Source organism: Sulfitobacter sp. CW3 (genome assembly GCF_019392245.1).
Lineage (GTDB): Bacteria > Pseudomonadota > Alphaproteobacteria > Rhodobacterales > Rhodobacteraceae > Sulfitobacter.
In genome coordinates, this window is sequence record NZ_JAHXRL010000002.1 from 1 (window position 1) to 230,686 (window position 230,686).

The window sequence follows — 230,686 nt, forward strand, 5'->3', positions numbered from 1 at the left end:
AAGCGCACGCGCACTTAACGGTTCTTTAAGCCATGCGTAAAACCCACTGAAATGCACCGTCAGTACCCGGCACATCGTCCGCACCGAAAACTCCTCGCGGTGAGCCTCCCCTCTCGTGCATGTAAACATACACTGCCGGGCAATGAATAAACGCATACCTCACTGAGACTCGCGCGCGAAGTATGCGGTCGCCTTTTTTAGAATGGTACGTTCCTCAGTCACCCGCGCCAGTTCCCGCTTCAAACGTCTGATCTCAGCAGCTTGATCGGCAAACTCAGATCTGACACGTGGCGACTTCGAAAACTGAGCCTTCCACGTGTACAACGACTTAGTGCTGATCCCAAGTCGCTCGGCCACTTCGCTGACCGCATATCCACGCTCAACAACTTGCGCCACGGCGTCCTGCTTAAACTCATCCGTAAACCGAATTCTCTTGTTCATATCCGTCTCTCCTTGGTTCCAAAATTACCAAGCAAAGCGTCTACAAATCTAGGGGAACCTCAAACAGCAGAAAATGAACAAAGCAGGCGTCTAGGAAATTAGGGGCACCTCAAAGAGAATACGAGGGGCGCTCAGCGAAAATGCCGAATTGCCATTCCTCAGTGAAAATTTAGAACAACTTATTTAAAACAATTACTTACAATGCATTTTGAAAGGCGGAGGAGCGTGGCGTAAGCCGTCTCTTATCCCCGCCTGACACCCTTAGCTGTCCGGGAAGGCGGGGTTATCAGTCCAACATGGGACAACGAACTCTTCCTGATCACAGTTTCGCTTATAACAATTGCTCAGAAGCCAGGATTTGGCTTCGATGCCTGAACAGTTTGCAATCTTACCAGCGGAATATCCGAGCGATAAAAACCCCGCCACAAGTGCCGAGGCCGCAGACGTTCCGCCAAACATGCTGAAGTAGGACCCATATTCCCGCATGTGTCCGTCGACCGAAGGGAGGGTAAACGGGCCACCGGAATAACCTGCTGGGCCGGGTACATCTGTGCTGATTACATCAAAGCTCGAATACTTGTGGTTTGAATTTTTGGTGGGCACCCCGACAGGATTATAGTGGGCGCTCTGATTATTGAGCCGCACTTCGGCGGCATCAAACGCTTCGGCATCATTGCTCGGGGCCATTACGGTTATATTTCGGCTGCTTGAATAACTGCTTCGATACCCTTTGGCGTTTACCGCACCGACAGAGATAATGCCGTTGTGGTCAGACGCGAGGTTGGCGGGATAAATTGCGTTATCTTCATTGGCATTTCCTGCAGCACAGACAACCGGGCGGGCCTGAGATACATTCTCAATGAGTTGAGCCAGCTCGCCCCAAACGTCGGTCTGCTTTTGGTTTGGTGCAATCTGACACACTAAATCCAACAGGTTTTGATCAGCAACTTTGAAATCTGCCAGTTCAGGAACCATCCGGTATGGATCAGCGATATTACGCGGCAAAAGTACCACGTCTGCGCAGATGAGCTCTGCGTACAAAAATGCAAGGATCAAGGCTTCGGGTTCGGGGTCAAAATTAGTTGAGATTTGAACAATCTCGCACATCGGATCAACACCGGAATATGGCAATGCTAGGTCCTGAATGCCGCCACTAGGCAGAAGTTGTGTCGTCATGCAGGGCCGCGCGCCAACCAAGCCGGCAACGTTGGTTCCGTGGCTGGAAAAAATCGGGGAGGTACAAGGCTGAACCCCTTTTGAATGCGCCTCAGAACCCTGCGACAGCCTATCTATCAGTTCGGCGAGCAAATTAACCGTGTGCGGCAATCCATCTGCGATATTTGTGTTCCAGTTCAAGGGGAGGCTGCCAATTGTCGACTGGCCTTCGGGAAGAAGGGGAAAAGACCCTAACCGCGAAGAAAAGAAATCCAAGGACAATTCCTTGTTTATTACGGCCTGTAAGTTCGGGTGCTTTGCCGCAACGGATGTATCTATGATCGCAACGCGCGTCGGCTTATCTTTGTGCTCAACACGCCAGTTGACGGGTGCATGATGCGCGTCGAGGACGCCCAAAGTTTGAAGATGCCAAAGCGCGTTATACTGCGGATAAATTTCACGACCGGTCTCCACGCTGTCTTGTATAATCATCAAATCCACTCCGCTTGGGCTGCGCTCATTTGTGTCTCGCAGATTTTTTCAAGAACCGGAGCGAGCATACGGGCTAACTGGTATCCGGCGTTGGTGTCGGAGGCATAATGAAGCCCTGCCCATTCGCGGTTTTCAGCAATCCGGCGCGCACTCACGAAAAGCTCGGAACTTGCAGGATGCTCTGGAAGGAGCCGCGAGAACATGAACGCGATCGAAAACGACTGAAACGAGTGATTGGACGGGTATGATTGATGCGGTGGATTGGGGAGAAGCGGGCGTAATCGCGGCTCCACCTGACTTGGCCGCAGGACATTGTAGCGGTCTTTGTAGCGCAGCCCAATTTCATCTGTCAGCGCGAGGATCAGGTAAAACAACGTCTCGGTTGCCTCAAATCCGCCAATGTCTTCTATGCCAAGCGGGCGCAGATACCCCGAAAGCTCTATCGTCGCTTCTTGCATGATTTCGTTTTCGCGGTGCGCGTCGTTTGGCATGCGTCGCAATGCCTGCTTCACAAGGAGTTCAACCGCTTCGCTGCGCAATTGCTCTGTGCTGGGCGGCAATGGGATGGGCAGGTCGTTCCACTCGTCTAACAAGGCGTAGAGTTTTTCGCGCTCTTTCCAGGGCTCCTGCATGCCAGAGCCTGCAACCATATCCAGCGCCCCGTTGCGGTTTCGATTGCGATTCCTGTTACGATTGCGATTGCGATTGCGGTTACGATTTCGGTTCCGATTGCGGTTTCTGTTTAGTGCAAGCAAAGACAGCGAACCACCGGCAGCCGCAGCAACGTCCGGATTGTCTACCGGCTGTCCCGAATTTTCGTTAAGCTGTAATCCGGTGTTTGTGACGGTAAATCGATTTTGCGCAAGAATGTCGTGGATATCCACAGGTTCCTCCTATCCGGTGAAGCGTTTAATGGCTTCGATCAAATTTGTTTCTTTGTCGGCTTGTGAAATTCTGAAGCGTGCCTTTTGCACTTCGGTGTCTGAAAAATTCGGGTCTCGGACCAGTAGGTCTTGATAGACGATTGCCGCTTCCTCATCGCGCCCCGTCTGCGCCAGATTGACCAATAGATAACGCATCGCAGCGGTGAATTTCGGCTGTTTGCTCAGCGCATTTCGACTGGCTTGGATCGCTTTTTGGTGCTTGCCTAACATAGTGGAGGTCATCGCCAGCGTTGTCTCATAGCTGTAGCCGATAGGGCTGTAGCTACCGAGATACACAGCGCGTTCTGCCGCTTTTTGCGCGGTTTCATAATCGCCTGCATAGAGCCTGTTTAAAGCGTAATGGTCCCAAACGAACGCCTGGTTCTGATTGAGACGTAGCGCACGTTCCAGCAAGTCTCGTGCCAGAACATGGTCGTGGAAAACATAGCCCACTACATGCCCCAAGCACGCCAGAGACACTGCATTGAAGGGGTTATCAATCAGCGCGCCGCGTACGAGCTTGTCTGTCTCTGCAAAAACGTCATTGTCTAGCGCGCCTAGATTTTCTCCAACCTTAAAGCTGGCGGCGTAGGTGCGCAGAGCGCCGAAAAGGGCCTCACTTTGTCCAACGGATCCGCGCGACAAAAGATGTTCGGCGTTCTGCAAAGCCTTTGGATCGAGCCGGAACATCATATTCAAGGCGGTGTAGCCGACAATCGGCGGTTCGCCCCCCGGCGGAGTGTCGTTGGCCGATTTGCGTTCGATGTTGCGCGACACACGGTCCGCGTTTTGAGTAACAAATCCGGAAAGAACGTAATTGCCCCAGTCCAGCGCCTCCTCCACAGATGTCTGGATTGACTGGCTCCACTCAAGCGACATGTTCGCGGCAGTATAAAGAAAGAATGTGAGGGTTAGGGACTGGCGGATCTGAAGTGTACGAACGCGGATAAAATAGTCCGTATTGCTCGCGCCGATCAGACCCTCCGACGGTCCCGCCGCGTCGCGCAGGTCGTAGACATCAACCAGATGCAGTTCGCGCAGGTTTTTTATAATTCCTTCAAGCAGATGATCAGCGATATGAGACGTGCTTTCGTCACAGCCCTGCTGGATATTTGGTAGTACGCCAAACGAGATGCGCGCCTCTGGCAACGGCAGGGCCGCGGGTTTCTGATGCCCCCCTGCCCCGGTGGGTTTGACCACAGCAGGTGCCTTTTGGGCACGGTCAAACAAATCACCAGAAATATTACGCCAGTTTTGACGCTCTAGCTGTAGCCAGTCTTCAAACTCTTCGTCCTGAATATCCATCCCTTCGAGCAGATCAGACTCTGGGGAAAGCGAGAGTTTCATGAGTTCGGACGAATCCTCTATAACCGCATGATAGTCAATCCAAAGGGCCTCGCGCTTGAGCTTGATGGAATGGCGGTCCACCTCGAGAATGGCATCGAAATTCGGACCAAGATCGCGGCGCTGTTCAAAGATAATTTGACGCAGGCTGATTGCTGATTTGCGCTCGCAGCTTTCGCTCCACAGTTTGTCGCGCAGCCAGACGCGTGTGCGCTGACCGCGCGGTGCAAGAGCAAGAAGCGCAAGAAGTGCGCAGGCTTTTTTACTGCGGGGTGTGAAAGACGTACCTGCGGCATCGGTCAGCTCGAGCGGTCCAATGAGAAACAGTTTGGCACGAATTTGATTCTGTTCAGCCATACATGAAGCATGCACAGTATCAGGTGCATTTGGAAGAAAATTGGGAATATGGGCTGCACCTCGCGCCGTGTGCCCACTCTTATTGCCACGCGTTAACCGCGGCTGTGAGACAGGTGCACTGTCGATAGAAAAGTTATGTTCATCAAAGGTTTTAAGTTTCAAAATTTATGTTCCAATTTCGCTCCAAATGCACGAATCACTCTGCCTTACCTAGCGTTAGTAATACGTTAGGAAATTTGTGCTGCGCGAAGCGGGATGCCGATGACTGCCCTCCCCAAACGGGCCGGAAGAACGTGAATGTGACGCAAGGTCAATCATTTAACGATTTTTGCGGGATCGGACTGTGTCCACGACTGACGGATCGATAACGTCAAGTCCTTCAGGTTGTTTTCAATTAAAGGAGTACAGCCTCATGAAAATTGTAATTGTTTCGAGAAACACTTTTTTTCAACACGCATTAGCGTCCATGTTAGCCGCAGACGACATCGATATAGCACTGCAGGTTGATGACCTGACCGTCTTTGCAAAAGGAAACCGCGCATTTCCGTCGGACGTGGATGTGCTGATCGTCGAGGATGCAGCGCCTTGCTCACAGCGGCCTTTTGCGAATCTGTCAGCTTTGCATCGCCGACGCCCACTTTTGAAATCATTGTTGGTTGTCCCGAAATTCGACGCCGCTTTTCTCTTAAAGCTTTTCGAAGCAGGCTGTGCGGGTTGTTTGTCGTCAAACGTTCCACCTGCTGCAATCCCGCAGTATCTAAGGCTTGCTGCATCCGGCCAGCGCATTTTGCCTGACGGAGCGGCAGATCTGCTCAAGCAGTTGATCCAAGAAGTCACACCACCCGCCGATGCCACTGCTTTGATGTCCAAGCTGACAAATCGGGAAGGGCGCGTCCTGAGCCAGCTTTTGCGCGGTGCCCCCAACAAAATCATCGCGTCTTGTTTGCAAGTGCCGGTGACAACGGTGAAAGGCGACGTGAAGTCAATCATGCGCAAAACCGGCGCGGCGAACCGGACTGCGCTGGTTGTCTCTGTCATGAGGAAAGGGTTTGGGGGGATGGACCAACCTGCGCCACAATACGCATAAAACAGACGCCGGACGGAAAGGTCCGGCGTCTATGGGCTTTTAAGCGCTTGCGTTGATCTTTTTTGCCGCCTCAAGTGCTCGTTGGATCAAACGTGCGACGGTGTCGAGTGCCGCATCGTCATCACCCGCAACGGGCGGGTCTTCAGGCGCATTCTGGGGGACCAGAACGGGCATTCCCCGACCTTGCAACTCAGCCGATAATCCCAGCGGCTGGCAAGCATCCAACACCCGTGAGAACAGAGCATCAGAACGCGATTGATTACGGGCCATGCCCTGAATATCCTCGCTCTGCGCCAGCAGAACGGCAGCTACTCCCGCAACATGAGGTGCCGCCATTGAAGTCCCGTCATTACTGCCGAACCCATTGCCGGGAACAGTTGAGACTATGGCAACACCTGGCGCGCAAACATCGATCTGCGGTCCACGGCAAGTAAATTTGGCTGCAAAGAATTCACCATCCTGACTGACATGCTCTGTCACGTGGCGGGTGTGAAAGCTGTCATTCGGGAAGGTCCCGAATTTGCCGAAGGCTGCTACCGCCATCACTTCAGGATAAGCTGCGGGAAACATGACGTCCCCCCCGCTGTTGCCAGCCGCCGCGATCAACAAAATACCTGCGGCTCGTGCGGCTTGCATCCGCTGTTGCAAAAGGTCGCTTTTGTTGGCACCGCCGAGCGACATGTTGACAACGTCAACTTTCAATTCAATAGCGGCATCAATGGCCGCGATGAGTTTAGAGATGCTGGCCCCGGGAAAGATCCGCAAAGGAAAAATATCTACGCGGTCCGCAACTCCGCGCATTCCAATCGCATTGTTCAGAGCGCCGATTGTGCCCGCAACATGGGTGCCATGCCCGCTATCATCGGTTTTCCAGTCTTCTTCGGGGTCACCACCTTCTGCAAAACCGCGACCGCCAGCAGCAGACACGTCGGGATGGCCATCTGCAAATCCGCTGTCAATGACAGCAACGCGAATGCGCGCGCCATCTGGCATCGTGACATTGCCAACAGTCTGGTTGCCCCACAAATCAGCTTGCGGTGCACCCGTGCTGGCAGGCAACGCCGTCACGCGCACAACGTTGTCTCGGGTCGCAAAAACAGGGGATTGGATCAGCCGGCTCCAATAGCCGCTGGAGGGTTTGAGGCGCAGTTCGGTCAAACTATCGAGGGTCTCGCCGAACAACTTAAGCGTTACTTTCCCTTGCGTGTTTGTCCGTTGACGATCAGACCAAAGTTCGCCCGACAAATCGACCTGAACACCCTGAACAGGTGCATCATTTTCATCGAGCACTTTGAGTGTGACTTTCAATTCATCGTTTTGTGTCGACAACGTCGGAGACTGGCTCATCTCGAACAGGTCTGCCGCGTTGAACATCTGGAGGGGAAAATCCTTTTCGATGACCAATGCGTCGCCGTATTGGTCTTTCAGTTCTTTCACGTGATCATCTGTTAGCTCGGCGCTTAAAGAATGCACTTTTCCCGTGTCCGGATCGCTCAATGCTGTAAAGGCGAGCGGTGCTACAGCCTCGTCTGCGTTGTCTTCGCCTGCCTGCATGGCAGAAAAAGCCTCTTGTTTCGCTTTCAACTGACCGAACACTTCCTCAAGGTCGACCTCATCAACATTCGCGCCTGTGATCGCAGGTTTTCCGATGATGTATTTGGCCGTCTTCCTTTTGTCGGTTGCGGATGTGACTTCATGCATGATCGTTTCCTTTCAATTGCAGGGCTTGGTTCACCTGAGCCAGCTCAACCGCGATCTTTTCAAGACGCTCCGCTAGATCTCGGACATGCAAACGCAGATCGTCTGGGGCGGTATTCGAGGGCCGTGTGAGCGCAGAAACTGTTTCGAAACTCGCCTCAAGCTGAGAGATCAAGGTATCGATCGTAACGTCATCGGCCAGCGGATCATTTATGCTGCCCTCGGTGTCGCCAAATTCGGCATAAAAATCCTCAATTTCTTCGAGGTCGCTTCGTGTCAAAGTACGGGTCATGGCTGTATCCTAAATTTGGGGTGCGCGGACCCTTGGGGAGGTCAAGGCCCCGCGCACAACAGGCATTACTTCTTGGTGCACGCGCGGATGCACTTATATGCATCGTATGCGGCGCGAATGGCCGATCCGTATTTCTTGGCCTTAAAGTAACGCACGGCGATCAGCACTTTGGGCAAGCACTTTTTACATTTGCTGTAACGCTTCACCAAACGTACAATGGTCGCAATCAGCTTCTTGGCTTTGTTGCGCAGGAACTTACCCACGAATTGCGCATCATAGTCGTTGTCGGTCATTTCACCGATCGACATGCTATCAAAGTCCATCGCCCCAATGCCCGCGGCATCAAGCTCGGCATCAAGCTCGGCAAAAGCCTCGCCTACTTCACTGTCCATTTCTTCAAGGCCAAATTCGCTAAACTCGGCATCCATTGCGGCGAATTCGGCTTCCATTTCCTGTAGCTCGGCTGCAGTATAATCAGACATTCTCAATTCCTTTATCATGTAAAAATTTGCACCAATCAGTTGGTGAAACTGTTTTGGAACAAACAAAGGAGGAAGGGCGGTCTCTTTGGAGAAAATGTCGTCTCTTTTGAGTTAGCTTATTTTCCGAAAAGGAGACAGATAATGAAGATAAGCCGGTTCAGCGTGATTTTTGTGCGATGAGAATGCGGAACAATTCCAGATGAGAAAGGGAGGTCACTCGGTAATCTCTCGATAGTTCACACTCATAATCTCTATAAGAAATTGAAATAAATTAATATTTTGGCTTCACTAGTCTTCGGCAAAACACCAGCTAGTTTTATCACGTTTTTGACCGTGCAGCAGCAAAGCCGGGATTCATGCTCACGACGGAATGAGCTAGACTGAGATCTTTCCTGCCATTTGCCACGCCAGAAACAGAACTTCGTGTTTAAGGTCTGCTTTTCCTTTTGCTGAAACATGAGTTTGCTCCTGCAGCAAAGGTATCCTTCCCGCCCTTCGTGAAGGCTGCCGATTACGGCCCAGTCCGGACATTAGTGATGCCTTTAAGCTCTGCGACGCAGCGACCCGAAAGAAGTCATTTGGAAGCAATGTGGCATTCTTATAGGCTAAACGGCAGCAGTGCGTAGAAAGACGCACTTTGAAACATCGGGATTGCGGGGTATTTTTTTGAGGCTGCAACAGCGCATACAAGACCGCCGACGAGAGTCTGGATAATGCTTACAGCGTGACATGTGGCTCGCCGGCTGAGATTGTTTTGGGGGTGGCCAGATGAACCTAGGTCTAATCGTTTAGCAAGTGATCCCGGGTTGAAGTTGATACGATAAACGAAACTCTGCATCCTATCTGCACAATTCCATGCCATATCATATGATATGAAACAAATCCGTAAGTCGCTGTTTGCTAAAATTTTCACTGCTATTGCAGCAACTGCTGTCCTAGTCGTCATCGTGATGGCGCTGACGGTCGCTGTCTGGATGCGGGACGGTTTCGCCAGCTATCTGCTCAAGGGGGAGTTGGCACGATTTGATGAACTTGCGGAAGGGCTGGCTGACGCGCATCAAAGTGGTTGGCCCGAACTTGCGAATGACCCACAGCAATGGGCCGATTTCATCCGCGCGCATGTTCCGCCGCCTGGCTTTGAGATGGGCCGCCCTCCCGCGCCGCCCCTTGGGGCCGCACGTGGACCGAGGCCCAATCACCCGCCGCCATTTGGCGCGGGCGGTGGTAAATTGATGCTGGAAGAGCGGCTTGTGTTGCTGGACGCTGGTGGCATGCCCATTGTAGGACACATTGATGGTCCGGCGCTGTTTGAACGCCGCCCCGTCTGTGTGCACAATGATTGCAGTGGGCCAGGCATTCTGGGGTATATTGGGATGAACGCTTCGGTCCAGCAAGAGAACGAAACCGATGCGTTCTTCCTGCGCGGCCAGTATGTTTCTCTTGCCCTGTCCGGTCTGATTGCAATCGCTCTGTCCGCTGTTGCCGCCTACATTATCGCACGCCAGTTACTGGGGCCTATCAAGCGGTTGGAAGCCGGTGCTAAAACCATGGCATCGGGGAATTATGCCGCAAGGATCAGGCAAGATCGCACCGATGAGTTGGGGCAACTGATTGGCCACTACAACACCTTGGCCGCAACGCTGGAACAGACGGCCAAGACCGAGCGTGAGTGGATTTCAAACACCAGTCATGAATTGCAGACCCCCCTCGCAGTACTGCGCGCGCAGATCGAAGCGCTTCAGGATGGAATACGCCAACCTGATGAAAAAACACTGACTGAAATGCATGGCGCGCTTATGCGGCTGTCGCGCTTGGTGCAGGATATAAAGACCCTGTCTTATGCACGTGAGGCAGAACTGACGACGCACCTTGCGCAGGAAAACCTATCGCAAATTGCGGAGGAAGCCGCCGAGACGGCACGGCCGAAGTTGTCCTCAAAAAGGATTGAGTTGGAACTCAATCTGCCATCAGAGATCTTGGTGTTTTGTGAGCGAGGGCAGATACGTCAGGTCATCGACAACCTGCTTGAGAACGCGAGCCGATACACCGATGGGCCCGGTCAGGTGCGCATGAGCTTGCACGACGATGGGAACGATGTGCTTCTCACGGTGGATGACACGCCGCCTGCCGCACCTGCGAGCGATGTGCAAAGATTGTTCGATCGCTTTTATCGCGTGGAAGGTTCGCGATCCCGCGCATATGGAGGGTCTGGATTGGGCCTTTCGGTCTGCAAGGCCATCATTGAGGCCCATGGCGGCACGATTTCCGCAGGCCAATCTGATATGGGTGGACTTCAAATCACCATACGCCTGCCAAAGGGGGCTGGATGACTACGCCGAGCATACTGATTGTTGAGGATGAAATCGCGCTTGCCGAAGTGGTGCGGGATTATCTGTTTGCAGAAGGCATGTCTGTCGAGATGCTTGGTGAAGGCGTGGGCGCATTGGAGATGGCCCATACGGGAAACTACGACTTGATCATCCTTGACCTGATGTTGCCTGGTGTAGATGGCCTGACGATCTGCCGCGAATTGCGTAAAACCTCCGATGTGCCGATCATCATAACAACCGCAAAAGTAGAAGAGATCGACCGCCTGCTGGGACTTGAACTGGGGGCCGACGACTACATGTGCAAACCCTATTCACCACGTGAACTTGTGGCGCGGGCCAGGGCGGTTTTAAGACGACGGCCGGCTGGTGGAAACTTAGAGAAGACCACCGCGAATGCGCGCCTTTTTATTGACGTGGACAAGTGGCAGGCGACACTGGACGGCACCCAACTGGATCTGACGCGGCGCGAATTTGCGTTGCTGCAATCCCTTGCTGCGCGTCCGGGGCGCGTCTTTTCACGTGACCAACTGCTTTCGCTGGCCTTTCCGGACGACACAGAGGTTTTTGATCGCACAGTCGATAGCCACATTCGCAACATGCGTCGCAAAATTGCTCTGGTCAGCACATGGGATCCGATCCGCTCGGTCTATGGTGTGGGTTATGCCTACGATGGATAGGCTTTGACGCACCTGCGCTGAAAATGGGACAGCAGTAGTTTTTTCGCCCTCTGCATTTTCACTGCATAATTGCTGCAAACTCACTCCTCAAAGAACGCGCAAAACAAACCTGTCAGAGGCGAATCAACGCCCAACAGGAGATCAGAATGTTAGACAAAAAAATCAAAGCGATCCGCGCAAAGTCCACAACAAACCGTCAGATCCCGATTTATAGATCGACTGTTCGACGCACCGAGGGACAGAAGTTTTTTCAAATATCGCTCATCCTCTCCGTCTTGGTTGTCGGCGCTCTCACGATTTCCTCGGTCCGCGCCGAAAGTGTCGCTGCAACGGATCAGGGGATCACGATTGCGCAGGCAGCGCCTTCGGGCCAAGGCAAGCGCCCACCGCGCGAAGCCCTTGAGGCTTGTGCGAACGTAGCACCGCAGTCAGCGTGTGCGTTCCCCGGTCGCGATGGCGAAACGGTTCAGGGCAAATGCATGTCCCCCGAGGCCAATGTCGCTTTGGCATGTGTTCCCGGAAATCCGCCCAAAAAGGGCTGATCTGGGTCTTTGACCAAACGCGTTGAAAATACCTCAAAAGGAAAGCGCATGGGATCTCTCATAAAGCTGCCCGTATTTCTGCTTGCCTCCGGCCATCTCTCTTTTTGATGGCCGGAAAGGTATTCGGCCCTCTGCCTTAAGCGCGACGCCGTTATCAGCCCAAGCACATGCTCTGTCTACTCATTCAGTCGAGGCCGCGCATAGTCCCGGCGCGGTTGCCGATTTTAAACTTACCCCCCAACAGGATAGATCCAATGAAACGCAAAATACTCTTCTGGCCAATCATGCTGGTGATCGGTGCTTTCGTCCTGGTCAAAATTGCTGTGGTCCATCCCGACATCGAAGAATTCTCCGACACGGCCTTTGCCGAGCAACCCGTAACAGTTGATTGCACATTGGAAGACGGCACAGCATCGAGCTGCTACAAAATCCCGGTCAACTACCTGCCGGAGGGCTTGGAGATCGGGCCATTTTGCCCTGAGAGCCTGAATGATGCAGGGCGCATCTGGGAATGGACCGGAGAGAACGCCAAGCTCTACCGTGTCGATGGTGCGTTTCTCAGGATGCTTGATGATCTGGGTTACCGCTTCTTTGATGACGACGGGAAAGTTCATATTGTTGATGCCGCGACAGAGCAACCGAAGGTCGACCATGCCTGCATCAACGTCTCGCGTGATGAAAACGTCGAGATCACCATGTTGCTGCCCGTCAGGCCGGTGTTAGCGGCCAGCCCGACCCGGTTGGGCACTGTGTCAAAGGTGGGTGTGGCGCTTGACGGTGTCCCGATCTTTTCCGACGCGCCCAGTGTCCAGCAGACCAGACATATGCCAGCGCTTGATACTTGCGGCGGCCATATCGACCCCGGTGGCTGGTATCACTGGCATGCCACATCGACAGACATCGAGACCGTATTTGAAAAAGAAGGCGTTGTGGCGGATTGCGCATTGGAACAAAACAGTTCGGCCCAGTTCGGCTATGCTTTCGACGGGTTTGCGATGATTGGCAGCCTTGAGGCGGACGGCACAGCTGTGACCGGCCTGGATGCGTGCAACGGTCATATCGGGGCAAGACCTACGGGCGAGGCCTATCATTATCATGCAACCGATGGCTTTCCGAACCTTCCCGCTTGTCTGGTTGGTGTGCAGGCTATGGATAACTTCTCAACCACAGCAACTGCTGGCGTTGGCGCGACACGGAACGGTGCCGGTGAACGCAATGAACCACCACGGCCAAGCGGCGGCGCGGCGGGGCAACTGCCACCCGATTTCGATGAAGCGGCACAAGTGCTTGGTGTGACACCGGATGCACTGATGCAAGCCCTGGGCGATCCACAAGCGGGCCCGCCAGATATGGCGGTTGCAGCAGAAAAGCTGGGGCTCACCGAAGACAATTTGCGTGCTGCCCTTCCGCCAGCGCCGAACCGCTGAAAACAGCATAAGAACGTGCCGGGCAAAGCTGTTTGCGCGGACCTTCCACAGGACATTGAAATGACTCGAATTTATCCGGCCAGCGGGAACATGAGGCGGCGCGCAGTTTTGGTGGGCCTCGGGGCGATCGGTCTTTCGGCTTGCACCAGCCGCGTTCATGCACCGGCTTTGCCGCCCATCGAGGCGGGGGATGACCCGCTGTCGGAGTTTCGGCTGTTTGCCGATGATGGACCAGACATGTGGAGGAAACATTTGCATTCACCGCAAACGTCACCGTCATCGATCGGCCCCAATATTCTGGCGCTTTCTGGCGGTGGCGAGGACGGCGCATTTGGCGCAGGGGCGCTTGTCGGGTGGTCGCAGCGCGGCGACCGGCCCGAGTTTGACATGGTCACCGGCATCTCTACTGGTGCCCTGATGGCACCGTTTGCCTTTATGGGACAGGAGTATGACGAGGCACTGACCCGCGTTTTCACTCAAAGCGATGCGAGCGACATTATGCGACTGCGGCCCTTTCAGGCGGTCGTCAGCGACGCCCTTTATGACACGGCACCCCTTGCGGCAATGATTGCCGAAAATACACCGCCCAGCTTCCTTCGGGCTGTCGCCGCGCGGCATGCGACAGGAAACAGCCTTCTTGTCGTGACCTCGGAGCTGGACAGCGCACGGGCCTCGGTCTGGAATATGGGGGCCATCGCGCAGGCGGGGCACTACGATCTGTTCCGCAGTATCATGCGTGCTTCTGCTGCGTTGCCGGGGCTCTTTCCGCCCGTAAGCCTGAGGTATGTTTTTGATGGCAAAAGCTATACGGAAACCCATATCGATGGCGGCGTTCATATGCAGTTTCTGGCAGTCCCGAACTTTGCTTTCACGACCCCTGATCAGAAGCTGGAGGGCGGGCACATTTATGTATTGATCAACAACACGCTCCGTCCTGCGCCTGCATCGGTATCGCGGTCAGCGCTCGGTATTTCGCAACAGGCGCTTACGACAACGGGGCGGGCAAGTGCGCTGCTGCAGGTGAACGCCACGCAATTCTTCGCACGAGCACAAGGGCTGGAGTTTTCGGTGGCGTCAATCAGTCCAACGTCAGGCATCATCTATGACCCCTCGGACCGGTTTTCGTCAACTTACATGAACGCGCTCTATCAGCACGGGTTCAGCCGTGCGCAGAGCCAGACACTTTGGTCGAACGGTTAGGGTAGTACGGGCAGACCTGTTACGAGGCCGTCAGATATAAGCGATTGTAATCAGATACGTATCCCCTGAGTCTGTCGGCTTACAATGGCAAGTTGGGGCTGATGCTGCATTCCCCCAATTGCTCATATGCCACCCTCGCGGTGACGCTTTGCGCACACTGCTCGGGCGTTTGTTGCTCAAGCTTATCTGCGAGCATTCATAAAAACTTTATCTACCATAGCTCCGGCCTATTTGCGCGGAAACGAAGAACAGTATCTCATTCCGGAAACAATACCGCCAACAGGAGAATAAATAATGAAACACCAACGAAGCCTAATCAAAGGGGGCCTATTGGCCGCTTGCCTTGCAACACTTTCGCCTGCCATGGCACTGGCTGCAGACGTAACAGTCCGCCTTGGCCACGTGCTGCCCGAAAGCCATAGCTGGCATCAGGCGGCCACCGGCTTTGCGGAAGAAGTCACCGCGCGCACCGATGGTCGCGTATCGGTCGAAGTCTTTGCTTCCGGCCAATTGGGAAGCGAGAAAGAAGTAATCGAGGGTCTCCAGTTTGGGTCCGTCCAGGCTGGGTTGATCGGTTCAGGTTCCTTTCAGGCGGTTGAGCCTCGCATGGGGATCATCGAAATGCCCTATGCATGGGGTGCTCGGGATCAGGCGTTCGCAGCCCTTGACGGTGATCTTGGCGCAGCCCTTGAGGGAATGCTGGATGCCAAGGGTATCAAGGTTCTCGGTTGGTGGGAAAACGGGTTTCGCAACATAACCAACAATGTACGCCCGATTGAAAAGCCCGCTGATCTGGCCGGTCTCAAGATCCGCGTCACACCGGACAAAGTGCGTTTGGCCACATTCGAATTGTTGGGTGCACAGCCAGCACCTTTGTCGTTCGGCGAGCTGTATTCAGCGCTACAGCAGGGCGTTTTCGATGCACAGGAAAACCCACTGGCGATCATCTATTCATCGTCATTCTTTGAGGTGCAAAAATACGTCTCGTTGACCGAGCACATCTGGGGTGCCGCGACGCTGACCATGTCCAAATCCGTCTGGGACAAGATTTCAGCGGAAGATCAGGTCATCGTCAGCGAAGCGGCAACAACATGGGGCACAAAACAACGCGAAATGGTCGCGGCGGCCAATGCCGAACTGGTAGCCAAGCTTGAAGAGAAGGGCATGCAGTTCAATAACGTGGACAAGGCGGCCTTTATCGAAGCGGTCGCGCCGATCTGGGAAAGCCAGAAAGACGTATACGGCGAAGACCTGCTGGCCATTCTGAATACTTACAGAAAATGACCACGTTGCGTCCAGAAATAACAGAAGTTGCATCGGTGGATCCGGTGCAGCTTTACGATTTCAGCCAGAAAGTGCTGTTTTCCCCAGCGGCCCGCGGCGAGGGCTTTATCAAGCTGACTGTCACCACTGGTAAGAAAGGCGCAAAATCAACCGCGCATTGCCACCCCCGCGACGAAGTTACTCTCACGCTCAAAGGTGAAGCAATTCTGCGTGCAGGCGGCGAAGAATACCGGATGACCGAAGGCACGGCGGTGCGCTTGCCGCCCGGTTTGGATCACACGGTCGAAGTGATCTCTGACGAATGGGTCGTTGTCGCCGCCTATTGCGATGAATGCATGCTGTGTCGCGGCCCAGAAGGGTTTTTGAAACCATGAGCATATCTGTCAAGTCGCTTGAAGCGGCCAATTATATTGACCGCGCGGCCCGTTGGATCGGCGCGGTACTTGTTGCACTGTTTGCGGTGATGGTCGTTTACGTTGTGGTCTCGCGGTATCTGTTTTCATCAACGCCACGTTGGGCCGAAGAGCTGCCGCGCCTGCTGCTGGTCTGGCTAACATTTGTCGGCGCGATATCAGGCTTTGTGCGCGGCAGTCATTTCCGCGCCGGACTTTTGGATTTGATTTCACTATCAACCGGTTTGCGCAGGCTCTTTGCTGTTTTGGCCGGCCTCGCCACAGCAACGTTTCTTGGGGTGTTTTTATACACCGGCGCGCGATTGGTTGAGATCACTTGGTCTCATACCACCACGGCGCTGTCGTTACCTGTCGGGCTTTTCTATCTGGCATTGCCGGTCAGCTGCGGGTTTGCGCTGCTCGGACTTATCCTAAAGGCGGGCCGGTCATGAGTATTGCGCTTGGGTTGTTGTTGGTCGTTTTTGTTATTCTGGTCCTGATTGACGCGCCTATTGCCGTGTCGCTTGGGCTGTCGTCGATGTTCTACCTGCTGATTGCAGATACCGCCCCGATGATCGTGGTTGCGCAACGCGCCGTAGCCGGGATCAACAGTTTCACTTTGCTGGCCATACCGCTGTTTCTGCTGGCGGGCCTTTTGATGGTCCACGGTGGGCTCGCGCCACGTATCATCGCCTTATGTGCGGCCTTGATCGGGCGGCGTACTGGCGGCCTTGCAATGGTGATGATCATCGCCTGCATGCTTTTTGGGTCTCTTTCGGGTTCGGGGGTTGCGGATGTGGTCGCCATCGGGACGATGATGTTGCCCGCGATGCGCGAACAAGGCTATGCGCCGGGCTTCAGCGCTTCTGCCCTTGGGTGCGCTGGATCGCTTGGAACGGTAATCCCGCCTTCGATCGTGCTGATCGTCTATGGAACTGCCACAAATAGTTCTATCGGGCAGCTTTTCGTTGCTGCGATTGTCCCCGGTGTATTATTGGGCCTCGGTCTTTTGATCGTCGCTTGGTGGATTTCTCGCAAGAATGGATGGCAGGGCGGCGAACCGTTTTCTTGGGGCGAACTCGGTCGCGCGGCCAAGGGTTCAGTCCTTGCGATGCTGGCACCTTTGATCATCGTTGGCGGCATCCGGTTGGGCGTGTTCACCCCGACCGAAGCTGCAGGTATCGGCGTAGCATATGCCCTGTTCATCGGCATTTTCGTCTACCGCGCCCTTAGCCTATCGCTTTTGATGCGGTTGCTGCGCGAAACTACCGAAATGACGGGGGTCATTCTGCTGGTCATCGCGTCGGCTTCGGTCTTTGGCTGGATCTTGGCCGCAGAACAGGTGCCGCAGATGGCCGTGGCAGGCATCACCGAGACCACGCAAAGCGCGACAGTCGCCTTGCTGATGATGATGCTGGTCCTGCTTATTCTCGGCACATTTATGGAATCCATCGCGATCATCCTGATCCTTGCACCGGTGTTCCTGCCGATCCTGCAACACTATGGCATCGATCCAGTCTATTTCGGCATCCTTCTGACGATCAATCTGGCGATCGGTGCAAACACACCGCCGCTTGGTATCGATCTGATGGCGGCCTGTCGGGTCGGACAAATACCTCTCAGTGCCGCGTTCCAGTACCTGCTGCCGTTCCTTGGTGTGATGGTGGGTGTGCTGCTTTTGCTGGTGCTGTTCCCCGCTTTGATTACCGAACTTCCTGGGGTCCTTTTCTGACCCGTTTTCCAAGACAGAAAGACGCAAAAAATGCCGATGACACTTGACGCCCGTGTTGACCTTGACCGCTTTTGGTCAACGATTGAAGCCTCTGCCGCGGTCGGAAAAGGCCGCCCCGGTGGCCTTTCGCGCCTGACGCTGGGTGATGATGATCGCAAGATGCGTGACCTGTTTCGCGAGTGGTGCGTAGAGGCGGGGCTGACCATCGAAGTAGATGCGGCGGGCAACATATTTGGGCGTCGTGCCGGTACAGACAACAGCTTGCCACCGATTTTGATCGGTAGCCACTTGGACACCCAGATCAATGGTGGGCGCTTTGACGGGATTGCGGGTGTTTTGGCTGGACTGGAAGTTGTCCGGTGCCTGAACGACTTGGGCCACACCACTAGACGCCCTATCGTGGTTGTTGATTGGACCAACGAAGAAGGCGCGCGGTTCTCGCCGCCCATGGTGGCATCTGGCTGTTTTGTCGGCAAGTACGACATCGACTGGGTGCATGACCTGATCAGCGACGATGGCGCGCGCTTTGGGGACGAGCTTGATCGGATTGGCTACAAGGGGGACCGTCCTTGCAAGGCCGGAGAAATCGACGCGTATTTCGAACTGCATATTGAACAAGGTCCAATTCTTGATGCCGAAAACCGTGAGGTCGGGATCGTCACTGGTGGGTATCCTGTGCGCGGGATGCGTGCGTCGTTTAAAGGACAGACAGCACACACCGGCCCGACGCCGATGGACCTGCGGCGCAATGCGCTGGCGGCAGGCGCGCGCTGGTTAACGGCTGTAGACGATATCGGTTGGGATTTTGCCGTGCATGACGGCAAGGCGACAGCGGCGCGTCTGACCGCTTGGCCGAACAAGCCGGGAATTCTGTCAGACACTGCCGAAGCTGTCTGCGATGTGCGCCATCCTGATCCCATCACGACCCGTGCAATGACCGAAAAAATGCGTCGGGCGCTGTTCGAATCCGCTGCGCGTTGCGGCTGCGAGGCCGTCATTGAAGATGAATGGGAATGGGGCGGCGATATCTTTGACCACGAGCTGATCGACGGCTTGCGCGCGCAGGCAGTGCGCATGGACTTTAACTGGCGCGATATTCAGAGCCAGGCAGGACATGACGCGTATTTTCTCGCCACGCACTGCCCGACGGCGATGATTTTTACGCCCTGCAAGGACGGCATTACGCATAACAACCACGAAAGCTGCGAGCCCGCTGATTTCGTCGCCGGACTGAACATTTTGCTACATGCAGTCGTGGCACGGGCAGACAGATGAGCACCCTGATAACACATGAAGCCCTAGAGCAGTCGCTGGACTGGTCCGGGCTGATTGGCCGACTGCGGGAATGGTACCGCGAGAATGCAGTCGAAGCACCTGCGCGACAGGTGCTGACCATCCGGCAACCTGACGGCAGCGAAGGATCGCTGCTGATCATGCCGGCTTGGGTTCCTGGAGAGAGTATCGGGGTGAAGGTCGTGACTTTCTTTCCGGAAAACGCATCAAAAGGGTTGGCCACGATCAATGCGGGCTATCTGTTGTTCGACGGCAAAACCGGCGAGATGCAGGCGGCGTTGGATGGTGACACGCTGACAGCGCGCCGTACAGCCGCTGCCTCTGCTCTTGCGGCGGATTATCTGGCGCGCAAGGATGCCACACGGTTGTTGATTGTCGGCACAGGTCAACTGGCTGTTCCGGTAGCAGCGGCCCAGTGTGCGATGCGGCCATATTCCCGTGTCTCCATTTGGGGACGCGACCCAAGCAAGGCGGCGGCGGTTGCGCACGAGCTTTGCGAATTGGGCATCGCAGCTGCAGCGGTCGATGATCTTAAAGCGGCTTGCGGTGCGGCAGATGTGATTAGCACCGTGACCGCCTCAACCCGTCCTGTTGTACATGGGGATTGGCTTAGGCCCGGTACCCATCTGGATCTGATCGGCGCGTTCAAAGGCGACATGCGCGAAAGCGATGATCGGGCAATTCTACAGGCGCAAGTGTTTGTAGACCGTCGCGACGGTGCCACCATGGCGGGCGATTTGGCGATACCTCTGGCGGCGGGTCTGATCGACCCGAGCCATATTCTGGGTGATCTTTCCGAGCTAAGTCAGGGGCAGCATGTGGGGCGGCAAGACGATGCCGCATTTACCGTATTCAAATCCGCGGGCATGGCGCTACAGGATTTGGCGTCAGCCACGCTGGCACACGGTCAGGTCATGTTGGGATAAAGCGCAATCAATTCTTGCGCCATTAGCACGAACTTCTGCTCTGACTCGGTCAACTTGTCTAACGGGGCATGTACCAGATACACATCTGCGCCAATCGGTTCGTCCGTTATTTTAAGCGGCCATAGGGTACCATCGCGAATGTCGCTGGTGACCGACATAAGAGGCAGAATGCCTATACCCAACCCCGCGACAATCATCCTGCGCACTTCCTCAAGGTTCGTGCTTAGACCATTGATCCGGTTCCCAAGGCGCGTGCCTTCACGCAGCACCGACATTGGTTCAAGCCCCATCCCTTCCGTAGCGCAGGCGAACGAAATGAAAGGTTCACGCTGCAGGTCTCGGACGCTCACGGCTTCCATCCCAAACAGCGGATGTTCTGCGCCGCAGAACACGCGAAACTCTTCGCGAAACAGACGTATCGAGCTTAAATTGACAATCGGTCTGGACAACAGGCAGAACCCAAGGCCAAGACGACCCTGTTGAATGTTACGCACGATGGTTTGGCTGTTCTGAATCTCGCTCTGGAACATCACAGAAGGATGCCGCTGGTGATACAGGCGCAGTAATTCGTCCAGCATCGGCGACACAAGATTGCTTACGATTTGATACCTGACTTGGCCGCGCTCCTCTTCGGTAGCACCTTGCACCAAGATCGATATGCGTTCCGCGCTATGAAAAATCTCGCGGCATTCCTGAAAGATTTTGTCACCGCGCATGGTTAATTCAAAGTGGCGGCTGTCGCGAAACACCAATTGGCAGTCAAGTTGGGCTTCGAGCTTCTGCAGGGCATTGCTGACCGAAGGCTGGCTAAGGCCCAACCGCTTGGCTGCTTTAGTGATGCTTTGTTCCTTAGCGATCATATAAAACATCCGGAGCAGGTTCCAGTTTAGCCCCGATGGTAGGTTGGCATCCATGTTTACTTTCCAGTGAGTCTGCGGCGCGGGCCAATGATATCACTCACTGACGAAAACAACTCATAGCATAAAGCTATTTCTGCCATTCCCGTCAGCTATTCACATGGTCTGTGCTGAATCGCATCAATTTAGTACGGTTGCTGAAGTTTTTAACAGGAAAGAGAAACCAATGAGCATTACCCGATTACATCCCGGCCCGCGCATGAGCCAAGCCGTGATCCACAACAATACCGTGTATTTGGCAGGCCAAGTCGGTACAGCCGGTGCCGACATCGATACTCAGACACAGGACTGTCTCGATGCAATTGACGCCTTGCTGGCCGAGGTTGGCAGTGACAAATCCAAAATGCTGCAGGTGATTATCTGGTTGTCCGATATGTCGGACTTTGCCGCGATGAATGCGGTCTACGACGCGTGGGTCGATCCTGCCAACTTGGCCGTGCGTGCCTGCGGAGAGGCCAAATTGGCGACACCTGAGTATCGTGTCGAATTCATCGTTACGGCGGCGATCTAAGACTCTGATCAGGGCTATATGTGTCATAGCCCTGATCTATTTGACCAAAGATGGATTACGCGGTCTGGTTTCAATAACCGCAAGAAAACCGAGAACGCACATGAACTCCCATCTCGATCTGTCTGATATTGAAACCGCTACGCTTGGGCATTTTCTGAGCGACGGGTTCATGGCCCCTTCGATCCAAGCCCTGATACCTGAAACACGAGTGTTCGGACCGGCGTTGACGGTACGTATGCCCGGCGATGACGGCGCGGCCTTGGTTGATGCGCTGTCTATTGCGCAGCCCGGACAGATAATTGTCGTGGATCGCTGCGGAGATTTTCGCCACGCTTGCTGGGGTGCCGTAACCACCTGCGCCGCCAAAGCGCGCGGCATTGCCGGAGTGGTGATCGACGGCTTTATCACCGACCGCTCGGCCATCATTGATGAAGCTTTTCCCGTCTGGTGTCGTGGCCATTCTCCGATCACGACCAAACCCAGAGGGATTGGTGGGGACGTGAATGTTGCGATCAATTGCGGCGGTGTTGCGGTACGGCCCGGAGACATGGTGCTCGCTGACGAAAGTGGTGTTGTCGTTATGGATCCCGGACAGGCCGAAACGTTCTGTCGGCGCGCGCGCCTCATGCAACATCAGGAAATAGATATTCTCGACCGGCTGCGCGCCGGAGAGACACTAGCCCAGATAACCAGAGGCGAAAAATCGTCCGCATAACGCCGGAAAACCGGCCGTGAAAATACTATCGCTCCCAACCAACAGAGGATCACATGACATACTTTCAATCTAAAGGAATTCTGACAGGGCTCGCGGCGCTTGCTGCCTGTACTGTTCTTTCGACCGGCACACCGGTCCTGGCTGACAAGGCAAGCAACACCCTTAACGTCGCCTTCGCAGCCGAGCCGGAACCCCTGGATACCTACAAGATCGCGGGCCGCGAGGGGCTTATACTTGCGCGTCACATTTACGACGGGCTTTTATACAAGAACCTCGACACTGGCGAAATCGTACCTGCGCTTGCAGAAAGCTGGGAATTCACCGGTCCGCTAACGATGGATTTTTCGCTGCGCAAAGGTGTCAAGTTCCACGACGGATCGGATTTTTCGGCCGATGACGTCGTTGAGACCCTAAACACTGTCATCGCTGCCGAATATGGCACCCGCTATTCGATCTCGGTTGACTGGATCGACAGCGTCGAAAAGCTGGACGATTACAAAGTTCGTATCAACATGTCCAAGCCATTTGCTGGTGCGGTCGAAATGCTGGCAGATGCTTTGCCGATGTATCCACATGCGTTTTTTGCGCAGAACGGATCAGCGGGTATGGCCGCAACCCCCATCGGCACCGGGCCGTACAAGCTGGTGTCGCAGGAGCCCGGCATTCGTTACGAACTGGAACGGTTCGAAGACCACTACGCCGGTAGCCCGAAAAGCGGGGCGGCGATCGGCAAGATCGTGGTCCGCACCATGCCAGAAATGAACACACAATTCGCCGAACTGATGTCTGGCGATCTGGACTGGATTTGGCGCATTGCCCCCGATCAGGCAGCGCGTCTTGAAAGCCGCGTTCAGATCATCAGCGCTCCGATTATGCGCATCGGATATGTCGGTTTTGCCCCCGAAGCGATCGAGGGCAACAGCCCAATCGCAGACAAGCGTGTACGCCAAGCCTTGATCCACGCCACCAACCGCGAGGCCGTCGTCAATGCTTTTGCGGGCGGCGCTTCAAAAGTTCTAAACACGCCTTGTAACCCGGCACAGTTTGGCTGCGAGCAGGATGTGACGACCTATGAGTATGACCCGGAAAAAGCCCGCGCATTGCTGGCCGAAGCGGGCTATGCGGATGGGTTCGAGCTTGAAATGGTCTTTGCCGCTATGCCCCGCCCGACAGCCGAAGCTATCGCCGCCGATCTGGCCAAAGTCGGCGTGACGCTTGTTCTGAACGAACAACAGTATGCGGCGGGCATTGGTAAATGGCGCGCCAAAGAACTGCCAGCGTTCTTCTCGAACTGGGGCAGCTACGGGATCGGCGATGCCGTCTTTATTCTGTCAAACTTCTTTGGCGGCGGTGCCGACGATCTGGTTCAGGACAAGGAAGTGGCGGGTTGGTTGACTGTGGCCGACACTGCGGCCGACCGTGACGTGCGTGCCGAGAATTACAGCCTCGCCGTCAAGAAGATCGCTGACGAAGCCTATTGGATGCCGATGTACAATTTCAACGTCAACTATGGCCTGTCCAATGATCTGAACTTTACTCCGCACCCCGACGAATTTGCCCGTTGGTGGATGGCCAGCTGGAAATAGGTCACCCTCAAAAGGCAATGGTCCGGGCGGCTTTCTCCCCGTCGTCCGGACCTTCATACGGGAAAACAACATGGTTTCATTCATTTTAAGACGGCTGTTCGTCGCCTTTTGCGTCTGCGTAACCGTATCGGCGATCAGTTTCGCCCTGATGTTTCTGTCTGGCGATCCGGCAATCGCGATTGCTGGTGCGGGTGGTCGGGCACAAGATGCCGAAGCTATTCGTATCGCCTACGGCTTTGATCGCCCGCTCTTGATCCAGTATCTCGATTGGGTCGGCAACGCCCTGACGGGTGACTTTGGCCAAAGCATTTATTTCAATATTCCGGTCACCGAGATTATCGGGAACCGTTTCGGCGTGACTTTAAAGCTCGGTGTGATGTCCTTTTTGCTGGCCCTTGTGGTTGCAGTTCCACTCGGGGTGGCGGCGGCACTGCGTCCCAATGGTTGGATCGACCGTGCAGCACTTGTTCTGGCCGTGACCGGCCAAGCCATCCCAAGCTTTTGGCTTGGCCTCATGGCGATCGTAGTGTTTGGGGTCTGGTACGGCTGGGTGCCTATTTCCGGCGCGGAGACATGGCAGGGTTACATCCTACCGGTGATCGTGCTGAGCTATTATGCGATGCCCGCAATGATGCGGATCACCCGGTCGGGGATGATCGACGTTTTGGCAACCGACTACATTCGCGCGGCACGGGCAAAAGGATTGCCAATGACGACGGTTATCTATCGCCATGCATTGCGCAATGCCGTTCTGCCATTGGTATCGCTGGCCGCTGTGCAACTGGGTTTGCTTCTGTCCGGCTCTATCGTGATCGAAAGCGTCTTTGCGCTGAACGGACTGGGGCGGCTGGCTTGGGAATCTTTGCTGCGCAGCGACCTGCCGGTGGTTCAGGCGATCATTCTGATCCTTTCGTTGCTCTATGTCGCACTGACAACCTGCGCCGATATCCTGAACGCTATTCTTGATCCCCGTCTCAGAGGAGCTGCATAGAATGTCCGACATTTCCGCTGAAACCCGGCCCGCTACGGTGTGGCAAAAATCTTTACGCAACTCCGGTGTTATGATCGGTGGATCGATCCTGCTGCTGATCGTGCTGGTTGCAGTATTCGCCCCGCTGCTTGCGCCGCACGATCCCGTTGCACAGGACCTGACTCGGCGCTTGCTGCCACCGTTCTGGCACGACCGGTCTGTGCCCGAGCACCTGCTGGGCACGGATCACTTGGGTCGAGACTACCTCTCACGTATGATCTACGGCGCGCGGATTTCTCTTGGCGTTGGTTTGGGTGTTACGCTGGTCTCTGGCGTGATCGGCGTGACGTTGGGCCTGCTTGCTGGCTATTTTGGCGGCTGGGTCGATATGGTGATCAGCTTTGCTATTACCACGCGGCTCTCGCTGCCGATTGTTCTGGTCGCCTTGGCAGCGGTGGCCCTTGGGGGGGCGTCGCTGACCACACTGATCACCGTTTTGGGGTTGCTACTGTGGGACAGGTTCGCTGTCGTCGCGCGGGCTGCGACGCAAAGCCTTCGACATCAAGAGTTCATTCATGGGCTGCGGGCCATTGGCGCAAGCCGCGCCCGGATTCTGTTCCTTGAGATATTGCCGAACATGCAAAGCATGATCCTTGTCGTGGTGACACTCGAGGTCGCGAACGTCATCTTGCTCGAGGCCGCGCTTTCCTTCCTTGGTCTTGGCGTGCGACCGCCCACTCCGTCGTGGGGGCTGATGATCTCCGAAGGCCGGGACAACATCCTGTTCGATCCGTGGTTGATCGCTTTGCCGGGGTCGGCGCTCTGCCTGCTGGTATTGGCCGTCAACCTGTTCGGAGACGGCATGCGCGACATTACGGGGCCTGCAAGAAGATGACTGAATTACTTTTGGATATCAAAAACCTGTCGGTCTCACTGCCGACCGATAGGGGGCTGTTGAACGCTGTGCGCGGAGTCGATCTGGAGATCGCACGCGGACATACGCTTTGTCTGGTTGGCGAATCTGGCTGCGGCAAGTCGCTGACGGCAATGGCGCTAATGGGCCTGCTGCCGCGCTATGCATCGGTGACATGCGATCGCTTCGACATGGCTGGTCAGGATCTGACCCACAACCCGCAATCTAAACTCTCGCAATTGCGCGGACGTGACGTTGCCATGATCTTTCAGGACCCCACAAGCTCGCTCAACCCGACGCTGACCATCGGGCGACAGTTGACCGAAGGCGTGATGCGCTCAGAGAGGCTCGACCGTTCGGCGGCAGACGCACGGGCTATTGAAATGCTGGACCGTGTCGGGATATCCAATCCTGCTGCTCGACTGACCCAATACCCGCACGCATTCTCGGGTGGCCAACGCCAGCGCATTATGATCGCGTCTGCGCTGATGGGCCGCCCGCGTCTGCTGATCGCGGATGAACCAACCACGGCTTTGGATGTGACCATTCAGGCTCAAATCCTGCGCTTGCTGGGCGAATTGCAATCGGATCTGGGGCTGTCAATGCTTTTGATTACGCATGACCTTGGCGTCGTTGCCGCAATCGCGACCGATGTTGCTGTGATGTACGCAGGGCGCATCGCGGAATTGGCCCCTGCCAACGAGCTGTTTCGTGCACCGTTGCACCCCTATACTCAAGGTCTGCTGCGTGCGATCCCCGTGCCGGGCGTGACAAAACGCGGTAGCCAATTGCCGGCAATCCCGGGGCGGGTTCCGGGTCTCATCGGTACGATGCACGGCTGCGCGTTCCGCGATAGGTGCGAACTGGCGAGTGAGGAATGTGCCAGTAGCCCCGTCCCACGCTACGCACATGGATCAGACGGGTTTGTCGAGTGCTTTATGGCAGCCCCAGGCGAGGCGTTACAATGATCCATCCTATGATCCAAATGACCGACATCCGTAAAACCTTCCGCCTGCGCCGTGGGTTACTTGGCCAGACCGAGGAACTGCTGGCGGTAAACAACCTTTCGCTTGAGGTTGCCAAGGGGGAAACACTCGGGCTCGTCGGCGAATCCGGCTGCGGCAAAAGCACGGCTGTCAGTATCATGTTGGGATTGGCACAGCCCGATTCCGGCGAAATCCTGATCTCTGGTCAGCCAATAGGTGCGATGCCGGTCGCCGAGCGTGTGCGCGTTATCCAGCCGGTGTTTCAGAACCCGAATGCCTCGCTTAATCCGGTTAAGCGTATTCGGACTCTCATCGCGCAACCCTTGCGACTGCATGGCGGCACCGGAGAAAAAACAGAAGTCGCCCGGATGATGGATATTGTGGGCCTTCCGTCCCGTCTGGCCGATGCCTATCCGGGTGAATTGTCTGGTGGGCAACGCCAGCGCGTCGCTATCGCGCGTGCCCTGATCCTGAAACCGAGCGTGCTGATATGCGACGAGCCCACCTCTGCCTTGGACGTGTCCGTGCAGGCCCAAATTATCAATCTGCTGCTGAGCCTTAAGGCCGAGCTTGATTTAACCATGATCTTTGTCAGTCATGATCTCGCGGTAGTGGAGCATTTGGCCGACCGGGTTGCAGTCATGTATCTTGGCGAAAAGGTAGAAGAGGCACGGACCGAGGTATTATTCGAGGCTGCTCAACACCCTTATACGCGTGCACTCTTGGCGGCGACCTTGGCTCCGAAACCCGGCTTGGGATTGCCCGACCTAAAGCTTGGCGCGACGGCGGCTGACCCATTCGCACCCCGGACTGGATGCCTATTCGCCCCACGCTGCCCTGATGTATTGGACAGTTGCCGGACGCGGCTCCAGGTTCTGCGCGAAATCAACGAAAGCTTGGTGCGTTGCGAACGGGCGGGCCTGAAAGTTGATTTGAACAGCTGACGGATTTGTCTGGCGCGGTTGCCTTGGTGCGAACCGCAGAGACCGGAAAATCCCGCTTTGCATGTCGACAATTGGCACGTGGAGCCCGACAGCTGGAACATGGCGAATTTCTTCCCATACGACAAATGATGCTCAGGCAGCACCACAGGCTATCAGATCGCATCCTGTGCAGCTGGGCCGTCCACGATCATTACAGGGTTACCGCGTGAGCACCGTTCTACCCGGCTATCGATGCCGTAAAGGCGACGGATCAGGGCAGGGGTCAACACGTCGAGGGTCGGGCCGCAGGCAAGGGTGCGCCCTTCCGCCAGTGCTATGGTCGTAGAGCAGCAACGCATTACCTGATTCAAGTCGTGCATCGCCAAAATCAACACCGCTTGGGTTTCCTCGGCATACAGGCGCAGTGACTCTAACACTTCGTACTGGCGGTTGAGGTCAAGCGCAGAGGTTGGCTCGTCCATGAGAACAACTTTGGGCTGGCTGACGAGCGTTTGCGCGATTGATACCGCCTGTCGCTGCCCACCGGAAAGTTCGGACAGTTGTTGATCGACCAGATGCGTGATGTTGAAGCGGCGCACGGTCTCGTCAACGGCGCGCAGTTCCTCAGCACACAGACGCCAGCCGCCGCTACCTTGCTTCAGCGATAATATGATCGATTCATAGACCGTTAGCGCGGCGGTCATGCCGGTGTCTTGGGGCATATAACGCAGGTCATGGTCATGGGCCCCTTCTAACCGGACGTCACCGGCACCACGTAGATGCCCGGCGATGCGACGAAATAGGGTTGATTTTCCGGCCGCATTGGCCCCTACCAATGCAGTCAACACACCACCTTGCAAACTGGCCGAGGCATCAGACAGGATTTGGTGCCGACCATAACGCGCGCCAACCTTGTCCAGCGTCAAACTTACCATGATTTGCGGCCCTTGGTCAGAATCAGTGCTGCAAAGAACGGCACCCCTACAAGGGCGGTGATGATACCAATAGGAAGCACGGCCCCCGGCAGGATCGCCTTGGATAAAACTGACGTGGCCGAAAGGATCACTGCGCCCGACAGCATCGAACCGGGCAGGAAAAACCGTTGGTCTTCGCCCAACAGCAGGCGCGCCACATGGGGTCCGACGATGCCGATGAAACCGATCGTGCCGACGAAACTTATGGGCACCGCGGCCAGCACCGAGACCAGCACCAGTGCCTCGAGGCGCAACCGTTTCACGGGCACCCCCATGGCCGAGGCCCGAACCTCGCCCAGCCGGATCGCAGTCAACGCCCAAGCACGGCGGGCGAATAGCGGCGTGCAGATCGCGAGAATAATCGCGGTCACCGCGACCTTCCCCCAAGTGGCCTTGGACAGACTTCCCATGGTCCAGAAAACCACCGCAGAAAGCGCTTGTTCGGATGCGAAATATTGAAGCAATGCCAGAGCTGCATTAAACGAGAACACCAACGCGATGCCCAGTAACACGATCGTTTCTACAGTCACGCCTCTGAGTGTCGACAGGCCAAAAATCAAAAGAGAAGCCGCCATTGCCATGGCAAAAGCGTTGATTGGAACCATTAACGAAATAGCGCCGGGAAACAATGAAACGCCCAGTACCATCGCCAACGCCGCCCCGAAGCTTGCAGCCGCCGAAAGACCCAAGGTAAACGGGCTGGCCAGCGGGTTTGCCAAAATGGTCTGCATCTGCGCGCCGGCCAGCGACAAGCTTGCCCCGACTGTCACAGCGAGCAACGCCATCGGCATTCGAATATCCCAGACGACGACGCGTATCTGCAAATCGGCGGCCCCCGGCGCAAAAAGCGTTTTCAGAACGTCCAATAAGGCATAGCGCGCAGGACCTAGTGAAACGTCCACCGCCACCGACAACACCAGTGCTATGGTTAGACCTGCAAGGATCGCGATGCGGCGGGCCACCAGCCCGCGGTAACTTTGTACGCTCGCGGATTCGGATGTATGTAATTCGGCGGTTGTCATGGTGTCCCCAATGGCATTTGGCGGCCCGTTAAGGGCCGCCATGTTTAGATGCAAACAGACTTAGTTGCCCGCTGTGTCGCCCAGAGTGGTCCAATAACCCGGGCTGTAATCCACCGGCAAAAACCGGGTATGCAGCTCTTTCAGCGTTGCTTCGGGGTTAAGATCGGGAAAAAGCTCAGGGTGAAGCCATGTTGCCAGCCGTTGGACGGCGATAAAGCTGTAGGGCGAGTTATAAAACTGGTGCCAAATGCCGTGGACCTGCCCGCTATTAACTGCTTTCACGCCTGTATAAGCAGGCCGTTCCATCAGAGCTGCGAGTTTGCGGTTTGCTTCGGCCATGTCCGAGCCCGGCCCCATGCCAATCCATGCGCCGCCGGGTACATAAGCGTCCCAATTGCCACCCGTGACGACAATCTGATCGGGGTCCGAGGCGATGACTTGTTCGGCGTTCACCGTGCCAAAGGTGCCGGGAATAAACTCTGACCCCATGTTGGTGCCCCCTGCCAGTTCCACGAACCGGCCAAAGTTGCCGTCACCAAAGGACATGCAGCAATCTTCGGAATAGCCGCCGGCGCGCTCGACAAAGACCAGCGGGCGCTGCAGATCCTGCTGCGCTGCGATCACATCAGTGACGCGGGCCATCTGTTCTTCGTAAAAGGTCTGGAATTCCGCGGCTTTGTCTTCTTCGCCAAAGAGTTGCCCGACGATATTCATAGACTGCGTGGTGTGCTCGAACGGCTTTTCACGAAAGTCTACGTAAACGATAGGGATGCCGACCTTGGCCAACTTAGCCTCGTAACCTGCCTCGTCTGTCGCGGCCTTGGATTCAAGGTTCATGATCAGCACGTCGGGATTCAACGCCACCGCTTGTTCGATGTCAAACGACCCGTCTTTGAACCCGCCAAAGGTCGGGATGTCCTTCAATTGCGGGAATTTCTCGGCGTAGATGTCATAGCTTTCCGGTGAGGCCTGGCGGAAATCGTCGCGCCAACCCACGACGCGGTCGAATGGGTTTTCACTGTCCAATACTGCAGTAAAGAACACCTGCCGACCCTCGCCCAGGATCACGCGTTCGACCGGTGCGTCGACCGTAACTTCGCGACCGGCGATGTCGGTTAGGGTGATGGGATCGGCTTGCACAAGGCTGGCTGCGAAAAGACTCAGCGCAGTGGCACCGAGAAGTGGACGAAGGGTCATGTAAAGCTCCTGAAGAATGATCTCTCCAGACCGCCTAGTATTCCATACTGTTTCAGTCAATTAAAAAGTTGACACTTTTAATCAACTAAATAAAACGACGATAACACTATCGGAGTAACATCATGACGCCAACTAACCGAGACCTGCGCGACGATATCCGCGACTATTGGTCGGACCGCGCGGCCACTTTTGACGATGATCCTGGCCACCGCATAGATGACGGTACCGAAATGGCCGAGTGGGAGGTTCTGTTTCGGCGTCATCTTAGCGATGGAGACGGGCGCGCACTTCTCGATCTTGCGTCAGGCACGGGAGAAATCGCGCGTTTGTGTCAGCGGTTGGGCTTTGTTGTTACGGGTCTTGATTGGGCGGAACCGATGCTGGAACGTGCGCGGGGAAAACTTCCGGACGTGATCTTTCTGCAGGCCGACGCAGAGCGCACGACGCTGCCCTCGGACAGCATGGACGTGATCGTCACGCGCCATCTAGTCTGGACATTGGTGGACCCTGCGGCCGCCTTTGCCGAATGGTTTCGTGTGCTCAAGCCAGGAGGGAAATTGTTGATTGTGGATGGCGATTTTGTATCCCGCAGCCTGCTGGGCAGGATATTTCAGTGGATTATGCCAGATGGATCGCACAGCGCAATGTCCGCGGCCAATGCTGCCCGTCACAAGGATATCCTTGCCAAGGTACATTTCAGTGCTGGGGCACGCGCGGATCAAGTGGCTGCATTGTTACGTTCCACCGGATACGACGAGATTGTTATCGACACACGGCTCGCACCAATTCACCGCGCGCAAGCCACACAGCTTGATTGGCGAAAATCACTTCTGCGTCGCTCCGAACATCGCTACGCAATCAGCGCGTCCAAACCCTAGATACCCGCGTAGGAAGTCACTTATAACGCGCTGCGCATGGTCTCCGCGAACTGTCGGTTCACGAAACGCACGACGAAGTTTTACAACTTAGCGGTCAGCAGATATTTCTGCGTTGGCCTGGGACAGTTCGGTAGCCATGTCATGGGTCTGTTGATTAGTCAGGTTTCGATTGGATGTTTGAGGAAAATTTCTCGACGGGTACGCTAGGTTGTCTTGGAGATAGCGACACGCCCCTAAAAACACCGATCTTGGCGTCGCTTGAATTGGCATGTGGATGACACCTGCGTCAGTGACGGCGGGACGTGGTGGTAACCGATGCGTATTGCACTCTGCTGTTTGACGTCAGCGCTTATGTGTCCAAATAGCGTTATTTGCTAAGAGAGTGTTCTTGGCTCATCATGAAGCAAATGACGGCTTCCCGCCCTTCACTGCGCCGTTCAAGGACATCACCCCGCGTTGGAAGCACAATGCGGGGTAAACAGCACAACTGTTCAAGTGGGTATTGTCTGCTGCGCGCGCAAGCAACAATGTCAGCAAGTCACGGATCCCCAGCTACTTTATTTCTCGAGCTGTCCAAGGGGCTATCCTATCAGCGGATTTTTGAAAATAGCTCCGCATCAGCTTGGCCCCCCCAAAAAAAAGCCACCTCACGCCCCAATGAGACCCGACGCTTAGTTCAGCACGAGCGAGCCAGCCATACAAACCCGTGGGACAACAATTCGAAATCTCCCAATAAAATATGATCAAATTTAGTGCCCCACTTTTTCACAAATCGTTGTTTTTCCTAGATGTATGCAATCCGCCCCTGGGCACCACTTTTACAGATCAGATACAATACTATGCCGGTTTTGCGCCTACCGAAGTACGGTCGGTTTCATCCTAGCGACCCTTTGCTAGCAAATCACCCACAAGATGGTTCGAGCGCCCATTTAGCTTAAGTGATTTTCCAACGCGGCACGCATGCTTTTAGCCTTGAAGAGCTGACTTCAAGGTTCCCATTTATTTCTTCCGCTCATGCCGGACGCTCGCAGGCGACCACCCAGTTACCGCTCTCTTGAGACCTAAGATGATTGGCCTGCCACATGCATTACGGCGGCCTGCGTGTGATCGCCGCTAATGTCCAGCTTTGGCCCCATGGGTAGCGCGTTGAGCCCGAGGCGGTTCATCCAACGCTGGAAAACAGCTGGCACGATGCCGATCACATGGGTTGCGCCCTGCTCAGTGGCGGCACGCGCCATTGCCTTGATCAGTTTGGTTTGAATAAACAGGCGGCGCTCGGCGGGTTCGTCTTTGGTCAGGAAAAGCCGTGTTGCCTCCCAGACATGGGGCATCACCGGTGCGCGCTCATAAAGCACGTGCTCGGGGATATTAGGCAGCAACCCAAGCTGCGCATCCCGAAGCATATATGAATAGCATCCACAGCGCGCTGTCGTCGGCAAAAGCCGGACACCCGCCAATACGCGCCCGTATTCGTGGATCACGACCGAACGGCTTTGCGGTGTGTCGTACTGATCGAACTCCATCCCGTCGGTTTGGGGAAGATCCCAAGATTTCTGATCAATGAATACCGCTTTGCGCGCCCGAAGGTTATCCGCGTAAAGCTGCCCATAGTGGTGCTGGTTATTGGCAGATACAACGGTTTCTTCAATTCTGGTTACCATCGACGGAAGCGGAGGATCCACCTTATGTGCGGTCGATTTGCGGCTGGAAGAAACCTTGATCTTTACCGATTCAGCCTCACCAATCGCCTTTACCTTATGAAACCCCATATTTTACTACCTAACGCCTTGGTTACGAGACCGAAAAAAGTTAATAAATGGTATACAGCCATGTTTCTGCCATATTCGCAACAAAATTTCCACCCAAAGTAGTATGGTCGCATGTTTTTTTTAGTAGATGCCCTCCAGGGCTGACGGGACGCTCAAGTATGGTAGACTCTAAAGACCTTATATCCTTGCCAGGCATAAATGTGGCCGAACACCGCTCCGTTTTGAAACGGTTGCGTGACTATGCAATTGTTGGACAAAAACTGTTCTGGCAAAGAGCCATCATTTACCTGTCAGCACTGGGTCTTGCGGGCTTTTACTATGACCCGAAGGTGGCGCTATTTTTCCTTATAGCGATTGGTATTTGCGAGACATATGACACCCTTTTAATGCGCCACGTTCTAGCGACCAGCGCGTCAAAGACGATGAAGCCGCGGAGGACGTTTTACCACATCTACTTCGGGACGATTCTGAGCGCGGTAACCATCTCGTTGTTTTGCGTCTCGATCGCCATTCAGCAGGGCACCGACAGCGGGCACTTCCTGCCTTTGTTTTTGCTTGTTTCGGCCTCAATTTTTGCGACGATGAACAACCACCAGTTTATTCCTGTCCTCGCTTCGCGGCTCGCCATTTATGTGGCTGCAATTCTGTATATTGCCATTCGCGACGTGTGGATCGTCAGGCCACCGCTCAAGTCCGAGATTTGGCTCAATCTCTTTACGGTATTGTTTGTATTGGGCTTTGTTCTTGAACTCGCGCGCACCTTTATCTTGGGCTACACGGTTCTGCTCAAAAGCCGCCTCGCCCTTCAGATCGAACACAAGAACGCGCTGGCCGCAAGCGAGGCGAAAACACGCTTCCTCGCCACGGTCAGCCATGAACTGCGCACGCCTTTGACGTCGATCAAGGGGGCGCTTGATCTTATTGATGTGGGCTCTGCCGGGGAAGTTCCCGCCAAGATGTCCCGCCTGCTGGGCATTGCCCGTAGCAACAGCAGCCGCCTGATCGACCTCGTCGGTGATCTGCTTTTGTTGCAATCCTCGGATGCAGGCAAGTTTACGCTAAACTTGGAAATGGTTGATATGGGCAGCCTCGTGACCGCGAACATCCATAACTTTCAACCCTATGCCAAAACACTGAACGTCGAGGTCGACGTTGATATTCCGCAGGAAAAACATTTTGTTCTGGGAGACAAAAAGCGTTTAGGTCAGGTGGTTACGAACCTGCTTTCCAACGCAGCCAAGTTTTCGGAGACGGGTGGCATTGTACATGTGTCTCTGGCCAGCGAAGGTGAAAACCTTGTCTTGTCGGTGTCAGATAATGGCATCGGGATCCCCGAAGGCAGTGAGACACAGATCTTTGAAGAATTCGGTCAGATTGATTCAAGTGACCAGCGCAAATTCCAAGGGACAGGTCTGGGGCTGTCGATCTCAAAGCGTATCGTTGAGGGCCATGGCGGCACCATCGAATACGATAGCGAACTGGGTATGGGAACGACGTTCAAAGTGACGTTGAAATCTGCGGGCTAAGATAACGGGGCCCTGCCCCCAACCCACAGTTTGATAGGCCGGTGAAATTGCCCCTACCTTCACAGGCAAAGGCCTAGGCGCATGGTGAAGGTCGGGTTCGGTGCTACCGCAGGGTGGTCCGTTGTCCGGGTCAGCTGGGGTCATCCATCAATCGGAGAAGCTCGACCACTTCGACCCGTAATGCACCATCATCAAGGGTTGGGTCGCCCGCGGATTGGAGTATCAACCGCTCCGTCCGCGACGCCTGCCGGCCCAGCTCTTTAAAGCCAAGGGTCGCGGCCGATCCCGACACCTTATGTGCGATCCAGGATATGTCCTGGATCACGCGATCATCTGCACCCTCGGCCATCAGGGCGGAATAGGCGTCATTCAGCGACTGCTTGCGCACCGATAATTCGGATAAAAACTTTACCCGCACCTTTTCCATGCCAGCAAGAAAATCACCATTCATTGGGTACCTACCCTTTTTACTAGTGCCCCGGCTTAACAGGCGGCTGAATCTCGATCAGCGCATCCGCCGGCGAAAGGGTCTTTTGCTCTGCCTGTCCTACCGCCTCGAGCAGGGCGTTGACCGAACTGCGCGAAGACCGCCAATCCAACTGGATCGGATCGCTAACCGCGAGATGGACCATCATCGGGCGACCGTTAGAATAGTACAGATCCATCTCTCGCAGCTTGTCGCTCACTGCGGTTTCGAATTCGCTGGCATCAAACTGACGCCCGGCGTCACTGATCCCCGCGAAATCGCCGCCCCCGATATGTGCCAGGAAAAACCGGTGTGGTTTCAAACATTCCGACAATGCCTCTGCGACATCGGTGATGGCGGAATGGAACTCGTAACTGCTTAGCCCTTGGAACAGGTGCTTTGAATCTTTGATCGCGACGCCAAAGGCGCAATTGCCGAACAACGACAATCGCGACAGTTGCAGCAAATAGTTTTCGAGCGAAAGATAGTCGATGACACCGTCAATATTCTCGATATGCAGACGCTCGCTTGTGTCTGCCGGGGCAAGCGCCACATCGGCACCACCCGCGTGGGCCCCTTTGGCTTTCTTCCGCTCGGCCACCAGTTCGGAAACCAGCTGCAATCGTGCGTGCATCTCGCCGACATCAATTGGCTTGTTCACATAATCAGTGGCACCGGCGGCAAACGCGTTGTCGACATACACACGTTCGGCCATTGACGTGACCATCAGTATTGGTGTTCTTGCGTATTCAGCCATTTTCCGGATGTGCGTGACCAAGGTGATGCCCGTCATACCCGGCATCTCAATATCCAGCAGGAAACACTCGAAAGGATCTTTTGCTGCCTGCAAAATATTCAGGGCTTCTTTCCCTGACGCCGCGAAGGTGACATCCGTAAATCCGATGATCTTTAAAATCTCGGCTAAAAGTCCGCGGATGACTTCATCGTCGTCAACAGCAAGTATTTTCATTTCACATCCTTCAACATGACGCCGTCCAAGGGCGGCGTCTTGCACGATCTATAGCACGTTTCGAACTATAGGTGGAATGCGGCAGAAATATTGCGTGTGCGGCAAACTGCCGCCCAAGTTATTGTTTTTTTTCGTTTTAGATGATTGCGCTGATCTGCGGCACCGTTTTTGGGCGTGGTGCCGTGTCCGCACCAATGAAATGCCAGCCTTTGCAAATACCCGATTTAGCGCGGACCTTATCCGACATCGTCGCTCCGGATTTGCGTTCTTCGCCAAGCATTCTGGTCGCACTCTCGCAGCTTACTGAAAGCTTCCGGCCGGCAAAATATACGCTGGAATCGCAAACGGCGCCTAAACTAGACGCCGTTTACATGGTTAGTACGATGGCTTGGTTAATTAGAAGGCCATCTTGATCCCGATATGCACGCCTTGGCTGTCATAGTCTTTACCAAAGCTACCACGATAACCGGCTTGAAGGACAACCTGATTGGAGGATGTTGACGACAACACGCTGTCAAATCCGAACGCCACATCGATCAGGTCTTCGTCAAGTCCGGCCACGGTAGAGGCGGCACCGGGCAAACCTACAAAGCCGCTTTGTACGACAAGATCGTCACCGGAAGCCTTTGTATATTTGACGCTGCCGACCACACGGTTTTCATTCCCGCCGCTGTGGAACGCATACTCTCCGCGAACACCGATCGATGCTAGGAAAGTGTCTGACGAAAGCCCGCCCACGGTCCGGTTCCAGATGCCTGCACCAGTCTCGGTAAAGCCATCGACGGAGCTGTCATAGTATTCGAGCGATGCAGTAGGACCAAACTTAAATGCTCCTCTGTCTTTCATGTAATCGACTTTCACTGCCGCAAAGACCTGCGAGCCATCTGCAGCACCGGTCGCCGTCTGACCCATTACATATCGGGAGGAGTCATACGACAGGTCCTGATAGCCGATCAACGCTTGCACCAATCCACCTTGGCCGAAACGGGTCCGTGAGAACGCTGTCAGGGTGTAACCATCTGCGTCAACATCGCCCAAACCGTTATCCGCACTTGCAGAACCGTTGATGTAACCCAGTGCCAGACCCATCGAGGAGTTGGAGCCATCGATAAGCTTTTCGACGCCGACTGTGAAGGATGTGATGTCAACATCGTAGCCCAAAGACGTGCTTGTCGCATCGAAGTTTGAACTCGACCCGCCGATCGATGCAAGGCCGTACATTCCATCGGTCATGGACCAAATGTTGCCCGTGCCTCTGGTCGAAACGGCTGCTGGACCATCCGTACTTACCGCCAATGGCGCAAAGCTCGTGACTGCAGAAACCTGGCCACGTGCAGCTTCGGATGCCACGCTTGAAAATGCTGCTGCATAACCAAAGCCCGTGCTGTCCAATGCCAGTGATCTATCAGCCGCATCCAATGCAAGTATCTCAGCGATCGCTGTTTGATAGGCTGCTGCATTGCCCACGTCCAAGTATGGTACGTTTGCCGCTGCATCAAGATAGCCTGCTGTGCTGAACTGGTAGTCTGTTGTCGCACTGGTCACGATAGGCGCAAATTGCGGCACCATCCGAAGTATCATCTCGCCACCGTCAATGGTGCCGATTGTGGTCGTGTAGTTGAGGTTCGCATTGCGCAAATCCTCGATCGGATCGATGGCGAACAAGCCGTTTGCGGTTGCAGCCGCAACAATGTCAGCAGGAAGAAGGCCGCCTTCGACGTAATTAAGATCAGCCACCTCGACGCCCAAAGTCGTCGCCAGTTCCTGAAGACGCGCAGCAATATTGGCCGCTGTGTCCAAGGTACCGTAAGTCCAGCCACCGTCAGCAATATTGTTCCATGCGACAAGCGCGCTTTCGTCATCCGGATCGGTGTTATCGTCCCAGAACAAACCGTCCGGCACCATGGAGTCATCAAGGAAATAGCTGCCGAAGTTTTCGACATATGCCGTGTTCGTTAGCTCTCCGAATGCCAGCACATCGGTTGAAGATGTAAGCGCCAAACGCGCTTTCTCATCAGAGAAAAAGCCGATCTCGCCCTCGTTACCGCCTTCGCCGAACAGGCCATCAGGCAAGCCCGAGCCAAGACCGATAGCCGTGGCATTGAGGTTGAACAAAGCAGCATTTGCTGGGGTCAGCGCGCCCATTGAGTTCCCGTCGGCATCCAGCAATTGAAGCTCAAAGCCGGTCAGGCGGGCACCGGTGAAGTTGGAAACCTTACCAAAAGTAAAGTAATCAACCGAAGGCGTTGCGGGGCTTGCGGTCGTGCGCAGCCGAATATCGAACGGGTTGCGACCAGTCAACCAAGCCTTGATCCGTTTGCCAGATCCAGATGCTGAATCGCAATAGATGTCGGGGTTGCTTGCCATCAAGCAGTTTGGAACGTCGCCGCGAGAGCTTAGCGTCGAAAAATCAGTGATAATGTTTTCGAATGGATCGACATAAGTTGCGCTGTCACCTGAGCCAACTCTCGTGGATGTAAAAGTTACCGCCTTAAGGCCGGGTTCCAATACACCTTCATCTGGGTCGGCAAACAGCGAGCCGTCCCCTGAAATCGAAATCAAAGGATCGCTGTCCAGTGTATCCGCCCAAGCGGCGCTACAGGACGCCGCAATAATCGCCAACGGGGTGACTGTCCCCATCATATATTTACGCATATTCAATTTAGCATCCCTCCAACTAGTGCCAAAAATTCAGACATTATCACCCTCAGGAAAAAGCATGAAAATGAATATCTGAATATAATATAGCCAGTTCCGGTCATCTGAACATTGATTTAAATCAAGGCCACAATGTGTGTGTACTTCCGGCCACAACGCCTGCGTGATTTTTGCACCAAAGTCACAGGACCCGCATCTATCACAGCACCAACTTCTGAGTTCAGAAATGTGACGTGAAGGTCCAAGGCGAGCGGCTGATCAGAGCCTCGATTGACCGGAGCCCTGCAACGCCGAGAATTTATGCCATCACGCGAAATCTGAAAACATTAAACAATCTTAAGGGTTTGGTGCGGCGTTTAGAACAGCGCCAGTCGTGATGGTTAGAACACCTGCCAAAAACGAGGGTTTGTTGAACGCTCCTGAATGGCGACCGTTTCAGGTGCCACTTCAGTTCACACAGCGACAAAGTACGATCAATTTAGAGCGTTTGATTGGAATAAGAGATTTTACCTCTACATGCGCCCTTTGGGAGGTTTCGGGACGCGTGCCCCTTCAGATTCGGGCTGTAATGTGCAGTTGGCGGGCAAATGCGCAACACATCACGGGGATGCTGCTGCGTTAGCTTCAGACGATTCTGCGGCGGTCTGATCCCGCTTCAACTCGGGGTTTCTGGGCTGCGCTATGTGGCGTTCGTATGTGGCACCCCCCCTCGTCTACTCCCATCTTGTGACGGAAAATCGATGTGCACGTGGTTGCCGTCTGTAGATATGTACGGACTCTCGGGACACTTCCTGTAAATTGCCCAATTTGGGGTGGAGGAAGTTTTCATGACAAACGAAGAACGAGACCTCCAACGTAAACTGAGAGTGCTTCAACATGCCGAGAAGATCGTCAATGCCCGCAAAGCATGTCGGTATTTCGGGATTGGGAGATCCAGCTTTTATAGATGGCGGGATGCGTATCAAAAGCATGGCGAAGCTGGTCTGAAGAATGCCAAATCTATTCCAAAGAACCCGGCCAATCAAACGCCGCCAGAGATTGTCGAAAAGGTCCTGTATCTGCGCCGCAAATATCACCTGGGACAGAGTCGAACCCTGGGCATCCTGCTTCAAGGGCCAAAAACAAGAAAATCGGGCGTTTCCGCCCGATAGACTTCTTATGCTTGCAAAATGGCTATTCTAACCCGGCCGGTGGCCATTAATTGGTGGTCAGAATAAGAATAACTTCTGTAGCCCTACAATACTATCCGCATTTACTATGGCCGCAGCTACCGCAGGTCATGCAGCCTTCGACCATCCGTAAATCATACTGTCCACAGCTGCTGCATGCTTTGCCACGAGGCGGGGTTAAGCCGACAACTTGGGCGCTTGGGTCAGATTTCAGCCCCTGCCCCTCGCCTGCGATAAACCCGGTGGCGATCAGGTGTTGTTCGATCACCCCACCAATCGCGGCCAGCATTGACGGGATGTATTTGCCCCCCATCCAAGCGCCGCCGCGCGGGTCGAACACCGCCTTCAGCTCTTCAACAACAAAGGATACATCCCCACCCCGCCGGAACACAGCCGAGATCATGCGCGTCAAGGCGACGGTCCAGGCGAAATGCTCCATGTTTTTGGAGTTTATAAAGACCTCAAACGGACGACGATGGCCCCCGATGACAACATCATTGACCGTGATGTAAAGCGCGTGCTCGCTATCTGGCCATTTGATTTTGTAAGTCGCGCCTTCCAGCTCTTCGGGGCGGTCCAGCGGTTCGGACATGTAGACAACCTCGCCGCCGTTCTGGGGCGTCGCTTGCGCAGCGGTTTCGCCAGGGGCGCTGTCGGTTTCCTCAGAGACGGATAGAACCGACCCGGTCACATCATTGGGGCGGTAGGTCGTGCAGCCTTTGCACCCTTGATCCCACGCCGCCATGTATACGTCTTTGAACGCGTCAAAGCTGATGTCTTCGGGGCAGTTGATTGTCTTGGAAATGCTACTGTCGACCCATTTTTGTGCCGCTGCCTGCATTTTGACATGGTCCAACGGCGCAAGCGTCTGCGCATTCACAAAGTAATCGGGCAGTTCAGTATCGCCCTTCAAATCACGCCACATCTGAACGGCGTAATCGACAACTTCTTCTTCGGTACGGCTGCCGTCTTTTTGCAGCACCTTGCGGGTGTAGGCATAGGCAAACACAGGCTCGATCCCGGAACTGACATTGCCCGCGTACAGGCTGATCGTACCCGTTGGCGCGATCGAGGTCAGCAATGCGTTGCGAATGCCGTTTTCCTTGATGGCACCGCGCACGTCCTCATCCATCTGCTGCATGGTTCCCGATGCCAAATAGGCATCCGCGTCAAACAATGGAAACGCACCCTTTTCCTTGGCCAAATCGACCGACGCCAGATAGGCGGCGCGCGCAATCACCTTCAACCATGCTTCGGTCTGGGCTGCGGCCTCGTCCGAGCCATAGCGCAATCCGACCATCAACAACGCATCTGCCAGCCCGGTGACACCCAGCCCGATGCGCCGCTTGGCTTTGGCCTCGGCCTCTTGGGCGTCCAGCGGAAATTTCGACACGTCCACAACGTTGTCCATCATGCGCACAGCCGTCGCGACCAGCTTGTCCAATGCGTCAACGTCCAGATGGGCCGCGTCATTAAACGGGTCAGCAACCATGCGTGCCATGTTGATCGACCCCAGCAAACAGGCCCCGTAAGGCGGCAATGGCTGTTCGCCACAGGGGTTGGTCGCAGCGATGGTTTCACAATAGCTCAGGTTGTTGGCGCTGTTGATCCGGTCAATGAAAATCACACCGGGTTCCGCGAATTCATAGGTGGCCTTCATGATCCGGTTCCACAGATCACGCGCCTGCACGGTCCGGTAGACCTTGCCATCGAACACCAAGTCCCACGGCTTATCCGCCTTGACCGCATCCATGAAAGGGTCTGTGATCAGAACCGACATGTTGAACATGCGCAACCGCGCAGGGTCCGACTTGGCCGCGATAAATTTCTCAACATCGGGGTGATCGCACCGCATCGTTGCCATCATCGCACCACGGCGCGATCCGGCAGACATGATCGTGCGGCACATCGCATCCCACACATCCATAAAGGACAACGGCCCAGAAGCATCAGCCGACACGCCCAGCACATCTGCCCCCGCAGGACGGATGGTCGAGAAATCATACCCGATCCCACCACCCTGCTGCATGGTGAGCGCCGCCTCTTTCAGCATGTCAAAGATACCGGCCATGCTGTCAGGCACGGTGCCCATGACAAAACAGTTAAACAGCGTCACACGCCGTGCGGTACCTGCCCCAGCGGTGATGCGCCCCGCAGGCAGGAATTTGAAATCCTCCAAGGCCTCAAAAAACGTATCTTCCCAAACATCCGGCTGTTTTTCGACCTGTGCCAAATCACGTGCTATCCGCCGCCAGGTGTCTTCGACAGTCACGTCTTTTGGCGTGCCATCGGCGTCTTTGAACCTGTATTTCATATCCCAAATTTGTTCGGCGATAGGGGTGGCGAATCGTGACATACTCGGTTCCTTGGAGTTTTTCGGGATGGATTTAACCTTACCTCAAATCGCCGCAAAAGCACAACAGCTTGAAGGTCATGACAGACAAGCTACATTATATACGCAAGGCGGAGAGATTCTTTGAATAAGTACGTAAACATCTTAAAATTGTCGGTAGGTACTGAAAATACCGACGATCTAGCCGCTTGGCAAAAAACTAAGCGCGCTCAAGCGGCTGACGGCCTACCCCGCCACGTCACCCGCATGTGGCCCAAACGCGAAGCAGAATTGACCAATGGCGGTTCTGTTTTCTGGGTCATCAAAGGCGTTATTCAATGCCGACAAAAAATCATACGACTGGATGAATATATCGGGCAAGACGGTATTCGCCGGTGCGCAATCACGATGGACCCAACGCTTGTCCGCGTCCAAAGCGCCTTAAAACGCCCGTTCCAAGGCTGGCGCTACCTCAGCCCCGAAGACGCGCCCGCTGATCTACCAACAGGCCGCGAGGAAGAAGAGCCACTTCCCACCGAGTTGAACCGCGCCTTGGCCGAGATCGGCGTGCTCTAAACCTCAAACGAACCATATGCGGCGAGGTTAGGATTTGAGTTTATTTTGCAAAATGAAAACAGCAGCAGGTTCGTATTTCATTTTGCCCCCAAACTCCCGCCGGAGGCAAAATAAATAATGTAATCGCGCGTCAGCGCGGCCTTTGGACTAAGCAAGCTTTTTCAGTAATGCCGCAAGGGTCCGGCGTTCATCATCATCCATATCTGCCGTGCGGCTGCGCCAAAGCGTCGCTTGCGATTTCAGGATCAGACCGTCCGACAGAATTTTCAGATGGTTCGCCCGCAAGGTTTCCCCGCTTGATGTGATGTCGGCGATCGCTTCTGCGGTTTCGTTTTTCACGGTGCCTTCCGTCGCACCCTGACTATCAACCAGCGCATAATCCGCTACCCCTGCACCACGCAGGAACTCGCGCACAAGTCGGTGGTATTTGGTTGCAATCCGCAGGCGGAACCCGTGTTGCGCGCGAAACGCTGCGGCTGCCGCATCGAGATCATCCAACGTATCCACATCGCGCCATGCAGCAGGCACAGCGACAATCAAATCGGCGTGTCCAAAGGCAAGTTCCTCAACCGGAGCCACCAATTGATCCCACAGCGCCAGCTTTTCCTCGATCAAATCAGTCCCGGTGACGCCAAGATGTATGCGTCCTGCGGCCAGCTCGCGCGGGATTTCCCCGGCCGACAACAGCATAAGCGACACACCGTCGATGCCGCCAACCGCTGCTGCATATTCGCGATCCGATCCCGTACGCTGCAAGGTGATGCCCCGCGCAGCGAACCATTCGAATGTTTTCTCCATCAACCGGCCTTTGGAGGGCACACCAAGTTTGATCGTCATTGCGCGGCCTCCAGTTCCAGCATCAGGCCCGGGCGCATCACCCCACCGACAGCAGGGATTTCATCCCCCTGCCCCAGCCGTTTTGTCAGCGCATCATAGCGGCCACCGCTGGCGATGGCAGGCCAATCAGGCCGTGTTTCCACGCGGAAACCAAAAACAAACCCGTCATAATATTCCATCGACGCGCGCCCATAGCTTGCCTCGAACGCCAGTTGATCGGTATCGATACCGCGGGCGGCCAACGCATCTGCGCGCGCGGCGGCCAAATCCACGGCATCACCAATCGCGGGCAAATCAACCGCTATGTCATGCAAACGGCTCAGCGCGTTGGGCATCACTTCACGCACATCTAACAGCGCTGCAATCAGTGCGACTTGCTCTGCCGACAGGGCAGGTGCCTGGGCATCTTCGCGCAGCGCATCAATCCGTGCCTCGATCTCTTGAGGGCTGCGCAAACCAATCATCGGGGCGTCGTTTTGTACCGCCCCGGCCAGCAACGCAGCCCGAGTGGCCGGCACCGGCGTACTGCCTGCGAACCGTTCCAGCAAGCTGCGGAACCGTCTGGGTCGCCAGATGTGTCGCATCAACGCGGCCTTGCGGCGCTCCGTTGTGTCCAACCCTTTGACCGCCGCCATCAATATACCGATGTCGCCTGTGACGGGTTTCACCGGCAGGCCGTTCAGCGCTTCGGATATCCGTGCAAACACTTCGGCATCGGCTGCCGCCGGATCGGCCCGATCAAACACTTCGTAGCCGACTTGGATAAATTCATTGGCCCGTTCGGGATCATGTTCCTGCCGCCGGAAAACTTCGCCAGCATAGGTATAGCGCGCCGGGTCTGCCCCATGCGTCATATGCATCTGGACAACGGGCACCGTATAATCAGGCCGCAGCATCTGTTCGCCACGCAGTGCGTCCGATGTCACATAGGCCCGCGCCCGGATGTCTTCACCGTACAAATCCAGCAAAGTTTCAGCAGGTTGCAAGATCGGCGGTTCCACGACGATTGCCCCCTGCGCCTCGAACATGGCGCGCAACTGTGCCGCCTTGGCAAGCGTCTCTGAACGGGTTGGCATTAGCGGTCCAGCTCCAGTATTTCACGCACCTTTGCGACCAGATCGGCGCGCGGCACTTCATATTGGCTCGGCCGGTCTTTCCATTCCTCAAGCGTCGCGTTTTCAGCGATTTTGGCACCAAGGATCAGATCCTTGATCTGGATCATCCCGCTGTCGAACTCGTCACCGCCAGCAATAACCGCCACAGGGCTGCCCCGACGATCTGCATATTTCAGCTGGTTGCCAAAGTTCTTGGGGTTGCCCAGATACACCTCGGCGCGGATACCCGCCTGACGCAGTTCGGCCACCATCGCCTGATAGTCCGCCATGCGCGCCTTATCCATTACGGTGACGACAACGGGCCCAACGGTGTCACTGGTCAACCGCCCCTTTGCATGCAGCGCCGCCAGCAGGCGGTCCACGCCAATCGATACGCCGGTCGCAGGCACTTCTTGGCCGGTAAAGCGTTTGACCAGATCGTCATAGCGCCCGCCCCCCGCAACAGAGCCAAAGTTCCGCACGCGGCCTTTGTCGTCTTTAATTTCAAACGTCAGCTCGGCTTCGAACACAGGGCCGGTGTAATAGCCAAGACCGCGCACCACGGATGGGTCAATCTCGACCCGGTCGGGGCCATAGCCACCCGCCGCCATCAGATCAGCAATGGTCTCCAGCTCTTCGACACCTTGCAGGCCAACGGCTGATCCCTCAACCAGATCACGCAGCCGCGCCACGGTTTCCGCACCAGTGTCACGCTTCGCTTGCATAAAGCCCATGACCACGTCGGCCTGAGTGTCCGTCAGACCAGCACCGTCAGTAAAATCACCACTATCGTCTTTGCGCCCCGAGCCGAGCAATGCGCGCACGCCGTCCAGCCCCAGCCGGTCGAGCTTGTCGATCGCGCGCAAAACGATCCCACGCTCGGATGCAAACTTGTCGGGGTCTGACGGATCAAGCACGCCTGCCACTTCCATCACGCCATTCAACACCTTGCGGTTATTCACACGCACGATGTAATCGCCCCGCTCGATCCCGACTTCCTCAAGGCAGTCAGCCAACATCGCACAAATCTCGGCATCTGCCGCCACCGAAGGCGCGCCAACCGTATCCGCATCACATTGATAAAACTGACGAAACCGCCCCGGTCCGGGCTTTTCGTTGCGCCACACCGGGCCCATCGCATAGCGACGATAGGGTGTCGGCAAATCATTGCGGTGCTGCGCATAGACCCGCGCAAGCGGCGCAGTCAGATCATAGCGCAACGCCAACCAGTCGCCGGGCTTGTCCGCATCCGCATCTTCCTGCCACGCAAAAACACCCTCATTGGGGCGGTCCACATCGGGCAAAAACTTGCCCAAGGCCTCAACCGTCTCGACGCCTGAACTCTCCAGCGCGTCAAACCCGTAGCGATGATAAACCCCGGCAATCTTGCGCAGCATCTCGGCGCGCTGCGTTACTTCGGCACCGAAATAGTCGCGAAAGCCTTTTGGCGTTTCTGCCTTGGGGCGGGGGGTCTTCTTTGGCTTGGCCATGGGATCACATCCTGCGGGCTGAACTTTGCGCTTCGCATCTACCCCACCCCCCCGACAAGAGCAAGCAAACCACGCGCCTTTCGCCTTTCCGCACCCGGTCCTTCTCTGGCTTGAAAATATCCTCGGGGGTCAGGGGGCAGACAGCCCCCTGCCGGTTGCCAAGGGTGTCGCCCTCGCCTATCTGCGGATCACACGCATAGTAAGGATCAGAACATGGACAAGCTTGAAGAACAAATGGCTCATCTTATCCGCAGCGTCGATGATCTGTCAGATGTCGTCGCCCGCCAAGAAACCGAAATCGCAACGCTCACCCGCCGCGTCCACATGTTGATGCAGCGCGAAGGCGAACGCGAAGCAGCTGGCAACGAAGGTGTCGTGATCGGAAACGAGCGCCCGCCGCATTACTAATGGCACCGGAGTAATGTCGCCGGCAATCCGCTTGCTAGATTTCCTCGACTTCCAAGACACCGCTGAGCGACCGGATCGCGCCTTTGATCTTGGGCGTGACCGGATATTCCGCGCATAGGTCCACTTCGACTTCTCCCGGCAGCGTCGGATCCATCAGGCAAAGCTGGATCGGCCCTTTTCCTGCGGATTTCGCAGCCGTTCGCGCACCGGCCAATACCTCGGCGACAGCTTGAATGGCGACAGCCTCGTCCACAAAAATCCGCAAGCCCATGTTGCCTGCATCCGCCACGACCGAGTCGATCGGCGCAACTGACCTGCCGAGCAATTTCAACTGGTCACTTTCCATGGTCGCCTCGACCATCACCACAACCTTTGATCCGGTCTCAAGGTGATCACGCGCCAGTTCCAGCGTATCCGAGAACAGCGTGACCTCATAGGCACCAGTCGGGTCAGACAACTGCGCAAAGGCAAAGCGGTTGCCACGGGCGGATTTGCGTTCTTGCCGCCCTGCGACAATCCCGGCCAGCCGTGCGTTCATCGCACCTTTGACAGACACCTTTTCAGTCAGTTCATCCAAGGTCAGGAACGGTACACCGCCGCCCGCCGATTTGCGTTTCAACGGCCCCATGTAATCGTCCAGCGGGTGACCGGACAGATAGAAACCGACGGCCTTGAATTCTTCGGTCAGGCGTTCCGCGGCTTCCCAGTCATCGCAGGGCAGAATGCGTGGCTCGGGCAGGTCATCGCCCGCCTCGCCAAACAGCGATACCTGATTGCTGGCCTTTTGTTCGTGGATCGCGGCGGAGTAGTTTACCAACCCGTCCAGCGCATTCCAGACCCGGCGGCGGTTGTTGTCCAGCTGGTCAAACGCGCCCGAGCGCGCCAGCATTTCCAACGGCCGCTTGCCCACACGCTTCAGATCAACGCGGCGTGCCAAATCAAACAATGTTGCAAAAGGTTTGTCGATACCTTCGACCTTGCGGCCTTCGGTGATCAGTTTCATGGCCTCGACGCCCACGTTTTTCAACGCACCAAGCGCATAGACCAATGCACCGTCGACCACCTTGAACGTCGCATCAGAGCGGTTCACGCAAGGCGGCACCCACGGCAGTTCCAGCCGTTTGCGGACTTCCTCGAAATACACCGCCAGCTTGTCGGTCAGGTGGATATCGCAGTTCATCACACCGGCCATAAATTCAACCGGATGGTTCGCCTTTAGCCACGCCGTTTGATAGCTGACCACGGCATAGGCCGCCGCGTGGGATTTGTTGAAACCGTAGTTGGCGAATTTTTCCAAAAGGTCGAAAACTTCCGACGCTTTTTTCTTGTCCACGCCATTGGCCATCGCACCCTTTTCGAACTTGGGGCGTTCCTTGGCCATTTCTTCGGCGATCTTTTTACCCATCGCACGGCGCAACAGGTCAGCACCACCAAGGCTATAGCCCGCCATGACCTGCGCGATCTGCATAACCTGTTCTTGGTAAACAATAATACCTTGGGTTTCTTCCAAGATATGGTCAATCGACGGATGCACGGATTCGCGTTCTTTGAGGCCGTTTTTCACCTCGCAATAGGTCGGGATGTTTTCCATCGGGCCGGGGCGGTACAACGCCACAAGGGCCACAATGTCCTCAATACAGGTCGGTTTCATCCGCTTGAGGGCATCCATCATGCCGCTGGATTCCACCTGGAACACAGCAACCGTCTTGGCGCTGGCGTATAATTTATACGATGCTTCATCATCCAGCGGGACGGTAGCAATATCGTCGATCAACCCTTCTGGCGGTTCAAACAGTTCGGTCCCGTCAGCCGCAATATGCAGATGGCGACCCGATGCCTTGATCTGGTCCACGGCGTTCTGGATGACGGTCAGGGTTTTCAGACCCAAAAAGTCGAACTTGACCAGACCGGCCTGTTCCACCCATTTCATGTTGAACTGCGTCGCGGGCATATCCGACCGCGGATCCTGATAAAGCGGTACCAGCGCGTCCAGCGGCCTGTCGCCAATCACAACACCCGCCGCGTGGGTTGATGCGTTGCGCAACAGCCCCTCGACCTGCTGACCATAATCCAGCAACCGCGCTACGACCTCTTCGTTGCGGGCTTCTTCGCGCAGGCGCGGCTCGTCGGCCAATGCTTTTTCGATGCTGACGGGTTTCACGCCCTCAACGGGGATCATCTTGGAAAGACGGTCCACCTGACCATAGGGCATCTGCAAAACGCGCCCGATGTCACGCACCGCCGCCTTGGACAGCAGCGCACCAAAGGTGATGATCTGCCCCACCTTGTCGCGCCCGTATTTGCGCTGCACATATTGGATCACCTCTTCGCGGCGATCCATGCAAAAGTCGATGTCAAAGTCGGGCATCGACACACGTTCAGGGTTCAGGAACCGCTCAAACAGCAGTTGATAGCGCAGCGGGTCAAGGTCGGTGATCGTCAGCGCATAGGCCACCAGTGACCCCGCACCAGACCCACGCCCCGGCCCGACCGGAATATTCTGATCCTTGGCCCATTTGATAAAATCCGCAACGATCAGAAAATAGCCGGGGAAACCCATGCCCTCAATAATGCCCAGCTCGAAATCCAGCCGTTTTTCATATTCCTCAACGCTGGTCGCATGGGGAATAACCTTAAGCCGGTCCTTCAGGCCTTCGTGTGCCTGACGCTTCAGCTCTTCAATCTCGTTATCGGCAAATTTCGGCAGGATCGGATCACGGCGGTAGGCCATAAAGGCGCAGCGCTTGGCGATCTCGACGGTGTTCTCAATCGCCTCTGGCAGATCGGCAAACAGCGTCACCATCTCCGATTGCGACTTGAAATAATGCTGTGCGGTCAGGCGGCGGCGGTCCTGTTGCTGATCGACATAGGCCCCGTCGGCAATACAAATCAGCGCATCATGCGCCTCGTACATCGTTGTTTTCGGAAAATAAACGTCATTGGTGGCCACCAAGGGGATGCCCATCGCATAGGCCATCTCGACAAAGCCGCGTTCGGTCAGCCGCTCGGCCTCGGGCTGGCCGTTCTCGTCCGGATGGCGTTGCAACTCGACGTATAATCTATCACCGAAAGCCCCGTGCAAGCGTTTCATCAACGTCTCAGCCGCAGGCCGCTGCCCGGTTTGCAACAACTGCCCCACAGGGCCGCCCGCGCCCCCGGTCAGACAGATGATCCCGGCGCTATATTGCTCCAGCTCGTCTAACGTCACCTCGGGCAACGCGCCGCCCTTGTCGATATACAGACAAGAGTTCAGCTTCATCAGATTTTCATAGCCGACCTCTGACTGCGCCAGCAGCACAACAGGGGCGGGTTCGCGGGGCTTTTCCCCCGGCTGCGCAGTCACATAAGCCAGATCGACCTGACACCCGATGATAGGCTGGATACCCGCGCCTGACATGGCGACCGAAAATTCCAGCGCCGCAAACATGTTGTTGGTGTCGGTCAACGCCATCGCAGGCATGTCCGCCGATTTACACAGATCAGGCAGCTTTTTCAGCCGCAACGCGCCTTCCAGCAACGAATATTCCGAATGGGTGCGCAGGTGAATGAATCGGGGTGTGTTTGCCATCCTCCAAGCTTAAGCGACCAAACCCCAAGCCGCCATACCCGCTGTCACGTCACGCCCATAATTTCGGCGTGACCCGATCAAAACCGGCCCGAAACCCGAAAACCCTTGCCAATACCCTACCCCAGCGCATAGCTTCGATCAGCATTTGCCCGCGCCGCGTTCTACGTCGCATCGAACCCCGCGCATCACTTGGGCTCCGGTACCGCGGCGGAACAAACCTATGGACATCACTTTTCTCCTCAACGGAGAAGTCGTGTCGCTGACCGGCATATCTCCGACGACAACCCTGCTTGACTGGCTGCGCGAAACCAAACACCTGACCGGCACCAAAGAAGGCTGCAACGAGGGCGATTGCGGTGCCTGCAGCGTGATGATCAGCGATCAATCTGGCCACCGCGCCCTGAACGGCTGCATCCTGTTCCTGCCCCAAATCAACGGGAAATCCGTCACAACCGTCGAAGGCCTCAGCGCGCCCGACGGCACATTGCACCCTGTGCAACAAACGATGATCGACCACCACGGCAGCCAATGCGGCTTTTGCACGCCCGGCTTTGCCGTGACGATGGCCACCGCCCACCTGAACGGTGCCACGGACCACGACACGCAACTGGCCGGAAATCTGTGCCGCTGCACCGGCTACGCCCCGATCGTCCGCGCTGCACAAGCCGCCGAAAACCAGCCCGTCCCTCAGCACCTCAAGACCCTTCAACTTCCAAATGGACAAAAATCCTCGGGGGGTCCGGCGCAGCCGGATGGGGGCAGACAGCCCCCTCAACATATCCAGCCCACCACCACCGATGAACTGGCCCACTGGTACGCCGCCAACCCCGATGCGACGCTGATCGCAGGAGCCACAGATGTCGGCCTTTGGGTCACCAAACAGTTCCGCGATCTGGGCGCATCGGCTTTTCTGAACCAGCTCACCGATCTGCGTGGCATCACCGACGCAGGCGATCACTGGCACATTGGCGCGATGACCACGATCACAGAACTGGAATCCCACTTCGCGCCCCACCATCCCAGCCTTGCCACAATGCTGCGTCGTTACGGTTCCACCCAGGTGCGCAATGCCGCCACCATCGGCGGCAATATCGCGAACGGCTCCCCCATCGGGGACGGGTCGCCCGCGCTGATCGCAATGGCGGCCACACTACATCTGCGCCACGGCGACAGCCGCCGCAGCCTCCCGCTCGAAGACTTCTTTATCACCTACGGCAAACAAGACCGCGCGCCCGGCGAATTTGTCGAGGCGATCACGATCCCCAAGCAACCCGACACGCTGCGTTGCTACAAACTCAGCAAACGTTTTGACCAAGACATTTCGGCCGTGTGTGGCTGCATCAATCTAACCCGCGAGCGCGACACCATCACCGATGCACGTATTGCGTTTGGCGGTATGGCAGGCACCCCGAAACGGGCGGCCCAGACCGAAGCGGCACTCACAAACCAAGCCTTTACCCAAGCAACTTTCCGAACAGCTATGCAGAACATCGCAGAAGATTTCCAGCCGCTGTCAGACATGCGCGCCTCTGCCAGCTATCGCTTACAAACCGCCCAAAACATGCTGCTGCGGTATTTCTTCGAAGCTCAGGGCGTCGACACTGACGTGCAGGCGGTGTCCGCATGAGCGTCGCCAACCCCCTGCCCCACGATGCCGCGAAACTCCATGTGACGGGTGCTGCCCGCTATGTGGATGATATCCCAACCCCCGCAAACGCGCTCCATATCGCTTTTGGCCTTAGTAAACCGGCCGCGGGCCGTTTGATTTCGATGGATTTAAGCGCCGTGCGCGCCGCGCCGGGCGTGGTTGCGGTGTATACTGCGGATGATTTGGCCTTTGCCAATGATGTGTCCCCGTCGAACCATGATGAACCTTTGCTGGCAACGGATGCTGTGCATTACGCGGGTCAGCCATTGTTCATGGTGGTTGCCACCAGCCATCTGGCCGCCCGTCATGCGGCGCAGCTTGGGCAAATCGACATCGACCGAACCGATCCCATTTTGACCATCGAACAGGCCCTCGCCGCCAATAGCCGCTTCGAGGACGGCCCGCGCATTTATCAAAAAGGCGACGCGACAGCCGCCTTGCAACAAGCCTCCCAAACCCTTTCGGGGTCCATCAACATCGGCGGTCAGGAACACTTCTACCTCGAAGGCCAGGCCGCCCTTGCCCTGCCCCAAGACAACGACGACATGGTCGTCCATTCCTCGACCCAGCACCCCACCGAAATCCAGCACAAAGTTGCCGAAGCCCTTGGCGTGCCGATGCATGCCGTCCGGGTAGAGACGCGTCGCATGGGTGGCGGGTTTGGCGGCAAGGAAAGTCAGGGCAACGCGCTGGCGATTGCCTGCGCCGTTGCAGCAGCCAAAACCGGACGGCCCTGCAAAATGCGCTATGACCGGGATGACGACATGATCATCACCGGCAAGCGCCATGATTTCCGGATCGATTATACCGTCGGTTTTGATACCAAGGGCAAGATTACCGCGCTGGATTTCACCCATTTCACCCGCTGCGGCTGGGGGATGGATTTATCATTGCCCGTCGCCGACCGCGCGATGCTGCACGCGGATAACGCCTATCATCTGGATAATATCCGCATCACCTCGCACCGTTTACGCACCAACACGCAAAGTGCGACCGCATTTCGCGGTTTTGGCGGCCCGCAAGGGATCGTTGGCATTGAACGGGTGATGGATCACATCGCCCATCATCTGGATGCCGACCCGCTGGCCGTGCGCCGCGCGAATTATTACGCCGACGCGCCAAACGATCAGGTGCAAACCACCCCTTATCACCAGCCGGTGAAAGACGGGATCATCAATGCGCTGACCGACCGGCTGGTCGCTTCATCAGATTACGTCGCGCGCCGTCTAGCCATCGATGCGTGGAACGCCAGCCAGCCCGTCCTAAAACGCGGCATCGCGCTGACTCCGGTCAAGTTCGGCATTTCATTCACGCTGACGCATCTCAATCAGGCCGGGGCATTGGTGCATGTCTATAACGACGGCTCCATCCACCTGAACCACGGTGGCACCGAAATGGGCCAAGGGCTGTTCCAAAAAATCGCCCAAGTCGCCGCCAGCCGCTTTGGCGTCGACATCAGCGCGGTCAAAATCACCGCGACCGATACTGGCAAGGTGCCCAACACCTCGGCCACGGCGGCGTCTTCGGGCACTGATCTGAACGGCATGGCGGTGCAAGCAGCCTGTGACACGATCCGCGACCGCATCGCCGAACACCTTGCACAAACACACGGCGTCACGCCCGAAGCTGTGACATTTGCAGACGGCATGGTGACAATCGGCAGCAAGAAATTCACCTTTTCCGACGCCGTCATGTCGGCATATCTGGCGCGCGTGTCCCTGTCCTCAACCGGGTTTTACAAGACACCAGACATCGAATGGGATCGCATCACGGGGCGCGGCAGCCCGTTCTTTTACTTTGCCTATGGTGCCGCCGTGACCGAGGTCGTGATCGACACACTGACTGGCGAAAACCGTATTCTGCGGGCCGATATTCTGCATGACGCTGGCGCATCCTTGAACCCCGCGCTTGATATCGGACAGATCGAAGGCGGATACGTCCAAGGTGCCGGATGGCTGACCACCGAAGAACTGGTCTGGGACGATCAAGGCACGCTCAAAACACACGCGCCGTCGACCTATAAAATACCGGCCATTTCGGACCGGCCTGATGTCTTCAATGTTGCCCTTTGGGACCAGCCCAACCCTGCACAAACGGTGTACCGGTCCAAAGCCGTGGGCGAACCGCCCCTGATGCTGGGTATTTCTGCGTTTATGGCACTGTCGGATGCGACCCGCGCCTGCGGGGCGAGTTACGCTGATTTACAAACACCAGCGACCGCCGAGGCAGTGCTGACTGCCACACTCAAGGCCCGCGCATGAGCGACGCAATATACGTAGAAATCACCGCGACGCGCGGTTCGACTCCGCGTGATGCGGGCACCGCGATGAAGGTGACGGCAAAAAGCATCGCAGGCACCATCGGCGGCGGTGCCTTGGAACATCAGGCCATTCTGGCGGCCCGCGAAATGCTTAACCAAGGGCGCAAGGCGCATACGCTCAAAATCCCGCTGGGCCCCAGCCTTGGGCAATGCTGCGGCGGGTCTGTCACGTTGGATTTCACTGACCGCCAACGCCAAACCGATCCGATCATGATGCCGCCAAAGCTGACTATCTCAGACCACGCGCCGCTTGATCTGTGGCTGTGGGGGGCGGGTCATGTCGGGCGTGCGGTTGTACGCAATAGCCCGAAAGACGCATTTAACATCACGTGGGTCGATACGGAATTTGACCGATTTCCCGCTGATATTTCCCCTGATGTAACCGTGCTGCCAGCCGCCGATATGCCGCGCATCGCAAAACATGCACCGCTGTCCGCCCACCATCTGATCTTTACCTATTCCCATGACATCGATCTGGCGTTGTGCGCGGCTTTGCTGGACCGGACCGCCGCAAGCATCGGCTTGATCGGTTCAGACACGAAATGGGCCCGTTTTCGCAAAAGGCTGCGCTCGGCGGGCCTTGATCCTGCGCCAATCATCTGCCCCATCGGTTATAAATCCCTTGGCAAAACCCCTGACGCTATTGCAAACGGGTGCCTGAGCAGGCTTCTTGACCAAGTGAAAACCAAGGAATTTCTATGAACAATCCCCCCCTTCTTGCGCTTTCCGGCCTGACCAAGGCCTATCCCGGTGTGGTTGCCAACGATGACGTGTCGCTGACAATCGCCCCCGGTGAAGTTCATGCGCTGCTAGGGGAAAACGGGGCCGGAAAATCGACGCTGGTCAAAATGATCTATGGTCTGGTCAAGCCTGACAGCGGCACGATGCAGATGCACGGTACCCCATTCCACCCCAATGAACCCCGCGCCGCACGGGCAGCCGGCGTTGGCATGGTCTTTCAACATTTTTCGCTGTTTGATGCGCTAAGTGTTGCGGAAAACATCGCGCTCGGCATGGAAGACGCGCCCAAGCTGGGTACCCTGAGCAAGCAAATCCGCGACGTGTCCGAAGCCTATGGCCTGCCGTTATCCCCCGACCGCATTGTCGGCGATCTTTCTGCTGGCGAACGTCAGCGGGTCGAAATTATCCGCTGCCTTTTGCAAGACCCCAAGCTGTTGATCATGGACGAACCCACATCCGTTCTGACCCCGCAAGAAGTCGAAATTCTGTTCAAAACCCTGCGCAAGCTTAGCGCTGAGGGGACCGCGATTTTGTATATCTCGCACAAGCTCGAAGAGATCCGCAGCCTGTGCGACAGCGCCACGATTTTGCGGCTGGGCAAGGTGGTCGGCCATTGCACGCCATCCGAAACATCCGCACGTGACATGGCCGAAATGATGGTGGGCAGCATCCTGAAAACGCCGTTGCGTACGGGCAAGACGCCGGGGGATGTGTTGCTGGATTTGCGGGGGTTGAATGCAAAGTCGCCATCCGCCTTTGGGATGCCACTGCGCGACATTTCGGTTCAGGTCCGCGCCGGAGAGGTATTGGGCATCGGCGGTGTTGCGGGCAATGGCCAGGACGAATTGCTGGCCGCACTGTCCGGCGAAAATCTGTCTCAACCGGGTATGGTCTTTTTCAAGGGCTATGACATTGGCCAGCTTAGCCCTATCGCACGGCGCGGTCTTGGCATTCTTGCCGCCCCCGAAGAACGGCTGGGTCACGCTGCCGCCCCCGATATGACGCTGACAGAGAACGCGATGCTGACAGGGGCCGTGCGCGAGAAGCTGGAGCGTCGCGGCATGTTGAACTGGCCCGCCGCGACGCGGTTTGCAGAACGGATTATCAAGGAATTTGATGTACGAACCCCCGGCCCCGGTAACGCAGCGCGTTCATTATCAGGCGGGAACCTGCAAAAATTCGTCATCGGGCGCGAGGTATTGCAGCGGCCCGAAGTGTTGGTCGTGAACCAGCCCACATGGGGTGTTGATGCGTCGGCAGCGGCATCGATCCGGCAGGCGTTGCTGGATCTGGCCGAAAATGGTGCCGCTGTCATTGTGATCAGTCAGGATCTGGACGAGTTGATGGAAATCTCGGACCGGTTTGCCGCCCTGAACGAAGGCCGCCTGTCAGAGCCGCGCCCCGCGCAGGGTCTGACGGTGGACGAGATCGGGTTGATGATGGGCGGTGCCCATGGGATGGAGGTCGCACATGTTTGATATGACGCATGTGGGGGTTTCACACCCCCACGCCCCCGTGGGATATTTCAAAGCCAGAGAAGGGGCAGCCCAGTGATCAGATTGGAAAAGCGGCCGCAGGCAAGTCAGGCGTTTTCATGGGCAGCGCCCGTTTTGGCGGTTCTGGCGACGATGTTTTTTGGCGGGCTATTGTTCGCCGCGTTGGGCAAAGACCCGTTGGCGTCGATCACAACGATTTTCTGGCAGCCGCTGTTTGGTGATTTTGCGTTTTACTACCGGCCCCAGTTGTTGATCAAAGGGGCACCATTGGTGTTGATTGCCATCGGCTTGTCCTTGGGCTTCAAGGCGGGCATCTGGAATATTGGCGCAGAAGGTCAGTATATCATGGGGGCCATTTTCGGCGCGGCGGCCGGGTTGGCATTCTACCCGACCGAAAGCGTTCTTATTTTTCCGTTTATGATTTTGGCGGGTGCATTGGGCGGCTGGATCTGGGCCATGATCCCCGCGATCCTGAAGGTCAAGTTCGGCACCAACGAGATTTTGGTGTCTTTGATGCTGGTCTATGTGGCTGAACAATTTCTCGCGTCTATGGCGCTTGGGCTGTTGAAGAACCCCGAAGGGTTCGGGTTTCCCGGCAGTCGCAATCTACAGCAATACGGATCGGCCCATAATGCGGAGCTGATCGCGGGGTCGGGCATGCATTGGGGTGTTGTCGCGGCGTTGATCGCGGTGATTTTTGCCTATGTGTTACTGGCGCGGCACCGGCTTGGCTTTGCCATTCGGGTCACCGGAGAAGCCCCGCGCGCGGCCAAGTTTTCGGGCGTAAACCCGACGCGGTTGGTGCTGTTTTGCATGGGCATGTCCGGTTTGCTTGCCGGCCTTGCCGGTATGTTCGAGGTCGCAGGCCCCGCCGGTCAGGTCACCATTGATTTCAACGTGGGCTATGGGTTCACCGCGATCATCGTTGCGTTTTTGGGTCGGTTGCACCCGTTTGGCATTTTGCTGGCGGGCGGGTTGATGGCGTTGACCTATATCGGCGGCGACATTGCGCAAAGCCAGCTGGGGCTGCCAGCCGCTGCCATTCAGGTGTTTCAGGGGATGCTGTTGTTTTTCCTGCTCGCCTTTGATCTTTTCACCAATTACCGGCTGCGTATGGGCCGGGCGGAGGTCGCGTAATGGATCTGTCAGCTATCAATCCCGTCCTGTTCGTTGCAGGTTTTCTGGTCGCCGCGACCCCGCTGATTTTCGCCGCTTTGGGGGAACTGGTCGTTGAGAAATCAGGTGTCCTTAATCTGGGCGTCGAAGGCATGATGATCATGGGGGCCATTTGCGGTTTTGCCACGGCTGTGGAAACCGGATCGCCCCTGCTGGGGTTTGCCGCCGCGGCCGTGGGTGGCGCGCTTCTTAGCCTGTTGTTTGCTTTTCTGACCCAGATCACATTAGCCAATCAGGTGGCATCGGGGCTGGCACTGACGCTGTTCGGGCTAGGGTTTTCCGCGTTGCTAGGCCAAAGCTATGTCGGGATCAAACCGCCGCGCCTGGCAGAAGTTAACTTTGGCCCGCTGCATGACATCCCGGTTCTGGGGCCGGTTTTGTTCTCGCATGATATTATTCTGTATCTGGGTTTCGCCTTGGTCGTCGCCATTTGGGCGATGTTGAAATTCACCCGCGCCGGTCTGATCCTGCGGGCGGTCGGCGAAAGCCACGATGCCGCGCATGCGCTTGGTTATAAGGTCGTGCGCATCAGAACCTTGGCGATCATGTTTGGCGGGGCCTGCGCGGGATTGGGCGGGGCCTATATCAGCCTGATCCGCGTGCCCCAATGGACCGAAGGAATGACCGCCGGGGTGGGCTGGATCGCGCTGGCCTTGGTCGTATTTGCCAGTTGGAAACCATGGCGCCTGTTGCTGGGTGCCTATTTATTTGGCGGAATCACGCAGTTGCAGCTAAATCTGCAAGGTGCAGGCGTTGCCATTCCGGTCGAGTATCTGGCAATGTCGCCCTATATCATCACCATCCTTGTGCTGGTGGTTCTTTCCGCGGATAAAAGCAGTGCTCCGGCATCGCTTGGCCGCACTTTCCATGCCTCGTCCTAACGGGGTCACACATCAAAATGCCCTGTAAAAGGGCAGAATACTCAGGGGAATATGTTATGAAACTATCAACACTCCTCGCCAGCGCTGCGCTGGCGATCGGTCTTGCGGGCGGCGCTTATGCCGACGACAAGACCAAAGTCGGCTTTGTCTTCGTGGGCCCGGTGGGCGACGGCGGCTGGACATACGAACACAACCAAGGCCGTTTGGCCGTTGAAGCCGAATTCGGTGACAAGGTCGAAACAGTGTTTGTTGAAAACGTGGCCGAGGGCCCCGATTCCGAACGCGTGATGACGCAGATGGCGCTTGACGGTGCCGACCTGATTTTCACCACATCCTTTGGCTATATGGACCCGACGATCAACGTTGCGGCCAAATTCCCGAACGTGAAATTCGAGCACGCAACCGGTTACAAGCGCGCCGATAACGTTTCCACATATTCCGCACGTTTCTACGAAGGCCGTGCCATTCAGGGCCACATTGCGGGCAAGATGACCAAGTCGAACATCATCGGCTACATCGGGTCCTTCCCGATCCCCGAAGTTATCCGCGGCATCAACTCTGCCTACATCCATGCCAAAAAGGTTAACCCCGACGTCGAATTCAAAATCGTTTGGGCTTACACATGGTTCGATCCGGCAAAAGAAGCAGACGCGGCGAAGGTTCTGATCGAACAAGGTGCTGACGTTGTGCTGCAGCACACAGATTCCACCGCGCCACAGGCAGCCGCCCAAGAAGCAGGCAACGTGATCACATTCGGTCAGGCATCCGACATGGCACAATACGCGCCCATGCCGCGCGTGTCTTCGATCATTGACGATTGGGCACCTTACTATGTCGCGCGCACCAAAGCCGTGATGGATGGTACATGGACGTCGACAGACACATGGGACGGTATCGGCGCTGGCATGGTTGGCATCGGTGACATCACAGATGCGGTGCCTGCGGATGTGAAAGCCGAAGCACTGGCGTTGAAAGCATCCATTGCAGACGGGTCTTACCACCCGTTCACCGGCCCGCTGAAAAAGCAGGATGGGTCTGATTTCCTGGCCGATGGCGAAACAGCTGATGACGGCACGCTTGCTGGCATGAACTTCTACGTTGAAGGCATCACAGGCGACATCCCGAACTAATCGGATCCGTCGTTAAAGTTTGAAAGGCCCTGCTTGCGCGGGGCCTTTTTTATGTAGAACTGTTTTGCGTCGCTATCGGCGGGGTGTCCGGTCGATCAATCTGTCCGCCGCCATCCCTGCCAGCCACATCGACACCAAAGCCACCCAAGCGGTCAGCGCAAAGGTGGACCCGCCTGTCACCCCTGCCCCGATGGTGCAGCCGCCAGCGGTCATCGCGCCAAACCCCATCATCGCAGCCCCTGCCAGATAACGCTGCATGGACCGTGCGCTGTCCCAGCCCTGCCAGATCAAGCGCCCCGCCATCAGTGCCGACACAAACGCGCCAACGGCCACGCCGGGAATAAGGCCAACATCGAATTCAAGCACGGAATTGGCCGACAACAGATACATCAACGTGTCCGCCGATGGCCCCGAAAACGTCAGGCTGCCGACGGGAACCGGATCAAAGCTGATCTGCGATAACGTATAGGTCAGATACCAACCCACCGCGACCGAGAACCCGACCCCGCAGCCAAACAGCAGCGTCACCCAAGACACCCGATTTTGGAATGCGATGCTAAGCGCCAAAGCTGCAAAACCGATGCCTATCGCAATGCCGCTGCCGGTGGGCAGGTGTAATGCCCATAGGATATTCGGGTTCGGCCCATGGGTGATCCATCCACCGGATATCCATTCGCGCAGGGGGGACAATGCGCCTTCCAGGCTCATCTGCGCAACGACTGCAAAGACGAGGCCGGACAGGATGGCACGCAAATTTCCGGTTGCCCCCAGAACCAGCAACCGCCCCGGACAGCCCCGCGCAAGGATCATCCCAACGCCAAAGATCACGCCACCGACGACAGCCCCCGAAATCGTGCCGGGCGACGCAAGCCATCGGCTGGTTCCCAGATCAATCACACCGGTGACATTCATCACCTGCGTCCACAGCAACCCGGTGGAAAAGGTCAAAAGCCATACCGCCATGCGCGGCCCCAAAGTTGCACGCGCGACTTCGACCGCGGCGGCGCGCAGACAGAACCGGCTTTGCTCGGCTGACAGGCCAAAGATGATGCCGGTTACCACGCCCGCCAAGGCCGCGATCCCCGGTTCGCCCACTGTTTCCAAGACTGATGTCACATCCATAAACACATCCTATTTTCCGCATGTATCGGTGATAGATGCATCGCTGACATTGATCTGTGTCATGGTTGGCCGCAAAACGTCCCACCCCATGGTGATCTCGGGGCAAGCTGCGCATCATTGCACTACCCATTGCGCGGCAAAACGCTATCGTCTGAGGTATGATAAAAATCCATCACCTTAATCGGTCCCGCTCTCACCGTATTTTGTGGCTGCTCGAGGAAATCGAACAGCCCTATACGATCATCCCTTACAAGCGTGACGCTGTCACAAACCTGGCCCCGCCCGAGCTGAAATTGGTGCACCCCTTGGGCAAATCGCCGATGCTGGAGATCGATGATGTGTTGGTCGCCGAAAGCGCGGCAATTACCGAAACGCTATGTGCGCGTTTTGCCCCCGAAATGATCCCGAACCACGACACCCCCGCATATTTGCAGCACCTCGAGATGATGCATTTCGCCGAAGGGTCCGCGATGACGCCAATTTTGTTGAACCTTTATGTCAGCCGGTTGGGCGAAGCAGGTGCGCCGTTGCACCCCCGGATCAAGGACGAATTGCACAACCACTTTAGCTATATGAACAGCCTTGTGCGCCCGTCCGGCCATTTCGTCCAAGACAGCCTGTCAGCGGCGGATATCATGCTTAGCTTTCCGGCAGAGATCGCGATGCGCGGCGGTGATGGTGCAGCGCGCTATCCGGCACTGGCCGGTTTCGTCGACATGATCCACAATCGCCCGGCCTATCAGCGGGCCACCGAAAAGGGTGCTATCGACGACTAAGATCGACGTTGCGAAGGCGGGCGTGCCGTGGCACGGTTTGGGAATGAAACATACCCTGACCAGCCCCAACGGCACCCCCGCCAGCCGCCTTGCCTTTGGCACTATGCAATTTGGCGGGCGCGCAGATGCCGATGCCTCGCGCGCCATGTTCGATGCCTGCCTTGATGCGGGTATCACCCATTTCGACACCGCCCATGTCTATACGGACGGGGCCTCGGAAACGCTGCTGGGCAGCTTTCTAGGGGATCGCCGCGATGACCTGATCATCGCAACCAAAGCCGCCTATGATGGCGGGGCGGGCCGGGCCAATCTGCTGCAGTCCTGCGAGATGTCGCGCAGCCGGATGAAGCTGGACACGCTTGATGTGCTGTACCTGCATCGCTTTGACCCCGACACCGACATGCACGAGACCTTTCAAACCATGGCCCAGCTGAAAACAGCGGGCCATATCCGCAAAATTGGTCTGTCGAACTTTGCCGCGTGGCAGGTCGTCAAGGCCGCTGGTATCGCCGCGAAATTCGATCTGGATATCGCCGTGATCCAACCGATGTATAATCTGGTGAAACGTCAGGCCGAGGTCGAAATTCTGCCAATGGCCGATGATCTGGGCATTCTTGTTGCGCCGTACTCCCCGCTTGGTGGCGGTTTGCTGACCGGCAAATACGCCAAGGGCGAAGCAGGCCGTTTGACCCAAGACGACCGTTATGCCGCGCGCTATGCGCCCGATGTGATGCATCAAACGGCGGTGGGGCTGTCCGATCTGGCCGCAGACATGGGCATGCATCCCGCGACATTGGCCGTTGCATGGGTTGCGGCGCATCCCACGGGGCCATCGCCGATCATTTCGGCCCGGTCGGCGGAACAATTGGCACCGTCACTTGCGGCGATGACCTATGACATGCCTGCCGATGTCTATGCCAAAATCGCAGCCCTTTCACAGACCCCACCCCCTGCCACGGACCGGATTGAAGAACAAACATGACAAAGATCATCGTCATTGGCGGCGGCATTGCAGGCATTTCGGCAGCAGCACGGCTGTCGGCTGATGCCGAGGTGACATTGATCGAGGCGGAAAAGGCGCTTGGCTATCATGCCTCGGGGCGTTCGGCCGCATTGATTGAAAAGAACTATGGCGCGCCGTCTGTACAGGCCCTGAACCGTGCCAGCATCGACCATCTTGAGAACGCGAATGGCGGGTATCTTACGCAGCGCGGCTTGATGATCATCGCTGATACCCACGAGGAAGCGGCCCTAAACGACGATTTGAAGGCAATGGGCCTGGAGCGGATTACCCCGTCCGAGGCCCTAAATATGGTCCCGGTGCTTGTTCCGGAACGGGTGGCTTTTGCGGGTTACCACGCCGATGCCCATGACATCGACACGGACCGGTTGATGCAGGATTTCGCCAAAACCCTGCGCAGCAATGGTGGCACAATTCTGACCGGCCATCCTGTCACCGGTATCACCCGCGCGCCGCAGGGCTGGACGGTTACAGCGGGTGGCGACCCATTGCACGCCGACAAGATCGTCAACGCGGCGGGCGCATGGGTCGACCAGATTGCGGTGATGGCGGGCATTCAGCCGGTTGGTATCGTTCCGCGCCGGCGGTCGATGGCACGGATCGCCGCCCCCGGTGGGCATGATCCCGCGCGCTGGCCGATGTTCTTTGGCGTCCACGAAACATGGTATGCGAAACCAGATGCGGGCGCGCTGATCATTTCACCTGCCGACGAAGACCCCGTTGAACCGCATGACGCGTGGGCCGATGATATGGTACTGGCCGAGGGGCTGGAGAGGTACCAGAACATGGTCGCGGTGCCCCTGACAAAACCGATATCGACATGGGCCGGCTTGCGCAGCTTTGCCCCGGATCGAACCCTTGTGCTGGGCCCTGATCCTGATCAGCCCGATTTTATCTGGTGCGCGGGTCAAGGCGGCTATGGCTTTCAAACCAGCCCCGCCGCCGCACAATTGGTGGCTGATTTGACCTTTGGCCGCCTGTCGTCCCTGCCGGTCGAAACGGTCGATGCTTTGCGCCCTGACAGGTTGCGGCTATGACCACGCAGCTGCCGCCCAGCGCCAGCGTTGCCCTGCCCACTGGCGATGCGAAACTGCATGCGCCTGCTGCGGATCGAAACCGGGCAGCGTTGGTCGAATTGCTGCGCAGCCATGCCCCGCAACACGGGGCCGCCTTGGAAATAGCAAGCGGAACCGGCCAGCATATCAGCGCCTTTGCAACTGCTTTGCCCGGCCTTCACTGGCAACCGACCGAGCCCGACGCCGCCCGCCGTGCCAGCATCGACGCCTATGCCGCGCAGTCGCATGCCGAGAATATCGCCCCCGCCATTGCGCTTGATGCGACCCAAGCTGGCTGGCACGCGCAGTTTGCGCCGCAAAACCTGATCTTTCTCTCGAACCTTCTTCACCTCATTCCAGCAGATGCAGCGCAGCGCCTGATCAGCGAGGTCGCGCTTGCCACGGCCCCCGGCGGCTGCTTCATCTTCTACGGTCCGTTTCGGCGCGCGGGGCAGCTGACCTCGGACGGGGACGCGAGGTTTGATCGCGAATTGCGCGACGCAGACCCCAATATAGGATACAAGGACACGACCGATGTCATTGTTTGGCTTGAGGCCGCGGGGTTCAGCCCGATTGATCAGGTCGATATGCCGGCTAATAACCTGGCCTTTATCGCGAGAAAGCCATGAACATGTCACCGCTGCGCATCCTTGTTGTTCTCGCTGCCCTTGGCCTCGCGGCCTGTGCCGCACCGCAAATTTCAGTGCCGCTGGGCACGGTGACATCTGCAAACTTTAGTGACCGCAAACCACATGACTGGGTCCGGCAGCCCCCGCAAAGCTATGCAGTACACGGTATTGATGTCGCGCGCTTCCAAAGCCCGCTGAACTGGGGTCAGGCGCGCGTAAATGGCGTAAACTTTGCCTTTATCAAAGCAACTGAAGGCGGCGATCTGCTGGATCCCATGTTCGCGGATCACTGGCAGGGTGCGGGGCGATCAGGCGTCGCGCGCGGAGCCTATCATTTCTATTATTTCTGCACCACGCCCCAAGCGCAGGCGCGATGGTTCATCCAGAACGTCCCGAAAACCCCCGGTATGTTGCCACCTGTGCTGGACATGGAATGGAACCCGTTTTCACCCACCTGCACCCTGCGCCCGCCGCCCCATATTGTGCGCCGGAATGCGCAAATTTTCTTGCGCATTCTCAAGGCCCATTACGGCCAACAGCCGATTGTCTATACCACCCCTGATTTCTATCAAAAGAACCAGATGGGCCGCTTGGGTGGGACAGAATTCTGGCTACGTTCAACCGCCGCCCACCCGTCCGAGAAATACCCAAGCGAGCGTTGGACATTCTGGCAATACACAAGCACGGGCCGCGTGCCCGGTGCCTTGGGCGATCTGGATATCAACGTATATGCAGGCACCCCGGCGAGCTGGGAAAATTGGCTAGCCCGCCGGCAGATCCGTTAATCACCTCTGTGGTGATCGGTTAACCATCCATCCGAATGGTGGCGTTTTTCGGATCATAGGGGCTGTCCTCGACCACTTCGGCATCCCAAAGCTGGTCGAACATTTTGACCTTCAGCTTGGTCCCAACGGCCGCCTGTTCCGGTTTGACATAGCCCATGCCGATGGATTTCCCGAACGCCACGGAATACCCGCCCGAGGTCAAGCGCCCCACGCGCGTATCACCATGATACAAGACCTCGCGGCCCCATGGATCAGCGTCATCCGGCCCGTCGATCAACAGCGTCACGCATTGCGCGCGGATGCCATGTTCCTGCATCGCATCCTTGCCGTAGAACTCCTTGGACAGATCAACAAAACGCGGCAGATCAGCCTCAAGCGGTGTCGCATCGCGGCCCAGCTCAGTGCCGAACGCCCGATAGGATTTCTCCTGGCGCAGCCAGTTTTGCGCCCGTGCGCCGACCAGCTTCATGCCGTGCTTTTCGCCCGCCTTTTCCAGCAGATCAAACAGGTGGTTCTGCATCTCGATCGGGTGGTGCAATTCCCAACCCAGCTCACCGGTATAGGCCACGCGAATGGCGCGCACCGGCACCATGCCCAGTTCAATATTGCGCATGGTCAGCCACGGGAACCGCTTGTTGGACAGCACGGTTTCCGGATCGGCGTCTTTAACGATCTCTTTCAACACATCGCGCGATTTCGGCCCGGCGATGGCGAAAACGCCCCATTGCGTGGTCACGTCATGGCATTCGATATAGCCGAATTCAGGTGCCTTATCTGCAATCGCCTTGCGCAGGTAATCGCTATCATAGGCCGTCCATGCCCCAGCCGACACAAGGTAGTATTCATGCTCGGCCAAGCGCACGATGGTATATTCCGTGCGCGTTGTCCCGTGGCTGGTCAGCGCATAGGTCAGGTTGATGCGGCCCACTGATGGCAGTTTGTTACAGGTAAACCAGTTCAGGAATTCCGTCGCGCCCGGCCCTTTGACCAGATGCTTGGTAAATGCCGTTGCATCAATCAGGCCGACGCCTTCGCGAATGGCCTTGGCCTCTTCGACCGCATGTTGCCACCAACCACCGCGCCGGAACGACCGGCTGTCATGGTCGTTGAACCCCATCGGTGCAAAATAGTTAGGGCGTTCCCAGCCGTTCACATGGCCAAACTGCGCGCCCCGTGCCGCCTGACGGTCATAGGCGGGCGATGTGCGCAACGGACGGCACGCAGGGCGTTCTTCGTCAGGGTGGTGCAGGATATAGACATGCTCATACGCTTCTTCGTTCTTGCGCGCGGCATATTCCGTGGTCATCCAGTCGCCATAGCGTTTGGGGTCCAGCGATGCCATGTCGATCTCGGCCTCGCCCTCGACCATCAGCTGTGCCAGATAATACCCCGTACCGCCCGCCGCCGTGATCCCGAACGAGAACCCCTCGGCCAGCCACATATTGCGCAGGCCCGGCGCCGGTCCAACCAGCGGGTTGCCATCAGGGGTATAACAAATCGGGCCGTTGAAATCATCCTTCAACCCGCAGCTTTCAGCCGACGGGATACGGTGGTTCATCGCCATATACTGGTCTTCGATCCGGTCCAGATCCAGCTGGAACAGATCCGCACGGAAACTATCCGGCACACCATATTCAAACCGCGCTGGCGCGTTTTTCTCATATACGCCCAAGATCCAACCACCGCGTTCCTCGCGCACATAAGACTGCGCATCGGCATCACGAATAACGGGGTGTTCGACATTGCCCTCGCCCTTGCGGAATTCCACCAACTCGGGGTCCTGATCCATGACGATAAACTGATGCTCGACCGGAATGGCTGGCATCTTGATGCCCAACATCTTGGCGGTGCGCTGTGCGTGGTTGCCAGATGCGGTCACAACATGCTCGGCGGTAATCACGATCTGCTCGTCCGATGGCACAAGGTTGCCGCCGCGCTCGACCATCTTGGTCACAGTGACTTCCCACGCCTCACCATTCCAGTGAAACGCATCCGCCTGCCATTTACGTTCAATCACAACGCCCCGCTGGCGCGCGCCCTTGGCCATCGCCATGGTCACATCCGCGGGGTTAATATAGCCATCCGTCTGGTGATAGATCGCGCCCTTCAAATCCTCGGTGCGGATCAACGGCCATTTCGCCTTGATCTGATCGGGCGTCAGCCACTCATAGGGCACGCCGCATGTCTCGGCCGTCGCCGCATAGAGCATATACTCGTCCATACGCTCATCGGTCTGCGCCATGCGCAAATTGCCCACGACGGCAAAGCCCGCGTTCAACCCGGTCTCGTCCTCAAGCGTTTTATAAAACTTGATCGAATAGTCATGGATATGCGTGGTCGCATAAGACATGTTGAAATAGGGCAGCAGGCCCGCCGCATGCCACGTCGACCCGCTGGTCAGCTCGTCGCGCTCCAGCAACATGACATCGTCCCAGCCTGCGCGGGCCAGATGATACGCGATCGACGTGCCAACAGCACCGCCGCCAACAACCAATGCTTTGACTTGAGTTTTCATGTATCCAATGCTCCGCCGGACTAAGGGTTGCGCCGATATTTAACAGCCCCAGCGTAAAACGCACAGCCCAGCCGACCCATGACAGCTCAAATGCGACGCGGCCTAAAAAACCACGGCCGCAAACCCATTCCAAATGGAAATAAATCCCCGCCGGAGGCACCAAACGCCCCTGCGGGACGCAGGGGCAAACATCATGTCGCGCGTTAGCGCGTCCTTTGGATCAGCTTGGCAGGATTTTACCGGGGTTCATGATGTTGTCGGGGTCCAGCGCGCGCTTGAGCGTGCCCATAACGTCCACCGCAGCGCCAAGCTCTGAAACGAGATAGGGGCGTTTGCCCTGCCCGATACCATGCTCACCCGTGCAGGTTCCCTCCATCGAGATCGCCAAACTGCTCAACCAGCTGATATACTCTTCGGCCCGGGCAACCTCTTCCGCGTCGTCCATGTCCAACAACAGCGACGCGTGGAAATTGCCATCGCCTGCGTGGCCAACAATCGGCGCAATCAACCCCAGCTCATCGGCCTTGGCATTCGCGGCACCCACGGCATCTGCCAAGCGCGAGATCGGCACACAAACATCCGTCGCAACAGCCTTGCACCCGGGGCGCAGCGCCAGCATTGCCCAGTATGCATCGTGGCGTGCCTGCCATAGCTTGTTGCGTTCCTCAACTGTGCTGGTTGCCTGATAATCCGACCCGCCGTTTTCCTCGGCCAGCGCGCTAAATGTTTCGGCTTGCTCGGCCACGCCCGCATCTGATCCGTGAAACTCTAGCAGCAACATCGGTGTTTCGGGCAACGACAGTTTTGAATAGCCATTCACCGCCTTTACCACCATCGCATCCAGCAACTCGATCCGTGCCACCGGCAGCCCGAACTGAATAACGCTCATCACGGTTTCACAAGCAGCCTCAACCGTTGGAAACGAACAGCGGGCTGAATTGATTGCCTCGGGGATGCCCTGTAATTTCAAGGTGATTTCCGTGATAATCCCCAGCGTCCCTTCGGAGCCCACCATCAGTCGGGTCAAATCATAGCCCGCAGATGATTTACGCGCCCGCCCGCCGGTGCGGATGACCGAGCCATCCGCCATAACGGCTTCGACTGCGATCACGTTATCTTTCATCGTGCCGTAGCGCACGGCATTGGTGCCTGACGCCCGCGTCGCCGTCATACCGCCAAGCGATGCGTTGGCACCGGGATCAATGGGGAAAAACAGCCCCTGATCGCGCAAATGAGTATTCAGCGCTTCGCGTGTCACGCCCGGTTGCACGCGGCAATCCAGATCACCTGCGTTGACTTCCAGCACGCGGTCCATCTGCGACAAATCAATCGAAATCCCCCCGGCGGGCGCATTTACATGCCCCTCAAGCGAGGTACCGGTGCCAAAGGCAATGACCGGCACCTTATGTGCTGCGCAAACCTTTATCACATCCGAAACGTCTTGGGTGGACCGGGCGAAGATCACGGCATCCGGTGCCTGATTTCTGATCCAAGTCGTGGTGTGCCCGTGCTGCTCGCGGATCGCGTCCCCAGTTTGACACTGCTCAGCAAATTGCTGTTTTAGAATGCCCAGAACGGTGGAAATACCGGTTTCGTTTCGTGGCAGATCTGTCGGCTGTACCATGTATAAGTCCCTTGGTTATTGACCAAGGGCAATGCCTTCGCGGCGCGGATCGGCACCGCCGCTTAGACCGTCACCGATGGCGATCATGTGCAGGCCCGATGTCAGCGCCCGCGTCGATGTTTTGTAGCCGAGGTTTTCTAGGGCGTCGACCGAAACCGCCATATCCGTGCCCTCCTCCAGATCATAGGTGCCGAACCGGTTCACTGCATGGGGCAAATTTGCGACTTGCTGCACATCAAGCCCCCAATCGATATGCGCGATGATGGCCCCCGCCACATAGCCGATAATGCGGCTGCCCCCCGGGCTGCCCACCGCCAACACAGGCGCGCCGTCCTTCATCACAATCGTTGGGGCCATTGACGACCGGGGCCGTTTGCCCGGTTCGACCCGGTTGGCAATCGGCACGCCGTCCGTGTGACTGCGAAAAGAGAAATCCGTCAGCTCATTGTTCAACAGGAAACCGCGCACCATCAGGCGGCTACCGAACCCGTTTTCAATCGTGGTGGTCATGCTGGCAACATTGCCCATGCCATCCACGATAGAGATATGCGAGGTCGATGGCAGTTCGATCGCCATATCATCGGCCCAGTTCAGGGCGTGGTCAAAGGCGGGCGTGCCGGGGGCCACCTCGGGCAGCGCATCATCGCCAGCCAACAGTTTGGCACGCTCTGCCAGATAGCTGGGGTCCAGCATGCCTTGCACTGGAACAGGCACATAATCGCTATCGGCGACATAGCGGCCACGATCCGCAAAGGCTAACCGCGATGCGTCACCGATCAGGCGCAATACATTCGGGTCTTTTGGCCCCGCACTTAGATCGTACCCTTCAAGCAGGCCCAATATCTGCCCGACAGCCAAAGCGCCCGAGGATGGCGGCCCCATGCCGCAGACATCATGTGCGCGGTAGACGGCGCACACTGCGGCGCGTTCACGAACCTGATAGATCGACAGATCAACCGGCGATAAAACACCGGGATTGCCCGCAGCCCCTTGGACGGTGGCGACAATATCTGCGGCAATGTCGCCTGTGTAAAAGGCATCTGTGCCCTGATCCGCCAATATCGCAAGCGTCCGTGCATATTCAGGGTTTTTCAATGTCATCCCCGCCGTAATCGGCTGTCCGCCGGGCAGGAAATACGCCGCAGCGGTGGCAGAGCTTGCAAGCCGTTCAGCGTCGCTTGCCACAAGACCGGCAAGGCGCGGCGATACGGTGAAACCCTTTTCCGCCAGCGCCGTCGCAGGGGCCAGCAGGTCGACCCATTGCTGCGTGCCCCACCGTTCATGGGCAGCCTCAAGCAATGCGGGCGTGCCGGGGGTGCCGACGGATCGGCCACCAACGACAGCATCAAAGAATTTTAGCGGTTCACCTTCGTCGTTTTGAAATAATTGCGGTGTCGCGGCCAAGGGGGCCGTTTCGCGGCCATCCAATGTGGTAAGTTCACCGCTCGCCGCATCGTACCAGACCAGAAACGCGCCGCCGCCAAGGCCCGAACTTTGCGGTTCAACCAGCCCCAGTACCGTCTGAACCGCCACCAATGCATCCGCCGCTGTGCCACCCGCAGCCAGCACATCCGCGCCCGCCTTAACCGCATGGGGATTGGCTGCCGCAACCATCCAGTTTTCGGCCATCACCGGCTTGCCCGCGTCTTTGGCAGCAAAGGATGCGGTCACATCAGACGATATAGCCTCGAACGCCCCGCCGCCTGCCGCCTCTGGTGCGACGCTATCCGCGGCCTGCTGGGCAAGCGCCCCACCGGCCAAACACACTGCAAAAGCTGTCAGGATCATACGCATGGGGAAACTCCGTCTGTTAAAGGGGGGTTATAGCATTGAGGGCACGACCTGATCCGGTGGGCGGTGGCCGTCTTCGAATGTTTTGATGTTGATGATAACTTTCTCGCCCATCTCGATCCGGCCTTCCAACGTGGCGGACCCCATGTGGGGCAGCAAGACAACGTTATCCAGCTCACGCAGACGCGGGTTGATGTCGGTGCCGTGCTCATAGACATCCAGACCGGCACCTTGCAATTCGCCAGCGCGCAGCATCCGCGTCAGGGCGTTTTCATCGATTACTTCACCCCGCGAGGTGTTCACGATCACGGCATCAGGCTTCATCAATTTCAGACGACGCGCGTTCATCAAATGAAAGGTGCTGGGCGTATGCGGGCAGTTGATGCTAAGCACGTCCATCCGCGCAACCATCTGGTCTAGGCTTTCCCAATAGGTGGCCCCCAGTGCTTCCTCGACCTCGGGGCGCAAGCGGCGGCGGTTGTGGTAATGCACCTGCATGCCAAAGGCGGCCGCACGGCGTGCCACGGCCTGACCGATCCGGCCCATGCCAAGAATACCCAAACGGCGCCCGCTGACCCGACCGCCCAGCAATGCCGTGGGGGCCCAGCCTTTCCAGTCGCCCGATTGCATCTGCGCCATGCCTTCGGACATGCGGCGTGTCACGGCCAGAATAAGCGCCATGGTCATGTCGGCGGTGTCATCGGTCAGAACACCCGGCGTGTTGGACACCAGAATCCCGCGCTGGCGGGCTGTCGTCACATCGATATGGTCAACACCCGCACCGTAATTCGCGATCAGTTTCAACTGGTCACCCGCCTGCCCCAGCAGGGCCGCGTCGATTTCATCCGTGACCGTTGGCACCAGAATATCGGCTGTTTTCATGGCCTCACCCAGTTCGGCGCGGGTCATTGGCGTATCATCTTCGCGCAAGGTCACCTTGAAAAGTTCCGACAATCGCTTTTCAACGACCTCCGGCAACCGTCGCGTGACTACAACACTTAGCGGTTGCTTTGACATTTTGAGCCTCCCAAATCTGGCTTTGCGCTTTGCTTGGTGGCATGGTGTCCCAAGCGGCGACGAGGCACAAGAACTTCGCGGCGTAAATGAGCACAAAATCAACCACCAAAGATCAAGCAGGCCGTCATGACATCCAAGTTCCGTATCGCCCTATTGGGGGCGCTGGTATCGATTCCATTGGCTTTCAGCACCGCCCAGGCGGCAGAGGGGGTTGGTCAGGTCACCAATCTGCCTGTCCCCCGTTTTGTGTCGATGAAGGCCGCCGAGGGCAACGTGCGGCGCGGCCCGTCCCTGACCCACCGTATCGATTGGGTGTTCAAACACCGCGACATGCCCCTGCGCATCACGGCTGAACATGGCCACTGGCGCCGCGTCGAAGACCGCGATGGCATGGGCGGCTGGGTGCATTATTCGCTGCTGTCGGGCACACGCACGGTGCTGATCGAGCAAGACAAAATGAAGCTATTGACGCGCCCGGACCCGAACGCGCCCGTTGCTGCCGAATTCGAAATCGGTGCCATCGCACGACTGGGGCAATGCAGCCTTGAATGGTGTTTTCTGCGCGCAGACGGCTACAAAGGCTGGGCCCCCAAGGCACGTCTTTGGGGCGTTGGCACCCGCGAGATACGCGACTAGGGTTGCGCAAAGCCCCATCGGCCCAACGACATTTGACAAGACAAGGAATGACACATGCGCGCTATTACCTATTCCACATTGGGCGAAGCCCGCGATGTACTAAAGCTGGTGGAAATGGAAACGCCCGCCCCGGCCCAAGGCGAAGTATTGGTGCGTTTGGCGATGTCCGGCGTGAACCCGTCTGATGTGAAATCGCGGCGCGGCAGACCCGGCATGACAAAGCCCCCCTTTGATCAGGTTATTCCGCACAGCGATGGCGCGGGCGTAATCGAAGCAGTTGGCGAAGGCGTCGATACGGCACGCATTGGCCAGCGTGTTTGGATCTGGAACGGCCAGTGGCAGCGCCCTTTTGGCACGGCAGCAACCCATATCACGCTCCCCTCGGCCCAAGCCGTCGATCTGGCTGATGACGTATCGTTCGAGGCCGCCGCAAGCTTTGGCATCCCTGCCCTCACCGCCTGCCACGCAGTTTTTAACGGTGAAGACGTCAAAGGCCAGACAATCCTGATTCAGGGCGGCGCTGGCACAGTGGGCTATCTGGCCGTGCAACTGGCCAAATGGGCAGGCGCAAAGGTGATTGCGACAACCGGCAAAGACGGCGCGCGCCGCGCCCGAAAAGCTGGCGCAGATGTGGTGTTGGATTATGCATCGCCTGATTTGTTAGAACAGGTGTTGGAGGCGAACGGCGGCAAGCCCGTCGATACCGTGATCGAGGTGGAATTCGGCGTGAACGTCGGGCTGGATGCCGAAGTGATCAAACCAAACGGCCGCATCGCAGCCTATGGATCGGCCAAGGAAATGACCCCGACCTTGCCGTTCTTGCCGCTGCTTTTCAAAGCGGTCACAATCGATATTATTCTGGTTTACCTTCTGACAGACGCCCAACGCCGGATCGCCATCGACAAGGTCCATCAGGCATTGACCGACGGCGCGCTGGACTGCCCCGTCGAGCAGATATTCCCGCTGTCCGAGACAATACGCGCCCACGAGGCGGTCGAGGCGGGTGCGCGCAGTGGCGCAATCTTGGTTGATTGTTCAGAATAACAGTGCGGCGCAGGGCGGAATTTTCAAAAAATTCCGGACCGATTTCTTTGTAAGAAATCGCGCGCGATTGCAAAATTGCGTGCCACGGCACAGTCTAGGCCTGCGACCCTGTTTGTCCGGCATCAGGAGATGTACCATGAGACTTCTAGCACTGATTTTCTGCCTGTTGCTTCCGTTGGGTGCCACTGCCCAAAACACGACCACCCAGCCCACAGGCACCATAACCATACAAGAAAGCGCCGCCGGCGACCGCGCCATTGCAAAGCGGATTCGCGATATCCTGGCTGAACTGGACGGGTATGCCAGTGTGGAGGTCGCCGTTTCAGCCGGCATCGTGACCCTGACCGGCACCACAGTCGACACCCAAAAGACAAAGCAACTTAACGATCTTGTCGGGCGTATCGAAGGGGTTGTCGCAATCGAAAACGAGGTGGCGGAAACCACCGATGTCGCCGACCGCCTGAACCCCGTTCTTGACCGGTTCAAGGCCCGCATCGCACAAGCCGTGGCGTTCCTGCCCCTTGCTGGCATCGCTTTGGCCGTTTTTGTCGGAATTGTTCTTTTGGGCTTTTTCATCGCAAGGTGGCAGCAGCCATGGAACAGAATTGCCCCGAACCTGTTCATCGCCGACATTTACCGACAGGTCATCCGAATGCTGTTTATCATCGCGGCTCTGGTGCTTGCCCTTGATATTGTCGGCGCGACTGCGCTTTTGTCCGGCATTCTGGGTGCGGCAGGGATCGTCGGTCTGGCAATCGGTTTTGCCGTCCGTGACACCGTCGAAAATTTCATCGCATCCATCATGCTATCGATTCGCCAACCCTTCCGGCCCAACGATACAATCGAGATCGAAGGCGACACCGGCAAGGTCATCCGCCTGACCAGCCGCGCCACGATTCTTCTCAGCTTTGATGGCAATCACATCCGAATCCCGAATGCGACCGTCTTCAAAAGCCGAATCGTTAATTTCACGCGCAACGCCGAGCGCCGTTTTTCCTTTGAACTGGGTATGGCCCCCGATACCGATTTCGCCGCGGCGCGCACCCTCGCCCTTGAGACGTTGGCCGCGTTGCCCTTTGTTCTGGATACGCCAGAACCCAGCGTTTGGATCGAAACCATCGGGGATAGCACGATTTCACTGCAACTTGCGGCATGGGTGGACCAAACCGATACCAGTATTGACCTTGCCCGCGGCGAAGCAATTCGCCTAACGATAGCGGCGTTTGACCGCGCCGGCTTTGCCATGCCGGAACCAACCTACAGGCTGACACGCCCTGCCGAGGTGCCTAGCAAAGAGACGCAGCCCCAAACTCCAGGAACGCCAGCAGCGCCCCCCTCGATGGCCCCGCAAGACGTCGATGCAAACGCAGAGAAAGCTCTGGAGCAGATCATTGATCAAGAACGCGCCGGTACAGAGAGCGACTTGCTGACCGATCGAGCCGCTAACGAATAAATTTCACCCGAAACTCTGCATTTTTTCATCAATCAGGTCTTGCACCATCCTGAAACCCGGACTAAATAACGGCCAGTGATGGGATGTGGCCTAGCGGTAGGGCACCTGTTTTTGGTACAGTAGATCGTAGGTTCGAATCCTACCATCCCAGCCACTACTCTTCAAAATTTGTAAAAAACCGGGGCTCTTCGCCCTGTGGCTTTGAAATTGCATCCCAACCTTCGCATGATGGGATGCACGTGGATTGCTCCTGCCAAGGCGCAGGCCAAATGCGTCAGACCTTCCGGATCAGGCTCCCTTCCAGGGGAACGGCGGCGGAAAGGGTGTTGGAGATTGTGCCGTATTTCAGAACGTTGCGGTGCAGAAGGTCAAGCCGGGCATCTGTCTCGTCACTGTCCACTTCGATCCGGTAGCGGATCAACGTCAGCTTGGGCGGCACATCTTGCCGGATGCCTTCCAAATAGACCTCGGCCCCCTGCAACTGAAACTGCAAAAGCGGTGTAACCCGTTCAATCCCTTTCAGCATGCATGCAGCCAGCGCCGATAGCAGCAATTCAACCGGGTTCATCGCATCGCTGCGGCCCGCTAGGTCGGTATCCAAGACGATCTCGGCTTCTTTCGCCACGGCAAGGCTGCCATGGCTATCGATACGGCGGGCAGAAACGCGATAATCCGTCACAGCATTTGGCCTATCTCTGCGGCGCTCAGAACTTTCCCCGAGGACAGCACCCGATCATCCACCACCAGCGCAGGCGTCGACATCACGCCGTAAGCGGCGATTTCAGCAAAATCGGTTACCTTGACGATTTCGACGTCCTTACCGGCGGCCTCTGCGGCCGCCTTTGCGTTGTCGCCCAAGGTTACGCATTTTTTGCAGCCCGAGCCGAGGATTTTGATAATCATGTTGTGTCCTTTCAAATGAATAGATGCGTGATGGCGTTGAAAACAAAGCCTATTGTCAGGATGCCGACGGTCACAATCCCCGTGAATGTGACCAGCAACGGCATCTTTACGACCCGCTTGAGCATAATGAGCGAAGGCAGCGATAGCGCGGTGACGGCCATCATAAAGGCCAGCACTGTCCCAAGCCCGACGCCTTTGCCGACCAGCGCCTCGGCGATCGGCAGGGTTCCGAAAATGTCGGCATACATCGGGATGCCTATCACCGTGGCCACCGGAACCGCCCACCATTTATCCTGACCAAGCAGCGCTGAAATCGTTTCCGCAGGCACCCAGTTGTGAATGGCAGCGCCAATACCGACCCCGATCAGGACGTAGGGCCAGACCTTTTTGACGATATCCATGACTTGATCGCGGGCAAAACCGATGCGCTCGTTTCTGGTCATCGTTTCGTCAGCATCTAACACCGGCACAGTGCGTACAAAGTCGGCAACCTGCCCTTCCATGCGCAGCTGGCCGATCAACGTGCCGCCGATCACAGCCACCACCAATCCAACGCCGACATAAGCGAGCGCAATTGGCCAGCTAAAGATCGAGGCAAGCAGAATGACCGACGCCATATCAACCAACGGCGACGAAATCAGGAACGAGAACGTAACACCCAGCGGCAAGCCAGCAGCAGTAAAGCCGATGAACAGCGGGATCGATGAACACGAGCAAAACGGGGTGATGGTGCCCAACAAAGCACCAAGGATATTTGCGCCGATGCCCTCTCGGCCACTCAAAATCCGCCGTGTACGTTCGGGCGGGAAATAGCTTTGCACATAGGAGATTAAGAAGATCAACACCGAGAGCAGGATGAAGATTTTGACAACGTCATAGACAAAGAACTGCACCGATCCACCGATACGCGAGGCTGGATCAAGGCCGACCCACTCTACGCCCGCGGTCACCAGATCAGACAACCATTGCATTCGAAGCAATTGATCGTTCATCCAACCGAAAACATTCATTCCGCCACCGCCCCATTAATGGTTTCGTCAACAAGTGCAGCGTTCAGCCCTGCCCACAGATATGGCGGTTGGTCCGGCCTGATCCGATACAGCCCCCGATCCGCCGCTACACCAGCTTGCATATGGCCCAGCATCCGGTTTCGCGCGTCTTCGTCGCGCGGTATCCGCATAGGGGCCAACCACGCAGGCCGGACAAGAGCGGACAGGAGATAAAAAATCATAGGTGCACCTCTACTTATACGCATTTTCGCATAAGCTGAGGTGCAGTTCCTTGACCCAGATCATTCGATTGGATGCGATGACGATATTACCGGCAGGGCATGCTTTGGGTGAAACCATAGCGTAAGCCCAGAATGGGCTGGGGACAGGAAAGCGGCCCTTTGTAGAGCGACGGCTATGCAGACTTTACCGCCGTTCGTTTCCAGCGACCTATGTAGGACTATAGCGTAAAATGCCTGCGATCAGTGGTCCTGATGACGCATCAGACGGATGATTTACGCCGTCATTCACCACAACTTCCGCGAAATCGAATGGGCTCACGCCTTCGAGGCAGGCGACATTGATACCAAACTGATTTGGATTGGATCTGCGTTGGTGGTGAGTGTAAATTCCACAAACCGGGCAGAAGTAGTGCTTGGCTGTTTTTGTATTGAATTGGTAGAGGGTTAGACTGTCTTCGCCTTTCAGAAAGCTGATACCGTCCAGTTGGGCGGATACGGCGATTGCGCCTCGCATGCGGCAGTAAGAACATGAACAGCGGCGGATAGTATTCAATCCGTCAGTGAGCTGGACTTCAAACTGCACGCCTCCGCAATGGCATGATGCTAGGTGTTTGCGTGAAACGGGTTCCATCTTGAACAGTCCTTTTCCGTGAGCTCTAAGCGATCATAACCGGCTTAACTATAATTACAGAATACTAGCGGCGATCATGAAGGCCGCTGAATGCCGTTATTCGCCGCCAATCACAGTCAGGCCAAGCAGACGCCAGATTTGCATGCCACCGCGATAATAGAAAATGCGGTCTGCGGGATAGCCCGCCGTGATCATGTTGCGGATCGCGGAGGGCGACTGACCGCACCAGGCGCCGTTGCAAAACAGCGCTACAGGCTTGGCTGCCGCACAGTCCCATCCGTCGAAATCCGGCTCACACCCCAGTTGGCCAAGTTCGTCGACAACATAGGTGTAAGGGATGTTTATCGCACCGGGAATAGTGCCGCCTTCGAACCAGTCACGTGTGCGGCTGTCCACCACCACAGCTTCGGAGTCCTTTAGCATCTCGATCAGTTCCAGTTCGCCGATCGTGGTGACCCCTTCCGCAGGACTGTGCGGTTGAATGCAAAAATTCGGGCAGCTGCGAGAGGTCAGCGCCCATTCACCGCTGATCTGATTTTTAGTATCTTGGATCCTGTCGATCGTCACCATACCGCTCTCTGTCGGCACGGTGACCGAGGGCATGTCTTTGGTGATACCCACCTCGGTTTGTGCCATCGCAGTCCCAGCGACGAGTGTCAGGGCGATTGTCCACGCGAGATTTTTCATGACTTGGTCCTCCAGATTTCATCCGCAGCCTAGGGCAAAGCTTAGTCGTTGAACGGTACTCCGTCATCACATTTCATGGTGTCGCAGAGCGGCCAATCGTCACGGAGAAGGTTTTCGTCTGACTGCGGCGGTGACCGTCAAGGCGCATTCTGGAGGTGTCTAATCGTGGGCGAGGTCGTTCTGAACCACGACTGGGGTCTCAAAGTACTGAAAGCGCGGCGTGCTGCCAAAAGTCTCGGCGACGCGGGCACGAAACGCTTCTCCGTGTGCCGCCTGTGCGTCGGCGACACTGTCCCAAGTATACACACCACCCGCGATCCCGGCCTCAGGGTCATAGAGGTAGTTCTTGCGGTGCAGCTTGGGGTGTGCCCGCCAAATTTTGGCGCTTTCCTCAAAGAGCGCGACGACGCGCTCGCGCTCCATCTCTTTGTTGATCTCGAATGTTACGATCTCGGTAATCATAGGTAATCGTCCCTCTCTAGGGGAAAGATGGCACGCGCCTTGATGCAATACCAGCCGCGAGGCATCGCGAATATCTGGTTTGGTGGGGTGTAATACAGTACGAAGGGCCGCTTTGGGCCGTTCCTGTTCCTCAACACAAACGCTGAATCCAGATATGCGCTACTGTTTGCGCCAATATCTGCTTTGCTTGAAAACCAACACGAGTGTCGCCTTCGAGCCCAACATATAAAAACCATGCATGGTATCGACCGGGCAGACCCTAAATAAACCGACAAATCTCGGGTGGGCTAGCTTACTCTGTTTCGACCTCGGGCCAAAGCGCGTGATCTAGTCCCTGCAGAAAAGGTGCCAGTAACTTTTGGCGGTCCCGCCACTTTCCAATCGATTGGGTGTGAATAGGCGTACGCAATTGATTGGCGCTCATTGTCAGGACCTGGGACGTCGTTTGATCCGGCGATGCCATTTGAGAGTTCCATTCGATCCCGCAATGCTTGGCAAGTTTGCGACCTTCACCTTCGATGTCCTCAACCAAAGCCTCGTAGTGAATATCGTAGATTTGCCCCGGAAATACCTTATGCCAATGTGACATCATGCGAGCGTAAAGATTGAAGTAATCGGACATGGCCTTGCGATCATAGGTATAATTCAGTGCTGAACTTGAGAAATGGGCCTGGAACATCGACAGGGCAATATCGCGCGGATCCCGCCGGACGTTCACGATTTTAGACTCGGGATAGATTGATTTAAGGAAACCAACTATCCGGAAGTTTGCAGGCATTTTATCGACATAGGCCAGTGCATCAACAGGCAGTTCAGGGAGCAACCGGAGGTCCTCGGCCCTGAGTTCTTCGATCTCGCGCGCAGTAAATGGCAGGCCGCGATGGATCGTCTCTTCGAGAAGGAAACCGATCGTACCGCGTTCGCCCAAGGGAACGACCTTGGCGTGACGTCCAAGCATCGCCTCAACCAGAGTAGTGCCTGATCTTGGCAGGCCCAAAACGAAGATCGGCGTTGGCGCGGTGCGGATTTCCTTTTTCGGTGGCAGAACATTGGGGAAACGTTTCAGTATACCCTCAGCAGCCTCGCGTTCGGCTTTCGCGTTATAGTGGCTGCGGTTGGCGAAAAAGTTATTTGCTTGGATAATATCTCGATCTGCCTGTTCGCGCGCGCCTTTCCCCGAAAGGATATGAAAACGGGCGAAAAGCAGAAAGGCTTCGTCTTCCGAACCTTTACCAACGCGGAATAGCGCGTCGGCGACTTGAAGCTCCAAATCAGCCAAGTCTTCGCCGCTCAGCATTTCACTTAACGCTTTCAACGCGCTGGCCTGAGAGGGATCCAAGCTCAACACATGCCTATACGTGGCTATTGATTGCTCCGTTTTGCCCATCTCTGAAAATTGTGCAGCAAGGCGCAACTGAGCACTTATATTGTCGGGGTCGATCTCCACGGCGCGCAGGGCGAAGTTCAACGCATCATCAAACCTCAGATGGCGCGCCAGTGGCAAACTCATGCGGGTCAACGTCTCCGCATCCAGCGGATCGATTGAAATTACTTTTTCATAGTCTTCCAATGCATCAGCGATCAATCCAAACTGAAGCCGAATGAATGCCCTAAGCTTGTACCCTGCCTTGTCCTCTTGATTGCATGCAATGTATTGCGTTGCTGCCGCCAGAGCTTCCTGCTTTCGTTTCAGAGCCGCGAGACCCTGCGCTTTCAAATAGACGGCATCAGGTGTTTCAGGCACGGCGTGCAGGGCGAGAAGCGCATTCTCATACTGTCCCATAAGCAAGTAAGTTTGAGCCAAGTTCTTTCGGGCTTCTGCATAGCCGGGGTCCAAGAGAATGGCCCGCTTGAAACTGTTCACCGCTTCGCCCGTTCGCGACATTGCGCTGAGCGCTATGCCAGCCAGATTTTCGGGGACTGGGGAATGCGGTGCTTCCTTTTGTGCCTTGCGCGCATATTTTAGAACGTTCTTGAACCGGCGTTGCGCGAGCTCCTGTTGGGCCAGCACAATGTTCGATACGGCTGATAGCAAAAAGGTCGCTCCTTAATTACAGTCCTGGCAAGACCTTTCGCACAAGTTGCTACTGCAATTGCCCTGCAGCGAATCCACGACGGTACGCGCGGCTGGCAATTCATCTGTGCGTGAAAGGTATTAGAATCAATTTCATGGGGAATACTGACATTCAAATGGTATTGCTGAACGGCGGCTCCATCCGCACTACAAACCTTTGTGAACGCTGCAGAAATAGGCAATTCCCTGCCTGTTGTGAATGGCTGCGGCTAACACCTGTGGCTGCCATTCATTCGGACCATGTCTAAAGTCCGCTTCCGGCCCAAAGTTACTGTGGCCTAAATATCTATCAATACATCAATTAATCGAAGCAGCCGGCAGTTGATTGCGCATCGCATACAGCTACTATCTTGCTGAGTACGAAATTCAGCGAGGTCCAAAGTGAGAACTTATCCTATTCCTTTTAACGAGGAAGCACGTCTTCGGTCCGTATTTGCTGTTCCCGGCCTGAGCGAAGCGAATGCTGGCGTCTTCGATGCGATTTGCGAGGCGACGAGGAAAATTCTTGACTGCCCGATTGCACATATCAGTGTCGTTGAGGGTGACACCCAGTGGTACAAATCTGTCGTAGGGATCGAGCTTGGACGGATGCCGAAGAACAACAGCTTTTGCACCCATACGATCATGTCCGGCAAACCGATGGTGGTGCCGGACCTCAGCAAAGACCCCCGGTTTGAAGCCCATCCTATGGTTGCTGAAGGCGGGCCCGGTGCCCGGTTCTATGCCGGGGTCCCACTGGTGCTGTCGTCGGGACAACGTTTGGGAAGTTTATGCGTCCTTGATCTGGTTCCTCATGAAGCGCCATCGGATCACCAAATGTCCATTCTAGCAGATTTGGGAAAGGCCGTTGTTGCTGCGCTGGAAGGTGTCCCGCCAAGACCAGTGGACCAAACAAAAGACGAAGGCGCAAAGTCGACGTTCATTACCCTTATCGGGCATGAGTTGCGTACGCCGCTCACCATTCTCTTTGGTAGTTTGCAGTTACTTGAAGCGATGGCAGAACGAGGTACCAACAAGGCATTGGTAAGCTCGGCACGAAAATCAGCCGAGCATCTGATGGGGCTCGTTGAAACGATTATTGCATACAGTAACGCCGCGACCGGGGAACTGTCCCTGAATGAACGTGTCTGCGAGTTGGAAGTCATAGTGGAAGGCATTGCCGAACTGGTATTGCCGGGCGCTGATGGTGAATTGAAGACGATTACTGTTGTAGAAGGTTCACTAACCGGCCCGATATTTATCGATCCTGATCAGATCAAACTTGCTCTGCACGCCCTTGCTCTTAATGCGATCAACCATGGTGGCCAGAAAACCACCGTAGGAAGCCGTATAGACGCGTCCGGCAACATTGAAATTTCGATCACTGATGATGGCAGGCTGGACGAAAATGTCGAACTCGCGGCGCTGTACGAACCTTTCGTTGTTGGTGGCAGCATCAATAACAGGGATACGCGGGGCGGATTGGGGCTTGGTCTTCCGTTGACGCGGAAATTGGTAGAGCTTCATGGTGGAGAATTCGAGGTGCAAGCCACCGAGGACTGTACCGCTGCAATAATCCGCTTGCCCGCTTGGCGCATGAAGACTGCTTAACCGGGCTGATTGGCCGGTCTGACCCAGTTAACCTGTCAGCACACGTCAGCACCCGGATCTGAAAAGCGATAAAGTTCGTCGCCGGGTAGACGCTACAAGTCGATATAAACAATGCGGATATTGTAACTAGGTTCGTCTATGATCCAATTGATGAATGAGCTGCTGGCCAAGGCCCACCCTTAGGCAAATCCATATGAGCGAAGCCGCGCGACAGCCTGAGTGATATCATACTCGGTATTGTAATAATGGGGCGCGATGCGCAGGACCGTCGGAAGGCTGCGACGTTCGGCATCAATGCGCGTGCTTGAAGGTTGCGACGCACCAATTACAAAGCGTTCTGCTGCCATATGCTGAATGACCGCCTCCGGGTCCGTGTCATTGATAGAAAAGCTGACGATCCCGCATTTGGTCGATCCCAGATCGTGCAGCGTGATCTGTGGGTCTTCCGCAAGCAGCGATCTGGTTTGTTCAGCCAGCATGCTGATCCGCTCTGCAATCAGATCGATACCGATTTGATCAGCATAGTCGATTGCCGCGCCAAGACCGGCTCTGAGAGCGCAGGAATTCTCCCAGGTTTCAAACCGTCTTGCGTCATCGCGAAGCTCGTACCTATCGCGTGCCACCCAAGGTGCGCCAAAATGGTCGATCATCGCGGGTTCCAAGGATGCCAGCCATTTTTCTTTCACATAAAGAAACCCTGTGCCGCGCGGACCACGCAGAAATTTCCGCCCTGTGGCCGACAGGAAATCACATTGTAATTCAGCTACATCGATACGCATCTGCCCTGCCGCCTGACACGCATCAAGCAGGTAAGGAACGCCGTGCGCCTGTGCGATTTTCCCCACTTCGGCTGCGGGGTTGACCAAACCACCGTTGGTTGGAATCCAGGTGATGGCAATCAGCCCGACGTCATCATCTATCGTGTTTTCCAGGGCCGTTATGTCCAACGCGCCGGTCTCATCCGAGGGTATGACCTCGATCCTCAAATCGTCGCGCTTTGCCCTTTGAAGGAAAGCGACGTAATTCGCCGCGTATTCGGCCTCGCAGGTTAGAATGCGCGCACCACGCTTGAGTGGCAGTGCATAAAACGCATGGCACCACCCCACCGTCGCATTCTCCATAACTGCAATTTCGCGTGTGTTTGCGCCGATATGGCGCGCCACAGAGCTGTAAACGCGTTCAAGTTTGTCCGCTTGCTGCGCTTGCGCCTCATAGCCGCCGAACTGTGCTTCAAGTTGGGTGTACTCTATCACGGCATTCACGACGCATTGCGGCATAAGCGCGGAACCAGAGGCCAGCAAATGGGTCGAAACCTGTATTCCGGGTGTTTCGCTTCTAACTTTTTCGATATCTATCGCGCTCATGCTTCCACCCACTGCCAAATTCTGTTTGCGGACTTTGGCGACATTGCCGAATTGATGCAAGACGGGCGCAGAGCTGTCTTTCGCTGCCAAACGCGCCGGGGTTGGCTGTGCGTGCGAGCTCCTTTTATTTCGATGAACTCTGAATCCGCTCTGGAAAAGGGCGGGACGCTCTGCAAGTTTGCCCCGAAGTCAATCCATGGGTGCCGCGCCAATGATCCGCCAACTTTCAATTCCAGCCGTTTACATGGGGCTGCTTGCAGCGTTCGTGGGGTATTCGGCGTCTTTCGCGATCGTTCTTGCAGGAATGAAAGCCATGGGGGCCACTGACGGCCAAGCTGCAACAGGTCTGTTTTTTGCAACACTTGGCATGGGGGTCTGCAGTATCTGGCTTCCGGCGGTAACGCGGATCCCCGCCGCTGTTGCATGGTCAACACCCGGTGCTGCGTTTCTTGCTGCGACGGTAATGTTGCCGGGTGGCTTTAGCGAAGCGGTTGGCGCGATGATTTGCTGTGCCGGATTGATCGTCTTGACGGGTTTGATCCCATCCCTTGGACGCATTGTTGCGGCTATTCCCAAGCCGATTGCAAATGCGCTGCTGGCTGGCGTTCTGCTTAAACTATGTTTGGCCCCCGCCTTGGCCTTGGGCACAATACCGGTCTTGGTATTGCCTGTGCTTGTTGCTTGGGTGATCGGGTTGGCGTGGAACAGGCTGGCCGCGATGCCATTTGCCGTCATTGCCTTTCTTGCGGTTCTCTATTTCACTGTCGATGGGTCGGGTGGCGTGGTTCAAACCAGCACGGCATGGTTGCCGGCCTTTGACCCCGTTGCGCCGCTCTTTACCGTTCGGGCATTCTTCTCGATCGCTTTGCCGCTCTATCTGGTCACGATGGCAGGTCAGAATATCCCCGGCTTTGCAGTACTAGAGTTGAACGGCTACACCGTGGACCGGCAACCGCTGATACGCAAAACCGGCTTCGTCAGTTTGCTGATTGCGCCGTTCGGATCTGTCCCCGTCAACATGTCCGCCATAACCGCCGCGATGATGGCCGGTGAGGACGCAGGCCGCGATCCGGCGACGCGCTATTGGGCCGCGATCACATCCGGTCTCGTTTATGTTGCATTGGCATGTGCCGCAGCCGCCGTCACGTCACTGGCGGGCTTGGCACCTTCTGCCTTAATAACGGCAGTCGCGGGTCTTGCGCTTATCCCCGCATTGGTCGGTTCGGTTTCGGCCGCTTTCAATAACACAGCGCAATTAGAGGCCCCCGCGATGACATTCCTGATTGCAGCAAGCGGCATGACACTCTTTGGCGTGAGCGGTGCATTTTGGGGCGTCATTGCCGGCGCGCTCGTTTGGGCGGCGAAGGCGCGCACGAGGTAGCGCAGGGCTGACGGTGCGCCACAAGAGGTGTGGCCACCACAGATGCGTCAACTCAACTGAAGATGAGGAAATGCAGACCGCCATTGTCACGTGGCAACGGCGGTCTGCAAGCGGATCACGCGAATGTAACGTCGCTTTTGATCATAGGCAGGTGCGTGACAAGATCGCGCCCCGACGCGGCAATCGCGTTGGCGAGCGCAGGACCCGCCGGGGGCGTTCCGGGTTCACCGATGCCAGTGGGGGCTTCGTTCGATGTGACGATGTGAACTTCGATCGCCTTGATGTCACGCATCCGAAGCGGCTCGTAGTCAGGGAAATTCTGCTGCTCTACGACACCGCCATCCAGCGTGATTTCATCGCGCATGATGTGCCCGACCCCATAGCCAATTGCGCCTTCGACCTGTGCTTTGATCACATCGGGGTTCACCGCCACACCGCAGTCAGCGACCGCCGTGAACTTTTCGATCTGCACAACGCCGTCCCCATCAACCGAGATTTCACAAACTTCGGCGCAGTAGGTGCCAAAGGATTTGTGGACAGCCACACCGTGGAAATGGCCCGCTGGCAGGTCTTTTCCGAACCCGGCCTTTTCTGCGGCCAGTTTCAGAACACCCGCTTTGCGAATTTGATCCGGCGTGTCACCTGGAAGATGCGCGAGCCGGAAACTGACCGGATCTTGGCCCGCTGCGGCTGCGGCCACATCCATCATGGTTTCCATAACATAGGCGTTGTGGCTATGCCCGACCGACCGCCAGAAGTTCACCGTGGTGGCAACGCTACCGTCCGTCAGGCCGACATGCATGCCGGGGATCGAATATAGCGTATCAACGGTGCCCTCGACGGACGTGTGATCCACGCCATCATGTACGATCATCGCCTCGAATGGTCCGCCTTTGGCGATGGATTGACCGGCAATCCGGTGATCCCAGCCGACGATCTTGCCGGTATCATCCAAACCAACCCGCACTTTATGGGCATAGGCCGGGCGATACCAACCGCCGGTAATGTCGTCTTCGCGCGACCACACAAGTTTCACCGGACGGGTCTTGTCCGTCATCGCAAAAGCGAGCGTGACCTCGACAAGGTAATCGGCACCGGCGTTCAGGCGACGGCCAAAGAAACCACCAGCATAAAGCGTTTTAACCTGAATTTTCTCCATCGGAATGCCAAGGATCTGATGCATCGTGCCGTGGTTCACCGTCGGGCCTTGGGCCCCGTCGTACATGATCACGCTGCCGTCTTCGGTGGCGGCAATCGTGGCGGACATCGGCTCCATCGGGGCATGGGCCAACAGCGGCAGGAAGAACTCGCGCTCGACCACTTGTGCCGCGCCGTCCATCGCTGTGGCTGTCTCGGTTAGGGTGGTTTTAGACGCTTGGTATTCAGGCTTCGTGTTCACAGCGGCAAGCAGCTCTGCCTTGATCTCGTCGCTGCTGCGGGTTTCCGCTTTGCTCAGATCCCATTCAACTTCGATCGCATCGCGGGCCTGAAACGCGGCCCATGTGTTTTCAGCATAGACCGCCACACCTGCACCATTCGGCAGGGCTTGGGCCATGATAAAGCCCTTCATGTCCTTGGCGGCGCTGTCATCGAAAGAAACAACTGTCGCGCCGAATTGCGGGATGCGTTTGATGGCCACGACCATCTGGTTTTCAAGCTGAACATCCATGCTAAAGATGCCTTCGCCGTTGATCTTGTCATGGCTGTCACGGCGCGCCTTTTGCGGGTTACCGATTTGCGTCCACTCTTCGGGGTCTTTCAACTTGGGTTCGGCTGGCACTTCTAACTGCGCGGCGGCAGCGACAAAATCACCGATTTTGCCTTCTTTACCGGCACCCGTGATTGTACCGTCCTTGAGGGTCAGCGCGGTTGCGTCAACCCCCCATTCAACGGCGGCCGCCTGCAACAGGACATCGCGCGCGGCGGCCCCTGCTGTCCGGTACTGCATGAAAGAATTGGCAATCGCCGTTGAACCACCAGTACCCTGGAACGGACCGAAAAACAGGTTGTTATAGACCGCTGGGTTCGACGGGGCCATTTCAAAGGTGATGTCTTCCAGCTCCATGTTCAGCTCTTCGGCGATCAGGGTGGACAGACCCGTGGACGCACCTTGGCCCCCTTCGAAATGCTTGATCACGGCAGCGACGGTGCCATCGGCGTAGATTTTAACGAAGGGCGTGATGCCTGTCGCGGCTTCGGTGCTGGCGGCGGCAAGTGTGCCTTTGGGCGTAACGCCCACGGCCAGAACCGCTATGGCAGCGCCTGCCCCCTTAAGGAACCCGCGACGGGATGTGTTGATGGTCATTTGCTTAACCCTCCACGATTTCTGCGGCGCGCTGAATGCCAGCGCGGATACGTTGATAGGTGGCGCAGCGGCAGGCGTTGCCATCCATGTAATCGTCAATCTCTTCGAACGTCGGTTTCGGCGTTTGTTTCAACAAACCGACGGCGGACATGATCTGACCGGACTGGCAATACCCGCATTGCACCACGTCCAACTCTTTCCATGCTTGCTGTACCGCCGCACCGATTTTGGTGTCGCCCATGGCTTCGATGGTGGAAACTTCGGCACCCTCGACGTCTTCGATGTAGGTCTGGCAGGATCGTACGGGTTCGCCATCGACATGCACCGTACAGGCCCCACAAGACGCAACGCCGCAGCCGAATTTGGTGCCCGTCAGTTTCAGTTCGTCGCGGATCACCCAAAGCAACGGGGTCCCAGGTTCGGCCTCGACAGAGCGCTCGGCCCCGTTAATCTTTAGCTTGATAGTCATGAAAATTCTCCATCTGGCAATGTGATGCGAAAGTGGGTAAACCGATGAGTGTACCATATGCGACAGAAGGCGGCTGGTAAACCCGCAAGTTTACCCAAGATGTATATTGACGGAAATCGAATGCGACACGTAGAAATTCAGTATGAGTAAAACTGCAGTAAATTCAGACGACAAGCGGGAAGATATCTTGCTCGGAGCCTTTGACGAGTTCTGCGAGAACGGGTTTCTTGCCGCCAGCATGGATCGTATATCCAAGCGGGCTGGCGCATCCAAACGCACTGTCTATCGATATTTTGCAAGCAAGGAACAGTTGTTTCAAACGTTGATGCAGCGGCAATGGGCAGTCTTTGCGGACCACATGAAAGTCAGTTACCGGCCCGGCGTCGACATCCGCACCCAACTGACCGACATGGGGCGTGCACAATCGCGGCTGTTTATGTCGCCTGAAATTATGACCGCAAACAAGATGCTGATGAGTGAGATTCTGCGTGATCCGCAAATCGTCAGCGAAATTCAAAATGAAATCGATTATACTGCTTCGTTTGAAAAACTGTTGAAAGAGGCTGCGGCGGACGGGCTGCTTGATCTGCAAGACCCCCGTCAGGCGGCCGAGGAATTCATTTCGCTGCTCAAGGGAAAGGCCTTTTGGCCTGTCATGTTCGGCGCGCCTTTGGTCGAGGCCGCTGAAATGGAGAAGATGATTGAAAGCTCGGTCGACATCATGATGAACCATTACGGAAATGATGTGCGACCTCGCGGTGGGCTAACCGGCGACATATAACACGCTGTCGTCACCCCAATGCCGCAGTGGCGATTGAAATGACGACGATAGCGTTTCGGGGTCTGTTTGATCCGGCGACGCCTAGCCTATTCAGATCAATTACAAGTTGGCGTGCCAGTCGCGGATAGCCTCGCCGATTTCATCGGGCGAATCCTCATGGATAAAGTGCAGACCTGGCACGGTCACTTCTGTCAGATTGGGCCATTTGCGCACGACGTCGCGGACGGGGCCGGTAATCAGCATCCCCGGCTCAGCGTTCACAAACAGCTTGGGCGTGGGCGTTGTGGCCAGCCATTCAACATAGGCATCAACGATTTCGGACACGTCCGCCGGATCACCCGCAACCGGAATCTGACGTGGCCATGTCAGCGTTGGCAAAGGGGCGGCGGTACTCGGCCATCTCTTCATCCTCCAGCTTGCGCAGGATCGACGCAGGAAAAACCCCCTCGACGAACAGGTTCTTTTGCAAAACCATGTCTTCGCCCGCGGGCGAGCGGAGCGCCTGAAAGGTTTCGCGGGCGCGTTCGGGGAATTCATCCCAGCTGGACCGCGTGCCAACAATCGCCTCCATAAACGCGATGCCTTTTACAGCATCGGGGTGCATATGCGCCCAGTGGAACCCAAGGCCCGAACCCCAGTCGTGGATCACCAGCGTTACGTTTTCGGTGACGCCCAACTGCTCTAACAGCGCGACAAGATACTTGCGCTGTTCGACGAAAGTTTAGCTGTCAGGGCCGGAGTTATCGAGCTTGTCGCTGTCCCCCATGCCGATCAGATCGGGGGCAATCAAACGGCCCTTACCTGCCAAATGCGGCGTCACGTTGCGCCACAGATAGGACGACGTCGGGTTGCCGTGCAGGAATACGATCGGATCGCCAGTGCCCTCTTCGATATAGGCCATCTGTTTGCCATGAACGGTGGCTAATTTCTTTTTGTCGCGGAATTTGTAGAGACGGGAGGCCCCTTGCGCTTGTGGTTGAGTCGCGAAAGACGGAGAAGAACGATCATTCTTAAACAAGAGAAAATATGCCCAGAGCCAAATCCCATTCCCGTGAAAAGCTGTTGGACAGCGCCCTTAGTACCTTTTGGAAGACCGGCTATCATGTCGTTTCCATGGGCGACCTTGTGCGCGAAACGGGCGTCAGCCGCGCGAGCATTTACAGTGATTTTTCTGGTAAGCAGGACCTCTTCCATGCCTGTCTGGACAAGTATCAAGAGATCGTCGTGCCCCCCGCATTTGCCCCCGTAGAAGCCCCCGGTGCCGGGCTGGACGGAATTCGTGCCTATCTGTCAAACCTGCTGAACAGGTTTGAGGCGGCAGATGGTTTTGGTATTGGATGTCTTGTCGGGAACACGCTGACCCAGATCGCAATAGAAGACATGGCAACCCGTGAAAAACTGCTCGAACATTGCGACCGGCTGACCAATGGTTTTCGCAAGGTGCTGACCCACGAGAACAGTCAAAATGGAACGCTAACTACCGCCCAGATTGACGATCTCGCGCGCTGTACCATGATCTCGGTTCAAGGGCTGTGGTCCTATGCGCGGCTGACCGATGACGTCGCAGTGTTGCGGGCCTACTCGGACAATCTGGTCACATCGCTGGAGGCCCGATTGCGCGGAGCATCGCATTGAGCACCGGCATGCCCGAAGGCGATTTTCAGTTCATCGCACTGGACGTAGAAACCGCCTGCGGTGACAGCGCGAGCATCTGTCAAATCGGTATCGCCTGTGTCGGGTATGACGAAACCATTCAAACGTGGTCGACATATGTCGATCCTCAAGTCGCCTTTGCGCCGTTTAACATTGATCTTCACGGGATCGGCCCGGACACGGTACGCGACGCACACAGCTTTGCGCAGATCTGGCCCAACATGTTGCCCCTGCTGTCTAGACATCCGATGGTACAACACAGCAGGTTTGACGAACACGCGATCAACGCCGCATGCAAAACCCACGGCTTGCCGCTTCCTCGCTTGAGTTGGCAAAACAGTGTGTCCATCGCACGTGCGGCCTGGCCCGAGTTGATCGGGAATGGCGGCCACGGATTGGCCAACCTCAAAAAGTACCTGCAGCTTGATTTCCATCACCACGACGCCGGCGAAGATGCCCGCGCCGCCGCCATGGTCGTGTTGCGGGCGCAAGCCGCCTCTGGGGGCACAGCTGCGGGCGACGCGGTAAGAGTGAAGCCCTTCCAGCTCTCTTGGCCCTTTTAGACATCAGTGTTTTCGGGGGCCATCCAGACGCCCGGGCCAGAGATGCCGGCACTGGTCCGTCACATGGACTGTGGTGCAAATATCGGCCACACGCAGATGAACCAACACGCAGCGAATGACGGCTGATATATTGACCCGTCCCAATAGTTCAGGCATCGAAGCCGAAGGGCAAAGGCAGAAATATCAATGATAAGTGGCATTGCGACGGACCGCAGGGCGAACCTGCTTGGCAGCGTTTGGATGATTGCTTCGATGGCGGGGTTTGCGGTCGAAGACACATTTATCAAAGCCGCCTCCACGACGCTACCGATCGCTCAAATCCTTATCCTCTTTGGGTTGGGTGGCGCGCTTCTATTCGCTTGTATTGCCGCCATGAACAAAGAGCCCTTGTTCACCAAAGACGTCGTGTCCCCTCCGATGCGTATTCGCGTCTGCTTTGAGATTATCGGACGGCTATTCTATGTCCTTGCCATTTCGCTGATCCCGTTGTCTGCGGCGACGGTGATCCTTCAGGCGACCCCGCTGGTCGTGGTCGCTGGCGCAGCATTGGTGTTTGGCGAAAAGGTCGGTTGGCGCAGATGGGCCGCCATTTCCGTCGGGGCGATCGGGGTTATCGTCATCGTGCAGCCCGGGACGGATGGTTTTTCGATGCTCTCGATTTTAGCAATCATCGGGATGATCGGGTTTGCGGGGCGCGATTTGGCCAGCCGCGCAGCACCCGCTTCTTTGACGACGTCTGTGCTTGGCTTTTACGGCTTTCTGTCCATCGTCGTTGCTGCCGCGTTATTTTCCCTCTGGGAATCCACCGCCTTTGTCGCACTTGATCTTCAGGTGTCATCCTACATGTTGGGTGCAGTACTGGCTGGCGTGGCGGCCTATTCATGTTTGATGAAAGCGATGCGTACCGGAGAAGTGTCCGCAGTAACCCCGTTCAGATACACGCGGCTTCTATTCGGGATAGGGTTCGGAATTGCCTTTTTCGGCGAACAGTTAAGCTATTCCATGATGTTTGGATCAGGCTTGATTGTGTTATCCGGCCTCTTCATCCTTTGGCGGGGCCGAAACACCAAGCGACAGTAGCACCGCCGCTGTCGCGCAGCTTCGTCTGGGGCATCTCGGATTAGATCCTTAACGATCTTGGCAAATAGCACCGCTGATCGAACCGCAATCACTAGGGAGAGTACAATGAACATGACATCCGATATCATCCCGTTCTCGAATGACGTGGATCATCTTCAACGGCTCTTCGATGATCAAAAGGGGGCGGCCCGTGCGGCCCCTTTCCCAAGCCTTGAAGACAGGCTTGCCAGTCTCAAGAAGCTGGAAACCCTGCTGGACGAATATCAAGACAGGTTCACCCAAGCAATCAGCGACGACTTTGGTCAACGCTCGTTCTTTGAAACGCGCCTGACCGAATTTCTAGTTGTCCGGTTGGCTTTGACCCATGCGCGCAAGCATCTGAAATCATGGATGAAGACCCGCACGGTTCACACCCATCTGTTGTTCAAGCCCGGCAAAAGCAGCATCCTGCCACAGCCTTTGGGCGTGGTCGGGATCATCGCGCCGTGGAACTTTCCGCTGCAATTGATTTTATGCCCGCTGGTTACGGCCCTTGCCGCAGGCAATCGCGCGATCCTTAAGCCAAGCGAGCTGACACCGCGTTTTGCAGACGCCCTGAATGACGCGATCACCCGGCATTTTGCGGCTGACGAAGTGGCCGTGGTGCGCGGCGAAGCTGATATCGCACAGGCCATGACGAACCTGCCTTTCGATCATATTGTCTTTACCGGTTCCACCGCCGTGGGCCGCAAAGTGGCACAGGCTGCCGCTGCCAACCTCACGCCCGTGACGCTTGAGCTGGGTGGTAAATCACCCGCCATTCTGGATGCCAGCGCCGATGTCACACGCGCCCTGCGCCGGATTATCAAAGGCAAACTGACCAATTGTGGTCAGATCTGCATCGCGCCGGACTATCTGCTGGTGCCCGAGGACAAGGTCGAAACCGTGGCCGCGCAATTGCTGGATATCGCGCGCGAGATGTACCCCGAATGGGACGGCAACCCTGACGCAACCGCCGTGATCAACACTAGCCATCTGGCTCGCCTTCAAGGGCTTGTGCAAGACGCCAAAGACAAAGGCGCGACGGTGCAAACGGCACAATCCGACCACGCCTCGGCTGACAACCGCATGATGCCCTTGACGGTTATCACCGGGGCCACGTCTGAAATGGCTGTAATGCAAGATGAAATCTTTGGCCCTGTGTTGCCTATCATCGGTGTCAAATCCCACGACGCGGCGCTGGCCTATGTTCAGGATCGCGCCCGCCCGCTTGCGCTTTATTGGTTTGGATCAGATGCCGCGCGTCGTCAGGATGTCCTGACCAAAGTCCATGCTGGCGGCGTCACCATCAACGACACGCTGCTGCACATCCTTCAGGACAATCTGCCGTTTGGCGGCGTCGGCGATAGCGGCACGGGCAATTACCACGGCAAAGCCGGTTTTGAGCGTCTGTCGCACATGAAGGCGATCTATCGTCAGGTAAAATACACCGCCACCGACCTGCTCGGCGCGCCGGTCACACCTTTCGTCAAACGGATGCTCAAGCTAACCGAAGCAATCGGACGCAGATAACCGGCTTTGCCGCGCGCATGCCTAAACCGCAAAACCGGCGAGGGCCAACACAGGAAACAAGGCCAGCATTATTCCCAAATCGGCAAAGCCCCCTCCGTCTGAGCTTTCGACCTCATCGGGTTCTTCCGGGATATCAGTTATCTCCGGTGCCTCATCTGCAAAATTTGCCTCCGACTGATCTGTTATGACGGGTGCATCGAACTCCGCGCTTCTGAACGCAAAGCTTTGGAATTCTGCGGGGCTGTCTTCAAAGATCAATTCATCCGAGGTGTTTTCGGATACTGTATCGTCCTCTACAGCGGCAAACCCAGCCGCTTGCAGGTCAACATCTGCTGCAAACGAGTTGAAAGCAAAAACCGAGGTTGAAGTATCGCCGTCATCCTCAACGAAGAGAAGGTCTGCTGCTTCATCGATGGCATTCATCAAGGGTTCAAACCCTTCGGCCGGCGTTAGCCCGCGAATGACGACCTGCATGATTTCGCCCCTATCAAGGTCGACCTCAAGCACATTGTCGCGAAAAACCGTTTCTGCATCCAGCTCCTGAAGATCAGCATCCGACCGAGTGCTGCCGGGGTTTTGCCCTTCCCCCACGCCAAGAACGCTGACCTCCATCGCGTCGAAGCCAGCAACGAAGCCCGACATATCGATATCAGTGATTGTCGTTTCGTCCGCATTCGAGGCTATGTACAGGACCATATCGCCGCCGCCCACGAAGGCATGTATATCAACATCCTCGCCGAAATATTCAGTGCTGCGATCACTGCCGGGACTGAAATCAACCACCGATTTGCCCGGTAGGTTTTCGGACATCATGGAAAACATCTGTCCGGGCACAGTGGGCTCGGAATAGTCAAAGCCGACCGACAACGGGTTTGATGTGTTTTGGATCAAAGGCCAGACATGGCCTTGGTCTACGCCGGCTTCCATGAAGTTTTCAACAATGTTAAGCATTTCATGGGCCTGAAATAGCCCGTAGTCTTCAGCACGGTCGAGAGAGCTGGTGGATTTCATGTTCCACTCGGTGACGTGAATTTCTAACCCCTCAAAGCCTTCTTTTTCCATCCAGACGTTGTTGATGATATCCAGATTATAAAGGCCGCGGGTTTGATCACCGGTACCGTAAGTATAGACATGGGCGATAACGCCATCGACCGCTTCCATTTTTTCTGGCGTGTCAAACGACATGATGACCAGCTCATTGTTGACTTCCGCCCAATTGACCTCACCATTTCCCCGAATGTTATCATATGAAATGTCGGCATTTGGGTATTTGGCAGACAGGTCGTCAATAACACCCTCCGCACCCCAACCTTCGTATTCTACCGCCAGGTTTGAAACGCCAAAACTGGTTCCCATTTGGACAAGAACATTCACCGATTCAGTTTCGATACCGTGAACTTCATTTACCAGTTTCAATTCATCATTGATGATAAAGGACATTTCAGAAGATACGCGGCCATATTCGACCGCATTCATCTTTCCTGACCCCCAGTATTCGTTCCCTATCTCGATTCCGGCAATTTCGGGACTACCATAAACACCCGACGCCACATCGTGGATAAAATCACGCAGCGCTTCTTCGTCTATTTCTGCGCTCCGGTTCCCTTCCGCATCCGTTTCTTCGGTCAGCTGGTACCATGTCGGGACAACGATGGTCACAGCATGACCGTTTTCTTCTGCGTAGCTCAAGAATTCTGAAATGGGTATGAATGTGGTTATTTCACCTGTTTCTGCATGAATCGCGGTGCTTGCGTCCGGGTTTTCGATGTCGAAATAGTGCTCGGTCAGGGACCCGCCGGGGTATCGCAAGCCGCTGACACTAAGGGCTTGTATCGCTTCCTCATAACTACCCGGGCCGGACATTGATCCGCGCGATGCCAGAATATTTCCGCCAAATAATGCGTCATCAGCGCGTTCACCAAGGATACAATTCGCTGCAGACAGTTGAATGGTATTGGGTGATTGAACTAGCATTTCAACTGACCCGTTGAAATAGCCGTGAGTTGTGATCCGGATATATTCGTAGTGCGTATTATATCCCGGCTATTCTCAGAAATAGCGAATAGGTTTGAGAAAGAATAACGCGGAAATGCAACCCTAACCTGCACGGCTGGCGATAAGCACGATACACTTTGAAAATCTTCCACATTAAAATCCCTGTTTCTCTAAACAGAAGATTACGCGGAACAACCAAGCATCGCTTGAGGTGGGATGGATACTTTATTTATATAAAGATATCCAAACGCACAAAAGGATAGGGTGAATAATACTATTGGGATTTTTGGACCAACCTCGGCCATTCACCTGAAACGCATTGCAAAACACTTGATGCCAGTATGAAACTGGCATTTTCTGCAATATTTTAACTGAGTTTTGGGGTGGATTGGATGATGGCGGTGACCAAAATTCTCCATCCAGAACGACATCAGAGCCGTCACGCCCGATGGCACCACCTAGACCAGCTCAGCGGTTGCGATGTGTCAGTCGCCGACCGCTGGTGCCTGAAGATCGGTCGTGACAGCCAGCTGCGCGGCGCAACATAAGTTGTTTTGACTTGAGGTCGCCTTAACGCCCCCCAAGATTCATCAAAGTATATCGCAGTTTATTTTCCCGAATTTACACATATATTTGCATGTATTTTTTCTGAAAAAGACGGCTACAAGGGGCACCATGCCCCATAGAATTACGCCGTACTTTTCTCACGAATTTTTCTTCGCAAAGATTGCCTTCATATGCGTGTCGAATTCATTCCAGGTAATGACAGCGCGATTTCCAGCATGGCCATCGTAATACGATCTTCCGGTCGAGGTGGGAAAGCCTGCCCAAATTCGCGCGAGGTTTTCCATGAAAGTGTGACGGCTGATCTGCCTTCTAATAAAGAGACTATAGCCAGCATCCTCCAGCAATATGTCGGCCAGACGGTCCTGCACGTCGTCCGTGAACAGCGTATTGTGGGACAACCCCAACTCATGAACCAAGGTTTTTAGAGTGGCGGGAATGAACTGGTAACGCCCAATTGCGTGGGGCTGGTTCGGCGTTGCTTCAATCCATTGATAAATTTCATCAATCGTCATCCGCGTCGGCGGCTTGGCTGGGCGAACTGATGCGCCGTATTGTACAGCGTCATAGCCACGGTGCCCCGCTTCAGCCCAACCAATCAGATGCTTCAAGTTCGCAGTCGGCCCGGATCTCGCGCCAATTGGTATCATGCGGCGCTTCTGCCCTGATGCCTGATGCAACATCGACGTATTCAGGTAGATGCGTTGTTGGGGATCTGTCTGCAAAACCGGAAAGGAAACAGCGGCCACCGTCGTCATGCGGAGGTCCGCGAATGTGGTCACGTCGGCCTGCGCGACCTGTGTGCCAAATACCGTAAAAAGCGAAAACACGGCAGTTGCTTTCATAATCATCATTTCTTGTTCCCCATCTATTTATTCAGCGATGGAGAGATATTGGCGGATTTCAGAATTGCGGTCATTTGAGCAAAAAGACAATTCATGCGGCATAAGTATAGTGGGCCGCGCGCTTGGTATATTTCCCTGCACGAAAGCACCGGATGGCTTGGGTCGTATCGTCCGAAGCGCGCTGCCAGCGCAACGTTTTATAAATGGACCACGCCGCAGATGCGCTTGCGGCGTGGTCCTTCCTGGCAACTGATGGATGAGTCAGTTACCGAGGAAACCGTCGAGCTGGTTCCAAAGGGAATTGTCGAGCAACAGGTTAAAGCGGAGATAGAAACCTTCTTGGTAAAGTGCATTTTGCCCCGCCAGCGTTTCACCCGCCTTGTTGTAGCCAACCGCCAGCAGCGTGCCCTTGGTCGGGACAAATCCGAACTCGGCACCCAATCCGTTGGTCGAGTTGCCAGTGTTATCCCAAAGATGCGCCACGTTTGCACCGACCTGAAACAGGTCATTCCCGAACTCATAGTTTACGCCCGCCTGCACCAGCTGCGTCCGCGACTTAGCCGCGATGCCACCCGACATGTCGATCGCTTGGTGCTGACCGGCGTATTTTCCGTTCACACGCAGATCGGCATCGACCTCGTAAGAGGCATTCACCGACCACAGATGGCTTTCGGTCCGGTTGTACTTTTCCTCAAGGCGATGCTCGTACCATGCCAGAACTTCGAGGCGCGGATCGCTCAACGGGCGGTAGGCTGCCCCGACACGGGTGCGCATCCGCCGTTGGCTCTTGCCGTTTCGATTGTCCAACGCCGCCCGCGTGCGGCCCAGTACAGTCAGATCGGGTGTGACCTGCCCGGCAAGGCCCAGGCTGGCGTAATAGGTTTCGCCGGAATCTTCGGATGTGGCATCAAAGTCCGCGTCCCCGATCCATTCGCCATCACCGCCCCCCCATTTCACCCCAACGGCCAAGCTGGTCAATTCGGTCTCGTTCGCGTCCAGCAGGCGCGCATGTTCGATGCCTAGATCAAGCGTCGTCGTCTTGTTCAGTTTAAAGTCGGCATTCAGCCCCTGAATATAGGTGGTGTCGGTGTCACCCGGACTACGGGCCAGTTCGGTCCGACCGCTGAGCCATTCGTTCATCTCGAAGGTAAAGCCAAGCGTGTTGCGGGACATCACGGCGTCGTCGCCAAAGTGTAGTTCGACCTCGTTATACGCACGCCAGCCCAGTTTCGGTTCGCTGTAAAGGCCAAGCGTCAGTTCGGTTGCCGCGCCGCTGCCCCCAAGGGGGTGGCGCAATTCGGCCTCGATCACAGTGCCGGGCCGGTTCTGCGGCGACCAATGGGCACCCAAGACCAGTGCCGTGTCGCTTTCGTTGAGGTTTTGCGTAAGACCTTGGCGATGCTCAAAGCCGATGCGGCCGCGCAGTTGCTTGCTTAGGGTGCGGGCATAAAGCGCTTCGAACTGCAGGCGTTTGGTGTCGTTGATCCGGTCGCGGACGTATTCGGCAGCCAGTGTCAGATCACTTTTGCGGTTGATCTCGTAGCCATAGCTCAGCCGGATCTGCGTGCTGCCGGGGCGGGCAAGCCCACCGCGCGCCAAAAAGTTTTCTCCGGTGTGGATCGCCTCAAAGCTGAGCCGCTGGCGCTCTACCTGCAGCTCGTAAGATAACCGCGCGGCAGTGTCGGCTTCGCCCAGCGCGTTCTCTGAGCGGGCCAGTTCCGCCTCCCAGACCGCGCCGGTCGTGCCCTCGTGGCGAATGTATCCCGACTGCAGCCGCTCGCGGGCCGGGTTGCCGATTGGGGCGTCGGCATGCACCGCGCGGGCACCGATGGTCGTACGTTCGCCCACGGCGTAATTCGCCTCGCCGCCATAAAGCCAGTACTTTTCAGCACCCTCATTTTCGACCTCATAGGTGACACGGATCGACACCGGATTGCCATCCAGATCGAACTGGCGGACGGGCGCGTCAAAGGTGATTGTGTTGCGGAAGAAATCTAGGATGTAATCCGTCCCCCGACGCATCGGGGTGCTCGTCAGGATATCGTCACCCTGTTCGTCGCGAACCAGAACTTCTACCCTCTCTGAGCCTTGTACATAGCCGCTCAAATTCAAATCATAGGGACCCGAAACGCCGCGACCGCGGATTTCTTGCACCATCTGTTCCTGCGCCGTGCGGGCACCAAAGACAGTGACCGACACCTTGTCGTTTTCCCAATGGCCCTTTGCCCCAGTGGCGACACGGCGCATCCCGTCCAGTTTGAACGCGCTGGATTCGGGTTCGATGGCGATGTCTCCGTACAGGATGTAGGACCGGCCCTTTTCCACTTTGACGAACAGGTTTTCCGACGATTGCGCGTCTTGGCCCCGTTCGGAATTATCGCCGTAGACCGGGTAATACTGGTCGCCGCGGATGTCGCGGAACAGTCGATCTTCGGTGTCGCGGTCCGAGCTATAGCGCAGGGTCAACAGCGCATCGCCACGGATCGCACCTTTCAGGTAGACCTCGCCGCGCACGCCGGTTGCCGTGTCCTCAAAGGAACTGAACTGGTCTTTGTCCAGCAATCCGTCGCTGTTCTTGCCCAGCGATACAGCACCTTCAATCACACCAATTAGAATGCGTTCGTCTAGGTCAGGGGTAAAGATAATGGTCGCCTCTGTCCTGCCAAATGCCCCCGTCACAGTAACAAGATCCGACCCCGATACTTGCGGCGGGATCAAGTCAAATGTCGCCTCGCCATTGTCGAGGTACGCCTGCACGCCGGGGGTGCCCGCACGAATATCGTCTACGTCCCACAAGCCCAAGCGCGCATGCAGCGTCACCGTCCCCGAGGCCGGAACCGGCATCCCGCGCACGTCGAGCACACGTACCACGACGGGTACCACTGAACCGGGCGAGGCCGAGGCAGTTTCCGGCAGGATGATCTCGTATTTTGCGGGGGTGCCCGGTGCCATCAAGGTGATGTCTTTGCGCGCACGTTCGATGCCGAACCCGTCCCTACCGATCAGGGTCAGCGTGTTTTTTCCCGCGCCCAGTTTAACGGCTATGTATTCCAGCGCTTGGACATTATTTTTCTCCCAGCTGGTACGTTCGCCAATACGGTCAGCGCCAAGTTCGCGACCGTTCAGCATCAGCGCCAGCGTGAGGTCGGCCTTGCCCTTCACCCGGATGTTCTGGGTGTTGCGGTCGACGGTTTGACCCTCCTCAAGGTCAACGAACCCCAGTTCGGAATCCAGTGTCCGGATCATCTCGTCCAGTGATTGCCTCCGGGCCGCCGCTGCGGCCACGACGGCGACATTTGCAGCCAGCACCTTGTCTGCGGTCAGCATGTTAGGGGTCAGCTGGGTTGTCGTCGCGATACCGGATTGCCCGCGCGAAGAACGGTTCGGTGCGCGCGCGCCTTCGATTGGCATATCGGCGGCGTTGAGTGAATTTACCTTCTGGTTATCTTTAAAATGCTCGCGACGCTCTGCGACTTCAGCCAGCGCCTCGGGGGTGCATTCGGCCACGGCAAAGTGTTCTGCGCGCATTTCACCGCGACGCAGCGGGATCAAACGCGAGCCACCCTGCCCGAGATCATTGGTGCGTGTAACCTGAACGCGGGTGTCTTTGGGCAAGGTTTCATTCTGCACAAGAAATGCATGGGTGACCGGACGCAAACCATAGAGCGAGTATTTTCCGTCAATGTCGGTGACGACCGTCAGGCCCTCTTGTGTGACGATCCGGACGCCCGGGATGCCGGGTTCCGGCGCATCGCCCCGGATACCATTCGCATCGCAATCCATGAAGACCGACCCAATAACCGTACCTTGGCGTGCCAGAACCCCACCGGAATTGTCGAGCCGGACCATGGCGCGCGCAACATTGGATTCGCGCAGCGTTCCCGTACCCGCCTGACGACCTGACAGTACGGCAGTGTTTTCGTTGCGCCCCTCGCGTGCGGCCGCCGTGAAATGCATTACATACGTCAGCTCGTGCTCGGACAGCGGCCCGATCTGGCCAAGGTCAAAGAGCATGTCCCCCCCCTGCCCGCGCGCGGGATCCTCGAGCGGTTCGCCATCCAGCATGACCGATCCCGGCACCAGCGTCACACCATGCGGCGGGCGGTCCAGCAGTTCGGCACCGATAAGCGCCTGACGCATGTTGTTGCTAAAGCCCAGCGTATAGATCACAAATTCGCCTTGGCTCACGACATCACGGTCAGTGGTCTTTTGCAACGATAGCGGTGTCCCATAGTAGGGGTCGACGGGAATGTCCGAATTATAGACCATTCCGCCGGCGTGGCTAAACGCGTCACCCCAACCCGCCTCGGTCGTGATCCTGGTGAACCCGGAAAAGTCGTTGCGTGACGATGGGAATACCCATGCCGGCGCGTTGATAACGTCATAGCGGTACGTGCCTGCAGGCATTTGCCCAAAGACGAAGAAACCGCGTGGATCGGTGACGCTGCGCGAAATTTCGCGGTTCAAGGCGACGTCGACCAGTGCGATCGTAATGCCCTCGATTGCCGCATTGGACAGCGAGTTAAATAGAAAATTGCCCGGATTGATCAACAGGTCGTCAGTCAGCAACGTGCCGTTGCATCGGGCAGTCGCGATCAAGGTATCGCCATCGGTGGTGGCCATCACGCTATCGCCCGATGTCGCCGTGTCCATGCGCGCCATCGGCAAGGCGGAGGTCAAGAAGATGCCAGTGTTTGCGCCGGTCTCGGTCGCGGTCACGGTCTCAATGTCGCCAGTCTGGGCGCTGCGGATGGTGACCGTCGTCACATCAACGCCAGACGTCAGGTTACAGCCGCCCGATGTCAGGCGCAGACGGGTATCGGTGCCTGGCGTGCCAAAGGCTTGCATCGCCCCGGTGGCGGGGTCTTCGAAGTGCAGCGCACCAGAGCTGTCTCCATTGCGGGTAAAGATCGTCGTGTTCGACGCCTGCACCGCACTTTGCCCGTCATTTTCAAGATAGGCAGCCGCCGTGTTCACAACATCCACATCACCGAGCGCAGCAGGCAAGCTGACCGAAAAGACGGGATCGGTCGCGCGGCCAACGATATAATCGCCTTCAAGAAAGAAGCCCACGGCATCGATGTCATCGACCCGCCCGGGCTGGGCCGTGCGGTAGTCATGTAGCGGATCGCCAGCGCTGTGAAATAGCGCCACCATGCCGCCGGTCTGGATCACGCTGCGAAAAACAGTGTTAAGCGGGATCACGTCCCGGACCAGCACGCCGGTGCGGACGACACCGTCGATGCGCAGCGTTTCGCCGTCGATGGCGGAATAGCCTATGATAGACTGTTCGGAGTTATTGCGGATCCGCAACGTGTAGTCGATCACAGTCGCCGCTTCGGTCTCGCGCGCAGATTGAACCTTTTCAATCTCAAGCGTACCGCTGACAATGAGTGTCTTGCCAAGCGCTTGGCCGTTTAGAGGGGCCTGGGTTTCGATATCGGCATCGGACGACGCGGTCACAAGAAGGGTCGAGCCCAGCGTATCGCCGGGAACCGCATTTTCCGAAACGCGGAATTCATAGATCAGCTGAAGACGCTCACCCGCCATCAAAGTAATCGGTGCCGTCAGATCGAATGCTCTTTCGCCATCATCGACAACACCGTTGCCATTCTGGTCTGCCACCAATTGTCCATTTCCGGTCAGCCCTGCGCCGGTACGGTCTTCGACGCGCATGACCGCATCAAGCGGTACGTTCCCGCTGTTCAACACTTCAAAGTGGTACTGCGCCAACGCGCCACGGGTGAGCAAAAGTTCGGAGTATCCGGTGATCTCGATGTTCGGCACCGAAAGCACCCTCGCCTCGACCGGGTTGGAGAACACGGTCTCGACGATCCCGAGGGCGATATTGAAATAGGACGATTGTGCAACGTTGCGGATTAGGGTGCCGCCTGGAACCGGGTCTGCCTTGGATGGCTGGGGAAGAAGACCACACAGCAGCGCGACGGTCTGGAAGAACGTCGCGACACCGAGGCCCGCTTTCTGAAGACAACTGCGCACCAGATTGCTCCTAAATTGAATACGAATTTTGGGGATAGGTCAGAAAGAGGTGCCCCCGGGTAGGTTGGGGGGAACAGCCGGGGGCACCTGGGTTCGCTTAGTTGCTCACCTGAACAGTGAATTCTAACCTTGCGACCCCACCCGGCAGGATCGAGCCATGATCGCTCGATACGCTGGTCGAGGTGACCGTTGCGGTGCTACCTGCCGGGAATAGATCCTCGTCGCAAAGGCCGCCACAGTTTGTCACTGCGGTATATGCGGGCGCTGCGTCAGAGATGACGACGTTGGTTGCGGGAGAAGAGCCGGTGTTCTCTGCCTCGATCATGTAGCGTATGCACTGACCGGGTTCGACAGGTTGACGGGTCTTGGTGAACGCGCTGTCCGGCGTAGTGGCACCATCACAATCAGCATCGATCGTCTGATACTTGTTCAGCGTCATATCCCCCGAGATGATAGTGATCCGGTCCTCGACCGCGTTGTCGGTGGTGTCGGCATCCGTAGCAGTACCCCCGTTCAGCGCCGCCCCGAGGCTGAGCGAACCGATTTCGGTTACACCTGGCGTCGCCGTCGACGGTGTCTGCACACGGTAGATCAGCGAGATGCTATCCCCCGCAGCAAGGCCATTGACGCCGGGCGCAATGCCGTCTGTCAGGTCGTCAAAGTTGTCGATCACCGGCTCGGCTGCATCGATCACCCCGTTACCGTTCACGTCCCAAAAGATCGCGCCCGAGAAGTTGCTTAGACCGCTTTCAAGGATTGCCCCTTCGGTGATGACTGTATTGCCTTCGTTGGTGACCGTGTGGGTCAACTCAACGATGCCACCGGGTGCGGCCTGCGCGCTTTGGTCGTCGATGATCTTTACGTCGTAGATTTCGTTGACCGTGACCTGGTTGACGATGCGGTCACCCTGACCGGACACCGAAGATACCAGCGCGATATCGACCAGCGTATCGCTCGGAAGCGTGTCATCAGCCGGAACCACGACAACCTGGAAGGTCGAGCTACCATCTGCCGGAATGGTCCCGGTGTTGGTGGCAATGCTGCCGTTGGCTGCGCGGAACTCGACAGTCCAGCCATCAGGCAGCGCCTGAGCCAGCGACAGGTTGAAGCTGTCAGAGACCGGACCTTCGTTCTGCACCACCATGTCGAACGTGACAGGTTGGCCTGGATCGGTTGTCGTGGTGATCCACGGATCGCCTGCGTTGGTCGGCACCGCGCCATCGCCCTCGACACCTGCAACACCGTTCTCAAGATCGACCGTAGCTGCAAGAACCTCTCCGGAGAATTCGGCGGTCGACACATCCGACACGCCTGACGAGTCAGAGATCGTGGTGATCGTCGCCGTGTAATCGGTGGTGGCGGTCGGTGTCAGGTCGGTCGGAAGCGTCGCGATCAGGGTTACCTTGGCGCTGCCTCCGATTGCGAGCGGGCCAATTGAACCGACGACCGGGGTCACACCGTCGGCACCGACAAAGCGGAATGTCGTGCCTGCGGGAAAGTCGACGTTGGCGACTTGCAGCGTCATGCTATCGGCCTGATTGGACAGATTGGTCAGCACAAACTCCTGACGGATCACGCCGCCTTGATAGACATCTCCGGTCTCGGTCACGATGTCGTTGTTGGCCGCATCATCATCCGTCGCCGAAGCGATGGTACCGTTCGCGGTTCCGTCCCCGTTGATCGCCGTATCCGCAACCGCAATCGCGTATTGGTTATCAACTACGATCGAGGCGGTGTTCGACGGTGGAAAGGCAACCCCGTCTACGTCTTGGCTGGCCACGTTGGTGATCAGGCCCGCGTTGGCGGTGCTGGCGACAACCGCTTGGAACGTCACGCTGCCAGAGCGGCCCGAAGCAACGGAAGAGATATTGAAATTAACTGTCTGCCCATCGTCGTAATCCCAGGCGATGGTTTCGCCCGACCCGTTGGTGCCATCGGCAAGCGTCGAGGCGTTGTCGTCATCCAGCGGGGCTGCCGCGTCGGACCAACGCGCCGATCCCGGCACATAGGACAGATTGCCGTCCAGAACGTCCTGTACCACATAGTTATTCGCAGCCGCTAAACCGGTGCTGGAATAGGTCAGGGTGATGGTCACGGTGTCGCCCGCATCAATGATGTCGGGGTTGCCGCCCGAAGCTGCATCCGCGACCATCGACTTGACCAGTTCGACGATGGCGTCGTTCGAAATGGTCAGGGTATCCGTGTTGATATCAAGTTCAGTGCCGTCTAGCGCCGACGTCGCAGTGATGGTGATCGTATCGGTGCCAGTCGCGGTCGACGCGACAGAGGCTTCGATGACCACACCGAACTGCTCGCCGGGAGCCAGAACCGGGGTGGACGTTAGCGGTGTCGCGCTGTCGGCGACGCCGTCCATGTTGGCATCCGGATAGAATACCAACTGCGTCGTATCAAGTGTACCGGTGTCGGCCTCGACCGCAGTCAGCAAGAAGCTGTCAGCCCCGTTGCCTTCGTTGGTGATGATGTGCGGCAGGAATGCTTTCCCACCGGGTGCAATGGTTTCGGTGTTGTTAGATGTCAGTGTGACGCCGGCAACCTGCTGCACGATCGTTTCGACCGTGTTCGACGTCACCGTGATCGTGTCACCGGCCGAGTTGGTATAGGTCGCAACAGCTTGGTTGCCGATAACTGCGCCTGCTTCGGGGGACGCGCCGAACGCAGCAGATCCGAGGGCGGCACCAACGGCTGCCGCACTTGCGGAACGCATGAAGAGAGAATGATAAGCCAATGCAAAGTTTCCTTGATCTTAGTGTTTAAATTCAGAGTTGGGACAGCACGACGGATCAATCGACGCGGACGCGGTATGTATTGAAGGCGGTTTCGCCTGCGTTGAGCGGTTCAGAGAATGTCCAGCGGACAGATGCGATCTCGGCTTCTGGCAGCGGTTCTTCGTTCAGGGTGCCATCAGCGTCGGCCACCATGCGCATCGCGGGCAGTGTCGACCACTCAAGGCCTTCCTGCTCGGGATCAAGTTCGGCCTGAACCTCGAAAACCGCCTTGACCGAGGTGGTTTCGCCACCAAGCGTCAGCGTGACGCCTTGGGGCACCGGGGCCGCAATGACGATCCCCGCCATGGCGTCAGCGGTCGTGTTCTCGTGGCTCAGTTGATAGTGGATTATTTCGCCCGGACGGACGGTGCCGCGCTCGGCGAGTTGCTCTTGTCCGTCCTCGGTCACTTCGACGACACGAAACGAAAACGTACTGGAAAGAGCTTCTGCGGAGGCCGCGAAACCGACCATCGAAAGTGCCGCCCCGGCGAATGCAGCCCGGGAGATCAGGGGGAGATGAATAAGCATATATGTTTCCCATTGAGGCCGGGTTCTAATCCGACAGTTGCAATCAACGGGCTCAGCACAAGCGCCGCTTATTACTGCATCAAGGGAATTGGATTGAATTGCACTTCAGCAAAAAGGTAGAAACACAGACCGAAAGATTTCGCTCTATTCTTTCGAATAGCGCCTCTAACCCATGGCAGCGGAAATACCGGCGAAAAGTCAGGCCCAAGACCTGGCTTCAGCAATGGAAATCGAGAAAATAAGTACTCAAGCCATTATTTTAAGTCGATAATTTCAATACTAGCGACGAAAACGATTCGTGTGCTCCCCTGTGCGCAGGCTCGTAATCCTGCACAAGGAGGCGGGCAAAAGGGTAGAAATATATCCCTTTGCGCCATTTTGTATCTATTTGGGTATAGTTCGAATGCGGATGCCTGTTTCCGGCTGAAGGGAAGGTACCATTATATCCAATTGTACAAGTACCCAACCGCACAGGCCCCTAAATGTTAAACTCAATAATTGTCATCGATGGTTCACAGTCTGCCCGAAATACCCTTGAAATCATCCTCGCCGGTTTTGGCTATAAAAACGTACGGGGCTATCAACGCGCGTCCGATGTCCTGCCCGAAATCATCGACGGCACGCTGACCGCCGATCTGATTTTGATGGATCTCGATCTGCCCGGCGGGATCGGCTTTTGCGCCAGCGTCAAGTCTTTGCCACAGTGGCAGCACGTTCCCATCCTTGCGATGCAGAGGCCCGATTGCAGGACCTCGCTTACCGAAGCGATGCTGGTCGGGGTCAATGATTATATCCGCAAACCGTTTGAACGTCCCGAACTGCGGATCCGGATCAAGAATCAACTGCAATTGCGGTCCGAAATCACCCACGGACGGGCACCCGTGATCCAAGTCGCCGCCGCAGCGTCACACCGGCAGCAAGGGCAGACGGCATTGCGGTAGAACGTCGAATTTCGGCTACAATCCAAGTTTAGCCAGCATCAGCCCAAGTAGATACCGTATCCGGATTTCTGGGGTAGTTTCTGGGTCAGACAAAACCGGCGTTGCGGGCGATCATCGCGGCGTCAGTGCGGTTTCGTGCATCCAGTTTGCGGCACAACGTCTTGACGTGCAGCTTGATCGTGACTTCCTGAAGATCAAGGTCGCGGGCGATTTCCTTGTTGGATTGTGCGCTCATCAGCCCGCGCAGCACTTGGCGTTCACGCTCGGACAGGTCTTTCTCGAAATCCGTCTCGTCCGGATCGTCCTTGCCCGACATGAAATTGACCGGCGCATAGGTTTCCCCCGCAGCCATGAACCGTACGGCATTCACCAACGATTTTGCCGGCAGCGTCTTGGGAAGGAACCCGATCGCGCCCATAGCCAGCGCCTGTTCCGCGATCAGGCGGGTCGCCGTGCCAGAAATCAGGCCCACCGGTTTGCCGCCATTGGCGTTCAGGGCAATCTTCAACCCCTCCAGCCCCTTCATACCGGGCATCGTATAGTCGAGCAGGACCAGATCGAACGGACCGTCTGACCGAATTTTTTGCAGAGCTTCTTGCAGATTGCTGGCCGGAACGGTTTGCGCCGCACCGTCCATATCCAGAAACATCGCGATGGTCTCGCGGACCATATCGTGATCGTCTGCGATCAGAATTTTCAGAACCATTTGAAGTCTCCTAAACGCGACCGAGCAATTGCAGTTTCTGGTATACTAGAGAGAAAAATCTCAAAGGACACACTGCTTTGCATCCTGACTGCGTTTATACGCGGCATTTCTTGCGACTATACTTTCGTATATGCGATCTAGCCTTATTCTCGCTCGTTCCACAATCCATGACATCCTAAAAGTAGAAATCATGCAACGCGTACCCCTTACTAATTCCGATGTCTGAAACCAACCTCGACGGTCCGACAATCACATATTTTAAAAATGATAACGCGATGTCGCGCTGCGGCAAGGTCTGTCTTTGCAACGTTTACCTAACGGGTAGGAATAGCAGGTACCAAACCGAGTGGATATAATGCGGGTCGATCTGGCGGCTGGATAGGATTACAATCGCGTAATCTCATACATACTAAGGGATCATCAATGAACGTCGTCAGACTATCCCACCATAATCGCACATGGGGTAGATGCCTGCTGGTTCTGGCCCTCTTGGTGGGAATCCTGGTCGCAGGGCACATAATGTTCAGCCTTTGGAAAAGAATCCACGCGATTGACAGCGCGCAGGTGGATCACGCCGAATGGGTCTATACCCAGCTCGAAGTTGAATATCTGAAGCTCGACAGGGCCATTGTCAGGGCGCGATCCGGAAATCCTGGCGATCTGGCAGACTTGCGGCAGCAGTTCGATATCTACTACAGCCGTACCGAAATTGCCCAAAATGCTGGAACAACCGGAGACGCCTTTTCCGACCTTGACCGTCTTCGGGATGTTCTGGATGAACAGGTGCAGCTGGTTCGCGCGGGCGATACGCGCCTTTTCAATGGTCTGGACGAACTGCAAAATGCGTTGGGGCAAACCGGCGACATTCCTCGAAATGTTGCACTGGCCTCAGTCTCACTGGCGGTAGACGTGGCTAAGGCCGAGCGCCGTGAGATCGTCAGACTTCTTGAAATACTGTCTGTTGTCGTCTTGGTCGTAACAATTGCACTGATAAGCGCGATCATTCGGCTTTTGGTTCAGGCCAACACCGTCAGTCGGGCATCCCGCGACGCCAAAGAACACCACCTTCGGCTGGCGACCACGCTGCGCGCGTCTTTGGATGCGATTGTAGTCTTTGATGAAAACGGGTCCATCCTGGATTTCAACGGCTCTGCCGAAGACATCTTCGGGCTGGACCGCCAGGACGTTATTGGTGGCCACTTTATTGACCTTCTCATCCCGCCACACTTGCAAGAAGAACTAAATACGGCTCTCGAAGCGTTCCGCCGCACCGGCAAACCACAAATTGCGGAAAGCGGACGGCGCGAACTTGAGATGATCGACAGTGATGGCCGCGTTTTTCCTATCGAATTGTCGGTGTCGCTGGCCCAGAGCAAGGATGGCCCGATTTTCGTTTCCTATATTCACGACATCACGGACAGAAAGCAAAAAGAACAAGAAATCGTTCAGGCGCGCGATGACGCACTTGCCGCTTACCGCGAAAAATCCCGTTTTTTCGCGGTGATGAGCCACGAAATGCGCACGCCTCTGAACGGCGTTCTCTCGGCGCTCCAACTTCTGGGGGATGGTCGGCTGGATGCGGAGCAGCAGAAATATCTTGATGCCGCGCTGACGTCCGGGGATATCCTGTTGGGTCACATCAATGATGTGCTCTCTATTGAACGCAGCGAAGCTGACCGGAGTGAACAGCAAACGCAATCTTGCAACATGGTGGCGCTGACATCGGGTGTGATCGACAGCATGGGGCCGCTGGCGCAGCATACCGGCAATCGGCTGCATCTTGATCAAACTGGGCTGGATGATCGATGCATCCTGACCGACCCTCGGGCGGTGCAGCAGGTTCTCGTGCATCTTCTCAGCAATGCGATCAATTTCAGCCCTGATGGCGACATTACCCTTCGCGCCTTGTATCGGCATGCCGACGACGAAAGCTTGCTCCTGCATTTTGAAGTCGGCGATACGGACATCGACGTTACCGAAGCTGATGTTCCTCATCCCTTCGAAGATTGTATTGCGCTCGACAGCAGCTATGAACGTCCGGCCGGAGGCGGCGGGCTGGGCCTTGAAATTGTGCGCCGTCTGGTTCAGGGGCTCGGCGGAGACATCAGGTGTGAATCCCGGGCGGGACAAAATTCCCGCTTTATTGTGTGCCTGCCCGTCACCCTCGCCTCAACATCCTATACGCCTGCGCTTTCAGCACCACAGGTGGAAGACGCACACGGAAAATCGTTGCACCTATTGGTCGTCGATGACAACCAGATCAACCGCGAACTGCTCGGGGCAATACTCAAAAGACTTGGGCACATCGTCAGCGTCGCCACCGGAGGGCAAGAGGCTGTCGACCTTGCCAAAAGCACACGGTTTGATGCCATCCTCATGGACATCTCGATGCCCGGCATGAACGGTATTCAAGCGACCAAGGCGATCTTGGGCGGCGACGGACCGAATAACCAGACGCGCATCATACCCGTCACAGCCCACGCCCAGCCCAAGGAACGCGAGGAATTTGAAGCCGCAGGCATGAAAGGTTTCCTGCAAAAACCGCTTAATATGGAAGCGCTAAAATCTGCGTTGGCTGCTTTCTCTTCTGCTGAAAACGCGCCCGCCGAAAACCAAACTCTACGGCAACAACCCGTGCTGAACAGTGCGCATGTCACGGAATTGCGGGAATTGCTGGGGCAGGATATGTTGAAGGATCGTATCATGATGCTGGTGCAAAGCGTCGATGCCGATCTTCCCGACCTCACAAACACGCAAACCATTTTGGATCTGCAAACACGGGCCCATGCTTTGGGCGGCATGTGCGGCATGTTCGGAGCCGAGCGTTTTCACGTTCTCCTTAGTGAAGTCGAGACCGCGTGCAAGGAAGGCAATACCCGCGAAGCGCACGAGCTTGTCAAATTGGCACCGGCGGTCTGGCATCTGACAAGAGAAGCTTGGTTGCAACAAATCGGCGCATGAAAACACGTGTGTCTGGCCCGGCAACGCAGCATCGCGGTTAAAACCTATCCGTCAGTATAGGTAAATTACTCCACCGCGCCGCAGCAATCATTATCGTTATGATTTATAACGATCTTACTACCGCCGAATACTGTATATCAGAAGCAACAGATAGGGTCGTTTCCATTCCGGACTATGCTCCAACACCGTCCGGTCTGGCCCCAGGGCGACCATATCGCCATCACCAATGGTGTTGTTTTTGAAATGCCGCTCTTCTGGTCACAGAAGAGCGGCCCTTTTTTTGTACAGATGCATTTTCGCGCAGCCGGTCCCCTGACGATCTTCGCCACTCAAAAATCCCCGGAACCCAGCGCGCTTGGGCCAATGCAACGCTATCCCAAAGCATAGCGGCGCTATGCGCGGCGGTATCGTTGATGTCCCTCTGAACCTTCGCACAACACACGGCACCCTGCGACACTGGTCAGGATCGAAACCCACCGCAAAACCACGCTCCGGCAGGAAGGCCCTATGCGCAGGGCCCCTGCCCGCCTGCTGCGGAAACCAAGAACGATAAACCCGGTGCCAAACCAAAAGGCGGATGAAGTGTTCAAGCACGTGTCAAAACGACTATTGCGTCACCTGTGCGGCTGCACAGCGGCGATTGCAGCGCTGGCGGCATCCGAACTGCAGGCCGGTGATTTCACGCTAGACTGGGGGCAGATCGACTGGCCGGCGGGATCGACCGCGCCGCTGACCACCACGTTGACGGATCAATACGGGTTCGAGATCGATGCGACAGTCAATGTTGCGGGCGCTTTTACGACGGGCGGCGGTATCGTATCGCCGGACGACACGTCGCTGCTGGGCGGCAGCGTGCCATCTCTTGGCTTAGTCTCTGACGCACCGGCCAATCTGGGGCGGATCGGCGATGCCACTGTCAGTGCGCAACTGACCTTTTCATCAAACAGCGTTGCCTTTCCGGTAGACGGGCTGGTGCTCGATATTCTAGACGTCGATGCTGGCGACGCAAACGCGCCCAGTGACAGTTGTGACTTTATCACGGTGACTGGCACCAATGGCGATCCAACCCTGTCGGCCGTGTCGTCGACGCCGACCTTCGTTCTAGGGCCCGGCGCTGGTAGCGGTCTCACCGGACCGCTGGCAGCCAATCAGGCGCAATGTATCTTTGTCGATGGGCTGGCGGGCTCTCCGACCTCGGCCAACACCGATACCGGAACCGTTCGCGCGACATTTCCGGACGGTACTGCGTCGGTCAACGCCATTTTTGATGAATCCATCGGCAATGTCAGAACATCCCTTGGCTATGACGCCGCCGCGCGGGCCATCGGTGTTCTGGCAGCCAGTTCTTTTTCCGTCGGCCAAAGCATCTCGCTCGTCAAAACCTCGGAGCCGAACGAACTTCCCGAGCCGGGAACGACGATCACCTACACATACTTTGTCACCAACGACGGGTCCCTGCCGTTTAACATAGGGCAGGATATCGCGATCGTGGACGATTCCGTTGCCTCCGTGGCCTGCCCTGCGATCACCGCCGAAGTGCCGGTCGGCGGCACCCTTGAATGTACCGCTGAATACACCGTGACCGTGGTGGATGTCCTAAATGGCAGTCTGAGCTCGACGGCGACGGCGGGTATCGGCCCGATTGGTCAGACGTTCGACGACCGACTGCAATCCAACGCCGCGACACTGACCCTGCTTTATGCGCTGGGTTATGATTTCGGCGATGCGCCCCTTACGTATCTGGTGCCATCCCACGCCATCGTCACAGCCCCGACGATCTACCTTGGCACAATTGCCCCCGACGCCGAAACCTTTGCCCAGCCTGACACGACCGCCACTGGCGACGATGTGAACAACAGCGACGACGAGGACGGTGTCACCCTGCCGCTGCTGACACAGGGAACCATCGTCACGATCACAGTCAATGTGGCGGGCGACGGGTTCCTTCAGGCGTGGATGGACTTTGACGGCAACGGATTGTTCGCAAACGACGCGCTGGAGCGTCTGGCCACGAACCTGCGCGACGATGGCCTTGGCGATGACATCGCCGCCGGGGACGCCGAGATCCAGATCAGGATCACGGTGCCTGACGACGCAACCACCTCTCTTACCTTTGGCCGCTTCCGCTGGGCCTCCGAGGCCGGACTGGGTATCTCGGGTGCCACGCTGGACGGCGAGGTCGAGGATTACTCCTTTGTCATCGCCGCTGCAGATCTTGTCGACCGCGGGGACGCGCCCGCCAGCTATGGTGATCCGCGCCATGTGGTGGTGCCGACGATCTACCTTGGCAGCGAATCACCCGATCTCGACATCTCGGCAAAGTACTCTGCCGGTGCCGATGGTGACGATCTTGACGGTATCGACGACGAAGACGCGACGAGTTTTCCGCCGCTTGTGGCGGGCACCACCGTGCCACTGACGGTGTTGACCCATGAAACGCAGAGCTTTCTGTTCGACCTGGGCCTGCCTGTGCTGGTGCCGGGTATCACCAACCTGCAAGTCTGGGTCGACTTCGACCAGAACGGTACCTTCGATCCGGCTGAACAGGTGGCGGTCAACTACCGCGATGGTGGGACCGGCGACACCGATGGCAGGTTCAACAACCAGATCACGCTGAACATTCCGGTTCCTGCGGATGCCATCGCGGGGCCCACCTATGCACGGCTGCGGTGGTCCACGACCAGCGGCCTGATTACTGATCCATTTGACGGGCTTAACTTGGACGGCGAGGTCGAAGATTACCTCGTCACGGTGATTAACCCCAACGGTCCGCTGACCTGTTCTTCGAATTTCTATATGGTCGCGACTGAACCGGGCCAGAACCTGCCCGCGCTGGACGAGCTATCAATCAGCGAAAGCGGCGGAATCTATACGCTGACCCATGTTGATCTGCCACCCAACTACACGGGCAACTTCCTTGTTACCGGCTGGGGCTATAACGAGCTGGACGGCTTTATCTATGGCGTACGCCAAAGCCCCCGGTCGCTGATGCGGATCGACGCGTCGGGCGCTGTGACCGAGGTCGCGGACCTGTCCACCCTCAGCATCGAAGCCCCCGACACCAGTTCCGACATCCTGCCCAACGGTATCATGATCTACATGTCCGGGTCCGGCTCTAGTCGGTACCAACTGCTCGATATCAGCGACCCGGCGAATCCGGTTGCACTGGGGGTGCTGACCGCCACTGCCGGCGCGACCTATAGCCGTGACATGGCCTACAACCCGCTGGACGGGCTGATCTACTTCTTTGACACCTCGCGCAACTTGCACTTTTTCGATCCCAACAACGGCGTGCCGGGGTCCATCACGGTCGGTCTGCTGGCAAACGTGCCCCTGGCCGAGGGCAAGTTTTCGATGGACATCGACTCGGTCTGGTTCGACGGCTCGGGGTACATGTACGGCTTTGACAACCAATCCCGGCAGGTCTTTGCGGTCGAGGTCGGCGCAGAGGGCAACCGCCCCGCCAGCTACGAATTTATCGAGGTACAAGGCACCGTCGACAACATGACCTATCAGGGCAATGACGGCGCATCATGTCGCGCGCCCGGCCCCTTTGTGTCGTCGGTCCTGCAAGAGGGCACAATTTCCGGCACGCTTTACGAGGATACCAACAACTCCGGCGCGCTTGATGCTGGTGAAACGGGCTTGCCCGCAGGCATTACAGTCACGCTCTTTGATGACAATGGCACGCCAGCCGACCCTGCCGATGACACGCTGGCATTGACGGTGGAAACCGCCGCCGACGGCACCTATCTCTTTGGCTCGGTCAATTCGACGCTGACCTACCGCATCGAAGTTGACGAGACCGACCCAGAAATTCCGACCGAGCTTGACCTGTCGACCGCCAATCCGCTGACCGGTGTGGCAGTGGTCACAAATGCCGATACCAGCGATCAGAACTTTGGCTTTGTGATCGCACCCTCGGTCGCGGATTTGTCGCTGTCGAAATCCGCCCTCAGCGCAGCAGACGGGCTGCCCGTAACGCAGGCCACAGCAGGCGAGGCGCTGGATTTTGTCCTGACGGTCACCAATGACGGGCCGGGCGACGTCACTGGCGTGCAGGTACGGGATCTGATGCCCGATGGCTTTGCCTATGTCTCTGACGACGCGGTGGCACAGGGCGACACCTACGACACCGGCACCGGAATATGGGCCGTAGACGCCCTAGCGAATGGCGCAAGCGCCGTGCTGACCATCCGCGTCACGATGCGCGACAGTGGTGAACATACAAACACCGCCGAAATCGTGGCCAGCTCTCTGCCTGACCCCGACAGTGACGTCGCGGTCGGTGCCTTGGTCGACGATCAGTCTGACGGGCTGGCTGACGATGACGAGGCAAGCGTATCCGTGGCATATGCCGGCACCGGTGCGACCCTGTCTGGTGTGGTATTCCTTGATAATGGTGCCGGGGCTACGGCCTATGACGGGGTGCAGGGCGGGGGCGAAACCAGCACCAACCGTGCCCTGATCAAGATCACCAACAGCGCAGGTGAACTGATCGGCTCTCCCGCCGTTGCCGCCGATGGCAGCTGGAACCTGACGCTCCCCGACACTTATGCCGATGCCGTCACCGTCACTGTCCTGCCCGACCAAGGACATCGCCCCGTGTCGGAAACTGCCGCCGCGCTGCCCGGTATTGTAAACGCTGATCCGCGGGACGGAACATTGACCTTTACCCCGGCGGCGGGCACGTCCTACAGCGACCTGAACTTTGGTCTGATCGTCGAGGCACGTCTGAACCTTGACCAGCAGGCGGCCATCCGCCCCGGTCAGGTGGTGTCTCTGCGGCATGAATACATCGCCGATGCCACAGGCACAGTGACCTTCACCCTCGACGCCGAAACCAGCGCAACGCCCGCAGCCTTCTCGACCGCGCTGTTTTTGGACACCGATTGCGATGGTAACGCCGACGCGCCGGTCAACGGGCCGATCGCCATAGAGGCCGGGACGGCCCTGTGCATTTTGGCACGCGTGTCATCATCCTCTGCCGTCAGTCCGGGCGCGAGCTACAGTTTTGAACTTGTGGCCGACACGTCCTACGGCACCTCGGGATTAAGCAAACAGGATCGCAACACCGACCGCGTGACAGTTGAATCGTCACAAGGTGCGATCAAGCTGAAAAAAACCGTGCGCAACGTCACCCAAGGCACCGCCGAAGGGGTGGCCAACGGGGCAGCAGTCGGGGACATTCTAGAATACCGAATCTATGTTAAGAATACCGGCACCCTGCCGTCATCCGATATTATCATCTACGACAGGACGCCCCCCTACACCGTGCTTGCCACCGCCGTGCCAAGCCCGGTTTCCTTGGGCAGCGGCGTGACATGCAGCAGCTCGACGTCGGGTTCGGATAGCGCGGGGTATGCCGGAAATCTACGCTGGGATTGCACCGGTCTTTTTCAACCGGGCGACGAAGGTTCCGTGACATTCGAGGTAAGGGTTTCACCCTGATCGCGGCGATGCTGCGCTAGCCTGCCGTCGAACGGGGGCCACGGCTGTCATGCGCAACCGCGTGCCTTGGCGGGTAAATGGCGGGCGCGTGGTCAAAGGTGACCGTCGTCCTATTGCGCCCGGATCGGTGAGCAATTGAAATTTATGGCTGGTACCCGATAACCACGGCACTCAAGATCATATCAACAACCCGCCGGCGCAATTTCTTTTGGCCTTCGTCCGTAAACAGCCTGTCGCCGAATGAGGTCGAGAACGTTGCCCTGTTGGACACATTGTAAAAGCTTGCAGAGCTGATCATCCAGTGCAGTTCAAGCGGGTCAGCATCCGCGCGCAAAACGCCGCTCGCTTTGCCCCGATCACAAACGTCAGTAAGTTTGTCGATGATGGCCTTGTTTAGCTTTGGAATGATTTCGGATTTCTTAATGTACTCCGCGTTGTGGATATTCTCGATCATGACCAGACGGATGAAGTGCGGGTTACTTACGTGTGAATCAAAGGTTGCTTCAGTTAGGCGGCGCAGGGCCGCCACTGGTTCAAGGCCCGCGACATTCAACGCCTGTTCCGTATTGCGCAGCGACGAATACACCCGCCCCAGAACATGTTGGTACAGGCCTTCTTTGTCGCCAAAATAATAGTAGATCATCCGCTTTGAGGTCGCTGTTCTCTTGGCGATTTCGTTGATATTCGCACCAGACAGACCCTGCGCTGCAAACTCCTCGGTTGCGATTGTCAGGATATTCTCTTTGACGGCCTCAGGGTTTTTTTTCCAAGAGGTTTTGCGTTCTTGAGCTGTTTCATCATTGTTTCCAATCATTTCGGCAGCCTCTCTTTTTTTGATTCTAAGTTCGGGATATCACGTAATTAACCCAAGGGTACATTTTATTTGACAAATTAACCCACAGGTACATAAAAAGCTTCACGACGACGATGCGAGGAGCGAATCGTCTATAAAAAAAGAAAACTAGGGAGGACAGGGATGTCTCGTAAGCTGATTGGCGCAATTGTTGCGTTTGGACTGAGCACGACCGGTGTGATGGCTCAGGAGTACCCGACGAAAGAAATCCAAGGCATTATCCAATGGGGTGCTGGTGGATCAACTGATACCGTGATGCGGTCTGTGACGCCCCACGCCGAAGCGGCGCTTGGTGGAACGGTTGTGATGCAGAACATGACCGGCGCGGTGGGTGCGATCGCGCTTAACCATGTCGCAGGCGCAAAGGCTGATGGCTATACGCTGCTGATGGGTGCCGAAAACCCGCTGCTCTACAAGATCATGGGACTGGGTGATAAAGACTATTCCGAATTCACCCCGATCAACATTCTGGCACGCGGTACGCCAATTCTCGTGGCAAATAACGACGCGCCCTTCGACGATTACGCGGGCATGATGGATTACATCGCGAAAAACCCAGGCGCGCTGCGGATCGGTTCGACAGGGCCGGGTGGGGTTCCTTCGGTCGTCACTGCGATGATGAACACAGTGGAAGGCAAACTCGACGTAATCGCCGTACCCTATGACGGTGACGGCCCTGCGCTGACTGCTTTGCAAGGTGGTGCTATTGACGTCATGCCCGCCGTTTTGGGCGCTGCAATCGAAAGCATCCGTGCCGGCGCGATGAAACCCATTGCGATTTTCGACGTCGAACAGAACGCAAAGCTGCCGGATGTGCCGCTTGTGACGTCATTCAATGACGGCTACAGCACCTACCTTCCTTGGGGTCCGTTCTTTGGCGTCTTTACACCAAACGGTACTCCGGACGATGTCGTGGCCAAGCTTAGCGCGGCTTACACAGAAGGTGCAGCACATCCTGATTTCATCGAATTGATGGATAATCGTGGGTTCACCATGATGGGCATCAGCGGGGCTGAAGCGACTGACTTCCTGTCGAAATGGCAGCAGGGCACAGCATGGCTTCTTCAGGACGCGGGCTTGGCTAAGACGTCCCCAGAAGAGTTCGGCATCGCCCGTCCCTAAACCAAATACCGACGTTGTCGGACGGCTGGCCTTCGGGCCGGCCAAACTTAGCGCTGCCCGCGCCTCACGATGCTGGGCGGCGCTTTGCGTTCCGGGGAGGAGCCCGGATCAAACCAAGGGAGGAGAGGATCATGGATCCCGAGTTTAGAGGCGACATTGATCACCACGACGGCACATCCGACGCCACGCCAGGCGGGTATGTTGAAAAACGGCGGCCCGGCGAATTGGGTTTTGCCCTGTTTCTGACGGTGGCCAGCCTGTTCCTGCTTTATAGCGCTTATGGCATTTCCGGTTTCGAAGCCTTATCCGCGCCGGGGGCCATTCCCATGGCGACCACGCTGGTGATGGTGCTTGCGGCGGCTGTTGTTGTCCTGCGTACTGCACGTTTGCCCAAGGTCACGACCGAAACGATTGCCAAAGATATCCTGCCCGGCACTGTGATCCTGTTTATCGGCTTTCTGGTGGGGTTCGGCCTGCTGTTAAAACCGCTCGGATTTATCCTGACGGCGGCGCTGTTCCTGATCGTCGCCATCAAGGTGCTGGCCAAGCGCGGTTGGGGCTATACGCTGGCCGTCGCCTTGGGCTCGCTGGTTGTGATCTGGATCGTATTCCGCGTGGTTTTCACCGTGCTTTTGCCCGCTGGTATCCTGCCCGAGGCCGAGTTGATCCAGTATTTCCGCACCCTCATTTCAGCGGGAGCATCTTAATGGATATGTTACTCGCGATGCTTACGGTCTTCACACAGCCTCAGTTGCTGGTGTTGGTCGGCGTGGGCACTTTTGCAGGTATCTATATCGGTGCCATCCCCGGTCTTTCCGTCACCATGGCCGTGTCGATCCTGATTTCCTTTACCTTTTCATGGGATGTCTACCCTGCGATTTCGCTGATGGTCGGCATCTATATGGGTGGCGTCTATGGCGGGTCACGCACCGCGATCCTGCTGAACATTCCCGGCGCGCCGTCGGCCATTGCAACCGCGATGGACGGCTATCCAATGGCACAACGCGGCGAGGCAGGCCAAGCCATCGGCGTCACCACGGTCATGTCGTTTTTCGGCGGTCTGATCGGCATTCTGGTGCTGGCGCTTGCTGCGCCCTTCGTTTCAGAATTCGCCCTCAGCTTTCAGCCGCGCGATTACATGTTGTTAGCCGTCTTGGGCATTCTGTTGGTCGGGTCGCTGTCCAGCGGCTCTATGGTCAAGGGTATCTTTGCAGGCGCGCTTGGCATTGCCATTGGCGCTGTGGGCCGCGACCCGCTGACATTCGCGGAACGTTTCACCTTTGACTTCCAGATCATGGAGGGCGGGATTTCCTTTATCGCCGTCATGATCGGGATGTTTGGTGTGTCCGAGGCGCTGATTCAGCTGCAGAACGTCAAGCTTAAGGCCGTGCGCCAGAAGATCGACAAAATTGTCCCCTCGTTTGGCACCGTCCGTAAATATCTACCACTGTCGCTGCAAACCTCGACCATCGGCGTCGTGATCGGGGCGTTGCCCGGCACGGGTGGCGACATCGCGGCACTGATGGCCTATGACCACGCGAAACGGGTCACGAAAAACCCCAAAGTGCCTTTTGGCGAAGGCGCTATGGAAGGGTTGGTCGCCCCCGAGACCGCCAATAACGCGGCAGTCGGCGGCGCATTCATTCCTATGATGACCTTGGGCATCCCCGGCGATGCAGTGACCGCCATCATGATCGGCGCGCTATTTATCCACGGGCTGAACCCCGGCCCTATGTTGATGATCGACCAGCCAGATATGTTCTGGTTCATTATCGGTGCCTTGTTCACCGCCAACATTTTCATGCTGATCTTTGGCCTGACCGGCATCAAGATCTTTACCAAGATCGTCGAGATGCCACGCTCGGTGATCATCCCGCTGATCCTGTTGCTGTCGATTGTCGGTGCCTATGCGGTAAATAACTCGATCACCGACGTGTACTGGATGCTCGGGTTTGGCGTGTTCGGCTACTTCATGCGCCACTACGGCTATCCCTTGGGGCCGGTCATTCTGGGCGTGATCCTGTCGCGCCTGCTGGATGATAACTGGCGCCGCGCGATCATCTCGGACCGCGAAGACCTGGGCCGTTTTTTCGACGGCATCTTCGGTAGTCCGCTGTCTTTGGTGCTGTTCGTGGCCGTGATCCTGATTTTCGTCAGCCAGACACCGCTTTGGACGGCAATGAAAAAACGCCTGTTTAGAAAGACATCGTAATGACAACTCCTCCTCCTGCAACGACGATCAAACTTGGTCTGATCGGGGATAATATCACCCGGTCCAAATCCCCGCGGCTGCACCGCACCGCGGGGCAATTAAGCGGGCTTGACGTGTCGTATGACAGGCTGATCCCCAAAGATATGGGACTAAGCTTTGAGGACGTCTTTCGGCAAGCGCAGGATGGTGGGTTCCGGGGCATTAACGTGACCTACCCCTACAAAGAGCTGGCAACCCAAAAGGTCACTGTGACCGATCCACTGGTGCGCGCCATCGGCGCGGTCAATACCGTGGTGTTTGATGCGGACGGGCCAAAAGGGTTCAACACCGATTACACAGGTTTCATGAAGGCCTACCGCGATGTGCGTGGTGCGCAGAACCCCGGTGTGGTCTGTCTGATTGGCACAGGTGGCGTGGGCAAAGCGGTGGCGTTCGGTCTGGTCGCCCTCAAGGCACAGACGATCCGCTGCATCGATCTTGACCCTGCCAAGGCGGCGGCTTTGGCCGATGCGCTGCGCGCCCTCCGATCCGAGACGGTGATCGAAATATCGACCGATGCGGGTGAAGCTGCCAATGGGGCTGACGGCCTGATCAACTGTACCCCCTTGGGGATGGTCGGCATCGGTGGAACCGCGTTGCCAGCGGCGGCAATGCAGGGCGCAAGCTGGGCATTCGATGCGGTCTATACACCCGTCGATACGCAGTTTCTGCAAGATGCGGTGAACGCCAACCTGACGGTAATTTCCGGATACGAGCTGTTCTTCGGGCAAGGATTGGATGCGTGGGACATCTTTACCGGCGTTGATGTGAACCCGTCAGAATTACGTGCGGCTATTCAAGGCGAAGACCTATGAAAACCTCCATCGCCACGGTCTCAATCTCGGGAAATCTGCCGGAAAAGCTTGAAGCGATTGCCGCTGCCGGGTTTGACGGTATCGAAATCTTTGAACAGGATTTCATCGCCCATGACGGCAACCCGCGCGAAGTTGGCGAACTGATCCGGTCCATGGGCCTTGAGATCACGTTGTTCCAACCGTTCCGTGATTTCGAAGGTCTGCCAGAACCCCTGCGCGCCAAAGCGTTTGACCGCGCTGAACGCAAGTTCGACCTGATGCAGGAACTGGGTACCGATCTGGTGCTGGTTTGCTCGTCCTGCCATCCAGAGGCACTTGGCGGGATCGACCGCGCGGCGGCAGATTTTCATGAACTTGGCGACCGTGCTGCGAAACGTGATCTGCGCGTCGGCTTCGAGGCATTGGCCTGGGGCCGGCACGTCAATGATCACCGCGATGCGTGGGAAATAGTCCGCCGGGCAGACCACAATAACGTCGGCTTGATCCTTGATAGTTTCCACACATTGGCCCGAAAGATTGACCCAGAAACCATCCGTCGCATTCCCGGCGACAAGATATTCTTTGTGCAACTTGCCGATGCGCCCTTGATCGACATGGATCTGCTCTACTGGTCCCGCCACTTCCGCAACATGCCCGGCGAAGGCGACCTGCCTGTCGTGGATTTCATGAAAGCCGTGATGGCGACCGGATATTCAGGCCCGATCTCGCTTGAGATTTTCAACGACCAGTTTCGCGGAGGACGTCCCAAGACCATCGCAAAAGATGGCCATCGTTCGCTGATCGCCTTGATGGATGATGTTGCCCGCGATGCGCCGTCCGACTATCCGAACATCGCCCCGATGCCAGAACGGTCGAATGTCGATGGCGTCGCATTCGTTGAATTCGCAACCCGCGGCGAAGAAGCCCAAGCGTTGGAGGCCATTTTGCACACGCTGGGCTTTCAACGCTCGGGTACGCATATCGCCAAAAAACTGTCGCTGTGGACCCAAGGCGACATTCGCATTGTCATCAACCGCGAGACCTCTGGCTATGCCAGCAGCGCCTATACCACCCATGGCACGACCGTTTGTGACATCGGTATCTCGGTTGATGCCGCCGATGAAACGGCGTCCCGCGCGAAATCCTTGGGCGCTGATCCTTTCCAGCAGCCCACCGGCCCCGGAGAGTTGGACATACCCGCGATCCGTGGCCAAAGCGGCAGCGTGCTGCATTTTATCGATGACAAAAGCGGTCTGAGCGATGTCTGGTCGGTTGAATTTGCCAATGAGCATACGGACGAAGCGGATGCAGGCCTGAAAAGAATTGATCACCTTGCCCAGACCATGAGCTATGACGAGATGCTAAGCTGGTCGTTGTTCTACACAACGCTTTTCCAGATGCAGAAGTCACCGATGGTTGATGTGGCTGATCCGGACGGTTTGGTACGCAGTCAGGCGTTGGAAACAGCCGACGGTTCTTTTCGCATCACGCTTAATGGGGCAGAGACCCACCGCACGATGGCTGGGAACTTTCTGGCCGACAGCTTTGGTGCGTCTGTTCAGCACATCGCCCTTTCGACAGACGATATCTTTGCAAGCGCTGCCGCAATGGCAAAGCTGGGTTTTGAACCGCTGCCTATGTCAGAAAACTACTATTCAGATTTGGTCGCGCGTTTTGATCTAAACATGTACATGCTCGAGGCCTTGAGGGCTGGCAATATACTGTATGACGAAGACGCAAATGGTTCGTTCTTTCAGTTCTATTCCAAGCCCTACGCCGGCGGTATGTTTTTTGAAATCGTAGAACGGCGTGGCAACTACAAAGGCTACGGCGCGCCGAATGCACCGTTCCGCATTGCTGCTCAAAAGCGGCTGATGCGCCCCAAGGGGATGCCACGGCTCTGACCTTGGCGCCGGGATCGGAATGGTTCGACTGCAACGCATCGCGGCACCCCCGACTATACGCTCATCGGTTGGCGGCTAGGCTCTGCGTTATTTTCTAGTGGACCGTTTTCTCAGAGCATCAATTAATGACGTCCGAGCGGGCGGTTTCCCAAAACGATCCCCCCGCGCCGCCAAGTTGGGCAGCGCGGGGGCGTAGGTAGAATTACGCCGCGACGTCGAAGCGGTCAGCGTTCATGACTTTGACCCAAGCTGCCACGAAATCCTTGACGAATTTCTCAGCATTACCGTCTTGGGCATACACTTCGGCATAGGAACGCAGGATCGAGTTGGATCCGAACACCAGATCAGCACGGGTTGCTGTCCATTTGACGTTGTCGGTGCCACGTTCACGGACCTCGTAGATGCCGCCGTCAACAGGATGCCAAGAATAGCGCATGTCTGTCAGGTTGACGAAGAAATCAGGTGTCAGCGCGCCAACACGGTCTGTGAACACACCATGTTTGGTGCCACCATAGTTGGTGCCCATGGCGCGCATCCCGCCGATCAAGACAGTCATCTCAGGGGCGGTCAGGCCCATAAGCTGCGTGCGATCCAGCATCATTTCTTCGGGGCTGGTCACATAGTCTTTCTTCATCCAGTTGCGATACCCGTCCGCAAGCGGCTCGAGTGGCTCAAAGGATGCGACATCTGTCATCTCGTCGGTGGCGTCGCCACGACCCGGTGTGAACGGAACCGAAATGTCGAAACCAGCGGCTTTCGCGGCGTCTTCGACACCTTGGCTACCGGCCAAAACGATCACGTCAGCGATGCTTGCACCGGTGTCGTTTGCAATGCCTTCCAGCACGCCAAGAACCTTGGCAAGACGCGCAGGTTCGTTGCCTTCCCAGTCTTTCTGGGGGGCCAGACGAATACGCGCGCCATTGGCACCACCGCGCATGTCAGAACCACGGTATGTGCGGGCACTGTCCCAAGCGGTCGACACTTTTTCATCCAGCGACAAGCCGCTGTTTGCGATGCGCGCCTTTACGGCTTCGACATCATAGCCGGTGTTGCCCGCTGGTACCGGATCTTGCCAGATCAGCGTTTCTTGTGGCGCATCGGGGCCAAGATAGCGGTCCTTTGGACCCATATCGCGGTGGGTCAGTTTGAACCAAGCCCGTGCAAATGTATCGTTAAAGTATTCAGGATCGGCCATGAACCGTTCACAGATTTCACGATAGATCGGGTCCATCTTCATCGCCATATCGGCGTCGGTCATGATGGGGTTGCGACGGATTGTGGGGTCGCTTGAATCAAGGGGTCTGTCTTCTTCCTTGATGTTGATCGGCTCCCACTGCGACGCACCCGCCGGGCTTTTCTTAAGCTCCCAATCATAGCCGAACAGCAGCTTGAAATAGCCCATGTCGAATTTGGTCGGGTCTGTTGTCCACGCCCCTTCGATGCCGCTGCTGATGGCCATGCTGGCCGTCGCGGTACCGTTTGGGTTGCCCCAGCCGAAACCTTGGGTTTCGATGTCGCTGGATTCCGGCTCTACCGCTAGGGTGCTCGCGTCGCCATTACCGTGACATTTACCGACCGTGTGACCACCTGCCGTCAGCGCTGCGGTTTCTTCGTCGTTCATCGCCATCCGCTTGAACGTCTCGCGGACGTGCAAACCGGATTTGATGGGGTTGGACTGACCGTTCACGCCTTCTGGGTTGACGTAGATCAGGCCCATTTGCACGGCAGCAAGCGGGTTTTCCATCGACGCCGGGTTTTCCAGATCGTCATAACGGCCATCGCTGTCGGCCAGCCATTCTTTCTCGGCACCCCAGTAGGTGTCCGTTTCAGGGTGCCAGATGTCTTCGCGACCAAAGGCGAAACCGAATGTTTTCAGGCCCATGGATTCATATGCGATGTTACCCGCAAGGATCATCAGGTCGGCCCAGCTTAGCTTGTTGCCGTATTTTTTCTTGATCGGCCACAGCAGACGACGCGCTTTATCAAGGCTGACATTGTCCGGCCACGAGTTCAAAGGCGCGAAACGCTGGCTGCCTGTGCCGCCGCCGCCACGACCATCGGCCAAACGGTATGTGCCCGCCGAGTGCCAAGCCATACGGATCATGAAACCACCATAGTGACCCCAGTCAGCAGGCCACCATTCCTGACTATCCGTCATCAGCGCGTGCAGGTCTTGCTTGAGCGCCTCAACATCCAGTGTCTGAACTTCTTTGCGATAGTCAAAATCCGGATCCATCGGATTCGTCTTTGTGTCTTTCTGGTGCAAAATGTCGAGGTTCAGCGAATTGGGCCACCAAGACATTACAGAGGATTTGCTGGCAGTATTACCGCCGTGCATTACCGGGCATTTGCCCATCGAACCGTTATCATTGCCGTCCATGTTCATCTCCGATTGGTGTTTGAAGTATTATTTTCTTTGGTATGGCGCAGTGGGTGCAGACATCAAAACATCGCTCCAACAGGATCTCAGCAAGATGGGTCCGGCGTCACCGCTTGGGCGCAGTCCTACACCATCCAGCACATTAAGAAAAATTGCATTTTCTAATCGCTGTGATAATTAGAGGTTATGGAGATAACGATCAAACATCTGCGCTATTTCGAAGCATTGGCGCGACACCATCACTTTGGCCGTGCGGCTGATGACTGTGGCATTTCGCAACCCGCCCTATCCGTCCAGATCAAAGCATTGGAAGATATGGTCGGCACGCCGCTGGTTGAGCGGTCTGCAAAACAGCTGCGCCTGACTGGCTTTGGCGAAACATTTGTCGCGCGAGCACGGGAAATACTGCAGTCCATGGATGAGCTGGGGGATTTGGCGCGCGCCTCGCACAGCCCGCTGATCGGGCGGCTACGGTTCGGTATCATCCCCACCGTCGCCCCCTATTTTCTGCCGCGTTTCATCAAATGCCTGTCGCAGGATTACGCTGGCCTTGATCTGCGCCCGCGCGAAGCGGTCACGCAAAAGCTGATCGAAGGGTTGTTGGGCGGACAGTTGGATACCGCCATCGTCGCCTTGCCGATTTCCGAGCCGACGTTGCACGAAGAGGTGCTGCTGGATGAAGAATTCGTATTGGTGCGCCCGATCGAAGACCAAGACAATCCGGTGCCAAATTCGACGCTGCTGCGTGAAATGCGTCTGCTTTTGCTGGAAGAGGGGCATTGTTTTCGAGATCAGGCGTTGTCTTATTGCAGCATGCCATCCGCCATGCCCCGTGACCTGATGGAGGGCAGTTCCCTATCGACACTGGTACAGATGGTCAGCGCAGGGATCGGGGTCACGCTTATTCCCGACATGGCGGTGCCGATTGAAACACGGTCAGCCGAAGTATCCATCGCACGGTTGCCCGCACCGCGCCCGTCGCGGACAATAGGAATGGTGTGGCGTAAAACAAACCCACTTGCCGGACAGTTGAAACATATCGCGCAAACCGTGCGCGAGACCTGCTTGCCCGCGTAAACCTAATGAGGCTTCGGCGGCGCGTTCAATTCTGCCTCGGCCGCATCAATCGCGGCTTCGATATCTTCGGGATCGCGGCTTGGCGTGGCATAGCTGCCGTTAAACCACTTCGACAAATCAATGTCGGCGCAGCGGCGCGAACAGAACGGGCGGTAGGCAGGTGATGTTTCGTCAGAACAGATCGGGCAGCTCACTTTAGAACCTCAGCTATGGGCAGGCGCGCGCGTTTGCGCTGCAATTCATAGTGGCCCAAGGGCGTCCAGCCGATCAAGGTGGTTTCAACATCATCGGCACGGAATGCCTGACGCAAGGCGGTCTCGAAAGGGCGGCGGTCTTTCTTGGGCATGGGGGCCAGATCAAGGGTGATTTGCCCGCCTAGCCCACGGATGCGCAGCGCACGCGGCAGGGCACGGGCGCAAGACATGTTTGCCTTGATACCAGACGCCAGCGACACATCAGCGCCGGTGTTAACATCAACAGCAACCAAGGCGCGGGTGGGTTCGACAAACATCGACGCGCCACCGTCCAGATCAACACGAGGTTGGCGCAAGCTGTCCACAACATCCAGCACGCCGTGGGTTTCAAAACTGCCAGCTTCGGTCACGACGTCGGCAGGTGCCACCCAATCGCGCCACGCAAGGATATGCGGGCCATCGCCTTCGGCAAGCACTTCCATCTCTGTTGCTTCATCGCCCAGCACCTTGTCGGCGAGGGTCAACATGGCATCAATGTCGTCGGCAATGTCATCGCCATCAGCGCCCGCACAAGACGACCGCAAGATCAGGCCGTGGGTGGCACCTTGGGCGGCCTCGTGGGCGACCTCAAGCAGACGGTCGCGTTCTTCCTCATCACGGATCGAGCGCGAGATATTGGTGCCCGGCGCACCGGGCGTCACGATTGCATAGCGGCTTTTGAACAGAAGTTTTTGCGTAACAGGGATCGCCTTGCCGGGTTCCGCATAGCCCGACACCTGAACCAAGATCGGCTGACCGGGGGCGAGCCCCTTGATCTGGCGCAAGAATGCAGACCCGTCGGGGGTTTTTAGGAACATTCCGCCCTGACCTTTTACGGGCCGGTCAGCAATTGCGCGGTAGATCGTACCGGGGCGCGGGCCGTCGCTGTCGATCAGCAGATCGTCCAGCTTGCCATCCACCATCAAAGCTGCCGCCTCGATCTCGCCTAGGTGGTCTAGAATGATCGTGCGACCCTTCATGATGTCTCTCCGTCAAAAATATAGCCGGCTGCGCGCAGCAGGTTTGCGGTTTCGGCAAGGGGCAGACCCACGATGCCGGTAAATGATCCGCTGATCCACGGGATCAATGCGCCTGCGGGGCCTTGGATACCATAGCCGCCCGCCTTGCCCTGCCAATCGCCGGTAGCAAGATAGGCGGCCAATTCGGCATCCGACAGGCGCTTCATGCGCACGGTGCTGACCACATCCCGTTCCCACAGCGTGTCGCCGCGTTTTACCGCGACGGCTGTAATCACCTTGTGGCGACGCCCCGACATCAGCCGCAAGAAACTGGCGGCTTCCTCGGCGTTTTCGGGTTTGCCCAGAATGCGGCGACCAACGGCAACGGTGGTATCGGCGCAAAGCACGATATCGTCCGCACCTGCCTGCACCGCCGCAACCTTTTCACGGGCCATGCGCGCGCAATAGGGGCGCGGCAATTCGGCTTTCTGCGGGGTTTCGTCAATGTCAGGCGCGCGAATTTCATCAGCCACAACGCCAATTTGCGCCAGCAATTCCTTGCGGCGCGGACTGCCTGATCCGAGGACAAAGGTCATATGCAAACCCAAAGCGCTGACCGAAGATTGTTACACCTTCGGTAAAACGCGTTATTTAAAGCGATAATTGATCCGGCCTTTGCTCAGATCGTAGGGGGTCATTTCCACCTGTACTTTGTCGCCTGCCAGAACACGAATGCGGTTTTTGCGCATTTTGCCTGCCGTATGTGCGATAATCTCATGGCCGTTTTCAAGCTCGACCCGGAATGTCGCATTCGGCAGGAGTTCCTTGACGATACCGGGGAATTCGAGCGTGTCTTCCTTAGCCATGGTCTCTCCTTGAACACTTTGCCCTGCAAATGCAGAGCGCAGGCTTAAATGGGCGCAATTTTCCCTTTTTTCAAGACCTATTCACAGCAAAGACGTGTTTATCGCAACGCTATCGCGGCCAGCTTGATCTGCCCAGTGGCTTCGGTTCAGCACAACGCCATCGGCGCGCACATTGGCGATCTGTGCGATATCCACCTCAGCATAGGTCCAACCGGGCACGTTAATCTGCGCGGCAGCCAGCACACCGGTTGACGGGAAACCAACATCAGGTGGGCAAAAGATGCCCCCCGCCCCATAGGAATCGCCCAACGCCTCGGACCAATCAGCGGGCCCAACACAAGACGACATGGCAGTAATGCACTGATTCTCAAGCGCGCGGGCCATGGACCCGATGCGCACGCGCCAGTATCCGGCCAAGGCCTCGGTGACGCTGGGAACCGCTATGATATCACAATCAGCCAGCGCGCGGCCCAAAAGCGGAAATTCGCTGTCGTAGCAGATCAAAATCCCGATCTTGCCGATCGCTGTCTCGAAAACTTGCAAGGGGTTGCCGCCGACCACGCCCCAAACTTCGCGCTCGAAACGGGTCATGATCTGTTTGTCTTGTATGCCGATTTGACCATCAGGCGTAATCAACCGCGCGCGGTTCACAGGCCGTGTGGCCGTGACCGCTGGTGCCGATGCTGCTACGATATGGACCCCATATTCGGCCGCTAACCGCTGGTGCAGCGCATCCGCGTCAGGCAAACGGTCAGATACAGCAAACAGGGATGCCTCAAGATTGGCGGCGACGTCCAAGCCAGCCAACGTGGCTAACTCCATCGCACCGTATTCTGGGAAAACCAGCAGATCAGCCCCATTGCCAGCCGCCGTCGCGACCCAATTTGCCAGCTTGTCTTCGTAATGTGCCCAACTGGTCAGGATATCTTGGGTATAGGCGGCTGTTGCTATTTTCATCACTCGGGTCTCTGTGCTGTTTCGCATCAATCGTGCGCTTGTTCTGCAGCCGCTTCAATGGTCAAATGCCGTGAAACGCTCTATTTTGATTTACGGAATATAACCGCCTAAAAAGGCAGCCTGTCACGCAACTATCCAAAAGTGTTTTTGAAAACTGAAAACTGCCAGAAGGCGATTACGATGTTCAAAAAAGGTGTAACACTGCGCGGTATCGAAGTGTTCGAGGCATTGGCCAGCACGGGTTCCGTCGCGCAAGCCGCCGCCGCAACCGGCCTAAGCCAGCCAGCGGTAAGCCAGCAAATGACCAATCTTGAGACCGCGATCGGGGCCGCGTTGATGGATCACAGCCGCCGCCCGATGCGCCTGACCCCCCAAGGGGAAAGCTTTCTAAGGCATGCAAGTGCGGCATTGGCACAGCTGCGGCTTGCCCAAACAGAATTGACGGTCATGGATCTGGCCAATCTGTCGGATCTTAGCCTGGGCGTCATTGATGACTTCGAGAACGACCTGACGCCGCGCCTTGGCACCATATTGGCGGACAGCATGGCAGGCTGCCGGTTTCGAATGATCACGGATGGCAGCAAAGATTTGATACAGGCCGTTCAGGACAAGGCCCTGCACATCGCCATCGCGGCCACCAGCGGGGACGCCAAGGGCGGGCTGATCGAAATCCCCCTCGCCCGCGACCCCTTCATCATTGTTGCCCCCAGTGACAATCCCGTACCACCCGCCGAGCTGCTGTCGGGCCGCGCGCCCCTACCCTTTATCCGGTATGACGCCAGTCAGATGATCGCAGAACAGATCAACAACCACCTGACACGTAACAGCATCACCTTGGCCTCACAGTTCGAGATCGGCAGCCATCTGGCGCTGATGGCAATGGTCGCGCGGGGGATCGGCTGGGCGATCACAACGCCCTTTGGCTATGGCCGGGCAGAACGATTTCACGGCTCCCTACAAGCCTACGCGTTACCTGCATCAGGCGCGTCGCGGCAAATATCGCTGTTTGCGGGTGCCGATTGGACGGGGCCCATACCGCAGAACATTGCGGACACCATGCGCCAATTGCTGCAAACCCATATGATCGGGCCCACGCTGGCGCAGATGCCATGGCTTTCTAGCAGTTTTCATACCCTCGACGGGTAAACTATTAAAAGACATCGAAAGGCAGGAAAGATGAGCAAGATTGTCATTCTCACCGGGGCCGGCATTTCGGCTGAAAGCGGGATCGAAACATTCCGCGCCGAAGACGGGTTGTGGGCGCAGCACCGTGTCGAAGACGTGGCCACCCCCGAAGGGTTTGCCCGCGATCCCAAGCTGGTCGTTGATTTCTATAACGCCCGACGCAAGCAGGCATCAGAAGTTATGCCAAACGCCGCGCATATGGCATTGGCCAAGCTGCAAAAGCAGTACGATGGCCAAGTCGTAATCGTTACCCAGAACGTGGATAATCTGCATGAACAGGGCGGCGCGTTGAACGTCATGCATATGCATGGTGCCCTGAAATCGGCGCTTTGCGCGGCCTGCGACCATCGCTGGCCTGCCCCCATGGTCATGGCCCCCGGTGACGCCTGCCCGAAATGCAGCGCGCCCGCAGCCCGACCTGACATCGTTTGGTTCGGCGAAATGCCCTATGATATGGAGGTCATCTTTGACCATCTTGCCGAGGCGGATATTTTTGCTGCCATTGGTACGTCAGGAAATGTGTACCCCGCCGCAGGGTTCGTTGCTGATGCCCGCCGCAACGGGGCGCATACGATTGAGATGAACCTTGAACGCTCTGCCGTTGGGAACCAGTTTGCCGAACATCGCACCGGCCCCGCAACGCGCATTGTCGCAGACTGGGTCGACGAACTGCTCGGCGGCAGCGGCTTATCACAGCGGCCAGAGCTTAGGTAAAACCCGTTCTCTGGCCGCCGGATCGTGTTTTATTCAGACGCTTTGCTGTGGTCGGAATGATCCATGGTACCGTGGTCCATGGTGCTGTGATCCATCGCGCCTTCGTCCGGCTGGCGGTCCTGATCAACGGTGATCTCGATTTCGACCTCACCGGCCTTTTCGAACTCAAGGGTTACTTTGATCATTTCGCCCTGCACCAACGGGCGGTTCAACCCCATGAACATCAGGTGGTCGCCACCGCGCTTGAATGTGTGGGCCTCGTCATTTCCGATCGGCACGCCACCTTCGATTTCGCCCATACGCATCACGCCATTGGCGTCTTCGGCGTGTTGATGCAGTTCGACCTTTTTGGCCACGTCGGACGATGCGCCGATCAGGCGGTCATCGCTGCCAGAATGGTTCATCAGCACCATAAATGCCGCGCCGGATGTCGATGCTGCGGTTGAACTGCGCGCGTAAGCATCATGGACCATCATGCCTTGAGCCGCCAAAGGGCCAGCCGACAAAAGAACGATCGCGCAGACCGCGCGGGTAAAAGAAGCAAGTTTCATTGGGTATTCCTGTGTTTTGAGATGTCTAAGATTGGTTTCTTCTAGACAAACACAGGCGGTGCCCGCGTATCGGGCCGCAGCTTTGGGTGAATAATTTTCTGAACATCGCACTGTAAGACAACCGCGCCAAAGACGATTAACTGCGCGGGGGCATCAAGCAGTGTGACAGGTCCGTCGACAAGGATATTCAGTGCCGCGTCAGGGCAAATATGCGGGGCCGAGGTCGGCTGACCCTCGGCATCCAGATACACCGCCACCGGCCCTGTACCCGTGCATAGCACCATTTGCCCCGTCGCAGCAGACGCACCGCGTGCGACCGCCATGCTTTGGCTGGTCAGCCCCAACACCAAGGCAAGCAAGACAGCAATGATTGAACGGTTCAACATATCGCAACCCTTAGCGCAGATGTCGTGGGGTTTCGATATGTAAAAACGACGCAACCCCGGCGGTTAAGCCAGGGTTGCATACAAAAACTTTAGAACGTCTTAGGAAAGTGCGTCAGCAGTCGCACTGGACTTCGCAATCGCCTTTTTCACTTTCAAAGCGTTGCCGGACAGCTCGGTGTCCTTTGCTTTGGCCATGAACTTGTCCAGACCACCGCGGTGATCGACAGTGCGCAAAGCAGCCGCAGAAATGCGGAACTTAAAGCTGCGGCCCAAAGCTTCGGACTGCAACGTCACATCGTTCAGGTTTGGCAAGAACCGACGACGCGTGCGGTTTTTGGCGTGGCTTACGTTGTTGCCCGTCATCGGGCCTTTTCCGGTCAATTCGCAAACGCGCGACATGGGTTCATCCTTTTGCTACAGAGGTGTTATCGGCGATCCGACGCAACACCCGAATGGGCTGCACAAAAGGCAACCCTGAAATTGGTTGTCAGGCTTTAGGCGGAATCACCAGCGGGGTCAACCCAACGCGACGCGGTTCCTTGCGCTTTTCCTTTTGCACTTACCAGAAAGATTTGGCATCTGTGAGCCATGAGTATTCAGTCACGCGCCCTTCTTGTCCATTTGTTCACTGCAACCGGCGCGATATTCGCCATGCTGGCCATGTTGGCAGCCGTCGATGAAAAATGGGATATGATGTTCCTATGGCTGGTCGTCGCCTTTTTTGTTGATGGAATCGACGGCCCATTGGCCCGCAGATACAATGTTAAGACAAATGCGCCACAATTTGACGGGGTGCTGCTGGATCTGATCATTGATTACCTGACCTATGTTTTCATCCCCGCCTTTGCCCTGTTCAAATCCGGCCTGATGGACGGGTGGAGCGGCTGGGTCATGATCATTATCATTACCTTCGCCAGTGCCATGTACTTCTGCGACACCCGCATGAAGACAAAGGACAATTCCTTTTGGGGGTTTCCGGGATGCTGGAACATGCTGGTGCTGGTGCTGTTCGCCCTATCACCGCCTTGGTGGGTTTCACTGATTCTGGTGACATTCCTTGCCATCACCATGTTTGCGCCGCTGAAATTCGTGCACCCTGTCCGGACAGAGCGCTGGCGCATCGTGACGCTGCCAATGGCGCTGGCCTGGACCTTCTTTGCGGGCTGGGCTGCTTGGGTCGATTTTCACCCCGACAGCTGGGCGCATTGGGGTCTTATCCTGACCAGCCTATACCTGACCTTTGCCGGTGTCGCGCAACAGTTCCTGTTTGACCGCGATCTGTAGGGTGGGTGCAAACCCACGCCCCTACAAAAAACTATATCAACAGACCGGCCGCCCCTTCATGGCGCAGCAAGGCGATTTTCGTCTCGACTCCCCCTGCCCCTGAATATCCCGTCAGGCCTTTGGCCCCCATTACACGGTGGCACGGAATGATCACGGGAATAGGGTTTTGCCCGCAGGCCTGCCCCACCGCCTGCGCGGGGGCATCTAGGTCTTTGGCGATATCGCCATAGGTGCGGGTTTCGCCAAAGGGAATCGCGAATATCGCGTCACATACCGCCACAAGGAAATCGCTCCCCTCGACCCGCAGGGGCAGCGTAAATTCGGTCAGCGTGCCGGTGTCAAAACCGGCCAGCTGACGCACAGCTTCTTCAAGAAGATCGCTGCTGTCCTGCTTCAGCACATCGCCCCAAGACAGGCGCGTGATTGCGCCTGCCTCTTCGGTCACTGTCAGCATCCCGAATTGCGTCTTTATGGAACGTTGCAGAACCACCTAAACGCTTGTCGGGTTCGGCCGCGCCTTAGGAAACCGCATCGTCGCACCGTTTGCACACGGCGGGATGGGCATGGGTGCCAACATCAGGCAGCACCTTCCAGCAGCGGGCGCATTTCTCGCCCTCGGCCTTGGCAAACACCACGGCGACGCCTGCGACATCATCAGATGTCCATGCCCCTTCGGGTGCGTCCCCGGTCGTCAGGGTGATCTGGCTGGTGATGCACAAATCGGCAAAGGTTTCGGGGTTGGTGATGACCTCGGCATACTCAGGCGCAAGATACACGGTAGGTGCCGCCTCAAGCGACGACCCGATCACCTTGGCAGTCCGTTGTTCTTCCAACGCACCCGTGACCACACGGCGCACTGCACGCACCTTTTCAGCACGGGCGGCCAGCACATCATCGCGCCATGCGGCAGGCGTATCCGGGAAATCCTGCAAATGCACCGACGCGTTTTCACCTGCGTGACGTTCCAGCCAGACTTCCTCCATCGTGAAGACAAGGATCGGGGCCAGCCATGTGGTCAGACGGTTGTACAGGTGATCCAGCACGGTCAGCGCGGCCAGTTTGCGTGTCGTGTCGCCATCGCAATACAACGCATCCTTGCGGATATCGAAATAGAACGACGACAGATCAAGCGTGGCAAATTCGAACACCGCGCGGAACACACCCTGGAAGTCGAACTTGGTATAGCCTTCGCGGACAACACCATCCAGAACGGCCAGCTTGTGCAGGATCAGACGTTCCAGCTCGGGCATGTCCTCCACCGCGACGGCTTTGGACTTGTCGAAATCCTTGAGCGACCCCAACATATACCGCATCGTATTGCGCAAACGGCGATAGCTGTCTGCCACACCTTTCAGGATTTCATCCCCAATCCGCTGATCCGCAGTATAATCTGTCTGCGCCACCCAAAGCCGCAGGATATCCGCGCCATATTGCTGCACGATCTTTTCCGGCACGATGGTGTTGCCGATGGATTTGGACATCTTCATGCCCTTGGCATCCAGCGTAAAGCCATGCGTTACAACATTGCGATAAGGCGCGTGGCCCGTGGTGCCAACCGATTGCAACAATGACGAATGGAACCAGCCCCGGTGTTGGTCGGTGCCCTCCATGTAAACATCAGCGATACCGTCTTTGGTGCCATCGGGACGGTCACGCAGAACGAACGCATGGGTCGAACCGGAATCAAACCAGACGTCCAAGATATCGAACACCTGATTATAGTCTTCGGGGTTTACGATCCCGCCCAGGAAGCGCTCTTTCGCGCCGTCTTCGTACCAAACGTCAGCACCGTCGACCTCGAACGCATCAACGATCCGCTTGTTCACGTCCGGATTGCGCAGCAGGAAATCAGCGTCCGTTGGCAACGCACCTTTCTTGGTAAAGCAGGTCAGCGGCACACCCCATGCACGTTGACGCGACAGCACCCAGTCAGGCCGTGCCTCCATCATCGAATGCAGGCGGTTGCGGCCCTTTTTCGGCACCCAGTTCACGTTATCAATCTCGGTCAGGGCACGTTCGCGGATCGTCTTGCCGAAGGTGTCCAAACCGTCTCCAACCGGCTTGTCGATGGCTGCAAACCACTGCGCAGTATTGCGATAGATGACCGGAGCCTTGGACCGCCAGGAATGCGGATAGCTGTGCTTGATCTTGCCACGTGCCAGCAATCCGCCGACCTCGACCAGCTTGTTGATCACGGCGGTGTTCGCGTCACCTTCCTTGCCGTTCGGCTTCAGGATCGCCTTGCCACCAAAGAACGGCAGATCCGCGCGGAACGACCCGTCTTCGATCACGTTATAGGTAATCACCTGCTCCAGCATGCCCAGATCACGGTACAGCTCGTATTCCTCAAGACCGTGGCTGGGCGCGCAATGCACAAAGCCCGTGCCTTCGGTGTCGGTCACGAAATCAGCGGCGCGGAAGTCGCGCAGATCATCCCATTCGCCATTGCTCCCTTCGGAACCGGCCAGCGGGTGCTGCAACTTGATCTTGGCCAGATCATCCTGCGTCACATCGCACAGACGCCGCACCATGGTCTCATCAAGCCGCGCACGACCAAACACATCCATCGCCATGCCGTCAGACAGGATATAGCGGTCGCCGATATTGACCCAGGATTCCTCGGGCCGGCCGATTACTTCGTACAGGCCATAGGCAATGTCTTCGCCATAAACGACGGCCTTGTTGCTTGGCATGGTCCAAGGTGTCGTGGTCCAGATCACGACCTGCGCACCATCCAGCGTTGCGTCACCCGTGCCCACGACCTTGAACTTCACCCAGATGGTAAAGCTTTCCTTGTCGTGATACTCGACCTCGGCCTCGGCCAGCGCTGTCTTTTCAACCGGCGACCACATCACGGGCTTCGATCCCTGATACAACGTGCCGTTCATCAGGAACTTCATGAACTCCTCGGCGATCACGCGCTCGGCATGGAAATCCATTGTCAGATACGGATCGGCCCAATTGCCGGTAACGCCCAGACGCTTGAACTCTTCGCGCTGGATGTCCACCCAACCGGCGGCAAACTTGCGGCACTCGGCGCGGAAATCATTGATCGGCACGTCGTCCTTGTTCTTGCCCTTCTGGCGGTACTGCTCTTCGATCTTCCATTCGATCGGCAGACCGTGGCAATCCCAACCGGGGATATAGCGCGCGTCAAAACCCATCATCTGATGGCTGCGCACGATCATGTCCTTGATCGTCTTGTTCAGCGCGTGACCGATGTGCAGATGCCCGTTCGCATAGGGCGGGCCATCATGCAGCGTAAAAGGCGTACGGCCTTCTTTTTCACGCAACCGGTCATAAACGCCAATCTTCTCCCACTGCGCCAGCCACTCGGGCTCGCGTTTGGGCAGGCCTGCGCGCATCGGGAAATCGGTCTTGGGCAGGTTCAGCGTGGATTTGTAATCAACTGTTTCGGGGGTGTCGGCGCACATGTGGGGCGTCCTTTGGCAAACGGGTATAAAAGGGATGGTCAGCTGCGGCGCGAGTATCTCTAACACCTAAGGCCCGGCGTCTCGTCAAATCAGAGCGCCGGGAAAATAATTCGAATAATGATCACGGATATCCGGTTCATGCGCGTCTTATAAGCCCCACCATCCCAAGCGACAAGCCCCCACCCCCTGCGTTCTCTGGCTCTTAAATATCCCGGGGTTTGGGGCAGCGCCCCAATCCCGAACCCCGATCAACCCTCTGCCTGTGATCCCTTGCCGAACAACCCCGACAAGGCCCGCTTGATGATACTGCGCACTTTGGGTCTGCGCCCTTGCGAAAACGGCATAGGGCGGCACACTTCCATCGCGGCCACACCGACCCGCGCGGTCAAGGCACCGTTCACCAACCCCTCGCCAAAGCGCCGCGAAAGTTTGGCCAATATCGTCCCTCCCAAAATCGGCTCGAGCATATCATCGCCAACCGCAACTGCGCCGGTTGCCACCAGATGCGACATCACCACCCGTGTCAGTCGCCACGATCCAAAGAACCCAGACCGCCCGCCATAGATTTCAGCGATGCGGCGGATCATGCGCAGGTTGCTGGTTAGGGCGGCGGCCACATCGGCCAGCGCCAGTGGCACCAGTGCGGTCACCGTCGCCACCTGCCGCGCTGCGGCTTCGACCTCCCGACTGGCGGCGATGTCCAGTGGGCCAAGCAGTTCGGCCTCGGTCAACGCCAGCAGGCTTTGTGCATCCAGTTGATCCGCGCGCAACTCGGCCAGACGGTCGCGGCCCCAGCGGGTATCTTCGCGGCCCTGATACAGCGCCACCAGCCGATCCGTCACCGACCGCGCCGCTTTCAGATCATCTTGGGCCAAGGCTTCGCCGGCGTCGTGATGCAATCCGTCCAACCGCGCCAACCGGCTGAACGCCGCAAGCTCGCGCAGGCACAGTAGTGCTACCACCAGCAGCAACGCGCCAATCAACACGGTCATTGCCATCCCGATCACAGGATAGCTTGCCATCAGTCCCGCGATAAAGTTCCACGCAGTGATCGACACCAACGCCCCGATAAACGCCGTCAGCAGCCACCAGAACAGCTTGACCAGTTTGGACGGCTTGCGCGCCCCTAGTCGCGCGGCAATTTGCATCGCTTGGCCCTGTGGGGCGGGCATACCAACTTCGGGCACGGGCGGCGCGTTAGAGACTGACGGACGTGGTGCCACATCTTCCTCAAGATCAAACAATACCGGACCTTTGGCCATCACACAGTCTCCCGTTGCCATTCGTATTGAATATCCGGCAAGCGTTCATCATTGCCGCTTCCATCCGTGCGCTGCAGCTCTACAAAACCGTGGCGCAGGTAAAACCGTTGGGCACCCTCGTTGGCTTGAAACGTCCACAACTCCAGACGGTCCACCACAGTTTGCGCATGGCGTAGTAATGCGGCCCCAATGCCTTGCCCGCGTTTTTCGGACGCCACGTAGAGCGCATCAAGATCGTCACCATTTCTTGCACAGAACCCGATCACTGTACCGTTATCCTCGGCCACATGAACCCGACCTAGGTCGATCATACGGGCAGCATGGGCGATATCTTCGGCGCGGGTGTGAATGCGCGGCATCCAGTCCGACGTGTCGACGAATTCGGACAGGATCGCGCCCACCGCCCCCGCATCCAGATCGCGCGCCATACGCAAAACGGTCACAACCGGTCTCCGATCAGAAACTCTGCGGCGCGGTCCAGCCGGATATGTGGTGGCCCGTCACCGGGGCGCAGGTTCAGCTTGGCCGGGGCAAAGCGCATGATCTTATAATCCTGATCCAGCCATTTTTCTGCGCCCGCCCGCGCGGGGCTTAGCAGATGCGCGGGGTCTTTGGGCAGCTCGCCGGGATAAAACGCCGCCTCTTTTCCTGTCTCAAGCAGACTGCCACGCACAACATCCAAAGTTTCGCCATCATGCTGCATCGACGCTTCGGTCGTGGCACGTAAGGACGCCAGCGACATGGCAGAGGTCGTGGCCCCCGCAAATCGCGCGCGGTCTCGGGCGTCGCGGGTCAAGGCCTCCATGATCGCGGTCAGGCGGGGATGCTGGGAATGGTGCAGATGATCGGCCTTGGTCGCGGCAAACAGGATTTTCTCGACCCGTTTGCCGCGTAGAATTTGCGTCAGGAACCCGTTGCGACCGGGTTTGAAGCTGCTCAGGATTTCGCCCATCGCGGCGCGCAGGTCTTCGACGGCACGCGGGCCTTGGTTGATCGCGCCAAGGGCATCGACCAGCACAACCTGACGATCGATCTTGGCAAAGTGGTCGCGGAAAAACGGTTGCACGACTTTGCGTTTATACGCCTCGAACCGCCGCGCCACTTCACGCAGCAGCGATCCGCGTGGGCCGTCACCACCGGGCAAGGGCGCAAAGGTCAGCACCGGCGATCCCGCCAGATCACCGGGCAGCAAAAACCGCCCCGGGGTGCAATCGGAGTAGCCATTGGCCCGCGCGGTCTGCAGATATCCGGCAAAGCTGGCGGCAAGCGCCTGTGCCGTCGGTTCATCGAGGACCGCCTGCGCATCCGTATCTGCGACCAAAGCGCGATAGGCTGCCGCCTCGTCGCGTCCTTCGATCCGTTGCAAAACCTGCGCGGACCATTGCGCATAATCCACATCCAGCAACGCCAGATCCAGCAGCCATTCGCCGGGGTAATCCACAATATCCAGATGGATCGTACGCGGCCCCTGAAACCCCGCGAGCAAGCCATTTGGCCGCACGCGCAAGGACAAACGCAATTGCGATATCGCGCGGGTGCTTTCGGGCCAATGGGGCGTGGGGCCTGTCAAAGCGGCAAGGTGATTTTCATATTCAAAGCGCGGCACGGTATCATCGGGTTGAGGCTGCAAAAATGCGGCCTCGATCCGCCCTTCGGATGCGGCCAGCAGCCCGGGCATCCGGCCACGGTCCAGCAGGTTCGCCACCAGCGACGTGATAAAAACCGTTTTGCCCGACCGCGCCAGTCCAGTGACACCCAGACGGATAACGGGTTCGAAAAACGCTTCTGACACGCCGTCCTGAACATTTTCGACCTGCCGCCAAATACCATCGGCAATTCTTGAGAGTACCAAAGCCTGCGCCCGCCCTTACCTTGCTGTTGAAAGTGAACATAAGCACGGGGTGCAGGGATTGCCAGAAGGCACGACCCGCGCTAAGCCCCCGCCATGTATCGCTATGCCCTGAAAATCGAATACCACGGCGAACCCTTTCACGGGTGGCAACGCCAGAACGATGTGCCCTCGGTACAGGGCGTGATCGAGGCTGCGCTGGCCAAAATCGAACCGCGCGACCACAACATCGCAGCAGCGGGCCGCACGGACAAAGGCGTTCATGCGATGGCACAGGTCGCCCATTGCGATATGGAACGCGACTGGACCCCGTTCAGGCTGTCCGAAGCGTTAAACTATCACATGAAGCCGCATCCCGTGGCGATTGTGGATTGCGCACAGGTCGATGACACATTCCATGCCCGTTTTTCCGCACAGGAACGGCGATACTTTTTTCGTATCCTGATGCGGCGGGCACCTGCGACCCATCAGGCCGGGTTGGTGTGGAACGTAAAGAAGCCGCTTGATCTGGATGCCATGCGCGAAGGTGCAAGCCATCTGTTGGGCAAACATGATTTCACAACATTCAGGTCGACGATTTGCCAATCCATCACGCCCGTTAAGACCGTTGACCGTCTGGACATGGCATTGGTGGACACCCCCGCCGGACCCGAAGTGCATTTTGATGTGCGGGCACGGTCGTTTTTGCACAATCAGGTCCGCAGTTTCGTTGGCACGTTGGAACGGGTCGGCGCAGGGTCTCTTCGCCCCGAGGATGTCAAAACCATGCTTGAGGCGCGCGACCGTCAGGCCTGTGGGCCGGTATCCCCGCCACATGGTCTGTACCTGTCCCATGTCGGGTACCTCGTGGACCCCTTCGCGGCTTAGGTTTTTGCGATCACAGCCCAATCGCCGTGATGGGCACCCTCTTGATCCAGACGTTCGAACCCATGCGCCCCAAAGAAATCACGTTGCGCCTGGATCAGGTTGGCGGTGCCACGCCCGCGCCTGATCGTATCGTACCACGCCAAAGACGCGCCAAGCGCAGGTACTGCGACCCCGGACAACACAGCGGTCGCCACGACCCGCCGCAACGCCCCGATTGATCCGTCCAGCAGATCGCGAATAGCAGGCGCAAGGATCAGTTCGCCACCGGGCAATTCACTGCGGAATGCGGTTGCGAAATCATCCAACAAGGCCGACCGGATGATACATCCTGCGCGCCAAATCTCGGATATGCGCGCCATGTCCAGCTGCCACGCGAATTCGTCAGATGCCGCCGCTAAAACGCGAAAGCCCTGCGCGTGGCCGATGATACGTGCGGCCAGCAAGGCCTGTTGCAGGTCATCCGCATCGGGCATTGGTGCCTCTTGCGGGTGCGCCGCCAACAGCGGCTCGGCGATCTGGCGGGTTTTCTTTTCGCTCGACCACCCGCGCGCGCCCACGGCTGCCTCGATTGTGCTGGCCGATTGGCCCAGCTTCAGCGCCTCGATCAAGGTCCAGCGGCCCGTGCCTTTTTGGCCCGCTTGATCCTTGATCACATCGACAAGGGGCCGGCCCGTGATGGCATCGGTGGTTTGCAACGCCGCCGCCGACACCTCTATCAGATATGAACTTAGCGGCCCGTTTTGCCAGCTCTCAAACAATTGCCCGATATCAGCTGCAGCTTGCCCGCCCGCATCACGCAAAATGCCGTATACCTCGGCGATCATTTGCATATCCGCGTATTCAATGCCGTTGTGCACTGTCTTGACGAAATGGCCAGCACCGTCGGGGCCCAGATGATCAACGCAAGGCTCGTCTTGGAATTTGGCGGCGATGGCTTCGACCATCGGGCGCATATGTTGCCAGCTTTCTTTGGTGCCCCCGACCATGATCGACGGGCCGTGCCGTGCACCGTCTGCACCGCCGGAAACGCCCATACCAACGAAATGACATCCGGTCTTTTCAACCATGGTTGACCGTCTGCGGGTGTCGTGGAAATCGGCATTTCCGCCATCAATGATCGTGTCACCGCGATCCAGATGCGGTAAAATCACGTCGATCATCGCCTCCATCGGCGCGCCTGACGGTATCATAAACAACACGCTGCGGGGTCGGGATATAGAAGCTACAAATTCAGCCAGATCAGCGGCACCGGAAAACTGCCCCGCAAGAGCGCCTGATGCCTCGATGAACGGGGCGATCCAGTCCGCTTCCTTGTTGCTGACTGCAACCTTGAAACCATGTTCAGCCAGGTTCAACGCCAACGCGCTGCCCATGGTGCCTAAACCGAAAACCCCGATATCAGCACTGGTTTCGCGGTTTTTCATGACTATATTCCTTTCAAGGTAGCCCTCACAAAGTGGAACGCGCAGAGCGCCGCTGCAAGAGGCCAAATCCTAAGAAATTGATTCCTTTTACAAAATCGTTTACTAATTAACGATAAAAACAAAAAACGTATCTGTTGGCAGGTGATCTAAAATGATGCACGCATTCAAACGCGCATGGGATGAAATGTTCCTTCCTATGTGGCAGCGGCCGAAACGGCTGCAAGTCGCAGCACTATGCTATCGCGAGACATCGAAGGGTAAACAGGTGTTGCTGATCACAAGCCGTGACACCGGGCGATGGATCGTGCCAAAAGGCTGGCCCGTAGACGGCCTTGATGGTGCCGAGGCCGCCCTGCAAGAAGCTTGGGAAGAGGCCGGCGTGTCAAAAGCCGACATCGAAAGCGACCCGATCGGTTATTATGACTATAACAAACGTCTGGATCACGGGCTGTCCACGCCTGTGAATGCCCAAGTGTACCTGACACGCGTGCGCAACCTCGAAGATAAATACCCCGAGGTTAATGAACGCAAGCGCAAATGGTTTACCCCGGCCGAGGCTGCCAAGCTTGTCGATGAACCAGACCTGCAGGATATTCTGCGGTCTCTTTAATCTACGTTGCCCGGTTTGTCCGGCTCATAGGCTCAGACTTGTGTAGGTGCCCCGTTTCTGGCAGGACGCGCCAATCGTATTGATCGGAGCAGCTATGACTGACGCGCCAAAAGGCCAGCAATGGAAGACGCTGGACACTGATCTGCACCGCATTTCACGGGTAGAACAAGCCGCAACCTATGCCGCCCGCCCGATGGTCGGCTTTGGGATCGCGCTGGCATTTATCGTGTTTGCGGCCCTTTCTGCGGGCATCTTCCTTGGCTATTCATCATCCAATTACGTGGTCATCGCCGCGGCGGCCTTTGGGGCCTATATGGCGGTCAATATTGGGGCCAACGACGTTGCCAACAATATGGGCCCGGCTGTGGGTGCCAAGGCGCTTAGCATGGGCGGTGCCATTCTGATTGCCGCCATCTGCGAAAGCGCAGGCGCATTGCTGGCCGGGGGCGATGTTGTATCGACCATCTCAAAGGGGATCATTGATCCGACGTCGGTTGCAGATGCGCAGGTGTTTATCTGGGCGATGATGGCCGCACTTATTTCGTCTGCTCTTTGGGTCAATCTGGCCACTTGGGTGGGCGCGCCGGTGTCGACAACCCATTCGGTCGTTGGGGGCGTTTTGGGCGCAGGTATCGCTGCTGCTGGCCTGTCCGCCGTTAATTGGCCCTCGATGGGCATGATCGCCGCAAGCTGGGTGATTTCACCGGTTTTGGGCGGGGTCGTCGCTGCGGGTTTTCTGGCGTTGATCAAAGCAAAAATCCTGTACCAAGAAGACAAGATCGCAGCCGCGCGCCGGTGGGTTCCGATTTTGGTGGGCGTTATGGCTGGCGTGTTCGCCACCTATCTGGCGCTGAAGGGGCTGAAAAAGATCGTTCATATCGACATGGGCATGGCCCTGTTTATCGGTTTGATTCTTGGCATCGTTGCGTATGCCGTGTCACGCCCCGCGATTTTTCGCGCCTCTGTCGGGATGGAAAACCGCAACAAATCCGTAAAGGTGTTGTTCGGCCTGCCGCTGGTGTTTTCTGCCGCTTTGCTAAGCTTTGCCCACGGGGCCAATGATGTTGCCAACGCGGTTGGCCCCTTGGCCGCTATTGTTCACGCGTCGGAATTTGGCGGTTTCGAGGCCAAAGTATCCATACCCACATGGGTCATGGTGATCGGTGCATTTGGCATCTCGTTCGGGCTGTTTTTGTTCGGGCCGAAACTGATCCGTATGGTCGGCAGCCAGATTACCAAGCTGAACCCCATGCGCGCCTATTGTGTGGCCCTGTCCGCGGCAATCACGGTGATTGTGGCATCCTGGCTGGGGCTGCCCGTCAGTTCGACCCATATCGCGGTTGGCGGCGTGTTTGGCGTGGGCTTTTACCGCGAATGGCATATGGAGCGCCGATTGCGCGGGCCCGATGCCACCGTTGTCCGGGTCAAACGCATTGCCGTTGAGGAACGCCGCCGCCGCAAGCTGGTACGGCGGTCGCATTTCATGACAATCATTGCCGCTTGGGTGATCACGGTTCCGGCCGCCGCAACCATGTCCGCGCTTATCTTTGTCGTGCTGACAGCGATTGTTGGCTAGATATCAGTCGGGGACAGGTGCGGTATCCCCCGCCCTGTGGCCTGATTTATGTGTTGCTGCACGCGCGTGCACAGCGGTGTTGGCACTGATTTTTCAGCGCCCAGCCTGATGATCACCCCTTGAAGCGCGTCAATCTCGGTCGGTTTTCCGGCCTCAAGATCATAGGACATCGACGTGCGCGCCGTGGGATCGATGGTAAGCATCTTGGCCGCGACCCGCTGAAAGATCGGCGTTGGAAGGCGCAAAACCCATGGGATCAACCCCGATGGCAAGGGCGTCGAGGATCGCGTTTGAATGCCATGCGCCTTCAACACGTTTAACGCCTCGACCATCTGTGCGGCCATGACCAAGCGCCAAGGACGGCTGAGCAGTTGCGCCTGAAGCGTCAAACCGGACAAAGCATTCAGTGCATTGTTCAAATTGATTAGCAGCTTGCCCCATTGGACCGCCGCAATATCATCGCTGTTTTCAAATACCAGATCAGGTTGTGACAGATGGTCGGCCAACGGCGTCTGGCCCGCCTCTATCACAATATCACCGCTGGTAGAACGATGATACGAACCCGCACCCACAGGCACCACGTTGAACGGGACCATGCCGGCGCGCACATCATGGGCTGGCAGGATGTTTCGCAGCGTCTGCGCCGCCTCCATCCCGTTTTGAAGGCTGATCACAACCGCGTCTTTGGGCGCGTTCCGGTTGATTTCATGCGCCATCGCGGCAGTATCTGCGGTCTTGACCGTCACCAAAACCAACGCCGCTGTTTTCAGGCAATTTGGGTCATCCGTCAGCGTCAGGTCTTGCGCGCGCACATCCACATCCAACCCGCCAAAATCCGTCAGGTGCAGGCCGTTTTCGGTGATCTCATCCATGACACGGCGGCGCGCAAGCAGGGTCACATCATGACCGCGCGCCGCCAAAAGACCGCCCACAAAGCAACCGATCGCCCCTGCACCCGCAACGACGACAGGTTGCTGCGAGGTCATTTACCCAAGCACCAGCGCATGATCGATTTTTGCGCGTGCAGCCGGTTTTCAGCCTCGTCAAAGATCACCGAATTGGGGCCATCCATAACCGCGCTTGTCACCTCGTCATCGCGGTGGGCAGGCAAGCAGTGCATGAACAGGGCGTCAGGCTTGGCCTTGGACATCAACCCATCGTTCACCTGATAGCCGCGCAACTGATTGTGACGGCGTTCACGCGCGGATTGCGGGTCATGCATGGAAACCCATGTATCGGTGACAACCAGATCTGCGCCTTCGACCGCTTTGTTCGGATCACGTTCGGTGGTGTAGAGGCCGTTCAAGGCAGGTTCGGGATCTAGCGTTGGCGGGCCGGTAAAGACCAGGTCAAAGTCAAAGCTTTTGGCCGCATGGGCAAAACTCGCAAAGACATTGTTGCCGTCGCCGGACCAGACGACCTTTTTCCCTTTGATCGGGCCGTTATGTTCCTCGAACGTCATGATATCGGCCATGATCTGGCAGGGATGCGTGCGGTTGGTCAGCCCGTTGATCACCGGAACGCTGGCGTATTCGGCCATTTCCAAAAGCGTCGCTTCTTCGAAGGTGCGGATCATGATCAGGTCGACATAGCGTGACAGTACACGGGCTGTGTCGGCGATGGTTTCACCGTGACCCAGTTGCATGTCTGCGCCGGACAGAACCATGGTTTGGCCACCCATCTGGCGCACACCAACATCAAAGCTGACGCGGGTACGGGTCGATGGTTTTTCGAATATCAGCGCGACCATGTGGTCTTTGAGAGGTTGTTCGTCGTCAGGCGCACCGCGCGGGCGGCCCTGACGGTCTGCCTTCATTGCGGCGGCGTTGTCGATGATCCCGCGCAGTTCGGCGGGGTCGGTTTGGTGAATGTCGAGAAAATGTTTCATAGGTAATTCTTCTGTTTGAAAGGACGGGGGGCCAGCCCCCCGAACCCCCCGGAGTTTATTGGGCAAAATGAAGATCAGGCCGTTTCAAGGCTGCTTGCGGTTTTGTCGAGCCGCGCAATCGCTTCGGCGATTTCTTCATCGGTAATTGTCAGGGGTGGCAGCAGGCGGATCACATTATCGGCAGCAGGTACGGTGACGATTTCGTGTTTATAGCCCGCCGCGACCACATCGCTGTTCGTTGCTTTGCATTTCAGACCCAACATGAGCCCGGCACCGCGAACGGATTCGAAGATATCGGGGTGGTTGGCTACAAGACCTTCAAGCTTTTGACGGATCATGCTGGCCTTGCGGTTGACCTCGGCCAGAAAGGCCGGATCGCCAATGATATCAATGACCGCATTACCGACGGCGCAGGCCAAAGGGTTACCGCCATAGGTGGACCCGTGGGTGCCCGCCGTCATACCTGATGCCGCGTCTTCGGTGGCAAGCACCGCGCCCAAGGGGAAGCCACCACCGATTCCTTTGGCGACCATCATGATGTCGGGTGTGATGCCCGCCCATTCGTGGGCAAAAAGCTTGCCGGTCCGGCCGACGCCGCATTGTACCTCGTCCAGGATAAGAAGGATGCCGTGTTCATCACAGAGTGCACGCATCTCTTTCAGGCTTTGATCCGGGACAGGGCGAATGCCGCCCTCACCTTGGATCGGTTCGATCATAATCGCAGCCGTAGTGTCGGTAATCGCGGCTTTAAGCGCGTCTTCATCGCCAAACTCGAGATGTATGAACCCCGGCAGGAGCGGGCCAAACCCCTTGATCATTTTTTCGGACCCGGCAGCCGCAATCCCCGCAGAGGAACGACCGTGAAACGAGCCGGAGAAAGTGATAATTTCGACCCGGTCGGGCTGCCCTTTGTCGTAGAAATATTTGCGCGCCATTTTCACGGCCAGCTCGCAGGATTCTGTGCCCGAGTTGGTGAAAAACACGGTGTCAGCAAAGCTGAGGTCGACGAGTTTATCGGCGAGCGCCTGTTGCTGGGGTATTTGATACAAGTTTGAGGTGTGCCAAAGCTTGCCCGCCTGTTCCGTCAGCGCTGCGACCAACGCAGGGTTGGCATGGCCTAACGCGTTAACGGCGATGCCTGCGCCCAAATCCAGAAATCGGCGGCCGTCTTCCTCGATCAGCCAGCTGCCTTCGCCTTTGACAAAGCTAAGGGGCGCACGGGAATAGGTCGGCAGAACAGATGGGATCATCGGGATCATCCTTGTGGGGTTGGCCGCATCAAAGCCACAAAAGGCCATGGGAGGCGGAAAGGGTCAATGGAATTCAGGGGGTTTTTGCGGATTATTACCGCATATGATCAATCGCACCCCACGACAGGGATGGCGAAGCTAGGTCAGCTTTGGCGTCGTCGCGAAATATGTGCTACGCAATTCATCATGCGGATTTGTTAATCGAATGGGGCGATATTGCATAGCGTAAATTTTGCCGCCCCCTGTGTTTTCGGTCGATTTGGGTCAAAGAGTTCGATTTTGATGTGGTTTTGCAGCCCCGATTAGGCCCACAAGCCCCCCAAACGCTGCTTCGCGCCTTGCACCCAAGCTGTCAGTGATTAGTATAGGGACTTGAGATTTTCCAAGGCGGTCCGGAATGGGGCCGCTTTTTAGCTAAGGACGCCAAATGTCTTGGACTGATGACCGCGTAGAAATTTTGAAGAAAATGTGGGGCGAAGGCCAATCTGCCAGCCAGATCGCAAAAGAACTGGGCGGCGTCACCCGCAATGCCGTGATCGGCAAGGTTCACCGTCTGGGCCTGTCAAATCGCACAACGACCGGTGCGGCCGCACCTGCCACCGCAGCCCCCAAGGCCGAGGCCAAGCCGAAGCCCGCCGCGAAGGCTGCCGTGAAGCCGAAGGCCGAGCCGAAAGAAGAAGAGGTCGAGGCCGCACCCGCCCCACGGTCCAATCTGCCGGCACGCGCCAAGATCATTCCAGCAGGCCAACCCCTGCCACCACAGCCATCGGCCAACGAGATCAGCCCCGAGGCCTTGGCCAAGGTAAGCGAGATCGAAAAGAAATCGAAAAAAATCGGTCTGATGGACCTTACAGAGCGTACCTGCAAATGGCCCGTTGGCGATCCTGCGACGGATGATTTCTGGTTCTGCGGTCTGCCTGTTCAACAAGGCAAACCTTACTGCGAGGCCCACGTTGGCGTGGCATTCCAACCAATGAGCGCACGCCGCGACCGTCGCCGTTAAGAACATGATTAGTTTCAGATGACATGAGGGGGCTTTTTGGCCCCCTTTATTTTTGCCCGACGCCTGCCGCGAGACTAGCCTGCAGCGGTCTTGCCACGCCGATCATTGCGCAATTGGGCATAGAGTACGTGATTGCGCCAGCGGCCATCGATCTGCAGATAGCTTTGCGCGACACCCTCGTATTTGAACCCTGTCTTTTCCAGCAAGCCGCGCGATGCGACGTTCTCGGGCAGGCAGGCCGCCTCGATCCGGCTTAGGTCCAGACGCGTAAACGCATGGTGTACGGTCGCCTCTATCGCCTCGCGCATATAGCCGCGGCGCGCGAACCTTTCGCCGGTCCAATAGCCAAGCGTGCCAGCCTGTGCCGGCCCCCTGCGAATATTATCAAGGGTGATGGCCCCGATCAGCACATTGTCTTTGCGCCGGATCATAAACAGCGGCAACGCCGTGCCCCCTGTCACAGAACGCGACGCCCAATACACCCGGTTGGTAAACGACTTGCGCGACAGGTGATCGCTGGCCCAAGAGGGCTCCCACCCGGAGAGATAATCAATGCTATCGGCGCGCAACGTGGCCCAAGACCGGAAATCGGAATGGATCGGAGGGCGCAAAGTCAGCCGCTCCGTCTCAATCGCGAGTTTCCGTTTGACCAATAGCATCAGGCAGCGCGACGCTCTTGTAGGGCTTCCAGGGTTGGTGCCGCTTCGACCGGGCCATAAAGCGCCAAGGCAGCCGGAGCGGTTGACGCCATCTGCTGGGCGAAATCGCGCACATCACCTGTGGTCACGGCATCGATCTGCGCAATCGTTTCCTCCAGTGGCGGAATGCGGTCCCAAATCTGCATCAGCCGTGCAAGGCGTTCGGCGCGGTTCGACGGGCTTTCCAGCCCCATCAGCAATCCGGCTTTCATTTGCGCCCGTGCGCGTGCGACCTCGGCGGGTGACATGTCGGATGCCGCGCGCTTCATCTCGTCGACGGTGATGCCCGCCAATTCAGGGAGTTGTTCACCGCTGGTGCCTGCATAGATCGTCATCATGCCGGTGTCGGCATAGGCCCCCGCTTGGGCAAAGATCGTATAGCACAGACCACGGTTTTCGCGAATTTCCTGAAACAGCCGGCTGGACATACCACCGCCAAGCGCGGAGGCATAGATTTGCGCGACATAGATATCATCGGCGCGGTAGCCGGGGGATTCAAAGCCAAGAGCAAAATGGGCCTGCTCAAGAGGTTTGATCTGGCGAACCTCGCCCCCGGAAAATTTAGCAGCATCAACATCGAACAGCGGCTTTGACGGCATGTCACCGAACAGTTTCTCGGCAAGGCGCACGATTTCGTCGTGATCCACAGCCCCTGCCGCTGACAGGATCATCTGTTCAGGGCCGTAATGCTGCGCGATGAAACCCGACAGGTCCTCGCGGGTGAAATTCGACACACGCTCTTGCGGGCCAAGAATGGTGCGGCCCAGTGGTTGATTTGGATACGCCTCTTCCTGCAACCAGTCAAAGATCACGTCGTCAGGCGTGTCCAAGGCTTGGCCGATCTCTTGCAGGATCACGCCGCGTTCAACCTCGATCTCGTTTTTGTCCAACACAGGGTTGCGCAAAATATCCGCGATCACATCCAGCCCAAGGGCCACATCGTTTTCCAGCACACGCACATAATAGGCAGTCACCTCGCGCGAGGTATAGGCGTTGATATACCCGCCAACGTCCTCGATCGCCTCGGCAATCTGTAGCGATGTGCGTTTGGCGGTTCCCTTGAACGCCATATGCTCAAGAAAATGCGCGATGCCGTTTTGTTTCGGTGTCTCATGACGCGCACCTGCCGTCACCCACACCCCGATTGAGGCAGAGGCGAGACCGGGCATATGCTCTGTTACGATGCGAAACCCGTTGGACAGGCGGTGTTGTTGCAAACTCACTGGGCGATGCCCCCTTTGATGATGTCCTTGAGGGCTGCCAGATCGTTTGGCACGCGGGTCACGCGTTCCTCGCGGTCGAATAAATCAGCCATATGGGGTGGCAATGGCGGGCGCACACCTGTTGCAGCCTCGACCGCGTCGGGGAATTTGGCCGGATGCGCTGTGGCCAATGTGATCATGGGGGTCGCCGGATCACGCAACGCTTGGGCAACGCGGACCCCGATGGCGGAATGCGGGCACAGCAGTTCGTTGGTGTTGGCGTAAAATTCCTTGATCGTGGCCGATGTTTCCTGTTCCGAGACGCGGTCAGACTTGTAGGTGTTTTGCAGGTCGCGCAGGGCATTGTCGCCCACGTCAAAGCCACCATTGGCAAGATCGTCCATCAAGCCGTTGATCGCGTCACTGTCCTGCCCATAGGCAAAATACAACGCGCGTTCAAAGTTCGAGCTGACCTGAATATCCATCGACGGGCTGATCGACGGATGGACCTCGCCCTTGTGATAGCCACCTGTGGTCAGGCAGCGGTGCAGGATATCGTTTTGGTTTGTCGCCACCACCAGATCGGCAATCGGCAGGCCCATCTCGCGGGCGATGTAGCCTGCGAAAATGTCGCCAAAGTTGCCGGTTGGAACGGTAAAGCTGACCTTACGATCCAGCGCGCCCATCGCCAGCCCTGCGGTGAAGTAGTAAACAACCTGCGCCAGCACACGGCCCCAGTTGATGCTGTTCACGCCAGCCAGCTTTACGCCGTCGCGGAATTCGTGGTCGTTGAACATGTCCTTGAGGCGGGCCTGACAATCGTCAAAATCGCCGTCCAACGCCAAGGCATGCACGTTGCTTTCCGATGGGGTGGTCATCTGGCGGCGCTGCACGTCGGACACGCGGCCATGCGGGTACAAAATGAACACGTCGACATTATCCAAACCGCGGAATGCCTCGATCGCGGCCGATCCCGTGTCGCCAGAGGTCGCGCCGACGATGGTCACGCGGTCGCCCTTGCGCGACAGAACCGCCTGAAACATCTGGCCGATCAATTGCATGGCGAAATCTTTGAACGCCAGCGTGGGGCCGTGGAACAGTTCCAGCAAGAAATGCCCCTGATCCAGCTGCACCAAAGGCGCGCGGACCGTGTGGTTGAACCCGGCATAGGCATTGGCAATCAACTGCTTGAATTCTGCATCCGTGAAGGTGTCACCGATAAAGGGGCGCATCACTTTGAATGCGACGTCTTCATAGGACATCGTCGCCATTTCGGTCAGGTCTTCGCGCGACAGCGTCGGGATCGTTTCCGGCACATACAGCCCACCATCACGGGCAAGCCCTGTCAGCAGTGCTTCTTCGAAATTCAGAACGGGGGCAGCTCCACGAGTAGATACATAACGCATAAGGAAGGTCAGCTTTCGACTTTGGATGCGCCACGGGGGCGCAGGAAAAATAGGCTCATGCCAAGCCAGATGGCGGCAAGAGAGAACCAGGTGATCGCGTATTGCAAGTGATCATTCGGGATACGGGCCGTATCAACTGGCAGGGCGCTTACCCCAGGCTCCCGAACAGAGCTTGACCGTGCCACCAACAAGATCGGTAGGGTTTGCAAGGCACCGGCCATTGCATCGACATCGCGGGCGAACCAAATATTGGCATTCATATCGGGCGCAGGGGTAAAGCCGTCGGTTTCTTGGGGCCATTGCAGATTGCCAATGACAGATGCAGGACCGATGGCCCGTTCGGTGTCTTTGGCGGTGGCAAGGGCAAAGCCGCGATCGACCATGATCTCGCGACCGTCTTGCAATTCGAACGGCGCGATAATGCGGTAGCCTGCACCGATGTCCTTTTGCGAAACCAGCACGTGAATTTCGCCATCGCCCATGACGCCATCGGCGACAATCGGCAGGTATGCATCGGTTTGCGGATCGACGGTTTCAGGCAGGGCAACAGGTGTTGCGGTGATACGCGCGTTGATATCAGCGATGATCGCCTGTTTCCAAGCAAGCCGCTGTACCTGCCAGACCCCAAGCGAGATCAGGATAGCAGCCCCCCCAAGGCCGATAATCAGCAGGAATAGCGTGCGGCGCATACGGCTCTCTTGTGGTTGGTTACCGCCCGGGCAACATCAAGACAAAGGCGCGCAAGGTTGCCCTTACGCGCCTGTTGCTTTTAGTGATTACCTGCCGGTTTGCAAGCAGGCGGGGCGCTTAGATGCCCCACATGTAGACGGCGAAGAAAAGAAACAGCCATACCACGTCAACAAAGTGCCAGTACCATGCTGCGGCTTCGAAACCGACGTGCTGTTCAGGGGTAAAATCGCCCCGCATCGCACGGATAAGGCACACGGCCAGAAAGATCGTACCGATGGCCACGTGGAAGCCGTGAAAGCCGGTTGCCATAAAGAAGCTGGAGAAGAACAAATCGCCGCCAAAGGTCCAGTCATCATGCACAAGCAATTCATAGTATTCATATGCTTGGAACGCGGTGAACAGCATCCCCAGACCAATCGCGATGGCCAGGCCAGCAATCAGATCTTTGCGGTTGTTTTCATGCACCAATGCGTGGTGTGCCCATGTTACGGCACAGCCGGACAGCAACAAAATAAGCGTGTTGATCAGCGGCAGGTGGAATGCATCAACAGGAATGATGTCAGGCTGAACATAGGTGGAGCCGGGGAAGGCATCCATTGGGTACAGCGCTTCTTTGAAGAAGGTCCAGAACCATGCAACAAAGAACATTACCTCGGACATGATGAACAGGATAAAGCCGTAGCGCAGGCCGATGCGTACCACTGGTGTGTGATCGCCGATCTTGCTTTCTGCGACAACTTCGGACCACCAGCCAAACATGCAATACAGTACCGCGGCCAAACCAGCAAAGAACACGAACGGCGTGATGTCGTGCATCCAGAAAACGATGCCAGCCAGCATAGCACAGCCAGCCAAAGAGCTGAGCAGCGGCCATGTCGAGGGCGCTAGAATGTGGTAGTCGTGATTTTTTTCATGGGCCATGGTGGCGTCCCTCACCTTTTCCTAATTCAGGTTTATCTGGCTGCCTTGATCAAGGGCGGCATATCCCTCGGGCAGATCAATTTCATAGAACGTATAAGATAGTGTGATCGTATGTACATACTTGCCATCAAGGTCTTTGACGATTTCCGGGTCGACAAAGAAGCTTACTGGCATCTGAACGCGCTCACCGGGGGCAAGCACCTGTTCAGTAAAGCAGAAACATTCGATTTTCTCAAAGAATGGCCCGGCCGAATAGGGCGTCACGTTATATGCCGCCTGCCCTGCAACCGGCTTATCCGTCGGGTTATACGCCTCGTAAAAGGCAAGGCCCGTTTCACCGATGCGCAGTTCCATCTCAGTGACGGCAGGCTTGAATTCCCAAGGCATGCCCTGATTCAGGCTGCCGTCGAAACGCACCTTGATCGTTTGATCCAGGATATCGCCCGCGTTCGCGCTGACTTGGCCCGGCGTGCCGCCGAACCCGGTAACTTTGCAAAACCAGTTGTAAAACGGCACAGACGCCCAGGCCAGCCCGCCCATCAGCACAACCACTGATACGGTCTGCGCCACAGTCTTTGCCGGACCGGACATTGCCATCAATTGCTCTCCTGCGTCTGAATGGCACCACCAGGTAGGTCACCAAAATCGATATTGGTGATCTTAACAAAGGTCAGGGCCATGACCAACAGGACAAAAGCGCCCAGCATCAGGCCGATTCCCAAATTACGGCCACGGCGCCGCGTGTGAAGCTCGTGTTCGACGCGAATGCTCATGACCAACCTCCTAGACCATATGGACGTAATGTTGCCTCAGCCAGAATCGCGCCGAAGTGCAGGAATAGATACCAGAGCGACAATCTGAAAAACTTGCGTTCGACCAAGAAGTTGTCGGCCTCGCTGTCGTCCTCGTTACGCTTCCAGATCCGCACGGCCCCGATCAGGAACAGGACGTTCAGAACCACGGCTGTCACCAGATAGATCGGCCCGCCGATGGACGTGAAGCCAGTGCCAATCGCTAGGATCACCAGCAAAACAGTATAGGCAAGGATATGACGGCGCGTGGACGGCCGACCGTGGGTCACGGTCAACATTGGCACTTTGGCGTCGTCATAATCATTGCGCATGAACAGCGCCAGCGCCCAGAAATGCGGCGGCGTCCACATGAAGATAAGCGCAAACATCAACCATGCTTCGACAGAGAAACTGCCAGTTGCGATGATCCAGCCGATCACCGGCGGAAACGCACCTGCGGCCCCCCCGATCACGATGTTTTGCGGCGTCGCACGCTTTAGCCACATGCTGTAGAAAACAGCGTAAAACAGGATTGTGAACAGCAACATGCCTGCGGCCAGCAAATTCGCGGCAAGCCCCAGCATCATCACCGATAAGCCGGACAGCGCGACACCGATGGCCAAGGCTTCGCCCGGCTGGACACGTCCCGACGGGATCGGGCGACCAGCGGTCCGACGCATGATCGCGTCAATGTCAGCATCCCACCACATGTTCAAAGCACCCGATGCACCAGCACCAATCGCAACAAACAGGATCGATGCGAAGCCGACGACCGGATGCACGGAAACCGGAGCGGCCAACATACCGACCAACGCGGTGAAAACGACCAACTGCATCACACGCGGCTTCAACAGTGCGAAATAATCGCCCAGTTGCGACTCGTAGTCGCCAGAAGTGGTTGTGCTCGTGTCTGACATGTCAAAACTCATATAAAAAGGGCCGGGCCACGCAGCGCGCGCCCCGGCATCTTACATTTAGTTACTTCGACGCGACGGTCAAAGGCTGCGGAATACCTGCGTATTCTGCTTTCGCCTTGCCCAGCCATTCGGCATAGGCCGCTTCGGAGACGACTTTGACTGTGATCGGCATATAGGCATGCGCGTTGCCGCACAGCTCAGAACACTGACCAAAGTAAACACCTTCTTTTTCAGCGGTGAACCACGTTTCGGCCAAGCGGCCCGGAACGGCGTCCTGCTTTACCCCAAAGGCGGGAACGGCCCAAGAGTGGATCACGTCGGACCCGGTGATCTGAACAACGATTGTTTTACCCACGGGGATAACAACAGCTGTGTCGGTCGCCAAAAGGAACTGCTGCTCGCTGTAACCTGCGGCTTCCAGCTCGGCGATAACCTCGGGTGTTTTACGGTTTTCACCGCCCAACGCCGGGGCACCGATCATGTAGCTGTCAAAGCCAAAACCGTCGTCAACGTATTCATAGGACCAATACCACTGGTTCCCGATCGCCTTGATGGTCAAATCGGCCTGCGGGATTTCCTGCTGGCGGAAAAGGATCGGCAGCGAATAGGCACCGATCAGAACAAGGATCAAAATAGGCGCGATCGTCCACGCGATTTCAACCGGGGTGTGGTGCGTAAAGGATGCAGCAGTCGGGTTACGCTTTTTGTTATAGCGAACTGCGACCCAAAGGATCAGACCCGTTACGAACAAAGTGATCAGCGTGATGATCACCAAGATCAGATAATCCAGATCATGAATATCTTGTGCAATGCGGGTTACAGCGGGCTGAAAGCCCGTTTTCCCGTCAACCGGTTCCCCGATGATCTCGAGACCATCGATGCGAAGATTTTCCTGTGCCCATGCGGGGGCAGCGGAAAAGGCGGCCATGAGACCTGAAAGTTTAAGAAGATGTTTCATATGTCGTCCTGATCTTGTGACCATTGATAGCGAATCTTAGCAGCATGTGCCGTTTTGGACCACGTGCCGTTGTAATCTCTATGCTTACAATCATATTCTAACTTCAAGATAAAGACTTCTGCTTGTGTCAAACGGACGCGAAGCGATCTTTTTGACACAAATCAGGGAACATCTTGATGAGCCAACCTCGTTTTAACCCTTTTGAAGGTGACCTTGACCGCGACACCGCGCTTTCAGTCCTGAAAGATGCCGTTGCAGGTGCGGATGATGGTGAATTGTTCTTTGAACGTCGCCGTTCCGAAGGGCTGATGTTTGATGATGGTCGACTGAAAACAGCAAGCTATGATGCCTCAGAGGGGTTTGGCCTGCGCGCCGTACGCGGCGAAGTGGCAGGATATGCGCATTCTTCGCAAATCACCGAATCTGCCCTGGGCAGGGCCGCCGAGACCGCGCGCCTGGCCGTCGGTAACGGGGGCGGCACTTGGGCGGATGGGCCTACTGCGACCAATCGACACCTCTACACTGACGAAGATCCGATTGCCGGGGCGACATTTTCGGTAAAAGTCGAAACACTTCGCGAAATCGACGATTTCGCCAGAAGTTTGGACAAACGCGTGGTGCAGGTGTCTGCATCTATATCCGCCTCCATCCAAGAGATCGAGATTCTGCGCCCCGAAGGCACGACCGTCCGCGATATCCGCCCTATGACACGTGTTAACATTTCCGTCATCGTTGAACAGAACGGTCGGCGTGAAAGCGGCAGTGCCGGCGGCGGCGGGCGTGTCGGGCTTGATGGCCTGATCGCGCGGTCCGATTGGCAGGCCAAAACCCGCGAAGCATTGCGGGTTGCCTGCGTTAACCTTGAGGCCGTCCCCGCCCCTGCGGGCATGATGGATGTCGTGTTGGGGCCCGGCTGGCCCGGCATCCTGCTGCACGAGGCCATCGGCCACGGGCTTGAGGGTGACTTCAATCGCAAAGGAACAAGCGCATTTGCCGGGCTGATGGGCCAGCAGATTGCCGCCAAAGGCGTGACCGTTCTGGATGACGGCACGATCCCTGACCGGCGCGGGTCGATCACCATCGATGACGAAGGTACGCCTTCGGCAAAAAACACGTTGATCGAAGACGGGGTTTTGGTTGGTTATATGCAGGACCGCCAGAACGCCCGCCTGATGGGCGTGCAATCGACCGGGAATGGCCGACGCGAATCTTACGCGCATATTCCGATGCCCCGCATGACCAACACCTATATGCTGGGCGGCAACGTGGCCCCCGGTGATATTGTCGCTGACCTCAAGGATGGCATCTATGCTGTTGGGTTTGGCGGCGGGCAGGTCGACATTACAAACGGCAAGTTCGTGTTCTCGTGTACCGAGGCATATCGCGTTCAAAACGGTGTGGTCGGTGCCCCGGTAAAAGGTGCGACCTTGATCGGCGACGGTGCAACCGCCCTGAAACAGATCCGCGCCATCGGCAATGATCCGACCCTAGACCCCGGCATGGGCAACTGCGGCAAGGCCGGTCAATGGGTGCCTGTGGGCGTGGGTCAACCGACCCTCATGATCGGCGGCCTTACCGTCGGCGGTGCTGCGACTTAAACGGCCCTCCCTCGTCCATTTACCGAAAATGGGCGGGGAACCCTTCATTCGTTGTTAACCAGGTCTGCCTATACCTGATTCTGCAACAGACGGAGATACGGGATGACTGACAAGGACTACAATCCTTCTTCCACTCACCCCCCAATCCCACCCACCTCGGAAGACGAAAGTTTTGCCCGTCTTCGTTTGTTGCGCTCGCGCCGGGTCGGCGTATCAACGTATAAACGACTGCTGACCGAACATGGCACTGCGCAGAACGCGCTGGCCGCGCTGCCAACGGTGGCGCGCGCCGCGGGCGTCCAGAACTACGAGGTGTGCCCCAAAGCGGTTGTCGATGCGGAACTGCGGGCCGGCAAGGCCGCTGGTGCGCGGCTGATCATGCACGGCACCGCCGATTACCCTACAATCCTTGCCGAGCTAGACGATGCCCCGCCGTTTCTTTGGGCGTTAGGGGATACCGATCTGCTAAACAGACCAACCATTTCAATGGTCGGCGCGCGAAATGCATCCTCGCTGGGCACCCGCATGGCCAAAGCGCTGGCAAAAGGTCTGGGCGAAGCTGGGTTCGTTGTGGTGTCGGGGCTGGCGCGCGGGATTGATGCCGCCGCGCATCTTGCTGCACTTCCCACCGGAACAATTGCCGTGCAGGCAGGCGGCATTGACGTGATGTACCCGGCCGAGAATACGCAACTGGCCCATGACATTGCGAAATCGGGCCTGCGCGTGTCGGAACAACCGATGGGCCTGCAACCGATGGCGCGCCATTTCCCCAGCCGCAACAGAATTATTGCCGGACTCAGCCGCGCGACAATCGTGGTCGAAGCAGCGGCCAAATCCGGCAGCCTGATCACCGCACGCGACGCGCTGGATCAGGGCCGCGATGTCTTGGCGGTGCCCGGTCACCCGTTCGATGCCCGTGCGGCAGGATGCAATATGCTGATCCGAGACGGCGCATGGCTCGTCAGAAACACCGCCGACGTGATCGAGGCCTTGGGCAAAGAATACCTGCCCCCGTCCCCTTCCGCACAACCTGAGCTTAACCTTGCGCCGATGGACAAACTGGGTGGCTCTCAAAGAACGCTTAGGGAAACCGCGGCCCTGCACATGAAAATCCTATCGCGACTTGGCCCAAGCCCGATCGCCGAAGACCAGCTGATCCGGGATTTGAAAACTGTCCCCGCTAAAGTCGCACCGATCCTGATTGACCTTGAACTGGAAGGTCAGGTGCTCCGCCAGCCCGGAGGTCTTATTTCGCGCGCAGGATGACGGATCGCTGCCCAGCTCTGCCCGCGTTGCCAAGCGCATAATCCAAGGTAAAATCATTCTGGCATCGCCTTGACCACACCGCCTCTGCAAGGGTGCCGTTTGCAAAACATTACACACGCATTGGCTGCAACTGCCCCCGCTATAGGCGAACAAGCCGCCCAGTTTCACATGCCCTGCGCATTGACAAAACAACCGCTACGCCACATGTCACAGCACAAGCAGACCCATTCCAATTGATCCAAGGTACGGAAATATATGCCAGTTGTTGTCGTCGAATCACCTGCTAAGGCCAAAACGATCAACTCTTATCTGGGCAGCGATTACACTGTTCTAGCCTCATATGGCCACGTGCGCGACCTTCCCCCCAAGGATGGATCAGTCGACCCCGATAATGATTTCGACATGCTTTGGGAGGTCGCAGCGGCCAGCAAGAAACACGTCAAAGCAATTGCCGACGCGTTGAAAAACGACAACGAACTGATCCTCGCGACCGACCCCGACCGCGAGGGCGAAGCGATCAGCTGGCACCTGCAAGAGGCACTGACGGCCCGCAAATCGATCAAGAAGGACACGCCGGTCAGCCGCGTGGTGTTCAACGCGATTACCAAATCTGCCGTGACCGAAGCGATGAAAAACCCGCGCCAAGTGGATATGCCATTGGTCGAGGCCTATCTGGCACGTCGCGCGCTGGATTACCTTGTGGGCTTTAATCTATCGCCGGTTTTGTGGCGCAAGCTGCCCGGTGCGAAATCGGCCGGGCGCGTCCAATCCGTGACATTGCGGTTGATCGTCGAGCGCGAGATGGAAATCGAAGCGTTCCGCAACCGCGAGTACTGGAGCGTGAAAGCACTGGTCGCCACCCCGCGCGGCCAGGAATTCGAAGCACGCCTTGTCACCCTTGCCGGTAAAAAGCTGGATCGCTTTGATCTGGCCAATGATACGCAGGCCGAAATGGCTGTGCAGGCGATCACCAGCCGCGATCTGACGGTCACGAGCGTCGAAGCAAAACCGGCCAGCCGGAACCCTTCGGCCCCCTTCATGACCTCGACCCTGCAGCAAGAAGCCAGCCGCAAGTTCGGCATGGGTGCCCGCCAAACCATGAGCACCGCCCAGCGTTTGTACGAGGCGGGTCACATTACCTATATGCGGACAGACGGTATCGACATGGCCCCCGAGGCGATGACGATGGCCCGCGATGCGATCAAGGACCGGTTTGGCGCAGAATATGTGCCGTCATCCCCGCGCATCTACAAGAACAAAGCCAAGAACGCCCAAGAAGCGCACGAATGTATCCGGCCAACCGATATGGCCAAGGACGCCGCCGCGCTGAAGCTGACGGAACCGGACCAGCGCAAGCTGTATGATCTGATCTGGAAGCGCACGCTGGCCTGTCAGATGGAAAGCGCGCGGCTTGAACGGACAACTGTCGAAATCGGCAGCAAAGACGAACAGGTCGGCCTGCGCGCGACGGGTCAGGTTGTTCAGTTCGACGGCTTCCTGCGCGTCTATGAAGAAGGCCGCGATGATGTCGTCGACGAGGACGACAAGCGCCTGCCGCAAATCACCCAGGGCGATAAGATGGACAAGCGTTCGGTCACGCCCGAGCAGCATTTCACGCAACCCCCGCCACGCTACACCGAAGCCACGCTGGTCAAGCGCATGGAAGAGTTGGGGATCGGGCGGCCGTCGACATATGCAAGCGTAGTCACAACGATCCAAGACCGCGAATATGTCCGCAAGGAAGGCAACCGGCTGTTCCCCGAGGACAAAGGCCGGCTGGTTACGGCATTCCTTGAGAACTATTTCCGGAAATACGTCGGATATGACTTTACCGCCGATCTTGAGGATCAACTGGATAAAGTCAGCGCAGCGGATGCAGATTACAAAGACGTCCTGAGCCGCTTTTGGAAAGATTTCTCGGCAGCGATTGCGGAGACGGCCGATCTGCGGATCACCGAGGTGTTGGAAAAGATTAACGAGGTTCTAGAACCACATCTGTTCCCACCGACCGAAGACGGGTCAGACCCGCGTCTTTGCCCGAACTGCGGAATTGGGCGTTTGTCGATGCGCACGGCGCGGTCCGGTGGCGCGTTCATCGGCTGTTCGAACTACCCTGAATGTCGCTATACTCGTCCCTTTGGCCCGCCCGATCCCGAGGCGGAAAAATCTGCGATCCCGCCGGATGGCAAGCTGCTGGGCGAAGACAACGGTGACGAAATCCGCGTGTTCAAGGGGCGCTTTGGACCTTATGTGCAGCGCGGCCCGGTCACCGAAGAAAACAAAAAACCGCCCCGTCAATCGGTGCCAAAAGACTGGCCCGCTGAGGAGCTTGAGCTGGACCGCGCATTGATGCTGCTGTCGTTGCCGCGCGAGATCGGCCCCCACCCCGAAGACGGGATCATGGTTTGGGCCAACATCGGGCGCTACGGGCCATATATCAAACACGCGCCCAGCACATCGGATCGCGGCGGCACGAATGCCAACCTTGAAGGGTTGGACGAAGTGTTCACCGTGGGCATGAACCGCGCCGTGCAATTGCTGGCCGAAAAGGTCGCCAGCCGTGGTGGCCGGGGCAAGGCCGCAAAACCGATCCGCGAGATGGGCGAACACCCTGATCTGGGCGGCGACGTGAACATCATGGAAGGCAAATACGGGCCCTATGTGAAATGGGAAAAGGTCAACGCGACCATTCCCAAGGAAATCGAGCCCGCCGACCTGACCATGGAACGCGCCGTCGAACTGATCGAGGAAAAGCTGGCCAAGTCACCGGCCAAGCGCAAAGCCGCGACCAAAAAAGCACCGGCCAAGAAAGCCGCCACTAAAAAGCCTGCAGCAAAGAAACCTGCTGCTAAAAAGCCGGCCGCCAAAAAGAAAGCGCCAGCAAAAAAGGCACCGGCCAAGAAGGCCGAATAACCATTTCGTGAACGAATTGTAATTCATGAATACGTGAATTGCCGCTTAGCCATCCAAGTGTCACCTGTGCAGTGAATGCCACAGCATAAGGAGCACAAGGATGGCCGAGCAGAAGATTTCACGTCGCAAAATGTTAACCGTGGCCGGTGCCACGCTATTCATGCCCTCTATTCTTCGTGCCCAATCAGCCGAGCCTGAGAGGGAGGGCGACCCTGTACGCCACAACACCTCGAGCTTTACGCAACAACGCTGGCAAGATCACTTTGACGATCTGGGTAAAGCGGCAATCGTTGCCGACACGACATCGCGCGCCTTGCATTTCTGGAGCGGGGACGGCGAAACCTACAATATCTATCCGACCTCTGTGCCGCGCAGCGACGAGCTGACCAAACGGGGCTACACCAAGATCATGCGCAAACGGGTTGGCCCGGACTGGACCCCCACCTCCAGTATGATCGAACGCAACCCTGATTTGAAATACATGCCCCCCGGCCCCGACAATCCGCTGGGCACCCATGCGATGTATCTGGGCTGGCCCGCCTACCTGATCCACGGCACCCACGACACACGCAAGATCGGGCGGCAAAGCTCGGACGGGTGTATCGGCCTTTACAACCACATGATCGAAGCGCTGTTCCAGATCGCCCCGATTGGCACGCAAGTGCGGATCGTCTGATATTGCGGCTGCGGCCCGCATAGGGTGCAAGACTGCCGGTAAATTCCCCTAGAACACGCAATGCTGACAGTTTTCAGGCGCATCTTAACGGGTGCGCCTGAGCCATATTTGACACCTGCGAAACGTAGCGTCATAGAAGTCGATAAGCATGGAGACGTGCGGGATGCCCCCGCTATCGAAAGGACCCGGAATGAAGAAAATTTATGGTAGCGCCGCCGAAGCGCTGGACGGCGTGTTACACGACGGCATGTTGATTGCTGCTGGCGGTTTCGGCCTGTGCGGCATCCCCGAACTGCTGCTTTCAGCGATCCGCGACGCTGGCACCAAGGATCTGACCTTTGCGTCGAACAACGCGGGCGTTGATGATTTCGGGATCGGCATCTTGTTGCAGACAAAGCAGGTCAAGAAAATGATCAGCTCCTATGTCGGCGAAAACAAAGAATTCATGCGCCAGTATCTTGGTGGCGAGCTTGAGCTTGAATTCAACCCACAAGGCACATTGGCAGAGCGTATGCGTGCCGGTGGTGCGGGCATTCCCGGTTTCTATACCAAGACCGGCGTTGGCACCGTGATTGCCGAAGGTAAAGAGCACAAGGATTTCAACGGCGAAACCTATATCATGGAAGAAGGCATCTTTGCCGATCTGGCCATCGTAAAGGCATGGAAGGCTGATGCGACCGGCAACCTTGTGTTCCGCAAGACAGCCCGCAACTTTAACCCGCCCGCCGCGATGTGTGGCAAGATCTGCATTGTAGAGGTCGAAGAGATCGTCCCCACAGGCAGCCTTGACCCCGACACGATCCACCTGCCCGGCATCTATGTGCACCGCATCGTTCAGGGCGAACATGAAAAGCGGATCGAACAACGCACGGTAAGGAGCGCATAATATGTGGGATCGCAATCAAATGGCGGCACGCGCCGCGTTGGAACTGCAAGACGGCTGGTATGTGAACCTGGGCATCGGGATTCCGACGCTGGTATCAAACTATATCCCCGAAGGCGTCGAAGTGACCCTGCAATCCGAAAACGGCATGCTGGGCATGGGCCCCTTCCCGATTGAGGGGACCGAGGACGCCGACCTGATCAATGCGGGCAAGCAGACCATTACCGAACTGCCGCAAACCGCATATTTCGACAGTGCGATGTCTTTCGGCATGATCCGCGGTGGCAAGATCGCCATGGCGATCCTGGGTGCCATGGAAGTTGCCGAGAACGGCGATCTCGCGAACTGGATGATTCCGGGCAAGCTGGTCAAAGGGATGGGCGGCGCGATGGATCTGGTGGCTGGTGTTGGCCGCGTGGTTGTCGTGATGGACCACACCAACAAACACGGCGACAGCAAAGTCCTTAAGGAATGCACCCTGCCGCTGACTGGCAAAGCCGTTGTTGACCGCATCATCACCAATCTTGGTGTGCTGGATGTTGTCGAGGGCGGGTTGAAGATCGTGGAATGCGCCGATGGCGTAACCGAAGAAGAGCTGCGCGCAGCGACCCTAGCCACAATCGTTTAATCGGCCGAAACATTAAGAAAGGGGCGGGCCACGACTGACTGCGCCCCTTTTTATTTGCCTAATTCATTGCCACAAAAACGCAGCCGTCTGAAATAAGCTCTGGCGGGGTCTGGCACAGGCCCTTGGCCACTTGGAACGCGGCCAGAACTTTGGGCACATAATCGCGCGTCTCGGCAAAAGGGGGCACGCCGGCATGTTGGCGCACATTCCCTTCGCCCGCATTATATCCGGCCAGTACCAGAATGGGGTCGCTGTCAAAGTGGCCCATTAACCAATCAAGATACTTTACACCGCCCGATATATTTTGGTTTGGCTTCATACTGTCAGCAACGCCGAACCGGGCTGCGGTGTCTGGCATCAGCTGCATCAGCCCTTCGGCCCCTGCCCCGCTAACCGCATCTGCGCGCCCGGCGGATTCAACGGTGATCACGGCCAGAACCAGTGCCGGTGATACCTTGGTCCCGATGGTTGACCGCAAGATATCAACGCCGTTGGCTTTCGCGATCTCTTGCATCTGCTGCATTCGCGGGGCGGGGACCTTGGCGCTGGCAGCGGCAAGCGTGATCATCGCCACCTCGAGCCTGCCGGGCCCTGATTTGGATACCTCGGGCGATACCCGTTCCCAGAACCAGTCAAACTGACCCGGCGCTGCTGGCGCAATGGCACCCGATGGCGTCGCCACAACCTGAGGCAAGGCCGCCTGCGGTTCAATAAACACGTCAATTCTGTTTACGCTGCCCGGTTTCGGCGGCTTTACACGTTTTGCTTCGAATTGAGGGAAAGGTTTGGGCGCGTCAGCCAAGAGCATTGGACCCGCCAATACCCCCGCTACCAGCGAGATCACAAATAATCGAAACATCTTTGCCTGCTTTTTTATGCTTATTCTGCTCGATAGGCTGAACATCACATGAAAATCCCTCGGAAACCAGCCAATCATGGCAGCAAATGTGGCTAAATCGCCTTAATTTACGTCCCAAACGTTGTCCGAACCACTGATTTCGAAAAAGTTAAAAAATTTTTCCATTTAGATTCAGCGTCGTAAAATTAATCAGCGGTTAATCGGTGCAGAAAGCGCAAATGTCACAATTGACGCCAAATTCATGCCTCATTCACAGGGCTATATAGCGTCATACCAAGTCGAACAGACGCTGAATAAAGAGATACAGCGCCAGAGACGACAACACGGTTGAGATTGAAAAAACCACATGATCCTTGGAGGGACATACCATGATGAACTTTATCAAAAACTTTAAGAAAAACGAATCCGGCGCAGTAACCGTTGACTGGGTTGTTTTGACTGCAGCCGTTGTTGGCCTGGCCGTCGCAGCTTACACTTCCATCGAATCTGGCGCGTCCACTCTGACAAGCAACACCAAAACTTACCTGACCGCTGTTGAGCCAGGCTAAGCTGGCTCTAAAGCCAGGAAATGATTGCAAAAATCTTGATTTTTTCAAACACGGCTGGCCGCATTTTGCACGACAAAATGCGGCCAATTCCGTCAAGGTCTTTTGACACCTAAAGGCATCATTCATGTACAATAAAATCAAAAATTTTATTACCAAAGCTGACGGTGCCATCACCGTTGACTGGGTTGTACTATGTGCTGCCGTACTATTCTTCGCGCTTACAATCGTTGCTGCGACCCGTGACGGTACTGTCGATCTTGCGGATCGAACAATCGTCATGAAATCTAACGGTTCGTGAAGGTAAATCGAGCTAAGCCCCCAAGACCCCCCCACGACAAACTGTTTGCTTATTAATGACGCTGACGCTCCACACTTCGGACATATTTTACCGTCATTTTTGGGAGCAGAACAAACGCTCTAAGCTTTTGGCGGATGAATTAACGAGGTAATCGACATGCGGATGTTATTTGGATTGGTTTTGCTGGCTGGTATCGCTCTTGCGGGCGGCGCGGTCTATTTGGCCAAAGGCCGCATCGGTGAATACCAGATGGCAAACGCACAAGCACAGGCCGCTTTGGCTCAGGTCGTGCCGACGGTTGATGTCTTCGTCGCCAACAAACCCCTGAAATACGGTCAACAGCTCACGCGGGATGACGTGCGCCAAGTTGCATGGCCTGTGAATGCGATCCCCGAGGGGACATTTATGGATGCGGCCATTCTGTTTCCAAAAAACAGCGACCTGCTGCGCGTTGTCCTGCGCGCCATCGAAAAAGACGAAGCCATCATGGCGATCAAGGTTACCGAACCGGGCCAGGACACTGGTCTGACGTCCCGGTTGGGGCGTGGCACACGCGCCTTTACCATCAAGGTCGACGCATCCAGCGGTGTTTCCGGCTTCCTGCGTCCTGGTGACCGCGTTGACGTATATTGGACGGGCCGCATCAATCTAGATGGGTCCAATCAAAATGGATCGGGCGACGTTACCAAACTGATCGAAGCAGGTATCCAGCTGATCGCGATTGACCAAAGCGCAGGTGGCGAACGCAGCGAAGCCGAGATTGCGCAGACCGTTACAGTTGCCGTCAAACCAAGTCAGGTTGCCGCATTGGCGCAGGCGCAATCCACCGGCAAGCTGTCGCTGTCACTGGTTGGGGCCGAAGATGACACTGTCGCCGCCAGTATCGAGGTTGACCAACGCACCTTGCTTGGGATTGAGACCGAAACTGCAAAAGCTGAGATCGAAAAGGAAAAAGTTTGCACAATACGGACCCGCCGCGGGGCCGAGGTGATGGAAATCCCGATCCCCTGTACAAACTGATTATCGAGAAATGAGACCAAAGGGCCGTGCAACAATGCGCGGCCCTTTGGATCTAAAAGCACATGTTGCCCTTAATCCACAGCATATCGCATCTTTGCATCATTGATTCTTGCAAAAATGGCCAAATACGCTCAAGGTGTCGGAAACGACGGGCATTAAGACCCACTCCAGAGGCGTGATCACAAAGGCAGGTCACATGAAAATCGATAGACTATTTACCGCGGCCTTTTTGGGCCTGACGCTATGTGCAATGCCATTGATGATGGCATCACCGACCGCTTTGCAGGCTGATACCCTGCGTGTGGTCAAAAAGGGCACGAACCGCGCACTCGAGGTTCCTATGAACCGGGCCGTTGTGGTTGAAAGTGATATCCCCTTTGCTGAACTTAGCATCGCGAACCCCGGCATCGCGGATATTTCGTCTTTGTCCGACCGCACGATCTATGTCTTAGGCAAATCGCCCGGTCTGACCACATTGACGCTTTTGGATGCGGGTGGCCAACTGATCACCAACGTCGATGTGCGCGTCGCATCAGACATCTCGGAATTCAAAGAACGGCTGCGCCAGATCCTTCCCGGTGAAAAGATTGAAGTGCGCACAGCGAACGACGGCATCGTCATGTCCGGCATCGTTTCGTCGACACAGCGCCTGCAACGCGCGCTGGATCTGGCAGAACGTTACGCCCCAGAACGTGTATCAAACCTGATGAGCGTGGGCGGTATCCAGCAAGTTATGCTGAAAGTCCGCTTTGCTGAAATGCAGCGGTCAGTTTCAAAATCGCTCAGCGCGTCTTTGGCGCTGGACGGTCTGGGTGCCGCAAGTCGCACCTTGAGCGGCGGGACCAATACAACAAACACAGCCGGGGCGATTGCCAATTCGCTTGCCGGATCAACCCCCGCAAGCAACACAAATGCGGGCGCGGTGCTGTTCGGCTTTAATGCCGGGTCTACTCAGGTCGGCTTGCTGCTTGAGGCCCTTGAACAAAAAGGCGCGGTTCGCTTCCTTGCCGAACCCAACCTTGTCGCCCTGTCTGGCCAAGAAGCAAAATTCCTCGCTGGTGGCGAATATCCGGTTCCTATTTCGCAAACGGATGACCGCGTAACAGTTGAATACAAACCTTTCGGCGTCGAGATGAGCTTTATCCCGCGTGTCGTCGACAAGGATTTGATCAATCTTGAACTGAACGCCGCCGTGTCTGCCATCGACGCGTCAAATTCGGTATCTTTGGGCAACGGCTTTAACATCGCGGCCTTCACCCGCCGCGAGACATCCACCACAGTCGAGATGCGCGACGGCGAAAGCTTTGCCATTGCGGGCCTTTTGCAAGACGACTTTACGGACACGTCCAGCCAGTTGCCCTGGATTGGCGACGTTCCGGTTTTGGGTGCCCTGTTTCGCAGCGCAAATTATCAACGCCAGCAAACCGAGCTTGTGATCATCATCACAGCGCATCTGGTGACACCGACCCGCGGCGAGGCATTAGCCCTGCCAACGGACCGGATTACCCCACCCACCGAAGGCGACCTGTTTCTTCGCGGCCGGGTGACTGCCGGTACACGTGCCCCCACGAAAGGTGCTGCAGGCGAAGTTGCCAAGCAGGATTTCAGCGGCTCTTACGGCTACGTACTGGATTAAAGCGATGAATTTTCAGATCACAGCCAAACTTGGTTCAGCCAGCCTGATCGCAACCCTTTCGATGCTTGCCGCCTGCGGGCAAAGCTCCGATCCGGTGTACACGCAGTTCTACCGCGAAGCCGGGTCGATTACGGATATTGGCACCTTTGGGGATGCCACACTGAACAACCGTTTGGTGATGACAGGTGAAAAACAGTATACCTTTGATCTGGCCAATCGCTTTGCCGGCGAAGTGCAATCAACGGTGACTTTCGCGTTTAATTCTGCGCAGTTGGACGGGGCAGCGCAGGCTGCCTTGCGTCAACAAGCAAGCTGGATCCGCCAATTCCCCGAGGTTCGTTTCCGCGTTTATGGCCATACCGATGCCGTTGGGTCGAACCGCTACAACAAATCGCTGGGCATGCGCCGCGCACAGGCTGTCGTTGGCTTTTTGGCGACGCAAGGTATCGGGCGCAGCCGGCTAGAGGCGGTGGTTTCCTTTGGCGAAACGCAACCTTTGGTCGTGTCACAGGGGCGCGAACGCGCAAACCGACGGACGGTCACCGAAGTTAACGGTTTCGTGAAACGTCACCCGACCGTGTTGGATGGGAAATACGCACAGATCATTTACCGTGATTACGTGGCCAGCGCCGTTCCACCATCACAACTGACCAGCAGCGCCACGGGACTCGCCAGCGAGTAACCTATGGCGATGCATCATTTTGGCGGTGCACGGCGATTGAGACGGGGCCAAAATCACCAATCCACCGCTCAATCCATCATCGTTTCAAAATACCCAACAATCGAAGCTTTTTAGCCCCAATCTCGCCCTAGTTGACTGAGATATCCAGTGGAACGGGCAAATTGTGACCGGTCGACAGACCCGGCGCAAGCAACCGCAAAGATGTCTGATCCGGCTTTTGCCAAGACAGCTCTCTGCCAAGCGCCCAGTATGGAAGGAAGATGCGCCCATGGCGAGCAAAGTGCCACAGATCGAAGCCCCTCAAATCGTCGCTTGTACGGTTAGTCGTGACGTTCAAAACTTCGATCTTCTGATCGAGGATATGGAAGGCGCGTTAGGCGAATGCTGGGGCGATCTGAGCTTTGCCGAAGCGCTTTCATTTCTGGGTCAACCGGAAGCCGAAACACTTGAACTGATCGCCTTGGCTGTGGATGCCACGGACGAGGATAACCTGGCCGTCATGGGTCAGGTCATCAGCCAGGCCAAAGCCCATAACGTGAAGGTAATCCTGATTGCCGAGGACATGAGCCCGGTTTCGCTTCACTCGTTGCTGCGTCAGGGCACGGATGAATTTGTCCCCTACCCGCTTCCCGAAGGGGAACTGGCAGCGGCAATTGAACGTGTACGCGCTGAACCCGTCCCCCCCCCCTCGGCGGCGGACCCGCAGACCCCGCAGCTGACCTCGGGTGCGAAAAAAGACGGCGCGCTGATCGTTGTGCACGGTTTGGCGGGTGGCACGGGTTCCACGACAATGGCCGTAAATCTGGCGTGGGAACTTGCCACTGCGGACAAGAAAAAACCCGCCAAAGTATGCTTGCTGGATCTCGATCTTCAGTTTGGATCGGTCGCGACCTACCTTGATCTGCCGCCACGCGAAGCCGTGTATGATATGCTGACCGAGACCGCGACGATGGACGAAGAAAGTTTCGGCCAAGCGCTTTTGACCTATGAAGAGCAGCTTCACGTTTTGACGTCGCCACCGGAAATTCTGCCACTTGATCTTATTTCGTCCGACGATGTGAAACGCATTCTTGATATCGCCCGAAACCAGTTCGATTACGTTATCGTTGATATGCCATCGACGCTGGTTCAATGGACCGAAACGGTACTGACCAACGCGCATGTATATTTCGCCTTACTTGAGTTGGACATGCGCTGCGCACAAAACACCCTTCGGTTCAAACGTGCGTTGCAATCCGAAGAATTGCCTGTCGAAACCTTGCGTTTTGTCCTGAACCGCGCGCCAAAGTTCACCGACCTGACTTCAAAAAGCCGCGTGAAACGTATGGCTGAAAGCCTGGGCATCTCGATTGATGTGCAAATTCCCGACGGTGGCAAGCAAGTGACGCAGGCCAACGACCATGGCACGCCCTTGGCCATTGCCGCCCCCAAAAGTCCAGTGCGCCGCGAATTCGCGAAACTCGCCGCATCTATTCACGAACTAAAAGAAGACGGGGTCAAAGCCGCCTAAGATCGTCCGAAGCGCCCGCTTAACCAGAAAGTCGCCCAATGTTTTCTAAATATAAAAAGCCAAACGCTGCTGCTCCCACGAAACAGACGGCCCCGGCCCAGCCTGCTCCGCCCCAGCAGGCAGAGCTGCCCGAGATCAAACCTGTGACGATGCGCCGGGCGGCGACCCCTGCGACAGTGGCCCCTCAGGACCGGGAACTAAAACGCAAACAACGGATGAGCGACCTCAAGCTTGAGCTGCATCGTGCGCTCTTGGACAACCTGAACCTAGCCGCGCTTGAACACGCGAGCGAACAGGACCTGCGCCAAGAAATCAACGATATTTCCGCTGAAATTCTGTCTGAGAAATCCATCGTCTTGAACCGCGAAGACCGGATTCAACTGAACTCTGAACTTTATGACGAAGTCACCGGCCTTGGTCCGCTAGAGACATTGCTGAAAGATGACACCGTCAACGATATTCTGGTGAACGGCCCACAACAGATCTTCGTGGAACGCGAAGGTAAACTGCAACTGACGGACATCACCTTTAAGGACGAAAAGCACCTGTTGCGGATCATCGACAAGATCGTTTCGGCCGTTGGCCGCCGCGTCGACGAAAGCAACCCCTATGTGGATGCGCGACTGAAAGACGGCTCGCGGTTCAACGCCATGGTGCCGCCGATTGCGGTGGATGGCAGCCTTGTGTCCATCCGTAAGTTCAAAAAAGACAAGCTGGGCATTGATGATCTGGTGTCTTTCGGGGCCTTCTCCGAGGAAATGGCCGCCTATCTGCAAGCCGCTGTGGCCACACGCCTGAATATCATCGTATCGGGCGGTACCGGCTCGGGTAAAACGACCACGTTGAACGCGCTGTCGTCGTTTATCGACGATGATGAACGTATCCTGACGATCGAAGATACTGCCGAACTTCAGCTGCAACAAACCCATGTCGGCCGGATGGAAAGCCGCCCGCCCAACGTTGAGGGCAAAGGCGAGGTAACAGCACGCGACTGTCTGAAAAACGCCCTGCGGATGCGCCCCGACCGGATCATCGTGGGTGAAACCCGCGGCGAAGAAGTCATCGACATGTTGCAGGCAATGAACACCGGCCACGACGGATCAATGACCACCATCCACGCCAACTCGGCCCGCGATGGTATCAGCCGTTTGGAAAACATGATCGCGATGGCGGGTATCGAAATGCCTCTCAAGGCGGTGCGCAGCCAGATTTCAAGCGCTGTAAACTTGATCGTGCAAGCCTCGCGGCTTCAAGACGGTTCGCGGCGCATGACCTCGATCTCGGAAATCACCGGGATGGAGGGCGATGTGATCTCGATGCAGGAACTGTTCCGCTATCAGCGTGTCGGGCTGACGCCTGAAAACAAGATCATCGGCCATTTCACCGCCACCGGCGTGCGCAGCCACTTCTCTGAGCGGTTCAAAATGTGGGGCTATGATCTGCCGTCCTCGATCTATGAACCCACTGTGACCCAGTAAGGAAACACGTCATGAGCATTGAACCAATTATCTACGGTCTGATATTTATCGGCGTTCTGGTGCTGGTCGAAGGCCTGTATCTGGTCGCGTTTGGCAAATCTATCAACCTCAACAGCCGCGTGAACCGCCGCCTAGAAATGCTGGAAAAAGGCACCCGCCGCGAAGAGGTGCTGGATAAGCTGCGCAAGGAAATGCAGCAGCACATGGATCGCAAAACCATTCCGATCTATTCCATGATTGCTGAAAAAGCGCAAAAGGCGGCGATTGCGTTTACACCGCAGCAGTTGATTATGATTATGGCCGGTCTATCGGCAGTCGCGTTTTTCGGTCTGACGATCGGCACCAGCACCGAAGCCCCTGTTCGCCTGATTATTTCAATCGGTATTGGCGTCGGCGCGGTATATTTCTGGGTCGCGACCAAAGCGAAAAAACGCATGAGCATGATCGAAGAGCAACTGCCGGACGCCGTTGAATTGATGGTGCGATCCCTGCGCGTCGGGCATCCGTTTACCAGTGCGATTTCCATTGTGGCCAAAGAAATTCAGGACCCGCTCGCATCCGAATTCGGCATTATCGCAGATGAATCCGCCTATGGGCGCGACGTGGGCGAGGCGCTGAAAGACATGGCGGAACGGCTGGACATGCAGGATTTGCGTTTCCTTGCGATGGCCGTGACCATTCAACAACAATCCGGCGGTAACCTTGCTGAAATTCTGGCCGGTCTGGCCAAGGTGATCCGCGCCCGTTTCAAACTATTCCGCCGCGTGAACGCGATCACCGCCGAGGCCAAATGGTCCGGCAAGTTCCTGTCGGCATTCCCGATTGTCGCGTTGATCGTGATCAAGCTTGGCGACCCGCATTACTATGACGACGTCATGACCCATCCGTTCTTTGTTCCCGGATGTATCGCCGTGGTCGTCTTTCTAAGCGCAAACCTTTTGGTCATGCGCAAACTCACTGACATCAAGGTTTAAGGCGGGTTATCATGTCTATTTTCACTTCAATTGATAACATGATTGGCCCGCTCGGCTGGATCGTTTTGCTGGGCGTGATGGGGCTGATGATGATCGGCTTGACGATTTTCATGATCCTTCGCCAACCCGAAGATCCGCTGGCCAAACTTAAGCGCACCCAATCGACCGCTGCATCGTCGGGGTCTGCGCAACATCGTTTGCGGCAATCCGACCGAAACGAACAACTTCAGAAATTCGCCAAGTTTCTTGAGCCCGAAAACTTGGAAGAGCTTAGCGCCAAAGAGCTGATGTTGCGCCAAGCGGGCTATTCCTCGCGCGATGCGGTGCGGTTCTTCCACTTTGCCCAGATGATCCTTGGTATCGCAGGGGTCGTGATCGGCGTTGTCTATGTCAACTTTTTGGGTGGCGGCGAAGGTCTGACAACCCAAAAAATGATGCTGTATACCGTCGGCCCGGGCGGCGTGGGGTATTACCTTCCGCGGTACTGGGTCACCAAACGTGTGGCTGAACGCAAGGAACAGATCACCCGCGGTTTTCCTGACGCATTGGACATGATGCTGGTCTGCGTCGAGGCGGGGCAATCGCTGGATCAATCTATCGTGCGTGTTGCCGCTGAACTGCGCGCCTCCTACCCCGCCTTGGCCGAAGAATTCGAGGTCGTCGCCTATGAAATGAAAGCCGGCAAAGACAAGATCACCGTTTTGAACGATATGGGTGACCGCTGCGGTGTTCAGGATATTTCGTCTTTTGTTACGGTTCTGGTTCAATCTGCTGCGTTTGGCACATCCATTTCCGACGCACTTCGGGTCTATGCAGAAGAGATGCGTGATAAACGCGTGATGCGCGCCGAAGAGGCCGCAAACAAGTTGCCAACCAAGATGACCCTTGCCACAATGATGCTTACAGTACCGCCTTTGCTACTTATCCTCGTAGCACCGTCAGTGCTTGGAATTACGCAGCTAGGTGCAGGTACAAGATGATCAAACGCCAAAGTCTCAAACGCAGCGCTGCGTTTGTGCTTTGCTTGACAGTCGTCACTGGATTAACCGCCTGTTCATCAGGCGGTTTTCCTGCGTTCGGGCCAAAGCGTGACGATGCCAGCCCTTTTGCGCCGGGTGTGAACATGCGCAAAGACGCGGAAGACGGAGTTGAGGTCGCCCACCGGCTGATGGCGGCCGGTGAATACGAACTGGCCATCCGCGCCTTTAACCGCGCGGCACTGGCGACCGAGTTGAATGCCGAAATCCTGTCTGGTCTGGGCAGTGCCAATCTGGGTTTGGGGCGTCTGGGACAAGCTGAAAAACTGCTGCGCGAGGCCGTTGCCAAAGACTCCACCCAGCCCGAAGTTTGGAATAATTTAGGCGTGGTTTTGATGGAGCGTGGCAAATTAGCCGAAGCTAACCTTACGTTTCGTAAGGCTTATGCGCTCGACAATGGCGAAAGTGACGCAATCCGCGACAATTTACGCTTAGCGCTCGCAAAAACAGAAAACTCTGCTACGATCCAAAATCAAGAAGACGATTATAAATTGGTGCGGCGCGGTTCGGGCGATTTCCTGATCCGGTCAGTACCATGACCGAGGCAGAGCAGTAAAAGGACGCACAAATGCGCCACCCCTTTATCTTGGCCGCTTGCATTGCAGGCGCGACTGTTGTTTCAGGCTGTGGTGACACGTCTGGCGACAACGCCGTTTCCCGTGCGTTTCAAGACGTAAATGTCATTGATGCATCGAACCTTAACGATGTAATGCTGACCGTCGCCGATCCGAACGAGGCGGTGAATTACTTTTCCCGCACCGCCCAGGAAAATCCGGACCGGATCGATATCCAACGCGGTTTGGCTAAATCTTTGGTCCGCGCGAAACGCTATCCCGAAGCAACAAGCGTCTGGGCAAAAGTCGTCAAGATGGACGACGCGACACCAGATGACAGTGTCGATTATGCCGACGCGCTGATCCGGTCAGGCGATTGGGCAAAGGCGGAAAAGACATTAGACACCGTGCCCCCGACCCACGAAACCTATAACCGGTACCGTCTTGAGGCGATTGTCGCTGACAGCAAGCAGGAATGGGAAAAAGCGGACAGCTTTTATGAAATCGCCATCGGCCTGACCATGCAGCCTGCATCGGTCATGAACAACTGGGGCTATTCCAAACTGACGCGCGGCGAATACAAAGCAGCTGAACGGCTTTTTGGCGATGCGATCCGTCAGGACCCCACCCTGTTTACCGCCAAGAACAATCTGGTGCTCGCCCGTGGTGCACAGCGTGAATATTCCCTTCCCGCGATCGAAATGGATCAAACGGAACGCGCGCAACTTTTGCACACGCTGGCCTTGTCAGCGATCAAAAAGGGCGACGTCGAAACCGGCAAAGGCCTGTTGCAAGACGCCATCAGCACCCACCCGCAGCACTTTGAGACAGCTGTTCGGTCACTGCGTGCATTGGAAAACTCGGGCTGACGGGTAATGTCGATCACCGTTTACGCAGCCGTATGGTTTCTGCCGTTCGTCATCCCACTATGCCTTTATGCGGCCTATACCGATATGGCGTCGATGCGGATCACCAACCCGACAGTGCTGGCGCTGGCTGCGGTTTTTGTGGTGATCGGCCCGATTGCATTGCCTTTTGAAACCTACCTTTGGCACCTGCTGGCCATGGCGGCTGCCTTGGTTGTCGGCATTTTCCTGAATGCCGCGGGGGTGATGGGTGCGGGCGACGCAAAATTCATCGCCGCCGGTGTGCCCTTTGTCGCCTTGGGTGACCTGCGTCTTATGATGGCGCTGCTTATGGCCACGATTGTGGCCGCCACCATCACGCATCGCGGTGCCAAATACACCCCGATACGCAAGCTGGTGCCACATTGGACCAGCTGGGACCAAAGCAAGAAATTTCCGATGGGATTGGCACTTGGCCCCACACTTGCCATTTATTTGATCCTTGGCGCGCTTTTTGGGGCCTGATTTACGCCATATTTGCCCGTTAACTAAATCCCCAGATAACGATCAGTCGACCCAAAGGGCTCTTTCATGAATGTGCAAACCTCTGCTGTGATGGCACCACCGCCGCCGCGCACCATCCAAGACATGAAACTGCCGGTGATGATGATGCGCGATATCATGATCAAAACCATGTACCGCAAAAACGTAACGATGGTCAGCGAAACCGCCGAAGCAATCTGCTTGCCAATACATGTCACCCAAGAATTGATCGACATGGCCCGCGACCAACGCCTGGTCGAAGCAACAGGCACATTGAACGCCAATAGCGGCCATGAAATGGGGTACCAGCTTACGGATCTGGGCAAATCACGCGCGCTCGACGCCTTGGCGCAATCAGAATATTTCGGCCCGATGCCTGTCCCGCTCGATGTCTACCGCGAGCAGGTCGAACGCCAATCGGTGCGCAACATGCAGATCACCCGCGCGCAGCTAGAGGGCGCAATGGGCCATCTTGTGATGCCGGACGAACTGCTTAGCAATTTGGGGCCTGCCGTATCTGCGGGACGGTCCATTCTGATGTACGGCCCCCCCGGCAACGGTAAATCCAGCATCTCAAACGGTATCCGCGCCGCACTTGGTGATCAGATCTACGTTCCGCGCGCGATTGAATATGCCGCGCAGGTGATCACCGTATATGATCCGATTGTACACAGCGCCGCCGCAATCCAGGAACAGGACCCCAACGCCCTGCGCCGCATCACCAGCTTTGACAGCCGCTATGTGAAATGCGACCGCCCCACGGTCATCACCGGCGGGGAATTGTCCCTTGATATGTTGGATCTGGTGTACAACCCCACAGCCCGTACCTATCAGGCACCGCTTCAGCTGAAATCGACCGGCGGTATTTTCATCGTCGACGACCTTGGCCGCCAAAAAGAAAGCCCCCAAAGCATCGTCAACCGCTGGATTGTCCCACTCGAAGAAAACAAGGATATCCTTGCCCTTCAGTCCGGCGAAAACTTCGAGGTGCCGTTCGACACGTTGGTGATCTTCTCGACCAACTTCCACCCGAACGAAATCTTCGACCAAGCCGCCCTGCGCCGCATCTTCTTCAAGATCAAGATCGACGGACCGGACCAGAAAAACTTCCTCAAGATTTTTGCGATGGTTGCAAAGAACCGCAAGATGCCTTTGGATGAAGCGACAATGATCCACTTGCTCAATAACAAATACCCCACCATCGATAACAGTTTTGCCAATTACCAGCCGGTGTTCTTGATCGACCAGATCATCGCCATCTGCGACTTCGAAGGAATACCCTACCAAATGACCCCCGACCTGATGGACCGCGCTTGGGCCAACATGTTCATAGACGACGAACATATCGTGAAATGATGCAATGCGATCTTTAATCGGTGTCGCCGGGTGCGGACGCATGGGCGGGCCCATGTTGGCAGCCCTGCGTGCGGCAGACCTGCCCGCGCGTGGGTATGATGTAGTTCCCTCCGAAATGGGTCACATCACGGATGACATCGCCGTCTTCTCCGAAGACCTTGATACCCTGATCACGGTGGTGCGCGACATCGACCAAACCGATGCGGTGTTGTTTGGTGATCAGAATTTCACGGCCATTCCCAGCCTGCGCCGCATCATCCTATGCTCCACACTCAGCCCCCGCTATGTGCTTGGATTGCGTGACCAGGTGCCGTCCCATATCACCCTTATCGACGCCCCCATGTCCGGTGCCCAGATCGCGGCAGAACAGGCACGCCTCAGCTTCATGCTGGGCGGAGACAGCGATGATCTGCAAGCAGCGCAACCACTGTTCAGCGCCATGGGCAAACATTTCCACCGCATGGGCGCGTATGGTGCGGGCATGCAGGCCAAAGTCCTCAACAATTTGCTTGCCGCCAGCAACACCGCGATGACCCGCCTCGTGCTGGACTGGGCAGATCAATCCGGCCTGGACGAGGGCAAGCTCCTGAACCTGATCCACACATCGTCGGGCCAGAACTGGTTGGCCTCGGGTTTTAACGACATCGAATTCGCCCGCGACGGCTTTGCCCCTGACAACACCATCGGTATCCTGGTCAAAGACGTCGCCAGCGCCCTCGACGCCGCCCCGACAGACGCCGACACAGCGCTCCCCGAACTCATCCAGACGGCCATCAAGAACCTCAAGCCCCGCCCCTGATTTCATTTTGCCGTGTAAACTCCGGGGGTTTGGGGGCTGGCCCCCAACCTTATCGCGGTACATGGGCTGGTTCCTGTGCGATCAGACCCTATCTAAACCCTATGCAAATCCTCCCGCCCCAATTCACTCAATGGTTCGCGCGCAAAGGCTGGACGGTTCATCCCCACCAGCAAGACATGCTTGACCGCGCGGATGCACCAGCCTTGCTGCTGATCGCGCCCACGGGCGGCGGCAAGACCCTGTCCGGCTTCCTCCCCACCCTTGTCGATCTGGCCGATGGCCATCACCAAGGGATGCACACGCTCTATATCTCCCCCCTCAAAGCGCTGGCCGCAGACATCAAACGTAACCTCACGACGCCGGTTACCGAAATGGATCTGCCGATCCGCATTGAAGACCGCACCGGGGACACGTCGCAAACACGTAAACGCCGCCAACGCGCCGACCCTCCGCATATCCTGCTAACCACCCCCGAAAGCCTCGCCCTGCTCATCTCCTATGAGGACGCACCGCGCATGTTCAAAGGCCTGAAACGGGTGGTGATTGACGAAATCCATGCCCTCGCAGAAAGCAAACGCGGCGATCAGCTGATGCTGGCTTTGACACGCCTGCAAACGCTATGCCCTGACCTGAAACGCGTCGGGCTGTCCGCCACCGTCGAAGATCCCGCAGCCATTGCCCACTTCATGGCGCGGCACCCCGATCCCTGCCCCATTCTCTTGGCGGATCCCGGTCCTCCCCCCGACATTCAAATGCTCCGCACAACCGAGGCCCCGCCGTGGGCTGGCGGCGGTGCGGCCTATGCGATCCCCGCAGTTCTTGATCAAATCCGCCAACACAATACGACGCTGATCTTTCATAACACCCGCGCACAGGCCGAGATTTTCTTTCACAACCTGTGGCTGGCAAATGACGACAGCCTACCCATCGGCATCCATCACGGTTCTCTTGATCGCACCCAGCGTGAACGGGTCGAGGCCGCAATGGTACGCGGCGATCTGCGGGCAATCGTTTGCACCGGCAGCCTTGATCTGGGCATCGACTGGGGCGACGTTGATCTGGTTATCCAGATCGGTGCGCCAAAGAACGTGAAACGCCTTGTCCAGCGGATCGGGCGCGCAAACCACCGATATAATGCCCCGTCCAAGGCCCTTCTGGTCCCTGCCAACCGGTTCGAGGTCGTTGAATGCGTCGCAGCACTTGAGGCCGTATTGGACGGGGAACTGGACGGCGAACCTCGCGGTCCCGGCCCCCGCGATGTACTGTGCCAGCATATCCTGATCACCGCCTGCGCGGGCCCTTTCGACGCAGATGCATTATTTACCGAGGTTACCTCAGCCGGCGCATATGCCGCGCTGACCCGATCCGAATTCGATGCCTGTCTCGATTTTTGCGCGACGGGGGGCTACGCATTGCGGGCCTACGACAAATGGCAACGCCTGATGCAAAGGGACGGGTTGTGGTCTTTGCGTGATCCCCGCGCCAGCCAACGCATCCGCATGAACATCGGCACGATCCAGGATACAGATACCCTAAAAGTACGCATGAAACGCAACCGCGGCGGCAAACCTCTGGGCGAGATCGAAGAAGGCTTTGCCGCGTCCCTCACGCCCGGCGATACATTTTTGATCGGCGGCCAAATCGTGAAATACGAAGGCCTGCGCGAAATGACCGTCGAAGTCAGCCGCGAGTCCGCCAAAAAGCCCCGCATCGCCTCTTTCATGGGCACGAAATTCGCAACCTCAACGCAGCTTTCAGCGCGGGTTCAGCGGATGTTCACCCAAACCAACTGGCCCGACCTGCCAGACCACACCGCTGATTGGCTGGCCCTGCAACGCGAGGTCAGCCAATTGCCCCAGCCGGGCCGTTTATTGATCGAAAGCTTCCCCCATGACGGGCATGCCCAAACGGTGATCTACGGCTTTGCCGGGCGTAACGGTCAGCAAACTCTTGGCCTGCTCCTCACCAAACGGATGGAAGATCTTGGGTTAAACCCTCTAGGCTTTGTCGCGACAGATTATGCGACATTAATTTGGGGTCTCGATACAGTCACAGACCCCGCGCCCCTGTTTGACCCGATCGCACTGCATGACGGGCTTGATACGTGGCTGGCAGGAAACGCCATGATGAAACGGACGTTCCGCGCGTCTGCCACGATCGCCGGACTGATCGAGCGCAACACGCCCCAATCCCGCAAATCAGGCAGACAGGCGACCTTCAGTTCCGATATCCTCTATGACACGCTTGCCAAATACGACCCCGATCATCTTATGCTCGACATCACACGCCAAGAAGCCCTGCGCGGTTTGGTCGATTTTGGCAGGATCCAAGAGATGCTCGCGCGCATTGAAGGGCGGATTGACCATAGAGTTTTAGGCAAAGTCAGCCCCCTCGCCGCCCCGCTCTTTTTGGAAACCGGGCGCGTTCCAGTAAAAGGGGCCGCCGAAGAACAGTTGCTTGCCAAGGAGGCCGCACGTTTGATGGAAGCGTCAGGGCTGGCCAATATTACGCCCAGCCCCTCCGACAAACCTCGGTGGCGGGTGGGATGATAATCACCACCGTCTTTCACTGATTTAGCGTTAGGATTTTGAGTATTTTTAAAAGGGTGAAGCCGAAGGCGTTTACACGTCATTAACTACGCAGCGCTTAGGCTCGTGGTGCGGTACAGGCTGGAGAGCCGATGGCCGTGAAGGGTGAAGGCGTCTTGGTTGGCTGAAATGTCTGGACCGGGACGTCTTCCGATCTTCACCCTTTTAAAAATACTCATAGCGGCACCATCACGGCCAATGACAACGCTGGCGGCCCTCTTGCAGTTGGCGCATCTATACACCATGAACGAAGCATGAACCCAGGTTATGATTTTTCCCTTTCCGGCGCGCGGTTAACGGCGCTTGGCTCTGGCGCGCTTTGGTGGGCCGAACACCGTTTGCTAAGTGTTTCTGATCTGCATTTGGGCAAATCCGAGCGCATCGCGCGCCGCGGCGGCAGCACATTACCCCCGTATGAAACGCGCGATACGTTGACCAAGCTGGCGCATGATCTGGAACGCTGCAACCCGCAGACCGTTGTCGCCTTGGGCGATAGTTTTGATGATTTAGGCGCGGCGGATGCTTTGCCTGCAGACGAACGTGACTGGATCGCCAAGCTACAGGCCGGGCGAAAGTGGATCTGGATCGAGGGAAACCACGACCCGGGCCCGGTAGAGCTTGGGGGGGAGCATCTGAGCGAGCTGAAACTTGGCGCGATGTCTTTTCGGCACATCGCAACACCCGGCGCGCAGGGCGAGATTTCGGGGCATTATCATCCCAAAGCGACGCTAAGGCTGAAGGGGCGAAACATCTCAAGGCCCGCGTTCGTTTATGACAGTGCCCGCCTTATCCTGCCCGCCTATGGCACCTATACGGGTGGGCTGAGGACAAGTTCGGACCCGATCCGGTCGCTTATGTCATCACAGGCCTGTGCCGTTCTCACAGGGGCGCATCCCACCGCGGTACCGATGCCGCGATAGCCGGTTGCATGTTCTTCAGAATATGCCAGCTTGTGGCCAAAGGAGCATTCCATGGACGACGCGATAAGAACCCGAATTCATACCAGTTTTGAGGCGCAATCCATGATGGCAACCTTGGGGGCCAAGCTGTCTGAGGTCTCCCATGGCAGTGTCAAAATCGAAGCACCGATTTTGCCAGGCGCGCTGCAGCAACAAGGGTTCGGCCACGCGGGTCTGACGTTTTCAATCGGCGACAGCGCGGCGGGTTATGCTGCCTTGACCAGCCTGCCGCTCGACATGGAAGTCGTCACGGCCGAGATCAAGATAAACCTGATCGCGCCGGCACGGGGTGAAAAGTTGGTCGCGATCGGCAAGCTGATCAAACCCGGCAAACGGCTGTGCGTGGTCACATCAGAAGTGTTTGCGATCGAGAACGGCCAAGAGAAACTGATCGCAATATTGCAGGGTACGATGGTACCTGTGCCAGCCTAGATTAATCCGGCCTCTAACACTGCGGGTCGAAAGCTGCGACTGACAGGGATTTGATCCCCCGAAACGAGAACCAGAAAGTCCCGCCCTTGTATGCGGCGGTGATGCACGACCGCATTTCTGGCAACCCAATGTGACCGGTGAACCTGTAATCCATCCGCAGCTTGCAGCGCGGCGACAGCATCCTGAAGACGAAGCAGCACAAGAGCGCTGCCGTTCTGTGTCACCACGTTCAAATAGTGATCCTGCGCCTCGACCCTGACCAGCGGCCCCCGTCGGTCCAGCGGGAGATGGCGTAGAAAAGCTGCCTCCGGGTCTTGAGGGGTTCCCTCAAACGGGGGCACGAATACATAGCGCGCCAATGCCAGTGCGCCATGCACCACCAGCACCGTTACCGCAATAATCACACCCAGATATAGCAACTGGCCTGCACCCGCCCATTGCGGAAACACCCAGTTGTTCAAGACGTGAATAAGCGCCGAGAGGACTAGAACAAATCCGCCCCAGAACACGGCGCTTTTCCAAACAGGTGCGCCCCTCGTCAAGCCAATGACCAGTACCGATCCAAGCACGGACAGCGCAATAATGCCCGCCCAATAGATCAACCTGAGCCCAGGTGCCAAAGCATCATGGGTACCAAAAGGTCCCGCAACGGTGCTGAGCACAGTTGCCAAAGCCCAAACGCCCAGCCACACCAGTTGCCCTTTTCGTTCACGAAGCGTCGATGACATTCTCAAACCCAACCTGCAATTCACGAAGCCCCGGTGCCGTTCGCGAAACCCCGCTTGGGCTCAGCACGCCAAGTCTGGCACGCAACGGGCAGTGAATACAACGGAGTTTCCCAATGTCCCTGTCCCCCCTTTTGAACGCCAGCCTGGCAATCCAGATCCACGCGTTTCTGGCCATTGCTGCGGTCGTGCTGACCATCGCCATCTTCACCCTTCCGCGCGGGTCAACTGCCCACCGCTGGATGGGATGGTCTTGGGTCACCCTCATGGCAATCGTAGCACTGAGCAGCTTTGGCATCCACGAGATCAGAATGGTCGGCCCCTTTGGCCCCATCCATATCCTGTCGGACTTCGTGCTGTTTCAGCTTGTGATAAATATCCGCGCTACCAGAACCAAGAACATCCGCGCCCATTCCCGCGGCATGAAGCTGCTATCCTTGGGCGCGCTTGTCGGGGCCGGCGCATTCACGTTTCTGCCCGGGCGTATCATGTATCAGGTGGTGGCTGGCGGCTAAGCAGTCAGCCCCTCAGGCTCGGCCAAACCATTGGCGCGGCAGCAGGCGGTGACGGTGTTGGCCAACAGGCACGCAATCGTCATCGGGCCAACGCCACCGGGCACGGGCGTGATCGCGCCCGCAACTTCGACGCAGCTGGCAAAATCCACATCGCCCACCAAACGTGTTTTGCCTTCGCCTTTTTCCGGCGCGTCGAGGCGGTTGATACCCACGTCGATTATGGTCGCGCCGGGCTTGATCCAATCACCGGGAACCATCTCGGGCCGACCAACGGCCGCGACCACAATATCCGCACGGCGGACGACGTCTGCTAAGTCTTTGGTACGCGAATGGGCAATCGTCACGGTGCAACTGTCATTCAGTAAAAGCTGCGCCATCGGTTTGCCTACAATATTGCTGCGCCCGATAATGACGGCATCCATGCCAGACAGACTGCCATGATGGTCGCGCAGCATCATCAAACATCCCAGCGGCGTACAGGGAACCATCGATTTTTGCCCAGTCCCCAACAACCCCACGTTCGAGATATGAAACCCGTCCACATCCTTGGCGGGATCAATCGCGTTGATCACCAGATCTTCGTTCAGATGCTTGGGCAACGGCAATTGCACCAAAATCCCGTGGATTTCCGGATCAGCATTCAAATCTGCAATCAGCGCCAGCAAATCAGCCTCGGTGGTCTCGGCATCCAACCGATGCTCGACCGACTTCATCCCGACCTCGACGGTCATCTTGCCCTTTGATCGTACATATACCTCGGACGCCGGATCTGAGCCCACCAAAACAACCGCCAGCCCCGGCGTGATCCCATGATCTGCTTTCAGCCGGGCCACATGTGTACCCACCTGCGCCCGCACGCGGGCTGCAAATTCCTTGCCGTCAATGATCGTCGCTGTCATGGAAACCGTCCTTCATTTTCTCTGGCTCTTAAATATCCCTGCCAGAGGCAGGAAAGGGCGCGGGGGTATTCCCCCGCGCCCTTTTCATACGCCCTTAGAACAGACCTTCAACATCGCCATTATCATTCAGGCGAATATTTTCGGCCGATGGTACCCTTGGCAGCCCCGGCATGGTCATGATCTCGCCGCAGATTGCCACAACGAACCCTGCACCCGCCGACAAACGTACCTCGCGGACGGGGATGTTAAAGCCGGTTGGCGCACCGCGACGTTCAGGATCGGTGGTAAAGCTATACTGCGTTTTGGCCATACAGACCGGCAGATCGCCATACCCCTGATCTTCCCAATCCTTCAGCTGGTTCAGGATTTTCTGATCCATCACCGCTGCATCCGCGCGGTAGATTTTGGTCGCAATGGTGTTGATCTTGTCGGCAAGGCTCATCTCATCCGGATAGATCGGCGCGAAATTGGCTTCACCCTTTTCGATCACTTCGACAACCTTGGTTGCCAGATCGGCAGACCCTTCGCTGCCCAGTTCCCAATGCCGTGACAAGACCGCTTCGGATCCCTGACTGGCGACATAATCCTTGACCGCCTGCACCTCGGCATCGGTGTCGGTCACAAAGTGGTTGATTGCGACGACCACCGGCACGCCAAAGGATTTCAGGTTCTCGATATGGCGACCAAGGTTCGGGCAACCGGCCTGAACCGCGCTGACATTCTCGGCACCCAGATCGACCTTGGCAACGCCGCCGTTCATCTTCATCGCGCGCACGGTGGCCACGACGACCACACAAGACGGTGCCAGACCTGCCTTGCGGCATTTGATGTTCAGGAATTTCTCGGCACCCAGATCAGCACCAAAGCCCGCTTCGGTCACCACATAATCCGCCAGTTTCAGTGCCGTCGTTGTCGCAATGACCGAGTTACAGCCATGCGCGATATTGGCAAACGGGCCACCATGAACAAAGGCGGGGTTATTCTCGAGCGTCTGAACTAGGTTCGGCTGCATCGCGTCTTTCAACAGCACGGTCATCGCGCCGTCTGCCTTGATGTCGCGGGCATAGATCGGTTTGCGCTCGCGGGTGTAGGCGACGATCATATCACCCAGACGCTTTTGCAGATCGCCTAGGTCCTTGGCCAGACACAAGATCGCCATAACCTCGGACGCGACGGTGATGTCAAAACCGGCTTCGCGTGGGAAACCGTTCGATATGCCGCCCAATGACGCCGTGATCTGGCGCAGCGCACGGTCGTTCATGTCGACCACACGACGCCACACAACACGGCGCAGATCGATCTCAAGCGCGTTGCCCCAATAGATGTGGTTGTCGATCATCGCGCTCAGCAGGTTATGCGCCGAGGTGATGGCGTGAAAGTCACCGGTAAAGTGCAGGTTCATTTCTTCCATTGGCACGATCTGCGCATAGCCGCCCCCCGCGGCCCCGCCCTTCATGCCAAAGTTCGGCCCAAGCGACGCCTCGCGGATACAGACGGCAGCGTTTTTGCCGATCCGGTTCAGGCCATCGCCCAAGCCAACAGTTGTCGTTGTCTTGCCTTCGCCTGCGGGGGTCGGGTTGATCGCGGTCACAAGGATCAGCTTGCCATCGATGCGGTCCTGGACCGAGTTGATGAAAGACTGGGAAACCTTGGCTTTGTCGTGGCCATAGGGCAGCAGATCATCACTGCTTATCCCCAGTTTTTGGCCGATTTCCTGAATGGGTCGTTTCGACGCTTCCCGTGCTATCTGAATATCGGTCTTAAAAGCCATTCTGTGATCTCCCTATCGCAGTGCTTGTATTTTGCCCTGCATACGCGGCCAAGACCACATGCAGAGGGCGCATTTCCGACATTTCCACCGCTTGATGCGGCGGTCATGCTTTCATGCATGTCATTTTGTATTTAATTTTCACGATTATCGGCAATCAGGGGCGTTAGCCGTGATTCCACGCCGGCTGATCCGGAATGAACAAATGCAGGCTGTCCCCGACTTTCAGCACCCCTTCCCGTTCGACCCACCCTGTAACGCCGCGGCGACCGGTGGCTGCGGCTTTGAACTTGGGGCCATGGCCGGGGCTGTCTTGTTCAATCTCGCGTCCGGGCAACACGCAGGGCCGGTTTTCCATATCGATTGTGATCGTCGCACCCGAAGCAGCCTGAAGCCGCGCACTGGGCGGAACATGGGTGAAATCAGGGATACCTTCGATCATAATCGAGACGCCCAAATGTTCGGGGTGCAATGTCTCAAGACCCATAGCCGCTGCGGTTTGGGCCATTTCCTCGGCTGAGAGGATCGACAGCTGGCGCACATTAGCGATCTCGGTCCCTTTGGGATAAAGGTTGGTCACGCGCACGCAAGACGGACGGGTCAGCCCGGCATGCACGTCTTCCTCAAACCCTGCATATCTGGCAAAGACCTCATCGCGGGGTTCTGCACGGATACCTTTGGCAAGTTTAGGCACCACCCCAAGCCACGTAATGGTGGCAACAAAATCGGTCTTCTTTAGGGTGGGCATCTTGGCGATCCTTTAACAAACACTTGCCGCCAGATTGCGCGGTGCTGCCACAAAAGAAAAGGCCCCGCTGGTGCAGGGCCTTGTGATTTATTTTGATGGCTCCATCAACAATGTTGATCAGGCCGTTGGCTCAGGCTCAAGACCACCAGAGGGCGGTGATTTTTTGCCTTTGGCCTTGGGGATCGACGTCACGCTGGGCTTATCCATGCCGCTGGTGTCTTCCCCGTCAGGGTCTTGCGGTGGCTTGCCTTCCATGACGCGCTTGATCTCTTCACCGGTGAGGGTTTCGTATTCCAGCAAGCCTTGTGCCAGACGCTCGAATTCTTCGTCGTGGTCCGAAATCATCTTGAACGCACGGTCATAGCCAGTATCGATGATCGCTTTCACTTCGCTCTCAATCAGTTCCTTGGTCGCGGCAGAGACGCTAAAGCCACCTGCCCCGCCATTGGCCTGATACCCAGCAGCCGCTTCGGAATAGTCGATGTTCCCGACCTTGTCCGACATGCCCATGCGCATCACCATACCGCGCGCCAGTTGGCTGGCTTGCATGATGTCGCCCATCGGGCCGGACGACACGCTATCAGGGCCGTATTTAAAGATTTCAGCCGCTTTACCCGCCATGGTCATGGCGATCTTTTGTTCGGCTTCGTCTTTGAACATTTGCAGCTTGTCCATTTCAGGAAGGCTCATCACCATGCCCAAGGCACCACCGCGCGGGATGATTGTGGCCTTATAAACAGGGTCACACTTGTCCAGCTTCATGCCAACGATGGCGTGGCCTGCTTCGTGATAGGCGGTCTTTTCTTTCTGATCTTGGGTCAGAACCATCGAACGCCGTTCGGCACCCATCATGATTTTGTCCTTGGCAGATTCGAAATCCATCATCGCCACGAAACGACGGCCCACACGCGCCGCTGTCAAAGCGGCCTCGTTCACAAGGTTGGCCAGATCGGCACCAGAAAAACCGGGTGTCCCGCGTGCAATGATCCGCAGATCAACATCAGGGCCAAGCGGTGTCTTGCGTGCATGCACGCCAAGGATTTTCTCGCGGCCTTTGATGTCGGGATTGCCAACGCTTACCTGACGGTCAAAACGACCCGGACGCAGCAAAGCAGGGTCCAACACGTCTTTACGGTTGGTAGCCGCGATGATGATCACACCTTCGTTCGCCTCAAAACCGTCCATCTCGACCAGCAATTGGTTCAACGTCTGTTCACGTTCGTCGTTGCCACCACCATAGCCGGCACCACGCGAGCGGCCCACGGCATCGATTTCGTCGATGAACACGATACATGGCGCATTCTTTTTGGCTTGCTCGAACATGTCACGGACACGCGATGCACCAACACCAACGAACATCTCGACAAAGTCGGACCCCGAAATGGTGAAGAACGGCACGCCTGCTTCGCCCGCGATTGCACGCGCCAGCAGTGTTTTACCAGTACCGGGAGGGCCCTCAAGCAACGCGCCTTTGGGGATTTTACCGCCAAGACGGCTGAACTTTTGCGGGTTACGCAAGAATTCAACGATCTCTTCCAGCTCTTCTTTGGCCTCGTCGATGCCTGCAACGTCATCAAAGGTCACGCGGCCATGCTTTTCGGTCAGCATCTTGGCCTTGGATTTACCAAAGCCCATGGCACCGCCTTTGCCGCCGCCCTGCATGCGGTTCATGAAATAAATCCACACACCGATCAACAACAGGATTGGCAACAGCGACATCAGGAATGTCTGGAAACCAGATTGCTGCTGCGGCTCTGCGCGCACAGGCACATCATTTGCCATCAGCAATGACGTAACTTCGGCGTCTTGTGGCATGATCGTGACATAGTCAGAGCCATCAGCACGACGGAAGCGAACCTGTTCGCCATCCAGAGTGACATTGCGGACATCGCCCGCCTCGACTGCTGTTACAAATTCGGAATAGCTGATTTCGCGACTTTGCAGGCCACCGGTTGATCCGCTGAACAGGTTGAACAACGCCAACACCAACAACATCAAAACGACCCAAAAGGCGAGATTACGCATATTACCCAAGGAAACTCTCCTAAATCCGGGGGACGACATCAAGACGATGTGCCCGTTGTCTATAAGATAGAGACGCTGGGCGCATGTTCAATGCGTTATGTGTGCGGCAAAAAAGGTATCTTCACCGCGATTAAGCCGTGCTTGCCAGTTTTGCGGCCAACCAGCAAGGGGTGCGGCAATCAAGCGCGTGCCATTCCATACCGCCGGTGTCGATAAAAGCGCAGCACGCGGAATGTCCAAAGCACGCCAATCTGGGCAACAGTTTAACCCTTCAGCCCCAAGCGCGCAAAGGGTTAGGGGGTCTGTAGGCCCAATTTCGCCAGCGGGCGGCGTTAGATGCCATCGGTTATCCCACAGGTCCCCTACTTTCGCGTTAACGTCGGCGACAGCATTTAACTCTCTGAAAATCCAAAGTTTTTTACCTTTCCGCCTTAACTCGCACCCCTGCAACGTCGCCGAGGGGGCGTGTTCCAATGTGTCTAACACAGACATCACCGCGCTGCTGCGGGGCGCGTAATAGGCCCCGTTCACCCATTTGAGCGCATGTACAATAAGACGTCGGCGCAGCTCAGGATGTTGGGCGGCCAGCGCTTTTTCATCAATTGCAACGGCACCAGCCCGCACTGTCACAATTTCGCGGGAAATTGTCAGCATTTGGTGCTGGAGCGCGTCTTTTGCGGCCCACAGATTTTGCGAGACGTCGCTGATGGCGTCTGCGTCAATTCCCAATTCCGATAGAATCGACAGTGCCTTGCGGGTTCGGACACGGTCAAACCGGTCGTCATCGTTGCTGGGGTCATCCACCCAATCAACGTTCTGCGCACTTAGATAATCCCGCAAATCCAGCCTGCGGGCCTGTAAAAGCGGTCTGACCCATTGCATGCCTTCGCGTTCAAAACGGTGCGGCATCGCCGCCAGCCCATCGACGCCCGCACGACGCCCCACACGCATGAGAAACGTTTCAGCCTGATCGTCCATCGTGTGCCCAAGTGCGATGCAGTCCACACCCAGCTGACGCCCCCAGTGCGCCAACAGACCATATCGGGCCTTTCGGGCCTCGCCCTGCAAATTTCCGCTACGATCCCAGTCTTTCCAATCAAGGGTGTGATGGCTTAGCCCAAGCCGCGCGCAGATCGCGGCAACCATGGCCGCCTCATCGGCGGCTTCAGGGCGCAGACCGTGATTGACCGTCGCGACGGAAATTTTGGTGCCATGATCCTGCGCGAAGCGGTGCAAAAGATGCAGTAATGCCAGTGAATCGCTGCCGCCGGAAACGGCGACGCCGATGGCGCGGGGAGGATCAGGTAAAAACTGGTCAGCAATCAGCCGCGCCAGATCAACGGTCATCGGATCACTGGCAATTCAGCGCAGCACGCTCGCTTGCCGCTTGCGGCACGAACGGGCTGGTCGGAAAGCGCGTTGCGACCTCGCCCAGCGTCACACATGCTTCTTGAATCTGATCAAGCGCACCAAGCGATTTGCCCAAGTGATACAAAGCTTCGGGGGCAGTCGCCCCGACCGGATCCGCGCTAAAGCTGGCCAGATAGGCGCGCGCCGCTTCGCGTGTATCACTGAGCCCGGTGAGGGCCTCGCCCCGGCGCAAATCGGCCTCGGGGCCTAGCGGGCCACCTGGGTAGGTCTGATTAAAGGTCGCAAACTGGTCAGCGGCGGCGCGAAAGTCACCGGCTGCGAGCGCCGCCTTCGCCCGCTCAAAATCATCAGCTTCGCCAACGGCAAGTTCGGCAGTGTTGGTGGGTGCCGGCGCGGGTGCGGGCACATTGGTCACGGGCGCTTCGCCACCGCCGAGGGTCGACGTTTGACCAATGGCCCCCACATCGCCGCCTTCAAGTTCGACCAGACGGAATTCGAGATCGCCAATCCGGTTTGTACCGTCGGCCACAACGCGGTTGATCTTGTTCTCAAGCTCTTCGGTTTTGGATGTCAGCCGTTGCAGTTCGCTTTCCATGGCGTTCATACGGTCCAGCACGGAACCACCGGTCAGGTTCAAAGACGCCCCGCCGGTGGTGGAAAGCTCGCGCCGCAGTTTTTGTACTTCGACATTTAGAATGGTCAGTTCCTGACGCACATCCGCCAAGGTTTGCGCGTCCTGCGCCTGTGCTGCGACCGGCCCAAAAGCCAGCCCCAGCACCACCATCATAACAAACCGCATTGTGATCATCCTAACCGTTTCGTTCCAGTTTAGCTCGACAGGCCACCGGCCAGTACTGTGACAGCACGGCGGTTTTTGGCATAGCATGCTTCTTGCGAACACACTTCGATCGGGCGTTCCTTGCCATAGCTGAGGGTACGCAGACGGTTGCCGGAAATGCCGCGGGACACCAGATATTCACGTGCCGCGTTCGCCCGACGTGCACCAAGGGCCACGTTGTATTCACGTGTGCCTTGCTCGTCCGCGTGACCTTCGATGATCGCCTGATAATCAGTGTTCTGATTCAGCCAGTTGGCCTGACCGTCCAAAGTCGCCTGACCCTCGGGTGTCAATGTAGATTGATCAACGTTGAACAACACGCGGTCGCCGATGGACTGCTGGAAATACGCCGTCGAAGCGGGGTCATTTGCGCTGCCGGGGATAATCCCGCCATTTGCGCCGGTCAGACCGCCCGCGCCATTCATGTTATCCCCGCCAAAGCGGTTCGGGTTCGTACACGCCGACACGGCGAGCGCGGCGATCAAAAGAGTGCTGGTCAGAATACGGTTCATGGGGTCTGCCTCTGTAAAGTTGGCGTTAATCTAGTTTCATTTGTGTTAGCACAGCGCCTTGGCGTTGGGAATCACCAAGGGTTATTGCTGGAGCGGTGACCATGACGGGTCAGACCCGCCTTCTTGGGTCCGCACGGGTTTCAGGTTCCGGCCCGAGATATCGACGGAATACAACGAAGATGATCCCCCGGTCCCTTGGGTTTCACGCGCAAACATGATCACGCGGCCGTTGGGGGCCCACGTCGGGCCTTCATCCAGGAACGACGCCGTAAGCAAGCGTTCCTCGGATCCGTCCAGACGCATCACGCCAATGTGAAAGCGGCCTTTGTTCTGTTTTGTGAACGCGACCAGATCACCACGCGGCGACCAGACTGGCGTGCCATAGCGGCCCTCGCCGAACGAGATACGCTGCGCCTCACCGCCGCTTGCGGGCATGACATAGAGCTGGGGACTGCCTGACCGGTCGCTTTCAAACACGATCTTGCTGCCGTCGGGCGAATAGCTTGGTGCGGTTTCGATCGCTGGCGTGTTTGTCAGACGGACAGATTGCCCACTGCCGATATCCATCGAGTAGATATCGGTATTCCCGCCTTGGGACAGGGAATACACAACCGTGTTCCCCGAAGGAGAGAAGCGCGGTGCAAAGCTCATCGTGCCATCAGCGCTTTCCAGAACGCGGCGTTGAACCGATCCGATGTCCAGAACATAGATGCGGGGAAAACCGCTTTCGTAGCTGGTATAAAGAATACGGTCACCCGAGGGCGAAAAGCGTGGGGCCAAAACGATCGCCGCACTGTCGGTCAGGTAGCGCACGTTCGCACCGTCATAATCCATGACGGCCAGACGTTTTTTGCGTTCCTCTTTGGGGCCTGTTTCGGACACGTACACAACGCGACTGTCGAAATACCCGCCCTCTCCAGTGATCCGCGAATAAACGGCATCGGCAACCTTATGCGCCATGCGACGCCAGCCATCGATCGTGCCCAAAAACTGCAAGCCCGATCCAAGCTCGGCACCAGAATACACATCGTACAGGCGGAACTTTACGTTCAAGGTGTTCCCCGACACGCTGACGGCACCGGTGATCAGGGCTTGGGCATTGATGGCTTTCCAGTCGGCGTATTGCACCGGCGCGTTAAAATCGCTGACCGTTGAGATAAAGGCGCTCGCCGGGATTTCACGGAACAACCCGGACCCGACCAGATCTTCGGAAACGACGCGCGCCAGATCAACTGCCATCTGCCCTGCATCGCCGCTCTCGGGTTGAAAGGTCGGAACGGCAAAGGGCAAAGGTTCAATAACGCCTTCGGTGATTTCGATCCGCAAGGGGCCTTGCTGGGCCTGAACGGTCCCTGCGGCGGCACAGATCAGCGCCAGACACATGCTCAATACTCGTAAAATCATTTGATGCGCATCCTTTCAGGATTAAATGTCATCTCAATATTCTGCCATTGGCCAAATTTATCTACAGGAAGCTGATATCCACGCGATCCGCAGCGGATAATTGCCCGTCTGGCTGCCTCGAACGCCTGACCTGCGGCAGCCGGTGAGCCGCCAGAACTGCCTGTCATGGTGATACTGTTGGTCTGCGGTGTGCCATCTTGGTTCATTTGAACGCTGACGATCACAGTTGTACGCAATGCCTCAGACGATAGCGACCCAACGTTCCAACAGGCCGAAACAGCCAAGCGCAGCGATTCCTTTTCGCCGTTCGACAGTGGCGGGCCGGAAGGCGCAGCAGCAGGTGATGCAGCTGCGGGTGTTGCTGGCTTATCTTCGCCGCCCAAAGCCTCGGCCAAGGCCGCTGCAACGGCATCTTTGTCCACGGCGGGCTGCGCAGGTTTGGGTGTCTCAACGGCTTCAGCCACCTGCGGCGCAGGCGGTTTTGGCCGGCGCGCCGGGGGGCGGGCAGATTGATTGGGTGCCGCTTTCGGGGCCTCGGCAGCCTCGGTGACAATCTCGGTTGTTGCCTCTTCCGGTGCGGTTGCTTCTTGCGCCTCTTCCACGACTTTCTCGGCAGGTGCATCAGGCGTTGCGGCCTCCTGCTTGACCACGTCGGGACGTGCCTCGGGGTCTGGCTGTTCAACCGCTTCGGGTGCCACACGATCAACCGGACGCGGCACGGCAACGGGCGCGACCTCGGGGGCCAGAACGGCGACCTCGGCTGGGGGTTCCGGTCGTTCCGGTGCGGTTTCGCTGACCTCAGCCGCAGGTGGCGGCGGTGTCGGTTCTATAACTTCAGGCTCAGGCTGTGGTGCCTCAGGCTCAATCGGTGTCGGTTGTTGAATTTCAGGTTCAGGTTTCTGCGCGGCCTCAGGCGTCTCGGCGGGCGCTTGCGGGGCTTCGGGTTGCTCAACCTCGGTCTGCTCCTCAGTCGATTGCGACGCCGCAACAATGGCATCAAACTCGGCTGCAGACAGCACCGACACTTCTTGCATCTCAAATGGTTCTGGGTTCGGCCTGAAAAGGCCGCCAAAAAGCAAAAAGGCAATCAGCCCGACATGCCCTGCACCAGAAATGTAATGCCCCTTGTGCATGGTTAACCGCCCGACGTCCCTGTGCCGTCCAGCTTTGGGCCACCCGTTTCAGTCACCAAACCAATGTTCGAAAAACCGCCCGCGTTAAGGGCACCCATCACTTCCATAACCATGGCGTAGGAGACAGCCCCATCCGCGCGCAAAAAGACCCGGTCGCTTGCCCGCTCTGTCGCAATCGCACGCAGCTTGGCAATCAGGTCATCGCGTTCTGTTGGCGTCTTTTGAATTTGCACCGACCCGTCCGCCAAAAGCGTGATGGTCAAAGGTTCCTCTTGATCCGAGGGCAAGGCCGTTGCCGCGGTTTTCGGCAGTTCAACCGGAACACCCACCGTCAACAACGGTGCCGCGACCATAAAGATGATCAACAGCACCAGCATAACGTCCACAAAGGGCGTGATGTTAATCTCGGCCATCGGTTGCGCGCGACCACGACGCCGCCCGCGCCCGCCGCCGCCCGATTTTTTTGCGATACCAGCGCCCATCGGTCAGCTATCCAACTGACGGCTTAGAATGGTTGCGAATTCATCGGCAAATGCTTCGTAACCACCAAGGATACGATCTGAATCCGCACTAAGCTTGTTATAGAAAATAACCGCAGGAATAGCTGCCAGCAGGCCGATACCCGTCGCCAAAAGCGCCTCGGCGATACCGGGCGCCACAACCACAAGGCTGGTGTTCTGCTGCGATGCGATTTCGATAAACGAATGCATGATACCGAAAACGGTACCGAACAGGCCGACAAACGGTGCCGTCGATCCGACGGTCGCCAAAACAGGCAACCCCTTTTGCAGTTTTTCGGCTTCCTTGGCGATTGCCACATCCATCGACCGATCAATGCGCGCCGTGGCACCGGGGATCAGGTCGCCATCATCACGATGAGACCTGCGCCATTCCGTCATCCCTGCGGCAAAAATCTTTTCTGCGGCACCGTCAGGATCAGGCCCGATTGTGTCGTACAATCCATCCAAAGGCTCGCCCGACCAGAACGCCCGATCAAAGGCATCGGCCTCGGCCCTGAACCTGCGATACTGCATGATTTTCTGAACGATGATTGACCACGACCAGAAAGATGCGACCAGCAAACTGATCATGACTAATTTCACGGTGAATGTCGCGCGCAGGAATAATCCCAAGAGCGAGAAATCAATCTCGCTCGCCGCCGCCAGCGTTTCTGCTTCCATCGGTTCTGCTCTTTACTAAGGGCCCCTTTCGGGGCTGTTCTGCCTCAACGGCCCTGTTTTCCAAGGCGCTATTTGGCACAAGCTTAGCCGAGTGCAATGTCGATTGCTAGGATTATGGCGTCAATCCGCGCGTCACAGCGGCAGTGAGCGGAGTTTCGCTGGCAATCTGCATGGTTTCCCGCTCGCGGCGATGCAGACAATCGTGACGGCGGCACGAAACAGCAACGTCTCGTCGCGCCATACCTCTTGGGCCATTTCCATACGCGCAGGCCCGATGGACGTCGCCCATGTGCGCACCTCAAGCAGATCGTCGAAAACCGCAGGCGCAATATAGTCTGCCTCGACCCTGCGAACGGCAAAAACCACGCCGTCCGCTTTCATCTCAAGCTGGTCGATCCCGATCTCGCGCACCCAATCGCTGCGCCCGCGTTCAATATATCGCAGATAATTCGCGTAATATACGATCCCCGCCATATCGGTATCTTCATAGTAAACGCGAATGGGCAGAATATGGGTCATTGGGGTTTGTTTAACCTCGCGAAAAGACGCAGTGCATGGGATGCATCCTGCGCAACAGATGGCAACACAGGATCATAAGCCGCCCGCAAAAGTTCGGCAACATCGGGCCGCAGGATCGTTGTGCCCTCTGCCACAGCCAAGGGCGACTGGTCTTTGAATGCCGCCTCGGACCAAAGCAAAAAGGACTGCACAATCTGGCTCAGCGCCAAGGTTTGTGCGGGGACCGCGCTTAGATGCTTGTCCATGCGCAGGAAGACAAAGCACGCCTTGATCGCGCCATCCTCGTCAAACCGGAACAAACGGTACTGGTTGGCATCCACGGCTTTCAGTTTCTCGACCAATGGCTCCAAATCCGGCACCAACCGGTCCAGCCCAGGCACCTCGGGCAACTCGTCCCATTCCTTGAAAAAGAACATCATCAGGTTGCTGCCCAATTCCGGGTCCGTCTCGGCAATCTTGTGGCCGGACAGCACGCAAACCGCCTCAAGCGCGCCCTTGATGACCGACAACGTCGCATCATCCACCCCGAACACAACCGGGGACACAGGCCGCCCCCAACGTGCAAACGCAAAGTCGCCGCTGTCGCGTGTGAACAGTTTCTCGATATCTTGTGGTGTCATCAGGTCTTCCAAATGGTCTAAAATCCTCGCCGAAGGCTGCGCTACGTCAGCCAAACAGGTCTGCCCGTGGTTTTGGCGGTGCCATCCCCAAATGGGTCCAAGCCTTTTGCGCCAGCATCCGCCCGCGCGGCGTACGTTGAATCAAACCCTGCTGCAGCAAAAACGGCTCGATCACCTCTTCCAGCGCATCGCGTGATTCTGATAGGGCGGCTGACATCGTTTCAATGCCAACCGGTCCGCCTTGGTAATTCTCGGCGATGAGACGCAGATACCGGCGGTCGGCACTGTCCAACCCCAGCCGGTCCACGCCGAGCCGCGTCAGCGCCATGTCGGCCAATTCCCGCGTCACGCGGCCGTTGCCTTCGACCACCGCAAAATCCACCACACGCCGCAACAAACGCCCTGCAATGCGCGGCGTACCACGGGCGCGCTTGGCGATCTCGCGCGCCCCCCCCTCATCTGCCGGTGCCCCCAGTTTGCGGGCATTGCGGTCCACGATAATGAACAGTTCGTCCTCGGTATAAAACTCAAGCCGCGTCGGAATACCAAAGCGGTCGCGCAGCGGCGTGGTCAGCAGACCCATGCGCGTCGTGGCCCCCACCAGCGTAAAGGGCTGCAATTCAATCCGCACGGTGCGCGCGGCAGGCCCTTCGCCAATGACCAAATCCAGCTCGAAATCCTCAAGCGCGGGATAGAGCACCTCTTCGACCGCCGGGTTCAGACGGTGGATTTCGTCAATAAACAACACATCGCGGGCTTCAAGATTGGTAAGGATCGCGGCCAGATCGCCAGCCTTGGCCAGTACCGGCCCAGAGGTCATGCGAAACCCCACGCCCAATTCGCGCGCCATAATCTGTGCCAGCGTCGTCTTGCCCAAACCGGGGGGGCCATGGAACAACGTGTGGTCCATCGCCTCTTCGCGTTGTTTGGCGGATTGGATGAACACCTTAAGGTTCGATCGCGCCTCGGCTTGGCCCACGAATTCATCCAGCATCTGCGGCCGCAACGCGCGGTCAAAATCCTCTGGCAGCGGATCGGGCCGCAAGGTGGGGTCGCTATCGATCATTCAATTTCCAAAACTTTGGGGCGGTCTGGTGCCAATGGCCCCACTCTACCCTTTGGGCGCAAGAAGTTTCAACGCCGCGCGGATCAGGGTCGGCGTTTCCGCATCAGGGTTTTCGCCAGCGGCTTGCGCCACGGCCCCTGCGGCATCGCCCGGACCATAGCCAAGATTACCAAGCGCAGAGAGCGCCTCGGCCTGTGCGGATTGGTTCGGGGCGGGTTTGGTTCTGCCCCTTGGCGCGGACGGCTCAATCACTTGCGCTGCTTCAACCTCGCCGTGGGCCTCTGCCAACGTGCCCGTCATCGCCATAACGCCCGGCGCTTTATCCTTGAGGTCAAGCACCACGCGCTGTGCGATTTTCGGGCCGACACCTTTGGCCGCTTTAACAGCATTCCAATCGCCCAGCGCAATCGCACGGCTGACACCATCAGGGCCGAGCGCCCCCAAAATCGCCAGTGACGCTTTGGCCCCCACCCCTTGAACAGAGGTCAGCAACCGGTGCCATTCCTTTTCAACAAGGGTCTGGAACCCGAACAATTGCATAAGATCTTCGCGGACGACCAGATCGGTGAACAAGGCAACGGCCTCTCCTACCCCCGGTAGGGCAGCCAATGTGCGATCCGAACAATACACCAGATATCCAACGCCCCGCACATCAATCAGCACATGGTCGGGGGCACGGTAATCTATACGGCCTGTGATCTTGCCAATCATGCGCTGGCCCTCGCCACCGCTTGCGCCAAGGTGCTGGCCCCACCGTGATGGGCATGGCAAATCGCAATCGCCAGCGCATCAGCCGCATCCGGGCCTGCGATTTCGATCCCCGGCAGTTGCATGCGTACCATATGCATCACCTGCCCCTTATCGGCGTGCCCCACGCCCACAACGGTTTTCTTGACCGTGTTTGGAGCATATTCCCCGACTGACAGCCCGGCCTGTGCAGGGACCAGCATCGCGATACCGCGTGCCTGCCCCAGCTTGAGCGTCCCTGCGCCGTCCTTGTTTACGAAAGTTTGTTCAACTGCGGCTGATTGCGGCCGATAGGTGACCATGATTCTGGTAAGCTGGGCGTGCAGCGACAATAGCCGCGACGCAAGATCGGGGCCCTCGGACACACAAACCCCATTTGCGACATGACTGATCCGGCTGCCAGCGACATCAATGACCCCCCACCCCATGTTGCGCAGCCCCGGATCAATGCCAATTACCCGTATCATGTGCTTATTTACCTCAGTTTTTACTTATTTTGAGAACTAGCACAAAACACGAACATCCACCAAGGCTTTTCCGAACCGCCCTGAAAACGCCACAATTGACCAAGCTTGCGGTGAAAACTGCGCAAAAGCGACGCTCGGCATGCCGCACACGTCACCTGTGCCTGCCGCAAATTCACCATATTTTATTAAAGCTTTGCGATTTATGCTGCCATGCAGAAAACGCAGGTCACACATGCAACTCTGGGAGTTGTCGCAAGTTTTCAAATTGCCTAGTTGCCGAGCATAACGATGCAACAATCAGCTTTTTTGAAATCCAAGGATGACTCCAATGTCTATGTTCTACACACCTACAACCAACTACGCGACTGCCTCCACGGTCAACCGCGCTTTCTCCCACCTGGGTGACATCATCGCCAGCGTAATTGCCTGGAACGATGCACGCGTAACACGCAACGCTTTGTCTTCTCTGACAGACCGCGAACTGGATGATATCGGCCTGACACGTGGCGATATTGAAAACGTCGCGCTGAACCATTTCGTTCGCTAACGCGAGATGCCAGACCCAAGCCCCAAGGGCAGTCCGCTGGACAGAAAATAGCCACGCTTACCAAATGGTAGCGTGGCTTATTTTTTGGGGTATCCGCATTTTGCGTTGATGGTCTTCGGGGCGGTGCTGACATGGTAGGATTTAGTGTCGGGTTTGAGCCCAAATTGATTTATAGGGGTTCAGATCGGTGAACCCATACCTCAGCGTCTGGTTCGTGAGCCGCGCGAGTGCCATCTGTCTTCGCTCCGAGACGTTTCGCAACCGCTTGCGAACGGTGATTTTCGCAAGCGATGTAGCTTACCAAGTGATTGAATCCATGCGCTTGATACGCCCAGCTACGAACGGCTTGCCCAGCTTCGGTTGCGTATCCGTTGCCCTCGGCCCCTTCAAAAAGATGCCACGCGAGCTCAACTTCGGGCCAGTTTGAGTGTTTTAGCAGCCCCACACGACCGACAGGATGGCTCCGCCCATGTTCAACCAACGTAAAGAATCCAAACCCGTGCCATTGCCAGTGACCAACCCCAGTCAAGAAGCCAAACCAAGCTTGTTCTTTGCTGACCGTCTCTCCCTGAGCGTGCATCCTCGGCGAACTCGTCATGAATCGGGTAAGCTCGGGTAGGTCGCTTCGTAGGGGGCCACGTAGGATTAGGCGCTCCGTTTCGAGGACTGGCGCAGACGTCAAAGCCATAACCATATCAGACTCCGTTTAACCATCATTTTATGCATTATAAGATGCGGCAACCAGACTGATACACCACCTTCATCCGCGAACGGTAAGACAATATTATTCGCAGTGCGCACCAACACAGCACGCCCCCCTGCTTCTCTAGCACTCAATCTTAAATTATCCCACCGGGGTAGTTAAAGCCGCGCAGTACCGTGATGCAGCGCCAGCCCGATTGTGTTCGACACTGCCTGCGTCACCGGATCGATCTGCAAAAGCCAGGCCCCTGCACGCTCAACCAAGTTTCCGTCGCTTAGGGAATTGACCCGGCTTTGATATGTGCCCGCCCCGGCTGCCGACAGTGCAAGTGCCTTGAACAGGAAAAACATAACCGCCAGCACCAAAAGGTATTTGATGGGCAATCCTGTATCACGACGTCGCGGATGCGCGATAATAAGCCCGTCGTTGCGAATTGTTGTATAATATCCGTTTGCCAAAGCTTTATGCTGACGATCCAACTGATCGACGCGCTTTTTAAATTGCTGGTTATTATTGGCCATGATCGCCTCAAATTGCGTAAGGTCCCCACCTTCAGCGATGGGAACAATACAACAGAAACGTGTCATTTTCCACAAATTTACACGAAATAGGTTATAAAATGACGGTTTATTGAGGCTGTTTTTCGACGGTAAGCGTCGTCCAGTCGCCAATCACCTCTCTATTCAGCAGATTGATGCCGGATTGTGCATAAACCTCAATGACGTCATCGGCCTGCTCGTTCAGGATGCCCGATAGAATCGCTTTGCCGTTTGGGGCCAGCGCAGCGGCCATATCAGGGGCCAATGCCACCAAGGGCCCCTTGAGGATATTGGCAAAGATTAAATCGAACGGGGCCTTTGCGGCCAAGTCAGGGTGATCAAAGCCCGCAGCCTCGACGCAAATCAGCCGATCGCCCAAACCGTTTGCAGCCGCATTCGCGCGGGCCACGTCAACGGCGACCTCATCAATGTCGCTGGCCAGGACGGGGTTCGGCCAGATCCGCGCAGCCGCCATCGCCAGTACTGCCGTACCGCAGCCAATATCAGCAACGCTTTGCCCGACCATGCCATCATTGGCCAAGCGGTCCAGCGCGCGCAGACACCCCAATGTCGTGCCGTGATGCCCGGTGCCAAACGCCATCGCAGCCTCGATCAACAGCGGTTCACAGCCTTCGGGCACCTTATCGGCATCATGGCTACCGTAGACGAAAAACCGGCCCGCCTCGACGGGGGACAATTCGCGGCGCACATGGGCCACCCAGTCGGTCTCGGGCAGTTCGGAAACGACAAAATTCTTGGCCCCCATGGTCGCGGCCAAAATCGCCAATGCGGTCTGGTCGGGGGCTTGCTCGAAATAGCCGCCCACTTCCCACAGGCCCGATCCGTCTTCCACTTCGAACACGCCCACGCCTGTTGGTTCAGGTATCAACCTCTCCATCGCCTCGCCCAAGGCATAGGCGGGTTTGCGTCCTTCAAGGGTGGTCAGGGCAGTGAATGTGGGCATAACTCTCTCCGCAAGTTGCTGACGTCGCCTACGCAGGCGCGCCGGTTCGGTCAAGGTCTGGCTATTGCGCCGCCACGGGCAGCGGGCGCGAAAATATCGTCTCGTGGCCCGGCATGGGGTGGCGCGGGATCATCAGGGACAAGATCAACGAAACGCCCGCCATCGCCGCGGCCAGTACAAAAACCGCAGCGGGCGACACCAGCCACAGCAGGCCAAGGCCAACGGGCAGGAACACAGCGGCAATGTGGTTAATGGTAAACGCAACAGCAGCAGTGGGCGCAATATCACCGGGATCGGCGATCTTCTGGAAATAGGTCTTCAAGGCCAGCGCCAGCGCGAAAAACATGTGGTCCAGCACATACAGGCTCGCTGCCACAACCACGCCCCAACCCAGATAATAAACGCCGCCATAGGCCAGAAACACGATAATCAGCCCGATATACTCGAACGACAACGTCCGCCGTTCTCCGAAAAAGCCGACAGCCCGCCCCATAAGCGGCGCGAAAATCATGTTGGCAATAAGGTTGATCAAATACAGCAGGGTGATTTCATGCACATCAAACCCAAAGCGTTCGACCATCATGAACCCGGCGAATACCACAAATATCTGGCGCCGCGCGCCCGACATGAACTGCAACGCATAATACAGCCAGTAACGCTTGCGCAGCACCATCTTTTTGACCTGCGGATGCGGGGCCTCGAACTGCGGATAGGCAAACAGCGCAAACAGGGCGATTACCACGGTGACACTGCCGCCGATCATGTAAACGATATTATAAGACAGCGACAGCGTGTCCCACAGCGCCATAATCGCCAAATACGCCACCAAGGTCGCGGCCGACCCTGCGGCCATCAGCCAGCCAATCATGCGCGGCGCGTCCTCGATCTTGAGCCATTGCAACTGCAGCGACTGGTTCACCGTCTCATAATAATGAAACCCGATCGAACTCAGCATGGTGATCGTCAAAATACCGCCCATTGACGGGAACCAAGCCGTGACAGCCGTGGCTGCCCCCAGCAAAACAAGTGACACCAGCCCCAAGACCTGTTCGCGGACAAAAATGATGATCGCGATAACGCCGACCGCCAAAAACCCGGGGATCTCGCGCACCGTGTGCAGCAAACCGATGTCCGAACCGTCAAAGTTCGCGACCTCAATGACAAAGTTATTCAGCAGGGCCGACCATGTATTAAACGCAATCGGCATGGCCAAGGCCATTAGGAACAAAAGCGCTACGGGACGGCGCCAAAACGGTTGATGCTTGGCATCCTCAAGGGTCACATATTGGGTCATACTTCACCCTTTACGCCCCATTCCCAACCTTGACGAGGTCAAATCAAACGAAAGCCGCTCAATGATATCCCGTCCCCATTTTCCAAATGGAAATAAATCCTCGCCGAAGGCATGTTTTGCCGCTCAGGCAAAACCAATCAGGACTCAGTAAAAACTTTGCGGGTCAATATCGACGGCAATCCGCATATCGCCCTTTAGCCTTAGCTGCCCGACCCATTTGGCCAGCGCCTCTTGCAAGGGTACCGACTTGTCCGCCTTGACCAACAACCGCACCCGGTGACGCCCCCGCACCCGTGCAATCGGTGCCGGTGCGGGGCCGTAAACCTGCGCCCCAACCGCGCGCAGCGGCCCGTCTTGGCGGGCCAGTTGATTGCCCGCATCGAAAATCGCCGCCACGTCAGGGCCGCTTAGGATGATCCCCGCCATACGGCCATAGGGCGGCACACCGGCCTGACGTCGCTCTGCGGCCTCGGCCTTCCAGAACTGTTCCTCCTCGCCTGCAAGAATGGCGCGGATCACCGGATGGTCCGGCTGATAGGTCTGCAATAATGCGGCTCCGGGTGCCTCTGCGCGACCGGCCCGCCCCGCAACCTGCCGCATCAATTGAAAGGTACGCTCGGCCGCGCGCAGGTCCGACCCCATCAGCCCGAGGTCCGCGTCGATCACCCCCACCAATGTCAGGTTCGGAAAGTTATGGCCCTTGGCGACCAGTTGTGTGCCGATAATAATGTCGGCAGCCCCCTCAGCGATGCCTGCAATCTCGGCCTTCAGGGCGCGCGCTGATCCGTACATGTCCGAGCTTAACGTGGCGACCCGCGCATCAGGCCACAATGCGGCGGCCTCTTCGCCCAACCGTTCGACCCCCGGCCCCACGGCTGCCAGTTTCCCTTCGGCTTCGCAGGACGGGCAGGCATCGGGCATGGGTTTGCTTTCGCCGCATTGATGGCAGACCAACCGTTTCAGGAACCGGTGTTCGACCATCCGTGCGTCGCAATGATCGCAGGCAATCTGGTGGCCGCAGGCCCGGCACAATGTCACAGGCGCATAGCCGCGGCGGTTGATAAACAACATCGCCTGCTCGCCGCGCTCCAGCCGTTTGTCGACCTCTGCACGCAGCGTCGGAGACACCCATTTATCGCTGGGCAACCCTTCGGACCGCATATCAATCGCGCCCATTTCCGGCATGACCGCTGGCCCGAACCGCGAGGTCAGCTCAACCCGTATGTATTTTCCCGCCTCGGCGTTGGCCCAGCTTTCCAGACTTGGCGTGGCCGAGGCCAGAACCACCTGCGCCCCACAGATCGACGCGCGCAGCACCGCCATGTCGCGGGCATTATACAGCACGCCCTCTTCTTGTTTGTAGGATGTATCATGTTCTTCATCGACCACGATCAGCCCCAGATTCTGGAACGGCAAAAACAGCGCCGACCGCGCACCGATCACCACTTGCGCTTGCCCCTGCCCGACCATGCGCCAAATGCGGCGGCGTTCGGTCATGGTGGCCCCCGAATGCCATTCCGCAGGCTTTGCGCCAAACCGCGCCTCGACCCGGTGGAGGAATTGTTCAGTCAGCGCAATTTCGGGCAACAGTACCAGCGCCTGACGCCCGGCTTTCAACGCGGCGGCCACGGCCTCAAGATACACTTCGGTCTTGCCTGATCCTGTCACACCGCGCAGCAATGTCGTGCCGTATTTGCCCGATTGCACCCCTTTGGCCAGCAGCGCCGATGCATCCGCCTGATCCTGCGTCAGCTCTTTGCTGGGCAGGCTTGGATCCATCCGCAAAAACGGCAAATCGCGGGGGCTGTCTTGTTCGACCACAGCGTCTTGCGCCACCAACCCCTTGATCACCGATGATGTCACACCGGCCATTTCGGCCAGTTCCTTGAGGGTAAAGGACAGATCACCGTATTCCGCCAAGGTTTCCAACACCCGACGCCGTGCATCGGTCATCCGGTCGGGCTCCGACGTGCCGCGCCGGTAAATCTTGCGCATCGAGGGCGGGTCACCCAGCCCCGGCGCGCGGGTCGCCAGCCGCAACATCGCGGGCATTGGCGTCAGCGTATAGGCGGCCGCCTTGCTTAGAAACAGTCGCAATTCCTCGCGCATGGGGGCGGCGTCCATCACGCGAATAACAGACCGGATTTTCGACAATTCATAATCGCCCTGCCCCGCGCCCCAGACAACGCCCAGCACCTTGCGCGGGCCCAGCGGCACTTCGACGAAAGCACCCAGATGGCAGCCGCCTTCGGGGGCCTTGTAATCAAGCGCGCGGCCCAATGGTTGGGTCGTCAGAACGGCGACCAAATCACCTTGGTGAAAGAATTCTGGGGATGTCACCAGCTGCTCCGGCCTTGGGTTACGGTAATTAGGGTTTCAGCAGCGCGGATCATGCGCTAAAGCGTGTGGCAACAGACATAGCCATTAGGCCACCCTATTCCAACCGGAAGGAAGCATTATGAAATTCTTTGTAGATACAGCTGAAATCGATGCGATTGCAGAACTGAACGATCTGGGCATGGTCGATGGGGTTACCACCAACCCGTCGTTGATCCTGAAATCTGGCCGCAACATTCTGGAAGTCACAAAAGAAATCTGTGATCTGGTCGACGGCCCCGTCTCGGCCGAGGTTGTTGCCCTTAAGGCAGACGACATGATCGCAGAAGGCCGCAAACTGGCCGAGATTGCTGAAAACATCGTTGTTAAACTGCCCCTGACATGGGACGGCCTAAAGGCGTGTAAGGTTCTGTCGGGCGAAGGCAAGATGGTTAACGTGACGCTTTGTTTCTCGGCCAATCAGGCTTTGATCGCGGCCAAAGCCGGCGCGACCTTTATCTCTCCTTTCATTGGCCGTTTGGATGATATCAACCTTGATGGCATGGAGCTGATCCAAGACATCCGCATCATCTATGACAACTATGGCTTCGAGACCCAAATTCTGGCGGCCTCGATCCGCACGGTTAACCACGTTCTGGAAGCGGCGCGTATTGGTTCCGACGTGATGACCGCCCCACCAGAAGTGATCAAAAAGCTGGCCACGCACCCGCTGACCGACAAAGGACTTGAGCAGTTCATGGCGGATTGGGCCAAGACCGGCCAAAACATCCTGTAAGACATTCTTGCGTGCGCAGCTTCTAGCCGCGCACGCAACATTCCCCGACCGAGCGACTACAGCCAAGCGAACTAGACCGCTGATATGGCCGCTGGGCTGAACACCCTAGAGTTGATCAAAACAGGTGCAATTAAACCGACGCGATTAGCGCAGGTGCAGGCATCAACGACCCTATCAAGCACGGATTTTGGCAAAAAATTGCCATAGCCCCATCAGAAAGTTGCAGATTCCGGGCTGCTCACGTGTTATTGCGTATAAAAATACAAATGAGACGAGCATGAGCAGCAACCATAAAATCGAAGATTCACTTCGGGAAGCGATCATTTCGCAGCCTGATGTCATTCTGGACGACAATGACGTGATGCAGGCCCTAATCGCGGCCAATGAACGCGCGATGGGCGGCAATATCGTTGACCTGCGCGGCATCGCAATGGACCGCCTGGAAACCCGGTTAGACCGGTTGGAAGACACCCACCGCAGTGTCATCGCCGCAGCCTATGAAAACCTTGCTGGCACCAATCAGGTTCACCGCGCCATTTTGCGGATGCTGGACCCAGTAGAATTCGAAACATTCCTGCGCGATCTGGGCGGCGATGTGGCCCAGATCATGCGGGTCGATGTGGTCAAGCTGGTTTTAGAATCCGCCCAAAGCGACAATGACGCCGCCGTGAAACGTCTTGGCGATGTGCTCAGCGTGGCTGAACCGGGCTTTATCGACGACTACCTGACATCGGGGCGCGGGGGAAATGTGCGGCAGGTGACACTGCGCGGCACCCAAGACAGCCCCGCAAGCGTGTATGGCGACAAGGCCGAATGGATCAGATCTGAGGCCTGTTTGAAACTGGACTTTGGTGATGGTCGCCTGCCCGGTTTGCTGATCCTGGGATCAGAAGACCCGCATATGTTCGGCCCCCAACAAGGTACAGATTTGCTCGGCTTTTTCACCGGTGTATTCGAGCGCATCATGCGCCGTTGGTTGTCTTGAGCACTGGCGCAAATTCGCTTTTGATCAGCCCTGCCGCGCGGGACGCGTTGCAAACATGGCTGGATCACCAACGGGCCCTAAAAGGCGCTGCCGAGAATACAATTACGGCCTATCAGGGTGACGTGATCGATTTTCTGGCCTTTATGACCGTGCATAAAGGCGACAGTCAGGGATTGGGCGCTTTGGCCAAGCTGACCATATCCGACATGCGCAGCTGGATGGCCAAAACACGCGGGCCGGATGTTGGGCCACGGTCTTTGGCGCGCAAACTGTCATCGGTCAAGGCGTTCTATCGGTGGCTGGCCGAGCGAGAGGGGTTTGAGCCGACCGCAGTTCTGTCCACGCGCTCACCAAAGTTCTCAAAAAAACTCCCCCGCCCCTTGGCGGTTGATGCCGCCAAAGCCATGATCGATTGCGTCGAAATGCAATCTCGCCATGCATGGGTCGCCGCGCGCGATGTGGCCGTGCTGACCCTGCTGTGGGGTTGCGGGCTGCGCATATCAGAGGCGCTAGGCCTCAAGGGGGCAGACGCACCTTTGCCGGATGTTTTACGTATTGTCGGCAAGGGCGGAAAGGAACGCGTTGTGCCCGTGCTGCCGGCGGCCAAAGACGCCGTTGAGGCATATCTGCGCATCTGCCCCTTCCCCCAAGAACGCGATGCGCCCCTGTTCAAGGCGGTGCGGGGTGGCCCCTTGGCCGCGCGGGCGATTTCTCAGGTGATGATGGATGCGCGGATGCAATTGGGTTTGCCTGCAACAGCCACGCCGCATGCCATGCGCCATAGCTTTGCGACACATCTGCTGGACGCGGGCGGCGATCTGCGGGCAATCCAAGAATTGCTGGGGCACGCGTCGCTTTCGACCACCCAAGCCTATACGGCGGTCGATACGGCCCGCTTGATGGAAGTCTATAACAACGCCCATCCCAAAGCCGCCAGATAGCGCCTGCCCTTTCGCCAGTAGCCGATTTTTTTCAAAAAAATCGTTCCGGAATTTTTCAAAAATTCCGCCGCGATCCTAGCGGTCGAGCTGCATAACAAAATCCTGGGCCGCCTTCGTCGGGTCTTCAAGGCCCTCTGCTACGCGGTCTCCCAAAACCTTGAGAGCGGCTCTGGCCTTTGGGGCCTCCAGCTGGGCCAGCAATTCATGCTTCACTGATTGCTCGAACCAGTACCGCGCTTGCGATGCGCGGGTGCGTTGCCAAAACCCGTTGGCGCGGCGCCATTCGATCAACGTCTGAACCTCGTCCCATGCCTCGGCCAGTCCGTCGTCCTGCAGCGCCGACACCATCATCGCCTTGGGGAACCCGTCGGGGTCTTGGGGCCGCTTGCGCAGCAACCGCAACGCCCCGGCGTAATCTGCACATGTCCGCGACGCTGCGGGTTTCAAATCCCCGTCGGCTTTGTTGACCACAATGATATCGGCCATCTCCATGATCCCGCGTTTGACCCCTTGCAGCTCATCCCCACCCGCGGGGGCCAATAGCAACAAGAACAGATCAGACATTTCCGCCACAACGGTTTCCGACTGGCCAACCCCCACCGTTTCGATCAACACCACATCAAAACCTGCGGCTTCACACAGGCTGACGGCCTCGCGGGTGCGGCGCGCAACGCCACCCAGATGGGTCTGGCTGGGCGACGGGCGAATAAACGCGGCCTTTTCGCGGGACAGCAAATCCATGCGGGTTTTGTCGCCCAGAATAGACCCGCCCGAACGCGACGAGGACGGATCAATCGCAAGAACGGCGACCCGCAATCCGCGCCCGATTAACATCATGCCAAAGCTTTCGATAAAGGTCGATTTACCGACCCCCGGCGTGCCTGACAGACCAATCCGCAGCGCCTCTCGGTCTTTGGGCAGGGCTGCCAAAAGGGCTGTGGCCTGTGCGCGGTGATCCTCGCGCGATGATTCGACCAGCGTGATCCCCCGTGCCAACGCGCGGCGTTCACCTGCAACGATCCCCTTGGCCAATTCATCGATATTCATGCGCCGCCCCCATGCTTGGCCTGCATCTTTCAAGCGATGTGATCCAAATGTCCAGACCAACGCAAGGGTTGGCGGCGCAGGGCATTTGTCCCATAAGCTGACGCATGGCCTATGACCTTCCTATTGATGATGTAATGCCGCAGGTGATTGACGCCCTGCGCAGCGCGGGACGTGTCGTTTTGCAGGCCCCGCCCGGTGCCGGTAAAACCACCCGCGTTCCTTTGGCGATGCTCGGCGCGGGCCTGACCACAGGCAAAATCATCATGCTGGAACCCCGCCGCCTTGCCGCGCGGGCCGCCGCCGAACGGATGTCTGCCACCTTGGGGCAGGATGTCGGCCAGACTGTCGGTTTTCGCGTGCGCGGGGCATCGGCCATCAGCGCGCAAACGCGGATCGAGGTGGTCACCGAAGGCATCCTGACCCGCATGTTGCAGCAGGACCCTGATTTGCCCGGTGTCGGTGCCGTCATCTTTGACGAATTCCACGAACGGTCGCTGAACGCCGATCTCGGGCTGGCGCTGTGTCTTGAGGTTGCCGGCGCATTGCGGGACGATCTGTTACTGGTCGCCATGTCTGCCACGTTGGATGCTGGCCCTGTCGCGACCTTGATGGAGGCCCCCATCGTAACGTCGCAAGGGCGCAGCTTTCCCGTGACACCGCATTGGCTGGACCGGCCAACCGGCAAACAACGGTTCGAACAGGCGGTTGCCGATCTGGTGATCCACGCGCTGAACACATCTCCGGGATCGGCGTTGGTGTTCCTACCGGGCGAGGGCGAAATTCGCCGGGTCGAGGCCGCGTTGAAGGACCGCATACCGAAGGACTGCGCGCTTGCCCCGCTGTTCGGCGCGATGGAGTTCAAGGCACAGCGGGCTGCCATTGCACCGGCTGAAACGGGGCGGAAGATCGTTCTGGCGACCTCGATCGCCGAGACCTCATTAACCATCGAAGGAATCCAGATCGTCGTTGATGGCGGCAAGGCGCGGCGTGCCCGTTTTGACCCTGCATCGGGCATGTCACGGCTGGTCACTGACCGCGTCACGCGGGCCGAAGCCACCCAAAGGGCCGGGCGTGCGGGTCGTATCAACGAAGGGGCAGCCTACAAGCTTTGGACGAAGGGTGAGGAAGGTGCATTGGCCGCCTTTCCCCCTGCCGAGATCGAAGTCGGCGATCTGTCATCCTTTGCGCTGGAGCTGGCCATTTGGGGCGCGCAGGCGGCCGACCTGAGTTTCGTCACGCCCCCCCACGAAGGCCGTCTGGCCGAGGCTCAATCCGTGTTGCAGATGCTGGGCGCATTGGATGGCACCGCGCGGATCACCGAACACGGTCGCGCCTTGGCGAAGCTGCCTTTGCACCCCCGACTTGCGCATATGGTCGCCAAAGGCGGGCGCAGCGCGCCGACATTGGCCGCGATCCTGGCAGAGCGTGACCCGTTGCGCGGGGCCCCCGTTGATCTGTCGCTGCGCATGGATGCGGTCGCAGGGAAACGCACATTGGGCGAGGTCAACCACGCCACGCTCGCCCGTATCCGGCAAGAGGCCAAGCGCCTTGCGCGGGGTCAGAAAACCGATGGGCCGGATACATTGGGCGTGCTTGCTGCACTGGCCTATCCCGACCGTGTTGCGTTGCGCCGCAAGGGCGACAGCCCGCGTTTTGTAATGTCGGGCGGCAAGGGTGCGATAATGCCGGATGGCGATCCGATGGCCAGCGAACGGTTGTTGGTGGCGACCGATCTGGATGGCGATCCACGCGAGGCGCGCATCCGTCAGGCCGTGCGCCTGTCTGACGCCGATTTGCGGGCGACCTTCCCCGAACAGATCGGGTGGCATGATGTCTGCATTTGGTCGCGCCGCGAAGGGCGGGTTCTGACGCGGCAACAGGAACGGTTCGGTGCCTTGGTGCTGGATGATCGTGCGTGGTCAGACGCCAGCCGCGATGAAATCGCGCTGGCGATGCTGGACGGTGTGCGGCAGTTGGGGTTGATGCCCGGTAAGGCCGCGAAACTGTTCCTTGCCCGCGCACGCCTGATGGGCAGCGATTTCCCCGATTTCTCGGAGCCGCATCTGATGGAGACCTTGGAGGACTGGCTGCTGCCGCATCTTTCCAATGTCCGCAGCACGGGCGACTGGAAAGGTTTTGATCTGCATCCGGCGCTTTTGGCGCGGCTTTCGTGGGATGAACAACAGATATTGGACAAGGCAGCACCAGCGCATTTCACCACCCCCTTGGGCCGCAAGCTGGCAATTGATTATGACGGCGCACAGCCGCAGATATCGTTGCGCCTGCAAGAGGTGTTTGGCGTCACCCGCCACCCGATGATTGCGGGCCAACCGCTGCAAATTACATTGCTGTCCCCTGCCCAGCGCCCGGTTCAGGTGACCACAGATTTGCCGGGTTTCTGGACGGGATCATACGCCGATGTCCGCAAAGACATGCGCGCCCGATATCCGCGCCACCCGTGGCCCGAAGACCCGCCCCAAGCCGACCCGACGCTCAGGGCGAAACCGCGCGGCACCTAGTTTCAGACGCTGGCATCAAATGTGCTGCCATCAATGTATTGGGAGGTAGGGGCTGCCGGGCACCCTGAACATCAGGATGGCCCGGCAGATACTCGTTAACACGCACTAAGCGCTTACAGGGCATCAACTGATCAACGCGGCAAATCGTTCCATTACACCGCCAAACTCTTTAACTGTTACAACAGCACGACACCGGTTCAATTGGTCGGCACAGACAGTAGGGACGGCAAAACAAAACCTGCCCCTGTGTACGCCACGGCCAATATGCTGCAGTTTGTTTATTCACGCTGTTCAATGACAAAACGTTTCCAGCGCAGAACATTAAACCAATACTTTTATATTCTTTGCGCGATTGCGCTTAACCCCTGTCATCTCACCCCCTGCACGGGCCTGCCGCAGACCGGCAGATGCACAGCGTCTGGGGCAACAGCGCGCTTTTGTTTCGCAGTCAGATAAATTGACCGTGCAACACCAAAAACTTGACTAGTTTCTATTGCGTCTGCCGTCCAAATCGCGTGCATATTTATATCAACTGCACCTGTGCAGGTGAAACGGCGCGATCCGCGCCCAACGAAAGCTGAATGATATGAACAGTTTGCGTGCGTCATATGACGTGGTGATTGTGGGCGGTGCCATGTTTGGGTCGTCACTGGCCTGGTGGTTGACCCAAACGCCGGGGTTTGACGGAACTGTTTTGGTGATTGAGCGCGACCCCAGCTATCAATTCGCATCGACCAGCCACACGAACAGTTGCATCCGCCAGCAGTTCAGTTCGACGATCAACATTCAAGTGTCGCAGTTCGGGGCGCAATTCATCAAAAACTTCCGCACATTTATGGGCGACGATCCAGAGGTGCCGCATCTCGCCCTGCAAAGCTTTGGCTACATGTATCTTGCCGACACACCCGAGTTCGCGCAGACCCTTTTGCGCAACCAGCAAATTCAGATGTCCCTTGGTGCCGGCACCAGACATCTTAGCCGGGATGAAATCGCCGCCGCCTACCCGTTCTACCAGTTGGATGACATTCTGGCCGGCAACCACAACCTGATCGACGAAGGGTATTTCGACGGCGGCACCATGTTTGACTGGTTCAAGCGCAAGGCTAAGCGCGGCGGCGTTGAGTTTATCAACGACGAAGTCGTCGCCATGACAAAGGTCGCTGACGGAAAAACGATTGACGCAGTGGTGCTGAAATCCGGGAACAGTGTGGGTTGCGGTACGGTCGTGAATGCATCTGGGCCACGGGCGATTGCCACCGCCCAGATGGCTGGCATTTCCCTGCCCGTAGAGCCGCGCAAACGCTATACTTTCATCTTTGATGCGGCCGATCCATTGGACCGCGACCTGCCGTTAACCATTGACCCGTCCGGCGTCCATCTACGCAGTGACGGTAAATATTACATGGCAGGCTGCCCGCCAGACGACGACCCAGCCGTCGCATTCGATGATTTCGCCTTTGATCACAGCCTTTGGGAAAACAAGGTCTGGCCAGCAATTGCCACCCGCATTCCCCAGTTTGAACGGATCAAGGTGATCAATGAATGGGTCGGGCACTACGCCTATAATACGCTTGATCAGAATGCGATTTTGGGCCGCCACAGCGAGATCGAAAACTTCATGTTCATGAATGGATTTTCAGGTCATGGCCTGCAACAATCGCCCGCAATCGGGCGCGGGGTTGCCGAACTTATTGCCTATGGCGAATATCGCAGCCTCGATTTGACCCCTTTTGATTATCAGCGGATAGAGAGCAAACGCTCGATGGTCGAACAGGCTATTATTTAACTTAAAGAAGGATACGACAGATGTTGAAGAAATTGGTTTTGACCGGTGCTGCGGGGCGTCTGGGGTCCTATCTGCGCGAACCTTTGTCGAAGATGTGCGAAGAATTGATAAGCACCGATATCGCGGATGACATCGGCACGCTCTACCCCAACGAACGTTTCGCCCAAGCCGACATCGCGGTTTACGACCAAATCGCGCCGCTGCTTGAGGGGGCCGATATGGTGGTGCATTTCGGCGCAATCGTAGACGAAAAACCCTTCGAAGAACTGCTGGGTCCAAATTTTGTCGGCTCCTATAACATCTGGGAGGCCGCCTATCAGCACGGGTTGCAGCGCGTTGTTTATGCGTCGTCGATCCACGCGGTTGGGATGCATAAAAAGGCGGATTTCATTGGCATCGATGCGCCGCACAAGCCCGATACCTTTTACGGGTTGGCCAAGTGTTTCAGCGAAGACCTTGCCAGCATGTATTGGGACAAGCGCGGCCTAGAGGCGGTCTGCCTGCGCATTCTAAGCTGCGCACAGGTCAACAACCCCCGCGCCTTGGGGTCTTGGCTGTCCTATGATGATCTGATCCAGCTTGTTACCCGCGCCATCGACACGCCGTCGGTTGGGTTTAGCGTGGTTTACGGTGTATCAAACAACGACCGCGCGCCAGTTGATAACGCCAAAGCATCGTTTCTGGGATACCGCCCAAAAGACAACGCCGAACAATTCGCCGAGGCCATTCTGGCCGACGCAGCACCGGCTGATCTGACAGACCCCGGCGAAATGTGCCACGGTGGCCCGTTCGCATCCGTCGATCTGGGGCAAAGCGGTGTCGCGTCAATGAACATCGTGAACGATAAAAAGAAGACCTAAAGCAGGTCAGCACCGGTGGTTCGGGGCCGTCTCGGAACCACCGTTTATCTAAATCACAAGCCGCTAGTCGGCGAGTTCCTGCCAACGATGGCAGGCAACCTTGTGTTCGACACCTGCGGCTTCCAACGTTGGTTCCTCCACGCGGCACCGGTCAATCGCAACGGGGCAGCGGGTTTGAAACTTGCAACCCGGTGGCGGGTTGGTGGGCGACGGAATTTCCCCCTCAAGCTTTTGCGCCTTGCCCCGATCATCGGGGTCCAGCGACGGGATCGCGGATAGCAACGCCTTGGTATAAGGATGGCTTGGCCCCGAAAACAGCGTGCGTGTCGGGGCGGTTTCAACGATGCGCCCCAGATACATGACCGCCACATGATCGCAGACATGTGCAACGACGCTTAGGTCATGACTGATGAACAAAAACGTCAGCCCCATGTCCTGCTGGATCGCCTTGAGCAGGTTCAATACATCGGCCTGAATGGACACATCTAACGCGGCGACGCTTTCATCAGCCACGATAAACTTGGGGCCTGATACCAAGGCACGGGCGATGGAAATACGCTGCCGTTGCCCGCCGGAAAACGCATGTGGAAACCGACGTAGGTGTTCGACGTTCAAGCGGCACTTGGCTGCGATTTCGCGGACGCGTTCATCCGTCTCGGCACGGTTCTTGGTCAGGCCCATCACCTCGAGCGGTTCGGCAATGATGTCGCGCACGGTCATCCGCGGGCTTAACGCGGCATAGGGATCTTGAAAAATCAACTGGGCGCGCTTGCGGTAATCTTTCAGTTCTTTCTTGCCCAGCCCTTTCAACGAATATGACACCTCGCCATCGTCGAAAACCACGTCGCCCCGGCTGATCGGTGCGGCGCGCAGCATGGCGCGGCCCAGTGTTGTCTTGCCGGAACCAGACTCGCCCACCAGACCGAAAAAGCTGCCCGGTGCGATGTCGATATCGACGTTTTCGACGGCACCGACATAGGGTTTCGGGCCGATCAGATTACCGCGCAAGGCATAGTGGACCGACAGGCCCTTGGCTGCGATCAAGGGTTTGTTGGTCATGTTGTACCCTCTTTCGGATCATACAGATGGCAGGCGGCAAAGTGATCCGCATCGACGTTATGGAACGCAGGCACCTGTGCGGCGCAGCGCGGGCCGATCACCTCTTGGCAGCGGGTGTGATAAACGCAGCCCGATGGCCGTTCCAACGGCGAAGGGATGTCGCCGGGGATCGGGGTAAGCGGTGCGTCGATGTCATCCAGCGTTGGCAAAGCAGCCAGCAGCCCGCGGGTGTAAGGATGCGCAGGTTTGCGGATCACGTCGCGCACCGTGCCTTGTTCAACCAAGCGGCCCAGATACATCACCGCCACCTTGTCAGCGGTCTGCGCAATCACCCCCAGATCATGGGTGATAAAGATGATGCCCATGCCAAATTCCGACACGAGGTCCTTCATCAGGTCAATAACCTGCGCCTGAATGGTCACGTCCAGCGCCGTTGTGGGTTCATCCGCGATCAGCAGCTTTGGCTTGGTCGACAACGCCATCGCGATCATTGCGCGCTGCCGCATCCCGCCTGACAGCTCGAAAGCATATTGGCCGAAACGCGTGGATGGGTCGGAAATGCCAACACGGTCCAGCATCTCGATTGACACCTCTTTGGCCTGCGCTTTGGAAAAATTCGTGTGGATCAACAGCTGCTCGACCATTTGGCTCCCGATCGAGATCGCAGGTGCAAAGCTCGCCATCGGTTCTTGAAAAATCAACGAGATCGCCCCGCCGCGCACGATTTTCATTTCGCGGTCGGTTTTCAGGGACAACACATCAACCGGGCCATCATCCAGCTGCAATGTGATCTTGCTATCAGGGCCATAGACCGCATTGCCGGGGTTCAGTTTCATCAGCGACTTGGCGGTCACGGATTTACCCGATCCGCTTTCGCCGACCAGCCCCATGACCTCGCCCGCCTCAAGGCTAAAGGACACGTTATCGACAGCCGTGATCCGGCCCTCGTCTGTGTCGAATTGCAGCGTCAGGTTTTCTACGTCAATCAGTCGGCTCATTTCTTGGTATCCCCATAAGGATCAGCCGCATCGCGCAACCCGTCCCCCACAAACACAAATGCCATTACAAGGATGATGAAAAAGATCACTGGAATGAAATACCATTGGTAGTTCAGCAACACATCCGCACTGGTGACGTTTTGCAACATGACGCCCAGCGAATTCACCGGGTCCTTAAGCCCAAGCCCGATAAAGCTGAGCGCGGTTTCCGACAGCACCATATAGGGGAACGAAATGACCAGATCGACGATGATATAGCTGGTGAAACTGGGCAGCAGATGTTTACGGATAACATGCCCGCTGGACGCCCCACACAGCCGCGCGGCCAGTACATATTCCTGATTTCGTTCGGTCAAAATATGCGTCCGCACGCGACGCGCCAATGTGGGCCAGGTGATAAAGCCCAAGATGATCGAGATGAAGAAAAACCTTTCCTCCGCGCTCCATGTGTCGGGGATAAAGGCGGCCAGCGCCATGAACAGCGGGATCGGCGGAATGGTACGCACGGCATCCGTTGCCATTTGAATGACGGAATCCGCCCAGCCCCCATAGAACCCCGATACACCCCCGATCACCAAGGCAAGCACAAAGGCGATCAATACCCCGATGGTGCCCACGGCAAGTGATGTGTTGATGGCATGGAAGGTGCGCGAAAAGATATCCTTGCCTGTTGAATCGGTCCCGAACAGGTGGATGTACCCTTCGTCGACGCCAAACAGGTGGGTGTTGAAGGTCATGAAGAACAGTGAATATTCGGACCCTTCGACGAAGAATTGCACATAGTGCCGTTTGTCTTTGTTGATGGTCGTAACCCATCTGAAATTCGTCTTGATCGATCGCTCACGCTCTAACGCGTAAATGAAGGGACGGAACGAGCATCCGTTGTCGTCACAGAAATGCGGGATCGTCGGTGCGCCGTTCAGATAGTCTTTGTCGCGGCCCGCAATCGTCGGATCGTACGGCGTGAGAAACGGCGCGAATATCCCCGACAGGATTAGCACGACCAAGACCCAAGCCGCGACCATCGCTGCCTTTTGCTTTTTGAAGCGGGTCCAGATCAGCTGCCCTTGGGACGCGGTAAAATAGGCATCTTTGGCGGTTTGGTCGACGGCGGCGTCATAGCTATTGGTATCTGTCATTTTCATTACCCCAATATGCTGCGACGGATGCGCGGATCGACCAAGGCCAATACGATGTCCGTGATAAAGTTGATGGCCACGATGCTGCCCGTCAGGAAAAAGATGATGGCCCCTGCAAGCTGTTGGTCGTTGGATCGCGCCAGTGCCTCGATCAGCAGGGATCCCGCCTCGGTCAGGGTCAGGATCAGGGCCACGATGGGCAGTTCGTTAAAGATGCGGTTCAGGTCGAACCCCAGCGAGTTGATGATCGGGCTCAGCGCGTGACGTGCGGGATAGCGCAGCAACAAACGGCGTCCCGACACTCCGCGCGCTGCGGCGGCGGTGACGTAAAGCTTGCTGATTTCATCCGACATAAGCGCGCGCACCGTCTGGATCGCGAATGCCGTAGCAGACCAGCCCAGAATAAAGACGGGCAACCACGCGTGTTTCAGGAAATCTTTGACCTTGGCAGCGTCCCAAGGTGCGTCGCGGTATTCAGCCGAAAACAGCCCCGTTAAACTGTCGCCAAACATGACCGTTGAAAACAACATGATCATCAGCGCCAGCAGGAAGTTCGGCAATGCCAGACCCAGATAGCTGACCAGACGCAATCCGTTGTTCAGGAACGGGTTGCGTGATGTGGCCGCGATAATCCCCACGGGGATCGCAATAATATAGGCCAAAAGAAGGGAGCTGAGGCAAATGCCGATGGTCAACCAGACTTTCTGACCCAGCAGTTGATTGATGTTCAGACGCAGAATGCAGCTGTCGCCAAATTCGCCTTGGAAGGCGTTGAATAACCAGCCGGTCCAACGCTCCAGAAAGGGGCGATCCAGACCAAGGCGCACGCGCTCTGCCTCGATATCAGCGATCGAGATTTGCGCGCCTTGGCTGTTTTTGAATGCCAGATAGCGTTCTGCACAATCGCCGGGGACCATTTCCATCAGGGAAAACACGATAAACGACACAAGGCACAGCGTGAAAAACGCAAGCACCAAGCGGATGAACGCAAACCTTAAAAATTGCACCATGAATGTCTTTGCCCCGCAGCAGATTACGACCCATTTGGGTTCGCTGTTATAACGGTTGCGGGCCAACAACGCTGGCCCGCACCTCGGTTCATTTCAACAAGCGTTGATTACTCGTCAAAGAACCACTGCGACGGACGGTATGGGTATGTCCGGTAGTAGGCATAAGATGCGGTCTTGAACTCGGGGAAGTTCTTGAGCGAGTTCGAGTGGTAGATCGGCTTTTGCTCTTTCACCGTACCGATGAACAACAGGTTGCCGGTCATTGCCTCGACCAGTTTCAGACCCAAGGCATCGGATTCAGGGGTGCCAACGGGCGTTGCCTGAAACGCTTTGACGTCTTCCATCATCTGCTTGGCATAGGCTGGTGGCTCCACACCGGATGCACCATTTGAATCAACATATTCGCCCCACAGCATCGCCGTGCGCATGTTGAAATAGTTGTCATAGGGCGGGATAAAGATTTCCGCGTTCCCCAAGACAACCGCCAATGGTACCGATTTTTCCCAAAGCGTCACATCCAACTGGTTGGACGATTGCGAGGACCGGTATTCATCCGATGTCACTTCCTTGACCGTGTTGTTGATCCCCACATCGCGCCAGCTTTGGCCGACAAGTTCAACAATCTTGATCGAGATACCTTGCGTTGCGACTTGCAGGTTCAGGATCAAAGGAGCGCCATTTGGCAGTTCGCGCATACCGTCGCCGTCAGTATCGACAACGCCGATTTCATCCAGCAGGGACTTTGCCATTTCAGGATCAAACTGCGCGTAATGCTGTTCCCATTCCGGCGTGACAAAGCCGGGTGTGGGCGAAAACCCGACATATTGCTGTGGTGTACCAAGACCGAACATTGCGACTTCGTTGATCTCGTCGCGGTTCATTGCCACAGACATGGCCTGACGGAACTTCAGATCGCCAAACACCTTGCGTTTTTCCAGATCTTCCGACGTCACGTTGAACGCAAAAGTCGGCATGGTGATGTCTGGCTTCAGATCGACGGTAAAGCCTGATTTCTCTTGGTTTTCCATCAACAGTGGCACGTAGTCGATTTGCAAAGCCTGCGCTTTATAATCGACTTCGCCGTTCACCAGCTTCAGCAAACGCACTTCGCTTTCGCCAACGAAAATCTCGTCCATTTCGTTGATATAGGGCAGTTGCTGGCCGGCTGTATCGACCATGTAATAATAGGGGTTCGCAACAAATTGACGGCCCTCGGTCGTCTCGGAAATCACGATGTGGCTTTCCAATGTCGGTGCGGCATCCAGCGGCAGGTTCGCAACCTTGTCAGGATGTGCCAGCATCGGGGTTGGCGTGTCCATCCAGTCAGAGCTGCCGTAATACGCCTTGATCAGGTCATAGCCGCCCTCAAACCCAAGCGATTGCGCAAGCGTGTCGGCATCAGGGTTGATGTCAGGGTGATACTGGCCAAGGAAATGCTTGGGCTGGAAACCTTGGGCATAGTGGTTCGCGAAATGTGCCAGAAAGCCGGGCTTGGGCGATGGCATGGTGAACCGCACTGTCAGCGGGTCCAGAACCTCGACCTTCATCGGTTCGCCACCGGCCAGAACATAATCCTTGGGGCTTTCGATCACGTTGGAATCAAGCGCAAGGTTCTCGTACCAGAACGCAACATCCTCGGCACCAAAGGGTTCACCGTCGGACCATTTATGGCCTGCACGCAACACGAAGGTCAGCTGCGTGAAATCATCATTCCATGACCAGCTTTTGGCGACGTTGGGCACAATCGTAGTCAGGTCATCGGCATAACGCACCAGATTGACGTGGCGCACCGACATAAAGTCTGACGTACCTGCCTCGGTCGCGTTGGACAGGGCGTTGAACATCCCGCCATAGCTGCCGATCATGTCATAGGGGGCGACGACCAGAGGTTCGGAAGGCAAACGGTCGGCCAACGCAGGCATATCGGGGTTACCACGGATATGGCCATTCAGCGCGGCGATATCGGGGTTTTCGGACATCTCAAGCGTGCAATCGGCCAAGCCTTGAAATTCGGCCAGCTCGTATTGCTGGGGGAACGCGCCGGCGGCGACTCCCATCGGATCGGATACGGTGACAGCCGGACAGGCCGCCATCGCAGCGCCAGCAACAAACGTCATCGCTGCACTGGATAATAGTACCTTCTTCATTCGTCTCTCCTTGTTGGTGGTGATATGCGTATCCTTTGTCGGACCGCTGGGCTTTGTGCCCTTATGTATCGGAAATGCGTTTCTCGCATTTTGTCAGTTTTATTGCTTGAATGTAAAAACCGTGCGACACGGCCCCTCTGCGACGCACCCGGTTTCTGGGCATCGATCAAAGATATTTTCCAAGATTGAAAGAAATGCCCGCGAATTACGCATTAACGGCGTAAAACAAAGCAACTTTCGGGACAGGAAGGCACGCCAAAACGTTTGGCCATGGCACAGCACGGCTATCGTAAACTTTTCAAACGGCGCATTGGTCGGTGCCTTTTTTAGAAGCGCGCACAATGTTTTTGACATGAAACAACCCCAGCAGATGGCCAAGCGTGCGGTTTTTCCAAGCAACCTGTCAACAGTTTCGACTCATGTCGCTGTGCCATCAAAGCCGGAAAGGGAATCGATCACGCGGCTGCAATTCGTCCGCGCATAGTTACCGACCGAGGTGCAGATGCCCTTGCGACGTTACTTGTTTTTATATCGTTTCTGTACGCGCGGCCCTGCGTTCGTGATGGTGGCCAGCGACAACGTATGATCCATATTTTTCATGCGATGCTGCAACATCATGCGGGTCAACCGGTACAGGTCACTGGCAAATTCAGGTCGATGGGCAACGTTTTCGGCCTCTCCCCGACCGTGGTGGTCATACAGGATCGGGGGCAAATCGGCGGCAAACATAACAAGGGTAAATCGGTCTTCGCGCAGAATCGACAAAGATGAATCGCTGGGGCCTGTCCCCAGACTTTGCTCCCAAAGGGTCGGGTCTTCGGGCTCTGAAAAATCAAGCTCGGAAAACGAGTAGCGACGCCAATCATCTGGGGTCTGGCCCGCCAAAAGCGGCAGCAGCGACCGTCCGTCGATCGCATTGGGGATGTCTTGGCCCACCCAATCCAGAATGGTTGGCGTGATGTCGATGGTTTCGACCGGCGTCGTCACCACCGCCCCGGCGCGATCCGCGTTACCCGGCTGACGTATGATCAACGGCGTATGAAAGGCCCCGTCATGAGGGGTGAACTTGCTCCAACAGTGGCGGTCGCCCAGCATCTCTCCGTGGTCGGCGGTGACGATCAGCAAGGTGTCATCATATTGGCCGCTGTCTTTTAGAAATTGCACCACCCGTCCGATATGCGCGTCCACTTCGGTAATCAGCCCGAAATACACGGCGCGCAGCGTTTGGATATTATCGTCAGAGGGTTCCAGATCGGGAAACCCGACAACATTCCCCGCCGGAGTTTTTTGCGCAATCGTAGGCCCGAAAAACGGGTGCTGCGCGATCTCGGTGACAGGATCAGCGTGGCGGTCGGGCAGCGGTATACTGCTGGGGGCGTACATGTCATTATAGGGTGCGGGGGCCACGAGCGGTGGATGGGGCCGGATATAGGTCAGATGCGCGAACCAATCCTGATCATGGTACGCTGGCATCGTCGCAAGGAACCGGTCCGTCAGAAACGCCGTATCGCTGTCGGTGCAATCATAAAGCGCAGGGTCGTTGACCTTTGGTGCCTCGCCCGTTGGTGAAACGGGCCTAAAAACATCTTGGTAGGTTTCGAAGTGATAGCCCTTGTCCATCAAATGCGACCGCCATGGATAGGACATTTCAAACCGCATTTCCACGGCTTCCTGAAACCCGTTCATCGGGTATTCATAGCTGTGCATCGCCGGATCATCGGGCGGGAATACGCGCGGATCCTGAGTCGTGTCCGTATAGCCGAACAGCAGCGGCATATAGCCCGATTTTCGCATTTCAGTTGCGACATTGGGCACATCATGGCGCAGCGGGGTGCCATTGCGTACCGACCGGTGGTTCATCGAATATTGCCCCGTCAGCAAGGATGCCCGCGACGGGCCGCAAGGTGACACGACCGAAAAATGACGTTCAAAGGTTACCGCATCCGCCATCAACGCACGCAGATTTGGAATATCGATATGATCTGCCAAAGCACCAAACACGCAATCGGCCCGTAATTGATCAATGACGATAAACAGAACGTTCTTGCTGCGGCCCATTATGCTGCCCTCTTGATGCGGTCCCCCTATCTAGCCTCAGAAACGCCACCACTGGAAAGAGCTTTAATCAAAAAACGTTTTGCTGGCACCGGTTGCACCATTTAAGGCCCGGCTTGCCAATTTGGTTTTTTGTGTAAATGCTTGTGACAGGGTGCGCATTGCACTGTTCGATTTCAGCAGTTTTGCCCCTGAAAGCAAAGCCGCCTGTGCGCTGAATTGGATTTCCGAAAGGCCCGTATGTCGCCGTTCATTATTGCAATTATCCTTTCGGCGGCCCTGCTGCATGCGATCTGGAATGCCATTGTAAAAACGGCTGCCGACAGAACAACGACCCTCGGGCTTGTCGCCTTGGGGCAGGTGCTGCCGGGTTTGGTCATGATCATCTGGTTGCCGCTGCCAAGCATGCAAAGTGCGCCCTATATTATGATCTCAACGATTGTTCATTTCGGATATTACTACCTGCTGGGGCGTGCCTATCAGCATGGTGATTTAAGCGTGGTTTACCCGATTGCGCGCGGCATCGTACCCGCACTTGTGTCCCTTTGGGCGTTCATTTTGTTGGGCGAAGCTCTGTCGCTAAGGGTTTGGATCGGGATCGGGCTGATCACCACCGGCATTATCCTAAGCAACTGGGGCGCGCTAAGATCGGGGATCGGCAAGACGGCACTGCTGCTGTCGCTGGGAACCGGATTTTTCATATCCATCTATTCGCTGGTGGACGGTGTCGGCGTTCGCCTTTCGGGCAACACGCTCAGCTATTGGGCATGGGGCGCGTTTTTGCACATTTTCATTGCGGGCTTTATCGGCTGGCGCAAGCGCAGCACCTTATCGCGACTGCCATTGAACGTTTGGCTGGTGGGGATCGCAGGCGGCATGGTGTCAATCATCGCCTATGGCTTGGTGCTTTATGCCAAAAACTTTGCGCCATTGGGGGCTGTTTCAGCCCTGCGCGAAACATCCGTCATCTTTGCGACGCTCATTGGCTTTATCCTCCTGAAAGAGGGCAATTGGAAACGGCGCTTGGGCGCTTCTGTTCTGATGACGATCGGGATTATCATCATCGGGCTAAACGCTTAGCGGGTTTGCGAATTTGACGGGATGACCCGTCACCGCGCCTTTGCTAGGCTCCGCCAAATCACCCCCTATCTTCACCACCCTAAATCCCGAAAGCTTTATATGACCGACACATCATCTACCGCGGCGGCGGGCCTTGGCACCTTTGAACGCTGGCTTTCGGTGTGGGTGGCGCTTGCCATTGGGGCCGGGCTGCTTTTGGGGAATCTCTTCCCCGGTGTCTTTGCTGCCCTTGCCGCGCTCGAAATCGCATCGGTGAACCTGCCTGTCGCGGTGCTGATCTGGGCGATGGTTTACCCGATGATGGTTGGCGTCGATTTCGGTGCCCTGCGGCAGGCGGGCAACAAGCCCAAGGGGCTGATCGTCACACTGGTGGTAAACTGGTTGATCAAACCGTTCACAATGGCAGCCCTTGGGGTTCTGTTTTTCGAACATGTCTTTGCCAGCCTGATCCCCGCAGATGATGCCCAAGCCTATCTGGCCGGGGTGATCTTGTTGGGAGCCGCCCCCTGCACAGCAATGGTGTTCGTGTGGTCAAACCTAACACGCGGAGACGCCACCTATACCCTGGTCCAAGTCAGCGTGAATGATGTGGTCATGGTGTTTGCCTTTGCCCCAATCGTGGCATTCCTGCTGGGCGTGACAGACATCGTTGTGCCTTGGGATACATTGCTGCTCTCTGTCGGGCTTTATGTGATGCTGCCCCTGCTGGCTGGGTACCTGACACGCAACCGGCTTGTCGCCCAAGGTGGCGAGGCGGCGGTAGATGCGTTTAAATCACGGGTTCAGCCGTTTTCGATCATCGCTCTACTGGTCACAGTTGTGCTGCTTTTTGGTTTTCAGGGCGAAGTCATTCTGGACCGTCCGCTCGTTATCGTGCTGATCGCCATTCCCCTGCTGATCCAGTCCTATGGCATCTTCTTTCTGGCCTATGGGGCAGCACGGGCATGGGGGATTCCCTTTAACGTCGCGGCACCATGTGCGCTGATTGGCACTTCGAACTTCTTTGAGCTGGCCGTCGCCGTGGCAATCAGCCTGTTCGGCCTTGGGTCTGGCGCGGCACTTGCAACTGTTGTCGGCGTGTTGGTCGAGGTCCCTGTGATGCTGTCGCTTGTCGCCTTTGCGAACCGAACCCAGCATTGGTTTCCCAAAGATAACGCGCCCTCTTAGCTGTGGTCATGCCTTGCATATCCTGCGCGATGGACCCGCGGGCACAAGGCTCGATCCCACCAGATTGAACATATCCATAACCCTATGGCAAATCCCCACCCCTGCCGCCCGCGATACAATGCCCCTTTCCGCTGCGAAAATGCCCATCAAAGGCCGCTGGAAAGGACTGATTGAATTTGTTCGCTTTTGGCTCTTGCCCCCTTGGGAACCTATCGCTAAACGGGTCAGCGGAGACGTGGCCGAGTGGTCGAAGGCGCTCCCCTGCTAAGGGAGTAGGCCCGGAAGGGTCTCGAGGGTTCGAATCCCTTCGTCTCCGCCATACACCTTTCACTCAGTGCGCCTATGTTGATCATTTACGGGTGATCAGCGCGTGACGTTGGTGGTTTTAAGCAAGCGGCTATTGGAAAGGTTTCTGACACCTCTCCAAGTGACAAAACTCCTATCAGACCTGCAAGAACAGACGGCCATGGCAAGCGCCCGCAGGCGCTTGCGTTTAGTTTAGGTGTTGAACAAGAAATGCAGGACGTCGCCGTCCTTAACCGTGTACGCCTTGCCTTCTGCGCGCATTTTCCCGGCTTCTTTTGCGGGGCCTTCGCCGCCAAGATTGACAAAATCGTCATAGGCAATGGTTTCGGCGCGGATGAAGCCTTTTTCGAAATCACCGTGGATCACGCCTGCGGCTTTGGGGGCGGATGTGCCTTGCTTGATCGTCCATGCGCGGGCCTCTTTCGGGCCTACGGTGAAATAGGTTTCGAGGTGCAGCAATTCATAACCTGCACGGATCAACCGATCGAGGCCGGCCTCGTCCAGACCCATTTCGGTCAGGAACATCTCTGCCTCATCGGCTTCGAGCTGGCTGATTTCTTCTTCGATCTGAGCCGAGATAATAACAGCCGAGTTCCCTTGCGCAGCGGCCATTTCAGCGACTTTCGCAGACAGCGCATTGCCTTCTGCGGCCTCGGATTCGCCGACGTTGCAGACATAAAGAACGGGCTTGGTGGTCAGCAATTGCAACATGCGCCATGCTTTGGCGTCGTCTTCGTCGACTTTGATGGTGCGGGCGGGTTTGCCGTCTTCAATGGCGGCTTGGGCCAGCGCCAACAGACGGTCTTGCTGAGCGGCATCTTTGTCGTTGCCCTTGATTTTGCGAACCAGGCCTGCGCGGCGTTTCTCAATGCTCTCGAGGTCGGCAAGCATCAGTTCGGTATCGATTGTCTCGGCGTCGGCAACGGGGTCAACGCGGCCTTCAACATGGGTCACATCGCCGTCTTCAAAGCAGCGCAGCACGTGCGCAATCGCATCTGTTTCACGGATGTTGGCAAGGAACTGGTTGCCCAAACCTTCGCCCTTGGATGCGCCTTTGACGAGGCCCGCAATATCAACAAAGGTCATGCGTGTGGGGATGATCTGCTTGGACCCGGCAATCTCGGCCAGCTTATCAAGACGGGCGTCAGGAACGGCCACCTCGCCCACGTTAGGTTCGATCGTGCAAAACGGAAAGTTCGCCGCCTGCGCTGCCGCTGTGCGTGTCAGCGCATTGAACAGGGTCGATTTGCCGACGTTCGGCAGACCCACGATACCCATTTTGAAACCCATGACATCCATCCTTTATAACTTGGCGTTGTCCTAGGGTTTTGCCGGGGTTTGCGCAAGTCTTAGCGATGTCAGGGATGGTTTCGCGTTTGGTAAATTAAGATCCACGCGAGAATGATAAACATCGGGTGGGTCAAGCCGCCGGAAAAAATAATCGCGGGGATCCAGATCAACAACACGATGATAGCCGTGAAAATACGGCCTGTCAGCAGGACTGAAAGCGGCGGGAGCAACAAGGCGAGTACATAATTCATAGCTTATAAATAGGGTCCGCCCCCCGAATTTAAAGGAGCCGCCAGATGCGGCGACGAAAAATTCAAATTTATCGGACCGGAATTTTGGAAAATTCCGCCGCACGACAGTGATGTGTTGCATTGATTTCTGTCGTTATATTCGGCATTGCAACGGAACCACCTAACAAGGGCTGCACCAATGACACGCATCGACGCCAAATTCGCTGATCTGAAATCGCAGGGCAAAAAGGCATTTGTGTCTTATGTCATGGCTGGCGATCCTGATTTTGACACGTCGCTGGAAATCGTGCGCGGCCTGCCCGCCGCTGGTGTCGACATCATCGAACTGGGCCTGCCCTTCACTGATCCTATGGCCGATGGCCCTGCCATCCAGCTTGCCGGTCAGCGCGCCCTTGAAGGCGGGATGACCCTGGACAAGACCCTTGCCCTTGCCGCCGCCTTTCGCGAGCAGGATGACACCACGCCGATTGTTTTGATGGGCTACTACAACCCGATCTATTCCAAAGGCGTCGATAAATTTCTGATTGCCGCCAAGGCCGCAGGAGTCGACGGGTTGATCGTGGTTGATCTGCCGCCAGAGGAAGACGCCGAACTGTGCATTCCAGCCCAAGCCGCCGGTCTGAATTTTATCCGCCTTGCAACACCAACCACCGACGACAAGCGCCTGCCGCGGGTTGTGCAGAACACATCGGGCTTTGTGTATTACGTCTCGATCACAGGGATCACCGGCTCTGCCGAGGCCGAAGCCAGCGATGTCGCCCCCGAAGTTGTGCGCATTCAAAAGGCCAGCGGGTTGCCCGTGATCGTGGGCTTTGGTGTGAACACCCCCGAAAAATCCGAAGCCATTGCAGCGGTTGCAGACGGTTGTGTTGTCGGATCTGCGATTGTGTCCAAGATTGCGGGCGGCGCATCGGTGAAAGACGTGCTTGCCTTTGTTAAGACGCTTTCGGACGGCGCGCACCGCGCCTGAGATTGACGCTGCGCAAAGCGATTGATTTCGCAGGCATCTATTGGTTAGGTAACCTGACCAATAGATAGGATGCCCGCCGATGCCCGTGATCACGACGATACAAGACCTCAAGCGCCTGCATGAACGCCGCGTGCCACGCATGTTCTATGATTACGCCGAATCGGGCAGCTGGACGGAACAGACATTCCGCGAAAACACATCCGACTTTGACCAGATTCGCCTGCGCCAACGCGTTGCCGTCGACATGAGCGGCCGGACAACCAAAACCCAGATGATCGGCCAAGATGTGGCAATGCCTGTGGCCCTTGCCCCTGTCGGGCTGACCGGCATGCAACACGCCGACGGAGAGATCAAAGCCGCCCGCGCAGCCGAAGCGTTCGGTGTGCCCTTTACCCTCTCCACCATGTCGATCAATTCGATTGAAGATGTGGCCGAGGCGACGACCAAACCTTTCTGGTTTCAGCTTTATACCATGCGCGACGAAGATTATGTGGCGCGTCTGATCCAGCGGGCAAAGGATGCGAAATGTTCGGCGCTGGTGATCACGCTTGATCTGCAGATTCTGGGCCAGCGCCACAAGGATTTGAAAAACGGCCTGTCCGCCCCGCCCAAACTGACCGCGAAAACCATCGCAAACCTAGCGACCAAATGGTCGTGGGGGATCGAGATGCTGGGCGCGAAACGCCGGACCTTTGGCAATATTGTCGGGCACGTGAAAGACGTCGAAGACACCGCCAACCTTGGCGCTTGGACTGCTGAACAGTTTGACCCCACGCTTGATTGGGGCAAAATCGCCAAGCTGAAAGAGCAATGGGGCGGCAAGGTGATCCTGAAGGGAATTCTGGATGCCGAGGACGCAAAAATGGCGCTCAAGGTCGGCGCTGATGCGATCATCGTCAGCAACCACGGCGGGCGTCAGTTGGACGGTGCCATCAGTTCGATCCGGGCCCTGCCCTCGATCCTTGATGCTGTTGGCGATCAGGTCGAAGTGCATCTGGACAGTGGAATCAGGTCGGGTCAGGACGTTTTGAAAGCAATGGCGATGGGGGCCAAAGGCACCTATATCGGCCGCGCGTTCATCTATGGTCTGGGCGCAATGGGCCAAAAGGGTGTCACCACCGCCCTAGAGGTGATCCACAAGGAGCTGGATCTGACCATGGCGCTTTGCGGCGAAACCTCGGTCGAGGCTTTGGGCAAACATAACCTGCTGATCCCAAAGAATTTCGAGGGTGACTGGCAAGGCTGATCAAGGTCTTTTGACCCGGTCCAGCCTCCTTGTGCGCCCTTGCACGTATAATGCGGCGTCTGAATTTTCCGACGCCGCAAACGAACCCTTGGCCAGTAAGCTGCGCGCCTGCGGGCAAAGCGGGGCTTTTTAGCCTTTTCACAGCGGCCAATCCCGTCTATACGCGCGGCTTCACGCGGACATACAGCCTTGGAGGATGTCCGCCCTAAACATATTGGAGAATAACATGGCTGGAGAGATTCCTGATCTTGAAGCTTTCGAACGGACGGGGACAGGCAAGGGCGCCGCTCGTCAGGCACGTCGCGACGGTATGGTACCGGGCATCGTGTTTGGCGGTGACGTTGATCCACTGCCAATCAACCTGGACTTTAACAAGCTGCTGACCAAGCTGCGCGCCGGTCGTTTTAAGGCCACGCTTTTCAACATGAAAGTCGAAGGCCACGACGACGTTCGTGTGATCTGCCGCGACGTTCAGCGTCACGTTGTTAAAGACTTGCCAACGCACGTCGACTTCATGCGTCTCAAGCGCACCACCAAAATCAACCTGTACATCCAGGTTGAGGTTTCGGGCGAAGAAGAATGCCCAGGCCTGCGCAAAGGTGGCGTTCTGACGTTGGTTCGTCCCGAAGTTGAACTGGTTGTGACCGCAGGCGATATTCCTGATCACATCACAGTCGACATTTCCGGTCTGGAAATCGGTGATAGCGCAACAATCGCAAACGTTGTTCTGCCTAAGGGTTCCAAGCCGGTCATCGACCGTGACTTCGTGATCGCTCAGGTATCTGCGCCTTCCGGTCTTGCCAGCCAAGACGACGAAGATGAAGAAGACGTTGCAGCAGACGAAGTGCCAGCAACAGAAGTCAAAGAAGACTGATAAAAACGGACAACCTTACGCAAG

General features: G+C 56.9%; 199 protein-coding genes, 2 tRNA genes and 4 pseudogenes. 101 read left to right on the forward strand and 104 right to left on the reverse strand.

What is annotated here, in order from left to right; translation table 11 throughout:
• The 4 genes and pseudogenes from KZZ06_RS22440 to KZZ06_RS03475 all read right to left on the reverse strand — a co-directional run.
• Positions 1–441 (reverse strand): annotated as a pseudogene (locus KZZ06_RS22440) (transposase); the annotation flags it as partial.
• Between the two features lie 261 nt (positions 442–702).
• Positions 703–2,088 (reverse strand): S8 family serine peptidase, encoded by a 1,386-nt coding sequence (locus tag KZZ06_RS03465; protein ID WP_219578663.1) that lies wholly within the window; start codon positions 2,086–2,088, stop codon positions 703–705.
• Positions 2,088–2,972 (reverse strand): phosphatase PAP2 family protein, encoded by an 885-nt coding sequence (locus KZZ06_RS22445; protein ID WP_219578664.1) that lies wholly within the window; start codon positions 2,970–2,972, stop codon positions 2,088–2,090. The genes KZZ06_RS03465 and KZZ06_RS22445 overlap by 1 nt, the downstream gene beginning before the upstream one ends.
• A gap of 9 nt (positions 2,973–2,981) precedes the next feature.
• Positions 2,982–4,874: a tetratricopeptide repeat protein gene (locus KZZ06_RS03475; protein WP_257884196.1), complete on the reverse strand. Its 1,893-nt coding sequence runs from the start codon at positions 4,872–4,874 to the stop codon at positions 2,982–2,984.
• A 181-nt stretch (positions 4,875–5,055) separates the two neighbouring features.
• Between KZZ06_RS03475 and KZZ06_RS22695 the strand changes: the two genes are divergently transcribed.
• Positions 5,056–5,799, forward strand: coding sequence for a response regulator transcription factor (locus tag KZZ06_RS22695; protein ID WP_219578665.1), 744 nt, complete (start codon positions 5,056–5,058; stop codon positions 5,797–5,799).
• 39 nt (positions 5,800–5,838) lie between these two features.
• Here the strand turns inward: KZZ06_RS22695 and KZZ06_RS03485 are convergent, their stop codons facing one another.
• The 3 genes from KZZ06_RS03485 to KZZ06_RS03495 form a co-directional block, all read right to left on the reverse strand.
• Positions 5,839–7,500, reverse strand: a complete 1,662-nt coding sequence (locus tag KZZ06_RS03485; RefSeq protein WP_219578666.1) for a S8 family serine peptidase — start codon at positions 7,498–7,500, stop codon at positions 5,839–5,841.
• On the reverse strand, positions 7,493–7,789 hold the full coding sequence (locus tag KZZ06_RS03490; protein ID WP_219578667.1) for a hypothetical protein: 297 nt from the start codon (positions 7,787–7,789) through the stop codon (positions 7,493–7,495). Before KZZ06_RS03490 ends, KZZ06_RS03485 begins: the two co-directional genes overlap by 8 nt.
• 65 nt (positions 7,790–7,854) lie before the next feature.
• Positions 7,855–8,271 (reverse strand): hypothetical protein, encoded by a 417-nt coding sequence (locus KZZ06_RS03495; protein WP_219578668.1) that lies wholly within the window; start codon positions 8,269–8,271, stop codon positions 7,855–7,857.
• Between the two features lie 872 nt (positions 8,272–9,143).
• Between KZZ06_RS03495 and KZZ06_RS03500 the strand changes: the two genes are divergently transcribed.
• From KZZ06_RS03500 to KZZ06_RS03550, 11 genes are all read left to right on the forward strand, one after another.
• Entirely contained in the window at positions 9,144–10,601 is a 1,458-nt protein-coding gene (locus KZZ06_RS03500; RefSeq protein ID WP_219578669.1) for an ATP-binding protein, read from the forward strand.
• The gene (locus KZZ06_RS03505; RefSeq protein WP_219578670.1) at positions 10,598–11,278 is read left to right on the forward strand and encodes a response regulator; all 681 of its coding nucleotides are present in this window, start codon (positions 10,598–10,600) and stop codon (positions 11,276–11,278) included. Before KZZ06_RS03500 ends, KZZ06_RS03505 begins: the two co-directional genes overlap by 4 nt.
• A gap of 146 nt (positions 11,279–11,424) precedes the next feature.
• The gene (locus KZZ06_RS03510; RefSeq protein WP_219578671.1) at positions 11,425–11,820 is read left to right on the forward strand and encodes a hypothetical protein; all 396 of its coding nucleotides are present in this window, start codon (positions 11,425–11,427) and stop codon (positions 11,818–11,820) included.
• Positions 11,821–12,074: 254 nt separating this feature from the next.
• Positions 12,075–13,247 carry a YHYH protein gene (locus KZZ06_RS03515; RefSeq protein ID WP_219578672.1) on the forward strand — a complete coding sequence of 391 codons (1,173 nt, stop codon included), beginning with the start codon at positions 12,075–12,077 and terminating at the stop codon, positions 13,245–13,247.
• A gap of 60 nt (positions 13,248–13,307) precedes the next feature.
• Positions 13,308–14,447, forward strand: coding sequence for a patatin-like phospholipase family protein (locus KZZ06_RS03520; RefSeq protein WP_219578673.1), 1,140 nt, complete (start codon positions 13,308–13,310; stop codon positions 14,445–14,447).
• 294 nt (positions 14,448–14,741) lie between these two features.
• Positions 14,742–15,731, forward strand: coding sequence for a DctP family TRAP transporter solute-binding subunit (locus tag KZZ06_RS03525; RefSeq protein WP_219578674.1), 990 nt, complete (start codon positions 14,742–14,744; stop codon positions 15,729–15,731).
• The gene (locus tag KZZ06_RS03530) at positions 15,728–16,105 is read left to right on the forward strand and encodes a cupin domain-containing protein (protein WP_257884197.1); all 378 of its coding nucleotides are present in this window, start codon (positions 15,728–15,730) and stop codon (positions 16,103–16,105) included. The genes KZZ06_RS03525 and KZZ06_RS03530 overlap by 4 nt, the downstream gene beginning before the upstream one ends.
• The gene (locus tag KZZ06_RS03535; RefSeq protein ID WP_219578675.1) at positions 16,102–16,575 is read left to right on the forward strand and encodes a TRAP transporter small permease; all 474 of its coding nucleotides are present in this window, start codon (positions 16,102–16,104) and stop codon (positions 16,573–16,575) included. The genes KZZ06_RS03530 and KZZ06_RS03535 overlap by 4 nt, the downstream gene beginning before the upstream one ends.
• Positions 16,572–17,855, forward strand: a complete 1,284-nt coding sequence (locus tag KZZ06_RS03540) for a TRAP transporter large permease (RefSeq protein ID WP_219578676.1) — start codon at positions 16,572–16,574, stop codon at positions 17,853–17,855. The genes KZZ06_RS03535 and KZZ06_RS03540 overlap by 4 nt, the downstream gene beginning before the upstream one ends.
• 30 nt (positions 17,856–17,885) lie before the next feature.
• Positions 17,886–19,130, forward strand: a complete 1,245-nt coding sequence (locus KZZ06_RS03545) for a Zn-dependent hydrolase (protein ID WP_219578677.1) — start codon at positions 17,886–17,888, stop codon at positions 19,128–19,130.
• Entirely contained in the window at positions 19,127–20,074 is a 948-nt protein-coding gene (locus KZZ06_RS03550; RefSeq protein WP_219578678.1) for an ornithine cyclodeaminase family protein, read from the forward strand. The genes KZZ06_RS03545 and KZZ06_RS03550 overlap by 4 nt, the downstream gene beginning before the upstream one ends.
• Here the strand turns inward: KZZ06_RS03550 and KZZ06_RS03555 are convergent.
• Complete coding sequence (locus KZZ06_RS03555) at positions 20,056–20,988, reverse strand: LysR family transcriptional regulator (RefSeq protein WP_219578679.1); 933 nt, start codon at positions 20,986–20,988, stop codon at positions 20,056–20,058. The genes KZZ06_RS03550 and KZZ06_RS03555 overlap by 19 nt on opposite strands.
• 169 nt (positions 20,989–21,157) lie before the next feature.
• Between KZZ06_RS03555 and KZZ06_RS03560 the strand changes: the two genes are divergently transcribed.
• The 7 genes from KZZ06_RS03560 (at position 21,158) to KZZ06_RS03590 (ending at position 27,616) form a co-directional block, all read left to right on the forward strand.
• Positions 21,158–21,502 carry a RidA family protein gene (locus KZZ06_RS03560; protein WP_219578680.1) on the forward strand — a complete coding sequence of 115 codons (345 nt, stop codon included), beginning with the start codon at positions 21,158–21,160 and terminating at the stop codon, positions 21,500–21,502.
• Positions 21,503–21,602: 100 nt separating this feature from the next.
• Positions 21,603–22,217, forward strand: coding sequence for an RraA family protein (locus KZZ06_RS03565; protein WP_219578681.1), 615 nt, complete (start codon positions 21,603–21,605; stop codon positions 22,215–22,217).
• 53 nt (positions 22,218–22,270) lie between these two features.
• Entirely contained in the window at positions 22,271–23,803 is a 1,533-nt protein-coding gene (locus KZZ06_RS03570; RefSeq protein ID WP_219578682.1) for an ABC transporter substrate-binding protein, read from the forward strand.
• 70 nt (positions 23,804–23,873) lie between these two features.
• A complete protein-coding gene (locus KZZ06_RS03575) occupies positions 23,874–24,794 on the forward strand; it encodes an ABC transporter permease (RefSeq protein WP_219578683.1) in 921 nt (306 codons plus the stop codon).
• Between the two features lies 1 nt (position 24,795).
• On the forward strand, positions 24,796–25,668 hold the full coding sequence (locus KZZ06_RS03580) for an ABC transporter permease (RefSeq protein ID WP_219578684.1): 873 nt from the start codon (positions 24,796–24,798) through the stop codon (positions 25,666–25,668).
• Positions 25,665–26,654 (forward strand): ABC transporter ATP-binding protein, encoded by a 990-nt coding sequence (locus KZZ06_RS03585; RefSeq protein ID WP_219578685.1) that lies wholly within the window; start codon positions 25,665–25,667, stop codon positions 26,652–26,654. The genes KZZ06_RS03580 and KZZ06_RS03585 overlap by 4 nt, the downstream gene beginning before the upstream one ends.
• Positions 26,651–27,616 carry an oligopeptide/dipeptide ABC transporter ATP-binding protein gene (locus KZZ06_RS03590; RefSeq protein ID WP_219578686.1) on the forward strand — a complete coding sequence of 322 codons (966 nt, stop codon included), beginning with the start codon at positions 26,651–26,653 and terminating at the stop codon, positions 27,614–27,616. Before KZZ06_RS03585 ends, KZZ06_RS03590 begins: the two co-directional genes overlap by 4 nt.
• Positions 27,617–27,768: 152 nt before the next feature.
• Here KZZ06_RS03590 and KZZ06_RS03595 read toward each other — a convergent pair whose 3' ends face one another.
• The 3 genes from KZZ06_RS03595 to KZZ06_RS03605 are packed head-to-tail and all read right to left on the reverse strand — an operon-like array spanning position 27,769 to position 30,788.
• Positions 27,769–28,530, reverse strand: coding sequence for an ABC transporter ATP-binding protein (locus KZZ06_RS03595; RefSeq protein ID WP_219578687.1), 762 nt, complete (start codon positions 28,528–28,530; stop codon positions 27,769–27,771).
• Positions 28,524–29,591, reverse strand: a complete 1,068-nt coding sequence (locus tag KZZ06_RS03600; RefSeq protein WP_219578688.1) for an iron ABC transporter permease — start codon at positions 29,589–29,591, stop codon at positions 28,524–28,526. Before KZZ06_RS03600 ends, KZZ06_RS03595 begins: the two co-directional genes overlap by 7 nt.
• 60 nt (positions 29,592–29,651) lie before the next feature.
• Positions 29,652–30,788, reverse strand: a complete 1,137-nt coding sequence (locus KZZ06_RS03605; RefSeq protein WP_219578689.1) for an ABC transporter substrate-binding protein — start codon at positions 30,786–30,788, stop codon at positions 29,652–29,654.
• A gap of 122 nt (positions 30,789–30,910) precedes the next feature.
• Here KZZ06_RS03605 and KZZ06_RS03610 point away from each other — a divergent pair, with 122 nt between their 5' ends.
• Positions 30,911–31,666 carry a class I SAM-dependent methyltransferase gene (locus KZZ06_RS03610; protein WP_219578690.1) on the forward strand — a complete coding sequence of 252 codons (756 nt, stop codon included), beginning with the start codon at positions 30,911–30,913 and terminating at the stop codon, positions 31,664–31,666.
• Positions 31,667–32,727: 1,061 nt separating this feature from the next.
• Here KZZ06_RS03610 and KZZ06_RS03615 read toward each other — a convergent pair.
• On the reverse strand, positions 32,728–33,435 hold the full coding sequence (locus KZZ06_RS03615; protein ID WP_219578691.1) for an acyl-homoserine-lactone synthase: 708 nt from the start codon (positions 33,433–33,435) through the stop codon (positions 32,728–32,730).
• 200 nt (positions 33,436–33,635) lie between these two features.
• Here KZZ06_RS03615 and KZZ06_RS03620 point away from each other — a divergent pair, with 200 nt between their 5' ends.
• A complete protein-coding gene (locus tag KZZ06_RS03620) occupies positions 33,636–34,961 on the forward strand; it encodes a HAMP domain-containing sensor histidine kinase (protein ID WP_308339996.1) in 1,326 nt (441 codons plus the stop codon).
• 130 nt (positions 34,962–35,091) lie between these two features.
• On the opposite strand, the gene KZZ06_RS03625 is transcribed toward KZZ06_RS03620, so the two are convergent.
• From KZZ06_RS03625 to KZZ06_RS03635, 3 genes are all read right to left on the reverse strand, one after another.
• A complete protein-coding gene (locus tag KZZ06_RS03625) occupies positions 35,092–35,412 on the reverse strand; it encodes an Hpt domain-containing protein (RefSeq protein WP_219578693.1) in 321 nt (106 codons plus the stop codon).
• A 19-nt stretch (positions 35,413–35,431) separates the two neighbouring features.
• On the reverse strand, positions 35,432–36,397 hold the full coding sequence (locus tag KZZ06_RS03630; RefSeq protein WP_219578694.1) for a PleD family two-component system response regulator: 966 nt from the start codon (positions 36,395–36,397) through the stop codon (positions 35,432–35,434).
• 396 nt (positions 36,398–36,793) lie between these two features.
• On the reverse strand, positions 36,794–39,052 hold the full coding sequence (locus KZZ06_RS03635) for a choice-of-anchor F family protein (RefSeq protein ID WP_257884221.1): 2,259 nt from the start codon (positions 39,050–39,052) through the stop codon (positions 36,794–36,796).
• 830 nt (positions 39,053–39,882) lie between these two features.
• Here KZZ06_RS03635 and KZZ06_RS03640 point away from each other — a divergent pair.
• Together KZZ06_RS03640 and KZZ06_RS22455 are read left to right on the forward strand one after the other, a co-directional pair.
• Positions 39,883–40,062 (forward strand): annotated as a pseudogene (locus tag KZZ06_RS03640) (helix-turn-helix domain-containing protein); the annotation flags it as partial.
• A pseudogene (locus KZZ06_RS22455) lies at positions 40,002–40,133 on the forward strand (IS481 family transposase); the annotation flags it as partial. The pseudogenes KZZ06_RS03640 and KZZ06_RS22455, both read left to right, overlap by 61 nt.
• Positions 40,134–40,297: 164 nt before the next feature.
• On the opposite strand, the gene KZZ06_RS03645 reads toward KZZ06_RS22455, so the two are convergent.
• On the reverse strand, positions 40,298–42,580 hold the full coding sequence (locus KZZ06_RS03645; RefSeq protein ID WP_219578696.1) for an adenosylcobalamin-dependent ribonucleoside-diphosphate reductase: 2,283 nt from the start codon (positions 42,578–42,580) through the stop codon (positions 40,298–40,300).
• A 120-nt stretch (positions 42,581–42,700) separates the two neighbouring features.
• Between KZZ06_RS03645 and KZZ06_RS03650 the strand changes: the two genes are divergently transcribed.
• A complete protein-coding gene (locus KZZ06_RS03650) occupies positions 42,701–43,132 on the forward strand; it encodes a DUF1489 family protein (RefSeq protein WP_219578697.1) in 432 nt (143 codons plus the stop codon).
• Positions 43,133–43,279: 147 nt separating this feature from the next.
• On the opposite strand, the gene hisG is transcribed toward KZZ06_RS03650, so the two are convergent.
• Genes hisG through hisS form a run of 3 tightly spaced genes read right to left on the reverse strand, consistent with a single transcriptional unit; the run spans position 43,280 to position 46,553 of the window.
• Positions 43,280–43,969, reverse strand: a complete 690-nt coding sequence (gene hisG / locus KZZ06_RS03655; RefSeq protein ID WP_219578698.1) for an ATP phosphoribosyltransferase — start codon at positions 43,967–43,969, stop codon at positions 43,280–43,282.
• The gene (locus KZZ06_RS03660) at positions 43,966–45,045 is read right to left on the reverse strand and encodes an ATP phosphoribosyltransferase regulatory subunit (protein WP_219578699.1); all 1,080 of its coding nucleotides are present in this window, start codon (positions 45,043–45,045) and stop codon (positions 43,966–43,968) included. Before KZZ06_RS03660 ends, hisG begins: the two co-directional genes overlap by 4 nt.
• Positions 45,045–46,553 (reverse strand): histidine--tRNA ligase, encoded by a 1,509-nt coding sequence (hisS, locus tag KZZ06_RS03665; RefSeq protein WP_219578700.1) that lies wholly within the window; start codon positions 46,551–46,553, stop codon positions 45,045–45,047. Before hisS ends, KZZ06_RS03660 begins: the two co-directional genes overlap by 1 nt.
• A 213-nt stretch (positions 46,554–46,766) precedes the next feature.
• On the opposite strand from hisS, the gene KZZ06_RS03670 reads away from it, so the two are divergent.
• Positions 46,767–46,961 (forward strand): SlyX family protein, encoded by a 195-nt coding sequence (locus KZZ06_RS03670; protein WP_219578701.1) that lies wholly within the window; start codon positions 46,767–46,769, stop codon positions 46,959–46,961.
• A gap of 34 nt (positions 46,962–46,995) precedes the next feature.
• Here KZZ06_RS03670 and dnaE read toward each other — a convergent pair whose 3' ends face one another.
• The gene (dnaE, locus tag KZZ06_RS03675) at positions 46,996–50,529 is read right to left on the reverse strand and encodes a DNA polymerase III subunit alpha (protein ID WP_219578702.1); all 3,534 of its coding nucleotides are present in this window, start codon (positions 50,527–50,529) and stop codon (positions 46,996–46,998) included.
• A 220-nt stretch (positions 50,530–50,749) separates the two neighbouring features.
• Between dnaE and xdhA the strand changes: the two genes are divergently transcribed.
• From xdhA to KZZ06_RS03710, 7 genes are all read left to right on the forward strand, one after another.
• Positions 50,750–52,156: a xanthine dehydrogenase small subunit gene (gene xdhA, locus KZZ06_RS03680; protein WP_219578703.1), complete on the forward strand. Its 1,407-nt coding sequence runs from the start codon at positions 50,750–50,752 to the stop codon at positions 52,154–52,156.
• Positions 52,153–54,438 (forward strand): xanthine dehydrogenase molybdopterin binding subunit, encoded by a 2,286-nt coding sequence (gene xdhB / locus KZZ06_RS03685; protein WP_219578704.1) that lies wholly within the window; start codon positions 52,153–52,155, stop codon positions 54,436–54,438. Before xdhA ends, xdhB begins: the two co-directional genes overlap by 4 nt.
• Positions 54,435–55,199: a xanthine dehydrogenase accessory protein XdhC gene (gene xdhC, locus KZZ06_RS03690; protein ID WP_219578705.1), complete on the forward strand. Its 765-nt coding sequence runs from the start codon at positions 54,435–54,437 to the stop codon at positions 55,197–55,199. The genes xdhB and xdhC overlap by 4 nt, the downstream gene beginning before the upstream one ends.
• On the forward strand, positions 55,196–56,716 hold the full coding sequence (locus KZZ06_RS03695) for an ABC transporter ATP-binding protein (protein ID WP_219578706.1): 1,521 nt from the start codon (positions 55,196–55,198) through the stop codon (positions 56,714–56,716). Before xdhC ends, KZZ06_RS03695 begins: the two co-directional genes overlap by 4 nt.
• A gap of 72 nt (positions 56,717–56,788) precedes the next feature.
• A complete protein-coding gene (locus KZZ06_RS03700) occupies positions 56,789–57,871 on the forward strand; it encodes an ABC transporter permease (RefSeq protein ID WP_219578707.1) in 1,083 nt (360 codons plus the stop codon).
• Positions 57,871–58,791: an ABC transporter permease gene (locus tag KZZ06_RS03705; RefSeq protein ID WP_219578708.1), complete on the forward strand. Its 921-nt coding sequence runs from the start codon at positions 57,871–57,873 to the stop codon at positions 58,789–58,791. The genes KZZ06_RS03700 and KZZ06_RS03705 overlap by 1 nt, the downstream gene beginning before the upstream one ends.
• A 56-nt stretch (positions 58,792–58,847) precedes the next feature.
• The gene (locus KZZ06_RS03710; RefSeq protein ID WP_219578709.1) at positions 58,848–59,921 is read left to right on the forward strand and encodes a BMP family ABC transporter substrate-binding protein; all 1,074 of its coding nucleotides are present in this window, start codon (positions 58,848–58,850) and stop codon (positions 59,919–59,921) included.
• A 72-nt stretch (positions 59,922–59,993) separates the two neighbouring features.
• Here the strand turns inward: KZZ06_RS03710 and KZZ06_RS03715 are convergent, their stop codons facing one another.
• Positions 59,994–61,043: a YeeE/YedE family protein gene (locus tag KZZ06_RS03715; protein ID WP_219578710.1), complete on the reverse strand. Its 1,050-nt coding sequence runs from the start codon at positions 61,041–61,043 to the stop codon at positions 59,994–59,996.
• Between the two features lie 158 nt (positions 61,044–61,201).
• Between KZZ06_RS03715 and KZZ06_RS03720 the strand changes: the two genes are divergently transcribed.
• From KZZ06_RS03720 to KZZ06_RS03740, 5 genes are read left to right on the forward strand one after another with little or no spacing between them, the layout of a single operon-like run.
• Positions 61,202–61,819 carry a glutathione S-transferase family protein gene (locus KZZ06_RS03720; RefSeq protein ID WP_219578711.1) on the forward strand — a complete coding sequence of 206 codons (618 nt, stop codon included), beginning with the start codon at positions 61,202–61,204 and terminating at the stop codon, positions 61,817–61,819.
• Positions 61,820–61,862: 43 nt separating this feature from the next.
• Positions 61,863–62,801 carry an aldo/keto reductase gene (locus tag KZZ06_RS03725; protein ID WP_219578712.1) on the forward strand — a complete coding sequence of 313 codons (939 nt, stop codon included), beginning with the start codon at positions 61,863–61,865 and terminating at the stop codon, positions 62,799–62,801.
• Positions 62,798–63,877, forward strand: coding sequence for an FAD-binding oxidoreductase (locus KZZ06_RS03730; RefSeq protein ID WP_219578713.1), 1,080 nt, complete (start codon positions 62,798–62,800; stop codon positions 63,875–63,877). Before KZZ06_RS03725 ends, KZZ06_RS03730 begins: the two co-directional genes overlap by 4 nt.
• On the forward strand, positions 63,874–64,524 hold the full coding sequence (locus tag KZZ06_RS03735) for a DUF938 domain-containing protein (RefSeq protein WP_219578714.1): 651 nt from the start codon (positions 63,874–63,876) through the stop codon (positions 64,522–64,524). The genes KZZ06_RS03730 and KZZ06_RS03735 overlap by 4 nt, the downstream gene beginning before the upstream one ends.
• A gap of 2 nt (positions 64,525–64,526) precedes the next feature.
• Positions 64,527–65,309, forward strand: a complete 783-nt coding sequence (locus KZZ06_RS03740) for a GH25 family lysozyme (protein WP_219579268.1) — start codon at positions 64,527–64,529, stop codon at positions 65,307–65,309.
• Between the two features lie 19 nt (positions 65,310–65,328).
• Here the strand turns inward: KZZ06_RS03740 and KZZ06_RS03745 are convergent, their stop codons facing one another.
• The 4 genes from KZZ06_RS03745 to KZZ06_RS03760 all read right to left on the reverse strand — a co-directional run bounded on the left by KZZ06_RS03745 (position 65,329) and on the right by KZZ06_RS03760 (position 72,256).
• Positions 65,329–67,824, reverse strand: coding sequence for an FAD-dependent oxidoreductase (locus KZZ06_RS03745; protein WP_219578715.1), 2,496 nt, complete (start codon positions 67,822–67,824; stop codon positions 65,329–65,331).
• Between the two features lie 220 nt (positions 67,825–68,044).
• On the reverse strand, positions 68,045–69,448 hold the full coding sequence (locus KZZ06_RS03750; RefSeq protein WP_219578716.1) for an FAD-binding oxidoreductase: 1,404 nt from the start codon (positions 69,446–69,448) through the stop codon (positions 68,045–68,047).
• 15 nt (positions 69,449–69,463) lie between these two features.
• A complete protein-coding gene (gene ggt, locus KZZ06_RS03755) occupies positions 69,464–71,242 on the reverse strand; it encodes a gamma-glutamyltransferase (protein WP_219578717.1) in 1,779 nt (592 codons plus the stop codon).
• Positions 71,243–71,269: 27 nt separating this feature from the next.
• The gene (locus KZZ06_RS03760; protein WP_219578718.1) at positions 71,270–72,256 is read right to left on the reverse strand and encodes a D-glycerate dehydrogenase; all 987 of its coding nucleotides are present in this window, start codon (positions 72,254–72,256) and stop codon (positions 71,270–71,272) included.
• Positions 72,257–72,382: 126 nt separating this feature from the next.
• On the opposite strand from KZZ06_RS03760, the gene KZZ06_RS03765 reads away from it, so the two are divergent.
• From KZZ06_RS03765 to KZZ06_RS03780, 4 genes are all read left to right on the forward strand, one after another.
• On the forward strand, positions 72,383–72,892 hold the full coding sequence (locus KZZ06_RS03765) for an SH3 domain-containing protein (RefSeq protein WP_219578719.1): 510 nt from the start codon (positions 72,383–72,385) through the stop codon (positions 72,890–72,892).
• 54 nt (positions 72,893–72,946) lie between these two features.
• Positions 72,947–73,936, forward strand: coding sequence for an NADPH:quinone reductase (locus KZZ06_RS03770; RefSeq protein WP_219578720.1), 990 nt, complete (start codon positions 72,947–72,949; stop codon positions 73,934–73,936).
• Positions 73,937–74,072: 136 nt separating this feature from the next.
• A complete protein-coding gene (locus tag KZZ06_RS03775; RefSeq protein ID WP_219578721.1) occupies positions 74,073–75,389 on the forward strand; it encodes a mechanosensitive ion channel family protein in 1,317 nt (438 codons plus the stop codon).
• A gap of 79 nt (positions 75,390–75,468) precedes the next feature.
• Positions 75,469–75,543 (forward strand) — tRNA-Gln (locus KZZ06_RS03780).
• Between the two features lie 120 nt (positions 75,544–75,663).
• Here the strand turns inward: KZZ06_RS03780 and KZZ06_RS03785 are convergent.
• The 8 genes from KZZ06_RS03785 to KZZ06_RS03820 form a co-directional block, all read right to left on the reverse strand.
• Entirely contained in the window at positions 75,664–76,068 is a 405-nt protein-coding gene (locus KZZ06_RS03785) for an OsmC family protein (RefSeq protein ID WP_219578722.1), read from the reverse strand.
• The gene (locus KZZ06_RS03790) at positions 76,065–76,292 is read right to left on the reverse strand and encodes a thioredoxin family protein (RefSeq protein WP_219578723.1); all 228 of its coding nucleotides are present in this window, start codon (positions 76,290–76,292) and stop codon (positions 76,065–76,067) included. Before KZZ06_RS03790 ends, KZZ06_RS03785 begins: the two co-directional genes overlap by 4 nt.
• Before the next feature lie 11 nt (positions 76,293–76,303).
• A complete protein-coding gene (locus KZZ06_RS03795; protein WP_219578724.1) occupies positions 76,304–77,302 on the reverse strand; it encodes a permease in 999 nt (332 codons plus the stop codon).
• A complete protein-coding gene (locus KZZ06_RS03800) occupies positions 77,299–77,523 on the reverse strand; it encodes a hypothetical protein (protein ID WP_219578725.1) in 225 nt (74 codons plus the stop codon). The genes KZZ06_RS03795 and KZZ06_RS03800 overlap by 4 nt, the downstream gene beginning before the upstream one ends.
• Before the next feature lie 208 nt (positions 77,524–77,731).
• Positions 77,732–78,154 (reverse strand): GFA family protein, encoded by a 423-nt coding sequence (locus KZZ06_RS03805; protein ID WP_219578726.1) that lies wholly within the window; start codon positions 78,152–78,154, stop codon positions 77,732–77,734.
• Between the two features lie 96 nt (positions 78,155–78,250).
• Positions 78,251–78,841 carry a rhodanese-like domain-containing protein gene (locus KZZ06_RS03810; protein ID WP_219578727.1) on the reverse strand — a complete coding sequence of 197 codons (591 nt, stop codon included), beginning with the start codon at positions 78,839–78,841 and terminating at the stop codon, positions 78,251–78,253.
• 159 nt (positions 78,842–79,000) lie between these two features.
• Positions 79,001–79,303: a hypothetical protein gene (locus KZZ06_RS03815; RefSeq protein WP_219578728.1), complete on the reverse strand. Its 303-nt coding sequence runs from the start codon at positions 79,301–79,303 to the stop codon at positions 79,001–79,003.
• A gap of 292 nt (positions 79,304–79,595) precedes the next feature.
• Complete coding sequence (locus tag KZZ06_RS03820; protein WP_219578729.1) at positions 79,596–81,338, reverse strand: tetratricopeptide repeat-containing sulfotransferase family protein; 1,743 nt, start codon at positions 81,336–81,338, stop codon at positions 79,596–79,598.
• A gap of 420 nt (positions 81,339–81,758) precedes the next feature.
• On the opposite strand from KZZ06_RS03820, the gene KZZ06_RS03825 reads away from it, so the two are divergent.
• Positions 81,759–82,967, forward strand: coding sequence for a GAF domain-containing sensor histidine kinase (locus tag KZZ06_RS03825; protein ID WP_219578730.1), 1,209 nt, complete (start codon positions 81,759–81,761; stop codon positions 82,965–82,967).
• 179 nt (positions 82,968–83,146) lie between these two features.
• Here KZZ06_RS03825 and KZZ06_RS03830 read toward each other — a convergent pair whose 3' ends face one another.
• Positions 83,147–84,331, reverse strand: a complete 1,185-nt coding sequence (locus KZZ06_RS03830; RefSeq protein ID WP_219578731.1) for an aminotransferase class V-fold PLP-dependent enzyme — start codon at positions 84,329–84,331, stop codon at positions 83,147–83,149.
• 211 nt (positions 84,332–84,542) lie between these two features.
• Between KZZ06_RS03830 and KZZ06_RS03835 the strand changes: the two genes are divergently transcribed.
• Positions 84,543–85,712, forward strand: a complete 1,170-nt coding sequence (locus KZZ06_RS03835; protein WP_219578732.1) for a benzoate/H(+) symporter BenE family transporter — start codon at positions 84,543–84,545, stop codon at positions 85,710–85,712.
• A gap of 115 nt (positions 85,713–85,827) precedes the next feature.
• Here the strand turns inward: KZZ06_RS03835 and KZZ06_RS03840 are convergent, their stop codons facing one another.
• Complete coding sequence (locus KZZ06_RS03840) at positions 85,828–88,017, reverse strand: molybdopterin cofactor-binding domain-containing protein (RefSeq protein ID WP_219578733.1); 2,190 nt, start codon at positions 88,015–88,017, stop codon at positions 85,828–85,830.
• Between the two features lie 4 nt (positions 88,018–88,021).
• Positions 88,022–88,486, reverse strand: coding sequence for a (2Fe-2S)-binding protein (locus KZZ06_RS03845; protein WP_219578734.1), 465 nt, complete (start codon positions 88,484–88,486; stop codon positions 88,022–88,024).
• Positions 88,487–88,628: 142 nt separating this feature from the next.
• Here KZZ06_RS03845 and KZZ06_RS03850 point away from each other — a divergent pair, with 142 nt between their 5' ends.
• Positions 88,629–89,267, forward strand: a complete 639-nt coding sequence (locus tag KZZ06_RS03850; protein ID WP_219578735.1) for a TetR/AcrR family transcriptional regulator — start codon at positions 88,629–88,631, stop codon at positions 89,265–89,267.
• Between the two features lie 99 nt (positions 89,268–89,366).
• Here KZZ06_RS03850 and KZZ06_RS22460 read toward each other — a convergent pair whose 3' ends face one another.
• Positions 89,367–89,645, reverse strand: coding sequence for a hypothetical protein (locus KZZ06_RS22460; protein WP_257884248.1), 279 nt, complete (start codon positions 89,643–89,645; stop codon positions 89,367–89,369).
• Positions 89,602–90,168, reverse strand: a pseudogene (locus KZZ06_RS03855) (haloalkane dehalogenase). The gene KZZ06_RS22460 and the pseudogene KZZ06_RS03855 overlap by 44 nt, the downstream one beginning before the upstream one ends.
• A gap of 125 nt (positions 90,169–90,293) precedes the next feature.
• On the opposite strand from KZZ06_RS03855, the gene KZZ06_RS03860 reads away from it, so the two are divergent.
• From KZZ06_RS03860 to KZZ06_RS03875, 4 genes are all read left to right on the forward strand, one after another.
• Positions 90,294–90,902, forward strand: coding sequence for a TetR/AcrR family transcriptional regulator (locus KZZ06_RS03860; protein WP_219578736.1), 609 nt, complete (start codon positions 90,294–90,296; stop codon positions 90,900–90,902).
• Positions 90,899–91,483, forward strand: a complete 585-nt coding sequence (locus tag KZZ06_RS03865; protein ID WP_257884198.1) for a 3'-5' exonuclease — start codon at positions 90,899–90,901, stop codon at positions 91,481–91,483. Before KZZ06_RS03860 ends, KZZ06_RS03865 begins: the two co-directional genes overlap by 4 nt.
• 186 nt (positions 91,484–91,669) lie before the next feature.
• A complete protein-coding gene (locus KZZ06_RS03870) occupies positions 91,670–92,563 on the forward strand; it encodes a DMT family transporter (protein WP_257884199.1) in 894 nt (297 codons plus the stop codon).
• A gap of 105 nt (positions 92,564–92,668) precedes the next feature.
• On the forward strand, positions 92,669–94,114 hold the full coding sequence (locus KZZ06_RS03875) for a coniferyl aldehyde dehydrogenase (protein ID WP_219578737.1): 1,446 nt from the start codon (positions 92,669–92,671) through the stop codon (positions 94,112–94,114).
• Between the two features lie 21 nt (positions 94,115–94,135).
• Here the strand turns inward: KZZ06_RS03875 and KZZ06_RS03880 are convergent, their stop codons facing one another.
• The 5 genes from KZZ06_RS03880 to KZZ06_RS03900 form a co-directional block, all read right to left on the reverse strand.
• Positions 94,136–96,088, reverse strand: coding sequence for a hypothetical protein (locus tag KZZ06_RS03880; protein ID WP_219578738.1), 1,953 nt, complete (start codon positions 96,086–96,088; stop codon positions 94,136–94,138).
• Between the two features lie 725 nt (positions 96,089–96,813).
• Positions 96,814–97,527, reverse strand: coding sequence for a hypothetical protein (locus KZZ06_RS03885; protein ID WP_219578739.1), 714 nt, complete (start codon positions 97,525–97,527; stop codon positions 96,814–96,816).
• A gap of 252 nt (positions 97,528–97,779) precedes the next feature.
• Positions 97,780–103,518, reverse strand: coding sequence for a hypothetical protein (locus KZZ06_RS03890; protein ID WP_219578740.1), 5,739 nt, complete (start codon positions 103,516–103,518; stop codon positions 97,780–97,782).
• A 97-nt stretch (positions 103,519–103,615) separates the two neighbouring features.
• Positions 103,616–106,264, reverse strand: coding sequence for an NEW3 domain-containing protein (locus KZZ06_RS03895; protein ID WP_257884200.1), 2,649 nt, complete (start codon positions 106,262–106,264; stop codon positions 103,616–103,618).
• A gap of 55 nt (positions 106,265–106,319) precedes the next feature.
• Positions 106,320–106,832, reverse strand: coding sequence for a hypothetical protein (locus KZZ06_RS03900; protein ID WP_219578741.1), 513 nt, complete (start codon positions 106,830–106,832; stop codon positions 106,320–106,322).
• Positions 106,833–107,314: 482 nt separating this feature from the next.
• Between KZZ06_RS03900 and KZZ06_RS03905 the strand changes: the two genes are divergently transcribed.
• Positions 107,315–107,773 carry a two-component system response regulator gene (locus KZZ06_RS03905; RefSeq protein WP_219578742.1) on the forward strand — a complete coding sequence of 153 codons (459 nt, stop codon included), beginning with the start codon at positions 107,315–107,317 and terminating at the stop codon, positions 107,771–107,773.
• Positions 107,774–107,858: 85 nt separating this feature from the next.
• Here KZZ06_RS03905 and KZZ06_RS03910 read toward each other — a convergent pair whose 3' ends face one another.
• The gene (locus tag KZZ06_RS03910) at positions 107,859–108,479 is read right to left on the reverse strand and encodes a response regulator transcription factor (protein ID WP_219578743.1); all 621 of its coding nucleotides are present in this window, start codon (positions 108,477–108,479) and stop codon (positions 107,859–107,861) included.
• A gap of 519 nt (positions 108,480–108,998) precedes the next feature.
• Between KZZ06_RS03910 and KZZ06_RS03915 the strand changes: the two genes are divergently transcribed.
• The gene (locus KZZ06_RS03915; protein ID WP_257884201.1) at positions 108,999–111,440 is read left to right on the forward strand and encodes a PAS domain-containing hybrid sensor histidine kinase/response regulator; all 2,442 of its coding nucleotides are present in this window, start codon (positions 108,999–109,001) and stop codon (positions 111,438–111,440) included.
• A 558-nt stretch (positions 111,441–111,998) separates the two neighbouring features.
• Positions 111,999–116,891 carry a GEVED domain-containing protein gene (locus KZZ06_RS03920; protein WP_308339997.1) on the forward strand — a complete coding sequence of 1,631 codons (4,893 nt, stop codon included), beginning with the start codon at positions 111,999–112,001 and terminating at the stop codon, positions 116,889–116,891.
• Between the two features lie 142 nt (positions 116,892–117,033).
• On the opposite strand, the gene KZZ06_RS03925 is transcribed toward KZZ06_RS03920, so the two are convergent.
• The gene (locus KZZ06_RS03925) at positions 117,034–117,705 is read right to left on the reverse strand and encodes a TetR/AcrR family transcriptional regulator (RefSeq protein ID WP_219578745.1); all 672 of its coding nucleotides are present in this window, start codon (positions 117,703–117,705) and stop codon (positions 117,034–117,036) included.
• 162 nt (positions 117,706–117,867) lie between these two features.
• Between KZZ06_RS03925 and KZZ06_RS03930 the strand changes: the two genes are divergently transcribed.
• From KZZ06_RS03930 to KZZ06_RS03950, 5 genes are all read left to right on the forward strand, one after another.
• A complete protein-coding gene (locus KZZ06_RS03930; protein WP_219578746.1) occupies positions 117,868–118,866 on the forward strand; it encodes a tripartite tricarboxylate transporter substrate binding protein in 999 nt (332 codons plus the stop codon).
• A 131-nt stretch (positions 118,867–118,997) separates the two neighbouring features.
• Positions 118,998–119,573, forward strand: coding sequence for a tripartite tricarboxylate transporter TctB family protein (locus tag KZZ06_RS03935; protein WP_219578747.1), 576 nt, complete (start codon positions 118,998–119,000; stop codon positions 119,571–119,573).
• Positions 119,573–121,078 carry a tripartite tricarboxylate transporter permease gene (locus KZZ06_RS03940; protein WP_219578748.1) on the forward strand — a complete coding sequence of 502 codons (1,506 nt, stop codon included), beginning with the start codon at positions 119,573–119,575 and terminating at the stop codon, positions 121,076–121,078. Before KZZ06_RS03935 ends, KZZ06_RS03940 begins: the two co-directional genes overlap by 1 nt.
• A complete protein-coding gene (locus KZZ06_RS03945) occupies positions 121,078–121,932 on the forward strand; it encodes a shikimate dehydrogenase (RefSeq protein ID WP_219578749.1) in 855 nt (284 codons plus the stop codon). The genes KZZ06_RS03940 and KZZ06_RS03945 overlap by 1 nt, the downstream gene beginning before the upstream one ends.
• Positions 121,929–123,815, forward strand: a complete 1,887-nt coding sequence (locus KZZ06_RS03950; protein ID WP_219578750.1) for a bifunctional sugar phosphate isomerase/epimerase/4-hydroxyphenylpyruvate dioxygenase family protein — start codon at positions 121,929–121,931, stop codon at positions 123,813–123,815. Before KZZ06_RS03945 ends, KZZ06_RS03950 begins: the two co-directional genes overlap by 4 nt.
• A gap of 202 nt (positions 123,816–124,017) precedes the next feature.
• On the opposite strand, the gene katG is transcribed toward KZZ06_RS03950, so the two are convergent.
• On the reverse strand, positions 124,018–126,195 hold the full coding sequence (gene katG, locus KZZ06_RS03955) for a catalase/peroxidase HPI (protein ID WP_219578751.1): 2,178 nt from the start codon (positions 126,193–126,195) through the stop codon (positions 124,018–124,020).
• A 186-nt stretch (positions 126,196–126,381) separates the two neighbouring features.
• Here katG and KZZ06_RS03960 point away from each other — a divergent pair, with 186 nt between their 5' ends.
• Positions 126,382–127,272: a hydrogen peroxide-inducible genes activator gene (locus KZZ06_RS03960; RefSeq protein WP_219578752.1), complete on the forward strand. Its 891-nt coding sequence runs from the start codon at positions 126,382–126,384 to the stop codon at positions 127,270–127,272.
• Positions 127,273–127,274: 2 nt separating this feature from the next.
• On the opposite strand, the gene KZZ06_RS03965 is transcribed toward KZZ06_RS03960, so the two are convergent.
• The 5 genes from KZZ06_RS03965 to KZZ06_RS03985 all read right to left on the reverse strand — a co-directional run bounded on the left by KZZ06_RS03965 (position 127,275) and on the right by KZZ06_RS03985 (position 130,287).
• The gene (locus KZZ06_RS03965) at positions 127,275–127,466 is read right to left on the reverse strand and encodes a DNA gyrase inhibitor YacG (RefSeq protein WP_219578753.1); all 192 of its coding nucleotides are present in this window, start codon (positions 127,464–127,466) and stop codon (positions 127,275–127,277) included.
• Entirely contained in the window at positions 127,463–128,485 is a 1,023-nt protein-coding gene (locus tag KZZ06_RS03970; protein WP_219578754.1) for a ribonuclease E/G, read from the reverse strand. Before KZZ06_RS03970 ends, KZZ06_RS03965 begins: the two co-directional genes overlap by 4 nt.
• Positions 128,482–129,060, reverse strand: a complete 579-nt coding sequence (locus KZZ06_RS03975; RefSeq protein WP_219578755.1) for a nucleoside triphosphate pyrophosphatase — start codon at positions 129,058–129,060, stop codon at positions 128,482–128,484. The genes KZZ06_RS03970 and KZZ06_RS03975 overlap by 4 nt, the downstream gene beginning before the upstream one ends.
• A 51-nt stretch (positions 129,061–129,111) precedes the next feature.
• A complete protein-coding gene (gene infA, locus KZZ06_RS03980; protein ID WP_005851736.1) occupies positions 129,112–129,330 on the reverse strand; it encodes a translation initiation factor IF-1 in 219 nt (72 codons plus the stop codon).
• Positions 129,331–129,411: 81 nt separating this feature from the next.
• Positions 129,412–130,287, reverse strand: a complete 876-nt coding sequence (locus tag KZZ06_RS03985; protein ID WP_219578756.1) for a carbon-nitrogen hydrolase family protein — start codon at positions 130,285–130,287, stop codon at positions 129,412–129,414.
• Positions 130,288–130,467: 180 nt separating this feature from the next.
• Between KZZ06_RS03985 and KZZ06_RS03990 the strand changes: the two genes are divergently transcribed.
• The gene (locus KZZ06_RS03990) at positions 130,468–131,433 is read left to right on the forward strand and encodes a LysR family transcriptional regulator (protein WP_219578757.1); all 966 of its coding nucleotides are present in this window, start codon (positions 130,468–130,470) and stop codon (positions 131,431–131,433) included.
• Between the two features lie 30 nt (positions 131,434–131,463).
• A complete protein-coding gene (locus tag KZZ06_RS03995; protein ID WP_219578758.1) occupies positions 131,464–132,186 on the forward strand; it encodes an NAD-dependent deacylase in 723 nt (240 codons plus the stop codon).
• A 29-nt stretch (positions 132,187–132,215) separates the two neighbouring features.
• On the opposite strand, the gene KZZ06_RS04000 is transcribed toward KZZ06_RS03995, so the two are convergent.
• The 3 genes from KZZ06_RS04000 to rpmB all read right to left on the reverse strand — a co-directional run bounded on the left by KZZ06_RS04000 (position 132,216) and on the right by rpmB (position 133,522).
• Complete coding sequence (locus tag KZZ06_RS04000; protein ID WP_219578759.1) at positions 132,216–132,737, reverse strand: copper chaperone PCu(A)C; 522 nt, start codon at positions 132,735–132,737, stop codon at positions 132,216–132,218.
• A gap of 41 nt (positions 132,738–132,778) precedes the next feature.
• Complete coding sequence (locus KZZ06_RS04005; protein WP_219578760.1) at positions 132,779–133,123, reverse strand: hypothetical protein; 345 nt, start codon at positions 133,121–133,123, stop codon at positions 132,779–132,781.
• 99 nt (positions 133,124–133,222) lie between these two features.
• The gene (gene rpmB, locus KZZ06_RS04010; protein ID WP_219578761.1) at positions 133,223–133,522 is read right to left on the reverse strand and encodes a 50S ribosomal protein L28; all 300 of its coding nucleotides are present in this window, start codon (positions 133,520–133,522) and stop codon (positions 133,223–133,225) included.
• A 189-nt stretch (positions 133,523–133,711) separates the two neighbouring features.
• On the opposite strand from rpmB, the gene KZZ06_RS04015 reads away from it, so the two are divergent.
• Positions 133,712–134,407 carry a phosphatidylcholine/phosphatidylserine synthase gene (locus KZZ06_RS04015; RefSeq protein WP_219578762.1) on the forward strand — a complete coding sequence of 232 codons (696 nt, stop codon included), beginning with the start codon at positions 133,712–133,714 and terminating at the stop codon, positions 134,405–134,407.
• Between the two features lie 31 nt (positions 134,408–134,438).
• On the opposite strand, the gene KZZ06_RS04020 is transcribed toward KZZ06_RS04015, so the two are convergent.
• The 5 genes from KZZ06_RS04020 to KZZ06_RS04040 all read right to left on the reverse strand — a co-directional run bounded on the left by KZZ06_RS04020 (position 134,439) and on the right by KZZ06_RS04040 (position 140,955).
• Positions 134,439–134,861 (reverse strand): methylated-DNA--[protein]-cysteine S-methyltransferase, encoded by a 423-nt coding sequence (locus KZZ06_RS04020; protein WP_219578763.1) that lies wholly within the window; start codon positions 134,859–134,861, stop codon positions 134,439–134,441.
• 64 nt (positions 134,862–134,925) lie between these two features.
• Positions 134,926–137,841, reverse strand: a complete 2,916-nt coding sequence (ileS, locus tag KZZ06_RS04025) for an isoleucine--tRNA ligase (protein WP_219578764.1) — start codon at positions 137,839–137,841, stop codon at positions 134,926–134,928.
• 248 nt (positions 137,842–138,089) lie between these two features.
• Positions 138,090–139,103, reverse strand: coding sequence for a YcjF family protein (locus KZZ06_RS04030; RefSeq protein ID WP_219578765.1), 1,014 nt, complete (start codon positions 139,101–139,103; stop codon positions 138,090–138,092).
• Positions 139,103–139,546: a GNAT family N-acetyltransferase gene (locus KZZ06_RS04035; protein ID WP_308339998.1), complete on the reverse strand. Its 444-nt coding sequence runs from the start codon at positions 139,544–139,546 to the stop codon at positions 139,103–139,105. Before KZZ06_RS04035 ends, KZZ06_RS04030 begins: the two co-directional genes overlap by 1 nt.
• Positions 139,543–140,955 carry a YcjX family protein gene (locus KZZ06_RS04040; RefSeq protein ID WP_219578766.1) on the reverse strand — a complete coding sequence of 471 codons (1,413 nt, stop codon included), beginning with the start codon at positions 140,953–140,955 and terminating at the stop codon, positions 139,543–139,545. The genes KZZ06_RS04035 and KZZ06_RS04040 overlap by 4 nt, the downstream gene beginning before the upstream one ends.
• 93 nt (positions 140,956–141,048) lie before the next feature.
• Between KZZ06_RS04040 and truA the strand changes: the two genes are divergently transcribed.
• Positions 141,049–141,819, forward strand: coding sequence for a tRNA pseudouridine(38-40) synthase TruA (gene truA, locus KZZ06_RS04045; RefSeq protein WP_219578767.1), 771 nt, complete (start codon positions 141,049–141,051; stop codon positions 141,817–141,819).
• On the opposite strand, the gene gndA is transcribed toward truA, so the two are convergent.
• Complete coding sequence (gene gndA, locus KZZ06_RS04050; RefSeq protein WP_219578768.1) at positions 141,816–143,243, reverse strand: NADP-dependent phosphogluconate dehydrogenase; 1,428 nt, start codon at positions 143,241–143,243, stop codon at positions 141,816–141,818. The two genes, truA and gndA, sit on opposite strands and share 4 nt — an antisense overlap.
• A 151-nt stretch (positions 143,244–143,394) precedes the next feature.
• Between gndA and KZZ06_RS04055 the strand changes: the two genes are divergently transcribed.
• Positions 143,395–143,853, forward strand: a complete 459-nt coding sequence (locus KZZ06_RS04055) for an NUDIX hydrolase (protein ID WP_219578769.1) — start codon at positions 143,395–143,397, stop codon at positions 143,851–143,853.
• Between the two features lie 94 nt (positions 143,854–143,947).
• Entirely contained in the window at positions 143,948–145,429 is a 1,482-nt protein-coding gene (locus tag KZZ06_RS04060; protein WP_219578770.1) for an inorganic phosphate transporter, read from the forward strand.
• On the opposite strand, the gene KZZ06_RS04065 is transcribed toward KZZ06_RS04060, so the two are convergent.
• The 3 genes from KZZ06_RS04065 to KZZ06_RS04075 all read right to left on the reverse strand — a co-directional run bounded on the left by KZZ06_RS04065 (position 145,426) and on the right by KZZ06_RS04075 (position 148,567).
• Positions 145,426–146,415: a 2-dehydropantoate 2-reductase gene (locus KZZ06_RS04065; protein WP_219578771.1), complete on the reverse strand. Its 990-nt coding sequence runs from the start codon at positions 146,413–146,415 to the stop codon at positions 145,426–145,428. The two genes, KZZ06_RS04060 and KZZ06_RS04065, sit on opposite strands and share 4 nt — an antisense overlap.
• A complete protein-coding gene (gene argF / locus KZZ06_RS04070) occupies positions 146,412–147,317 on the reverse strand; it encodes an ornithine carbamoyltransferase (protein ID WP_219578772.1) in 906 nt (301 codons plus the stop codon). Before argF ends, KZZ06_RS04065 begins: the two co-directional genes overlap by 4 nt.
• A 74-nt stretch (positions 147,318–147,391) precedes the next feature.
• Entirely contained in the window at positions 147,392–148,567 is a 1,176-nt protein-coding gene (locus KZZ06_RS04075; protein ID WP_219578773.1) for an aspartate aminotransferase family protein, read from the reverse strand.
• 427 nt (positions 148,568–148,994) lie between these two features.
• On the opposite strand from KZZ06_RS04075, the gene KZZ06_RS04080 reads away from it, so the two are divergent.
• Entirely contained in the window at positions 148,995–149,570 is a 576-nt protein-coding gene (locus tag KZZ06_RS04080) for a GcrA family cell cycle regulator (protein ID WP_219578774.1), read from the forward strand.
• 74 nt (positions 149,571–149,644) lie between these two features.
• On the opposite strand, the gene KZZ06_RS04085 is transcribed toward KZZ06_RS04080, so the two are convergent.
• The 9 genes from KZZ06_RS04085 to coxB form a co-directional block, all read right to left on the reverse strand.
• Positions 149,645–150,229, reverse strand: a complete 585-nt coding sequence (locus KZZ06_RS04085; RefSeq protein ID WP_219578775.1) for a GNAT family N-acetyltransferase — start codon at positions 150,227–150,229, stop codon at positions 149,645–149,647.
• Complete coding sequence (locus tag KZZ06_RS04090) at positions 150,229–151,491, reverse strand: pitrilysin family protein (RefSeq protein WP_219578776.1); 1,263 nt, start codon at positions 151,489–151,491, stop codon at positions 150,229–150,231. Before KZZ06_RS04090 ends, KZZ06_RS04085 begins: the two co-directional genes overlap by 1 nt.
• A complete protein-coding gene (gene thrC / locus KZZ06_RS04095) occupies positions 151,488–152,876 on the reverse strand; it encodes a threonine synthase (protein WP_219578777.1) in 1,389 nt (462 codons plus the stop codon). Before thrC ends, KZZ06_RS04090 begins: the two co-directional genes overlap by 4 nt.
• A gap of 8 nt (positions 152,877–152,884) precedes the next feature.
• Positions 152,885–153,565 carry an SURF1 family protein gene (locus KZZ06_RS04100; RefSeq protein WP_219578778.1) on the reverse strand — a complete coding sequence of 227 codons (681 nt, stop codon included), beginning with the start codon at positions 153,563–153,565 and terminating at the stop codon, positions 152,885–152,887.
• 118 nt (positions 153,566–153,683) lie between these two features.
• The gene (locus KZZ06_RS04105; protein WP_219578779.1) at positions 153,684–154,487 is read right to left on the reverse strand and encodes a cytochrome c oxidase subunit 3; all 804 of its coding nucleotides are present in this window, start codon (positions 154,485–154,487) and stop codon (positions 153,684–153,686) included.
• Positions 154,488–154,508: 21 nt separating this feature from the next.
• Entirely contained in the window at positions 154,509–155,084 is a 576-nt protein-coding gene (locus KZZ06_RS04110; RefSeq protein WP_219578780.1) for a cytochrome c oxidase assembly protein, read from the reverse strand.
• Positions 155,084–155,260, reverse strand: a complete 177-nt coding sequence (locus KZZ06_RS04115) for a cytochrome C oxidase assembly protein (RefSeq protein ID WP_219578781.1) — start codon at positions 155,258–155,260, stop codon at positions 155,084–155,086. Before KZZ06_RS04115 ends, KZZ06_RS04110 begins: the two co-directional genes overlap by 1 nt.
• Positions 155,257–156,195, reverse strand: coding sequence for a heme o synthase (gene cyoE / locus KZZ06_RS04120; RefSeq protein ID WP_219578782.1), 939 nt, complete (start codon positions 156,193–156,195; stop codon positions 155,257–155,259). Before cyoE ends, KZZ06_RS04115 begins: the two co-directional genes overlap by 4 nt.
• Positions 156,196–156,256: 61 nt before the next feature.
• Complete coding sequence (coxB, locus tag KZZ06_RS04125) at positions 156,257–157,153, reverse strand: cytochrome c oxidase subunit II (RefSeq protein WP_219578783.1); 897 nt, start codon at positions 157,151–157,153, stop codon at positions 156,257–156,259.
• A gap of 176 nt (positions 157,154–157,329) precedes the next feature.
• On the opposite strand from coxB, the gene tldD reads away from it, so the two are divergent.
• The 6 genes from tldD to KZZ06_RS04155 all read left to right on the forward strand — a co-directional run bounded on the left by tldD (position 157,330) and on the right by KZZ06_RS04155 (position 165,117).
• On the forward strand, positions 157,330–158,751 hold the full coding sequence (tldD, locus tag KZZ06_RS04130; protein ID WP_219578784.1) for a metalloprotease TldD: 1,422 nt from the start codon (positions 157,330–157,332) through the stop codon (positions 158,749–158,751).
• Between the two features lie 102 nt (positions 158,752–158,853).
• Positions 158,854–160,017 (forward strand): DNA-processing protein DprA, encoded by a 1,164-nt coding sequence (dprA, locus tag KZZ06_RS04135; protein ID WP_219578785.1) that lies wholly within the window; start codon positions 158,854–158,856, stop codon positions 160,015–160,017.
• A 255-nt stretch (positions 160,018–160,272) separates the two neighbouring features.
• Positions 160,273–162,930: a type I DNA topoisomerase gene (topA, locus tag KZZ06_RS04140; RefSeq protein ID WP_219578786.1), complete on the forward strand. Its 2,658-nt coding sequence runs from the start codon at positions 160,273–160,275 to the stop codon at positions 162,928–162,930.
• 100 nt (positions 162,931–163,030) lie between these two features.
• Positions 163,031–163,606 carry a L,D-transpeptidase gene (locus KZZ06_RS04145; protein WP_219578787.1) on the forward strand — a complete coding sequence of 192 codons (576 nt, stop codon included), beginning with the start codon at positions 163,031–163,033 and terminating at the stop codon, positions 163,604–163,606.
• A gap of 190 nt (positions 163,607–163,796) precedes the next feature.
• Positions 163,797–164,492 carry a CoA transferase subunit A gene (locus KZZ06_RS04150; RefSeq protein WP_219578788.1) on the forward strand — a complete coding sequence of 232 codons (696 nt, stop codon included), beginning with the start codon at positions 163,797–163,799 and terminating at the stop codon, positions 164,490–164,492.
• Between the two features lies 1 nt (position 164,493).
• On the forward strand, positions 164,494–165,117 hold the full coding sequence (locus KZZ06_RS04155) for a 3-oxoacid CoA-transferase subunit B (RefSeq protein WP_219578789.1): 624 nt from the start codon (positions 164,494–164,496) through the stop codon (positions 165,115–165,117).
• Between the two features lie 58 nt (positions 165,118–165,175).
• Here the strand turns inward: KZZ06_RS04155 and KZZ06_RS04160 are convergent, their stop codons facing one another.
• Complete coding sequence (locus KZZ06_RS04160) at positions 165,176–165,976, reverse strand: lytic transglycosylase domain-containing protein (protein WP_219578790.1); 801 nt, start codon at positions 165,974–165,976, stop codon at positions 165,176–165,178.
• A gap of 368 nt (positions 165,977–166,344) precedes the next feature.
• On the opposite strand from KZZ06_RS04160, the gene KZZ06_RS04165 reads away from it, so the two are divergent.
• From KZZ06_RS04165 to KZZ06_RS04245, 17 genes are all read left to right on the forward strand, one after another.
• The gene (locus KZZ06_RS04165) at positions 166,345–166,524 is read left to right on the forward strand and encodes a hypothetical protein (RefSeq protein ID WP_219578791.1); all 180 of its coding nucleotides are present in this window, start codon (positions 166,345–166,347) and stop codon (positions 166,522–166,524) included.
• A gap of 124 nt (positions 166,525–166,648) precedes the next feature.
• Positions 166,649–166,822, forward strand: a complete 174-nt coding sequence (locus tag KZZ06_RS04170) for a hypothetical protein (protein ID WP_219578792.1) — start codon at positions 166,649–166,651, stop codon at positions 166,820–166,822.
• A 156-nt stretch (positions 166,823–166,978) separates the two neighbouring features.
• Positions 166,979–167,842: a Flp pilus assembly protein CpaB gene (cpaB, locus tag KZZ06_RS04175; protein ID WP_219578793.1), complete on the forward strand. Its 864-nt coding sequence runs from the start codon at positions 166,979–166,981 to the stop codon at positions 167,840–167,842.
• Positions 167,843–168,038: 196 nt separating this feature from the next.
• Positions 168,039–169,478 carry a type II and III secretion system protein family protein gene (locus KZZ06_RS04180; RefSeq protein ID WP_219578794.1) on the forward strand — a complete coding sequence of 480 codons (1,440 nt, stop codon included), beginning with the start codon at positions 168,039–168,041 and terminating at the stop codon, positions 169,476–169,478.
• A 61-nt stretch (positions 169,479–169,539) separates the two neighbouring features.
• Complete coding sequence (locus KZZ06_RS04185) at positions 169,540–170,160, forward strand: OmpA family protein (protein WP_257884229.1); 621 nt, start codon at positions 169,540–169,542, stop codon at positions 170,158–170,160.
• Between the two features lie 268 nt (positions 170,161–170,428).
• Positions 170,429–171,670: an AAA family ATPase gene (locus KZZ06_RS04190; protein ID WP_219578796.1), complete on the forward strand. Its 1,242-nt coding sequence runs from the start codon at positions 170,429–170,431 to the stop codon at positions 171,668–171,670.
• A gap of 38 nt (positions 171,671–171,708) precedes the next feature.
• Positions 171,709–173,148 carry a CpaF family protein gene (locus KZZ06_RS04195; protein WP_219578797.1) on the forward strand — a complete coding sequence of 480 codons (1,440 nt, stop codon included), beginning with the start codon at positions 171,709–171,711 and terminating at the stop codon, positions 173,146–173,148.
• A gap of 11 nt (positions 173,149–173,159) precedes the next feature.
• Complete coding sequence (locus KZZ06_RS04200) at positions 173,160–174,122, forward strand: type II secretion system F family protein (protein WP_219578798.1); 963 nt, start codon at positions 173,160–173,162, stop codon at positions 174,120–174,122.
• Positions 174,123–174,133: 11 nt separating this feature from the next.
• Positions 174,134–175,102, forward strand: coding sequence for a type II secretion system F family protein (locus tag KZZ06_RS04205; RefSeq protein ID WP_219578799.1), 969 nt, complete (start codon positions 174,134–174,136; stop codon positions 175,100–175,102).
• Positions 175,099–175,698, forward strand: coding sequence for a tetratricopeptide repeat protein (locus tag KZZ06_RS04210; RefSeq protein WP_219578800.1), 600 nt, complete (start codon positions 175,099–175,101; stop codon positions 175,696–175,698). Before KZZ06_RS04205 ends, KZZ06_RS04210 begins: the two co-directional genes overlap by 4 nt.
• 29 nt (positions 175,699–175,727) lie before the next feature.
• Complete coding sequence (locus KZZ06_RS04215; protein WP_219578801.1) at positions 175,728–176,582, forward strand: lipopolysaccharide assembly protein LapB; 855 nt, start codon at positions 175,728–175,730, stop codon at positions 176,580–176,582.
• A 6-nt stretch (positions 176,583–176,588) separates the two neighbouring features.
• Positions 176,589–177,083: a prepilin peptidase gene (locus KZZ06_RS04220; RefSeq protein WP_219578802.1), complete on the forward strand. Its 495-nt coding sequence runs from the start codon at positions 176,589–176,591 to the stop codon at positions 177,081–177,083.
• Between the two features lie 66 nt (positions 177,084–177,149).
• Positions 177,150–178,457: an ATPase gene (locus KZZ06_RS04225; protein WP_219578803.1), complete on the forward strand. Its 1,308-nt coding sequence runs from the start codon at positions 177,150–177,152 to the stop codon at positions 178,455–178,457.
• Between the two features lie 52 nt (positions 178,458–178,509).
• Entirely contained in the window at positions 178,510–179,256 is a 747-nt protein-coding gene (locus tag KZZ06_RS04230; protein ID WP_257884203.1) for an NAD(P)-dependent oxidoreductase, read from the forward strand.
• A 101-nt stretch (positions 179,257–179,357) separates the two neighbouring features.
• Positions 179,358–181,805, forward strand: coding sequence for a ligase-associated DNA damage response DEXH box helicase (locus KZZ06_RS04235; RefSeq protein WP_219578805.1), 2,448 nt, complete (start codon positions 179,358–179,360; stop codon positions 181,803–181,805).
• Between the two features lie 293 nt (positions 181,806–182,098).
• Positions 182,099–182,764 (forward strand): ligase-associated DNA damage response endonuclease PdeM, encoded by a 666-nt coding sequence (gene pdeM, locus KZZ06_RS04240; protein ID WP_219578806.1) that lies wholly within the window; start codon positions 182,099–182,101, stop codon positions 182,762–182,764.
• 51 nt (positions 182,765–182,815) lie between these two features.
• Positions 182,816–183,235, forward strand: coding sequence for a PaaI family thioesterase (locus KZZ06_RS04245; RefSeq protein ID WP_219578807.1), 420 nt, complete (start codon positions 182,816–182,818; stop codon positions 183,233–183,235).
• Here KZZ06_RS04245 and KZZ06_RS04250 read toward each other — a convergent pair.
• Entirely contained in the window at positions 183,232–183,963 is a 732-nt protein-coding gene (locus KZZ06_RS04250; RefSeq protein WP_219578808.1) for a LytTR family DNA-binding domain-containing protein, read from the reverse strand. The two genes, KZZ06_RS04245 and KZZ06_RS04250, sit on opposite strands and share 4 nt — an antisense overlap.
• A 113-nt stretch (positions 183,964–184,076) precedes the next feature.
• Between KZZ06_RS04250 and KZZ06_RS04255 the strand changes: the two genes are divergently transcribed.
• Positions 184,077–184,475, forward strand: a complete 399-nt coding sequence (locus KZZ06_RS04255; RefSeq protein ID WP_219578809.1) for a DUF2306 domain-containing protein — start codon at positions 184,077–184,079, stop codon at positions 184,473–184,475.
• Here KZZ06_RS04255 and folD read toward each other — a convergent pair.
• The 16 genes from folD to ruvC form a co-directional block, all read right to left on the reverse strand.
• The gene (folD, locus tag KZZ06_RS04260) at positions 184,472–185,374 is read right to left on the reverse strand and encodes a bifunctional methylenetetrahydrofolate dehydrogenase/methenyltetrahydrofolate cyclohydrolase FolD (protein WP_219578810.1); all 903 of its coding nucleotides are present in this window, start codon (positions 185,372–185,374) and stop codon (positions 184,472–184,474) included. The genes KZZ06_RS04255 and folD overlap by 4 nt on opposite strands.
• Before the next feature lie 94 nt (positions 185,375–185,468).
• The gene (locus KZZ06_RS04265) at positions 185,469–187,145 is read right to left on the reverse strand and encodes a formate--tetrahydrofolate ligase (RefSeq protein ID WP_219578811.1); all 1,677 of its coding nucleotides are present in this window, start codon (positions 187,143–187,145) and stop codon (positions 185,469–185,471) included.
• 163 nt (positions 187,146–187,308) lie between these two features.
• Complete coding sequence (locus KZZ06_RS04270) at positions 187,309–187,890, reverse strand: sulfurase (RefSeq protein WP_219578812.1); 582 nt, start codon at positions 187,888–187,890, stop codon at positions 187,309–187,311.
• 117 nt (positions 187,891–188,007) lie between these two features.
• Positions 188,008–189,924 carry an ATP-dependent zinc metalloprotease FtsH gene (gene ftsH, locus KZZ06_RS04275; RefSeq protein WP_219578813.1) on the reverse strand — a complete coding sequence of 639 codons (1,917 nt, stop codon included), beginning with the start codon at positions 189,922–189,924 and terminating at the stop codon, positions 188,008–188,010.
• Positions 189,925–190,002: 78 nt separating this feature from the next.
• A complete protein-coding gene (tilS, locus tag KZZ06_RS04280) occupies positions 190,003–191,262 on the reverse strand; it encodes a tRNA lysidine(34) synthetase TilS (RefSeq protein ID WP_219578814.1) in 1,260 nt (419 codons plus the stop codon).
• Positions 191,263–191,266: 4 nt separating this feature from the next.
• A complete protein-coding gene (ybgF, locus tag KZZ06_RS04285; protein ID WP_219578815.1) occupies positions 191,267–192,085 on the reverse strand; it encodes a tol-pal system protein YbgF in 819 nt (272 codons plus the stop codon).
• Positions 192,086–192,114: 29 nt separating this feature from the next.
• Positions 192,115–192,636 (reverse strand): peptidoglycan-associated lipoprotein Pal, encoded by a 522-nt coding sequence (gene pal / locus KZZ06_RS04290; RefSeq protein ID WP_219578816.1) that lies wholly within the window; start codon positions 192,634–192,636, stop codon positions 192,115–192,117.
• Positions 192,637–192,717: 81 nt separating this feature from the next.
• The gene (gene tolB, locus KZZ06_RS04295) at positions 192,718–194,040 is read right to left on the reverse strand and encodes a Tol-Pal system beta propeller repeat protein TolB (RefSeq protein ID WP_219578817.1); all 1,323 of its coding nucleotides are present in this window, start codon (positions 194,038–194,040) and stop codon (positions 192,718–192,720) included.
• Entirely contained in the window at positions 194,037–195,173 is a 1,137-nt protein-coding gene (locus KZZ06_RS04300) for an energy transducer TonB (RefSeq protein ID WP_219578818.1), read from the reverse strand. The genes tolB and KZZ06_RS04300 overlap by 4 nt, the downstream gene beginning before the upstream one ends.
• A 2-nt stretch (positions 195,174–195,175) precedes the next feature.
• Complete coding sequence (gene tolR, locus KZZ06_RS04305; RefSeq protein WP_219578819.1) at positions 195,176–195,655, reverse strand: protein TolR; 480 nt, start codon at positions 195,653–195,655, stop codon at positions 195,176–195,178.
• 3 nt (positions 195,656–195,658) lie between these two features.
• A complete protein-coding gene (gene tolQ / locus KZZ06_RS04310; protein WP_219578820.1) occupies positions 195,659–196,354 on the reverse strand; it encodes a protein TolQ in 696 nt (231 codons plus the stop codon).
• Positions 196,355–196,486: 132 nt separating this feature from the next.
• Positions 196,487–196,873: a tol-pal system-associated acyl-CoA thioesterase gene (gene ybgC / locus KZZ06_RS04315; RefSeq protein ID WP_219578821.1), complete on the reverse strand. Its 387-nt coding sequence runs from the start codon at positions 196,871–196,873 to the stop codon at positions 196,487–196,489.
• Positions 196,870–197,493: a hypothetical protein gene (locus KZZ06_RS04320; RefSeq protein WP_219578822.1), complete on the reverse strand. Its 624-nt coding sequence runs from the start codon at positions 197,491–197,493 to the stop codon at positions 196,870–196,872. The genes ybgC and KZZ06_RS04320 overlap by 4 nt, the downstream gene beginning before the upstream one ends.
• Before the next feature lie 46 nt (positions 197,494–197,539).
• Positions 197,540–198,559, reverse strand: coding sequence for a Holliday junction branch migration DNA helicase RuvB (gene ruvB / locus KZZ06_RS04325; protein ID WP_093916839.1), 1,020 nt, complete (start codon positions 198,557–198,559; stop codon positions 197,540–197,542).
• 45 nt (positions 198,560–198,604) lie between these two features.
• Positions 198,605–199,270, reverse strand: a complete 666-nt coding sequence (ruvA, locus tag KZZ06_RS04330) for a Holliday junction branch migration protein RuvA (RefSeq protein WP_219578823.1) — start codon at positions 199,268–199,270, stop codon at positions 198,605–198,607.
• Entirely contained in the window at positions 199,267–199,773 is a 507-nt protein-coding gene (ruvC, locus tag KZZ06_RS04335; RefSeq protein ID WP_219578824.1) for a crossover junction endodeoxyribonuclease RuvC, read from the reverse strand. Before ruvC ends, ruvA begins: the two co-directional genes overlap by 4 nt.
• Before the next feature lie 328 nt (positions 199,774–200,101).
• Between ruvC and KZZ06_RS04340 the strand changes: the two genes are divergently transcribed.
• The gene (locus KZZ06_RS04340; protein WP_219578825.1) at positions 200,102–200,320 is read left to right on the forward strand and encodes a DUF1127 domain-containing protein; all 219 of its coding nucleotides are present in this window, start codon (positions 200,102–200,104) and stop codon (positions 200,318–200,320) included.
• 169 nt (positions 200,321–200,489) lie between these two features.
• Here the strand turns inward: KZZ06_RS04340 and KZZ06_RS04345 are convergent, their stop codons facing one another.
• The 5 genes from KZZ06_RS04345 to KZZ06_RS04365 all read right to left on the reverse strand — a co-directional run bounded on the left by KZZ06_RS04345 (position 200,490) and on the right by KZZ06_RS04365 (position 206,160).
• Complete coding sequence (locus KZZ06_RS04345) at positions 200,490–201,014, reverse strand: GNAT family N-acetyltransferase (RefSeq protein ID WP_306664317.1); 525 nt, start codon at positions 201,012–201,014, stop codon at positions 200,490–200,492.
• Between the two features lie 167 nt (positions 201,015–201,181).
• A complete protein-coding gene (locus KZZ06_RS04350) occupies positions 201,182–201,694 on the reverse strand; it encodes a hypothetical protein (protein ID WP_257884204.1) in 513 nt (170 codons plus the stop codon).
• Positions 201,651–202,526: a 50S ribosomal protein L11 methyltransferase gene (locus KZZ06_RS04355; protein WP_219578826.1), complete on the reverse strand. Its 876-nt coding sequence runs from the start codon at positions 202,524–202,526 to the stop codon at positions 201,651–201,653. The genes KZZ06_RS04350 and KZZ06_RS04355 overlap by 44 nt, the downstream gene beginning before the upstream one ends.
• A 61-nt stretch (positions 202,527–202,587) precedes the next feature.
• A complete protein-coding gene (locus KZZ06_RS04360) occupies positions 202,588–203,820 on the reverse strand; it encodes an MFS transporter (protein ID WP_219578827.1) in 1,233 nt (410 codons plus the stop codon).
• Positions 203,821–203,964: 144 nt separating this feature from the next.
• Positions 203,965–206,160, reverse strand: a complete 2,196-nt coding sequence (locus KZZ06_RS04365) for a primosomal protein N' (protein WP_219578828.1) — start codon at positions 206,158–206,160, stop codon at positions 203,965–203,967.
• Positions 206,161–206,278: 118 nt separating this feature from the next.
• Between KZZ06_RS04365 and fsa the strand changes: the two genes are divergently transcribed.
• From fsa to KZZ06_RS04380, 3 genes are all read left to right on the forward strand, one after another.
• Positions 206,279–206,932, forward strand: a complete 654-nt coding sequence (gene fsa, locus KZZ06_RS04370; RefSeq protein WP_219578829.1) for a fructose-6-phosphate aldolase — start codon at positions 206,279–206,281, stop codon at positions 206,930–206,932.
• 277 nt (positions 206,933–207,209) lie between these two features.
• Positions 207,210–207,917 (forward strand): DUF484 family protein, encoded by a 708-nt coding sequence (locus tag KZZ06_RS04375; RefSeq protein ID WP_219578830.1) that lies wholly within the window; start codon positions 207,210–207,212, stop codon positions 207,915–207,917.
• A complete protein-coding gene (locus KZZ06_RS04380; RefSeq protein WP_219578831.1) occupies positions 207,914–208,858 on the forward strand; it encodes a tyrosine recombinase XerC in 945 nt (314 codons plus the stop codon). The genes KZZ06_RS04375 and KZZ06_RS04380 overlap by 4 nt, the downstream gene beginning before the upstream one ends.
• A 75-nt stretch (positions 208,859–208,933) precedes the next feature.
• On the opposite strand, the gene meaB is transcribed toward KZZ06_RS04380, so the two are convergent.
• Positions 208,934–209,905, reverse strand: coding sequence for a methylmalonyl Co-A mutase-associated GTPase MeaB (gene meaB / locus KZZ06_RS04385; RefSeq protein ID WP_219578832.1), 972 nt, complete (start codon positions 209,903–209,905; stop codon positions 208,934–208,936).
• Positions 209,906–210,009: 104 nt separating this feature from the next.
• Between meaB and hrpB the strand changes: the two genes are divergently transcribed.
• The 3 genes from hrpB to KZZ06_RS04400 all read left to right on the forward strand — a co-directional run bounded on the left by hrpB (position 210,010) and on the right by KZZ06_RS04400 (position 215,070).
• Positions 210,010–212,424: an ATP-dependent helicase HrpB gene (gene hrpB / locus KZZ06_RS04390; RefSeq protein ID WP_219578833.1), complete on the forward strand. Its 2,415-nt coding sequence runs from the start codon at positions 210,010–210,012 to the stop codon at positions 212,422–212,424.
• 586 nt (positions 212,425–213,010) lie between these two features.
• Entirely contained in the window at positions 213,011–214,210 is a 1,200-nt protein-coding gene (locus tag KZZ06_RS04395) for an FAD-binding oxidoreductase (RefSeq protein ID WP_219578834.1), read from the forward strand.
• 20 nt (positions 214,211–214,230) lie between these two features.
• Positions 214,231–215,070: an NAD(P)-dependent oxidoreductase gene (locus KZZ06_RS04400; protein ID WP_219578835.1), complete on the forward strand. Its 840-nt coding sequence runs from the start codon at positions 214,231–214,233 to the stop codon at positions 215,068–215,070.
• A gap of 63 nt (positions 215,071–215,133) precedes the next feature.
• Here KZZ06_RS04400 and KZZ06_RS04405 read toward each other — a convergent pair whose 3' ends face one another.
• The 6 genes from KZZ06_RS04405 to KZZ06_RS04430 all read right to left on the reverse strand — a co-directional run bounded on the left by KZZ06_RS04405 (position 215,134) and on the right by KZZ06_RS04430 (position 223,481).
• Positions 215,134–216,129, reverse strand: a complete 996-nt coding sequence (locus tag KZZ06_RS04405; RefSeq protein WP_219578836.1) for an ABC transporter ATP-binding protein — start codon at positions 216,127–216,129, stop codon at positions 215,134–215,136.
• The gene (locus tag KZZ06_RS04410) at positions 216,126–217,127 is read right to left on the reverse strand and encodes an ABC transporter ATP-binding protein (protein WP_219578837.1); all 1,002 of its coding nucleotides are present in this window, start codon (positions 217,125–217,127) and stop codon (positions 216,126–216,128) included. The genes KZZ06_RS04405 and KZZ06_RS04410 overlap by 4 nt, the downstream gene beginning before the upstream one ends.
• Entirely contained in the window at positions 217,124–218,266 is a 1,143-nt protein-coding gene (locus KZZ06_RS04415; RefSeq protein ID WP_219578838.1) for an ABC transporter permease, read from the reverse strand. Before KZZ06_RS04415 ends, KZZ06_RS04410 begins: the two co-directional genes overlap by 4 nt.
• Before the next feature lie 5 nt (positions 218,267–218,271).
• Positions 218,272–219,276, reverse strand: coding sequence for an ABC transporter permease (locus KZZ06_RS04420; RefSeq protein WP_219578839.1), 1,005 nt, complete (start codon positions 219,274–219,276; stop codon positions 218,272–218,274).
• Positions 219,277–219,383: 107 nt separating this feature from the next.
• Complete coding sequence (locus KZZ06_RS04425; RefSeq protein WP_219578840.1) at positions 219,384–221,423, reverse strand: ABC transporter substrate-binding protein; 2,040 nt, start codon at positions 221,421–221,423, stop codon at positions 219,384–219,386.
• Positions 221,424–221,939: 516 nt separating this feature from the next.
• The gene (locus KZZ06_RS04430; RefSeq protein WP_219578841.1) at positions 221,940–223,481 is read right to left on the reverse strand and encodes a sulfatase-like hydrolase/transferase; all 1,542 of its coding nucleotides are present in this window, start codon (positions 223,479–223,481) and stop codon (positions 221,940–221,942) included.
• A gap of 237 nt (positions 223,482–223,718) precedes the next feature.
• Between KZZ06_RS04430 and KZZ06_RS04435 the strand changes: the two genes are divergently transcribed.
• The 3 genes from KZZ06_RS04435 to KZZ06_RS04445 all read left to right on the forward strand — a co-directional run bounded on the left by KZZ06_RS04435 (position 223,719) and on the right by KZZ06_RS04445 (position 226,044).
• Entirely contained in the window at positions 223,719–224,558 is an 840-nt protein-coding gene (locus KZZ06_RS04435; protein WP_219578842.1) for a DMT family transporter, read from the forward strand.
• A gap of 99 nt (positions 224,559–224,657) precedes the next feature.
• Positions 224,658–225,725 carry an ACR3 family arsenite efflux transporter gene (gene arsB / locus KZZ06_RS04440; RefSeq protein WP_219578843.1) on the forward strand — a complete coding sequence of 356 codons (1,068 nt, stop codon included), beginning with the start codon at positions 224,658–224,660 and terminating at the stop codon, positions 225,723–225,725.
• 229 nt (positions 225,726–225,954) lie between these two features.
• Positions 225,955–226,044, forward strand: a tRNA-Ser gene (locus tag KZZ06_RS04445).
• 179 nt (positions 226,045–226,223) lie between these two features.
• On the opposite strand, the gene ychF is transcribed toward KZZ06_RS04445, so the two are convergent.
• Positions 226,224–227,321, reverse strand: coding sequence for a redox-regulated ATPase YchF (gene ychF, locus KZZ06_RS04450; RefSeq protein ID WP_219578844.1), 1,098 nt, complete (start codon positions 227,319–227,321; stop codon positions 226,224–226,226).
• Positions 227,322–227,389: 68 nt separating this feature from the next.
• The gene (locus KZZ06_RS22465; RefSeq protein ID WP_257884205.1) at positions 227,390–227,572 is read right to left on the reverse strand and encodes a hypothetical protein; all 183 of its coding nucleotides are present in this window, start codon (positions 227,570–227,572) and stop codon (positions 227,390–227,392) included.
• A 178-nt stretch (positions 227,573–227,750) separates the two neighbouring features.
• Between KZZ06_RS22465 and trpA the strand changes: the two genes are divergently transcribed.
• From trpA to KZZ06_RS04465, 3 genes are all read left to right on the forward strand, one after another.
• Positions 227,751–228,542 carry a tryptophan synthase subunit alpha gene (trpA, locus tag KZZ06_RS04455; protein WP_219578845.1) on the forward strand — a complete coding sequence of 264 codons (792 nt, stop codon included), beginning with the start codon at positions 227,751–227,753 and terminating at the stop codon, positions 228,540–228,542.
• A gap of 79 nt (positions 228,543–228,621) precedes the next feature.
• Positions 228,622–229,788 (forward strand): alpha-hydroxy acid oxidase, encoded by a 1,167-nt coding sequence (locus tag KZZ06_RS04460; RefSeq protein WP_219578846.1) that lies wholly within the window; start codon positions 228,622–228,624, stop codon positions 229,786–229,788.
• A gap of 226 nt (positions 229,789–230,014) precedes the next feature.
• A complete protein-coding gene (locus KZZ06_RS04465) occupies positions 230,015–230,662 on the forward strand; it encodes a 50S ribosomal protein L25/general stress protein Ctc (RefSeq protein WP_219578847.1) in 648 nt (215 codons plus the stop codon).
• The last annotated feature ends 24 nt before the right edge of the window (positions 230,663–230,686 follow it).

Excerpts from the sequence above, each read along its gene's own strand:
- KZZ06_RS03465 (WP_219578663.1), bottom strand. The coding sequence starts at position 2,088 with ATGATTATACAAGACAGCGTGGAGACCGGTCGTGAAATTTATCCGCAG.
- KZZ06_RS03485 (WP_219578666.1), bottom strand. The coding sequence starts at position 7,500 with ATGCATGAAGTCACATCCGCAACCGACAAAAGGAAGACGGCCAAATAC.
- KZZ06_RS03490 (WP_219578667.1), bottom strand. The coding sequence starts at position 7,789 with ATGACCCGTACTTTGACACGAAGCGACCTCGAAGAAATTGAGGATTTT.
- KZZ06_RS03495 (WP_219578668.1), bottom strand. The coding sequence starts at position 8,271 with ATGTCTGATTATACTGCAGCCGAGCTACAGGAAATGGAAGCCGAATTC.
- KZZ06_RS03500 (WP_219578669.1), top strand. The coding sequence starts at position 9,144 with ATGAAACAAATCCGTAAGTCGCTGTTTGCTAAAATTTTCACTGCTATT.
- KZZ06_RS03505 (WP_219578670.1), top strand. The coding sequence starts at position 10,598 with ATGACTACGCCGAGCATACTGATTGTTGAGGATGAAATCGCGCTTGCC.
- KZZ06_RS03510 (WP_219578671.1), top strand. The coding sequence starts at position 11,425 with ATGTTAGACAAAAAAATCAAAGCGATCCGCGCAAAGTCCACAACAAAC.
- KZZ06_RS03515 (WP_219578672.1), top strand. The coding sequence starts at position 12,075 with ATGAAACGCAAAATACTCTTCTGGCCAATCATGCTGGTGATCGGTGCT.
- KZZ06_RS03520 (WP_219578673.1), top strand. The coding sequence starts at position 13,308 with ATGACTCGAATTTATCCGGCCAGCGGGAACATGAGGCGGCGCGCAGTT.
- KZZ06_RS03525 (WP_219578674.1), top strand. The coding sequence starts at position 14,742 with ATGAAACACCAACGAAGCCTAATCAAAGGGGGCCTATTGGCCGCTTGC.
- KZZ06_RS03530 (WP_257884197.1), top strand. The coding sequence starts at position 15,728 with ATGACCACGTTGCGTCCAGAAATAACAGAAGTTGCATCGGTGGATCCG.
- KZZ06_RS03535 (WP_219578675.1), top strand. The coding sequence starts at position 16,102 with ATGAGCATATCTGTCAAGTCGCTTGAAGCGGCCAATTATATTGACCGC.
- KZZ06_RS03540 (WP_219578676.1), top strand. The coding sequence starts at position 16,572 with ATGAGTATTGCGCTTGGGTTGTTGTTGGTCGTTTTTGTTATTCTGGTC.
- KZZ06_RS03545 (WP_219578677.1), top strand. The coding sequence starts at position 17,886 with ATGCCGATGACACTTGACGCCCGTGTTGACCTTGACCGCTTTTGGTCA.
- KZZ06_RS03550 (WP_219578678.1), top strand. The coding sequence starts at position 19,127 with ATGAGCACCCTGATAACACATGAAGCCCTAGAGCAGTCGCTGGACTGG.
- KZZ06_RS03555 (WP_219578679.1), bottom strand. The coding sequence starts at position 20,988 with ATGGATGCCAACCTACCATCGGGGCTAAACTGGAACCTGCTCCGGATG.
- KZZ06_RS03560 (WP_219578680.1), top strand. The coding sequence starts at position 21,158 with ATGAGCATTACCCGATTACATCCCGGCCCGCGCATGAGCCAAGCCGTG.
- KZZ06_RS03565 (WP_219578681.1), top strand. The coding sequence starts at position 21,603 with ATGAACTCCCATCTCGATCTGTCTGATATTGAAACCGCTACGCTTGGG.
- KZZ06_RS03570 (WP_219578682.1), top strand. The coding sequence starts at position 22,271 with ATGACATACTTTCAATCTAAAGGAATTCTGACAGGGCTCGCGGCGCTT.
- KZZ06_RS03575 (WP_219578683.1), top strand. The coding sequence starts at position 23,874 with ATGGTTTCATTCATTTTAAGACGGCTGTTCGTCGCCTTTTGCGTCTGC.
- KZZ06_RS03580 (WP_219578684.1), top strand. The coding sequence starts at position 24,796 with ATGTCCGACATTTCCGCTGAAACCCGGCCCGCTACGGTGTGGCAAAAA.
- KZZ06_RS03585 (WP_219578685.1), top strand. The coding sequence starts at position 25,665 with ATGACTGAATTACTTTTGGATATCAAAAACCTGTCGGTCTCACTGCCG.
- KZZ06_RS03590 (WP_219578686.1), top strand. The coding sequence starts at position 26,651 with ATGATCCATCCTATGATCCAAATGACCGACATCCGTAAAACCTTCCGC.
- KZZ06_RS03595 (WP_219578687.1), bottom strand. The coding sequence starts at position 28,530 with ATGGTAAGTTTGACGCTGGACAAGGTTGGCGCGCGTTATGGTCGGCAC.
- KZZ06_RS03600 (WP_219578688.1), bottom strand. The coding sequence starts at position 29,591 with ATGACAACCGCCGAATTACATACATCCGAATCCGCGAGCGTACAAAGT.
- KZZ06_RS03605 (WP_219578689.1), bottom strand. The coding sequence starts at position 30,788 with ATGACCCTTCGTCCACTTCTCGGTGCCACTGCGCTGAGTCTTTTCGCA.
- KZZ06_RS03610 (WP_219578690.1), top strand. The coding sequence starts at position 30,911 with ATGACGCCAACTAACCGAGACCTGCGCGACGATATCCGCGACTATTGG.
- KZZ06_RS03615 (WP_219578691.1), bottom strand. The coding sequence starts at position 33,435 with ATGGGGTTTCATAAGGTAAAGGCGATTGGTGAGGCTGAATCGGTAAAG.
- KZZ06_RS03625 (WP_219578693.1), bottom strand. The coding sequence starts at position 35,412 with ATGAATGGTGATTTTCTTGCTGGCATGGAAAAGGTGCGGGTAAAGTTT.
- KZZ06_RS03630 (WP_219578694.1), bottom strand. The coding sequence starts at position 36,397 with ATGAAAATACTTGCTGTTGACGACGATGAAGTCATCCGCGGACTTTTA.
- KZZ06_RS03635 (WP_257884221.1), bottom strand. The coding sequence starts at position 39,052 with ATGCGTAAATATATGATGGGGACAGTCACCCCGTTGGCGATTATTGCG.
- KZZ06_RS03645 (WP_219578696.1), bottom strand. The coding sequence starts at position 42,580 with ATGTCACGATTCGCCACCCCTATCGCCGAACAAATTTGGGATATGAAA.
- hisG (WP_219578698.1), bottom strand. The coding sequence starts at position 43,969 with ATGACGATCAAACTTGGTGTGCCCTCCAAAGGCCGGTTGATGGAGAAA.
- KZZ06_RS03660 (WP_219578699.1), bottom strand. The coding sequence starts at position 45,045 with ATGCCAACCCGTTCAGAGACGCTTGCCAAGGCGGCACAGTTGCGCGCC.
- hisS (WP_219578700.1), bottom strand. The coding sequence starts at position 46,553 with ATGGCCAAGCCAAAGAAGACCCCCCGCCCCAAGGCAGAAACGCCAAAA.
- KZZ06_RS03670 (WP_219578701.1), top strand. The coding sequence starts at position 46,767 with ATGGACAAGCTTGAAGAACAAATGGCTCATCTTATCCGCAGCGTCGAT.
- dnaE (WP_219578702.1), bottom strand. The coding sequence starts at position 50,529 with ATGGCAAACACACCCCGATTCATTCACCTGCGCACCCATTCGGAATAT.
- xdhA (WP_219578703.1), top strand. The coding sequence starts at position 50,750 with ATGGACATCACTTTTCTCCTCAACGGAGAAGTCGTGTCGCTGACCGGC.
- xdhB (WP_219578704.1), top strand. The coding sequence starts at position 52,153 with ATGAGCGTCGCCAACCCCCTGCCCCACGATGCCGCGAAACTCCATGTG.
- xdhC (WP_219578705.1), top strand. The coding sequence starts at position 54,435 with ATGAGCGACGCAATATACGTAGAAATCACCGCGACGCGCGGTTCGACT.
- KZZ06_RS03695 (WP_219578706.1), top strand. The coding sequence starts at position 55,196 with ATGAACAATCCCCCCCTTCTTGCGCTTTCCGGCCTGACCAAGGCCTAT.
- KZZ06_RS03705 (WP_219578708.1), top strand. The coding sequence starts at position 57,871 with ATGGATCTGTCAGCTATCAATCCCGTCCTGTTCGTTGCAGGTTTTCTG.
- KZZ06_RS03710 (WP_219578709.1), top strand. The coding sequence starts at position 58,848 with ATGAAACTATCAACACTCCTCGCCAGCGCTGCGCTGGCGATCGGTCTT.
- KZZ06_RS03715 (WP_219578710.1), bottom strand. The coding sequence starts at position 61,043 with ATGGATGTGACATCAGTCTTGGAAACAGTGGGCGAACCGGGGATCGCG.
- KZZ06_RS03720 (WP_219578711.1), top strand. The coding sequence starts at position 61,202 with ATGATAAAAATCCATCACCTTAATCGGTCCCGCTCTCACCGTATTTTG.
- KZZ06_RS03725 (WP_219578712.1), top strand. The coding sequence starts at position 61,863 with ATGAAACATACCCTGACCAGCCCCAACGGCACCCCCGCCAGCCGCCTT.
- KZZ06_RS03730 (WP_219578713.1), top strand. The coding sequence starts at position 62,798 with ATGACAAAGATCATCGTCATTGGCGGCGGCATTGCAGGCATTTCGGCA.
- KZZ06_RS03735 (WP_219578714.1), top strand. The coding sequence starts at position 63,874 with ATGACCACGCAGCTGCCGCCCAGCGCCAGCGTTGCCCTGCCCACTGGC.
- KZZ06_RS03740 (WP_219579268.1), top strand. The coding sequence starts at position 64,527 with ATGTCACCGCTGCGCATCCTTGTTGTTCTCGCTGCCCTTGGCCTCGCG.
- KZZ06_RS03745 (WP_219578715.1), bottom strand. The coding sequence starts at position 67,824 with ATGAAAACTCAAGTCAAAGCATTGGTTGTTGGCGGCGGTGCTGTTGGC.
- KZZ06_RS03750 (WP_219578716.1), bottom strand. The coding sequence starts at position 69,448 with ATGGTACAGCCGACAGATCTGCCACGAAACGAAACCGGTATTTCCACC.
- ggt (WP_219578717.1), bottom strand. The coding sequence starts at position 71,242 with ATGCGTATGATCCTGACAGCTTTTGCAGTGTGTTTGGCCGGTGGGGCG.
- KZZ06_RS03760 (WP_219578718.1), bottom strand. The coding sequence starts at position 72,256 with ATGTCAAAGCAACCGCTAAGTGTTGTAGTCACGCGACGGTTGCCGGAG.
- KZZ06_RS03765 (WP_219578719.1), top strand. The coding sequence starts at position 72,383 with ATGACATCCAAGTTCCGTATCGCCCTATTGGGGGCGCTGGTATCGATT.
- KZZ06_RS03770 (WP_219578720.1), top strand. The coding sequence starts at position 72,947 with ATGCGCGCTATTACCTATTCCACATTGGGCGAAGCCCGCGATGTACTA.
- KZZ06_RS03775 (WP_219578721.1), top strand. The coding sequence starts at position 74,073 with ATGAGACTTCTAGCACTGATTTTCTGCCTGTTGCTTCCGTTGGGTGCC.
- KZZ06_RS03790 (WP_219578723.1), bottom strand. The coding sequence starts at position 76,292 with ATGATTATCAAAATCCTCGGCTCGGGCTGCAAAAAATGCGTAACCTTG.
- KZZ06_RS03795 (WP_219578724.1), bottom strand. The coding sequence starts at position 77,302 with ATGAATGTTTTCGGTTGGATGAACGATCAATTGCTTCGAATGCAATGG.
- KZZ06_RS03800 (WP_219578725.1), bottom strand. The coding sequence starts at position 77,523 with ATGATTTTTTATCTCCTGTCCGCTCTTGTCCGGCCTGCGTGGTTGGCC.
- KZZ06_RS03805 (WP_219578726.1), bottom strand. The coding sequence starts at position 78,154 with ATGGAACCCGTTTCACGCAAACACCTAGCATCATGCCATTGCGGAGGC.
- KZZ06_RS03810 (WP_219578727.1), bottom strand. The coding sequence starts at position 78,841 with ATGAAAAATCTCGCGTGGACAATCGCCCTGACACTCGTCGCTGGGACT.
- KZZ06_RS03815 (WP_219578728.1), bottom strand. The coding sequence starts at position 79,303 with ATGATTACCGAGATCGTAACATTCGAGATCAACAAAGAGATGGAGCGC.
- KZZ06_RS03830 (WP_219578731.1), bottom strand. The coding sequence starts at position 84,331 with ATGAGCGCGATAGATATCGAAAAAGTTAGAAGCGAAACACCCGGAATA.
- KZZ06_RS03835 (WP_219578732.1), top strand. The coding sequence starts at position 84,543 with ATGATCCGCCAACTTTCAATTCCAGCCGTTTACATGGGGCTGCTTGCA.
- KZZ06_RS03840 (WP_219578733.1), bottom strand. The coding sequence starts at position 88,017 with ATGACCATCAACACATCCCGTCGCGGGTTCCTTAAGGGGGCAGGCGCT.
- KZZ06_RS03845 (WP_219578734.1), bottom strand. The coding sequence starts at position 88,486 with ATGACTATCAAGCTAAAGATTAACGGGGCCGAGCGCTCTGTCGAGGCC.
- KZZ06_RS03850 (WP_219578735.1), top strand. The coding sequence starts at position 88,629 with ATGAGTAAAACTGCAGTAAATTCAGACGACAAGCGGGAAGATATCTTG.
- KZZ06_RS03860 (WP_219578736.1), top strand. The coding sequence starts at position 90,294 with ATGCCCAGAGCCAAATCCCATTCCCGTGAAAAGCTGTTGGACAGCGCC.
- KZZ06_RS03870 (WP_257884199.1), top strand. The coding sequence starts at position 91,670 with ATGATAAGTGGCATTGCGACGGACCGCAGGGCGAACCTGCTTGGCAGC.
- KZZ06_RS03875 (WP_219578737.1), top strand. The coding sequence starts at position 92,669 with ATGAACATGACATCCGATATCATCCCGTTCTCGAATGACGTGGATCAT.
- KZZ06_RS03880 (WP_219578738.1), bottom strand. The coding sequence starts at position 96,088 with ATGCTAGTTCAATCACCCAATACCATTCAACTGTCTGCAGCGAATTGT.
- KZZ06_RS03885 (WP_219578739.1), bottom strand. The coding sequence starts at position 97,527 with ATGATGATTATGAAAGCAACTGCCGTGTTTTCGCTTTTTACGGTATTT.
- KZZ06_RS03900 (WP_219578741.1), bottom strand. The coding sequence starts at position 106,832 with ATGCTTATTCATCTCCCCCTGATCTCCCGGGCTGCATTCGCCGGGGCG.
- KZZ06_RS03905 (WP_219578742.1), top strand. The coding sequence starts at position 107,315 with ATGTTAAACTCAATAATTGTCATCGATGGTTCACAGTCTGCCCGAAAT.
- KZZ06_RS03910 (WP_219578743.1), bottom strand. The coding sequence starts at position 108,479 with ATGGTTCTGAAAATTCTGATCGCAGACGATCACGATATGGTCCGCGAG.
- KZZ06_RS03915 (WP_257884201.1), top strand. The coding sequence starts at position 108,999 with ATGTTCAGCCTTTGGAAAAGAATCCACGCGATTGACAGCGCGCAGGTG.
- KZZ06_RS03925 (WP_219578745.1), bottom strand. The coding sequence starts at position 117,705 with ATGATTGGAAACAATGATGAAACAGCTCAAGAACGCAAAACCTCTTGG.
- KZZ06_RS03930 (WP_219578746.1), top strand. The coding sequence starts at position 117,868 with ATGTCTCGTAAGCTGATTGGCGCAATTGTTGCGTTTGGACTGAGCACG.
- KZZ06_RS03935 (WP_219578747.1), top strand. The coding sequence starts at position 118,998 with ATGGATCCCGAGTTTAGAGGCGACATTGATCACCACGACGGCACATCC.
- KZZ06_RS03940 (WP_219578748.1), top strand. The coding sequence starts at position 119,573 with ATGGATATGTTACTCGCGATGCTTACGGTCTTCACACAGCCTCAGTTG.
- KZZ06_RS03945 (WP_219578749.1), top strand. The coding sequence starts at position 121,078 with ATGACAACTCCTCCTCCTGCAACGACGATCAAACTTGGTCTGATCGGG.
- KZZ06_RS03950 (WP_219578750.1), top strand. The coding sequence starts at position 121,929 with ATGAAAACCTCCATCGCCACGGTCTCAATCTCGGGAAATCTGCCGGAA.
- katG (WP_219578751.1), bottom strand. The coding sequence starts at position 126,195 with ATGGACGGCAATGATAACGGTTCGATGGGCAAATGCCCGGTAATGCAC.
- KZZ06_RS03960 (WP_219578752.1), top strand. The coding sequence starts at position 126,382 with ATGGAGATAACGATCAAACATCTGCGCTATTTCGAAGCATTGGCGCGA.
- KZZ06_RS03970 (WP_219578754.1), bottom strand. The coding sequence starts at position 128,485 with ATGAAGGGTCGCACGATCATTCTAGACCACCTAGGCGAGATCGAGGCG.
- KZZ06_RS03975 (WP_219578755.1), bottom strand. The coding sequence starts at position 129,060 with ATGACCTTTGTCCTCGGATCAGGCAGTCCGCGCCGCAAGGAATTGCTG.
- infA (WP_005851736.1), bottom strand. The coding sequence starts at position 129,330 with ATGGCTAAGGAAGACACGCTCGAATTCCCCGGTATCGTCAAGGAACTC.
- KZZ06_RS03985 (WP_219578756.1), bottom strand. The coding sequence starts at position 130,287 with ATGAAAATAGCAACAGCCGCCTATACCCAAGATATCCTGACCAGTTGG.
- KZZ06_RS03990 (WP_219578757.1), top strand. The coding sequence starts at position 130,468 with ATGTTCAAAAAAGGTGTAACACTGCGCGGTATCGAAGTGTTCGAGGCA.
- KZZ06_RS03995 (WP_219578758.1), top strand. The coding sequence starts at position 131,464 with ATGAGCAAGATTGTCATTCTCACCGGGGCCGGCATTTCGGCTGAAAGC.
- KZZ06_RS04000 (WP_219578759.1), bottom strand. The coding sequence starts at position 132,737 with ATGAAACTTGCTTCTTTTACCCGCGCGGTCTGCGCGATCGTTCTTTTG.
- KZZ06_RS04005 (WP_219578760.1), bottom strand. The coding sequence starts at position 133,123 with ATGTTGAACCGTTCAATCATTGCTGTCTTGCTTGCCTTGGTGTTGGGG.
- rpmB (WP_219578761.1), bottom strand. The coding sequence starts at position 133,522 with ATGTCGCGCGTTTGCGAATTGACCGGAAAAGGCCCGATGACGGGCAAC.
- KZZ06_RS04015 (WP_219578762.1), top strand. The coding sequence starts at position 133,712 with ATGAGTATTCAGTCACGCGCCCTTCTTGTCCATTTGTTCACTGCAACC.
- KZZ06_RS04020 (WP_219578763.1), bottom strand. The coding sequence starts at position 134,861 with ATGCTGACAGTGACCGAAGAGGCAGGCGCAATCACGCGCCTGTCTTGG.
- ileS (WP_219578764.1), bottom strand. The coding sequence starts at position 137,841 with ATGTGCGCCGACACCCCCGAAACAGTTGATTACAAATCCACGCTGAAC.
- KZZ06_RS04030 (WP_219578765.1), bottom strand. The coding sequence starts at position 139,103 with ATGGCCAAAGGTCCGGTATTGTTTGATCTTGAGGAAGATGTGGCACCA.
- truA (WP_219578767.1), top strand. The coding sequence starts at position 141,049 with ATGTATCGCTATGCCCTGAAAATCGAATACCACGGCGAACCCTTTCAC.
- gndA (WP_219578768.1), bottom strand. The coding sequence starts at position 143,243 with ATGAAAAACCGCGAAACCAGTGCTGATATCGGGGTTTTCGGTTTAGGC.
- KZZ06_RS04055 (WP_219578769.1), top strand. The coding sequence starts at position 143,395 with ATGATGCACGCATTCAAACGCGCATGGGATGAAATGTTCCTTCCTATG.
- KZZ06_RS04060 (WP_219578770.1), top strand. The coding sequence starts at position 143,948 with ATGACTGACGCGCCAAAAGGCCAGCAATGGAAGACGCTGGACACTGAT.
- KZZ06_RS04065 (WP_219578771.1), bottom strand. The coding sequence starts at position 146,415 with ATGACCTCGCAGCAACCTGTCGTCGTTGCGGGTGCAGGGGCGATCGGT.
- argF (WP_219578772.1), bottom strand. The coding sequence starts at position 147,317 with ATGAAACATTTTCTCGACATTCACCAAACCGACCCCGCCGAACTGCGC.
- KZZ06_RS04075 (WP_219578773.1), bottom strand. The coding sequence starts at position 148,567 with ATGATCCCATCTGTTCTGCCGACCTATTCCCGTGCGCCCCTTAGCTTT.
- KZZ06_RS04080 (WP_219578774.1), top strand. The coding sequence starts at position 148,995 with ATGTCTTGGACTGATGACCGCGTAGAAATTTTGAAGAAAATGTGGGGC.
- KZZ06_RS04085 (WP_219578775.1), bottom strand. The coding sequence starts at position 150,229 with ATGCTATTGGTCAAACGGAAACTCGCGATTGAGACGGAGCGGCTGACT.
- thrC (WP_219578777.1), bottom strand. The coding sequence starts at position 152,876 with ATGCGTTATGTATCTACTCGTGGAGCTGCCCCCGTTCTGAATTTCGAA.
- KZZ06_RS04100 (WP_219578778.1), bottom strand. The coding sequence starts at position 153,565 with ATGCGCCGCACGCTATTCCTGCTGATTATCGGCCTTGGGGGGGCTGCT.
- KZZ06_RS04105 (WP_219578779.1), bottom strand. The coding sequence starts at position 154,487 with ATGGCCCATGAAAAAAATCACGACTACCACATTCTAGCGCCCTCGACA.
- KZZ06_RS04110 (WP_219578780.1), bottom strand. The coding sequence starts at position 155,084 with ATGGCAATGTCCGGTCCGGCAAAGACTGTGGCGCAGACCGTATCAGTG.
- KZZ06_RS04115 (WP_219578781.1), bottom strand. The coding sequence starts at position 155,260 with ATGAGCATTCGCGTCGAACACGAGCTTCACACGCGGCGCCGTGGCCGT.
- cyoE (WP_219578782.1), bottom strand. The coding sequence starts at position 156,195 with ATGTCAGACACGAGCACAACCACTTCTGGCGACTACGAGTCGCAACTG.
- coxB (WP_219578783.1), bottom strand. The coding sequence starts at position 157,153 with ATGAAACATCTTCTTAAACTTTCAGGTCTCATGGCCGCCTTTTCCGCT.
- tldD (WP_219578784.1), top strand. The coding sequence starts at position 157,330 with ATGAGCCAACCTCGTTTTAACCCTTTTGAAGGTGACCTTGACCGCGAC.
- dprA (WP_219578785.1), top strand. The coding sequence starts at position 158,854 with ATGACTGACAAGGACTACAATCCTTCTTCCACTCACCCCCCAATCCCA.
- topA (WP_219578786.1), top strand. The coding sequence starts at position 160,273 with ATGCCAGTTGTTGTCGTCGAATCACCTGCTAAGGCCAAAACGATCAAC.
- KZZ06_RS04145 (WP_219578787.1), top strand. The coding sequence starts at position 163,031 with ATGGCCGAGCAGAAGATTTCACGTCGCAAAATGTTAACCGTGGCCGGT.
- KZZ06_RS04150 (WP_219578788.1), top strand. The coding sequence starts at position 163,797 with ATGAAGAAAATTTATGGTAGCGCCGCCGAAGCGCTGGACGGCGTGTTA.
- KZZ06_RS04155 (WP_219578789.1), top strand. The coding sequence starts at position 164,494 with ATGTGGGATCGCAATCAAATGGCGGCACGCGCCGCGTTGGAACTGCAA.
- KZZ06_RS04160 (WP_219578790.1), bottom strand. The coding sequence starts at position 165,976 with ATGTTTCGATTATTTGTGATCTCGCTGGTAGCGGGGGTATTGGCGGGT.
- KZZ06_RS04165 (WP_219578791.1), top strand. The coding sequence starts at position 166,345 with ATGATGAACTTTATCAAAAACTTTAAGAAAAACGAATCCGGCGCAGTA.
- KZZ06_RS04170 (WP_219578792.1), top strand. The coding sequence starts at position 166,649 with ATGTACAATAAAATCAAAAATTTTATTACCAAAGCTGACGGTGCCATC.
- cpaB (WP_219578793.1), top strand. The coding sequence starts at position 166,979 with ATGCGGATGTTATTTGGATTGGTTTTGCTGGCTGGTATCGCTCTTGCG.
- KZZ06_RS04180 (WP_219578794.1), top strand. The coding sequence starts at position 168,039 with ATGAAAATCGATAGACTATTTACCGCGGCCTTTTTGGGCCTGACGCTA.
- KZZ06_RS04185 (WP_257884229.1), top strand. The coding sequence starts at position 169,540 with ATGCTTGCCGCCTGCGGGCAAAGCTCCGATCCGGTGTACACGCAGTTC.
- KZZ06_RS04190 (WP_219578796.1), top strand. The coding sequence starts at position 170,429 with ATGGCGAGCAAAGTGCCACAGATCGAAGCCCCTCAAATCGTCGCTTGT.
- KZZ06_RS04195 (WP_219578797.1), top strand. The coding sequence starts at position 171,709 with ATGTTTTCTAAATATAAAAAGCCAAACGCTGCTGCTCCCACGAAACAG.
- KZZ06_RS04200 (WP_219578798.1), top strand. The coding sequence starts at position 173,160 with ATGAGCATTGAACCAATTATCTACGGTCTGATATTTATCGGCGTTCTG.
- KZZ06_RS04205 (WP_219578799.1), top strand. The coding sequence starts at position 174,134 with ATGTCTATTTTCACTTCAATTGATAACATGATTGGCCCGCTCGGCTGG.
- KZZ06_RS04210 (WP_219578800.1), top strand. The coding sequence starts at position 175,099 with ATGATCAAACGCCAAAGTCTCAAACGCAGCGCTGCGTTTGTGCTTTGC.
- KZZ06_RS04215 (WP_219578801.1), top strand. The coding sequence starts at position 175,728 with ATGCGCCACCCCTTTATCTTGGCCGCTTGCATTGCAGGCGCGACTGTT.
- KZZ06_RS04220 (WP_219578802.1), top strand. The coding sequence starts at position 176,589 with ATGTCGATCACCGTTTACGCAGCCGTATGGTTTCTGCCGTTCGTCATC.
- KZZ06_RS04225 (WP_219578803.1), top strand. The coding sequence starts at position 177,150 with ATGAATGTGCAAACCTCTGCTGTGATGGCACCACCGCCGCCGCGCACC.
- KZZ06_RS04230 (WP_257884203.1), top strand. The coding sequence starts at position 178,510 with ATGTTGGCAGCCCTGCGTGCGGCAGACCTGCCCGCGCGTGGGTATGAT.
- KZZ06_RS04235 (WP_219578805.1), top strand. The coding sequence starts at position 179,358 with ATGCAAATCCTCCCGCCCCAATTCACTCAATGGTTCGCGCGCAAAGGC.
- pdeM (WP_219578806.1), top strand. The coding sequence starts at position 182,099 with ATGAACCCAGGTTATGATTTTTCCCTTTCCGGCGCGCGGTTAACGGCG.
- KZZ06_RS04245 (WP_219578807.1), top strand. The coding sequence starts at position 182,816 with ATGGACGACGCGATAAGAACCCGAATTCATACCAGTTTTGAGGCGCAA.
- KZZ06_RS04250 (WP_219578808.1), bottom strand. The coding sequence starts at position 183,963 with ATGTCATCGACGCTTCGTGAACGAAAAGGGCAACTGGTGTGGCTGGGC.
- KZZ06_RS04255 (WP_219578809.1), top strand. The coding sequence starts at position 184,077 with ATGTCCCTGTCCCCCCTTTTGAACGCCAGCCTGGCAATCCAGATCCAC.
- folD (WP_219578810.1), bottom strand. The coding sequence starts at position 185,374 with ATGACAGCGACGATCATTGACGGCAAGGAATTTGCAGCCCGCGTGCGG.
- KZZ06_RS04265 (WP_219578811.1), bottom strand. The coding sequence starts at position 187,145 with ATGGCTTTTAAGACCGATATTCAGATAGCACGGGAAGCGTCGAAACGA.
- KZZ06_RS04270 (WP_219578812.1), bottom strand. The coding sequence starts at position 187,890 with ATGCCCACCCTAAAGAAGACCGATTTTGTTGCCACCATTACGTGGCTT.
- tilS (WP_219578814.1), bottom strand. The coding sequence starts at position 191,262 with ATGACCGTTGATCTGGCGCGGCTGATTGCTGACCAGTTTTTACCTGAT.
- ybgF (WP_219578815.1), bottom strand. The coding sequence starts at position 192,085 with ATGCGGTTTGTTATGATGGTGGTGCTGGGGCTGGCTTTTGGGCCGGTC.
- pal (WP_219578816.1), bottom strand. The coding sequence starts at position 192,636 with ATGAACCGTATTCTGACCAGCACTCTTTTGATCGCCGCGCTCGCCGTG.
- tolB (WP_219578817.1), bottom strand. The coding sequence starts at position 194,040 with ATGATTTTACGAGTATTGAGCATGTGTCTGGCGCTGATCTGTGCCGCC.
- KZZ06_RS04300 (WP_219578818.1), bottom strand. The coding sequence starts at position 195,173 with ATGCACAAGGGGCATTACATTTCTGGTGCAGGGCATGTCGGGCTGATT.
- tolR (WP_219578819.1), bottom strand. The coding sequence starts at position 195,655 with ATGGGCGCTGGTATCGCAAAAAAATCGGGCGGCGGCGGGCGCGGGCGG.
- tolQ (WP_219578820.1), bottom strand. The coding sequence starts at position 196,354 with ATGGAAGCAGAAACGCTGGCGGCGGCGAGCGAGATTGATTTCTCGCTC.
- ybgC (WP_219578821.1), bottom strand. The coding sequence starts at position 196,873 with ATGACCCATATTCTGCCCATTCGCGTTTACTATGAAGATACCGATATG.
- KZZ06_RS04320 (WP_219578822.1), bottom strand. The coding sequence starts at position 197,493 with ATGACACCACAAGATATCGAGAAACTGTTCACACGCGACAGCGGCGAC.
- ruvB (WP_093916839.1), bottom strand. The coding sequence starts at position 198,559 with ATGATCGATAGCGACCCCACCTTGCGGCCCGATCCGCTGCCAGAGGAT.
- ruvA (WP_219578823.1), bottom strand. The coding sequence starts at position 199,270 with ATGATTGGCAAGATCACAGGCCGTATAGATTACCGTGCCCCCGACCAT.
- ruvC (WP_219578824.1), bottom strand. The coding sequence starts at position 199,773 with ATGATACGGGTAATTGGCATTGATCCGGGGCTGCGCAACATGGGGTGG.
- KZZ06_RS04340 (WP_219578825.1), top strand. The coding sequence starts at position 200,102 with ATGTCTATGTTCTACACACCTACAACCAACTACGCGACTGCCTCCACG.
- KZZ06_RS04345 (WP_306664317.1), bottom strand. The coding sequence starts at position 201,014 with ATGGTTATGGCTTTGACGTCTGCGCCAGTCCTCGAAACGGAGCGCCTA.
- KZZ06_RS04355 (WP_219578826.1), bottom strand. The coding sequence starts at position 202,526 with ATGCCCACATTCACTGCCCTGACCACCCTTGAAGGACGCAAACCCGCC.
- KZZ06_RS04360 (WP_219578827.1), bottom strand. The coding sequence starts at position 203,820 with ATGACCCAATATGTGACCCTTGAGGATGCCAAGCATCAACCGTTTTGG.
- fsa (WP_219578829.1), top strand. The coding sequence starts at position 206,279 with ATGAAATTCTTTGTAGATACAGCTGAAATCGATGCGATTGCAGAACTG.
- KZZ06_RS04375 (WP_219578830.1), top strand. The coding sequence starts at position 207,210 with ATGAGCAGCAACCATAAAATCGAAGATTCACTTCGGGAAGCGATCATT.
- meaB (WP_219578832.1), bottom strand. The coding sequence starts at position 209,905 with ATGAATATCGATGAATTGGCCAAGGGGATCGTTGCAGGTGAACGCCGC.
- hrpB (WP_219578833.1), top strand. The coding sequence starts at position 210,010 with ATGGCCTATGACCTTCCTATTGATGATGTAATGCCGCAGGTGATTGAC.
- KZZ06_RS04395 (WP_219578834.1), top strand. The coding sequence starts at position 213,011 with ATGAACAGTTTGCGTGCGTCATATGACGTGGTGATTGTGGGCGGTGCC.
- KZZ06_RS04400 (WP_219578835.1), top strand. The coding sequence starts at position 214,231 with ATGTTGAAGAAATTGGTTTTGACCGGTGCTGCGGGGCGTCTGGGGTCC.
- KZZ06_RS04405 (WP_219578836.1), bottom strand. The coding sequence starts at position 216,129 with ATGACCAACAAACCCTTGATCGCAGCCAAGGGCCTGTCGGTCCACTAT.
- KZZ06_RS04410 (WP_219578837.1), bottom strand. The coding sequence starts at position 217,127 with ATGAGCCGACTGATTGACGTAGAAAACCTGACGCTGCAATTCGACACA.
- KZZ06_RS04415 (WP_219578838.1), bottom strand. The coding sequence starts at position 218,266 with ATGACAGATACCAATAGCTATGACGCCGCCGTCGACCAAACCGCCAAA.
- KZZ06_RS04420 (WP_219578839.1), bottom strand. The coding sequence starts at position 219,276 with ATGGTGCAATTTTTAAGGTTTGCGTTCATCCGCTTGGTGCTTGCGTTT.
- KZZ06_RS04425 (WP_219578840.1), bottom strand. The coding sequence starts at position 221,423 with ATGAAGAAGGTACTATTATCCAGTGCAGCGATGACGTTTGTTGCTGGC.
- KZZ06_RS04430 (WP_219578841.1), bottom strand. The coding sequence starts at position 223,481 with ATGGGCCGCAGCAAGAACGTTCTGTTTATCGTCATTGATCAATTACGG.
- KZZ06_RS04435 (WP_219578842.1), top strand. The coding sequence starts at position 223,719 with ATGTCGCCGTTCATTATTGCAATTATCCTTTCGGCGGCCCTGCTGCAT.
- arsB (WP_219578843.1), top strand. The coding sequence starts at position 224,658 with ATGACCGACACATCATCTACCGCGGCGGCGGGCCTTGGCACCTTTGAA.
- ychF (WP_219578844.1), bottom strand. The coding sequence starts at position 227,321 with ATGGGTTTCAAAATGGGTATCGTGGGTCTGCCGAACGTCGGCAAATCG.
- KZZ06_RS22465 (WP_257884205.1), bottom strand. The coding sequence starts at position 227,572 with ATGAATTATGTACTCGCCTTGTTGCTCCCGCCGCTTTCAGTCCTGCTG.
- trpA (WP_219578845.1), top strand. The coding sequence starts at position 227,751 with ATGACACGCATCGACGCCAAATTCGCTGATCTGAAATCGCAGGGCAAA.
- KZZ06_RS04460 (WP_219578846.1), top strand. The coding sequence starts at position 228,622 with ATGCCCGTGATCACGACGATACAAGACCTCAAGCGCCTGCATGAACGC.
- KZZ06_RS04465 (WP_219578847.1), top strand. The coding sequence starts at position 230,015 with ATGGCTGGAGAGATTCCTGATCTTGAAGCTTTCGAACGGACGGGGACA.